At 63.2% G+C, this 211,954-nt stretch carries 161 protein-coding genes, 4 tRNA genes and 1 pseudogene (1 of these 166 only partly in view); 106 read left to right on the top strand and 60 right to left on the bottom strand.

The genetic code is table 11. From position 1 onward, the window contains the following. The first annotated feature begins 277 nt into the window (after nucleotides 1-277). The 9 genes from V3330_RS04380 (at nucleotide 278) to V3330_RS04340 (ending at nucleotide 9,767) form a co-directional block, all read left to right on the top strand. Nucleotides 278-362 (top strand) — tRNA-Leu (locus V3330_RS04380). 415 nt (nucleotides 363-777) lie between these two features. Then, nucleotides 778-2,082: a trigger factor gene (gene tig, locus V3330_RS04375; protein WP_354694173.1), complete on the top strand. Its 1,305-nt coding sequence runs from the start codon at nucleotides 778-780 to the stop codon at nucleotides 2,080-2,082. A 58-nt stretch (nucleotides 2,083-2,140) separates the two neighbouring features. Beyond that, nucleotides 2,141-2,755 (top strand): ATP-dependent Clp endopeptidase proteolytic subunit ClpP, encoded by a 615-nt coding sequence (clpP, locus tag V3330_RS04370; RefSeq protein WP_354694172.1) that lies wholly within the window; start codon nucleotides 2,141-2,143, stop codon nucleotides 2,753-2,755. Nucleotides 2,756-2,816: 61 nt separating this feature from the next. Beyond that, nucleotides 2,817-4,088: an ATP-dependent Clp protease ATP-binding subunit ClpX gene (gene clpX / locus V3330_RS04365; protein ID WP_354694171.1), complete on the top strand. Its 1,272-nt coding sequence runs from the start codon at nucleotides 2,817-2,819 to the stop codon at nucleotides 4,086-4,088. A gap of 237 nt (nucleotides 4,089-4,325) precedes the next feature. Continuing rightward, nucleotides 4,326-6,749, top strand: coding sequence for an endopeptidase La (gene lon, locus V3330_RS04360; RefSeq protein ID WP_354694170.1), 2,424 nt, complete (start codon nucleotides 4,326-4,328; stop codon nucleotides 6,747-6,749). A 350-nt stretch (nucleotides 6,750-7,099) separates the two neighbouring features. Beyond that, a complete protein-coding gene (locus V3330_RS04355) occupies nucleotides 7,100-7,372 on the top strand; it encodes an HU family DNA-binding protein (protein WP_354694169.1) in 273 nt (90 codons plus the stop codon). A 13-nt stretch (nucleotides 7,373-7,385) separates the two neighbouring features. Next, nucleotides 7,386-7,461 (top strand) — tRNA-Val (locus tag V3330_RS04350). Nucleotides 7,462-7,469: 8 nt separating this feature from the next. Then, nucleotides 7,470-7,546, top strand: a tRNA-Asp gene (locus V3330_RS04345). Nucleotides 7,547-7,712: 166 nt separating this feature from the next. Next, nucleotides 7,713-9,767 carry a SurA N-terminal domain-containing protein gene (locus tag V3330_RS04340; protein ID WP_354694168.1) on the top strand — a complete coding sequence of 685 codons (2,055 nt, stop codon included), beginning with the start codon at nucleotides 7,713-7,715 and terminating at the stop codon, nucleotides 9,765-9,767. 69 nt (nucleotides 9,768-9,836) lie between these two features. On the opposite strand, the gene V3330_RS04335 is transcribed toward V3330_RS04340, so the two are convergent. From V3330_RS04335 to yidD, 3 genes are all read right to left on the bottom strand, one after another. After that, a complete protein-coding gene (locus tag V3330_RS04335; protein WP_354694167.1) occupies nucleotides 9,837-10,622 on the bottom strand; it encodes an enoyl-ACP reductase FabI in 786 nt (261 codons plus the stop codon). A 157-nt stretch (nucleotides 10,623-10,779) separates the two neighbouring features. Continuing rightward, nucleotides 10,780-12,120: a dihydroorotase gene (locus V3330_RS04330; RefSeq protein WP_354694166.1), complete on the bottom strand. Its 1,341-nt coding sequence runs from the start codon at nucleotides 12,118-12,120 to the stop codon at nucleotides 10,780-10,782. 113 nt (nucleotides 12,121-12,233) lie between these two features. Beyond that, a complete protein-coding gene (yidD, locus tag V3330_RS04325; protein ID WP_354694165.1) occupies nucleotides 12,234-12,443 on the bottom strand; it encodes a membrane protein insertion efficiency factor YidD in 210 nt (69 codons plus the stop codon). Between the two features lie 181 nt (nucleotides 12,444-12,624). Here yidD and dksA point away from each other — a divergent pair, with 181 nt between their 5' ends. Together dksA and V3330_RS04315 are read left to right on the top strand one after the other, a co-directional pair. After that, the gene (gene dksA, locus V3330_RS04320; protein WP_354694164.1) at nucleotides 12,625-13,053 is read left to right on the top strand and encodes an RNA polymerase-binding protein DksA; all 429 of its coding nucleotides are present in this window, start codon (nucleotides 12,625-12,627) and stop codon (nucleotides 13,051-13,053) included. Between the two features lie 235 nt (nucleotides 13,054-13,288). Then, nucleotides 13,289-14,356, top strand: coding sequence for an OmpA family protein (locus V3330_RS04315; protein WP_354694163.1), 1,068 nt, complete (start codon nucleotides 13,289-13,291; stop codon nucleotides 14,354-14,356). Between the two features lie 102 nt (nucleotides 14,357-14,458). Here the strand turns inward: V3330_RS04315 and V3330_RS04310 are convergent, their stop codons facing one another. Both V3330_RS04310 and cysS read right to left on the bottom strand, forming a co-directional pair. Beyond that, nucleotides 14,459-14,884, bottom strand: coding sequence for a SufE family protein (locus tag V3330_RS04310; protein WP_354694162.1), 426 nt, complete (start codon nucleotides 14,882-14,884; stop codon nucleotides 14,459-14,461). Between the two features lie 24 nt (nucleotides 14,885-14,908). Next, the gene (gene cysS / locus V3330_RS04305) at nucleotides 14,909-16,330 is read right to left on the bottom strand and encodes a cysteine--tRNA ligase (RefSeq protein WP_354694161.1); all 1,422 of its coding nucleotides are present in this window, start codon (nucleotides 16,328-16,330) and stop codon (nucleotides 14,909-14,911) included. Between the two features lie 219 nt (nucleotides 16,331-16,549). Between cysS and pepQ the strand changes: the two genes are divergently transcribed. Beyond that, nucleotides 16,550-17,866, top strand: coding sequence for a Xaa-Pro dipeptidase (gene pepQ / locus V3330_RS04300; protein ID WP_354694160.1), 1,317 nt, complete (start codon nucleotides 16,550-16,552; stop codon nucleotides 17,864-17,866). Nucleotides 17,867-17,872: 6 nt separating this feature from the next. On the opposite strand, the gene V3330_RS04295 is transcribed toward pepQ, so the two are convergent. Beyond that, complete coding sequence (locus tag V3330_RS04295) at nucleotides 17,873-18,508, bottom strand: YkvA family protein (RefSeq protein ID WP_354694159.1); 636 nt, start codon at nucleotides 18,506-18,508, stop codon at nucleotides 17,873-17,875. A 124-nt stretch (nucleotides 18,509-18,632) separates the two neighbouring features. Between V3330_RS04295 and V3330_RS04290 the strand changes: the two genes are divergently transcribed. Further along, complete coding sequence (locus V3330_RS04290; protein ID WP_354694158.1) at nucleotides 18,633-19,259, top strand: hypothetical protein; 627 nt, start codon at nucleotides 18,633-18,635, stop codon at nucleotides 19,257-19,259. 227 nt (nucleotides 19,260-19,486) lie between these two features. On the opposite strand, the gene V3330_RS04285 is transcribed toward V3330_RS04290, so the two are convergent. After that, nucleotides 19,487-19,563: transfer RNA gene (locus V3330_RS04285), tRNA-Pro, on the bottom strand. A gap of 258 nt (nucleotides 19,564-19,821) precedes the next feature. Here V3330_RS04285 and V3330_RS04280 point away from each other — a divergent pair. Together V3330_RS04280 and V3330_RS04275 are read left to right on the top strand one after the other, a co-directional pair. Continuing rightward, the gene (locus tag V3330_RS04280) at nucleotides 19,822-20,214 is read left to right on the top strand and encodes a BlaI/MecI/CopY family transcriptional regulator (protein WP_354694157.1); all 393 of its coding nucleotides are present in this window, start codon (nucleotides 19,822-19,824) and stop codon (nucleotides 20,212-20,214) included. Nucleotides 20,215-20,224: 10 nt separating this feature from the next. After that, on the top strand, nucleotides 20,225-22,132 hold the full coding sequence (locus V3330_RS04275; protein WP_354694156.1) for a TonB family protein: 1,908 nt from the start codon (nucleotides 20,225-20,227) through the stop codon (nucleotides 22,130-22,132). Between the two features lie 168 nt (nucleotides 22,133-22,300). On the opposite strand, the gene V3330_RS04270 is transcribed toward V3330_RS04275, so the two are convergent. After that, a complete protein-coding gene (locus tag V3330_RS04270; RefSeq protein ID WP_354694155.1) occupies nucleotides 22,301-25,606 on the bottom strand; it encodes a TonB-dependent receptor in 3,306 nt (1,101 codons plus the stop codon). A 366-nt stretch (nucleotides 25,607-25,972) separates the two neighbouring features. Between V3330_RS04270 and ppnN the strand changes: the two genes are divergently transcribed. Further along, nucleotides 25,973-27,346: a nucleotide 5'-monophosphate nucleosidase PpnN gene (gene ppnN / locus V3330_RS04265; RefSeq protein ID WP_354694154.1), complete on the top strand. Its 1,374-nt coding sequence runs from the start codon at nucleotides 25,973-25,975 to the stop codon at nucleotides 27,344-27,346. A 37-nt stretch (nucleotides 27,347-27,383) separates the two neighbouring features. Here the strand turns inward: ppnN and V3330_RS04260 are convergent, their stop codons facing one another. Then, nucleotides 27,384-28,088: a hypothetical protein gene (locus tag V3330_RS04260; RefSeq protein ID WP_354694153.1), complete on the bottom strand. Its 705-nt coding sequence runs from the start codon at nucleotides 28,086-28,088 to the stop codon at nucleotides 27,384-27,386. A 112-nt stretch (nucleotides 28,089-28,200) separates the two neighbouring features. Here V3330_RS04260 and V3330_RS04255 point away from each other — a divergent pair, with 112 nt between their 5' ends. Then, nucleotides 28,201-30,060 (top strand): M2 family metallopeptidase, encoded by a 1,860-nt coding sequence (locus tag V3330_RS04255; RefSeq protein WP_354694152.1) that lies wholly within the window; start codon nucleotides 28,201-28,203, stop codon nucleotides 30,058-30,060. Nucleotides 30,061-30,093: 33 nt separating this feature from the next. Here V3330_RS04255 and asd read toward each other — a convergent pair whose 3' ends face one another. Further along, nucleotides 30,094-30,948, bottom strand: a complete 855-nt coding sequence (gene asd, locus V3330_RS04250; RefSeq protein ID WP_354694151.1) for an archaetidylserine decarboxylase — start codon at nucleotides 30,946-30,948, stop codon at nucleotides 30,094-30,096. Beyond that, on the bottom strand, nucleotides 30,948-31,601 hold the full coding sequence (locus V3330_RS04245; RefSeq protein ID WP_354694150.1) for an SCO family protein: 654 nt from the start codon (nucleotides 31,599-31,601) through the stop codon (nucleotides 30,948-30,950). Before V3330_RS04245 ends, asd begins: the two co-directional genes overlap by 1 nt. A 79-nt stretch (nucleotides 31,602-31,680) precedes the next feature. Between V3330_RS04245 and prmB the strand changes: the two genes are divergently transcribed. The 14 genes from prmB (at nucleotide 31,681) to V3330_RS04175 (ending at nucleotide 48,028) form a co-directional block, all read left to right on the top strand. Continuing rightward, nucleotides 31,681-32,610, top strand: coding sequence for a 50S ribosomal protein L3 N(5)-glutamine methyltransferase (gene prmB / locus V3330_RS04240; RefSeq protein WP_354694149.1), 930 nt, complete (start codon nucleotides 31,681-31,683; stop codon nucleotides 32,608-32,610). Beyond that, nucleotides 32,603-33,691, top strand: coding sequence for a chorismate synthase (gene aroC, locus V3330_RS04235; RefSeq protein ID WP_354694148.1), 1,089 nt, complete (start codon nucleotides 32,603-32,605; stop codon nucleotides 33,689-33,691). The genes prmB and aroC overlap by 8 nt, the downstream gene beginning before the upstream one ends. A 70-nt stretch (nucleotides 33,692-33,761) precedes the next feature. Then, complete coding sequence (locus tag V3330_RS04230; protein WP_354694147.1) at nucleotides 33,762-34,829, top strand: aspartate-semialdehyde dehydrogenase; 1,068 nt, start codon at nucleotides 33,762-33,764, stop codon at nucleotides 34,827-34,829. Nucleotides 34,830-34,891: 62 nt separating this feature from the next. After that, a complete protein-coding gene (locus V3330_RS04225; protein WP_354694146.1) occupies nucleotides 34,892-36,700 on the top strand; it encodes a type IV pilus assembly protein FimV in 1,809 nt (602 codons plus the stop codon). 154 nt (nucleotides 36,701-36,854) lie between these two features. Beyond that, the gene (gene truA, locus V3330_RS04220; protein ID WP_354694256.1) at nucleotides 36,855-37,634 is read left to right on the top strand and encodes a tRNA pseudouridine(38-40) synthase TruA; all 780 of its coding nucleotides are present in this window, start codon (nucleotides 36,855-36,857) and stop codon (nucleotides 37,632-37,634) included. After that, complete coding sequence (locus tag V3330_RS04215) at nucleotides 37,631-38,251, top strand: phosphoribosylanthranilate isomerase (protein WP_354694145.1); 621 nt, start codon at nucleotides 37,631-37,633, stop codon at nucleotides 38,249-38,251. Before truA ends, V3330_RS04215 begins: the two co-directional genes overlap by 4 nt. A gap of 4 nt (nucleotides 38,252-38,255) precedes the next feature. Then, nucleotides 38,256-39,488 carry a tryptophan synthase subunit beta gene (trpB, locus tag V3330_RS04210; protein WP_354694255.1) on the top strand — a complete coding sequence of 411 codons (1,233 nt, stop codon included), beginning with the start codon at nucleotides 38,256-38,258 and terminating at the stop codon, nucleotides 39,486-39,488. Then, on the top strand, nucleotides 39,485-40,297 hold the full coding sequence (gene trpA / locus V3330_RS04205; protein WP_354694144.1) for a tryptophan synthase subunit alpha: 813 nt from the start codon (nucleotides 39,485-39,487) through the stop codon (nucleotides 40,295-40,297). Before trpB ends, trpA begins: the two co-directional genes overlap by 4 nt. A gap of 101 nt (nucleotides 40,298-40,398) precedes the next feature. After that, complete coding sequence (gene accD / locus V3330_RS04200) at nucleotides 40,399-41,295, top strand: acetyl-CoA carboxylase, carboxyltransferase subunit beta (protein WP_354694143.1); 897 nt, start codon at nucleotides 40,399-40,401, stop codon at nucleotides 41,293-41,295. 75 nt (nucleotides 41,296-41,370) lie between these two features. Next, entirely contained in the window at nucleotides 41,371-42,639 is a 1,269-nt protein-coding gene (gene folC / locus V3330_RS04195) for a bifunctional tetrahydrofolate synthase/dihydrofolate synthase (protein WP_354694142.1), read from the top strand. A gap of 114 nt (nucleotides 42,640-42,753) precedes the next feature. Further along, on the top strand, nucleotides 42,754-43,782 hold the full coding sequence (locus V3330_RS04190) for an SPOR domain-containing protein (RefSeq protein WP_354694141.1): 1,029 nt from the start codon (nucleotides 42,754-42,756) through the stop codon (nucleotides 43,780-43,782). Between the two features lie 184 nt (nucleotides 43,783-43,966). Continuing rightward, nucleotides 43,967-44,536: a CvpA family protein gene (locus tag V3330_RS04185; protein WP_354694140.1), complete on the top strand. Its 570-nt coding sequence runs from the start codon at nucleotides 43,967-43,969 to the stop codon at nucleotides 44,534-44,536. Between the two features lie 539 nt (nucleotides 44,537-45,075). Continuing rightward, nucleotides 45,076-46,572, top strand: a complete 1,497-nt coding sequence (gene purF, locus V3330_RS04180) for an amidophosphoribosyltransferase (protein ID WP_354694139.1) — start codon at nucleotides 45,076-45,078, stop codon at nucleotides 46,570-46,572. A 4-nt stretch (nucleotides 46,573-46,576) separates the two neighbouring features. Next, nucleotides 46,577-48,028, top strand: a complete 1,452-nt coding sequence (locus V3330_RS04175; protein ID WP_354694138.1) for a WS/DGAT/MGAT family O-acyltransferase — start codon at nucleotides 46,577-46,579, stop codon at nucleotides 48,026-48,028. A 45-nt stretch (nucleotides 48,029-48,073) separates the two neighbouring features. On the opposite strand, the gene V3330_RS04170 is transcribed toward V3330_RS04175, so the two are convergent. Beyond that, nucleotides 48,074-49,717 carry an ATP-binding protein gene (locus V3330_RS04170; protein WP_354694137.1) on the bottom strand — a complete coding sequence of 548 codons (1,644 nt, stop codon included), beginning with the start codon at nucleotides 49,715-49,717 and terminating at the stop codon, nucleotides 48,074-48,076. 120 nt (nucleotides 49,718-49,837) lie between these two features. Next, nucleotides 49,838-50,611 carry a tetratricopeptide repeat protein gene (locus V3330_RS04165; protein WP_354694136.1) on the bottom strand — a complete coding sequence of 258 codons (774 nt, stop codon included), beginning with the start codon at nucleotides 50,609-50,611 and terminating at the stop codon, nucleotides 49,838-49,840. Nucleotides 50,612-50,735: 124 nt separating this feature from the next. On the opposite strand from V3330_RS04165, the gene V3330_RS04160 reads away from it, so the two are divergent. Continuing rightward, complete coding sequence (locus V3330_RS04160) at nucleotides 50,736-51,350, top strand: phasin family protein (RefSeq protein WP_354694135.1); 615 nt, start codon at nucleotides 50,736-50,738, stop codon at nucleotides 51,348-51,350. Nucleotides 51,351-51,815: 465 nt separating this feature from the next. Here V3330_RS04160 and V3330_RS04155 read toward each other — a convergent pair whose 3' ends face one another. Both V3330_RS04155 and V3330_RS04150 read right to left on the bottom strand, forming a co-directional pair. After that, the gene (locus V3330_RS04155; protein WP_354694134.1) at nucleotides 51,816-52,460 is read right to left on the bottom strand and encodes a TetR/AcrR family transcriptional regulator; all 645 of its coding nucleotides are present in this window, start codon (nucleotides 52,458-52,460) and stop codon (nucleotides 51,816-51,818) included. A gap of 45 nt (nucleotides 52,461-52,505) precedes the next feature. Then, on the bottom strand, nucleotides 52,506-52,769 hold the full coding sequence (locus V3330_RS04150; protein WP_354694133.1) for an acyl-CoA-binding protein: 264 nt from the start codon (nucleotides 52,767-52,769) through the stop codon (nucleotides 52,506-52,508). Nucleotides 52,770-52,932: 163 nt separating this feature from the next. On the opposite strand from V3330_RS04150, the gene V3330_RS04145 reads away from it, so the two are divergent. Further along, nucleotides 52,933-54,915 (top strand): SDR family oxidoreductase, encoded by a 1,983-nt coding sequence (locus tag V3330_RS04145; RefSeq protein WP_354694132.1) that lies wholly within the window; start codon nucleotides 52,933-52,935, stop codon nucleotides 54,913-54,915. Between the two features lie 43 nt (nucleotides 54,916-54,958). On the opposite strand, the gene V3330_RS04140 is transcribed toward V3330_RS04145, so the two are convergent. Next, nucleotides 54,959-56,191 (bottom strand): patatin-like phospholipase family protein, encoded by a 1,233-nt coding sequence (locus tag V3330_RS04140; protein ID WP_354694131.1) that lies wholly within the window; start codon nucleotides 56,189-56,191, stop codon nucleotides 54,959-54,961. A gap of 104 nt (nucleotides 56,192-56,295) precedes the next feature. Between V3330_RS04140 and V3330_RS04135 the strand changes: the two genes are divergently transcribed. Next, the gene (locus V3330_RS04135; protein WP_354694130.1) at nucleotides 56,296-56,748 is read left to right on the top strand and encodes a peroxiredoxin; all 453 of its coding nucleotides are present in this window, start codon (nucleotides 56,296-56,298) and stop codon (nucleotides 56,746-56,748) included. A 6-nt stretch (nucleotides 56,749-56,754) separates the two neighbouring features. After that, the gene (locus V3330_RS04130) at nucleotides 56,755-57,471 is read left to right on the top strand and encodes a DUF8198 family protein (RefSeq protein WP_354694129.1); all 717 of its coding nucleotides are present in this window, start codon (nucleotides 56,755-56,757) and stop codon (nucleotides 57,469-57,471) included. Here the strand turns inward: V3330_RS04130 and V3330_RS04125 are convergent. After that, nucleotides 57,461-57,751 carry a polyhydroxyalkanoic acid system family protein gene (locus tag V3330_RS04125; protein WP_354694128.1) on the bottom strand — a complete coding sequence of 97 codons (291 nt, stop codon included), beginning with the start codon at nucleotides 57,749-57,751 and terminating at the stop codon, nucleotides 57,461-57,463. The two genes, V3330_RS04130 and V3330_RS04125, sit on opposite strands and share 11 nt — an antisense overlap. Before the next feature lie 106 nt (nucleotides 57,752-57,857). On the opposite strand from V3330_RS04125, the gene V3330_RS04120 reads away from it, so the two are divergent. The 13 genes from V3330_RS04120 (at nucleotide 57,858) to V3330_RS04060 (ending at nucleotide 71,779) form a co-directional block, all read left to right on the top strand. After that, nucleotides 57,858-59,138: an AsmA family protein gene (locus V3330_RS04120; RefSeq protein ID WP_354694127.1), complete on the top strand. Its 1,281-nt coding sequence runs from the start codon at nucleotides 57,858-57,860 to the stop codon at nucleotides 59,136-59,138. Between the two features lie 84 nt (nucleotides 59,139-59,222). Continuing rightward, nucleotides 59,223-60,362, top strand: coding sequence for a prephenate dehydratase (gene pheA / locus V3330_RS04115; protein ID WP_354694126.1), 1,140 nt, complete (start codon nucleotides 59,223-59,225; stop codon nucleotides 60,360-60,362). Continuing rightward, on the top strand, nucleotides 60,359-61,675 hold the full coding sequence (gene aroA / locus V3330_RS04110) for a 3-phosphoshikimate 1-carboxyvinyltransferase (RefSeq protein ID WP_354694125.1): 1,317 nt from the start codon (nucleotides 60,359-60,361) through the stop codon (nucleotides 61,673-61,675). The genes pheA and aroA overlap by 4 nt, the downstream gene beginning before the upstream one ends. Then, the gene (gene cmk, locus V3330_RS04105; protein WP_354694124.1) at nucleotides 61,668-62,351 is read left to right on the top strand and encodes a (d)CMP kinase; all 684 of its coding nucleotides are present in this window, start codon (nucleotides 61,668-61,670) and stop codon (nucleotides 62,349-62,351) included. Before aroA ends, cmk begins: the two co-directional genes overlap by 8 nt. Before the next feature lie 118 nt (nucleotides 62,352-62,469). After that, nucleotides 62,470-64,146 carry a 30S ribosomal protein S1 gene (gene rpsA / locus V3330_RS04100; RefSeq protein WP_354694123.1) on the top strand — a complete coding sequence of 559 codons (1,677 nt, stop codon included), beginning with the start codon at nucleotides 62,470-62,472 and terminating at the stop codon, nucleotides 64,144-64,146. 253 nt (nucleotides 64,147-64,399) lie between these two features. Continuing rightward, complete coding sequence (locus V3330_RS04095) at nucleotides 64,400-64,696, top strand: integration host factor subunit beta (RefSeq protein WP_354694122.1); 297 nt, start codon at nucleotides 64,400-64,402, stop codon at nucleotides 64,694-64,696. A gap of 91 nt (nucleotides 64,697-64,787) precedes the next feature. Beyond that, nucleotides 64,788-65,063: a lipopolysaccharide assembly protein LapA domain-containing protein gene (locus V3330_RS04090; protein WP_354694121.1), complete on the top strand. Its 276-nt coding sequence runs from the start codon at nucleotides 64,788-64,790 to the stop codon at nucleotides 65,061-65,063. Continuing rightward, on the top strand, nucleotides 65,056-66,222 hold the full coding sequence (gene lapB / locus V3330_RS04085; protein WP_354694120.1) for a lipopolysaccharide assembly protein LapB: 1,167 nt from the start codon (nucleotides 65,056-65,058) through the stop codon (nucleotides 66,220-66,222). Before V3330_RS04090 ends, lapB begins: the two co-directional genes overlap by 8 nt. A gap of 11 nt (nucleotides 66,223-66,233) precedes the next feature. After that, nucleotides 66,234-67,253 (top strand): MraY family glycosyltransferase, encoded by a 1,020-nt coding sequence (locus V3330_RS04080; protein ID WP_354694119.1) that lies wholly within the window; start codon nucleotides 66,234-66,236, stop codon nucleotides 67,251-67,253. 4 nt (nucleotides 67,254-67,257) lie between these two features. Then, nucleotides 67,258-69,162 (top strand): polysaccharide biosynthesis protein, encoded by a 1,905-nt coding sequence (locus V3330_RS04075; RefSeq protein WP_354694118.1) that lies wholly within the window; start codon nucleotides 67,258-67,260, stop codon nucleotides 69,160-69,162. Then, nucleotides 69,159-70,058 carry a UTP--glucose-1-phosphate uridylyltransferase GalU gene (gene galU / locus V3330_RS04070; protein ID WP_354694117.1) on the top strand — a complete coding sequence of 300 codons (900 nt, stop codon included), beginning with the start codon at nucleotides 69,159-69,161 and terminating at the stop codon, nucleotides 70,056-70,058. Before V3330_RS04075 ends, galU begins: the two co-directional genes overlap by 4 nt. 26 nt (nucleotides 70,059-70,084) lie before the next feature. Further along, entirely contained in the window at nucleotides 70,085-71,131 is a 1,047-nt protein-coding gene (locus V3330_RS04065; protein ID WP_354694116.1) for an alpha/beta hydrolase, read from the top strand. Nucleotides 71,132-71,170: 39 nt separating this feature from the next. Then, nucleotides 71,171-71,779 carry a NifU family protein gene (locus tag V3330_RS04060; protein WP_354694115.1) on the top strand — a complete coding sequence of 203 codons (609 nt, stop codon included), beginning with the start codon at nucleotides 71,171-71,173 and terminating at the stop codon, nucleotides 71,777-71,779. A 38-nt stretch (nucleotides 71,780-71,817) separates the two neighbouring features. On the opposite strand, the gene V3330_RS04055 is transcribed toward V3330_RS04060, so the two are convergent. Beyond that, complete coding sequence (locus tag V3330_RS04055; protein WP_354694114.1) at nucleotides 71,818-72,153, bottom strand: c-type cytochrome; 336 nt, start codon at nucleotides 72,151-72,153, stop codon at nucleotides 71,818-71,820. Between the two features lie 15 nt (nucleotides 72,154-72,168). Next, complete coding sequence (locus V3330_RS04050; protein WP_354694113.1) at nucleotides 72,169-72,486, bottom strand: c-type cytochrome; 318 nt, start codon at nucleotides 72,484-72,486, stop codon at nucleotides 72,169-72,171. 424 nt (nucleotides 72,487-72,910) lie between these two features. Between V3330_RS04050 and V3330_RS04045 the strand changes: the two genes are divergently transcribed. From V3330_RS04045 to V3330_RS04035, 3 genes are read left to right on the top strand one after another with little or no spacing between them, the layout of a single operon-like run. Next, nucleotides 72,911-74,044, top strand: a complete 1,134-nt coding sequence (locus V3330_RS04045; RefSeq protein WP_354694112.1) for an efflux RND transporter periplasmic adaptor subunit — start codon at nucleotides 72,911-72,913, stop codon at nucleotides 74,042-74,044. 12 nt (nucleotides 74,045-74,056) lie between these two features. After that, a complete protein-coding gene (locus V3330_RS04040) occupies nucleotides 74,057-77,206 on the top strand; it encodes an efflux RND transporter permease subunit (RefSeq protein ID WP_354694111.1) in 3,150 nt (1,049 codons plus the stop codon). A 3-nt stretch (nucleotides 77,207-77,209) separates the two neighbouring features. Beyond that, entirely contained in the window at nucleotides 77,210-80,323 is a 3,114-nt protein-coding gene (locus tag V3330_RS04035; protein ID WP_354694110.1) for an efflux RND transporter permease subunit, read from the top strand. A gap of 228 nt (nucleotides 80,324-80,551) precedes the next feature. Here V3330_RS04035 and V3330_RS04030 read toward each other — a convergent pair whose 3' ends face one another. Both V3330_RS04030 and V3330_RS04025 read right to left on the bottom strand, forming a co-directional pair. After that, nucleotides 80,552-81,367, bottom strand: a complete 816-nt coding sequence (locus V3330_RS04030) for a DsbA family protein (protein ID WP_354694109.1) — start codon at nucleotides 81,365-81,367, stop codon at nucleotides 80,552-80,554. Between the two features lie 204 nt (nucleotides 81,368-81,571). Then, nucleotides 81,572-83,950, bottom strand: coding sequence for a hypothetical protein (locus V3330_RS04025; protein ID WP_354694108.1), 2,379 nt, complete (start codon nucleotides 83,948-83,950; stop codon nucleotides 81,572-81,574). Between the two features lie 1,110 nt (nucleotides 83,951-85,060). Here V3330_RS04025 and V3330_RS04020 point away from each other — a divergent pair. The 3 genes from V3330_RS04020 (at nucleotide 85,061) to V3330_RS04010 (ending at nucleotide 92,248) form a co-directional block, all read left to right on the top strand. Beyond that, complete coding sequence (locus V3330_RS04020; protein ID WP_354694107.1) at nucleotides 85,061-87,235, top strand: PKD domain-containing protein; 2,175 nt, start codon at nucleotides 85,061-85,063, stop codon at nucleotides 87,233-87,235. A gap of 248 nt (nucleotides 87,236-87,483) precedes the next feature. After that, a complete protein-coding gene (locus V3330_RS04015) occupies nucleotides 87,484-88,659 on the top strand; it encodes a CARDB domain-containing protein (RefSeq protein ID WP_354694106.1) in 1,176 nt (391 codons plus the stop codon). Between the two features lie 64 nt (nucleotides 88,660-88,723). Then, entirely contained in the window at nucleotides 88,724-92,248 is a 3,525-nt protein-coding gene (locus V3330_RS04010; RefSeq protein ID WP_354694105.1) for a CARDB domain-containing protein, read from the top strand. A 118-nt stretch (nucleotides 92,249-92,366) separates the two neighbouring features. Here V3330_RS04010 and V3330_RS04005 read toward each other — a convergent pair whose 3' ends face one another. From V3330_RS04005 to V3330_RS03940, 14 genes are all read right to left on the bottom strand, one after another. After that, nucleotides 92,367-101,630 (bottom strand): Ig-like domain-containing protein, encoded by a 9,264-nt coding sequence (locus V3330_RS04005; RefSeq protein WP_354694104.1) that lies wholly within the window; start codon nucleotides 101,628-101,630, stop codon nucleotides 92,367-92,369. A 187-nt stretch (nucleotides 101,631-101,817) separates the two neighbouring features. Continuing rightward, on the bottom strand, nucleotides 101,818-105,162 hold the full coding sequence (locus V3330_RS04000; protein ID WP_354694103.1) for an error-prone DNA polymerase: 3,345 nt from the start codon (nucleotides 105,160-105,162) through the stop codon (nucleotides 101,818-101,820). Between the two features lie 52 nt (nucleotides 105,163-105,214). Continuing rightward, nucleotides 105,215-105,808, bottom strand: a complete 594-nt coding sequence (locus V3330_RS03995) for a DUF502 domain-containing protein (RefSeq protein ID WP_354694102.1) — start codon at nucleotides 105,806-105,808, stop codon at nucleotides 105,215-105,217. Nucleotides 105,809-105,819: 11 nt separating this feature from the next. Further along, the gene (locus V3330_RS03990) at nucleotides 105,820-106,170 is read right to left on the bottom strand and encodes a hypothetical protein (protein ID WP_354694101.1); all 351 of its coding nucleotides are present in this window, start codon (nucleotides 106,168-106,170) and stop codon (nucleotides 105,820-105,822) included. 30 nt (nucleotides 106,171-106,200) lie between these two features. Further along, nucleotides 106,201-106,587 (bottom strand): hypothetical protein, encoded by a 387-nt coding sequence (locus tag V3330_RS03985; RefSeq protein WP_354694100.1) that lies wholly within the window; start codon nucleotides 106,585-106,587, stop codon nucleotides 106,201-106,203. A gap of 36 nt (nucleotides 106,588-106,623) precedes the next feature. Next, the gene (gene sugE, locus V3330_RS03980) at nucleotides 106,624-106,953 is read right to left on the bottom strand and encodes a quaternary ammonium compound efflux SMR transporter SugE (protein WP_354694099.1); all 330 of its coding nucleotides are present in this window, start codon (nucleotides 106,951-106,953) and stop codon (nucleotides 106,624-106,626) included. A gap of 89 nt (nucleotides 106,954-107,042) precedes the next feature. After that, entirely contained in the window at nucleotides 107,043-108,110 is a 1,068-nt protein-coding gene (modC, locus tag V3330_RS03975; protein WP_354694098.1) for a molybdenum ABC transporter ATP-binding protein, read from the bottom strand. Further along, entirely contained in the window at nucleotides 108,107-108,793 is a 687-nt protein-coding gene (modB, locus tag V3330_RS03970) for a molybdate ABC transporter permease subunit (protein ID WP_435791326.1), read from the bottom strand. Before modB ends, modC begins: the two co-directional genes overlap by 4 nt. A 3-nt stretch (nucleotides 108,794-108,796) precedes the next feature. Further along, nucleotides 108,797-109,153: a cupin domain-containing protein gene (locus tag V3330_RS03965; RefSeq protein WP_354694097.1), complete on the bottom strand. Its 357-nt coding sequence runs from the start codon at nucleotides 109,151-109,153 to the stop codon at nucleotides 108,797-108,799. Between the two features lie 10 nt (nucleotides 109,154-109,163). Next, nucleotides 109,164-109,763: a RidA family protein gene (locus V3330_RS03960; protein WP_354694096.1), complete on the bottom strand. Its 600-nt coding sequence runs from the start codon at nucleotides 109,761-109,763 to the stop codon at nucleotides 109,164-109,166. A 62-nt stretch (nucleotides 109,764-109,825) separates the two neighbouring features. Continuing rightward, nucleotides 109,826-110,563 (bottom strand): flavodoxin family protein, encoded by a 738-nt coding sequence (locus tag V3330_RS03955; RefSeq protein WP_354694095.1) that lies wholly within the window; start codon nucleotides 110,561-110,563, stop codon nucleotides 109,826-109,828. Between the two features lie 3 nt (nucleotides 110,564-110,566). Then, a complete protein-coding gene (locus V3330_RS03950; RefSeq protein ID WP_354694094.1) occupies nucleotides 110,567-110,848 on the bottom strand; it encodes a DUF427 domain-containing protein in 282 nt (93 codons plus the stop codon). A 119-nt stretch (nucleotides 110,849-110,967) separates the two neighbouring features. Then, the gene (locus tag V3330_RS03945) at nucleotides 110,968-111,435 is read right to left on the bottom strand and encodes an OsmC family protein (RefSeq protein ID WP_354694093.1); all 468 of its coding nucleotides are present in this window, start codon (nucleotides 111,433-111,435) and stop codon (nucleotides 110,968-110,970) included. A gap of 173 nt (nucleotides 111,436-111,608) precedes the next feature. Beyond that, nucleotides 111,609-112,214, bottom strand: coding sequence for a DNA-3-methyladenine glycosylase I (locus tag V3330_RS03940; RefSeq protein WP_354694092.1), 606 nt, complete (start codon nucleotides 112,212-112,214; stop codon nucleotides 111,609-111,611). A gap of 162 nt (nucleotides 112,215-112,376) precedes the next feature. On the opposite strand from V3330_RS03940, the gene V3330_RS03935 reads away from it, so the two are divergent. The 4 genes from V3330_RS03935 (at nucleotide 112,377) to V3330_RS03920 (ending at nucleotide 116,555) form a co-directional block, all read left to right on the top strand. Then, nucleotides 112,377-113,357, top strand: a complete 981-nt coding sequence (locus V3330_RS03935) for a TerC family protein (protein WP_354694091.1) — start codon at nucleotides 112,377-112,379, stop codon at nucleotides 113,355-113,357. Between the two features lie 98 nt (nucleotides 113,358-113,455). After that, on the top strand, nucleotides 113,456-114,733 hold the full coding sequence (gabT, locus tag V3330_RS03930) for a 4-aminobutyrate--2-oxoglutarate transaminase (protein ID WP_354694090.1): 1,278 nt from the start codon (nucleotides 113,456-113,458) through the stop codon (nucleotides 114,731-114,733). A 24-nt stretch (nucleotides 114,734-114,757) separates the two neighbouring features. Continuing rightward, nucleotides 114,758-115,858: an S-methyl-5-thioribose-1-phosphate isomerase gene (gene mtnA / locus V3330_RS03925; protein WP_354694089.1), complete on the top strand. Its 1,101-nt coding sequence runs from the start codon at nucleotides 114,758-114,760 to the stop codon at nucleotides 115,856-115,858. 37 nt (nucleotides 115,859-115,895) lie between these two features. Then, entirely contained in the window at nucleotides 115,896-116,555 is a 660-nt protein-coding gene (locus tag V3330_RS03920) for a class II aldolase/adducin family protein (RefSeq protein ID WP_354694088.1), read from the top strand. 1 nt (nucleotide 116,556) lies between these two features. On the opposite strand, the gene V3330_RS03915 is transcribed toward V3330_RS03920, so the two are convergent. The 4 genes and pseudogenes from V3330_RS03915 to V3330_RS03900 form a co-directional block, all read right to left on the bottom strand. After that, nucleotides 116,557-117,354: a crotonase/enoyl-CoA hydratase family protein gene (locus tag V3330_RS03915; RefSeq protein ID WP_354694087.1), complete on the bottom strand. Its 798-nt coding sequence runs from the start codon at nucleotides 117,352-117,354 to the stop codon at nucleotides 116,557-116,559. After that, entirely contained in the window at nucleotides 117,354-117,839 is a 486-nt protein-coding gene (locus tag V3330_RS03910) for a CBS domain-containing protein (protein WP_354694086.1), read from the bottom strand. Before V3330_RS03910 ends, V3330_RS03915 begins: the two co-directional genes overlap by 1 nt. Further along, on the bottom strand, nucleotides 117,836-118,186 hold the full coding sequence (locus V3330_RS03905; RefSeq protein WP_354694085.1) for a P-II family nitrogen regulator: 351 nt from the start codon (nucleotides 118,184-118,186) through the stop codon (nucleotides 117,836-117,838). The genes V3330_RS03910 and V3330_RS03905 overlap by 4 nt, the downstream gene beginning before the upstream one ends. Before the next feature lie 126 nt (nucleotides 118,187-118,312). After that, nucleotides 118,313-119,843 (bottom strand): annotated as a pseudogene (locus tag V3330_RS03900) (DUF1538 domain-containing protein); the annotation flags it as partial. A gap of 321 nt (nucleotides 119,844-120,164) precedes the next feature. Between V3330_RS03900 and V3330_RS03895 the strand changes: the two are divergent. After that, a complete protein-coding gene (locus V3330_RS03895) occupies nucleotides 120,165-121,307 on the top strand; it encodes a pyridoxal phosphate-dependent aminotransferase (protein ID WP_354694084.1) in 1,143 nt (380 codons plus the stop codon). A gap of 4 nt (nucleotides 121,308-121,311) precedes the next feature. Here the strand turns inward: V3330_RS03895 and V3330_RS03890 are convergent, their stop codons facing one another. Together V3330_RS03890 and V3330_RS03885 are read right to left on the bottom strand one after the other, a co-directional pair. Then, nucleotides 121,312-123,372 carry a M13 family metallopeptidase gene (locus tag V3330_RS03890; RefSeq protein ID WP_354694083.1) on the bottom strand — a complete coding sequence of 687 codons (2,061 nt, stop codon included), beginning with the start codon at nucleotides 123,370-123,372 and terminating at the stop codon, nucleotides 121,312-121,314. An 18-nt stretch (nucleotides 123,373-123,390) separates the two neighbouring features. After that, on the bottom strand, nucleotides 123,391-124,296 hold the full coding sequence (locus V3330_RS03885; protein ID WP_354694082.1) for an N-formylglutamate amidohydrolase: 906 nt from the start codon (nucleotides 124,294-124,296) through the stop codon (nucleotides 123,391-123,393). A gap of 166 nt (nucleotides 124,297-124,462) precedes the next feature. Between V3330_RS03885 and V3330_RS03880 the strand changes: the two genes are divergently transcribed. The 10 genes from V3330_RS03880 to V3330_RS03835 all read left to right on the top strand — a co-directional run bounded on the left by V3330_RS03880 (nucleotide 124,463) and on the right by V3330_RS03835 (nucleotide 135,887). Next, nucleotides 124,463-125,770 carry an AAA family ATPase gene (locus tag V3330_RS03880; protein WP_354694081.1) on the top strand — a complete coding sequence of 436 codons (1,308 nt, stop codon included), beginning with the start codon at nucleotides 124,463-124,465 and terminating at the stop codon, nucleotides 125,768-125,770. A gap of 34 nt (nucleotides 125,771-125,804) precedes the next feature. Next, the gene (locus tag V3330_RS03875) at nucleotides 125,805-127,055 is read left to right on the top strand and encodes a BPG-independent phosphoglycerate mutase family protein (RefSeq protein WP_354694080.1); all 1,251 of its coding nucleotides are present in this window, start codon (nucleotides 125,805-125,807) and stop codon (nucleotides 127,053-127,055) included. Between the two features lie 113 nt (nucleotides 127,056-127,168). Further along, entirely contained in the window at nucleotides 127,169-128,056 is an 888-nt protein-coding gene (locus tag V3330_RS03870; protein ID WP_354694079.1) for a phosphate ABC transporter substrate-binding protein, read from the top strand. A 123-nt stretch (nucleotides 128,057-128,179) separates the two neighbouring features. Further along, nucleotides 128,180-129,244 (top strand): phosphate signaling complex PhoU family protein, encoded by a 1,065-nt coding sequence (locus V3330_RS03865; RefSeq protein WP_354694078.1) that lies wholly within the window; start codon nucleotides 128,180-128,182, stop codon nucleotides 129,242-129,244. A 5-nt stretch (nucleotides 129,245-129,249) separates the two neighbouring features. Continuing rightward, complete coding sequence (gene pstC / locus V3330_RS03860; protein WP_354694077.1) at nucleotides 129,250-130,188, top strand: phosphate ABC transporter permease subunit PstC; 939 nt, start codon at nucleotides 129,250-129,252, stop codon at nucleotides 130,186-130,188. 6 nt (nucleotides 130,189-130,194) lie between these two features. After that, nucleotides 130,195-131,064 (top strand): phosphate ABC transporter permease PstA, encoded by an 870-nt coding sequence (pstA, locus tag V3330_RS03855; RefSeq protein ID WP_354694076.1) that lies wholly within the window; start codon nucleotides 130,195-130,197, stop codon nucleotides 131,062-131,064. Next, nucleotides 131,061-131,858, top strand: a complete 798-nt coding sequence (locus tag V3330_RS03850; RefSeq protein WP_354694075.1) for a phosphate ABC transporter ATP-binding protein — start codon at nucleotides 131,061-131,063, stop codon at nucleotides 131,856-131,858. Before pstA ends, V3330_RS03850 begins: the two co-directional genes overlap by 4 nt. Further along, entirely contained in the window at nucleotides 131,858-132,652 is a 795-nt protein-coding gene (locus V3330_RS03845) for a phosphate ABC transporter ATP-binding protein (protein WP_354694074.1), read from the top strand. The genes V3330_RS03850 and V3330_RS03845 overlap by 1 nt, the downstream gene beginning before the upstream one ends. Before the next feature lie 125 nt (nucleotides 132,653-132,777). Further along, nucleotides 132,778-134,667: a DUF885 domain-containing protein gene (locus tag V3330_RS03840; RefSeq protein ID WP_354694073.1), complete on the top strand. Its 1,890-nt coding sequence runs from the start codon at nucleotides 132,778-132,780 to the stop codon at nucleotides 134,665-134,667. Then, nucleotides 134,664-135,887 carry an aminotransferase class I/II-fold pyridoxal phosphate-dependent enzyme gene (locus V3330_RS03835; protein WP_354694072.1) on the top strand — a complete coding sequence of 408 codons (1,224 nt, stop codon included), beginning with the start codon at nucleotides 134,664-134,666 and terminating at the stop codon, nucleotides 135,885-135,887. The genes V3330_RS03840 and V3330_RS03835 overlap by 4 nt, the downstream gene beginning before the upstream one ends. Before the next feature lie 16 nt (nucleotides 135,888-135,903). Here V3330_RS03835 and V3330_RS03830 read toward each other — a convergent pair whose 3' ends face one another. Then, nucleotides 135,904-137,040 (bottom strand): tetratricopeptide repeat protein, encoded by a 1,137-nt coding sequence (locus V3330_RS03830; protein ID WP_354694071.1) that lies wholly within the window; start codon nucleotides 137,038-137,040, stop codon nucleotides 135,904-135,906. A 202-nt stretch (nucleotides 137,041-137,242) separates the two neighbouring features. Between V3330_RS03830 and V3330_RS03825 the strand changes: the two genes are divergently transcribed. From V3330_RS03825 to V3330_RS03810, 4 genes are read left to right on the top strand one after another with little or no spacing between them, the layout of a single operon-like run. Then, nucleotides 137,243-138,361, top strand: a complete 1,119-nt coding sequence (locus V3330_RS03825) for a phosphoserine transaminase (RefSeq protein ID WP_354694070.1) — start codon at nucleotides 137,243-137,245, stop codon at nucleotides 138,359-138,361. A 6-nt stretch (nucleotides 138,362-138,367) separates the two neighbouring features. Continuing rightward, nucleotides 138,368-139,537 carry a phosphoglycerate dehydrogenase gene (locus V3330_RS03820; protein ID WP_354694069.1) on the top strand — a complete coding sequence of 390 codons (1,170 nt, stop codon included), beginning with the start codon at nucleotides 138,368-138,370 and terminating at the stop codon, nucleotides 139,535-139,537. 10 nt (nucleotides 139,538-139,547) lie between these two features. Next, nucleotides 139,548-142,292 carry a phosphoenolpyruvate carboxylase gene (gene ppc, locus V3330_RS03815; RefSeq protein ID WP_354694068.1) on the top strand — a complete coding sequence of 915 codons (2,745 nt, stop codon included), beginning with the start codon at nucleotides 139,548-139,550 and terminating at the stop codon, nucleotides 142,290-142,292. 33 nt (nucleotides 142,293-142,325) lie between these two features. Next, nucleotides 142,326-142,988: an SDR family oxidoreductase gene (locus tag V3330_RS03810; RefSeq protein WP_354694067.1), complete on the top strand. Its 663-nt coding sequence runs from the start codon at nucleotides 142,326-142,328 to the stop codon at nucleotides 142,986-142,988. Between the two features lie 558 nt (nucleotides 142,989-143,546). Here V3330_RS03810 and V3330_RS03805 read toward each other — a convergent pair. The 4 genes from V3330_RS03805 to V3330_RS03790 form a co-directional block, all read right to left on the bottom strand. Then, the gene (locus V3330_RS03805; RefSeq protein WP_354694066.1) at nucleotides 143,547-146,660 is read right to left on the bottom strand and encodes an efflux RND transporter permease subunit; all 3,114 of its coding nucleotides are present in this window, start codon (nucleotides 146,658-146,660) and stop codon (nucleotides 143,547-143,549) included. A gap of 15 nt (nucleotides 146,661-146,675) precedes the next feature. Next, on the bottom strand, nucleotides 146,676-147,725 hold the full coding sequence (locus V3330_RS03800) for an efflux RND transporter periplasmic adaptor subunit (protein WP_354694065.1): 1,050 nt from the start codon (nucleotides 147,723-147,725) through the stop codon (nucleotides 146,676-146,678). A gap of 220 nt (nucleotides 147,726-147,945) precedes the next feature. Beyond that, nucleotides 147,946-148,377: a DUF2141 domain-containing protein gene (locus V3330_RS03795; RefSeq protein WP_354694064.1), complete on the bottom strand. Its 432-nt coding sequence runs from the start codon at nucleotides 148,375-148,377 to the stop codon at nucleotides 147,946-147,948. 90 nt (nucleotides 148,378-148,467) lie between these two features. Further along, complete coding sequence (locus V3330_RS03790; RefSeq protein WP_354694063.1) at nucleotides 148,468-149,121, bottom strand: deoxynucleoside kinase; 654 nt, start codon at nucleotides 149,119-149,121, stop codon at nucleotides 148,468-148,470. Between the two features lie 70 nt (nucleotides 149,122-149,191). Here V3330_RS03790 and V3330_RS03785 point away from each other — a divergent pair, with 70 nt between their 5' ends. Further along, nucleotides 149,192-150,979, top strand: coding sequence for a hypothetical protein (locus V3330_RS03785; RefSeq protein ID WP_354694062.1), 1,788 nt, complete (start codon nucleotides 149,192-149,194; stop codon nucleotides 150,977-150,979). A gap of 22 nt (nucleotides 150,980-151,001) precedes the next feature. On the opposite strand, the gene V3330_RS03780 is transcribed toward V3330_RS03785, so the two are convergent. Both V3330_RS03780 and V3330_RS03775 read right to left on the bottom strand, forming a co-directional pair. Further along, nucleotides 151,002-152,759, bottom strand: a complete 1,758-nt coding sequence (locus V3330_RS03780) for a sodium:solute symporter family protein (RefSeq protein ID WP_354694061.1) — start codon at nucleotides 152,757-152,759, stop codon at nucleotides 151,002-151,004. Next, a complete protein-coding gene (locus V3330_RS03775; RefSeq protein WP_435791381.1) occupies nucleotides 152,756-153,094 on the bottom strand; it encodes a DUF4212 domain-containing protein in 339 nt (112 codons plus the stop codon). The genes V3330_RS03780 and V3330_RS03775 overlap by 4 nt, the downstream gene beginning before the upstream one ends. Before the next feature lie 155 nt (nucleotides 153,095-153,249). Here V3330_RS03775 and V3330_RS03770 point away from each other — a divergent pair, with 155 nt between their 5' ends. From V3330_RS03770 to V3330_RS03730, 9 genes are all read left to right on the top strand, one after another. Then, entirely contained in the window at nucleotides 153,250-153,645 is a 396-nt protein-coding gene (locus V3330_RS03770) for a DUF2784 domain-containing protein (RefSeq protein WP_354694060.1), read from the top strand. Between the two features lie 89 nt (nucleotides 153,646-153,734). After that, nucleotides 153,735-154,676, top strand: a complete 942-nt coding sequence (locus V3330_RS03765) for an efflux RND transporter periplasmic adaptor subunit (protein WP_354694059.1) — start codon at nucleotides 153,735-153,737, stop codon at nucleotides 154,674-154,676. A gap of 13 nt (nucleotides 154,677-154,689) precedes the next feature. Beyond that, complete coding sequence (devC, locus tag V3330_RS03760) at nucleotides 154,690-155,838, top strand: ABC transporter permease DevC (RefSeq protein WP_354694058.1); 1,149 nt, start codon at nucleotides 154,690-154,692, stop codon at nucleotides 155,836-155,838. A gap of 25 nt (nucleotides 155,839-155,863) precedes the next feature. Beyond that, a complete protein-coding gene (locus V3330_RS03755; protein ID WP_354694057.1) occupies nucleotides 155,864-157,675 on the top strand; it encodes a patatin-like phospholipase family protein in 1,812 nt (603 codons plus the stop codon). 12 nt (nucleotides 157,676-157,687) lie between these two features. Continuing rightward, nucleotides 157,688-159,661 carry a vanadium-dependent haloperoxidase gene (locus V3330_RS03750; RefSeq protein WP_354694056.1) on the top strand — a complete coding sequence of 658 codons (1,974 nt, stop codon included), beginning with the start codon at nucleotides 157,688-157,690 and terminating at the stop codon, nucleotides 159,659-159,661. Between the two features lie 200 nt (nucleotides 159,662-159,861). Then, nucleotides 159,862-161,940: a M3 family metallopeptidase gene (locus tag V3330_RS03745; RefSeq protein WP_354694055.1), complete on the top strand. Its 2,079-nt coding sequence runs from the start codon at nucleotides 159,862-159,864 to the stop codon at nucleotides 161,938-161,940. 109 nt (nucleotides 161,941-162,049) lie between these two features. Continuing rightward, a complete protein-coding gene (gene msrP / locus V3330_RS03740; RefSeq protein WP_354694054.1) occupies nucleotides 162,050-162,967 on the top strand; it encodes a protein-methionine-sulfoxide reductase catalytic subunit MsrP in 918 nt (305 codons plus the stop codon). A gap of 18 nt (nucleotides 162,968-162,985) precedes the next feature. Next, entirely contained in the window at nucleotides 162,986-163,651 is a 666-nt protein-coding gene (gene msrQ, locus V3330_RS03735; protein WP_354694053.1) for a protein-methionine-sulfoxide reductase heme-binding subunit MsrQ, read from the top strand. After that, nucleotides 163,626-164,528, top strand: coding sequence for a haloalkane dehalogenase (locus tag V3330_RS03730; RefSeq protein ID WP_354694052.1), 903 nt, complete (start codon nucleotides 163,626-163,628; stop codon nucleotides 164,526-164,528). The genes msrQ and V3330_RS03730 overlap by 26 nt, the downstream gene beginning before the upstream one ends. Nucleotides 164,529-164,533: 5 nt before the next feature. On the opposite strand, the gene aceK is transcribed toward V3330_RS03730, so the two are convergent. Beyond that, nucleotides 164,534-166,282, bottom strand: a complete 1,749-nt coding sequence (gene aceK, locus V3330_RS03725) for a bifunctional isocitrate dehydrogenase kinase/phosphatase (RefSeq protein ID WP_354694051.1) — start codon at nucleotides 166,280-166,282, stop codon at nucleotides 164,534-164,536. A gap of 11 nt (nucleotides 166,283-166,293) precedes the next feature. Then, the gene (locus V3330_RS03720) at nucleotides 166,294-169,554 is read right to left on the bottom strand and encodes a WD40/YVTN/BNR-like repeat-containing protein (RefSeq protein WP_354694050.1); all 3,261 of its coding nucleotides are present in this window, start codon (nucleotides 169,552-169,554) and stop codon (nucleotides 166,294-166,296) included. Nucleotides 169,555-169,715: 161 nt separating this feature from the next. On the opposite strand from V3330_RS03720, the gene V3330_RS03715 reads away from it, so the two are divergent. From V3330_RS03715 to V3330_RS03670, 10 genes are all read left to right on the top strand, one after another. Beyond that, the gene (locus V3330_RS03715; RefSeq protein ID WP_354694049.1) at nucleotides 169,716-170,105 is read left to right on the top strand and encodes a hypothetical protein; all 390 of its coding nucleotides are present in this window, start codon (nucleotides 169,716-169,718) and stop codon (nucleotides 170,103-170,105) included. 477 nt (nucleotides 170,106-170,582) lie between these two features. After that, a complete protein-coding gene (locus V3330_RS03710) occupies nucleotides 170,583-173,867 on the top strand; it encodes a VPS10 domain-containing protein (protein WP_354694048.1) in 3,285 nt (1,094 codons plus the stop codon). Nucleotides 173,868-174,004: 137 nt separating this feature from the next. After that, nucleotides 174,005-175,153 (top strand): PQQ-dependent sugar dehydrogenase, encoded by a 1,149-nt coding sequence (locus V3330_RS03705; protein WP_354694047.1) that lies wholly within the window; start codon nucleotides 174,005-174,007, stop codon nucleotides 175,151-175,153. A gap of 197 nt (nucleotides 175,154-175,350) precedes the next feature. Further along, on the top strand, nucleotides 175,351-176,007 hold the full coding sequence (locus tag V3330_RS03700) for a hypothetical protein (protein WP_354694046.1): 657 nt from the start codon (nucleotides 175,351-175,353) through the stop codon (nucleotides 176,005-176,007). A gap of 24 nt (nucleotides 176,008-176,031) precedes the next feature. Further along, nucleotides 176,032-177,384, top strand: a complete 1,353-nt coding sequence (locus V3330_RS03695; protein WP_354694045.1) for a c-type cytochrome — start codon at nucleotides 176,032-176,034, stop codon at nucleotides 177,382-177,384. A 79-nt stretch (nucleotides 177,385-177,463) separates the two neighbouring features. Then, the gene (locus V3330_RS03690) at nucleotides 177,464-179,242 is read left to right on the top strand and encodes a cytochrome c oxidase subunit I (RefSeq protein ID WP_354694044.1); all 1,779 of its coding nucleotides are present in this window, start codon (nucleotides 177,464-177,466) and stop codon (nucleotides 179,240-179,242) included. Continuing rightward, nucleotides 179,239-179,850, top strand: coding sequence for a cytochrome c oxidase subunit 3 (locus tag V3330_RS03685; RefSeq protein ID WP_354694043.1), 612 nt, complete (start codon nucleotides 179,239-179,241; stop codon nucleotides 179,848-179,850). Before V3330_RS03690 ends, V3330_RS03685 begins: the two co-directional genes overlap by 4 nt. 23 nt (nucleotides 179,851-179,873) lie before the next feature. Next, complete coding sequence (locus tag V3330_RS03680; RefSeq protein ID WP_354694042.1) at nucleotides 179,874-180,569, top strand: heme-copper oxidase subunit III family protein; 696 nt, start codon at nucleotides 179,874-179,876, stop codon at nucleotides 180,567-180,569. A 44-nt stretch (nucleotides 180,570-180,613) separates the two neighbouring features. Then, nucleotides 180,614-180,964 (top strand): cytochrome C oxidase subunit IV family protein, encoded by a 351-nt coding sequence (locus V3330_RS03675; protein ID WP_354694041.1) that lies wholly within the window; start codon nucleotides 180,614-180,616, stop codon nucleotides 180,962-180,964. Between the two features lie 111 nt (nucleotides 180,965-181,075). Then, a complete protein-coding gene (locus V3330_RS03670; protein WP_354694040.1) occupies nucleotides 181,076-182,539 on the top strand; it encodes an MBL fold metallo-hydrolase in 1,464 nt (487 codons plus the stop codon). Between the two features lie 98 nt (nucleotides 182,540-182,637). On the opposite strand, the gene V3330_RS03665 is transcribed toward V3330_RS03670, so the two are convergent. Further along, nucleotides 182,638-183,381: a 2OG-Fe(II) oxygenase gene (locus V3330_RS03665; RefSeq protein WP_354694039.1), complete on the bottom strand. Its 744-nt coding sequence runs from the start codon at nucleotides 183,379-183,381 to the stop codon at nucleotides 182,638-182,640. Between the two features lies 1 nt (nucleotide 183,382). Then, on the bottom strand, nucleotides 183,383-184,126 hold the full coding sequence (locus tag V3330_RS03660) for a 2OG-Fe(II) oxygenase (RefSeq protein WP_354694038.1): 744 nt from the start codon (nucleotides 184,124-184,126) through the stop codon (nucleotides 183,383-183,385). Between the two features lie 224 nt (nucleotides 184,127-184,350). Here V3330_RS03660 and V3330_RS03655 point away from each other — a divergent pair, with 224 nt between their 5' ends. From V3330_RS03655 to V3330_RS03620, 8 genes are all read left to right on the top strand, one after another. After that, nucleotides 184,351-184,686, top strand: coding sequence for a hypothetical protein (locus V3330_RS03655; protein WP_354694037.1), 336 nt, complete (start codon nucleotides 184,351-184,353; stop codon nucleotides 184,684-184,686). A 2-nt stretch (nucleotides 184,687-184,688) separates the two neighbouring features. Continuing rightward, nucleotides 184,689-185,234, top strand: a complete 546-nt coding sequence (locus V3330_RS03650) for an RNA polymerase sigma factor (protein WP_354694036.1) — start codon at nucleotides 184,689-184,691, stop codon at nucleotides 185,232-185,234. Continuing rightward, nucleotides 185,231-185,992 (top strand): anti-sigma factor family protein, encoded by a 762-nt coding sequence (locus V3330_RS03645; RefSeq protein WP_354694035.1) that lies wholly within the window; start codon nucleotides 185,231-185,233, stop codon nucleotides 185,990-185,992. Before V3330_RS03650 ends, V3330_RS03645 begins: the two co-directional genes overlap by 4 nt. 154 nt (nucleotides 185,993-186,146) lie before the next feature. After that, the gene (locus V3330_RS03640; protein WP_354694034.1) at nucleotides 186,147-187,310 is read left to right on the top strand and encodes a hypothetical protein; all 1,164 of its coding nucleotides are present in this window, start codon (nucleotides 186,147-186,149) and stop codon (nucleotides 187,308-187,310) included. 309 nt (nucleotides 187,311-187,619) lie between these two features. Next, nucleotides 187,620-190,556 carry a hypothetical protein gene (locus V3330_RS03635; protein ID WP_354694033.1) on the top strand — a complete coding sequence of 979 codons (2,937 nt, stop codon included), beginning with the start codon at nucleotides 187,620-187,622 and terminating at the stop codon, nucleotides 190,554-190,556. A 141-nt stretch (nucleotides 190,557-190,697) separates the two neighbouring features. Beyond that, nucleotides 190,698-191,732, top strand: coding sequence for an adenosine deaminase (add, locus tag V3330_RS03630; RefSeq protein ID WP_354694032.1), 1,035 nt, complete (start codon nucleotides 190,698-190,700; stop codon nucleotides 191,730-191,732). A gap of 51 nt (nucleotides 191,733-191,783) precedes the next feature. Further along, the gene (locus V3330_RS03625; protein WP_354694031.1) at nucleotides 191,784-192,581 is read left to right on the top strand and encodes a cobalamin-binding protein; all 798 of its coding nucleotides are present in this window, start codon (nucleotides 191,784-191,786) and stop codon (nucleotides 192,579-192,581) included. Between the two features lie 77 nt (nucleotides 192,582-192,658). Continuing rightward, nucleotides 192,659-195,682 carry a DUF748 domain-containing protein gene (locus V3330_RS03620; RefSeq protein ID WP_435791379.1) on the top strand — a complete coding sequence of 1,008 codons (3,024 nt, stop codon included), beginning with the start codon at nucleotides 192,659-192,661 and terminating at the stop codon, nucleotides 195,680-195,682. Nucleotides 195,683-195,691: 9 nt separating this feature from the next. On the opposite strand, the gene V3330_RS03615 is transcribed toward V3330_RS03620, so the two are convergent. Genes V3330_RS03615 through V3330_RS03605 form a run of 3 tightly spaced genes read right to left on the bottom strand, consistent with a single transcriptional unit; the run spans nucleotide 195,692 to nucleotide 199,789 of the window. Further along, a complete protein-coding gene (locus V3330_RS03615; RefSeq protein WP_354694029.1) occupies nucleotides 195,692-196,549 on the bottom strand; it encodes a phytanoyl-CoA dioxygenase family protein in 858 nt (285 codons plus the stop codon). A gap of 40 nt (nucleotides 196,550-196,589) precedes the next feature. Further along, nucleotides 196,590-199,088 carry an ABC transporter permease gene (locus V3330_RS03610; protein WP_354694028.1) on the bottom strand — a complete coding sequence of 833 codons (2,499 nt, stop codon included), beginning with the start codon at nucleotides 199,086-199,088 and terminating at the stop codon, nucleotides 196,590-196,592. Further along, complete coding sequence (locus tag V3330_RS03605; protein ID WP_354694027.1) at nucleotides 199,085-199,789, bottom strand: ABC transporter ATP-binding protein; 705 nt, start codon at nucleotides 199,787-199,789, stop codon at nucleotides 199,085-199,087. Before V3330_RS03605 ends, V3330_RS03610 begins: the two co-directional genes overlap by 4 nt. Between V3330_RS03605 and V3330_RS03600 the strand changes: the two genes are divergently transcribed. Both V3330_RS03600 and V3330_RS03595 read left to right on the top strand, forming a co-directional pair. After that, complete coding sequence (locus V3330_RS03600; protein ID WP_354694026.1) at nucleotides 199,788-200,405, top strand: arylesterase; 618 nt, start codon at nucleotides 199,788-199,790, stop codon at nucleotides 200,403-200,405. The two genes, V3330_RS03605 and V3330_RS03600, sit on opposite strands and share 2 nt — an antisense overlap. Before the next feature lie 87 nt (nucleotides 200,406-200,492). Beyond that, nucleotides 200,493-201,503: a PDZ domain-containing protein gene (locus tag V3330_RS03595; RefSeq protein ID WP_354694025.1), complete on the top strand. Its 1,011-nt coding sequence runs from the start codon at nucleotides 200,493-200,495 to the stop codon at nucleotides 201,501-201,503. A 12-nt stretch (nucleotides 201,504-201,515) separates the two neighbouring features. Here the strand turns inward: V3330_RS03595 and V3330_RS03590 are convergent, their stop codons facing one another. From V3330_RS03590 to purU, 5 genes are all read right to left on the bottom strand, one after another. Further along, complete coding sequence (locus V3330_RS03590) at nucleotides 201,516-202,769, bottom strand: dihydrolipoamide acetyltransferase family protein (RefSeq protein ID WP_354694024.1); 1,254 nt, start codon at nucleotides 202,767-202,769, stop codon at nucleotides 201,516-201,518. Continuing rightward, on the bottom strand, nucleotides 202,766-203,782 hold the full coding sequence (locus V3330_RS03585; RefSeq protein ID WP_354694023.1) for an alpha-ketoacid dehydrogenase subunit beta: 1,017 nt from the start codon (nucleotides 203,780-203,782) through the stop codon (nucleotides 202,766-202,768). Before V3330_RS03585 ends, V3330_RS03590 begins: the two co-directional genes overlap by 4 nt. Nucleotide 203,783: 1 nt before the next feature. Then, nucleotides 203,784-205,022, bottom strand: coding sequence for a thiamine pyrophosphate-dependent enzyme (locus V3330_RS03580; RefSeq protein WP_354694022.1), 1,239 nt, complete (start codon nucleotides 205,020-205,022; stop codon nucleotides 203,784-203,786). Nucleotides 205,023-205,229: 207 nt separating this feature from the next. Next, a complete protein-coding gene (locus V3330_RS03575) occupies nucleotides 205,230-206,315 on the bottom strand; it encodes a ketoacyl-ACP synthase III (RefSeq protein ID WP_354694021.1) in 1,086 nt (361 codons plus the stop codon). An 88-nt stretch (nucleotides 206,316-206,403) separates the two neighbouring features. After that, nucleotides 206,404-207,270 (bottom strand): formyltetrahydrofolate deformylase, encoded by an 867-nt coding sequence (gene purU, locus V3330_RS03570; protein ID WP_354694020.1) that lies wholly within the window; start codon nucleotides 207,268-207,270, stop codon nucleotides 206,404-206,406. 380 nt (nucleotides 207,271-207,650) lie between these two features. On the opposite strand from purU, the gene V3330_RS03565 reads away from it, so the two are divergent. From V3330_RS03565 to V3330_RS03555, 3 genes are all read left to right on the top strand, one after another. After that, nucleotides 207,651-208,667, top strand: a complete 1,017-nt coding sequence (locus V3330_RS03565) for an efflux RND transporter periplasmic adaptor subunit (RefSeq protein ID WP_354694019.1) — start codon at nucleotides 207,651-207,653, stop codon at nucleotides 208,665-208,667. 8 nt (nucleotides 208,668-208,675) lie between these two features. Continuing rightward, on the top strand, nucleotides 208,676-211,807 hold the full coding sequence (locus V3330_RS03560) for an efflux RND transporter permease subunit (protein WP_354694018.1): 3,132 nt from the start codon (nucleotides 208,676-208,678) through the stop codon (nucleotides 211,805-211,807). A 62-nt stretch (nucleotides 211,808-211,869) separates the two neighbouring features. Continuing rightward, a protein-coding gene (locus V3330_RS03555; RefSeq protein WP_354694017.1) for a hypothetical protein crosses the window boundary here: on the top strand, nucleotides 211,870-211,954 show its 5' end (the start). The gene runs 776 nt beyond the window's last position; only the first 85 of its 861 coding nucleotides appear in the window; its start codon is at nucleotides 211,870-211,872; the stop codon falls past the right edge of the window.

Raw genomic sequence — 211,954 nt, 5'->3', positions numbered from 1 at the left:
GGCTTTCGGAGACTTGCCGCAGGCAAGCGAGGAAGCCATCAATGCCGGCGGAGCGTTGCGGTTTGCGCGTAAGCGCAAGAAGCGACGCGGAGCCACGATAGGAATCGAGTCCTGGATGGCCCACCAATTAAAGACCGGCAGTGAAAGCGAAGTAGGCAGAGCTTTCACACCGGCAGGGCCGGACTCGAACCGGGTTCCGGAAATTTCCCGGATTACCCGATGCCCATTGCGGGAAACGCCCGGTAAGCGCCCGGGTGTCTCCAGGCTGACCAATCAGGCGAAAGTGGCGGAATTGGTAGACGCGCTGGATTTAGGTTCCAGTGGGGCAACCCGTGGGAGTTCGAGTCTCCCCTTTCGCACCAACGATGCGCAGGTGCCATAGAGGGCAGGGCATCAGAGGCGTGAGAAGGCAAACGAGACAAAGTCGTTTGCGGTTGGTCATGCGAAGCATGATCAGAGCAAACGCATTCCGTGCAGTTGAGGACAGGCGAAAACGCCCGCACGTATTGAGCGCAGCTCAATGAGTAAGGAAGTGCAGCCGTAGGCCGTGCAGCCGGTTTACACGCGCGACGGTGACGCAGCAGCGCTTCTTGCGCTACGCGCAAATCGCACAGCTGCTAACACCTGCGCTGCGCCAGCGGCGTATGAAGGCAAACGAGACGAAGTCGTTTGCGGTTGGTCATGCGAAGCATGATCAGAGCAAACGCATTCCGTGCAGTTGAGTGCAGCCGGTTTACGCTGCGCCAGCGGCGTATGAAGGCAAACGAGACACTTTAAATGGAAGTATCCGTAGAAAATACCGGCGGCCTGCAGCGTCGCCTCACCGTGCAGATCCCGGGTTCCGAAATCGACCAGAAAGTTGACTCGCGGCTCAAAGAGCTGAGTAAACAGGTCAAAATCAAAGGCTTTCGCCCGGGCCGTGTGCCCATGAGCGTGGTGCGCCAGCGTTATGGCAAGCAGGTTCGCCTGGAAATTGCCAGCGAAGCCATGCAAAACGGCTTGCAGCAGGCTATCCGGGACGAAAATCTTCGCCCGGCATCATCACCCCAGGTCGACGATGCGCCGGATGTTCAGCAGCAGGGAGACCTGCAGTTCAGTGCCGTCCTTGAGGTTTATCCGGAAATCGATCATGTCGATGTATCCGGCATGGAATTTGAGAAGCCCGAGGCCGAGGTCGCTGAATCCGATATCGACGAAATGCTGCAGACGCTGCGGGAACAGCGCCGGACCTTCGAGCCGGTTGAGCGTTCACCGCAGAATGATGATCAGGTGGCGTTCGAGTACGTGGCGGAAACCGACGAGGGCCGGGTGCCGGAAGAAGGGCACCAGCGCCTGGCGTTGATCATGGGGCAATCGGGATTCGAAGAACTTGAATCCGCGCTGGCCGGGCTGGAATCAGGCGCGAGCACCGAAACCGAGCTGGAATTCCCCGAGGCTTTTCGCGAGCCGGCCCTGGCGGGCAAGAAGGCGAAAGTCGAATTGAAGCTCGACCAGGTCGCGGAGCCGCGTCTGCCCGAAGTCGATGAAGCCTTCATCCGTGGGTTTGGCGTGGAGGACGGGACGGAAGCGTCGCTGCGTGACGAGATCCGAGCCAACCTCGAGCGCGAATTGCGCCAGGCGACGCTGTCGATCATGAAGGTCAAAATCATCAACACCCTGATGGATCATCTGCCAGATCTCGAGGTTCCCGCCGGTCTTGTGGACCAGGAAGCGAACAGCATGGCGGCCCGCGTCGCCGCTCAGGAAGGCCGTGAGCCGTCGGCGGATGAGGCGAGTGCGTTCGCCGAGCCGGCGAAATCGCGGGTCCGTGGGGGTTTGATCATGGGCGAAATCGCACGCCAGAATGCCCTTCGTATCGACAACACACGTGTGCGCAGCGCAATCGAGACCATCGCCCAGACTTACGAAAATCCGGCCGAGGTTCTGCAGTTGTATTACGGAAACCCGCAGCTCATGGCGCAGGTCGAAAATTCCGTACTCGAGGAGCAAGTGGTTGACTGGGTGTTGGAAAACGCTAAAGTGTCAGCCACGGCAACTCCGTTCAAGGACGTTATCGCGGAGGCGTCCAACCTGTCCCGCTGAGCGTCGGGAGGGGTAGGACAACCCGGGCGCCGCGGCCAGGGGAGGCAGAAAGAGGCAAATGGATACCAAGGCACTGAATCTCGTCCCGATGGTCGTGGAGCAGAGTTCGCGTGGCGAGCGCGCTTACGACATCTATTCCCGGCTGCTCAAAGAGCGGCTGATCTTCGTGGTGGGGCCGATCGAGGACCACATGGCCAATCTGATCGTGGCCCAGCTGCTGTTCCTCGAATCAGAGAATCCCGACAAAGACATCAACCTGTACATCAACAGTCCCGGCGGCGTTGTAAGTGCTGGGCTGGCGATTTACGACACCATGCAGTTTGTCCGCTGTGACGTAAGTACCATGTGCATCGGGCAGGCAGCGAGCATGGGAGCGTTGCTGCTGGCCGCTGGTGCCTCCGGCAAGCGGCTGTGCCTGCCGCACTCCCGGGTCATGATTCACCAACCGCTGGGCGGGTACCAGGGGCAGGCATCGGATATCGATATTCACGCCCGCGAAATTCTCAAATTACGCGGTCAATTGAATGAAATCTTTGCCAATCATACCGGTCAAAGCGTGGAGAACATTTCGCGCGATACCGAGCGCGACAACTTCATGGGTCCTGATGAAGCCTTGGAATATGGTCTGATCGACCGCATTCTGGTGAATCGCGGAGTCGACTCCGAGAAGTAAAAAAGGTAAGCTTTTCACTGCGATAGTGGAATTTCTAACGAATGCGTATTAAGAGCACAACATGACTGACCTCGAACGCAAGGGTTCCGACGGCAAAATTCTGTACTGCTCGTTCTGCGGCAAGAGCCAGCACGAGGTACGGAAACTCATTGCCGGCCCCAGCGTGTACATCTGCGACGAGTGCGTCGAGTTGTGCAACGACATCATTCGTGAGGAACTCGAGGAGAGCGGCGCCACCGACCGCGCCAAACTGCCGAACCCGCACAAAATTCACGCCTTTCTCGACGAATTCGTCATCGGCCAGGATCATGCCAAGAAAGTGCTGTCGGTCGCGGTGTACAACCATTACAAACGCCTGGAAACCCGCGGGCGCGAAAATGACATCGAGCTCAGCAAGAGCAATATTCTGCTGATAGGGCCCACCGGTTCCGGCAAGACCCTGCTGGCAGAGACCCTGGCCCGCATGCTCAACGTTCCGTTCACGATTGCCGACGCCACCACTCTGACCGAGGCCGGTTACGTTGGCGAGGACGTCGAGAACATCATCCAGAAACTGTTGCAGAAGTGCGACTACGACGTCGAGAAAGCGCAGACCGGCATTGTCTATATCGATGAGATCGACAAGGTTTCGCGCAAGGCGGAAAATCCGTCGATCACGCGGGACGTCTCCGGTGAGGGTGTCCAGCAGGCACTGCTGAAACTGATCGAGGGCACCATTGCCTCGGTGCCGCCGCAGGGCGGCCGCAAACACCCGCAGCAGGAGTTCCTGCAGGTCGATACCAGCCAGATCCTGTTTATCTGTGGTGGGGCCTTTGCCGGCCTGGAAAAGGTCATCCAGGCACGGTCCGCATCCGCCGGTATCGGATTTTCCGCCGATGTGAAGAACCGCGAGCGGGTCGACAACATCGGCAAACTGCTGCTCGACGTGGAGCCGGAAGATCTCGTCAAATACGGGCTCATTCCAGAGTTCGTTGGGCGCCTGCCGGTTGTCGCGACGCTGGAGGAACTCGACGAAGCAGCGCTGGTGCGCATCCTGGTCGAGCCCAAGAACGCACTGGTCAAGCAATACCGTCAATTGTTCGAGATGGAAGGCGCCGAGCTGGAAATTCGCGAGGACGCGCTGCTGGCCGTCGCGCGCAAGGCCATGGCCCGCAAAACCGGTGCCCGCGGCCTGCGTACGATTCTCGAAGGCGTGCTACTGAACAGCATGTATGATCTGCCGTCGCTGGAGAGTGTCTCCAAGGTCGTCGTCGATGAAACCGTCATCGAGGGTGAAGCGGAGCCGTACATTCTGTACGAAAACACTCCCCAGGCCGCGCAGGGCGGAGACTGATCACACCCTTGCATGCCTGCCGGCGACGGTCCTGTCTCCGGTGATCCACAGCCTGGCACCAGGCCATTCAGATTGGCTTCCGGATGCACCGCGTCACTTGAAAAACGCGGGGCGGGAACAATATTTGCGGTAGTCCTGCTTGAACGGGTTTTCGACCCCGCCTAGTATTTCACTGAACACAGGCTTCAGGCCGCCGCGCTGGCCCTGCATCGCGTGGCCGCTGCCGGAGAGGAACCGATGTCCGAGAAAACGACCAGCAAACCAAGCCTGCCCATGGCCAATCAGCCAACGCCGGTGTTGTCCCTGCGCGATGTCGTGGTGTACCCCTATATGGTCATCCCGCTTTTTGTCGGGCGCGAGCGTTCCATTCTCGCGCTGGACCGGGCCATGGATGTGGACAAACGCATCCTGCTGGTGACCCAGCGCAGCGCTGACGTCGACGATCCCGAGGAGGCCGACCTGTTCGAGGTCGGCACCCTGGCGACGGTGCTGCAGCTGCTCAAACTGCCCGACGGCACAACCAAGGTTCTGGTCGAGGGCGGGGAGCGTGTGAATATTTCCAAGTACCAGTCCGAAAGCGGCTACTTCGAGGCGTATTGGGACCTGGTGCCGGTGGAAGAAGAGGCCACCGAACGCGAGCTGGAAGTCACCATGCGGTCGCTGGTCTCGCTGTTCGAGCAATACGTCAAACTGAATCGCAAGATTCCGCCCGAACTGCTCACGACCCTGGCCGGCATCGAGGATCCGAGTCGGCTGGCCGATACGGTGGCCGCGCATATGGCCATTCGCCTGGAAGAAAAACAGGTGCTGCTCGAAATGGGCAGCCCGCGCCGTCGCATGGAACACCTGATGGCCTTGGTCGAAGGCGAAATCGACGTGCTCCAGCTAGAAAAGCGCATCCGGGGCCGCGTCAAGACGCAGATGGAGAAAAGCCAGCGGGAGTACTACCTCAACGAACAGATGAAGGCCATCCAGAAAGAGCTGGGCGACATGGAAGACGCGCCCAACGACCTGGAGGACCTGGAGCGCCGGATCAAGGAATCCGGCATGACGGAGGAGGCCGAGAAAAAGGCCACTTCCGAGCTGAACAAGCTCAAGATGATGTCGCCGATGTCGGCGGAAGCCACGGTGGTACGTAACTACATCGACTGGATGTTGAACGTGCCGTGGAAAAAACGCAGCCGGATTCGCAAGCAACTGAAAAAGGCCGAAGAGATTCTCGAAGCGGATCACTACGGACTCGAGCGGGTGAAGGAACGAATCCTGGAGTTCCTGGCGGTGCAGCAGCGGGTGCGCAAGATCAAGGGCCCCATCCTGTGTCTGGTGGGACCGCCCGGAGTGGGCAAAACCAGTCTCGGCCGCTCCATCGCCCGGGCCACCGGTCGCGAATTCGTGCGTATGTCCCTGGGGGGTGTGCGCGACGAGGCTGAGATCCGTGGCCACCGCCGCACCTACATTGGTTCGATGCCGGGCCGGGTGGTGCAGAACATGGCCAAGGTCGGTACCCGGAACCCACTGTTCATGCTCGACGAACTCGACAAAATGTCGATGGACTTCCGCGGCGATCCGTCCTCGGCGCTGCTCGAAGTGCTGGACCCGGAACAGAACAACACGTTCAGCGATCATTACCTGGAAGTCGACTTCGATCTTTCCGAAGTGATGTTCATCGCGACCGCCAATTCGTTGAACATTCCGGGCCCCTTGCTCGATCGCATGGAGGTCATTCGCATCCCGGGTTACACCGAGGATGAGAAGCGCAACATCGCCCGCCGCTACCTGTTGCCCAAGCAGATGGAGGCCAACGGGCTCAAGGATGATGAACTGAGTGTCAGTGACGCGGTGCTCACCGACATCATTCGCTATTACACGCGTGAGTCCGGTGTGCGCAACCTGGAACGCGAACTGGCCAAGATCTGCCGCAAGTCCGTGAAGCGGCTGACCCTGGAGAAGAAGCTCAAGAAGGTAACCGTGACGGTTCGCAACCTGGAGAGTCTGCTGGGTGTGCGCCGGTTCCGGTACGGCGTGGCCGAGGAGAACAATGAAATCGGTCAGGTGACCGGTCTGGCCTGGACCGAGGTGGGTGGCGAACTGCTGCGCATCGAGGCCACCCTGGTGCCCGGAAAAGGCCGGCTGTCGCAAACCGGGCACCTCGGTGAGGTCATGCAGGAATCCATCCAGGCCGCGATGACGGTGGTCCGCAGCCGCGCCGAGCGACTGGGCATCGAGTCGGGCTTCTACCAGAAGTACGACGCCCACGTGCACGTTCCCGAAGGCGCGACACCGAAGGATGGTCCGTCGGCGGGTATCGCCATGTGCACAGCCCTGGTGTCCGCTTTGACGCGGATTCCGGTCCGCGCGAACGTGGCGATGACCGGCGAGATCACCCTGCGCGGCAAGGTATTGCCCATCGGTGGACTGAAGGAAAAGCTTCTGGCGGCGCAGCGTGGCGGTATCCGTACCGTGCTCATTCCGGAAGAGAATGAAAAGGATCTGGTCGAGATTCCCAAGGCGGTTCTCAACAAGCTGGAAATTCACCCGGTATCGACCGTCGACGAGGTCCTCAAGCTCGCGCTCACCGAGATGCCGAAGCCGTTGCCGGCGGCGTTGGAAGCCGACAAGCCGGGCCGCGCCAAGGGTGAGAAGGCCGTTCTCACGCATTGACAGTAGTTGTGCCCCGGGGCGCGCGGACGGCGCCGATCGTCAAATTATCCTGGCGATCGGCCCGTCTGACTGAAACTTCGGAATTACGTAGCCGCCCGGTATTTCACACACAATGAGCAGCTTGGCGCTCGAACTTCACTTAACACTTGTTCATTGGCCAGTATTTGTGTTGCGCCGTACCGGCACCCGTATTAGTATTCACCCACGGCTTGCAGGCCTTGCCAGATAAGGCTTTCCGGGAGTTTCCGCTGCTTTCGCGACGCAAAGAATCAGCCGACTGGGTCTGGGTGTCGGTGGCTTCTGCAAGCACGTTCAACTCATCGCCTACTCATTAAAAATGGAGTGCTAGAATGAATAAATCTGAACTTATTGATGCAATTGCCGACTCCGCGAGCCTGACCAAGGCTGACGCCGGTCGTGCTGTTGACGCGTTTATCGGATCCATCACCAAGGCTTTGAAGAAAGGGCAGACCGTATCGCTCGTAGGGTTCGGCACCTTCGCTGTGCGCAAGCGCGCAGCCCGTACCGGCCGCAATCCCCGCACTGGCGAGACGATTAAAATCAAGGCTTCCAAAAACCCGGCATTCAAGGCTGGTAAAGCACTCAAGGATGCCGTAAACTAGCGCGCCTTCTGAAGGGTGCTTAGCTCAGTTGGAAGAGCATCGCCCTTACAAGGCGAGGGTCGGCGGTTCGAGCCCGTCAGCACCCACCAGATTTTGCGGAGTGGTAGTTCAGCTGGTTAGAATACCGGCCTGTCACGCCGGGGGTCGCGGGTTCGAGTCCCGTCCACTCCGCCACCTAATCGTGAAAGGGCGCCTTGAAGGCGCCCTTTTCATTGTGGGCTAGCCTGAATTCTGCATCCGTAGTGTGTGTATGTACCGGTGCAGCAGAGAACGGGTGCAATTCCCGGGCTAGCGTCCCGCCGGCTATAGTCGGCGTTTGGTTGATTAATCGAGTGCGCATATGCTTCAAGCCATCCGTGAACGGCTGTCCGGCATTCTGGCCGTCTTTATTCTGGGTATCCTCGTGGTGCCATTCGCTCTCGTCGGCGTCAGTTCCTACTTCCAGCCCGATGCGGTAAACGCGGTCGCCCGCGTGAACGACGTTGAGATCACGCAGACCGAATACACCCAGAGTTTTCAGAATTATCGGCGGCGCATGCAGTCGCTGCTCGGTGCAAACTTCGACGCTGAACAGTTCGACCAGCCAGTCGTCCGACGCCAGCACCTGGAAAGTCTGATCAACCAGGAATTGCTGTCGCAGGTCTCACTGGAGACCGGCCTGGCGGTCGACGATCAGCGGCTGGCGGAGGCCATTCGCAACATCCCGGCGTTTCAGGTCGATGGCGAATTCAATCATGACGTCTACCAGAGTCGTCTGTTGGCCCAGGGCAGTACCCCGCAGCAGTTCGAGAACGACATGCGTGCACAGCTGATCCTCGATCAGTACCCCGGTACCATCGCCAGCAGCGCCATCGCCACCGACTGGGAGTTGCGCGAATACGTGCGCCTGCACGATCAGGAACGCGAATTTGAGGCGCTTATCGTGCCGGCCGTCATCGACGGCGATGAAGGCGAGCCGGTCGGCGAGATGCCCGAAACCGGCGAGGAAGCCGTTGCCGCGGAAGATGATACGGCCGCCCCGGAAGCGGCCAACGAAGAGGCTGCTGGGGAGGCTGTGTCCGAGCCCGTAGCCGATTCGGAACCGGCCATGGCGGCGGACCTGTCCGAGGAGGCGCTGGTTACGTGGTACGAGGCGAATCAGCAGGATTACCGGTCTCCTGAGCAGGTCATTATCGAATTTATCGAGCTCGATGCCTCGGCGCTGGAGCAGGATGTCGCGCCGAGCGAAGATGAGTTGCGTGCCCGCTTCGAAGAACAACAGGCGCGGTTCATCACCCCGGAAGCGCGGCTGGCATCGCACATTCTGCTCGAGGTTGCGCCCGACGCGGATGAAGCTGCGGTCGAGACCGTGCGTGAGAAGGCCGCCGATCTGGCACAACAGGCGAGGGATGGTGCTGATTTCGCCGAATTGGCTCGCACGTATTCCGAAGATGCGGGTTCGGCGTCCCTGGGTGGTGACCTGGACTGGGTCGAGCCCGGTTTCATGGTGCAGGCATTCGAAGATGCGCTGTATGAACTCAGTCTGGAAAGCCCGGTCTCGGAACCGATTCAGACCGGATTCGGCTGGCATGTGATTCTGTTGCGCGATGTCCGCCCCGCCGAAGGCATGTCCTTTGAAGAGGCCCGGGACACCCTGATGCAGGAACTGGTGGCCGAACAGCAGGAACGGCGCTTCCTGGAGCAGGCAGACCGCCTGATCGACATCATCTATGAAGACCCCACGACCCTGCTGGCGGCCGGCGAGGAACTGGGCCTGACCATTCAGGAAGCCGGTCCGTTCGGACGGGACGGCGGAACCGGTATCGCGGCGAATCCCGATGTGGTGAGCACGGCGTTTTCCGATCTTGTGCTGCAGCAGGGGTCGGTGAGCGATCCGGTCGATCTGGGTGAAAATCACATCGTGCTGATGCGGCTCAACGAATACATTCCCGAAAGTATCCGTCCGCTGGAAGAAGTGCGCGACGAGGTCATCGCGGCCGTGCGCCAGGACCGTGCCATGCAGGCGGCGGCGGAACGGGCCGAATCCCTGATGGCCCGGATCACCGATGGTGCGGACATGACCGCACTGGCGACTGACGAAGGTCTGGAGCGGGTGTCGGCCGAAGCCGCCACACGCAACTCCACCGATCTGCCGGCCGGCCTCGTGGGTGAGCTATTCCGTCTGCAGCCGCCTTCGGATGACGCCCCGCGCGTCGCGATCATCGAACTCGATCAGGCCTATGCGGTCGTCCGGTTGACGGCGGTTCGCGACGGAGAATTGAGCGACGACGAGTTGATCCAGCAGCAGACGCAGCGCCGCCGCATCGCCAACGCGGCAGCCAGTGCAGAGGCTTTCGGGTTTATCCGGATGCTGCGCAGCCAGTCCGAGATCGATATCTACGAAGACCGGCTCTGATCGTCATCGATCCGGCGCGCCGTTCATCGGCGCGGCCGGATCCGACCGGCCCCGCCGGTCGGTGGGGCGCTACTTGATGCCGGCCATGCCGATGATGTTGTGGCCGCCGTCGACATAAGTGATCTCGCCGGTCACGCCGGAGGCCAGGTCGGAACACAGGAAAGCGGCGACATTGCCGACTTCCGTGGTCGTCACGGCACGTCGCAGGGGTGCGGTTTCTTCCACGTGACTGAGCATGCTGCGGAATCTGGCGATGCCGGCCGCGGCCAGGGTCTTGATCGGCCCGGCCGAAATGGCATTGACCCGAATCCCTTTCGGGCCCAGGCTCTGGGCCATATACCGGACGTTCGCTTCCAGGCTGGCCTTGGCCAGACCCATGACGTTGTAACTCGGCATGGCCCGCTCCGAGCCCATGTAGGTCAGGGTCAGCATGGAAGCATCGCGGCCCTGCATCATGGGCAGTCCAGCCTTGGCCAGTCCCGCGAAGCTGTACGAACTGATGTCGTGGGCGATCTGGAAGCCTTCCCGGTTGATGACGTCCATGTAGTCACCATCGAGCTGTTCACGCGGTGCGAAACCCACCGAATGAACCAGGATGTCGTAATGGTCCCAGTGTTTTTTCAGCTCGGTGAAAACACCGTCAATCTCCGCGTCGGAGGCGACGTCGCAGGGCACCAGGATATCGGACTCCGTGGCCTCGGCGATTTTTTCCACCCGAGTGCGTAACTTGTCGTTCTGGTAGGTGTACGCGAGTTCCGCGCCCTGGGCCCGCATGGCCTCGGCGATGCCCCAGGCAATGGAGCGGGGGCTGGCGATGCCGACAATCAATGCACGTTTGCCTTCAAGAAATCCCATGGTGGTTATGTACTCCTCGGACGGTCCGTACGGACGGGTTGTTCAGATTCGGCGCAGGGTACTGCAAATCGCCGGTTGTGTTAAGAACGGGCATCGAGAGGTTTGCCAGAACGGACCGGTCACGTTCCGCCGGCAACCGGGTCTCGCAGCCGTGTATTCAGCGGTCGAATCGCAGGCGCATGGCCGCATCGTGCTCGCATACCTTGCCGTCCTGCCAGGCCGGCACACCGTTGACGAGGGTGGTCACGATGGACGAGCGCAGGGCCCGGCCTTCGAACGGACTCCAGCCGCAGCGCGACAGAACGCGCTTCGCGCTGGGCTCGGTCGGGCGTGACAGGTCAACCACGACCAGGTCGGCATAGTAGCCCTCGCGCAAAAATCCACGGTCGCCGACGGAAAACCTGACGGCCGGGTTGTGGGCCGTGCGCTCCACGACACCGGGCAGACTGAGCATGTCGTCGTGGTAGAGTTCCAGGGCAGCTGGCAGCGCCTCCTGCACCAGGGGCAGGCCGGCCGGCGCCGTCAGGTAATTGTCGCTGGCTTTCTCTTCCCGGGTGTGCGGCGCGTGGTCGGTGGCGATGATGTCGATTCTGCCCTCGCGCAGGGCCAGGCGCAGTGCATCACGGTCAGCCGCCGACTTGACGGCCGGGTTGCATTTGATGCGGTTGCCCATGCTGGCGTAGTCGTCGGCACTGAAGATGAGGTGATGCACGCAGACCTCGGCCGTGATCGACTTACCCTCGACTGGTCCCGGTTCGAACAATTCCATTTCCCGCTCCGTTGTCAGGTGCAGAACATGTAACTGGGCGCCGGCTTCGCGCGCCAGCGCCACGGCCATGCTGGAAGAGGCATAACACACCTCGGCGTTGCGAATGACGGGATGTTCGGTTACCGGAATATTTTCACCGTACCGGTCCAGGGCGGCAGCCAGGTTTTTCTGGATCATGGGTGTGGATTCGCAATGAGTGGTGATGGGTACACGGGCATCGCGAAAAATACCGCGCAGCACGGTCTCATCGTCCACCAGCATGTTGCCTGTCGAGGCACCCATGAATACCTTGATGCCGGCGGCGGATTTCGGGTCCAGTGCGCGTACGACATCCAGGTTGTCGTTGGTGGCACCCAGATAGAAAGCGTAGTTGGCGTGGGCGGAACGTTCCGCAATCCGGTACTTGTCCTCCAGCGCATCCAGGGTCACGGTGGGCGGCAGTGTGTTCGGCATTTCCATGAAACTGGTAATGCCGCCGGCCACCGCCGCTCGGGATTCCGAACCGATGTCGCCTTTGTGGGTCAAACCGGGTTCACGGAAATGCACCTGGTCGTCGATCATGCCGGGCATGACATGCAGGCCGCCGGCATCGAGAATGCGGTCGGAATCGGAGGCGGCGATTTCGCGGTCGATGCGCGCGATGCGGCCTTTGTCGATCAGCAGGTCGCCGGGCAGGATGTCGCCTTCGTTGACGAGGAGGGCGTTTTTGATCAGCAATCGTTGCGGCATAGGGGGATTGGAGTCCGATTTTGAGGCGCCCGGTCACGGGCGGCGTGAAAGGTTATTGTACCGGGTCGGATGAGCGAAAAAGAGGCTTTCCGGCGGGGGTTGGGAAACCACGGTCATGGAACGGGGTCGAATCCCCCCGGACACAGTGGATGGCAGCGCGCGATGCGGCGAATGGCCAGCCAGCTTCCCCGCAGCGCCCCGTGGCGTTCGATGGCTTCCGCTGCGTAGCGGGAACAGCTCGGGGTGAATCGGCAGTGATTGCCGAGAAAAGGACTCAGCATCAGTTGGTAGGCGCGAATCAGGCCCTGGAGGAGCTTTTTCATGGACAAAACGTGTATGTGAGTCGGGTTTGAAAGTGAAAAAGGCTTGCCGTGGAGCGCCAGTTCGGCTATAACACTGCAATTTTTCTCGGCCGGGCTTCCCGCCCGAACCAGTAAAAAAGTCGAAAAAACAGAAAGATAGATAAATTTTTCGATTTTTTGAATTCAGGAGTAGGTTAGCACGATGACCAACAACCGTGTGAAATTGAAAAAGAATTACAAGCCGCTCAAGAAAGAGCAGTACATGTGCGCCAAGCATCTGGAGTATTTCCGTCAGAAGCTGGTGAACTGGCGCGACGAGCTGGTCGAGGAATCGCGTGAAACGATCAGCAACCTGCAACACGAGGTACGTGATGTGGGTGATGAAGTCGAACGCGCAACCCGTGAAACGGAAAACAGCCTGGAATTGCGCACCCGGGACCGCTATCGCAAGTTGATCAACAAGATTGATCAGGCGCTGAACCGGATCGAGGAAGGCGAATACGGGTATTGCGAGGAAACCGGTGAGGAAATCGGTCTGGACCGGCTCGAAGCACGACCCATCGCCACCCTGTGCCTGGACGCACAGGAACGGCGTGAACTCAAACAGCGCCAGCAGGGCGATTCCCGCTAAACGATCGGCATGGCCCGCAGTGGGCCGATGCCGGGCCCGTCAGGCCAGTCCGGTCACTGTCACGTCCGCGGGCGCCAATTCTTCCGCTTCCCGGTAAAGGGTTGCGGCTTTAATGTTTTCTTAACAAGTCCCCGGTACTCTAGTATCATAAACATGGATTCGCCTATTGCGTCCGCAAAGGTGAGCGGGCACTTACCAGATAGATGTGCCCTTTTGAGGCAAGGAGGAGCGTTGCGTGAAAATTTCAAAATCAATAACAGCCGTCTCGGTAGCCGTATTGGCGCTTGGCAGTGCGCCAACCCACGCCGACGGCGATCAGCCGTGGCACTTCACTTACCAGATCGGTGGGGCCAGTCTCGATTCGGCCCGAAACACCCGTGATGGCGACACCTGGCATTCCATCGGTTTCGGCCGCTTTTTCGGCGACAACCTGAGCCTGGACTTTGAATACGACGAATTCGAAGCGACCTATCGCGATTTCGATACCGTCGTGCCCGGTGCGACCTACGACGACTGGAAGCTGTCCACGTATGGACTGATGGCCCGGTATCATTTCGGTGAAAAAACCTTGCGGCCTTTCGTGGGTGCCGGTCTCGGTCGCACCAAGCACCGCAGCGTGCTCGACGAGGACACCAATACCGGAATCAGCGTCGCTCTGGGTGTTGCCGGACAGATGGCCAAACACTGGTCCATGCGCGCCCAGGTCATGTGGCGCAACGACTACGACAGTGGCAGTCTGCCGCCGCGCGGTCATTTCAAGGATTTCTTCTACAGCGTGGGTCTGAGCTACGACTTCGGCGGGGTTGATGCGCCACCGCCGCCCCCGCCGGCCAAACCGGCCGCGCCACCGCCTCCGCCGCCCAATCCGGATCTGGATGGTGACGGCGTACCGAACGAGCGCGACAAGTGCCCGAACACACGTCCGGGTGCCGTGGTCGACCTCGACGGTTGCGAAGTCGAAGCGGTTATTTCGCTTGAAAACGTGCACTTCGATTTCGACAAGGCCACCCTGCGCCCCGAGGCGATCGTGATACTCAATGACGCGGCCAAGCTCCTGAATACCCACGAGCGTGTTGTGGTTGAAGTTGCCGGTCACACCGACAGCGTCGGTACCGAGCAGTACAACCAGGGTCTGTCAGAGCGCCGCGCCAATGCGGTACGCGATTACCTGGTAAATCAGGGTGTACGGGCCAGCCGCCTGACCGCGCGTGGTTACGGCGAACTGCAACCGGTGGCGACCAATGACACGTCGGCCGGTCGTCAGATGAACCGCCGGGTTGAGCTGATCGTTCTCGATCGCTGATCCGGTTTAACGGCAAGAACGAAAAAGGCCCGCCTCATGGCGGGCCTTTTTTTGTGTCCGTTCTCGGTATATCCGGCATCGGGTCCGGGATGAGCAACGGATTCAGGCGGTTTCGGTCAACAAATCCCGGGCGTGCCCGCGTATGGCCGAAAGCATGGCGTGCAAACCATTGGCGCGGGTAGGGGAGAGGTGGTCGGCGAGCCCGATGTCACGCACGAAGGTGGGTTCCGTTTCCACGATCTGCTGCGCCGAGCACCCCGAGTAAACCTGGATGAGCAGCGCAATCAGCCCCGAGACGATGGCGGCATCGCTGTTGGCACGAATGCGAACCTCGTCCCGGTCGCCTTCCAGGTGCAGCCAGACACGCGATTGGCAGCCGTGCAGCAGCCGGTCGTCCGTTTTTTCCTCTTCACTCAGCTCCGGGAGCCGTTTGCCGAGGTCGATCAGGTACTGGTAACGGTCCAACCATTCAGGAAACAGGCTGAATGAACGGACAATTTCGTCCTGCGCGTGTTTGGGGTCGCTCATGGGTTTTCAGACTTCGCCCGCGGTTCAGGGTTCAGCACGGCGCCAGCGGGTCTGGCCGTCGCGGTCTTCGAGCACAATGCCCATGTCGGTAAGTTCATCGCGGATTCGGTCGGCGGTCGCGAAATCCCGATCCGCGCGTGCCGCATTGCGTTGGGCGATGAGATCGTCGATGCGCGCGGCTTCCTCGTCCGATGCGCCCGCTGAAAACCACTGGTCGAACGGGGTCTGCAGCAAGCCGATCAGCTCGGCGTCCGCCAGCAGTTCGGCGGCAAGCGTCCGGGCCGTCTGGCGATCTTCGGCCTTGGCCAGTTCGCGGGCTACCCGGTTGAATTCGGCCAGGGCTACCGGCGTATTGAGATCATCGTCGAGCGCGGCGAGGAAGCCCTCGCCGGGCTGCGGGGCGGCCTCGAACGGACCGAATCGGTCGCTGGCCGTCCGCAGGACGCCGTACAGCCGGTCAAGGGTGCGCCGGGCGCGTTCAAGCTCCAGGTCGGACCAGTCCAGCGGTTGCCGGTAGTGTGCGCTGAGCAGCAGGTAGCGCATCACCTCTCCGGGCCACGACTTCAGCAGTTCGTGCACGACCAGGGTGTTGCCCAGGGACTTGGACATCTTGCGCTTTTCGATGGTCACGAAACCGTTGTGCATCCAGTAGCGCGCGAAGGGTTTGCCACCGTGGGAGCACACGCTCTGGGCGATCTCGTTCTCGTGGTGTGGAAATATCAGGTCCTGGCCACCGCCATGGATGTCGATGGTCTCGCCCAGGTGGCTTTCGGCCATGGTCGAGCATTCCAGGTGCCAACCCGGGCGTCCCCAGCCCCAGGGGCTGTCCCAGCCGGGTTGTGGTTTCACCGAGGGCTTCCACAATACGAAGTCTCCGGGATGGCGTTTGTAGGGTGCGACTTCGACCCGGGCGCCTGCCACCATCTCGCGCATGTCGCGGCGCGACAGGGCGCCGTAGCGGTCGTAGGAATCGATGGCGAACAGTACGTGGCCCTCAGCGACATAGGCATGACCCGACTCGATCAGTCGCTCGATCATTCGGATCATCGGCTCAATGTGCCCGGTCGCCCGTGGTTGCAGCGTCGGGGGTCTGACGCCCAGTGCCGCCATGTCTTCCAGATAAGCCGCGGTATAGCGCGAGGTAATGTCTTCTATGGGCACGCCACGTTCGGCGGCGGCGGCGTTGATCTTGTCGTCGACATCCGTGATGTTGCGGGCGTAGGCGACCTCCGGGTAGTGGCGTTCCAGTACCCGGCGCAACAAATCGAAGATGACGGCCGGCCGGGCATTGCCGATGTGGGCGTAGTTGTAGACCGTCGGGCCGCAAACGTACAACGTCACCCGCTTCGGATCCAGGGGTTCGAACGCCTGTTTTTCGCGCGTCAGCGTATTGTAGAGCTGGATGGCCACGGCCGATGTCCTGTTTGCCAAATGCCGAAACGGCATCTAAAGTGCGTTCCAGCCCGGTGCGCTTCGGCCGGTTGCTGCCGGCCGGCCGCCCCTGAATTGCCGGAACCAAAGCCGGCTATTCTATCAAGATTCGCCCGGTCGGAACCACGCGGCGGTGCCGTGTGTGCTTCAGTGTTCGCCAGAACGGGCCGGCGGCAGGCGTCCGGGAACGGGTGATCGGGTTGAAACTTGGGGGCTTTCCGACAGGATGAACAGATGAACGAACAGTACGCCGCTCACGTGCGGGAAATGCAGGAACGGTGGCAGCGCATCGCGACGGAGGAAGGCTTCGACGCCGTGCTGGTTCTGGCCGGATCACCCCGGGTCAGTTTTCTCGATGATTTCGAGTACGCGTTCCGGGCCAATCCGCATTTCCTGGCCTGGTTGCCGCTGACTCATCATCCGCACTGTGCCTTGCTGGTGCGTCCGGGAGAGCGGCCCCGTCTGTGGTACTACCAGCCCGAGGACTTCTGGCACCTGCCACCGACCGATCCCGAGGCCTGGTGGTCGGACCGATTTGAAATTGACGTCATGGGCGAGCCTGGTGCCTGGCGGGCCGCCTTGCCGGGTGCGGGCGCGTCACTTGCCGTGATCGGCGATGAGACGGGGCCGGATGGTTCGATTCCGGGAGCGGAGCACAATCCGGAACAACTCCTGATGCGGCTCCATCTGGAGCGCACGCGAAAAACCGGGTGGGAGATCGACTGCATGCGCCGCGCAAACCGCCGGGCCGTCGCCGGGCATCGTGCGGCGGAGCGGGCTTTCCGGGAAGGACGCAGCGAGTTCGACATTCATCTCGAATACCTCAGGGCCGTGCGGCAGAACGACGCCGAATTGCCCTACGGCAGTATTGTCGCGCTGAACGAACACGGTGCGGTGTTGCATTACCAGCAGCGTGAGCGCGTCGCACCTGAGCCGAGCCGTTCCTTTCTCATCGACGCCGGCGCCACCGAGTACGCCTACGCATCGGACATCACGCGCACCCACGCGGGTGACAGCGGGGCGTTCGCCGACCTGATCTCGGCTCTGGACACCGTGCAGCAGGATTTGGCCGCGGCGGTTGGGCCCGGGCTGGACTACCGGGATCTGCACCTGCGCGCCCATCTCGAAATCTCCGGGGTACTGCGCGCGGCCGGAATCATCCGCGTCGCGCCCGAGGAGGCCGTGTCCAGCGGTCTGAGCGCTGTCTTCTTTCCGCACGGACTGGGTCATTTCATCGGCCTGCAGACGCACGACGTGGCCGGTCTGGTGGATGATCACGGCGCGCCCGTGCCGCGCCCGGATGGTCATCCGTTCCTGCGGTTGACCCGGAAGCTGGAGCCCGGCAACGTACTGACGATCGAGCCCGGAATTTATTTCATAGAGCCGTTGTTGAGTCGCTGGAAAGAAACTGCCGATGCCACTGCGGTCGACTGGGCCGTTGTTGAAAGCCTGGCGCCATGCGGTGGCATACGCATCGAGGACAATGTACTGGTGACTCGTGAGGGTGCCGAGAATCTGACCCGGGATGCGTTTGCCGGGCAGGGGGGCTGAGAGCCTTCAGTCCCCGGTCAGACCCAGCGCTTCCAGGCCGTCGGTTTTCATCCGGCCGGCCGAGCCATGGCTCCAGATGGTGCTCTCGTTCGCGACGTTGAGGCGTTTTTCCTCGCTGGCGAGTTCGATCATGGATTCGACCACCCGCGCGTCGCGCATGGTGCGAATGACCACCCGGTCCAGATCCGTTACGTAAGGTTCGCCGATAATCCTCCGCATCACGCGGTTGGCGCCGGTCAGGTTGTCCGGAAACAGGTACTTTCCCGTCTGCAACTGGAAATGGTCGGAGACCGTCTGCAGGGACGTCAGGGAGCAATAGGCATCGTCGAGCAATCCGATGATGCCCAGGTGGTCGGGGATGATGTCGTCATCCTGTTCCCAGTAGGAAACGACCGATTGCAGAATACGGTCCATCTGGGGCGCCAGACCGACGTTGCCGGCAGCCGTGTGCGCGACCTTCATCATGTACGGCACCTGTTCCACGTAGGATTTGACGAAATCCGCGCCACGGGCCAGGGCCTCCCCGGATGCCTGCGTACCATGGCGTTCGGCAATCGCCGCAAGCAATTCGTGCAACTCCTCGTCGGAACCCGGATCGGCCTGACAATCCGCAATGATCTTCTCGATGGATGAAGTGTCCACAGGCATGTCATGGAGGGGGTCGGTCGAATAGTTTATCAATACGGCGGCGCAGTGGACCAGAGGACGGGCCGCGTACCCCGGCTGTGGTAGTATTCGCAGCCCTTTCGAGCACTCCGGGTTAGCCGTGCTGCTACTGTCCCTCATCATGCTGTTTGCCGGTCCCGTGCTGTACCTCTCGGTGCCGCGCGAGGGTGGGGCGGCGCGGCTGATCGACCGCATCGTGGTGGTGATACTGGTTCTGCTCGTGATGTTGCTCCTGGTGCCGCATACGGTGCATGAACTGGGGCTCTGGGCTCTGCTGTACCTGTCCGTCGGCTATGGCCTGCCGGGTTTGCTGGAAACCCTGGTTCGGCGGGCCGCGGAAACCATGCACCTGGCCACGCTCTCGCTGGCCCTGGCGGGTCTGCTCCTGCATGCACTGCTGGACGGGGCAGGCCTCGCCGGCAGCGCCTATTCGTCCGGACCTGTTCTGGCCCTTGCCATCATCCTGCACCGATTCGGCGTCGGCCTGATGCTTTGGCTGATCATGCAACCGGCCTTCGGCGCACGCGCGGCCTGGGCGATGCTGATCGGCATGGCGCTGGTGACTGTTGTCGGTTATCAGTGGTCCGCCACGCTGCTGCCTTATACCGATACCCGGGTCATCCAGGTCGTGCAGGCGATCATTACCGGCACCATCATGCACAGCCTCGTCCATCGCGGACACGTCCATCGGGCGGGCGGCGCGCCCAACGCTCATCATCAGCATTGACCGGCAGGCAAGACCCACCTGAAAACTGGGGTGAGAGGGTCTGACATCTGGCGCTTGCAACCAGCGGTGGTGTCGCGCTTCCGCCGCGCCTTCATTCGGCTGCGCCGAAAGCCGGCACGGCTGCAGCGCGACGTCCCCAACGGCCGTGCGGCGGGTCACGCGAATGCGTCTCGGGGAGTAGAGTCGCCCAACGAAAAAACGGCCTCGCGGCCGTTTTTTGCATGCGCTGGTCGGGGTGAGAGGATTCGAACCTCCGGCCCCTGCCTCCCGAAGGCAGTGCTCTACCAGGCTGAGCTACACCCCGAATTTCGATTTTTCGTCCGGGCGTGGGCGCGCGGGCGAGGGCGCATATTCTATAGAAAGCCCCGTTCCATTGGAAGCATCGGGAGGGTGGTGCGTTGAATGGCCCGGGTGCCTGATGTACGATAATCTTCGTGTGTTGCAAGCCTGCAACAATGGTCGACTGGATCGGGCCCGCCCGACTGCTGGTCACGGGTTCGCCGAGGGACGAAACCGTGACGAATGACAGTGGTTGGCGGAAGACGAGAGGAGTAAACAGGTAATGGATACGGAAACCGGAGGCGTGCCGCAGCCCACGCGCACGGAACTGACGATTCTCAACATTCTCTGGGACCGGGGGCCGAGCACCGTGCGTGAAGTGCACGAGTCCCTGAATCGCATCGAGAAGAGTGGCTACACCACCGCTTTGAAGATGCTGCAGGTGATGCATCAGAAAAGGCAGGTGGTGCGGGACGACTCGGAACGCGCCCATGTTTATTCGGCTGCGATCAGCAAGGATGAGACGCAGAAGTTGTTCCTGAGCGATCTGGCCGATCGGCTGTTCGACGGATCCACATCCCGGCTGGTGCTGCAGGCACTCGGTTCATCGCAGCGGGCCAGCAGCGAGGAAATCGAACACATCCGCCAGTTGCTGCAGCGACTCGAGGACGATTGAGGGCCATGTAATGGGTGGTGCGGACCTGATGCTGGCGAGCGGACTGGTCAGCGCGCTCGGCTGGGCCCTGGTTCATTTTTTGTGGCAGGGTTGTCTCATCGCCGTCGGGTTCTGGCTGGTCTGTGTTCTTTCCAGCCGGGAGAGCGCGCATCTCCGCTACTGGGCGGGCGTGGGCGGCCTGTGCCTGAGCATCCTGGCGCTGGGTGCGACATTCGCCATCTACTACGAGCCGGACGCCACCTTCACGCTCACGGCAGCGTCCGAGTCCGTCAATTCCTTCCTCGTGTTGTCGGGCAGTCTGCCGGATATGTCAGGAGTGCTGCAGGACGGCATCGAGCCTGCTCTTCCATGGGTTGTTCTGATCTGGCTGGCGGGGGTGTTGTGGTTGTCGGGTTGCGCCGCGCTGGACTGGCTGGGTCTCCGTCGGCTCGTGCGCCGAGACGCCGTGGACGCGGGAGAAGCCGTGTCCCGCATGACGCGTGGCCTGGAAGAGAAACTGGGCTTGCGCCGGGCCGTACGGGTCCTGCAATCGGCCCGGATCACCGTGCCCATGGCGGTGGGGTGGATTCGGCCGGTCATCGTGATTCCGGCCAGCGTGATGATGCGATTGCCGCCAGCGCAACTGGAAATGGTGCTCGCCCATGAACTGGGACATATTCGCCGTTACGACCACCTGATCAACTGGCTGCAGGTGACGTTGGAGACCCTGCTGTTCTATCACCCGGCGATTCGCTGGATGTCCCGGCGGGTGCGCGAAGAGCGCGAGAACTGCTGTGACGACCTGGTGGTTTCACGCTGCCGTAAACCGGCGACTTATGCGCGCGCACTGACCAATCTCGAGATGTTGCGCGGGCCGGATGCCCCCACCGCGGTCATGGCCGCCACCGGCGGTAATCTAATGGGCCGCATCCGACGCATCGTCGATGCGGAACTACCCCGTTCATCGACTGCTTACGCGCAGATTTCACTGATGGCCGCGCTGGCCCTGATCGTCGCACTGGGGGCGCACCAGGGCCTGGCCCTGTCGCGGGCCTTGAATCAGGTCGCCAGCGTCGCGCAGGTGCAGGCCTCGGACATCGAATGGAAAACCTGGGGCCGTTCGCGAGCGGCCTGGGGGGCGGGGCTGGATCGCTTCGTCACACAAACCCGGGTGCCCTTGGCGCGGGGGCGGATTTCCGATCCGTCGCCGTTCATCACGGCTGGTTTGTCTCGTGCGTCGGCGCTGCCTCCGGTGCAGAAAAGGGCACTTGCCGCCGATGCGGTGCCGACAGCGCCGGAACCCGGTCACGTGACGCCTTCCAGCCATCCTGGTCCGTATGAAACGGCCCGGCTGGATCTGTCTCCGGCAACCGTAGACAAAGCGCCTCAGCGAGCCGCAGAGCCGGCGACCCTGTTTGTCGGCGTTGGGCTGCGGCCCATTACCCTGTCCGGCGCCACGGTCACGGCACTGCCCGGGAAGCGCGTTCCGCAGCCTCAGCACAGGTTCGCGGCACGAATCTCGTCACCCGTTTCAATCCATCCAGTGGTGGTCGAAAAAGTCGAACCACGCTATCCGTGGCGGGCCCGCGCCTACGAACTCGAGGGGTCGGTCGAACTCACGTTTTCCGTCGACGGTGATGGCCAGCCATACGACATCGATGTCGTCGATTCCATACCCATCGGCGTGTTCGACCGGGCCGCCAAGAAGGCCATGAAACAGTGGAAGTTCAAACCGCCGGAGGGATTGGCGGCCAATCTGCGGCTGACTCAGACGTTTGACTTCGATCTCGAGGACCTGCCGGCTGAACGGCCACGCCGGCGGTATTGCCAGGCGACCGGTCGCCGCACCTGCAGCATGGCGCCGCCCGATGCCGTGGTGGTCTACGTGAATCCGCCGACCCGGCGAAGTCCGGAATATCAGGGCGCCCGTCTGGATTGAGTCGACGGGGCAGGCGTTTCGGCACATGAAAATGGCGGCCGAAGCCGCCATTTGAGCAGTACCTCTTTCCGAACGGGACTCACAGGGAAGCGACCGCTGTCGCTGCCGGTTCCACGTCCGCCCGGATGATTTCCGGGCAGGCCTGACCTGTCATCCCGCAGTGCTGCATCAGAACCGGTAGCGGATGCCCAGCTGAATGCGCCACACGGAGTCGTCGACGTCCTGGTTCTCACCTTCATCGAACCAGTCACTGACGACGAACTGATTCAGGTTGCTTTCGTCACCCAGGACTTCCAGAACCCGCACGCCTTCCTCGATATCGCCGGTATTGGTGTAGTTCCTGACGTTCTCGTCATCGCCGAAGAACAGATTGAGGGCGTTTTCGATGTCCAGGAAGATGCTGAGCGAATGGTTGTCGTGTCCCCAGCCCCAGGGCAGGCGGATGTCCTGCTGGATGCGGAGGTCCATATCGGTGTACCAGGGGCCGTCGAAACCGTTCTTCGGTGTGACCCGGCCGGCATAGGCGCTCAGGCCCGAGCTGTCGAGAAAATCGAACAGCGCCGTAACTTCGGCATCGGACAACTGCGAGAAGTCGTACAGCGGGTCGTCGGGCCCGGTGGGCACGTGCAGCAGAATCCGTTCCTCGTCATCCGAATCTCCGAAATAGTCCTCGACCGTGTCGTCCTCGTAGGTGTAGCTGAAGGGACGCCCGGAGCGGCGCTGCAGGAAGACGGCGACAGAGAAGGGGTATCCGTCGGCCCAGTCGTGCTGGAACCGGGCCCGCAGGACGAAGTTGTGTTCATTGGCCCACAGCCCCGGGCCGTTCTGGGGTTGATTCAGGACGGCCAGGGCGACTTCCTCATAGCTCGAGCCTGCTGTCGAGCTGTTGATCGGGCTGGCGTACTTGGAATCCACCCATGCGTAGCCGAGGCCCACATCCAGAGTGGTGCGGTCGCCCAGGATGAACGACTTGGACAGCTGGATCGAGATGGAATCGGTCGATCCGTCGATGCCGTTGGTCATCAGGGTGTCCTGGTTGGGATTGCGGGTGTCGTCACACGGCCCGCCGCTGGTTCCGGCGTTGCTGAAGCCCTGGCCGATGCCGTTGAACATGGCGTCGCAACCGGGGAGCAGTGGATCGACCTCGAAGAACTGGGGCCGTCCGTCTGGCATGGTGTTGCCGTTGGGCGAAAGCCTCAGATCGACCCAGAACGGGCGGTCCTTGTGCTCCGTGTAGATGTAATCGAACTGGATTTCCCAGCTGTCGAAGAAGCTGATGTCCGACCGGGTGAAATGATGCAGGCCGAAGTTGTAGCGGTGGTTCGCCGGCAGATCGAAGTCCGGGTCGACCGCCGCGACCGCGCCCGTGTTGGCGTTTGCGGCATTCGCCGCGGCAACGCGCAGGCAGTCCGGCAGACCCGTGAACTGACCGCTGGAGTCGGTCACCTGCAAATCGGCCGCGGTGCACGGGGAGTCCTCTTCATCGGCAAATCCGATAGCGCCGCCGAAGTTCTGGTAGGCATTGGCGAAGTGAACGGTCGGGTCGCCGCCGCCGAACACGCCATAGCCGACCCGTAACTGGGTTTCACCCCAGCGGCTCGTCGGCAGGTCCCAGGTCAGGCCGATTCGGGGCTGAATGAGGTCCAGCCCGTCGAAGGTCTGGGTGTTTGAGAATCCGTAGCGCTGCTCGAATACCGGATTCTTGATCGGTGAGTCGGACGAGTCGTACTTGTCGTAGCGGATGCCCGCGATGAACGTAAACGCGTCGTTGATCTGCCATTCATCCTGCAGATAGACGCTGTAGATGTCGCGTTCGAATGCGGCGGCCGCATCGTTGGGGTTCTGGGTGAAAGATCCGTTGAAGGAGAACTCCTTCGCCGTGCCGGCCCGGAGCGCGTCAATGTCCTCGAACACGATCGTACCCGTGGCGTCCGGGATGAACAGGTTGAAGATGTCGCGCGTCTCCTGCTCGAAACCGAAGGTCAGCGTATGGTCATCGATCACCCAGTCCGCGGAAGCCTTCCACTGCGTAATCTGATACTGGAGATCGTTGGCCGACCGGAAAAATCCGGGGCCGCTGGTGAGAATGGGGTCGCCCGAACCGTCTTCGACCTGAATCCGGGTGATGGGGTCGGGATCCTGGGCTTCGCCACCACCGGCGGGACCCTGGATGTCCGTGACATCGAACTTGGAATAGCGAAACTCCGTCGAGAACGTGTCCGACCAGTTCGAGAACAGGCGCACGCCAATCGTATCCTGATCGATACCTTCGAATTCGAAGTTGTCCTCGAAAGTGAATCCGTCGAAGCCGAGATCGTCCTCATCCAGATTCAGCTCTTCCAGCTTGGTGTAGGTGAATTCGGCGCGATGATCGTCGCTGATGTTCCAGTCCAGGCGCACGAACCAGCGCTCGCTGGTCTGTGGCAGAGAGCGGACGATCGAGCCCGGGTCGCGGCCGTACTGGGATTGCAGAATGCTGGAAATCTCTTCGGCTTCCTCCACGGTCAGGAAGTCTTCATTCGCGAACCCGGCGCCGATGGGGCCGGTATTCTGCACGCCGCCCTCGTCGGTTTCTTCATAGGCGACCGTGAAGAACAGCTTGTCCTTGATGATCGGGCCGCTCAGATCGAAGCCGAAATTCTTGTCTTCGAAGGGGTCGGTAATAACGGTTCTGCCGTCGATGGAGTCTCCGGTCAGGTCGTCATCGTTGTAAAGATAGAAGGCGGAGCCGTGAAATTCATTGGAACCCGGCTTGGTCACGACGTTGATGGCGCACCCGGTAAATTGGCTGTACTGAACGTCGAGGGGTGCAAATTCCACCGAGGCCGACTGCACGGTGTCGTACGGAATCGGGAAGGCGAACCGGGCGGACGTGCCGGTTCCCTCGTTCAGGCCGAAGCCGTCGATGGCTAGACTGCCGTCGATGGTGAAGGCATTCGAGCGCGAGGAGCCGCCAAGGCAGTTGATGCCGTAGCCGGCGCCATTGTCCGCGCGTCCGAGGCTGACACGGGGGTCGATACGAATGACGTCCCGGATCTGGCGTGCGATGGACGGCATGGACTCGATGTCCTCGATGCCGAACGACGAGCCCGGTCCGATGGCCAGTTCGGCACCGGTGACCTGAGCCGACGCCGTGACGACTACTTCCTCGAGATCGCCGGATTCCAGCGGGATATTCAGGGTAACGGCCTCTCCCAGGCTCGTCATGACGCCCTGGATCACCGCGAGCTTGTAGTCTGGCGAAGAGACACGCACCTCGTATGGGCCGCCAACGACCAGTCCCCGCATTTGGAACCCGCCGTCTTCGTTGGTCGTCGTCGACCGGGTGGACCCGGTGCGTGTGTCCTGGACGATCACCGAGGCGCCGGCGACGGTGTCACCGCCCGCGGTCGTGACGGTTCCACGCAGAGAACCCGTGGTCTCCTGTGCATGGGAGGTCATCGGGAAAGCGAGCAGTGCAATGGCTACAGTCATGAACGTAATACGTAAGTGTCTGATCATTTTTTTGCCTGCCTATTTGAATTGTCGCCACAGATGCGGGCGTTTAGTACACGGGAATCCGTCAGTTCTTCTGGCGCCGTCAGGGTCTTCCCGCTGATGTTGGAAACCTCAACTTCCCTTCGGCGCCGGGGTGCTCTTAAAAAAATACTAGCAGAAAGTTATTACGAAATCTTAACATTTGAAGTGCCCCGGTTTTCAGCCGGATTTTCAGGGTGGCCGGCCGGGATCTTTTCACCGTTTCGACAGTGGCCTGTCATCCGGCCGGAGGCTGCGGTGCTGCACGGATGCCAGATTGCGATAAGCTAGCCGGTCAGAAAAAGAAACTCCGGAGATACTCCTTTGTCTGCAGATTCCGTCTCGACCCGCCTCTATCCGGCCGGCATGCTCAACACCCTGAGCCGGCACGAAGTGGAACGCCTGACCGACGCCAGCCGCGGTGATCTGGCCGACTTGTTGCGCCGTTGCGCGCTGGCTGTACTCAACAGCGGCAACCAGGGTGATGACGCCGAAGCCCTGCTGGCGCGCTACAGTGACTTCAAACTCGAAGTGCAACAGGTCAACCGGGGATTGCGCCTGGAACTCGACAACGCACCGGGCTCTGCGTTCGTCGACGGCCGCATCATCGAGGGCATACGCGAATTGCTGTCGGCCGTGATTCGCGACCTGATCTATTTCGACAGCGAGATCCGGGGCCATCCGCATCACGACCTGACGTCTTCCTCCGGTATCACCAACGCCGTGTTTGAACTGCTGCGCAACGCGCAGTCGCTGATTCCCCAGGTGGACCCCAGTCTGGTGGTGTGCTGGGGGGGGCATTCGATTTCGCGCGAGGAGTACGATTACACCAAGGTGTGTGGCTACGAGATGGGTCTGCGCCGGCTCAACATCATCACCGGTTGTGGGCCGGGTGCGATGAAAGGCCCGATGAAAGGCGCCACCATCGCGCATGCCAAGCAGCGGGTGGGATCACGGCGCTACATCGGCATTTCGGAGCCCGGCATTATTGCGGCCGAATCGCCCAATCCCATCGTGAGCGAGCTCATCGTGATGCCGGACATCGAAAAGCGCCTGGAAGCCTTCGTGCGGCTGGGGCACGGCATTGTCGTTTTTCCCGGCGGCGTCGGCACGGCCGAGGAAATTCTCTATCTGCTGGGTATTCTGCTGCACCCGTCCAACGCGAATGTACCGTTCCCGGTGATCATGACCGGACCGCGTGAATCGGCCGCCTATTTTGAACAGATCGACCGCTTCATTCGACTGTCCCTGGGCGACGCCGCCAGCGATCGTTACGAGATCATCATCTCCGACCCGGATAAAGTGGCGCGGCGCATGGCTGAAGGTCTGGAACAGGTACGGCGCTTCCGCATTGAGAACAACGACGCTTTCTATTTCAACTGGCTGCTCAGAATCGAGCGCGAATTCCAGATCCCCTTCGAGCCGACCCACGAACGCATGGCGGCGCTGAGAATCGATCCGGGGCTGCCCACACATGAACTCGCGGCCAACCTGCGGCGCGCGTTTTCCGGCATTGTGGCCGGCAACGTCAAGCCGGACGGCATGCGCCGCATCCGCGAGTACGGGTTGTTCGAGATTCAGGGTGAGCGGGACATCATGGTGGCGCTGGACGAACTGCTGGCCAGTTTCGTGCACGAAAACCGCATGAAGCTGCCCGGCGGCAGCGCGTACAAACCCTGTTACCGGATCGTGTCCTGAACCCTCCGCGCAAGGCGATGCGGCCACCTGGCGGGTATCAGTCCCGGCCGAGAGCCGCTGGCCCCATCAGCCGGCGGACAGTGGTGAGATCCAGGCCCCGGGTGTAGGTGTAACCGTCGTCCGTTGGCCGCAGCCAGCCGGCTTCAAGCCAGGCGTCACGATCGTCCGGCGACAGGGATTCCTCGGTTTCACGGGCATAGGCGTCCGCGAAATTCATCGGTTGGGCACGGGTTTCCAGCGGGTCGGTCAGGTCGATGCCGGTAATGGGTAGCCGCACCGCGTATCTGTTGTGTTCGTCGACCAGAACCTCCAGCGCACATCCCTCCGGCATGCCGCGATAACGCCCCTGCTTGTCGGGGTCTCGTTTCAGGAACAACAGGTAACGCCGCCCCTCCTCGAATACCGTCGGGTTGGGGAAGTAGCATTCGTGTTCGTGCAGGCCTTCTTCGTAAACCTCGATGATATCGGTGTCCGGGTCCAGTTTGTACGGGATGAGCACGCGCAGATATGCCGTTCCACCGACCGGAAATTCACGCCGATAAACGTAATCCGCGTCGCGGGCCTGGGCCAGCACCACGGCATCGGCCCGGGCCGCGAGTTCGCTGAGGCTGACCGGGGCGGTCGGGGGCGCTTCTTTCGCCGGTGGGAGGCGCGGGTCCGCGGTTTGCGCCGCAGCGGGCGCGACCAGCACCACGCACAGGAGCAGGCTGGCGGATATTTTTTTCATCATGGCGTTTGTCATCGTGTCTTCCGCAGTTAGAGGGCCGGTCGTCTCCCCGGTTCCGCTGGAGCGGTGTCCGGATTCCTGCTAGCCTCCCTCACCATCAAAATCATGAAATTTCGAGGGTATTCCCATGCATACACTCGGTCGAGTTTCGACCCTGATCTGCCTGACCGGCATGGCGGCCATGCTGGCCGCATGCGTACCGGCAGACGACCCGGAAACAGCGTCCCCGCAAGGGGCTGTCGAGGAGCAACGCAGCGCGCCGACCGCACAACAGGCCGCGGAATTCGTCCGCGAGACGGAAGCCCGGCTCGAAGTGCTGTCCCAGCACGCCGAGCGGCAGGAATGGGTCCAGGCCAATTTCATCACCTACGATACCGAACTGCTCACGGCCGAGGCCAAGAAAGAACTGACGGCGGCCCAGGTCGAAGCCGCCAGCCGCGCGGCGGAATTTACCGGCATCGACGGTCTGGATGCCGATACGGCCCGCAAACTGAACCAGTTGCGCAGCGGCATAACCATTCCCGCGCCGCTGGATCCGGCCAAGAACGCGGAGCAGGCGGAGATCGGTGCCCGGTTGAAGGGATTGTACGGCAAGGGCGAATACTGCCGCGAAGACGGTAGCTGCCTGGCGCTCGGCGAACTGGAGAACATCCTCGCCGAGTCGCGTGATCCGCAGGAATTGCTGGAAGTCTGGGACGGTTGGCGCGGGGTATCGGTGCCGATGCGGCCCTTGTACGCGCGCCAGGTCGAATTGGCCAACGAGGGCGCCCAGGCGCTGGGATTCACCGACCTCGGCGCGATGTGGCGTTCCGATTACGACATGCCGGCCAGCGAGTTTCCTGCGGAACTGGATCGGTTGTGGGAACAGGTCAGCCCGCTCTACGAGGCTCTGCATTGCCACGTGCGCGCCCGGCTGGGTGAGGCCTACGGCGAAGACGTGGTACCGCAGCAGGGACCGATTCCGGCCCATCTGCTGGGCAATATGTGGGCCCAGGACTGGGAAAACATCTATGACCTCGTGGCCCCCGCTGAAGTCGAGGATGCCTACGACCTGACCGGAATTCTCCAGGACCGCGGGTTCGATGCCGTTGGCATGGTTCGTACGGGTGAGGCCTTCTTCAGTTCGCTGGGTTTCGACCCGCTGCCGGAAACCTTCTGGGAGCGTTCGCTGTTCGTCAAGCCCGCCGATCGGGACGTGGTCTGTCACGCCTCGGCCTGGGACATCGACGAGAAGAACGACCTGCGCATCAAGATGTGCATCGAAGTCAACGCCGAGGACTTCCGGACCATCCATCACGAACTCGGGCACAACTACTACCAGCGCGCCTACAACACGCTGTCCTTCCTGTACCGCAACAGCGCGAACGACGGGTTCCACGAGGCGGTGGGTGACACGCTGTCGTTGTCGATCACGCCGGCCTACCTGACGGAAATCGGCCTGTTGGACGAGGAGCCGGGAAGTGAGGGTGACGTCGGGCTGTTGCTGCGGCGGGCTCTGGACAAGGTGGCATTCCTGCCGTTCGGTCTGATGGTCGACCAGTGGCGCTGGAAGGTTTTCGCCGGCGAAGTCGGGCCGGAGGGCTATAACGATCTGTGGTGGCAGTTGCGCGAACGCTACCAGGGTCTGGCTCCGCCCAACGAGCGCCCCGCCGATGCCTTCGATCCGGGCGCCAAATACCATGTGCCGGGCAATACCCCGTACACCCGCTACTTTCTGGCGCATATTCTGCAGTTTCAGTTTTACCGGGCGCTGTGCGACATCGCCGGATTCGACGGGCCGATGCATCGCTGCTCGTTCAACGGCAGCGAAGCGGCGGGGCAGCGCCTGAACGCGATGCTGGAAATGGGCAAGAGCCGGCCGTGGCCCGACGCCCTGGAGGCACTCACCGGCACGCGTGAAATGGACGGTGGGGCTCTGTTGGACTACTTCGCGCCGCTGCAAAGCTGGCTGGATGAACAGAATGCCGGGCGGCAGTGTGGGTGGTGATCCGCTGACGGGCGGGGCGGTGCGGCCGGAGCGTCAACGCAGTCGGGCGAGTTTCTGACCCATCAGCACCGCATCGTCCGGCCCGTAATCGGCGAGCGTGGAGACCGCTCCCGGACCCAGCAGCACGATGACGGTCGAACCCATGTTGAAGCGGCCCAGTTCCTCGCCGCGCTCCAGGCGGATGTCGCGCCGCGACCAGTCGCCGGTGCTGATGCGCCGGCCTCTCGGCGGGGTGACCGTGCCGGCCCAGACGGTTTCCATGCTGGACACCAGCATGGCGCCGACCAGCACCACCGCCATGGGTCCGTGTTCGGTGTCGAACAGGCAGATGACCCGTTCGTTCCGGGTAAACAGGTCGGGCACGGCGCGGACGGTGGATGGCGAAACGCTGAACAGCCGGCCGGGCACATGCACCATGCGTTGCAGGTGGCCGGTCAGCGGCATGTGAACGCGATGGTAATCCCGGGGCGACAGATAGATGGTGTGAAAGAATCCATTGACGAAATCGGCCGCGCCCGGGTCATTTCCCAGCAGGGAACGCAGTGAAAAGCTGTGGCCCTTGGCCTGCAGAATCCGGTCATTGGTGATGCGGCCGCATTGACTGATGCGCCCGTCGCAGGGGCTGAGCACCGCTTCGGGATCGGGGTCTGGCGGGCGGGCGCCGGAGCCGAGTTCGCGGGTGAAGAAATCGTTGAAATGGGCGTAGTCGGCCATGCGCTGACGGCGCACCTCGCTCCAGTCAACGCCGGTGAACAGGCTGAACAGGCCGATCTGCACATTGCGTATCGGTGCCAGGCGAATGCGCGCCAGTGCGTGCACCACGGCGGACAGCAGGTGGTGCGGCAGCAGGGTTTGTATGAAGGCGAACAATCGGTCGAACAGGGCCATCAGCCGCTCCCGGAGTTGTTCAGCACTTCAGTGAGGTCGGCGATGATGTGATCGACCACGTGTGGCGCCGGCAATACCCCGTACAGCCGGCCTTCCGGATCCAGCAGCATCAGGCTGGCGCTGTGGTCGACCTGGTAGGCGGTGTCGCCGGGATCGTGGGGTGCGACGTGATACATGGCGCCCAGCTGCAGCGTCAGGGCGCGTAGCTGCGCGTCGTCGCCGGTGACACCCTTGAAGGCCGGATCGAAGTGTTCGAGATAACTGGCGAGTTTGTCGGGCGTGTCCCGCTCCGGATCGACCGAAACCAGGTAGATCTCCGGCACCTCGTCCGGGCCGAGTGTCTCGAGCAGGGCGGAACGCACCTGGTGCAGTTGAAACAGGGTATTCGGACAGACATCCGGGCAGGACGTGAAGCCGAAAAACAGGACCGACCAGCGGCCGCGCAGATCCTGCAACGAAAACGGCTCGCCCCGCTGATCACGCAGGTCGAAATCGGCTACGATGCGCGGTTCCGGCAGGACGATCAGCGATTCGGTCGCCGGTGGTTCACTGTGCTCGAATACCCGCCAGGCCAGCGCGCCGCCCAACAGTCCCAGGACGGCCAGGCTGAATGCGAGTAGCAGCGCGGTCAGGTTTCGTGAAGTTGCGGGCATGGAGGCTCCGTTACGGTTCGCTGAGCCCGGATTATACTGCTTCCGAAGCGTGAAACCCGCCGTCGGAGAAGGGAAAAGCATGCATCTCAATGAATGGATCGAGCGCGTTGCGCAGCGGCTGGAGAATGCGAACCTGCATTATGGCCACGGCACCGCGTGCGCGCGGGATGAGGCGGCGTGGCTGGTCCGCTATGCCGCCGGCCTGCCGGTGGATTCCAGCCTGGCGAGTTCCGGGTCGGCCGCGCCGGCAGACCCGGAACTCGATGAGGAAGCCGGGCGCCGGATCGAGCGGCTGCTGACGGAACGCATCGACCGGCGCGTGCCGCTGGCCTACCTGACCGGCCGCGCGTGGTTCGCGGGTCTGGAATTCGAGGTGGACGAGTCGGTGCTGGTGCCGCGGTCACCGGTCGCGGAGCTGATCCTCGAAGGCTTTCAGCCCTGGGTGCCGCCGGAACGGCTGTCCCGGGCCCTGGATCTGTGCACCGGCAGTGGCTGCATTGGCATCGCCATGGCGGTACACCTGCCCGGGCTGCGGGTGGACGCCTCGGACATCAGTGCGGCGGCGCTGGAAGTCGCCCGCCGTAACGTGCAGCGCCATGGCGTCGCGGACCGGGTCGAGCTGATCCGGTCGGACCTGTTCGCGGGGCTGGCCGGTCGCCGTTACGACCTGATCGTGACCAATCCGCCTTACGTCCCGGCCGCAAGCCTGCCGGACCTGCCGGGCGAATACCGGGCCGAGCCCGCCCTGGGGCTGGAATCGGGCGATGACGGCCTGGACGCCTGTCTGCGGATCATGCTTCAATCGCCCTCCCACCTCGAGGAAACGGGCATACTGGTCTGTGAAGTCGGCGAGAGCGATGAACGGCTCGAACATCTGCTGCCGGAAGTGCCGTTCCTGTGGCTGGAATTCAGTCACGGCGGCGGCGGGGTATTCGTGCTCGATCGCGTCCAGTTGGAGCAGGCCAGGCCGGCCATCGAGCGTTGCACCAGGATGAGAGGGCATGTCTGACAACACGTTTGGGAAATGTTTCCGGGTTACCACTTTCGGCGAAAGCCACGGCCCTGCGATCGGTTGCGTGGTGGACGGATGCCCGCCCGGGCTGGAGATCGAAGCTGGCGAGATCCGCCGTGAACTCGAGCGACGGGCGACCGGCCGCTCCCGCCACACCTCGCAGCGCCGGGAAGCCGATGACGTTCAGATTCTCTCCGGCGTGTTCGAAGGCCGGACCACCGGAACGTCGATCGCCCTGCTGATCGAAAACACCGATGCCCGCAGCCGGGACTATGAAAACATCAAACGCCAGTTCCGCCCCGGCCATGCCGATTTCACCTACTGGAAAAAGTACGGCTTGCGGGATTATCGCGGCGGTGGGCGCTCGTCGGCCCGGGAAACGACCATGCGGGTCGCCGCCGGCGCCATCGCGCGCAAGTGGCTGGCCACCCGGCTGAACATCGAAATCCGCGGCTGGCTGGCCCAACTGGGCCCGTTGCGTACCGATCGCGAGATGGACTGGTCGGAGATCGACGCCAATCCGTTTTTCTGCCCGGACCCGGCCATGGTTTCGGAACTGGAGGGCTTCATGGACGGCCTGCGCAAATCGGGTGATTCAGTGGGAGCGCGGGTCAACGTGGTCGCGCGCAATGTGCCGGCGGGACTCGGCGAGCCCATCTACGGCAAGCTTGACGCCGAAATAGCCGCCGCCATGATGAGCATCAATGCCGCCAAGGGTGTGGAGATCGGCGCGGGTTTCGAAAGCGTCACCCAGCCCGGTTCCGAGCACCGCGATGAAATGACGCCGGATGGGTTTCTCAGTAACCATGCCGGCGGAATTCTCGGTGGCATATCCAGTGGCCAGGACATTCTGGTCAGCACGGCGTTCAAACCCACGTCGAGCCTGCGCCTGCCATGCCGCAGCCTAGATATCGACGGCAATGAGATCGAGGTCGTGACCAAGGGCCGCCACGACCCCTGTGTGGGCATCCGGGCGACGCCCATCGTCGAATCAATGCTGGCCCTGGTACTGATGGATCATGTTATTCGTCATCGCGGGCAGACCGGCCAATTCGGCACCGAAAACCCGGCAGGGTAGGTCTACGGGCAAACAAAGCGTTACAATTCTCCTCATTCCCAAAATATGAACGATAGGTAGTGCCGAAGTCATGAACAGACCCAGAATTGCAGTGGTTGGCGCCAGCGGCGCCGTCGGCGAAGTCATGCTGTCCATCCTCGCCGAACGGGGGCACCGCGACGACCGTGTCGTGGCACTGGCCAGCGAGCGCTCCGCCGGCCAGGAGGTCGAATTCGGGGCCAGCCAGCTGACGGTGGAAAACCTGGCGGATTTTGATTTTTCCGAGGTCGACTACGCGCTGTTTTCCGCGGGCGGGTCGGTCAGCAAGGAGCATGCGCCGCGAGCCGCGGAGGCGGGTTCGATCGTCATCGACAATACCTCGGCCTTTCGTTACGACGACGACATCCTGCTGGTGGTGCCCGAAGTGAACGGGCGCCGTCTGGAAGAAGTGACGCGTGGTTCGATCATCGCCAATCCCAATTGCTCGACGATCCAGATGGTTGTCGCACTCGCGCCGGTCCACGCGGCCGCGGGAATTACGCGAGTCAATGTCGCCACCTACCAGTCGGTTTCCGGTGCCGGGCGCAAAGGCCTGCACGAACTCGCCAATCAGACCGCGCAGCGGCTGAATTTCCAGGATCCCGACGTAAAGGCTTTCGCCCAGCCCATCGCCTTCAACGTATTGCCGCAGATCGATGAAATGCTGGACAACGGTTATTCCCGTGAAGAGATGAAAATGCACTGGGAGACGCAGAAGATTCTGGAAGACAGCGGGGTCGATGTGAACGCGACCGCGGTCCGGGTCCCGGTGTTTTACGGTCACGCCGAGGCCGTGCACTTCGAAACACGCGACGACATCGGCATCGAGGAGGTCGCTGAACTGCTTCGCAACGCGCCGGGGATCGAACTGATGGAGGGTGCGGATGGCATCCATCCCACCCCGGTGTCGCATGCTTCCGGCAAGGATCCGGTCTATGTGGGGCGCCTGCGTCGTGACCTCAGTCACCCGCGCGGAATCAGCATGTGGGTGGTTGCCGACAACGTGCGCAAGGGCGCCGCCCTCAACGCCGTTCAAATCATGGAACGTCTGGAGGCCATCCGTGAAGCGGTTGGCAAGTCAGCCGCCGCGGACGTACACTCGGTACCTGCGGCCGGGTGATTCCGCGAGTGGGGCCGCACCAGGGATGTTCTTCTGAGAGTCAGGGAAAGACGGAGGGACGCATGACAATCAGCTTGGGCAAAGTCGCGCGCTGGACCCTGTGCGCCGGTCTGGCGCTGTTCAGCCCCGCCGTACTGGCGCTGGGGCTCGGAAATGCGAGCGTCGAGTCGTTTTTGGACCAGCCGCTCCGCGCCCGAATCGACCTGATCTCCCGCCCGGACGAGGACCTGGGTTCCGTTTCCGCCGGCCTTGCTTCGGCCGATGACTTCGCATTGATCGGAGCCAGTCGCGAAGCGATTTCGGTTCCGTTGCGCTTCACCTTGCAGCAGGAGGGTGACGACGCCTGGATCGTGGTGACGAGCAACCTGGCGGTGCGTGACCCCATCATCCGTCTCATCGTCGAAGTGACCTGGCCCGGTGGGCGCATGCTGCGCGAATATACCCTGTTCCTGGATCCGCCCACGGTGCCGTCGGCCGCGCCTCCACCGCCCAGCGCACCCGCGCGTGAAGCGATGCCCGACGATTCCGGCCGCGCAGCGCCGGAGCCGGTTTCGGCGGCGGAATCTCCGGCCGTGTCCGCTTCGGGTCCTGCGGCAGCCGCCATACCCGAGGAAGGCGAGTACGGCCCGGTACGCCCGGGTGAAACCCTGTGGCGCATCGCCTCGGACTGGTCGGCCGGAACCGGTATGGACCTCAACCAGGTGATGCTGGCCATTCAGCGCAATAATCCGCAGGCCTTCATCAACGACAACATCAACCTGCTCAAACGGGGCGCGATACTGCGCATGCCGCGCCGCCAGGACATCGAGACCCTGTCTCCGTCCGCCGCCCGCGACGAGGTGCTGGAGCAGGCATCCGAATTCGGAGCCGGGCTCGACACCGTTTCGTCCGCAGCCGTCGACACGCCGCTGATCGCCGACACCTCGGTCGCGCCGGACGTCGGGGTGGCCGAGGAAGAACCCGTCGCGGAAGCACAGCTCGAAATTGTGCCGCCATCGGAGAGCGAGGGTGTGGACAGTGCTTACGGCACCGCGGACGACGCGGCGGAGGATGCCGAAGCCTCGACCTCCGCGACGGTGTTGCGGGAGGAACTGGCCCGTACCGAGGAAGAACTGTTCAGTGAACAGCAGGAAAACGAATTCCTGCGTGAGCGCATCGAGGAACTCGAGAGCCGGTTGACGGAAACCGGGGAAGAAGCGACGGTGGAAGATGCCGAGCTTGCAGCGATGGAAGCACGTCTGCGCGATGAACGTCTGGGCCAGGCTGCCGGGCTTGATGAGCCGCCGGCAAGCGACAGCGCGGCGGCAGCACCACCGCGGGCGGCGGATGCCGTACCCCAGGTCCGCACCACGGACGGGCCGCGTGAAGAATCCTCCTGGTACCAGAGTCGTACGGCGGTATGGGTGATCCTGCTGGTTGTGGCCGCCATCGTCGCCGGCTGGTTCGTGAGCCGGCGCGGGCGGGCCGAACCCGTGATTGCGGGCGCCGCCGGCGCGGATGACGGCACCGTGCGCGATATCCAGGACGAAGCCGAGGAAATACTCCGCGTGCTTCATCCCGATGAGGCGGAGGCGGATTCCGGGGAAACCGGGCCGGTCGAGGACGAGGATGACAGCCTCGCCGACGAAGCAGCGGGCGGCGACGCCGATGAGGAATCCCCCCGCAAGGCCGCGCGCCAACCCGACCGCGATGAAGATGAAGCCGAATTGCTGGATGAGGACAGCGAGGATCCCGAGGTGCGCCTGGATCTCGCACGCGCCTATATTTCCATGGGCGACAAGGAGGCCGCACGAGTCATCCTCGCTGAAGTGATCGAGCACGGTGACGAGGAACAGCAGGCCGAAGCCCGGACCATGATCAGCGAATTGTAATCGACCCGGATCATGCCGGTGCCGGCGTGATCGTCTGGTGAATCGGGGGCCGGGGCGGCCAATCGCTCCGGCCCCGTTTGTTCTCCGGGATTGCAATCGGCGCGGGCTGATCCGAAAATGTCCGGTTTGGGAAGGGCCCGCAATGCGTTTCGCAATCGGACTCGAATATGACGGCAGCGCGTTTCTCGGCTGGCAGGTGCAACGCCAGCAGCCCACGATACAGGGCACTGTGGAGCAGGCGCTCGCCCGGGTGGCAGATCACGACCTCCGGGTCACCGTGTGCGGCCGCACCGATACCGGCGTCCACGCATTGTGCCAGGTGGCTCATTTCGACACCGAGGCGCGGCGCAGCGAGCGTTCCTGGGTATTGGGGGTCAACAGTCATCTGCCGGCCAGCCTGAGCGTCCTGTGGGTACGTGAAGTCGATGAATCCTTTCATGCGCGATTCAGCGCGTTTGCACGCACTTATCGCTACGTCATTCTCAACCGCTGGATCCGACCCGCGCTGCACGCTCGTTACGTGGCCTGGTGCCGCCAGCCACTGGATGCCGGGCGCATGCACGAGGCGGCGCAGTGCCTGCTTGGAGAACACGATTTCTCGGCATTCCGTGCCGCCGGGTGCCAGGCCCGTCATGCGGTGCGTGATCTGCAGCGGATCGAGGTGCGGCGTGCAGGCAGCCGGGTGGAATTTGAAGTGACCGCGAATGGATTTCTCTATCACATGGTGCGCAACCTGGCGGGCAGCCTGATGGCCGTGGGACGTGGCGAGCGCGACGCCGATTGGTTGTCTGCCGTGCTGGCCGGACGGGACCGGAACCAGGCGGCGCCCACGGCACCTTCAGAAGGACTGTATTTTGTCGGCGCACGGTTTCCCACCGAATACGGGCTGCCTCCCGGCGAGGTGGAGTTCCCCCGCGGCACGGATGGGTCATGAGCGGTCCGGTGCGTGTGAAAATCTGCGGTCTGACCCGGGTTCCCGACGTGCGCGCAGCGTGCCGTGCCGGAGCGGATGCATTGGGCTTTGTTTTTGTACCCGCCAGCAAGCGCTGGGTCAGCCCCGAACGTGCGGCGGAGCTCGTGCGGGCCGTCCCCCCTTTCGTTGAACGGGTGGGCTTGTTTCTCGACGCGGAGCCGGAATTCGTTCGTGAAGTGCTGGCAGTGGTGCCGCTGGGTCTGTTGCAGTTTCACGGACGCGAAGAGGCGGGTTTCTGCAGCCAGTTCGGGTTACCCTATACGAAGGCCGTCAGCGCGGCACAGGAGCCGGTCAAGGAAGCCGAGGCGGCGTTTGGCAATGCCGCGGGCATCCTGGTCGACAGCCATGCCCCGGGCGGTCTCGGTGGCACCGGTCACACCGTGGCCTGGGATGCCATCCGGCCCGGCCGCTTGCCCCTGATTCTCGCGGGAGGCCTAAATTCCGCCAATGTCGCCGAGGCCGTGCGCGTCGTACGACCCTGGGCGGTGGACGTTTCGAGCGGCGTGGAAACCGCGCCCGGCATCAAGGATCCGGACGCAATCCGGCGATTCATCGAAGAGGCAAAACGTGTCAACTGAACCCATTAAAGCGGGCGCTTCGTCATCCGAAGTCTTCCGCGATCAAACCTGGGAGGCCGACGAGACCGGTCATTTCGGGCCTTACGGCGGGCGCTTCGTGTCCGAAACCCTGATGTTCGCGCTGGAGGAGTTGCGCGACGCCTGGCTGCGTTGGCGTGAAGATCCCGAATTCATCGCGCGCTTCGATGCCGATCTCGCTTATTTCGTGGGCCGTCCGTCACCCTTGTACTTCGCTCGTCGGCTGACTGAGCATGCCGGCGGTGCGCGGATTCTGCTCAAGCGCGAGGACCTCAACCATACCGGTGCGCACAAGGTGAACAACACGGTGGGCCAGGCGTTGCTGGCCGACTACATGGGCAAGCCACGGGTCATCGCCGAAACCGGTGCCGGGCAACACGGCGTGGCATCAGCGACCGTCGCGGCCCGGTTGGGCAAGCAATGCGTGGTATACATGGGCGAGGTCGACATCCAGCGTCAGTCCATCAATGTTTTTCGCATGAAGCTGCTGGGCGCCGAAGTGCGCGCGGTGGCGAGCGGGTCCCGCACCCTTAAAGATGCCCTGAACGAAGCGATGCGCGACTGGGTTACCCACGTGGACGACACCTTTTACATCATCGGCACGGTGGCCGGGCCGCATCCATACCCGACCATGGTGCGGGATTTCAACGCGGTCGTTGGACGTGAAGCGCGGCGCCAGGTGATTGAACAGTACGACACGCTACCGGATGCCCTGGTGGCGTGCGTGGGCGGTGGTTCCAACGCCATTGGCCTGTTCCACCCGTTCCTCGGAGACAGCGATGTACGCCTGGTCGGGGTCGAAGCTGCCGGCCGGGGTTTGTCCACCGGCCAGCACGCGGCTTCGCTGTGCGCCGGCCGTTCCGGCGTACTGCACGGTTGCCGCACCTACCTGATGGATGATGACGCGGGCCAGATCGAGCACACGCATTCGGTATCGGCCGGACTCGATTATCCCGGGGTAGGGCCGGAGCATGCCTGGCTGAAGGATATCGGACGGGCGGAATACGTTGGTGCCACCGACGAGGAAGCGATGCAGGCTTTCCACCTGTTGATTCGGCTGGAGGGCATCCTGCCGGCCCTGGAGAGCAGTCATGCCGTCGCCCATGGGTTGAAACTGGCGGCCGAAATGCGTCCGGACCAGACCATCATCGTCAACCTTTCGGGGCGTGGCGACAAGGACGTTCAGACGGTGGCCGCGCTGGAGAATATCGAACTGTGAGCAATCGAATCGACACTTGTTTCCGGGAACTCCGGAGCCGCGAGCGCACCGCGCTGATTCCCTTCATGACGGCTGGTGATCCCGGGGCAGACTGGACGCCGGCAGTGATGCACGCACTGGTGCAAGCGGGTGCGGACCTGATTGAACTCGGCGTGCCGTTCTCCGATCCGATGGCCGACGGGCCGGTGATCCAGGAAGCCAGCGAACGCGCTATCGAACGCGGCGTCACTTTGCGCTCGGTGCTGGACATGGTGCGGCTCTTCAGGCGGAAAGATGACCGCACGCCGGTGGTTCTGATGGGCTACCTCAACCCGGTTGAGCGCTATGGCTACCGGGCATTCGTCGACGATGCGGCCGCAGCGGGTGTGGACGGATTGCTGATGGTGGACTGCCCGCCCGAGGAAAGTCATGACCTCGAGCAAACGCTGCGTGATGCCGGCCTGCACGCCATTTTTCTGGTGGCTCCGACAACCACATCCGAGCGTTTGGCGGAAATCGCGGGTCGCGCCAGCGGTTATCTGTACTACGTTTCCTTCAAGGGTATCACCGGTGCGGACCGGCTGGATTTTTCCGGCATGGCGCAGCCCATATCCGATTTGCGCGAAGTGACCGACCTGCCGTTGGCGGTCGGTTTCGGCATCAAGGACGCGGAGGCCGCAGCGGCGGTGGCAGGCATGGCTGATGGCGTGGTGATCGGCAGCGCCCTGGTGGCCAGCATGGCAGACGCCTCCAGCGCTGATGAAGCAGCCCGCCGGGCGGGAGACTTTCTTGCACCGGTTCGCGCCGCCATGGACAATGGGGCCGCCTGAGTATCGCTCAGGCAAGTCTCTACCGCATCGAGGATGCTCACGATGACGCGTCACCAAAATTCCCAGGCACTGCCGGCCGCCCCGTTCGGGGCCGGATCCCGATGAGTTGGTTCCAGAAGTTGATGCCGTCACGGATTCGAACCGAAGGCGGCAACAAGCGTAATGTTCCCGAGGGACTGTGGACCAAGTGCGAAGAATGCACTTCGGTCCTGTATCGGCCGGAACTGGAACGTAATCTGCTGGTGTGCCCCAAGTGCGGCAAGCACATGCCGGTGGGCGCCCGTGCCCGGCTACAGCAGTTCCTCGACCCGGAAAACCAGCGCGAGATCGCGGCGGATCTGGAGCCGGTCGATTCGCTGAAATTCCGTGACACCAAGAAATACCGGGATCGCTTGGCCGCAGCGCAGAAACAGACGGGTGAAAAGGATGCGCTGATTGCGATGGCCGGAAGCCTGATGGGACGCGAACTCGTCGTCACGGCCTTCGAGTTTCGTTTCATGGGCGGTTCCATGGGCTCCGTCGTCGGCGAAAAATTCGCCCGGGCCGGTCAGGAATGTCTGCGGCTGGGCGCGCCCCTGGTGTGCTTCTCCGCCACCGGTGGTGCCCGGATGCAGGAAGGGCTGCTGTCGCTGATGCAGATGGCCAAGACCAGTGCCGTGCTGGCACGAATGGCCGAAGAAGGTCTTCCCTACATATCGGTGCTCACTCATCCCACGACCGGCGGAGTATCCGCCAGCCTGGGCATGCTGGGTGACGTCAACATCGCCGAACCCGGCGCGCTGATCGGCTTCGCCGGCCCGCGGGTCATCGAACAGACCGTGCGTGAGAAACTCCCGGAGGGTTTTCAGCGCAGCGAATTTCTGCTGGAGAAAGGGGCAGTGGACATGATCGTCGACCGGCGCCAGTTACGCGAGCAGATCGCCGCGCTGCTGGGGCTGCTGTGTGGCGGTTCACGGCCGAAGCCTGTCAGCGGCGAGGTGGTTGAGTCGGACGCCTGAACCGCTTGGCGCGATCCTGTCCCTTCGGCAAACCTCCCATTTGCGAATCCATCTTCCGCAGACCGCAAAATCGCCATGATGCCGCCCCCCGATAGCATCGTTGAGTGGCTGCGCTTACTGGAAACCCGGCACCCGGTCGCCATTGATCTGGGTCTCGAGCGCATCGGGGAAGTCTGGGACCGGCTGGGAAAACCGCGCCCCGCATCCCGCCTGATCACGGTCGCCGGCACCAATGGAAAAGGATCGACTGTGGCGTTCGCAGCGGCGCTGCTCGGGGCGGCCGGGTATCGGGTCGGCACGTATACCTCTCCGCATCTGATGCGCTACAACGAACGCATCCGCATTGCGGGCACCGAGCTTACCGATGGCCGGCTGCTCGATGCCTTCCGTCAGGTCGAGAACGCACGAGGCGACATCGGCCTGACCTATTTCGAGTTTGGAACCCTGGCGGCCTTTCTGGCTCTTGCCGATCAGGGGCTCGACCACGCCGTGCTCGAAGTGGGCCTGGGCGGACGCCTCGATGCCGTGAACCTGCTGGATGCCGACGTCTCGGTCATCACGCCCATCGGGCTGGACCACCAGGAGTACCTGGGTTCGGATCTCGAGTCCATCGGCGCGGAAAAGGCGGGCATCATCCGTGCCGGCCGGCCCGTTGTCTGCGGTGAATCGGACCCACCCGAATCGGTGTTGCGGGTGGCGCAGAGGCTGCGCGCTCCGGTCCATCGGCTGGGCCGTGAGTTTTCGATCACCGAAGTCGGCACGGAACTGAGGTGGCAAGGCCTGCAGACTGAAATTCGTCTCCCACGGCCGCCCCTTGCGGGCGCACACCAGGTACGTAATCTGGCCACTGCCATGGCCGCCGTGGCGGCCCTCGAGTCCGGGGTGCTGACCCGCGGCGACGCACTGGCCAGGGCCATTGCCGGCATCCAGATTCCGGGACGCCTGCAGCGGATTCGCGAACAACCGGAAGTGCTGGTGGACGTGGGCCACAACCCCCTGGCCGCCGAGGCGGTGGCCGCGACCCTGGAGAGCGCCGGAAACGGCAGGACGATTTGTGTGCTGGGCATGCTGCGTGACAAGGACGCGGCCGGTGTCGCCGCCGGGCTCGCGGACCGGGTTGAGATCTGGCATTGCTGTTCGCTCGGTGGCGAGCGAGGCCGTAGCGGGACGGATCTGGCGGGGGAAGTCGCCAAGGTCACGGGTGCCGGTGCGGTAACGGCCTTTGACGGGGTTCGACACGGCTTGCGATCGGCACTGGACAGGGCCGGAGCCAACGACCGGATACTGGTGTTCGGGTCCTTCACGACAGCCGTTGAGGCGATGGAGTTCCTTGAAGCCGGGTAAGACGCGGGTGCCCGCAACGGCCGCAGTGTGGCATTGGGCGGCGAGGCGAGGCAGGTTGACAGGGATACTGATAGAATCCCTCAACTCCACGTTTTCGGGGCAGCAGCGCACGCCATGGACAAAGCACTGAAGCAACGCCTGGTTGGCGCTACGGTACTCATCGCCCTTGCTGTCATCGTCCTGCCCATGCTGTTGGACGGGCCGCCCGACGATCCCGGTTCGGCGCCGTCGCAACGCATCGAGCTGCCACCACGGCCCGATGAAATCACGTTTGAAACCCGCCGCTTTCCGCTCGGTGATCAGGGCGGCCCTGTATCGGAAGCCGCGGAGGGTACCGCGGAAACGAACGGTCCCGGTCGCCTGCCCGTACCCGAACCCGAACCTGAACCCCGGGATCTCGAATCAAACGGACCGGATTCCGGTGATTCTCCGGATGCTTCAACGGCTGACGAACTCGGTGGAGACTCGCAGGCGGCAAAGCCTGAATCCGGGCAAGCCGAACATGCCCCCGGGCCGAATGATTCGGGCGTCATACCCGCCCCAGAGGTGCGCGAGGAAGCCGCGCCCCGGGTTGAAATCCAGCCACCGCCAGCCGAAGCCCGCCCCGGATCCGCCGAACCCGCCCCCGCTGCCGGGCGATACGTGGTGCAGGTGGCCAGCCTGGGCAGCGATGCCAACGCCCGGCGCCTGATGGGTACATTAGAAGATGCCGGGCTCGCGGTTTTGCTGGACACCGTCGAATCCGATGCGGCCCGGCTCAACCGGGTTCGGGTAGGCCCATACGCTTCGGAATCGGAGGCCAATGCCGCCGTCGGCCGGGTAAGGGAAGTGGTGGATGGCGTGAATCCGCGGGTGGTGGATCTGCGCCCGGACGAAGATGCTCCGGTGACCAGTCCCGCCGACCCCCTGGTCCGCTGGGTCGTGCAGGTGGGCAGTTTCTCGGACGCGTCCAACGCCGAAGGCCTGGTCAAACAACTGCAGGACAGCGGCCTGACCGCCTACCGGGAAACCGTGCGTTCGTCAGGGTCCAGCATTCACCGCGTGCGGGTCGGCCCGTTTCTGGATCGCCAGGACGCGCTGACTGCCCGGCAGAAAATCATCGACGCTCATTCCCTGGAGGGCGTCGTCATGAGCTCGGATTGAAGGATTTTCCGGCAATGCCGTCGAGCGCAGCCGGTTTACGCCGGGTTTTCGGCGTAAGAAGGGAAGCGAGACAGGTCGGTTGCGGTTGGCGAGCGGAGCGAGTCAGAGCAATCGCATTGATGCCGTCGAGCGCAGCCGGTTTACGCCGGGTTTTCGGCGTAAGAAGGGAAGCGAGACTCTGAATATGGACTGGCCCGACTACGCCATTCTCGCCACCATCGTCATTTCTCTTCTGGTCGGCGCGCTGCGCGGGTTCATGAAAGAAGTCTTTTCCCTGGTGACCTGGGCCGCGGCCTTCGTGGTCGCCTATCGATTTTCCGGCGATGTCGCAGCCCTGATGGAGCCGCATGTATCCCTGCCTTCGGTTCGCACCGCGATGGGGTTCGCCGGCTTGTTTCTGCTGGTTCTGGTGGTAGGCGGCTTGCTCAATTATCTGATCGGTCTGCTGGTGGAAACCACCGGGCTGACCGGAACCGACCGCCTGCTCGGTGGCGCATTCGGTGCAGCCAGAGGCCTGGCCATCGTGGTCGCTTTTCTACTGATTGCCGGCTTCACACCGATCCCCAAAGACCCCTGGTGGCAGTCTTCCGCGATGATCGCCCGGCTGATGCCGCTGGTGTTGTGGACAACGCAGTATCTCCCCGAGGCCGCCCGGGATCAGCTCGATTTCACCGCCGATCTCCCGGCGGAGGAAACCGGCTCCGAAGGGGCCGAAGATCCGCCCGGCAATGATGCGGAATCCGAGCCAGCCTGAGTCTCAAGCCATGCTAGAATGCGCCGCATCCGGGGCGCGCTTCTAATCAGCGAAAAAACCTGTCGCGACCGGTTCGTCAGGCCGCTGGCAGTGGCCGGTGGAACCGGGCTAGGCAAAATGTAATGACGATGGGAGCGGAGTGAACGAGTGCAGCCGGTTTGACGCATAGCGTCAAGAAGGCAAGCAAGTGAACGACACCCCCGCTATTGATGGCACGGCCATCAACAAGGCAAGCGAGACACAAAATCGATTGCGGTTGGCGAGCGTAGCGAGTCAGAGCAATCGCATAGAATGCAGTCGAGGGCAGGCGAAAACGCCCGCACGTATTGAGCGCAGCTCAATGAGTAAGGAAGTGCAGCCGTAGACCGTGCAGCCGGTTTACACGCGCGACGGTGACGCAGCAGCGTATGAAGGCAAGCGAGACACAAAATCGATTGCGGTTGGCGAGCGTAGCGAGTCAGAGCAATCGCATAGAATGCAGTCGAGCGCAGCCGGTTTACGCTGCGCAGCAGCGTATGAAGGCAAGCGAGACACTTTAAATGTGTGGAATCATCGGAATCGTCGCCCAAAACAATGTTGCGGCCGACTTGTATGAAGGCCTGACGGTGCTGCAGCACCGTGGCCAGGACGCCGCGGGAATCGCGACCCTGGACGGTCACCGGGTCAATCTGCACAAGGGAAGCGGTCTTGTACGGGATGTTTTCGGCCCGACCGAAATGCAGGCCCTGACCGGGCGCGTGGGGATGGGGCACGTCCGCTATCCCACGGCTGGTCTGGACGACTCTTCCGAGGCTCAGCCGTTCTACGTCAATTCTCCCTATGGCATCGCGCTCGGCCATAACGGCAACCTGATCAATACCCGTGAGTTGACCCAGGAATTGTTCGACAGTGACCGCCGGCACTTGAACACCCGTTCGGATTCCGAGGTGTTGCTGAACGTGCTGGCCCACGAATTGCAGGAACTCGGACCGGCATCGCTACGCCCCGAACACTTGTTCGCTGCCGTCGATGCCGTGCATCGGAGGTGTTCCGGTGCGTACTCGGCCATTGCCGTTGTCTCCGGTCATGGTGTCCTGTGTTTTCGCGATCCCTGGGGCATTCGTCCGGCCGTGCTGGGTGTGCGCGAAACCCCGGCGGGCCCGGAGTACGCCGTCGCCTCGGAAAGCGTTGCGCTCGACGTTCTCGGCTTCGAGTTGATGCGGGACCTTCGGGCGGGAGAAGCCATATTCATATCGCTGGACGGCCAACTGCACACGCACGACAGCCCGCTCGCGCGGGAACTCACGCCGTGCATTTTCGAACACGTGTATTTTTCGCGGCCGGATTCGCTGCTGGACGACATTTCCGTGTACAAGGCCCGTCTCAGGATGGGTCAGACCCTGGCGCGGAAAATTCTTCGTGAACGCCCCGATCACGACATCGAGGTTGTCATTCCGGTTCCCGATACCAGCCGTACCTCGGCGCTCCCGCTGGCTTACGATCTGGATGTGAAGTATCGCGAAGGGTTCATCAAGAACCGTTACATTGGCCGTACATTCATCATGCCGGGTCAGGCGGAGCGCCGGAAATCGGTGCGACAGAAATTGAATGCCATTGATCTTGAATTTCGCGGCAAGAATGTACTGATCGTCGATGATTCCGTGGTGCGCGGGACCACCTCGCGCCAGATCATCCAGATGGCCAGGGATGCCGGCGCACGGCGGGTCTACTTCGCATCGGCATCACCGCCGGTGCGCCATGCCAACATCTACGGCATTGACATGCCGGCGGCATCCGAGCTGATCGCGTGCGGGCGAACGGAAAAGGAGATCGAACAGGAACTCGGCGCGGACTGGTTGATCTATCAGGACCTTCCCGACCTGATCGAAGCCTGCCGGGAAGGTAACGCGCAGGTCAGCCAGTTCGATACCTCGTGCTTCTCGGGTGACTACGTCACCGGTGTCAGTCCCGAATACCTCGAGCAGCTGCAGCAGGTGCGGTCCGACCAGGCGCGGACCCGGCGCCGTGAAGGAGTTCCGGCCCGGGCGACCGGATGAGAACATGACCCGGGAGCCCATGTCCAAGGTCGACACGGCCTGGTTGCGCATGGAGCAGCCCACCAACCTGATGATGATTACCGGCGTCGTCGGCCTTGAGGCCGAGGCCAGCTACACGCGTTTGGTGGAGACCGTGCAAAGCCGGTTCCTGGCGTTTCGGCGTTTTCGTCAGAAGGCGGTATCGACCTCGTCGGGTGTCTTCTGGGAAACCGACCCGGATTTCGACATTCACGGTCATGTGCGCCGGGTGGCGCTGCCAGGCGGGGCGGGGCAGGACGAGCTCGAAGATTACGTCAGCGATCTGGCGAGTACTGCCCTGGATCCCTCGCGTCCGCTGTGGCAGTTTCACTTCGTGGAGAATTATGTCGGCGGGCCTGTCGTCGTCATGCGCATTCACCACTGCTATGCGGACGGGATCGCCCTGGTCCAGGTATTTCTCAGCCTGACCGATCCGACACCGCAAGGCCGCAAGGTGGTCAATCCCAAACGCTGGAAGCAAAAGCGTGCGTCCGAGTCCACCGTCTTCCAGCGTTTGCTGGAACCGGCCCGCGAGGGTGTGGATTTCGCGGTACACCTCAGCCAGAAGCTGCTGGATGAGGCTTTGCAGGTTATCGCTGATCCAGAGAAAGCGGCCGAATGCTTCGGGGTGGCCGGCGACCTGTTGCGTGAATTGTCGCATGCCCTGACGTTGCCGAATGATCCGGCGACGCGTTTCAAGGGTCGCCTGGGCGGGCGCAAGCGGGTGGCCTGGGCCGAGCCGGTGCCGCTGGACGAAGTGAAAGCCCTGGGCAAGGCGCTGGGCTGCACGGTCAACGACGTACTGATCGCATCGGTGAGTGGGGCGCTGCGCGCGTATCTGCGCGAACTCGACCCGGACGCGGACTGTCCCGAGATCCGTGCCACCGTGCCGGTCAATCTGCGCCCGTTGGAGCACGCCCGCGAACTCGGTAATCACTTTGGCCTGGTCTTCCTGTCCCTGCCGGTCGGTGAGGCCAATCCGCTGCGGCGAGTTTATTGCGTCAACGAGCGAATGAACGAACTGAAAGCCAGCCGGCAGGCCGCGATGTCGTTCGGCGTCCTGGCGGCACTCGGCATGGGCCCACACGCGCTGCAGAAACCGGCGCTGGAGCGTTTGAGCGAAAAGGCGACCGCGGTGCTGACCAATGTCCCCGGGCCGCAACAGCCGCTGTATCTGGCCGGGGGACGGGTTCGAGACATGATGTTCTGGGTACCCCAGTCGGGCACCATCGGCATGGGCGTCAGTATTCTCAGCTACGACGGGCAGGTGTTCTTCGGCGTCATCACCGACCGCAGGCTGGTGGATGATCCGGCGCGCATCATCAGCCGCTTCCGGCCGGAACTGGAAAACCTTCTGCACCTGGCCATGATGCTTCCGCTGGAAGGCCGGCCTGACCCCGAACAGGCGGAGTGGCTGTTGCGCTCTGAGGATTCCTGATTTCCACCGGCTGATACCCGGGCCGGGATCTGCCTGGGGCGGGCTTCAGCGTTCCTGTTTGCGCCAGCGGTCCACCATGTCCTCGACGCTGATTTCTTCGGGCCCGTGCGACCATTCGCCGGCGTAATCGATGTTGCTGGAATTCGGTGGTGGATCGGGCATGTAAATCTGCACGCGAATCGGCATGGGCACGGCTTCGCCGACGACGATGGCTTCGCCCTGGGCCAGGGTCGGCAGGGCATCCAGCATGCCGCGGGCGGCATCGGGAACGAGTTCGCGGACGTAGGATTGATCGTCCGGGTTGGAAATGCGCAGACAGACGAATGAACTGCACTGGGCGAGTACGGTTTCGGACAGTTCGTGAGGGCGCTGGCTGACCACGCAAATTCCCACACCGTACTTGCGGCCGGTCTTGGCGATCCGCTCCATGGCGCGGCGCGTCTGCTCGTGCTCCTTGGAGCCATGCCGGGGAATGTAGGAGTGCGCTTCCTCGCAGACCAGGAACAGGGGAAACTCGCGGCAGCGCGGATTCCAGTAATTGAATTCGAACGCCAGGCGGCCGATCTGCGAAGTCACGGTGTGGTGGATGTCGTAGGGTACCGAGCTCAGGTCGATGACCGTCACCTTGGCCCGGGGTTCACCCAGGCCGACAAAATCACGCATCAGGCTGGGCAGGGTGTCTGACGAGGTGCGTTTTTTCGGGCGCAGCAGAAAGTCATAACGGGTGTCGTTCATGCGGCTTTGCAGTTTCACCAGCAATTGGTCGAATTTGCCGAACAGGGCCGTTTTCGACTTGCCGAAACTGGTGGTCGACTCGTTGGCGTCCTTGAAGCGCTTGACCAGGTCATCGAGGGAGAAATAAAGCGGCGTGTCCACGGTGATGTGGCCGAGGTCGAGATGCTGGTTGCCTTCGCGCTTGAGTTCCAGCACCGCGCTGCGCAGGAAAGCGATCTGTACCGGTGCGTCCTCGTCGTCGGCATCGATCAGCAGATCGACCAGTTCGGCGAAGGTCAGTAACCAGTAAGGCATTTCCAGGTCTTCCGCGTCGATGCAGCGGGTCTTGTCCTTGGGAAAGGCCGAATGGGAGCGCAGGTCACCCGGTTTGAGCCCGTATTCCCCGGCCAGGTCGAGCAGCACCACGTGGGCGTTCGGCATCGACTTGAGAGCCGACTGGATCAGGCTGGTGACCGACCAGGATTTGCCGGCGCCCGACTGGCCCAGGATGGCCACGTGGCGGCCAAAGAACGAGGAAGGTTCAATGTAGGCCTCGATCGACTCGAACGCACTGAGGTGCCCGACCTTGTAGTTCGCTTCGGCGTAGCCCGAGAACAAACCGGTCAACATGTCGGCCGTCACGATGTGCAATTCCGCGCCCGTGACCGGATAGTGGGCGACGCCCCGGTAGAAGTCGCCCCCGCTGCTGAGTTCGCCGACCGGGTTCATGCGCACCATGCGAATGATTTCGCCGGTGCCGTCATCCTCCTGCCACATGCTTTCCACAATGGCCAGCACGCGATAGCCGAATTGCTCCACCATCATGTACGAGCCGACCTGTCCCACACGAATGCGGTCGCTTCCGACGGAGATTTCCGGTGTATAGCCCTCGTCTTCACTGATCAGCCGGGCCACGAAATCGGCACCGGTGACTTCGATGATGTGTCCGACCAGTGTTTTGCTATCGCTTCTCATGTCCATAACCCAGTCCTTTGTGGTGTCGCCCTGCCGGTCCGTCCAGCCGGGAACGCTGCCCTGTCACCCATCCATGCCGGATAATCGTACCCTGATCGGCCTGCTGCCGAAAGCGCCCAGCTACTCAAGCTCGGCGAGGGCCGATTCCACGTCCAGTTTCTCCATGGCATCGCCCGGTTTCATCTCCGACGCTTTCACGTAAAGGTCGGTGACCTCATCCAGCCGGCTGTCACCATAGAGCAGGTACAGGCCGTTGGCGTATTCGATGTGGGCGATGGGCGAATGCGGTGTCAGTTCCAGAGCCGTCTCGAAGTGCTCGATGGCTTCCGATTCGCTGGCGCCGTAGGTCATCGAACCGATCAGTTTGCCGACCTTGTCGATGATTTCGGCGTGGTACATGCCCAGGGCCGTGTGGGCCTCGGCATGACGCGGTTGCAGTTCGAGGGTTCGGCTCAGACTGTTGTGGATTTTTCCACCCACGCCTTGCTTGAGTGCCTTGACCACCGAAATGCTCTGGCTGTACCGGCCCAGGTTGAAGGCCAGGAAATAGTGGGCATTAGGATCGTCCGGCAGGGCTTTGATCGCTGCCTCGGCGCGGCTTATGGCGGCCTTGAAACAGTCGATCTGGCGCCCTTCTTTGTCCTCGAGATACGTGGCGTAGATGCCGGTGGCCTTGTTTGCCACCGCGTGCCCGGCAATCCCGATGGCGTCTCCGCGGGCGACAGCTTCGGCAAAATCCCCGCGATGGAAGCAACGCCAGGCCTCCTGCAGCGCCTCGTCTTCCGGCCACGGTTCGCAATCGCCGGCATGCAGATGCTTCCAGTTCTTCTTCAGCGCGGCTCCCTTCAGGTCGAAAGCGGCACTGTCGTGTGGAAACTCGTTCCAGGTCGCCATGCCCATGAACCTCCGTTGGGTCTGGCCGCGTGCGAACCGCCGGCCGTTAGTGTGATTACTCTAATTCTCCTTTCTAGAATAGCGCCATCGATTCACAAAGACACTCACGATCCAGGAGATAGTCATGAGCAAGAAAACCCTGAAAAAGAAGACCCAGCGCAAAACCGCGGCCAAGTCCGCAACAGCGCCGGTAATGGATTCCGCCCGCGAAATCTGGCTGGCCGGACTGGGTGCGTTCAACGTCGCACAGCAGGAAGGCGCGAAGATCATCGAGGAAGGCAGCAAGATTTTCGACAAACTGGTTGCCGAAGGCAGCAAGATGGAAACCCGCACCCGCAAGGATGTGGAAGGTGCCGTTGACGATCTGCGCGGTGAAGTCGAAAACCGAATGGGCGGTGTGCGCCAGCAGGCCGATGCCGTGCGCAAACAGGCTGCTGACAACTGGGACCGCCTGGAAAAGATTTTCGAAGACCGGGTCGCCCGCTCTCTGGCCCGCCTGGGCATTCCCACCCGCGAGGACGTCAACAATCTGGCCGAAAAGGTACAGGTGTTGTCTCGCCAGGTGGCCGAACTGGATGCCAAGGCCAGTGCCACCAAGGCCCAGGCCTCGCGCGCCGCTACGGCTGCGAAGAAGGCTGCCCGACGCAAGACGGCTAAAAAGAAGGCTGTACGCAAGTCCACGGGCAAGAAGGTCGCACGTAGAAAGACCGCAAGCAAGAAGACCAGCAAGAGCGCTTGACCCCCGCTTGCTGATTCGTCAGGACGGATAGCCAGGTCAACCAGGGTTCCGGCGACCCAAGTCAGCCGGGATTCCTGTCATGAAAGTCGACCGTGATTCCGGTTATTGAAGTCGATTGGTATTCCGGTGATCGAAGTCGGCCCCGCGGCAATGGCGGGGCCTTTTTTTTGGAATGCCGTCTCGGAAATTCCTGGCGTTGAATTCCAGGGAGGTTGCCCAACCAGGTTCGTCTCAGTTCGCGTGTTCCATGCGGGTCCGGGCCACCACTTCAAGCCACCGTCATCCCGGACTCGATCCGGGATCCAGCGGGTCTTGAGAAATGGATCCCGGATCAAGTCCGGGATGACGTTTACTCTGGCACTTTACTCTGACCCCGATCACTTCTGACCCCGATCACTTCTGCGGTTGCTGCCATCGCTGGCGCGCAGGGGTCGGGAGGTGGGGTGAGCCGGTGCCGGGCTCGGTTCAGTCCGCGTGTTCCAGATAGGCCCGGGTCAGCGCGCTGAATTCCTCTCTTTCCGGGTCGCGAAGATAGGGAATGACGAGCTGAAGCACGCCGGCGATGGCGCGGGTCTGAACGGAACCGTCGTCCATCCCGTGCGTGACGAACTGGTCCGCGTACGGAATCCAGTAGGTCAGCACCAGCATCAGGTTGCCGAGCAGCAATTCGCGCTCGGTGGGTTCGATCTTTAATGCGCCGCGGCGCTCCAGCCCGGCCAGTATTTCTCCCGCAGCCTGCCGCTCCCGATGGAACAGCGCGCGAAAAGCCCGTTCCAGATCGGGGACCCGGCCGGTGATATCCGCCAGGTTGCGGTACAGAAAGCGGTATTGCCCCTTGATCTCAAAAGACAGGTGAAGCTGAAACCACAGGTCGTTCGCTTCCAGTGCGCTGTCGGCCGGTACGTCAATGATCGGGTCGAATTGGGCGACAAAGCGCTTGAACAGCTCGACGATGATGTCCTGCTTGCTGTTGAAGTGGTAATAGAGATTGCCCGGGCTGATGTCCGCCTCGTCGGCGATGTGGTTGGTCGTGACAGCCGGTTCGCCCAGCGTGTTGAACAGGTTCAGGCTGGTTTGAAGAATCAATTCCCGTGTGTTTCTGCGCGTCATCGGTTCGATGTCAGTGCGGGACGGGTGCGGGCTGGAAGGGGGCGGTCAGAAATCCCCGCCCAGTTTGCGTACGAGTTCGATGTAAGACGTACGCGCCTCTTCCCGGGGCGTGCCCTGCTGTTTTTCCCAGGCTTCGTACTTGGCCACGCCGACGAAATCGAAAAAGCCGGGCTTGTCCCCTGAAACGTCACCCTCGGAGCCCTGCTTGTACAGCGCGTAGAGCTTGAGAAGGGTCTCGTTGTCGGGTCGATCGGGCAGGGATTTGGCCGCCGCAGCGGCGCGCTCGAAAGCATCTGCGGAATCGTTCATCGAAATCCTCTTGGCGGGTATGCGGATCAATTAACGTGAATGGTCTATCTGGTAAGATCGTATCACGTTCGGCGGCGTATCGATCACGCGAAGGGCGGGGAGTCGGGGTTTCGAAGTTCTCGTTGCGCGGCGGCGTTGGAATTCTGCGATGCGGAGTCTGTCCATGAACTATTTCGTCACTGGCGGTACCGGTTTTCTCGGTCATAATCTCATTTCCCGTCTCCTTCGGCGCCGGGGCACCATCTATGTGCTGGTGCGCAAGGGATCGAAGAAAAAGTTCAACGAGATGCGCAAACAATGGGGCGCGGACGCCAAGCGCGTGGTCGCGGTGACCGGTGATCTGACCAAGCGTCGTCTCGGCATCTCGCCCGCCAGGCGCAAGGAACTCCAGGGCAAGATCGCGCACGTCTTTCACCTCGCGGCCATTTACGATCTCAAGGCCGATGCGGCGGCGCAGGAAGTCGCCAATATCACCGGTACGCTCCATACCGTCCAGTTCGCTGAATCGATCGAAGCCAAACGTTTTCACCACGTCAGTTCCATCGCCGCGGCCGGACTGTTCCCGGGCGTGTTCCGCGAAGACATGTTTGAAGAGGCGACGGGTCTCGACAACCCGTATTTTCGCACCAAGCACGAGTCGGAGGCGATCGTCCGCAACAAATGCGGGATTCCCTGGCGCGTATACCGGCCGGGCATCGTCGTCGGGGACTCGGAAACCGGTGAAATCGACAAGATTGACGGCCCTTACTACTTTTTCAAGCTGATCCAGAAAATGCGCCGTGCGATGCCGGCGTGGATGCCGGCGATCGGGCTGGAAGGAGGGCGGATCAATCTCGTGCCGGTGGACTACGTGGTCGATGCACTGGACTACATCGCGCACAAGCCGAAGGAAGACGGCAAATGTTTTCACCTCACTGATCCGAAACCGAAACGCATTGGTGAAGTGCTCAACCTGTTTGCCGAGGCTGCGCATGCACCGCAAATGACCATGCGCATCGATGCGCGCATGTTCAGTTTCATTCCCGCAGTCATCAAACAGGGTGTGATGATGTTGCCGCCTGCCAAGCGGATCCGCAACCAGATATTCAAGGATCTGGGCATGCCGCCCGAGATTCTGAAGTTCATCAATTATCCGACCAAGTTCGACAACCGGGAAACCGAGCGGGTGCTGAAAGGCTCCGGCATCCGGGTACCACCCCTGGAAGACTATGCCTGGCGCCTGTGGGACTACTGGGAGCGCAACCTCGATCCCGATCTGTTCATCGACCGCAGTCTGCGCGGCCATGTCAGCGGGAAGGTCGTGGTCGTCACCGGCGGCTCTTCCGGGATCGGTCACGCCACGGCCATCATGATGGGGCGCGCCGGTGCGCGCGTCGCCATCGTGGCGCGTGACCGGGCCAGGCTTACCGACACCGTGGCCGAAATCGAGGCCGAAGGCGGGAAGGCGTGGTGTTTTTCCGCCGATCTGGCCGAAATGGACCAATGCGACCGGGTCATCGGGGAAATCAAAGCAGAGGTGGGCGAAATCGATATCCTGGTCAATAATGCCGGGCGTTCCATCCGGCGGTCGATCTCATCGTCGTACGACCGGTTCCACGACTACGAGCGCTGCATGCAGCTCAACTACTTCGGCAGTCTGCGCCTGATCATGAACGTGCTTCCGGCAATGGAGGAACGCGGCCACGGTCAGATTATCAATGTGTCGTCGATCGGTGTTCTCAGTAATGCCCCGCGTTTTTCCGCCTACGTGGCTTCAAAGGCTGCGCTGGATTCCTTCTCGCGCTGCGCGGCGGCGGAGTACAACGATGTGGGCGTCAGTTTCACGACCATCAACATGCCGCTGGTGCGCACGCCGATGATCGCCCCCACCAAGCTGTACGATAATGTGCCCACCATCACACCCGAAGAGGCGGCCAACATGGTCAAGCAGGCGGTCATCTTCAAGCCACAGCGCATCGCGACCCGCCTGGGCGTGTTCGCGCAGGTATTGCATGCCGTTGCGCCCAAAATTGCCGAGATCGTCATGAACAGCGCATTCCGCATGTTCCCCGATTCGGCGGCAGTCAAGGGGGTCAAGGAGGGTCAGACCCAGGCCTCCCAGGAACAGCTCGCCTTCGCCAGTCTGATGCGGGGTATTCACTGGTAGCACCCGATGATCCGGCAGCCGGTCGGCTGCCGGACGGAACCGTTCAGGCCCGTTTGCGCAATGCGCACTCCAGATCTTCCAGCGCCTGGCCGAGCTGGCGGGAGACCGGCGAATGGCCGTGGAATGCCTCGCCGAGACTGTCGGCGAGCGATTTGTCACGCTGCTCCAGCACATCGCGATCGAGATGCATTCCGTGGCGTGCAAGCACGGACTCGATTTCATCGGCCCGACGCCTGAGATTGTCCTTGGTGACCCGGTACGCGTGATCGCACAAGGCGGTGCGGCTGGCGAAACTGAAGATGTTGGTGAAGAAAATTTCCTCATCGCCCTGGTCGGGCTCCACCAGCACGAAATCAGTGCCCGGATGGGACTCGCGGTAATTCCGGAATCCAATGTTCATGCGCGACTGAATCAGCGCACGGAATGTCTGCGACAGAACCAGCGGCAGTCCGCCACGGATCAGGCGGCGCACCGGAACCGCGGGTGCGGCCGGATCCTGCCCGGCGGCGAACGGAACCAGCGGATTGATCGCCAGCAGCAGATCCACGCCCTGATCGAGGGCCGCCGAGGCGTTCAGGGTACGTCGCAAGGCGCCGTCCACGTAGTACTGTCCGTCAATCTCCACGGGTGGATACAGGCCGGGCAGTGCCGCGCTGGCCTGCACCGCGCGCGAGATCGGAACGTGGTCCCGGTCCGGCGCGCCGAACCGCACGGCGGCGCCGTTGTCCAATTCCACCGCCACGATGATCAGTCGCCGGCGCAGCTCGCGAAAGTCATTGGTCCGCCCCGAACTCTCGAAGGCACTGCGCAGAAAGTCGTGCAATGCGTCGTTTTCGAATATTCCGGTGGGCAAGGCCTGTCCCAGCGCACCCATGAGCCGGGACACGCTGGCGTCCATCGGATGGCGTGCCATGGAGGTCAGGGCGTCGAGCAATATGCCGGGAATGCGGGCGGCCCGATTCAGGTATTCCCGGTAGGCCGGTTTCAACAGCTTGTCGGGCTCGAGCGCGAATTCGGCTCCGGGATGACCCATGAAAATGCGGCACATTTCGGCGGCGGGGATGCGGTTGGCCAGGCTGGCCGCGATGACACCGCCCGCGCTGATGCCCACATAGACGTCCAGATCGTGCAGCCTCAGGCCTTCGACCGATTCCTCCAGGGCCCTGAGAGCGCCGAGTTCGTAGATGGCGCCGACCGGCCCGCCCCCGGCGATGGCCAGCCCGATGCGGCCGTGGCGGGGCGTGTCTGGCTTGCGGGCCTGGTGTATCGTGAGCATGAGTTTTGCGGGTTATCGGTGGCCGAAGCATTCTAGCCGCGGCAGGGAGTGTCCGCCAGCCCGCGCGACCCGGCTTCGGCCGCACGACACGAGGATTCTTGAGAATGCTGAAAACTGGCGATCCAGCCCCGGATTTCACGCTTCCGGACGAAACGGGCGAACCCTTTAACCTGGCCGCCTGCCGGGGCGAGCGGATATTGCTGGTGTTCTACCCCGGTGACGGCACACCGGTGTGCACGCGGCAGCTGTGCGACTATCGGGATGGTATCGAGGCGTTCGCGGGCCTCGGCGTCCGGGTGGTCGGTATCAGCAAGGACGACGCCGCGTCACACCGAAGCTTCAAGGCGCGCCATGATCTGCCGTTCACCCTGCTCAGCGATGCTGACCTCGAGGTGGCGGAGCGGTATGACAGCAAAGGGATACTCGGCATGAAGCGCTCCGTGTTTCTGGTCGATGAGGAGGGCGTCATCCGTTACCTCCACGTGGAAAGCCTGGCGCTGTTCCGCCGCACGCGGGACGAACTGCTGGAAACGATAGCCGGGCTTGACCCCGTTTGATGTCCAATGACCAAAGCCGCAGCAGACACGTTTCGCGAGATGCTGGAGCGCAACCGGGAAATCGGACGAAACCTCGATCGTCCCGGGTTTCCGCTCGGCGCGCTCGAGGCGTTGCAGGGCTGGCAACGCGAACGTTTCAGTCGCACCTACGCCGATTTTCTGTCGACGGACACGGACGGGCCGGCCTGCCGGTTTTTTCTTGATGAACTCTATGGCGGTCTGGATTTCCGCAAACGGGACGAAGAAGTCAGCCGGGTGGCTCCGGTCATGGCGCGACTGCTGCCCGAGTCGGCCCTCGATGCGCTGGCCGACGCCTTTCGGCTGCAGGCCATCAGCCTGGAACTCGACATCGCGATGGTCGAGCTCGGTCCCGACACCGATTTCCGATCGATGAGTACGGCGGATTACGCGAACTGGTACCGAAGCTGTGGCCGGCGCGCGCAGCGGGAAGCGCAGATCAGCCTGATACGCGAACTCGGCCACCGCCTCGATCGTTTGGTGCGGGCGCCCATGCTGCTGCGGCTGGTGGGCCTGCTGCGCGGTCCGGCGCATGCGGCTGGGTTTGGAGATTTGCAGGAGTTCCTGGAGCACGGCTTGCATGCTTTTCGCGGTCTCGCCGACACGGAGCGGTTCGTGGAAACCATCTACCGCCGGGAGTGGCGGGCCATGGAACGTCTGTTCGCGGGCGATGACGATCCCTACGCGGATCTGCTTACGGTGTGAAACGGCAATTGAAGTGGGACCTGAGGTAATCGTGAATTTCTTCTTCGATGCGCCCTTTAAGCAGGGCCAGCAGCAGTCCCAGGCGGGCCTGGACGTGGATGGACTCGTCATCGACCGTGATTTCACCGTCCACCCCCGGACGTTCGAAGACCAGCGTATCGCCGTCCCATCCGTAGTCGATGTCGAACTTCGTGGCCAGGTCCCGGGCCAGTTCGTCCGCCGCGTTCTGGGCGTCTTCGCGGCTGAGTTCGTGCCGGGCATGGATGTCGATTCGAGACATGTCGGAGCTCCGTGCTTCGGTGCCATCGCGGTGGATTCCGCAACATCATACCGATACCGGGCGGAACGGGCGTCCCTGTCCCGGGTGCCGGTGCCGGGTGAGTAGGATGAGACGATTCATCAAGTGGCTGGGGCTGGGTGCCGTCACGCTGCTGGCACTGCTGGTTATCGGTGGCTGGCTGGCCGATGCCTGGCTGGAGTCGAACGGCGGTCGGCGGCTGCTGGAGAACGAACTGTCGGGTGCGATCGGAATGCCGGTTCGACTGGGCGGTGATTATCGCTTCCGGCTCGTGCCCCGGATTTCGATCGAGGGCGAGTCCCTGTCCATCGGTCAGGCTGCCGCGGTGCCTGAAGCCTCTCCCCCGATCACGATCGAACGATTTCGCGCGGTGATCGGTCTGCTGCCGTTGTTGCGGCAGCAGTTGCGCATCGACGCGGTGGAATTCGAGGGCGGCCGGTTGTTTCTGGCGGATTTGGTCGCTCCCGAAGGAGCGGGCCAGGGGACCGTATCGGGAGCGCAGGAACCGGCGGCGGCTTCGAAGGAAGGCAGCCTGCCTGCCGTCGGCTCGATCAGCCTTCGAAGCATCGTGCTCAACTTCGCGGATGACGGCTCGGCGCTGCGTATCGATGAGTTGAAAATCGAGGAGTTCCGTCCGGGCCATCCGGTTGACATCCATGCCGGCGCGGCGCTGCTCACGGGTAATGCCGAAATCGCCACGGCCCGGCTGACCGGCCGCTTGCAGGTTGCCCCGGATGCCGGCCGGGCCGAGCTCGTTCTGGATCCGTTGGCGGTGCGCCGACCCGGCGCGGAACCGGAGTTGATTACCGGCACGCTCGAATGGAGCGCGGGAGCAGGGGCAGCGGACGCTTCCGCCGCTGGCGGCACCCTGGGGGGCGAATTCCGCTATGCCTCGCCGGTCGGCTCGGTCAGCCTGGATGCCGAAGTGCGCGTGGGCGAAACGATGACCGGCGCTGCCACGGCCCGCTACCGGCGGCCGGAGCAGTCCGGCACGGCAGAGCTGGAGGTGGTTTTCCGCGGAGGCGCCAGTGTTTACGTCTTCGACACCTTTGTGCTCGGAGTAGCCGACCAGACCGTTTCCGGTTCAGGCTGCGTGAACACAGCCGATGCCTTGTCCGTGGAGCTGCAGCTGCAGGCCGACCGTCTCGACCTCGACCGTCTCGCCTCGTGGATTCCGCAGGGCGAGGGCGAAGCCGGTGGCGATTTGCCGCTGGACCTGGCGGTGGCCGTTGAAATCGCACAGGCGGACCTGTCCGGTGCGACGGCGGAAGGCATCCGGCTGGTCATTGGCCGGGAACCGCAGTGCCCGCCGGCTATGAACCCGCCCCAGGACACTGCCAACGCTGCGCAGGCGGCTCGGGGTGGATGAAACGGGTGCGGCGGGTATGACCGTCCGGTATTAGCGGATACAATGCAGGGCTTGCTTTGCGATTCGCACGACCCGGGACGCCGCATGACAACCACCAAATCTGACAAGACATCCGCCGACCTCGAAACGGTCCGCTCCGAAATCGACCGTCTGGATGATCGGATCCAGTCGCTGATCAGCGAGCGTGCCCGGCTGGCCTTTCGCGTTCGCGAGAGCAAAGGCGAATTTACCCAAGCCGTCGAATATTATCGGCCGGAGCGGGAAGCCCAGGTGCTGCGGCGGGTGATCGAACGCAACCAGGGGCCCCTGACCGACGCCGAGATGACCCGCCTGTTCCGGGAAATCATGTCCGCCTGCCTGGCGCAGCAGGAGCCCATGAACATCGCCTATCTCGGCCCGGAAGGCACATTCACGCAGCAGGCCGTCAATCGCCATTTCGGGCATTCCGTTCGCGCGCTCAGTCATCCCAGCATCGACAATGTGTTCGAACAGGTGCAGGCGGCCGAGGCCGATTTCGGGGTCGTTCCGGTCGAAAATTCCTCCCAGGGCATCGTCAGCCATACCCTGGACATGTTCCTGACCTCGGAATTGAAGATCTGCGGGGAAATCGAACTCCGGGTGCATCAGAATCTGCTGACCCATGCCACCAGCCTGGGTCAGATCGAGCGGGTCTACTCGCATGCGCAGTCGCTGTCGCAGTGCCGCGCGTGGATCCGGGCGCACCTGCCCGAGGCGGAGCTCATTCCGGTGAGCAGCAACGCCGAAGCGGCACGCCGTGTGCGCAACGCGCCCGAATCGGCGGCGATCGCCGGTCGATCCGCGGCGGAGATATACGCCTTGCCGGTCCTGTTCTCCAACATCGAGGACCGGCAGGACAATACCACCCGTTTCCTGGTCATTGGGCGGCATCTGTTGGCGCCTTCCGGCCGCGACAAAACGACCTTGCTGCTCGCCGGCCATGAAGGTCCGGGATTGCTGTACCACCTGCTGGCACCGTTGCAGAAGCAGGGCATCAACATGACCCGTATCGAGTCGCGGCCGTCCAGCCTGGGCAAATGGGCCTACGTGTTCTTCATCGATATCGAAGGACATGCCGAGGATTCCGACGTGGCGCCCGCACTGCGGGAGCTCGAGCAATCGGCCAAGCTTTTCCGGGTACTCGGATCCTATCCGCGGGCGGTGCTGCCCGACGAGGACAAGGCACCGGAAGACGAGCGCTCATGAAACTCCGCATCGATGGCCGTGGGGCGCCGCTCCACGGATGTCTGACGCCGCCCGGCGACAAGTCCATTTCGCACCGTGCCCTGATTCTGGCGAGCCTGGCCGGGGGCAGGTCCCGCATTACCGGCCTGCTCGATTCCGCCGATGTACGGGCGACGGCCGAGGCCTGCCGGCAACTGGGGGCGACGGTTCGAGCCGAGGATGACTCGGTTTGGGTCGAAGGTACCGGTACCGCCGGTCTGAAACCGCCAAGCGCACCGCTCGACATGGGCAATTCGGGAACCGCCCTGCGTTTGCTCGCCGGTGTCCTGGCCGCTCAGCCCTTCGCCTCCGAGCTCATCGGTGATGCCTCGCTGAGCCGGCGGCCGATGCGTCGTATCGTCGAGCCTCTGAGCCGCATGGGCGCGCACATCGAAACCGCGGAAGGCGGTACCGCGCCGCTGCGCATCACGGGCAACCCGAAGCTCAAAGGCATCGAATACCGGCCGGCCGTGGCGAGCGCCCAGATCAAATCCTGCGTACTGCTCGCCGGTTTGTACGCTTCCGGCCGTACCTGCGTCATCGAACCGCAGCTCAGCCGGGACCATACGGAGCGAATGCTGCCGTTGTTCGGCACCCCGGTCGAGGAACCCTGTTGCGTGACCGGAGGAGGGCGGCTGCGGGCCGCGGATGTGGTGGTGCCCGCGGACATCTCCTCGGCGACATTTTTCCTGGTCGGCGCCGCCATGCTGGAAGGCTCCGATGTGTTGTTGCGTGGGGTCGGCCTGACCCCGACCCGGGACGGCATTCTGCACGTGCTGGAGCGCATGGGTGCCGCTGTGGAACACCGCGAAACGCGTCGTCACGGAACCGAGACCGTGGCGGATCTCCGGGTTGCCCATGCCGCGGGTCTGCGCGGCATCGATGTGCCCGAAGAATGGATTCCTTCGCTGATCGACGAACTGCCGGCGATCATGGCCCTGGCGGCGGTCGCCGAGGGAACCACCCGTATTCGAGGCGCGGCGGAGTTGCGCGTAAAGGAAAGCGACCGCATTGCCGTCATGGCGCGTGGCCTGGAGACGCTCGGCGTCACGGTGCAGGAGTTCGACGATGGCATTGACATCACCGGTGGCCCGGTAACCGGTGGCACGGTCGACGGAGCCGGCGATCATCGCTGCGCCATGAGTTTCTGCATGCTGGCGCAGCGGGCGTCCGGCCCGGTGACCGTAACGGGCGCGCATCACATCGACACTTCCTATCCGGATTTCGTCGCGCACGTTCAGGCCCTGGGCGGGACGGTTGAAGTGCTGCTCGCGGAAGCGGACGGACATGACTGAATCCATTCCCGTGGTCACCATCGACGGCCCGGGCGGGTCCGGCAAGGGTACGGTCGCCATGCGGCTGGCTGAACGATTGCGCTGGCATTACCTGGACAGCGGAGCGCTCTACCGTCTGGTGGCCGTGGCCGCGATGGACCGGGACATGGACGTGGATGACGAAGCCGGCCTGGGAACACTGGCGCGTGAACTCGATGTTTCCTTCGGTGTACACGGCAGTACGCTGACCGTCGTGCTCGACGGCAACCGGATACACGGACGGCTGCGTTCCGAGCCGGTCAGTGTGTTCGCGTCACGGGTCGCCGCGGTGCCGGCGGTGCGTGACGCCCTGGTCGACCGCCAGCGTGCGTTTCGCCAGGAGCCGGGGCTGGTGGCTGACGGGCGCGACATGGGCACGGTGATATTTCCTGATGCCGAACTCAAAATCTTTTTGACCGCCAGCGCCGAGGAACGTGCTCAAAGACGCTATAAGCAGTTGAAAGAAAAAGGAGAAAGTGTTAATCTCTCGCGCCTTTTCCGGGAGATCGAAAAGCGCGACGAACGTGATCGCACGAGGGCTGTTGCCCCGTTGAGACCCGCCGAGGATTCGCACGTCATCGATTCAACGGACCGGAGCATAGAGTCGGTGCTCGAAGAGGTTCTGGACTTGGTTCAGAAAAGCCCGATTAAGCTTTGAAATTCGGGTATTAAATGGCCCACCGATATGGTGGATTTGTTAACCGGGTACCCAAGTACCCACTGACCCTGGGTGGGTGGCTGCTAACGCGGCAGTTCGCCTGAGAGTAATCATCAACATGACTGAAAGTTTCGCAGAACTATTCGAACAGAGCCTGGCCGCGCACGATTTGAAGCCGGGCGCCATCGTTACCGGCACAGTAATGGAAATTCGTGACGACGCCGTTGTCGTCAACGCCGGCCTCAAGTCCGAAGGCATCGTTCCCATCAGCCAGTTCCGCGCGCTCGACGGCGAGTTGGAAGTAGCCGTTGGCGACGAAGTACAGGTGGCTCTGGAGGCCGTCGAGGACGGGTTCGGAGAAACCCGCCTGTCGCGTGACAAGGCCAAGCGGGCCATGGTGTGGGACAAGCTGGAAACGGCCTACGAAGGCGACGAGACCGTCGAAGGCAAGATCAGCGGCAAGGTGAAGGGTGGATTCACCGTCGACATCGAGGATATCCGCGCCTTCCTGCCGGGTTCCCTGGTCGATGTCCGCCCGGTACGCGATCCGGCTTACCTGGAAGGCAAGGATCTGGAATTCAAGATCATCAAGCTGGACCGCAAGCGCAATAACATCGTGGTGTCCCGCCGCGCGGTGGTCGAAAAAGAATTCAGCGCGGAACGCGAAGCGCTGCTCAACCGTCTCGAGGAAGGCCTGGTGCTCAACGGCGTGGTCAAGAACCTGACCGATTACGGTGCGTTCCTGGATCTCGGCGGTATCGACGGCCTGCTGCACATCACCGACATGGCCTGGAAGCGGGTGCGTCATCCCAGCGAAGTCGTCGAAGTGGGCGATGAACTGGAAGTTCGCGTGCTGCGGTTCGACCGCGAACGCAATCGTGTTTCCCTGGGTCTGAAACAACTGGGCGAGGATCCGTGGACCGATCTGTCCCGCCGCTATCCGGTGGGAACGCGTCTGTTCGGCACCGTCACCAACATCACCGACTACGGCTGTTTCGTCGAAATCGAAGATGGCGTGGAAGGCCTGGTGCACGTTTCCGAGATGGACTGGACCAACAAGAACGTCAATCCCGCCAAGGTGGTGCACACCGGTGACGAGGTCGAGGTGATGGTCCTGGATATCGACGAGGAGCGTCGGCGCATTTCGCTGGGCATGAAGCAGTGCCAGACCAACCCGTGGGAGTCGTTCGCGGCCACCCACAACAAGGGCGACCGTGTATCGGGCGCCATCAAGTCCATCACGGACTTCGGCATCTTCATCGGCCTGGACGGCGGTATCGACGGCCTGGTTCACCTGTCGGACATTTCCTGGCAGGACACCGGCGAAGACGCGGTACGCAACTTCAGCAAGGGTGAGGAAATCGATGCCGTCGTGCTGGCTGTCGATCCGGAACGGGAGCGCATCTCGCTGGGCATCAAGCAGCTCGACCAGGATCCGTTTGCGACCTTCATGGCTTCGCACCCGCGGGGCAGCTTGGTCCAGGGCACGGTGAAGGAAGTCGATCCGCGTGGTGCGGTCATCGAGCTTGCCGAAGGAGTCGAGGGTTATCTGCGGTCTTCCGAAATCCGCAAGGAACGGGTCGAGGATGCGACCAAGGAACTCTCCGTCGGTGACGAGATCGAAGCGAAGTTCATCAGCATCGATCGCAAGAACCGGACCCTGCAGCTTTCTGTCCGGGCCAAGGACGATGCCGAACTGGCCGAGGCTCTGGAGGAATACCAGCAGAGCAATGCCATGAGCGGCACCACCTCGCTCGGCGACCTGCTCAAAGAGCAGCTCGAACAAGACAGCTGATCCCGTTCCCGGGGCCGCCCTGCCGGCGGCCCCGGACCGCCATCTTAAGGCCGTGACACGGGCTGTGGAGCATGATGCGAGACGTGATGCGGCCGACCCCGAGTGAAAGCGAATAACAGACGGACGACGCAAGACGGGAGCGGAGTGAACCATCGTGGCCGGTTTGACGCAGCGCGTTGACAAACCAGGTGAATGACGGTCATCACAGTGTGTGACGGTGCCCGCCAAGAGCAAGGGAAGCGAGATTTAAAATATGACCAAGTCAGAACTGATCGACATCCTGGCCGAACAGCAGAAACACCTCAAGCACGAGGACGTCGAGTTGTCCGTCAAGTCGATCCTGGAGCAGATGAGCGCCTCACTGGCGGATGGCCAGCGAATCGAAGTGCGGGGGTTTGGCAGTTTTTCTCTGCATTACCGCGCTCCGCGAATGGGGCGTAATCCGAAAACCGGGGAGGCCGTTGCGCTCCCGGGCAAGCACGTTCCTCACTTCAAGCCGGGCAAACTGCTGCGCGAGCGCGTGGACTACTCCGACGACCGGGATTCCTGACCCCCGCAGTCGGGGGGCGTGCGAATTCAATTTTTTGGCAGTCACCCGCCTGGTCGGAGAAGCGCGACTGCCAATCAACCGGGAGCAGGGCGTGTACCGCTTGGGATTCATTATCGTAACGATTCTGGCCGTGGTTCTGGGGCTGCTGGTCGGCACTCTGAACAACGAGCCTGTGGCCATCGATTTGTTATGGTTCCACCTGGTTTGGCCTCTGGGGCTGGCGCTCATTGGTGCGCTGGCGGTCGGTATGGTGCTCGGTCTCGCACTGTCCTGGCTGTTTTCGGTACTGCCATTGAAGGTCCGCCTGCGCAAGGCGCGCCGTGCTGGTGAAGCCAATCAGAGTCTGCTGAATCGGCCGCATGACTGACCTCCTGCCCTACCTGCTGTTGCCGTTCGCGGTGTATTTCGGCTGGTGGGTGGCGAAAAACTACCAGGGGCGGGTCACGCGCCGCCGCAATCGACTGTTCAATGATCAGTATTTCCAGGGACTCAACTACCTTCTGAGTGAGCAGCCCGACAAGGCCATCCAGGTCTTTCTGGAACTGGCCGAAGTCAACCAGGAAACCGTGGAAACCCACTTGGCGCTCGGTAATCTGTTCCGGCGCCGGGGCGAAGTCGACCGGGCCATCCGATTTCACCAGAACATCATCGCCAAGCCGGGGCTGCGTCCGGGGCAACGAACCCAGGCCTTGCTGGAACTGGGAGAAGACTATATGCGGGCCGGTCTGCTGGACCGGGCCGAGCGTTTGTTTTCCGAACTGATCGAAAGCGACGAACAGACGCCTTCCGCCTTGCGCAGCCTGCTCGAGATCTACCAGCAGGAACAGGACTGGTCCAAGGCGCTGGAGCAGGCCGACCGCCTGCAGAAAGTAGAGGGTACGCACCAGGGCGGCATGATGGCGCAATTCTGCTGTGAGCTCGCGGAACAGGCCCTGGCGGACGGTGCGCTCGACGAGGCGCGCAAGCAGTTGCGCCAGGCTCGTCGCCACGATCCGGATTCGGTCCGCGCGCGCTTCATCCTGGCCCGGATTCATGCGGACGCCGGCAACCCGGCTGAAGCCATGAGCGCTTATGAAGAAATCGCCGGGCTGGATCCCGAATACATTCCCGATCTGATCGAGGACTATCTGGAACAGGCGGAATCTTCCGGCGCCGGGCAGCGTGCCCGCGAGAACCTTCAGGCCTGGTACGAGAACTACCAGGGCATCACCCTGGTGCTGAAGTTGACCGAGTTCATCGCGGCGGACCGCGGCGCGGAAGAGGCTGGCCAGTTCCTCGTCGAATCGCTGAATCGCAAACCTTCTGTGCGGGGCCTGGACCGGCTCATCGAGCTCCGTTCCGCGGGTCACCTGCAGACTGATTCCAGCGACGACATACTCAAGGCGGTGACGGCGCGGCTGATGGCGCGTCAGCCCGGCTACCGTTGCGGACACTGTGGTTTCAGCGGTCAGTCCCATCACTGGCAGTGTCCCAGTTGCCGGCACTGGGGTACGACCCGAATCGTCCACGGCGTGCTCGGGGAATAAGGGGAGGCGGCGTGGAGCCCGCGGCACTCAACCCGTATGGGGTTCTCCCCGTGGTTGTATTCACGCTGTCGTGGGGCGGTACTGTCGCGGCCGCGGCTTATGCGCGGCGTGCCGGCATGCTCGACCTGCCCGGGGAGCGCCACAGCCACGATAGACCCACGCCGCGCGGCGGAGGCGCCGGTCCGGTGCTGGCGCTGGCCCTGTGCACGCCATGGATCATGCCTGGCAGCGCGGCTTCCCAGTTCTGGAATTTCTCCCTGCTGCCGGGTTTTGCGTTGCTTGCCCTGGTGGGCTGGTGGGACGATCGAGTATCCCTGTCGGCCCGGGTGCGCTTCGTCGCCCAGCTCGCCGGTGCGGGGTGGTTACTGGTGGGGACGGGTTTCACGGGAGATCACGGAATCGTACTGGCCTTCGGGGCCTTGCTGGCGATCGTCTGGATGGTCAACCTGTACAACTTCATGGACGGCAGCAATGGCATGGCGGGGGCACAGGCCGTATTCGCCGGCGGCGTACTGGCCTGGCTTTTCGCGCGCGCCGGGGAGGGGGGCGGTTCATTGTTCGCGCTCAGCCTGGCCGCAGCGGCGCTGGGTTTTCTGCCGTGGAATATCACCCGCAGGCCGCGGGTTTTCATGGGGGACGTGGGCAGCGGACCCCTGGGGTTCGTCATCGCGGGCCTGCTGGCATGGGGCTGGCACCGCGAAGTGATGACGCTCCCCGTCGCCTGGCTCGTCATGCTCGTCTTCGTGTGTGACAGCACCCTGACCCTGCTCACAAGGGTAATGAAAGGGGAGCGGTGGTATACTCCTCACAAACAACATCTTTACCAGTGCCTGATACAGCGCGGATGGACACATGGTGGTGTTCTGGCGCTCTACCAGGGTTTGAACGGGCTACTGGTGCTGCCGGCAATTGCAGTTGCAGTCAATTGGCCGGAGCTTGCCTGGTCTGTGGCTTTCGCCGCAACCGTGGTCCTGCTTGTCGCCTGGGTACAGGTAAAGAAGAAGCTTGGAGTGCTCGCTCGAGCGGGATAGAAAAATGAACCCAATGCGCATTCTGCGGCATCCGCGGGCGGCCGTTGTCGCTCACGACCTCGTCATGGTCGCCGTATCATGGCTTGCCGCCGGTTCCATTGTCCGGTACGGCGATTCAGCCGGTATCATCGCTTCAATTCCCATTCTCGCCGAACTGGCCGTCATCCTCGCGATTCAGGGTCTCGTGCTCTGGTCCACCGGCCTTTACAAGGGGCTGTGGCGCTTCGCCAGTTTTCCCGATCTGTGGAATATCGCACGCGCCGCGTTGTTCGGCACCATTCTGATTATCGCCGCGCTGACCCTGTTCTTCGCGGCGGAGATCCGACAAAACCTGGGCGCGGTACTCATTTATCCCGGCATTCTGTTCCTGATGCTGGGTCTCCCGCGCATGTGTTACCGGTTCTGGAAGGATTCTCGCCTGCCGGAGCGGCAATCGAAGGAGGGCATGAAGCGTGTGCTGGTGCTCGGCGCCGGGCGCTCAGGGGCCCTGCTCGAGCGCGAATTGCGCCATCGGGGTGGGCTGGGCGTCATCGGCTTCCTGGACGATAATCCGCGCCTGCGCGGCGCCCAGGTGCACGGTGTGCCCGTGCTCGGGCCCATCGAGCATCTGCCGCGGGTCGCCCGTGAAGTCGGAGCCGATCTGGCCATCATCGCCATGCCGTCCGCCACCAATCATGAGATGCAGGCGGTGGTCGAGATCTGCGAGCGCAGCGGGGTGAAATTCCGAACCCTGCCGACGCTCAACGACCTGGGCAACAAGGCGACCCGGATCGACGACCTCAAGCGAGTGGTCATCGATGACCTGCTGGGGCGTGAACCGGTCTCGCTGGAATGGGACTCGATACGAGAAGGCCTGTCCGGAAAGCGGGTCATGATCACCGGCGGCGGCGGTTCGATCGGCTCGGAACTGTGCCGGCAGATTGCGCGTCTCAATCCGGTCGAACTGATCGTCGTGGACAACGGTGAGTATGCGCTCTACCGCATCGACCACGAATTGCACAGTGAATTCGAAGACCTGGTGTTTTGCAGCGTGCTGGGCGATATCTGTGACTCCGCGACGGTGGAAAAGGTCGTCGGCGAGTACAAGCCGGACATGATCTTCCATGCGGCGGCCTACAAGCACCTGCCCATATTGCAGACCCAGGTGCGCGAGGCATTTCGCAACAACGTTCTGGGTACCATGCGCCTGGCGGAGGCGGCGGAACGGCACGGGGTTGGAACTTTTGTGCTGATTTCCACGGACAAGGCGGTCAATCCGGCCAACATCATGGGCGCCACCAAGCGTGTGGCCGAGATGTACTGCCAGACCATGAACGGACTTTCCGAGACGCGCTACATCACCGTGCGATTCGGCAATGTCTTGAATTCCAACGGCAGTGTCGTGCCGCTGTTCAAGGAGCAGATCGCGCGGGGCGGACCCGTCACGGTCACGCATCCGGAAATTTCACGTTATTTCATGACCATCGCGGAAGCCAGCCAACTGATCATGCAGGCAGCGGTATTGGGCAGCGGTGGAGAAATCTATGTCCTGGACATGGGGGAACCGGTCAAGATCACGTATCTGGCCGAGCAGCTCATTCGTCTGTCCGGCAAAGTGCCGGGCAAGGACATCCAGATCGTGTATACGGGATTGCGGCCGGGTGAGAAGCTGTTCGAGGAGTTGTTCCACGAACTCGAGCCGTACGAGAAGACCAAGCATGAGAAAATTTTCCTGGCACATCCGCGCCAAGCCAACTGGGACCATCTCGGCGCGGACCTGCGCGAGGCGGAGCTGGCGATACGGCGCTATGACACGGGCAAGATTCAGCAATTGCTGCTGAAACTGGTGCCGGAACTGGCCAAGTCCTCGGTCACGCAGCCCGGCGAAACGGCTGAAGTGGTTTCACTGAACCAGCCCCGTCTGCCATGAAGCCGGTCCGCAAAGCGATTTTTCCGGTCGCGGGCCTCGGCACCCGGTTCCTGCCGGCCACCAAGTCCATCCCCAAGGAAATGCTCCCGGTGGTGGACAAGCCACTGATCCAGTATGCGGTGGAAGAGGCGCTGGAAGCCGGAATCGACACCCTGATTTTCATCACCAGTCGCAAGAAACATGCGATATCCGACCATTTCGACACGGCTTTTGAATTACAGGCGCGGCTCGAGGAATCGGGCAAGTTCGAACTGCTCAGCAGGGTAAAGGAAATTATTCCGGATCACGTGGCCCGTGTGCACGTCACCCAGCCCGAAGCGCTGGGCCTGGGGCACGCGGTGCTGTGCGCCGAGTCGGTGGTCGGAGACGAACCGTTCGCGATCGTGCTTGCGGACGACATGGTGCTCAATCGCGGCCCTGGTGCGCTGGCCCAGATGGTGGCCGTGCATCGCGAATCGGGCGCCAGTGTCCTGGGCGTGGAACGAATTCCCCCGGAACGGACCCGGTCTTACGGTGTCGTCGGCGTTGGCAGTGAATCGCAGGGCCGACGGATTGAAACCATCATCGAAAAGCCCGCGCCCGAAGAGGCGCCGTCGGATCTCGGGGTGGTGGGGCGGTACGTATTGGCCCCGTCGGTTTTCCGCCACCTGCGAAACGTTCAGCCCGGTGTCGGCGGCGAAATCCAGCTCACGGATGCGATTGCCGCCATGCTGCGGGATGAGCCGGTTCTGGCTCACCCTTTCGAGGGCGAACGATACGATTGCGGCAGCCGCGAGGGTTATCTGCGGGCCACCATTGACCACGCGCTGGAACTGGAGGATATGCGTGACAGCGTGCTGCAGCACCTCCGCTCCGTGCTGAAACGCATCGATTCCGCCGGCCGGGCGGAACCCTGACAGCGGATCCGAAAGCATCGCCCGCCATGCCTTCTGTACGCCCGACACCCGCCGCCCCGTCCGGAACCCTGCGCCGCTTCGAGCACAGCTCGAGAGTGCTGGCTGGCAACCCCTGGAACGATCCGGTCGACCGGCCGTTGTCCGTCTACCTGCCGCACGGTTACGACGAATCCGATGCGGCTTATCCCGCGCTGTGGGGTTTGGCGGCGTTCACCAATTCCGGCCCGGGGCACCTGAACTGGCGTAATCACGGCGAGAATCTGCCCCAACGGCTGGACCGGCTGATTGCGGAAGGCGCCATGCCGCCTGTGGTCGTGGTGTTTCCCGACTGCTACACCTCGCTGGGCGGCAACCAGTACGTGAATTCGCCGTCTGTCGGCCGTTACGCAGACTACCTCGTCGAAGAACTCATTCCGTTCGTCGCCGAGCGGGTCCATGTCGTGGCCGGCCGGGACGGACGCGGTTTGTTCGGTAAGTCCTCTGGCGGCTATGGGGCGCTCTACCACGCGATGAATTACAGTGAATTCTGGGGTGCTGCGGCGAGTCACGCCGGCGATGCCGGATTCGATCTGCTGTTCCGCCCGGCTTTTCCCGATACCAGTGTTGCACTTGCGCGGCACGGCGGGGACGCGCTGAAATTCATGCGTGCGTTCTGGTCCGCGAAACAACTGTCGGGGCGCGATTTCAACGCGCTGATGATTTTGGCGATGGCGGCCAGTTACGATCCGGACCCCGACCATCCGGCGACCATCCGGCTGCCCTTCGATCTGCACACCTGCGAGTTGGACGCGGAACGATGGGGTCATTGGCTGCGATTCGACCCGATCCACATGGCCGCACGCGCAGCGGATTCCCTCAAGTCGCTCCATGCCCTGTACCTGGATGTGGGCAGTCGTGACCAGTACCACATTCAATACGGAACCCGCGTGCTGGTCCGCCGGCTTGGCGAACTGGGCGTCGACTGCCGCTTTGAGGAATTCGACGGGACCCATTCCGGAATCGACTGGCGGTTGGATCACTCCCTGCCGTACCTGGCCGCGGCCTTGAAAAGCGCCAGCGATGCTGCCACCTGAGTTTTATCCCACCCGAATCGGCGAATGCCTGGAACGAATATGATTGAGATCACACCCGAGGCCCAGGAATACTTCAAGCGCCTTCTGACCCAGCAGGATGAAGCGGGTCTGGGCCTGCGCATCTCGGTGCATCATCCGGGTACTCCGCACGCGGGCTGCGACCTGCAATTTTGTCCGGAGGGCACGCATCAGGCGGACGACCGTGTGATTGAACTGCCGGCTTTCAATCTGTTCGTTGCGGCGGATTCAGAGCGCTGGCTCGAAAAGGCCAGCATCGACTTCGACACCGACTCCACCGGCGGTCAACTCACAATCAAGGCACCCGGTATTCGCGGACACGAACCGGCCTCGGACGCGCCCGTCGAGGAGCGGGTCGAATGGTTGCTGGAAACGGAAATCAACCCGGCGCTGGCCTCCCATGGCGGCCGTGTGGCGCTGGTGGAGATCACCCGCGACATGAAGGTGGTGCTGCAATTCGGCGGTGGCTGCCACGGGTGCGGCATGGCCGACGTCACGTTGAAGCAGGGAATTGAGAAAACCCTGACCCAGAAGATTCCGGAAATTACCGCGGTGGTGGATGCAACCGACCACGAAACCGGCCAGAACCCGTATTACGCGCCGGGCGCGCAGGGGCATTCGGCGGTTTGACCGGGTTCCGGGTCTGGCCCTGAGGGCCGCTCCCCTTCCTATTTGATGGACAGGTCTTTCAGACCGTCCTGGCTGGCGTACCAGGCGGCCAGATCTTCAATGTCCTGATTGCTGAGATTGGCCGCAAAGCTGGCCATGACGGCGTTGGTCCTGCGTCCGGCACGGTAATCGGACAGGGCCTTGATCAGGTAACTTTCGTGCTGGCCCGCGAGGTTGGGGTAGTTCGGGTCCACCGACTCACCCGTTTTGCCGTGACAGGCCTCACAGGTGGCCGCCTTGGATTGGCCGCTGGCAGGGTCGCCGGCGGCGGTCGCGCACAGGGGCAGGCTGGAAAGCAGAACGCAAAGCGTGGAAGCGGTTAGGGCGTGGGTCATGTTCTTCATGGCGTGTCAGGCATCCGGCCCCAGAGAGGCGAAATAGGCGGCAATATCTTCGATGTCTGCATCGGACAGGCTTTCTGCCTGCAGTTTCATCGTTGCGTGATCCCGGTTCCCGGCGCGGTAGTCCTTCAACGCGGAGACGAGATACTCATAGTTCTGGCCTCCGATCTTGGGCACCTTGTAGGTGGGGTACACGTTGTTATACCCCGGAATTCCGTGACAACCGGTACAGGTATAGGATTTCATTTCACCGGCTTTCGGGTCGCCGTCGGCCAAGGCCGCAGGCGCCGCTGCCAGCAGCGTGAGACTCAGATAGAGGAAGCGCATTGCCGATTTCGTCCGTGCAGTACAAACAGTCGCCCATTATACCCGCTGAGCCGGATCAAACCAACGATTTGACCGGCCCTTGCGACCACCGATGCAAGGCACCCATCCGGCCCGGAATGCGAGGTTTGCTTTTCGGCAACCCATGGCGAGGCCGGCCAACTAGTGTTGGATCTCGCCAGTCGGACTCTCCCCAGGCATTCGTCGTGAACACGTCTTCGAACGAAGCGCGGAGCGGCGCTGTATGTAACCTTCGCGGCCCGGACGCCGTCTGACGGAGTGAGGCGCTGTGCTCCCCTTGTGCTGGCTCGAAATTTGCTTGGTATGCCTTGAGATGGCACAGCGCATGACGACTGGCATATTCGGGTCTTGCATGGCTGTGTTAGTGTTTTACTGAAATATAACACCAGGGCATACCCATATGACCATGAGGTGGATCGAACCGGTGGAGGAACGCGGCGGCACAGCGATTCTGTTGGCAGGGCTGCTGGTTTCGGGCCTGTTGCTGCAAGGCTGCATGCCACAGGCGAACGGCAGCATCGATGACGAAGACCCGGCGGAAGATGCCGCGATACCGGTCGAATCGGTACGCGTTCGAAATGACGACGTGGCGGCATTCTATTCGGGAACCACGACCATCGAGGCGGACCAGCAGGCGACCGTGGTGTCGCAGATCACCGGTGTGGTGCTGAAGATCCATGCGGAGGAAGGCCAGTACGTGGAAGCCGGACAATTGCTGGCCCGGGTCGAACCGGATCGCTACCGGCTGGAGTTCGAACGCAGCAATGCGACGCTCAAGCGCTTGGAGATGGAGTTTCAGCGCAAGCAGGAATTGTTCAACAAGCAACTGGTGAGCGCCGAGGACTTCGAGCGCGTGAGTGCCGAGTACGAGGCTCAGAAAGCGCAGGTGGCATTGGCCCGGCTCGACCTTCGCTACACCGAGATCCGCGCGCCCCTTTCCGGTTATGTGGCTGAACGCATGATCCGGGAAGGCAATCTGGTTCAACTCCATCAGCCGGTCTATCGCATCACCAGCTACGATCCGCTGCTGGCGGTGCTGCACGTGCCGGAGCGCGAACTCAGCGTGCTGCACACGGGCCTGGACGTCACGGTGCGTCTGGACGCGCTGCCGGGCACACTGTTTACCGGAACGGTGACGCGCATCAGTCCGGTGATCGATCCGGACACCGGAACCTTTCGCGTGACGGCCGAGGTCGATGATCCGAACGGCATCGTCAAACCGGGACTGTTCGGGCGGGTCGACATCCTGTACGACCTGCGCGAGGACGTGCCGGTCATTCCGCGCACCGCCGTGATCACCGAAGACGAACGGAATCATGTGTTTGTGATTGGCGAAGACAACAGCGTGAGCCGCCGGGCCGTGATGCTGGGTTACGAGCGCAACGGCGTCATCGAAGTCACCGAGGGCGTTGATGCGGGTGAACGGGTGGTGACCGCAGGCAAGGGCAGTCTCAGTGAAGGCGTCAAAGTGCAGGTGGTTGGCATCGAGCCGGGAGAGGGCGTTTCGAGGCCGTCCGGCGGCATCGGCCCCGGAACCTGAGGCCGTTAGCGCATGTCCGGCCGGAATCTCAAGATCGTTGAACTGGCGACCCGGCGGCACGTGGCCATTTCCATGGCCGCGGTCACGCTGGTGCTGTTTGGCCTGATTTCCCTGAAGGATCTGCCGGTCAATCTGCTTCCCGACCTGTCCTATCCGACTCTCACCGTGCGCACCGAGTATGAGGGATCGGCACCCGAAGAAATCGAAACGCTGCTCACCCGTCCGGTGGAGGAAGCCGTGGGCGTGGTGAAGAACGTCATCGCGGTGAAGTCGGTGTCACGCACCGGACAGTCCGACGTGATGCTGGAGTTCGCCTGGGGCACGGACATGGACCGGGCCGCGCTCGAGGTGCGCGAAAAACTGGAATTGCTGCAGTTGCCGCTCGAGGTGTCCCGGCCACTCCTGTTGCGCTTCAATCCCGCCACCGACCCGATCATGCGCTATGGCCTGATTTTCGAGGAGGGCAGTGGTGCCGCCGACGACACCGCCGCACTCAAGATTCTGCGGCGGTTCGGCGACGAGGAAATCCGCAAGGTCCTGGAGCCGGTTGAGGGCGTGGCGGCCGTCAAGATCAGTGGCGGACTCGAGGACGAAGTCCAGATCGAAATCGACCAGCGCAAGATGGCCCAGCTCGGCCTGTCGTTGCAGGCGCTGATCGAGCGGTTGGCGGTTGAGAATGTCAACGTGTCGGCGGGCCGGCTGGAAGAGGGTACGCAGCGGTTTCTGGTGCGGACCATCAACCAGTTCGGTTCGGTGGAAGAATTTGGCACCCTGGTCGTGGCGCCCGGGCAGGGCAGGCCGATTTACCTGCGTGACATCGCGAACGTTCGCGCCGGATTCAGTGAACGCCAGGCGATCATCCGCATGAACGGCCAGGAAGCCGTGGAAATCGCGATCTACAAGGAAGGTGACGCGAACACCGTCAGTGTGGCCCGCAACGTGGCCGCGCGCGTGGCGGAAGTCGAAGACGGGCTGCCGCCAGGCATGGTAATCCGCAAGGTGGACGACCAGTCGGTCTTCATCGGGCAGGCCGTCAGCGAGGTCGTCAATGCGGCCATTCTCGGTGGTCTGCTGGCCGTTCTGGTGATTTTCGTGTTTCTGCGCAATGCCTGGTTCACATTCACGATCGGTTTGTCGATTCCGGTTTCCATCGTGGCGGCATTTTTCCTCATGGGCCAGAGTGGCATCACCCTGAACATCATGTCGCTGGGCGGGATTGCGCTGGCCACCGGACTGCTGGTCGACAACGCCATCGTCGTGCTCGAAAACATCACGCGTTACCGGCAGGCCGGGGAAGGCCGGGTCAGCGCGGCCCGTCTCGGGGCGAGCGAAGTCGGCGGCGCCGTGATCGCATCCACGCTGACCACCATCGCGGTGTTTCTCCCTCTGGCTTTTGTCGACGGCGTGGCCGGGCAGTTGTTCCGCGACCAGGCCCTGACCGTCACTTTCGCGCTGGTCCTCTCGCTGTTCGTCGCCATGACCCTGATCCCGATGATGGCTTCGCTGCGGGGCCACGATGACCGGGTGATCCGGCCGGGCGCCAGCCGTTTCGGGCACAGCTTCGCACGGCGCTACGAACGCCTGCTGGCCTGGTCCCTGAATCACCGGGCCGTCACGCTCGGGCTGTCCGCTTCGCTGCTGGCCCTGTCCCTGCTGGGACTGCGGCACACCGGTACCGAACTGGTGCCGGAACTGCAACAGGGCCGGTTCGAGGTGATGCTGGAAGCCGCTCCCGGCACGCCACTGGAAGCAACGGACCGGCTGCAGGGTTCCCTGCAACGGCTGGCGGCGGCGGATCCGCATACCGAACTGGTGTTCGGAGTGGCAGGTTCGGGCAACCGCATCGATGCCAACCCGACGGAGAGCGGTGAAAACATCGCACGTATGCTGATTTCCGTGGACCCCTCGGCGCCGGACGACGCGCAGGAGTCCCTGATTACCCGCTTGCGCGACCGGGTGACGGAGTCGGCCGGCCTGGAAGCCACGTTTACCTCGCCGGAACTGCTCAGTTTCGACAAGCCACTGGAAATTGAAATCCAGGGTTACGATCTGGCGTCCCTGCGCCTGGCCAGCGACCAAGTCGTCAAGCGCCTGCGGGATTCGGACCGGTTCGCCGATGTCGAGTCCAGCGTCGAGCGCGGCCACCCGGAAGTGCAGATCTTCTTCGACCAGGAACGCGCGGCCGCCCTGGGCCTGACTGTCAAACAGGTGTCCGACCAGGTGGTGGGCAAAATCCGTGGCCGGGTGGCCACCCGCTACAGTTGGCGGGACCGCAAAATCGACGTGCTGGTACGGGTCGCCGAGGAAGAGCGCCAGTCCATCGAATCGGTACGCGAACTGATCGTAAACCCCGAAAGTGACCATCCGGTGCCGCTTTCCGCGGTTGCCGGGATTCAGGTTGCCGAGGGTCCGGCCGAAATTCGGCGCAGCGGGCAGGAACGGGTGGCGCTGATTCAGGCCAACCTGGCGTACGGGGATCTCGGCAGCGCGGTTGAGGAGGCCGAAGGCCTTGTTTCAGGGATGAGTCTGCCGTACGGCCTGTCTTTGCGGATTACCGGCCAGAGCGAGGAAATGCAGGCCTCGTTCCGTTCCCTGCTGTTCGCACTCGCCCTGGCCGTGTTTCTCGTCTATCTCGTCATGGCGGCCCAGTTCGAGTCGCTGTTGCACCCCTTCGTGATCCTGTTTTCGATCCCCCTCGCGCTGGTCGGAGTCGCCGCGGCCCTGGTGCTGACCGACACTCGCATCAGTATCATCGTGTTCATCGGCCTGATCATGCTGGCCGGCATCGTCGTCAACAACGCCATCGTACTGGTCGACCTGATCAATCAGTTGCGCGAACGTGGCATGGAGCGCATCGCGGCGATTCGCGAAGCAGCCCACCTGCGTCTGCGGCCGATCATGATGACCACCCTGACCACCTTGCTCGGCCTGATGCCGATGGCGTTCGATCTGGGCGAGGGAGCGGAAATGCGCACACCCATGGCCGTAACCGTGATGGGCGGGCTGCTGACCTCAACCTTCCTGACCCTGCTGGTGGTGCCGGTCATGTATTCCCTGCTGGACCGTCGGGCTGACGCGCCGGCCCCGGCGGATCCGGAAGCGGGCGGGGGCGTCGCCCGCGTGCCACGTGATTCCACTTCTGCGCTGCCGGCGGGGGGCTGAGCCGTGAGCCCGGCCCGGATCGCATTGCGGCGGCCCGTCACCGTCATCATGGCCTTCGTGTCGCTGCTGGCCGTCGGGGCGATTGCCACCCGGCTGTTGCCGCTGGAATTTTTTCCCGCCGTGGACGTGCCGTTCATCATGGTCGACATTCCCTACCAGGGTTCGACGCCGGCCGAAGTCGAGCGGGAAATCACGCGGCCGGCCGAGGAAGTCATCGCGACCCTGAGCGGCATCAAGCGCCTGCAGTCGTTCTCCACCGCGACGGGTGCGCGTCTGGAAGTGATCTTCGACTGGGAATCCGACGTCGCGGTGAAGGCGGTGGAGGCGCGCGAGCGCATCGAGGCCATCCGCGATCAGCTGCCGTCCGATCTGCGCCGGATCAACGTACTGAAGTTCAATCTGACGGACCAGCCGGTACTGACCCTGCGAATTTCAAGCGAGCGTGATCTGTCCACCGCCTACGACATGCTGATGCGGCGGCTGGTGCGTCCGCTGGAGCGCATCCCCGGTGTCGCCCGGGTCGACTTCCAGGGCATCGAGCCCCGGGAGATCCGCATCGAACTGAACGCCGACCGGGTAATCGCGCACGGTATCGATCTGGCCGACCTGCAGCGGCGCCTGCAGCAGGTGAATTTTTCCGATTCGGCGGGCCTGATCCGCGACGGTGGCATCCGCTACCGGGTCAATCCCCGCGGTGAATTCCGCAGTGTCGGTGAGATTGGTGAACTGATCATCAGCGACAGCGGTCTGCGGTTGAAGGACATCGCCGAGGTCACCTACGACTCCAGCCGGCGTAACTACGCCCGGCACCTCGACCGCAAATACGCCATCGGCGTGAGTATTTTCAAGGAGAACGGCGCCAATCTGGTAGAGGTCGGCAAGCGGGTGCTCGACGAGGTCAACCGCATTGGCGAGACCCCGGAAATGCATGGAATTCAGCTGTTTTTTCTTGAGAATCAGGCGGAAGGCGTGACCGAGTCGCTCAGCGAACTGCTCAAAGCCGGACTGGTCGGCGCGCTGTTGTCCCTGGGGGTTCTCTACTTCTTTCTGCGCCATGTGCCGACGACACTGATGGTGTCCCTGGCGGTTCCGCTGGCGATTACCATCACGCTGGGGGCCATGTATTTTCTCGGTCTGTCCCTGAACATTCTGTCCATGATGGGGCTGATGCTGGCCATCGGCATGCTGGTGGACAACTCGGTGGTCGTCAGCGAAAGCATCCACACCGAGCGCGGTCGCACCCCCGACGATCCGAAAGGAGCCGCCCTGCGGGGCGTCCGTGCGGTCGGGCTGGCGGTCGCGGCCGGCACCTTGACCAGCGCGGCGGTATTCCTTCCGATCATTTTCGGAGAAAAGGACCAGATCGCCATTTTCCTCACCCACGTCGCGGTGGCCATCGTCGTCTCGCTTTCGGTTTCGCTGCTGATCGCCCAGACGCTGATTCCGCTGGTGGCCTCGCGGCTGCCGGTGCCCGCGCGCCGCAGCAGCGGCCTGATCGAGCGCCTGAAACGGCGCTACGTGCGCCTGCTTCGATGGAATATGCGCCATCGCTGGTTGGCTTCGCTGGCCGTGCTGGCGGCGCTGGCGTCCGTTGCGGTTCCGATCAGCCTCGTCGAAACCGACATGTTCCCGCAGAACGACACGCGCAAGCTGTTCCTGAACTACCACCTGGATGGCAATTATCCGCTGGACAAGGTCAAGCAGGCGGTCGACACCATCGAAAACTACCTGTACGAAAACCAGGAACGATTCGAGATCAGCGCGGTTTATACCTACTACAACGAAGAAGGGGAGGCGATTTCTTCGGTACTGCTCACCGACGACAGTGAAGCCGAACGCTCCGCCCGGGAGATTACCGACGACATCCTGGCCAACCTGCCGAAAATCGCCATCGGCCGCCCCAGTTTCAGTTTCGAGCGGGTCGGCGGCAACGAAAAGCTGGGCATCGTTCTGCGCGGCCGTTCCAGCGAAGTGCTCGGGGGCCTCGCCGACGATGTCATTCGCGTGTTGTCTGGCGCGGAAGGCCTGACCGGGGTGGTGGCCAGCACCACCGCTGGCGACCAGGAACTGCAGGTACGGGTCAACCGGGAACGGGCGAACCTGATGGGCTTTTCCACCCAGCAGGTGGCGGAAGCCGTGGCCATCGCGATTCGTGGCGTCGACCTGCGCGAATTCAAGGGCGAAGAAGGCGAAATATCGGTGCGTCTGCAGTTTCGGGAAGAAGATCGGGAAAACCTCGACGATCTGAAGGACCTGAAGATCCGCAATGAAGCGGGTGTCGCGATACCGCTCATGGCGCTGGTGGAAATCGAGCGCAATTCCAGCCCGGCCCGCATCCAGCGCATCGACCGGCAGACCGGCGTCAACATCACGGCCAACCTCGACGGGATCTCGTCCGATCGCGCCCGCGAAGTGATTGAGCAGCGCATGAACCTGCTTGAACTCCCCGCGGGTTACAGCTGGAGCTTCGGCCGTGGGTTCGACGACGACGCGGAAGCGATGCAGAAGATGCTGTTCAACATCCTCCTCGCGATCGCCATCATCTACATCGTGCTCGCCGCCCAGTTCGAATCGCTGATCTACCCGGTCAGCATGGTTTGCACCATCCTGTTTTCCATCGTCGGCGTCTACTGGTTCTTCCTCGCCACCGGCACGACGTTTTCCATCATGAGCATGATCGGCATCCTGATTCTGATCGGCGTGGTGGTGAACAACGGCATCGTGCTGATCGACCACGTCAATCAATTGCGGCTGCAAGGCCTGGGCCGGGACGAGGCGCTGGTGCAGGCCGGCAACGATCGTCTCCGGCCCATCCTGATGACGGTGGGAACCACGGTGCTGGGGCTGACTCCGCTGTGCATCGGCACCACCCAGTTGGGTGGAGATGGCCCGCCGTATTTTCCCATGGCGCGTGCGATCGTCGGCGGTTTGCTGTTTTCGACCGTGGTCAGCCTGGTCTTTCTGCCGACCATTTACACCTGGCTGGATGCGATGCGGGCGTGGCCGGCCGTTCTCGTCCGCGTCTGCCGCTGGTCAGCCGGGCGCGCCGCTCACTGGCTGGCCTGGCCGGTGCGCCGGGTGCTGCGTTTAATCAGGCCCGCACAGCCCACGTCCTGAATCGCCGGCCGCCGGCCATCCCCGGCCGGCCGGGCAGTGCTTCAGCCACGCTACCGTCCTGGTTCGGGGCGCGAAGCCGGGACGTGCTGTGCGGGTTCCTGCCGTCACCGGCAAATTTCCCTGGTCCCCGCAGGTTTGCCTGGAGCGGCCCACGACGCGTGGCGCCCGGCCGGGCGCCGTGTGCGGCAAGTAGGGACTGGCGGTCAAGCGGACGCTGGCTGCGACGAATCAGGGTGCTGAATCTCCTTCCGGTTCGTCTTTGAGCAGTTCTTCGATCACGCGAACAAAATTGTCATAGCTTTGCGCCCCGCGCACGAAACGTACGGCTTTGACGTTGTCCGGATTCTCCGTATCTGTATATCCCAGCACGAAACTCGGCGTTCCTCTGACGCCCATGGACTTGCCTTCTTCAATGTCGGCTTCCACTTGCGCCATGTACTTGTCGCTTTCCAGGCAAGCGGAGAATGCGCTGGCCTCCAGGCCAATCTCTTCTGCGTAGTCCTGGAGGTTCTCGTCGGACATCTGCCGTTGATTGGCGAACAGGATGTCGTGCATCTCCCAGTATCGCCCCTGATCTCGCGCGCAGAGGGCCGCTTGGGCAGCCGCCGGTGCGCGAGGATGCAAGCCCGCGATCGGAAACTCCCGCATGACGAATTTGACTTTGCCCTGTTCAATATAATTTTCCAGCAACTGCGGCATCGTCTGACGGGCGTGGCGGGAACAGAACGGACATTGATAGTCGCTGTACTCGATCAGGGTCAACGCCGCTTCGGGGTCGCCCTTGACAGACGCGCCACGGATGGAGACTTCCCGTTCCTGGAAGGTAGGCGCCTGCGGGGCGGAGGGTGCGGGGCGGGCGCCTTCCTCCAGCAGCTTGCGAATTTCCGCGAGATCATTCTGGATCGATTCCTGGCCTTCCCTGAGGCGGGCGACTTCTTCTTTCAAGGCCAGCACTTCGGACTTGGTGCTGGCGGCGAATGCCGTGGGAGAGAACAGGAAGCTCACCAACAGCACGGACAGGTAGAAGAAACTGGATTTGGTCACGTTCAGGTCTCCCTTGAGTTTGAATGGATTTGCCTGGTTCGACGGTGCAGCCAGTCTTTCGGCCCGATATCCGGAGTCCACGTGCTTGATCCCCAGGTGGAGTCGGTGGGCGCTCCAGAGACAAAACCGGCGGCAATTGCCGCCGGTTTGAGGTTCTTCCGTCAGGGGGTTCTTGCGAACCCCCGTCGGGAATGTCGCTACGGCTTACTCGGCTGCGTCCGATTTGCCCGCGACCGACTTCGGTCCGCCACCACTTCGGGGGCCATGATCGCGGTCGTTGAGTTCGCCGTTCTTGCCGGCGATCCGGCACTCTTGCGAACTGGCCGGTCCCGGGTTCACGAATGGGCCGAACGGATCGAGTGAATCTTCGGAGTTGTTGAAATCATCCAGATCCCCGATGCAGCCGGAGGCGTTGATTTCGGCTTCGGTCGGTGCATTGCCACAGAGGCTGTCACCTTCGACGAAACCGCAGCACTCGCTGAATCGCTCGATATGTTCGCGGTCGCAGCTTCCGCCGCCTGCCCGACTGGCTGAAAGATTCAGCGCGGCCGCCGTGCACTGACGGTAAAGTTGCAGTTGCGTCATGCTGGTCGGCGGCTCGTGATCTTTTGCTTCCTTGCCGCTGACACACATGTCTTCGACCGTCGAACCCTCACCCGCAGGCAGTGGCCCACTGGTGTTGAACGACTCGACCGAAGTATGGGTCACGCCGCACACATCGACAGGCATGAACTCAAGCGCCACGTGGCCGTGGTTCTTCCAGAACCCCGGTGTCCGCGTGATGCAGTCGCCCGGCACTTCGCACATGTCATCCGCATCAGCGCTGACCTGTTTTTCGGTCGTGCCGATGTCGCATGTCACCGAGACTTCATTGAGCGTATTGGTCGTAAGATCGCTCACGGTGCCCGTGCAGTTGATTTCAGCTCCGGGAGCCAGATCAAAGTCCGCCTCGTCGATTCCGCCTTCGCAATCAAGCGCGGTTAGCGTGTCGGTGACCGAGCAGTTGTTCAGCGGCGCCGTTCCGTCGTTGTTGATGGTAACCGTGACGGCGTTGTCGCCTTCGAGGTCCTGCTCAGCGCAGATCTTGGAGATACCCAGGTCGACGCTCTGGCACTCGATGGCGGCGTCATCCTGATCATTGGTATCGCAAATGCCGAAGGTGACTCCGCTGTCGTTCTCGCCAACGCGGTAGTCTACTTCGCCGTCCTCGATCGTGAGTGGTTGTCCATCCACAGTCGGCAGGCACAGGCAGTCTGCAATGGCCAGGTTGTTGCCATCGACATTCAGGCATTCGGCAAAGGTGCTGCCGCCGGCCGGGAAGTAAACCGTCGTGCTCTCACCGACATCGAGCGGCGTGATGCCCTGCATGTTGATGTTCACCAGGGTGTCGTCCAGCGTGCATGAACCCAGGTCCACATCACCGGTATTCGAAATGACGTACCGGTAACCCGTTTCATAGTCAGCCGGATCCATGTTTTCCCAGCCGATGCAGGATTCGCCGTAATTGGCACCCTGATCGCAGGTGGACGTCTTTTCGATCTGAACCGCACAATCCACGCAATCCACGGATGCCGTGTCCGGTTCCGACATGGAGTCGATATCGAATCCGTCGCAGGTGTCGCACATGATCTTGTAAGTGCGCGTATCCCGCTGGGCGGAGCATTCATCGAGGCCGTCGGTCATGTAGGCGTCGAGCGGAAGCGTTTCCTGGCTATTCAATCCAAACGGATCGGTCAGAGGATCGCCACAGTTTTCGCCGTTTTCGTCGCATTCGACGACGACGCAACCGGCCAGATCGTCGCTGGAACCGTCTTGATTGGAACCCAGATCGCCCTCGACGAAGAACTTGTAGGCCTTGGCATCGCCATTTTCGCCGATGCGCTGATTGAGGCCGATGTTCTTGTCGATGCATTCCTCGTCGGCGAAGCTGCCGTCATCATCGGTATCCACCGCCACGCAGACCTCGACTTCCGGAATGCAGATGGGCTCCTGGAGCGTGACCGCCTGGCTGCCCCGGGCGGTTCCGGGAAGTCCTTCCTGGGATCCGTCGTCACAGTTGCCGGTTACCTGGAATGCCTGGGTCAGGCGAAGTGGGTTGATGTCCGTGCCCTTGTCATCCACGGAGCCCACATATTCGATCCAGCATCCGCCCTGGGTGATCAGTTCTTCCGACGCGTCGTCGAAATGGAAGGTGACCGTGCCGTCACCATTGTCGACCGCGGGCGTCACGGGATCCAACTGACATTCCACGACGCCGCCCGGTGGCGTATTGACAGGAGTTCCCGACGTATTGACCGACACGAACGAAATCGGAGTGACAGTCGTCGTCGTGGCGTCCTGGTCATTGCCAGAGGCACAGGGAACTTCATCGCCCGGGCCGCTGCCCGTGTTTGCGCAGGTCAGCGCGTGTTCCAGCGTCTCGGCATCCATATCGAGGCTGGACAGGCCGACTTGTGGAATGATCATGATGCTGATCTGCTGCGGCAGATCACTGACGAACAACGGAACCGGAGCGTTGTCGAGTCCGCTGATCGATCCGCCGCAACTGTCGAGTACTCCAGCCAGGCTCTGACTTGGTAGCATGAGAACGGCCGCGAAAGCTATCGCGGCCCGAGTAAGGCTTCTACGCGCCCTATTGAGGCAACAGGAATCTGGTAGATTCATCAGTCTCTCTCCCTTTCGGTGCGCCTTCCCCCCCCTTGGCTTCACTGGCCATGCAGCGCACTCGGCTCTGCCCAATTAAAGGTAAAGTCCGACATTTATCGAACGAGAGATTGTCCTTTTTTGACCTTGTGTCCCCTTCCGGCAGTCCGTGCCCCAGCCGTGTTCATCCGAAGATGAGCCCAGCCTGGTCGACTCTCGACTGCTTGGGTACCCTCTGCGGTCAAATCGGCGAGGCGATTTCGCGCGTTGAAACGGCGGTGGTGTAACCCAAGTTCAACACTACTCTTGACACTGTTCGACGAATACGAAACACCTGTCTGGTTTCGAATCCGTTCGTGTCGTGCTTCATCCCTGGGTAGAGCCGCAGGATTTTCGCTTCGTCAATACCAACTACAGGAGTTTCGGTAGAAAGTTGGTATCTACTTTCAGAATAGGAGAGGGATGTGTTTTTTTCCACTCGAAAAGCGCTGAGAATGTGTCTTCTTGTGACAGGACAGAGCCAACAGGTGCGCCTGAGCGAGTGCGCTCTCTTGACATTCCGGGGTCGCCTGGAGCAGAATTGCATTGCGATCAAGTAATTAGCAAGGTTTTTTAATCCTGCAACTACTTGGATAGTTGGTGGAGCGAAAAGTCTTCGTTCCGTGAATTTGGCCAGGGTAGGCCACTTTTTTATTTCGACACCGTCGCAAATCGGGTCACCCGACTGCCGGTAAATCCGATACCGATTGCTGTTGAAACCGTCGTTTCACTGTGATTAAATGCGCGGCTTTTTAGTGAGGAACCCGGGGGGGATTCCGGCCATGTTGAAGCTCCGACAGGGATGTTTAGGCCATGAATTTCTCTCTCCGTGGCGGCTTGATCGCCGCACTGCTCCTGATTCCGTTTGCCTATGCTGAAGGCGCTCACGCGTCTCAAAAAGCCCCCCGACTGGCAACGACCCCAGCCCTCTCCTTCCAAGGGCAGCTGAATACTGCCGCAGATCGACCTCAGTCGGTTCGAATTGCCGAACGCGTTGATGAGCATGTTGAAATGATTTCAGCCGATGGCAACCCCCACGCAGACTGGGAAATCCATCACCCCGGCGCCAGTTTTATCAAGATTCATTTCGCGACGTTTCGACTGCCCAGAGGCTGGTCCGTCGAAGTGTCCAATCCCCTGGGCACCGAGGTCTACCGTTATTCCGAGAGCCGCAAATCGGATTACACGGCCGACCCGCGCGAAGGCGATGACGGGCGCAGCCGGTTTTCCGCCATGTCCATCAGCGGTGATTCGGCTATCGTGCGTGTCGTCGCAACCAAGCCGAACCCGGCTGCAGGCAAGTCGAAGGCGCCCAGTGCATTGAAGCAACGGGTTTCCATCGACTATTACATGGTGGGGCTTCCCGGGAATGACATCGAAACTGGTGGCGTCTCGAGCCTGGACGCGTTTTCGTCGCTCGAAGCGTCGGGCAGCAAAAACAAGCCGGTTCCGGAATCGACCTGCGGTGTGTATGACCGGCAGCATGTCGCTTGTTACGAGAACAGCCACCCGGCGGAATTCGATCACTCTTGGCCCGTGGCCAAGATCATCGTGTCCGGCAGTATCGCCTGCACGGCTTGGCGGGTCGGTGCGGGCAACCGTCTGTTCACCAACCATCACTGCATCGAGAATCAGGACCTGCTGTCGGCCACCGAAGTCTGGTTTGACTACCAGCGACTGCGCTGCCAGTACAGTGAGGTTTCGACTCCCGTGAAAGTGTCTGGCGGAACGTTGCTGGCAACCAGCAGCGCGTTGGACTACACCTTGTTCACCGTCGCCAATTTTGATTCCATCGAGCCTTTCGGCTACCTGGGTCTGGACATTTCCCAGGCTTCTCGGGGTGACCGGATCTACATTCCTCAGCACGGCGGGGGCAATCCCAAGCAGTTGGCGATCGAGAGCGATATGAATCTCGGTGGCCTGTGTGAGATCGATTCGGAAAACGAAGACGGAAATACCAGCGGCACCGACTACGGCTACTACTGCGATACCTGGGGTGGAAGTTCGGGCTCACCGGTGCTGTTGGCTGATAATCATCGCGTTACCGCGCTTCACCACCATGGGGGATGTTTCAATTCCGGCGTGAAAATGTCGCTGATCTGGCCCGAAGTCTCCACGCATTTCGATGGAATCGTGCCGGGTGGCGACGACGGCGGCGATGGTGGCGGTGGGGATACCCCGCCCACTGCGGCATTCGACGCCAGTTGCGAGTATTTGCAATGTGCTTTCGACGCGACCGAGAGCTCCGATGCGGACGGCTCGATCGTGTCGTACCAATGGAACTGGGGTGATGGATCCAGCGCCTCGGGCATCAGCCCGGCCCATGCGTTTGCCGGTGCGGGCACCTATCAGGTCGTTCTCACCGTACTGGATAACGACGGCCTCAGCGCCCAGGAAACACAGTTCATTACCGTGGCGGAGGGGAACGCGGATCCGGTAGCCGCTTTCTCGGTCACCTGTGATGGGCTTTCGTGTTCATTCGATGCCGGCGCCAGCTCCGACCCAGACGGAACGATTGCCTTGTATGAGTGGTCATTCGGGGATGGAAGCGGTTCGAGCGATACCTTCGCCGTGCAGTCTCATGACTATGCCACTGGCGGAGACTACCCGGTAATGCTGACGGTCACCGACGATGATGGCGCTCAATCCAGCGCGTCCACCAGCCTGTCCGTGACGCCGCCCAATCAGCCCCCGATTGCGGACTTCGAGTTCAGTTGCACCGGTCTGGATTGCAGTTTCGATGGTTCTCCAAGCCAGGATCCCGATGGCGTGATCACAGAATATGCATGGGATTTTGGCGATGGCAGCCCCGTCGTTCACGGTGTTCAGCGAACCCATGTATTCAGTGACGCGGGAATCTACGAGGTCACCTTGACCATCGCTGACGACGCGGAAGCGAGCCAGTTCGTCAATCGCGCCGTTGAGGTCAGTGCCGTCGAGCAGAATCCCATCAGCTTGCAGGTCTCCGGCGACAAGTATCGCGGCACCAAGTCAGCGACCCTGACCTGGGGTGGCGCGCTCAGTGGTTTCGTCGAAATCTGGCGCGACGGCGCGCTTCTGATCACGACGGAGAACGATGGCGAGTATGTCGACAATGACGTCCACAACAAGACCAAGTCCGCGAGCTATCGGGTCTGCGAAACAGGATCGGTGAACTGTTCCGATTCCGTCGACGTGACGTTCTGAGACCCCGTTTGAGAACAAATTGACGCTTCGACCCCCGCGAGTCAGCTCGCGGGGGTTCGAGCGCGACTCGAGGCGCCGAACCGCTCCGCCGACTAGAAACCGCATGACAGGCGGGTCCCATCCGGTTTAAGTTATTCCTGCGTCTGCAACCGCTTTTCAGCGTTCAGCGGGTGTGAAACGTTCACACGTTAATGCGCCAGTGATGCTGGTCATTTGCTGGCAAATCGTTTCCGTGCTGGGAGGCTTCCATGGCAAACGGAAAGGAGCTGGTGGGGCCCGGTGCCGCACTCATCATGGCGCTCTTCGCAGGCCAGCCTGTCGCCATGGCCTTGGAAAACCCGGAAGCAACGAAGCTGAGCGCCGAGCTCGAGCTGCTCAACGAGGTCCATGTTCTCGAAGGCGGGGAAGCGAACCTGCGAAGCTGGATTCGCAATTCCGGGAGCGCGAGATCCAGTAAACACCATTGGTACGTGGTTCGATCCGAGGATGCGAGCGTGACCGGGGACGACCAGATCATTTACCGGGGGAACGTGCCCGAACTCGATCCTCAGGGTGGCGTCGGCTTCAATTGGCATCAGCCCCTGATCGTCACGCCCGGAAGTCAATGGCTGTTCCTTTGCACCTGGCCGGATGCGACCGAATCGGTCGTCGCTGATGCGGCCTTCTACCGCTCCTGCTCGCGTGGCGTCGAAATCCGCGGTTCGCGAATGGATCTCGTCGTTTCACATGTCGAAACCCGGCCAGCGCGTATCGTTTCCGGAGTCACCGTGATTTTCCGGGCTAAAGTCCTCAATCAGGGGAAGGGCGCTTCGGCACCGGGGAAACTGTTTTACTACCTGTCGCGAAACCCCGATATCACGTCCGGCGACTCACTGCTCGGTACGGATGCGGTTCCCGGCCTGGAGCCGGGGGAGTCCTGGTCGCATCCGGTTTCGACACCCGTCACCGGTCGTGTCGGAGACTATTGGGTCGGTGCATGCGTCAGAGAGGTCGTCGGGGAGATTCCGGTGGACAACAATTGCTCCGCTGGATACCAGCTCGCCATCGTCGAAGATCGATTTCCGGATCTGGTGATCGATCGGGTGGCGGTGCGCCCCGAATCCTGGAATGAAGGCGTCGAAGTGGATTTCTACGCTCAGGTTGCCAATGCGGGCGCTGCGCGGTCGACGGCTACCCGGCTCGTGTTTTATCTCTCCGAGCATTCGGAACCTGATCCATCGGACCTGCCTTTCGCGGAAGTCGAGGTAGAGGCCATACAGCCCGGCCGACGGTCCGAGGTCGATCTGTTTCAGGATGCGGGCGCGGTTCCGGGATTGTACTGGCTCATCGCATGTGTCCTTCCGGTCGACGATGAAATAGACAGTTACAACAATTGCGGTACCGGCCCACAGGTCGAAATCTTGCCGTTCAATTTCAGCGACTGACCTCAGAAATTCCAGGCAACTGCTAGACTTCAGTGGTGGCTCGGCTCTGGAATGTTCGGGGGTTATGACGACAGACCGCTACAATCGCTCTCTTCGGTGTGGCCTTTCCATCCTGGCATTCGCCGTATTGCCGGGCTTGGTTCTCGCCGGAGCCGGGCCTGACCGTGAAGTCACGATTGGCGTGGTTTCTCCGATCGTGCTGGCCTCGGGCGAAGAAATCACCATCAATGTCCAGGTTTTCAATATCGGTTCCGTCGCCACGTCCGACACAACGCTTCGATACTATCTTTCTTCCGACGCATCCATTTCCACGACGGATGAAGTCATTGATTCACAAGTGATTTCGTCACTGGGTCCGGGCAGTGGCTCCAATCTTCAGGGTTTCGGTACCGTGGTCAAACCGCCCGGCACGTACTGGGTCGGGGCCTGCGTTGATGAGGATCCGGAAGATGTCAATCCGCTGAATGATTGCACATCGGCCATGGAAATAAGCATTCCGGATATCGACCTTGCCGTGTTGCCCGTGTCCGTGGGATCGAACACGTTTCCCAGCGGCCAGACCGTCTCTCTGGAATCAGCCGTGGACAACCGGGGAACACAGGAATCGTCGGCTTCGACGCTGCGGTACAAACTGTCTGGGAATTCCACGATTTCCTCCGGTGACATTGACATCGTGACGGCTGCGATTCCGCCGATCGCAGGTGGTGAGCGCTGGTTGAACCAGACCCAGAGCGCGATTACCGCGGAGCCCGGAAGCTATTGGATAGGCGCCTGTGCGGATGTGGTCGACAAGGAGTTTTCCACAAGCAACAACTGTTCTTCAGGCACGCCGGTCGAGATACTGGACGACGATCTTCCGGATCTGGTCGTGGATGAAGTCAGTGCGAATCCGGATTCGTGGAATGAAGGCGAATTCACGGATCTTTTCGCGCGGGTCCGCAATCAGGGTACCGCGTCGTCACAGGCGACCGAAATACGATTCTATCTCTCCAGCGATTCCACGATCACCACGAGTGACATGCTCCAGGGCATCGACAATGTCGACGGGCTGGCTGCGAATGCGACTCAGGAGACCGGCATCTTCGTCGCCCCACAGCCAGCTCCCGGGAACTACTGGTTTGGCGCCTGTGTGGATCCCGATGGGGTGGAGTTCATCACCGGAAACAACTGTTCCAGCGGGGTTCCCGTTACCGTCAGTGAGAACACCAATGCCTGCACGGATCTTCCGATCCAGTGTGGCGAGACCCTGGCCAGCAGCCTGACCAGCGGCGATTGTGACGACAGTCCGCGAGGCACGGGTTTTCTGGCGAAAAAGCATTCATTCGAAGGGTCGTCGGGCGACCAGGTGACGATAACCGCCGAGTGGACCCTGGATGGCTATCTCTACCTCGTCAATCCATCCGGGGTCGTGGTGGCCGAAAACGATAACGATGACGATAATGTGCTGCGTTCGCGCATCGAGAATACACTGAATGCCGCAGGAACCTGGACAATCTGGACGACGACCGAAGAAACGGCCCTGGAGCCGGACTTCGAGCTGACCCTGGCCTGCGTCCAGGCGCCCGGTGCCGATCTCGTTATCGATTCGCCATCGGTGGCCCCCGATTCGGTGATGCCCGGACAGAACGTGATCCTTTCCGCCACCGTCCGCAATCAGGGACCGGGAGACAGTGCCGGGACCACCGTTTATTTCCTGCTCTCCAGTGACGACGTCATCGAAGCTTCGGATACGGTTCTCGCTTCGCTACCCCAGGGCGCGCTGGGTGCAGGCGGAGGTCTGAGTGCCGTGCAGGCGGACGTCGCGGCGCCACTGGGCGCCGGAAACTACTGGGTCGGTCTGTGCGTGGACGCGGTACCGAACGAGGAAAACACGGCCAATAACTGTTCCGCGGCCGTTCCCCTGACGGTCAATGAAAACACCAATGCCTGCGCCGTCGTTGCGACCCAGTGCGGACAGTTGAGCGCACAGCAACTCGATTCACAGGATTGTGACGACAGCCCCCGCGGCACTGGTTATCTGGCCAGGTCCCATGTCTTCGCCGCCAATGGTGGTGATCTGGTAACCATCGATGTGGCGTTTGACGGGGATGGCTATCTCTATCTGACCGATTCGATGGGAGAGGTGCTGGCGGAAAACGACGATGCCGGCGACATGCTGACCTCCCGAGTCGAGTTCGGGATTCAGGACGGCGGGCAGTATACGGCCTGGGTGACGACGGCGAATCCAGCGCGCATGCTCGCGTACGACCTGGAACTGACTTGCGCCTCCACGGCTGAAACCGACCTCAGCGTCGACCCGCCGACCCCCGACCCGCTGACGGTTGATTTCGGAGACGTACTGTCCCTGTCGACGACCGTGCGCAATGCCGGTCCCGATGCGGCTGCCCCGACCGAGTTGCGCTACCTGATTTCCACCGACGCGGTGATATCGCTCGGGGATTCGAATATCCGTACTTCGCAGGTGCCGGGCATCGCGGGCGGCGGCAGCTTCGACGACACGGTGGTCACGACCACCCTGATCGAACCGGGGTTTTACTGGGTGGGTGCCTGTGTGGATGCCGTGATCGGGGAAACCGATGTCGGAAACAACTGCTCGGCCGGTGTTGAAATCGAGATCACCGATGGCCCCGGTATTCCGTTCAACCAGGGGCTCAACGACGCCTGGTTCAACGCGGTTACCGGCGGGCAGGGTTTCTTCATCAACGTCTTCTCGGACATCGGCAAGGTATTCCTGGCGTGGTTTACCTATGACCTGGAACGGCCTGATTCGTCGGTGCAGGCCAATCTCGGCGGTCCCGGGCACCGGTGGTTGACCGCATTCGGGGACTTTCAGGATGGTGTCGCGACGCTGGACATCGAAAAGACTTCGGGCGGGGTGTTCAACTCGGCGGAGCCTGGCCCGGTGCAGACGCTCGATGGAACCATCACGCTGCGCTTCGCTACCTGCGGGGAAGGGAGCGTCGCGTTCGCCATTCCGTCGGTGGGCATTTCCGGCGTGGTGCCGATCCAGCGTCTGGGTGACGACAACATCAGCTGGTGCGACGAACTCATCGCTGCCGCGTCAACCGCCCAGCAGGCCCCGCAATCGCGGGTCGCCGCAGTGTCCCGGCCCGAAGGGGTTGCCGATTTCCGGATCAACGAGGGACTGAATGACGCCTGGTTCAATCCGGATACCGGTGGACAGGGGTTCTTCATCAATGTGTTCCCGGCGATCGGAAAGATGTTCCTTTCCTGGTTCACCTACGAAACCGCCCGCCCGGCCGGGTCGGTGACCGCGCAGCTGGGCGAGCCGGGGCACCGCTGGCTGACCGCCTTTGGTGACTACTCCGGGAATCAGGCGGTCCTGGATATCGAAAAGACCACTGGTGGTGTGTTCAACCAGGCAGAGCCGAACCCCGTACAGGTGCCTGATGGCACCATCACCGTGGAGTTCGCCGATTGCGAGAACGGAACGGTGACGTTCGATATCGAATCGATCGGGCAGCAGGGCATCGTTCCCATCCAGCGGCTGGCCCTGGACAGCGTGGCGGCCTGCGAAGCACTCGATGCCGCAGCCGCGCAGTCGGATCGCGGCACAAACCCGGAGTGAACCGGCTGGTGACCGCTGCGTTCAGAGCGGGAATCGAATCGAACACGTAAGCGTCCGGGATATTCGACCCAAACGTTCCGCACCGGGGCCGGCGTGATCGCTTTCAGGTTGGCACTGCTTACGGAGTCTCGAATCCATCCTTGCTGATGGTGTCGGAATCGCCCGGATCGACGGTGATCATGACGGTGCCGACATCGCATTCGGACGGCGTACCGCTGTCGCAGACCTCGTACTGGAACGAATCCGCGAAGTTGTCACTGTCGTCGTGCGTGTAGCTGAAGCTTCCGTCGGCGTTCAGCAGCAGTGATCCCCGATTCGGCGGATCCACCGGGGTCGTGTTCACCGTGAGGGTATGGCCCTCGATATCCGAGTCGTTATCCAGCACGCTCGAGCCGCCGCCCACCAGGGTGGTGGCCGTTTCGCCCTTGTCCACGTCGATGCTTTCGTTGACGGCAACGGGCGCATCATTGATCGGGTTCACCGTGATGCTCACGATGGCCGGAACGGAATCTTCCAGTCCGTCATTGGCGATGAACTGGAAACTGTCGGTGCCGAAGTAATCTAGGTCGGGTGTATAGGTCACACTCGGTGGCGTGCCTGAGAGTGCTCCGTGGCTGGGCGGCGAAGTGATTTCAAAAGTCAGCGAATCGCCATCCGGGTCGGTGCCTGCAAGCGTAATGGGCAGTGGCGTGTCTTCATCGGTATCAACCGATTGGGAGGTCGCTTCCGGCGCATTGTTGCCGGCGCTGACGGTAATGCTCACCGTCGCCGGCGCCGAGTCCACGGTGCCGTCGTTGGTGACGAAGGTGAAGCTGTCCGGGCCGTCGTAGTCGGTATCCGGCGTATAGGTCAGGTTGGGGGCGGTGCCGCTCAGGCTGCCGTTCGCCGGGCCTGTATTGACGCTGAACGTCAGCGGGTCGCCATCGACATCACTGCCGCTCAGGGTGATGGCCCTGGGGGTGTTCTCCGGGGTGGAGACGGACTGCGGCGTGGCGGCCGGCGGGTCGTTGATCGGGTTCACGGTGATGGCGATCGTCGCAGGGGCTGAGTCCTCGGTGCCGTCGTTGGCCTTGAAAGTGAAGCTGTCGGCGCCGTTGAAATTCAGGCTGGGCTGGTAGAACACACCCGGCGGTGTGCCGCTCAGGGCACCACTGGCCGGCGGTGTGACGATGCTGTACGTGAGCGCATCGCCCTCCGCGTCGCCGGCGGTCAACGAGATCGGCAACTCCTGGTCTTCGTCGGTGACGACGTTCTGATCCTCGGCCTTGGGGGGGTCGTTGACGGCGTCGACCTCGATCGTCACCGTTGCCTGATCGGAATCCGCCTGCCCGTCGTTGGCCCCGAAGGTAAAGCTGTCGGGTCCGTTGTAGTCGGCATCGGGCGTGTAGGTGAGGTTGGGCGGAGTGCCGGTGAGGCCGCCGTGGGTCGGGCCGGTGCCGATGCTGTAGGTCAGCGGATTGCCTTCGACGTCGCTGGCGGTCAGGGTGATGCCGGTGGGGGTGTCTTCCGGCGTGGAGACCGACTGCGGATTGGCCACCGGCGGATCGTTGATCGGGTTGACGGTGATGCTGACGGTCGCCGCGGACGAGTCCTCGGTGCCGTCGTTGGCCTTGAAGGTGAAGCTGTCGGCACCGTTGAAGTTGGTGTTGGGTGTATAGGTCACATTGGGCGGCGAGCCGCTGAGCACCCCGTCGGCCGGCTGGGTCAACACCGTGAAGGTCAGGGGGTCGCCGTCCGGATCGCTGCCGGTGAGCGTGATGGGCAGGGGGGTATCCTCGTCGGTGCCGACGCTCTGCGCATTCGCGGTGGGGGGATCGTTGACCGCGCCGACGGTGATGTTCACGGTGGCAGCGGCCGAGTCGACGGCGCCGTCGTTCGCGGTAAAGGTAAATCTGTCGGGTCCCGTGTAGTCGAGGTCCGGTGTGTAGGTCACGTTCGGCGCGGAGCCGCTGAGTGAACCGTTGGCCGGTCCCGTGGCGATGGCGAAGCTCAGCGCGTCGCCATCCACGTCACTGCCGGTCAGCGTCATGGCCTGGGGCGTGTCCTCGGGGGTGGACACGGACTGCGGGTCGGCCACGGGCGGGTCGTTGACCGGGTCGACCGTGATGGTGACGGTGGCCGGTGTGGAGTCCAAGGTGCCGTCGTTGGCGCTGAAGGTGAAGCTGTCGCCGCCGTTGAAGTTGGCATTCGGGGTATAGGTGACGTTCGGTGGTGTCCCGCTGAGGTTGCCGTTTGACGGGTTGGACTCGATGGCGAACGACAGTGGATCGCCGTCCGGATCGCTGCCGCTGAGTGTGAGGGCCCTGGCGGTGTCCTCGGGCGTCGAGATGGCCTGCGCATTGGCGGCGGGAGGATCGTTGGCGGCGCTGACGGTGAGGGTGACGGTGGCCGGCGTCGAGTCCACGGTGCCATCGTTGGTGACGAAGGTGAAGCTGTCCGGGCCGTTGTAATCCGCATCCGGCGTGTAGGTCAGGTTGGGGGCGGTGCCGCTCAGGCTGCCGTTCGCCGGCCCGGTATCGACGCTGAACGTCAGCGGATCGCCATCGACATCACTGCCGCTCAGGGTGATGGCCCGGGCGGTGTCCTCGGGGGTGGAGACCGACTGGCTGTTGGCCACCGGGGCGTCATTGACCTGATTGACGGTAATGCCGACCGTGGCCGCCGGTGAGTCCTCGGTGCCGTCGTTGGCCTTGAAGGTGAAGCTGTCGGCGCCACTGAAGTTCAGGTTGGGCGTGTAGGTGATGTTGGGCGGTGTGCCGCTGAGAACGCCGCTGGATGGCTGGGTGACGATGGCGAAGCTCAGTGGGTCGCCGTCCAGGTCGCTGCCGGTGAGGGTGATGGGCAGGGCGATGTCCTCGTCGGTATTGACGCTTTGCGCATTCGCGGTGGGCGGATCGTTGACCGCGCCGACGGTGATGGTGACGGTGGCTGGCGTCGAGTCCACGGTGCCGTCGTTGGTGACGAAGGTGAAGCTGTCCGGGCCGTTGTAATCCGCATCCGGCGTGTAGGTCAGGTTGGGGGCGGTGCCGCTCAGGCTGCCGTTCGCCGGCCCGGTATCGACGCTGAACGTCAGCGGATCGCCATCGACATCACTGCCGCTCAGGGTGATGGCCCGGGCGGTGTCCTCGGGGGTGGAGACCGACTGGCTGTTGGCCACCGGGGCGTCATTGACCTGATTGACGGTAATGCCGACCGTGGCCGCCGGTGAGTCCTCGGTGCCGTCGTTGGCCTTGAAGGTGAAGCTGTCGGCGCCACTGAAGTTCAGGTTGGGCGTGTAGGTGATGTTGGGCGGTGTGCCGCTGAGAACGCCGCTGGATGGCTGGGTGACGATGGCGAAGCTCAGTGGGTCGCCGTCCAGGTCGCTGCCGGTGAGGGTGATGGGCAGGGCGGTGTCCTCGTCGGTATTGAGGCTTTGCGGATCAGCCACCGGCGGGTCGTTGTCGGCGCTGACGGTGATACTGACGGTGGCGAAATTGGAGTCGGCTCCACCGTCGTTGGCCCTGAAGGTGAAGCTGTCGGGTCCGTTGTAGTCGGCATCGGGCGTGTAGGTGAGATTGGGCGGCGTGCCGGTGAGGCCGCCGTGGGCCGGGCCGGTGCCGATGCTGTAGGTCAGTGGATTGCCCTCGACGTCGCTGGCGGTCAGGGTAATGCCGGTGGGGGTGTCTTCCGGCGTGGAGACCGACTGCGGATTGGCCACCGGCGGATCGTTGATCGGGTTGACGGTGATGTCCACCGCGGCCGGGCTGGAATCGATCGTCCCGTCATTGGCGACGAAGGTGAAGCTGTCGGCACCGTTGAAGTCGGCGTCCGGGGTGTAGGTTACCGACGGCGGTGTCCCGGACAGCGTGCCGTTGGAGGGATTCGTCGCGATGCTGAACGTCAGTGGATCGCCATCCGGATCGCTGCCGGTGAGGGTAACGGGTTTGGCGATGTCCTCGTCCGTCACGACGAGATCGCTATTGGCCGTCGGCGGGTCATTGGCCGGATTCACCGTGATGGTCACCAGGGCTGCCGTCGAGTCGACGGTTCCGTCGTTCGCGGTGAAGGTGAAGCTGTCCGGACCCGTGTAGTCCGGGTCCGGTGTATACGTCAGATTCGGCGGTGTCCCGGTCAAGGTTCCATTGGCGGGACTGGTCGCGACGGCGAAAGTCAACGGGTCACCGTCGATGTCGCTGCCGGTCAGGGTGATGGGTTTCGGCGTGTCTTCGAGTGCCGATACCGACTGTGAGTTCGCGACGGGCGGATCGTTGACCGGGTCAACCGTGATGGTGACGGTGGCGGGATTCGAATCCGACGAGGTGTCGCTGGCCTTGAAGGTAAAGCTGTCGCCGCCGTTGAAGTTGGCGTTCGGGGTGTAGTCGACATTGGGCGGCGTCCCGCTCAGCGCACCGTTGGATGGCTGCGTCAGCACCATGAACGTCAGGCTGTCTCCATCGATGTCGCTGCCGGTGAGCACAATGGGTAGCGCGGTATCTTCATTCGTGCTCACACTCTGCGGATTGGCGACCGGCGGATCGTTCGCCGGGTTGACGGTAATGCTGACCGTGGCGGTGCCAGAGTCGGCGGTCCCGTCGTTGGAAACGAAGGTAAAGGAATCCGGGCCCGAGAAATCCAGATCCGGCGTATACGTGACGTTGGGTGGTGTGCCGCTGAGCGAGCCATTGGCCGGACCGGACTGGACGGCGAAGGTCAGGGGATCGCCTTCGACATCGTTGCCGGTCAGGGTGATGGGCTCTGGTGTATCTTCGGTTGCGGAAACCGACTGATCATCGGCCGTCGGGGGGTCGTTGACCGGGTTGATCGTGATGTCCACTGTCTCTGCGGTCGAGTTCAGACTGCCGTCGTTCGCCCGGAAGGTGAAGCTGTCCGTGCCATTGAAGTTCAGGTTGGGCGTATAGATCACATTGGGAGGGTTGCCGGTCAACGCACCCTGCGTCGGCGGGGTTTCGATCAGGAAGGTCAGGTTGTCGCCGTCCACGTCGTTGCCGGTCAGCGTAATGGCTTTGGCGACGTCTTCGTCCGTGACGACGGATTGCGGATTCGCGGTGGGCGCGGTGTTGGTCGCTGCCACGGGAATCACGCACCATTGTTCGAGCAGGCCCACGGTACCGGCCTCGGCGTCGGTAACCGTAATCACCCAGTCCCCGCTCACGGAGGACGCATCAAACGCGGACAACACCTGCACGGGCGTTACCGGGCCGGCGATCGCGGGGCTTTCGAACGCGCATTCGTCCTCGGCCGGCAAAACGGCTTCATCGTCGAATGTCGCTTCGACGTCGGGTGACGGGCAGCCGGAAGCGCCGAGCGCCGGCGCACCCGGGCGGTCCAGAAGCTGGACCAGGGTGCCGTCATGGCTGATGGTGGCGGATAACTGGCCGACGAAGTCGTGGGTCAGATGCAGGAAGACATTGAGGTCTTGGACCCCAGCCATGTTGCTCAGTGTAATGGTGTCCGAAATGCCGGTTACGATGTCATTGTCGGGAATGTCGAGCAGTGGTGTCGCGCAGAACTCACTGTCGTCGAGCACGACATATACCGAGACCTCGGCCACGGAACACTGCGCCGGCGTCCCATCGTCGCAGACTTCATAAAGGAAGCTGTCAGTGGCGCTGAAACTGTTGTCGTGGGCGTAGCTGAACGAGCCATCCCCGTTCAGGAAGACGGTTCCGTGCTCGGGTGCCAGGACGGGCGTGGCGGAAACCGTCATGTTGTCGCCTTCCACATCGCTGTCGTTGTCCAGCAGCGTTAAGGCACCACCGTCCAGCATGGTGGTCGACATGCCTTTGAATACGGTCAGGCTGTCCGCTCCGGTATTGGGCGCGTCATTGATCGGTGCGACGCTGACCGAGATGGTGCCGGGTGTGGAGTCGGCCAGTCCATCATTGACTTTGAACGTGAACGAATCGTTGCCGGCGAAATTGGTGTCGGGGGTATACGTCACGAACGGCGGAGTTCCGCTGAGACTGCCGTTGGCCGGCTGGGTGACGATTGAATACACCAGCGGGTCGGTTTCGCGGTCGAAGCCGAACAGCGTAATGGCGACCGAATCATCCTCGTCCACGTTCCATTGCCCGTCCAGGGCGTCGGGCGGGTCGTTGACCGGAAAGACGGTAATGTTTACCGTCGCAGCGCTCGAATTGACGGTCCCGTCGTTCACCAGGAAAGTGAAGCTGTCGGGACCATTGAAATTCGGATCGGGCGAATAGGTTCGGTTGGGCCCGGAACCCGAAAGTGACCCGTTCGCGGGTTGCTGAGTGATCGAAAATGTCAGGGAGTCGCCATCCGCATCGGTCCCGGACAAGGTCATCGGGATCGGAGTGTCCTCGTCACCACTCACGGACTGCCCGATGGCGTTTGGCGGGTCGTTGACATTGGCGACTTCGATCGTCACCGTCGCATTCGTCGAATTCACCAGGCCGTCGTTGGTCCGGAAGGTGAAGCTGTCGGTGCCGAAGAAATCCGCATTCGGCGTGTAGGTGAGGTTCGGGGCTGTGCCGCTCAAGGTGCCGAAATCAGGCTGGCTGACGAGATCAAAGGTGATCGAATCGCCATCCACATCGCTGCCGGTCAGCGTAACGCCAATCGACATGTCCTCGGTTGCGTTTACCGTTTGTGGATCGGCGGTCGGGGGCGTGTTCGCCGCCAGGGAAACGAACAGGCACCACTGGCGAAATGTGCCGGTCAAAAACGGTGATGCGTCAATGGCCTGCAAGGACCAGTCCCCCGCCTGACCGCTGCCGTTCATGTTGCTGAGCAGATCGAACGGTTTGACGGTTCCCGAAATCGCAGGCGGCTGCGGGTGGCAGGTCGACTCCGCGGTGCCGCCTGCCGCGTCGTCGAAGGTCGCCACAACGTTTTCGCCTTCACACCCGGTTACCAGCAACGGATCGGACGTTCCGGGGCGATCGAGTAGGGTGACACTCTTACCGTCCGGGGAGTGCAACTCGACCAGCAGGTCCGCGACCTGCTCGTGTTCGATATCGACGAGAACATTGAGGTCCGACAGACCACCCGGGCCGATCAGGTTCAGCACATCGCTCACACCCAGTTGTGACGAATCCGGGTCAGGAATGGCTATTTGTGGCGCACTGCACTGGGGGCTGGAACTCAGGTCGATCCAGATGTCCACCCGCGCATCCGCGCACTCGGTGGGGGTGCCGTTGTCGCATACGCGGTAAATGAAGAAGTCCGTCGGCGTCAGACTGTCGTTGTGGTCGTAGCTGAACGTCCCGTTCCCGTTCAGCGTCAGACTGCCGTGAGCGGGCGCCGTCACCGGAGTCGTGTTGACGCTCAGGGCATTGCCCTCGGGATCGGTGTCATTGTCGAGCAGCGTCGAAGAGCCGCCTTCCAGAGTGGTCGCAATGCCGTTCTTGGCAACGGTGATGCGGTCTGCCAGCGGCAAAGGTTCATCGTTGACATTGTTCACGTTGATGGAAACCGTGGCCTCGGTGGAGGTCAGAAAGCCATCCTTGACCGTGAACGTGAAGCTGTCGGGGCCGAAGTAGTTGGTGTCCGGCGTGTAGGTCACGTTCGGGGCGGAGCCGCTGAGACTGCCGTTCAAGGGTTCGCTCTGAATGCGATACGTCAGTGGGTCGGACTGGGGATCGGTTCCCGACAGGGTAATGGCGAGCGCTTGCTCTTCGTCGGTCACGAGCGACTGACTGTTGGCTGTGGGCGCGGTGTTGCCGGGCGGGTTGATGATCGGGATCAGGCACCATCGGAACAGGGTCCCGGTGTCGAATCCTTCGTTGTCGGTCACCTTCAGATGCCAGGCGCCGAGCGCATCCATGCCTTGAAATGCCGCGAACGGTTCTACGGGCAGCAGTGTGCCCGACAGGACGGGTGTGGAAGGGTTCGTCTGACAGAAATCGTGGGCGGTTTCACTGCCGTCGTCGTCGAAGATCGCATCGATATCATTGCCGCTGCAACCGGCGGGAACGTCCGGTCTGCCGGGGCGATCCAGGACCTTCACGGTTTCCCCGTCGTGTTCCAGCGTAACGATCAGGTCACCGACGTAGGTATGGTGAATCTCCAGCGCAACCGACACATTGGCCAGGTCACCAGAGTCCGCGATGTCGATCAGGCTCGTCACGCCGGTTGCCGGATCATTGTCGGGGATGGCGGTGTCCGGCATGGTGCAGACGCCGTCGGGACCGAGGTCGATGAAAACATTGACACCCGCGACATTACACTCCGAAGGCGTCCCGTCATCGCAAACCTCGTATTCAAAATAATCGCCCAGGTTCAGTGAGTTGTCATGGGTGTAGCTGAACGTGCCGTCGGCGAACAGGGTTACGCTGCCATTGGCGGGAAAGGTCACCGGCGTCGTGGTCACCACCATGGCGTCGTTTTCGATATCGGAATCGTTATCCAGTAGCGACGTGGCTCCTCCGTTGAGCACGGTCTGGGTCCCGCCCTGCACCAGGGTCAGGTTGTCGTCAACCGCGAACGGCGCATCGTTTATCGGAGTGATCGTGATATCGACCGTGGCCGGCGGCGACAGGGCATCTCCATCGTCTGCGACATAGGTAAAACTGTCGGCGCCGTTGTAGAAGGTGTCGGGCTCGTAGGTAATCCCGGGCGGTGTGCCCGTAATGGTGCCGTGAGTGGGCGGACTGTCGATGGCGAACGTCAGGGTATCGCCTTCCGGATCGCTGCCGGTCAGCATGATGCTGACTGACACATCTTCTTCGGTGGTCTCCGATTTGGGATCCGCGGTCGGCGGGTCGTTGACCTCGAAGACCGTGATGTCGACGAACCGGGCGTTGGAATCGAACTCTCCGTCGTTGACACGGAAGCTGAAGCTGTCCATCCCCTGGGCCGCCGGTTCCGGGTATCCGGGGTCGGGAGTATAGGTGAGATTGGGTGCCGTGCCGGACAGGCTGCCGTGCAGTGGCAGGGCGACGATCTCCCAGGTCAGCGGGTCGTTCTCCGGGTCGCTGGCGGTCAGGGTGATCGGGGTCGGCGTGTCCTCGTCGACGCTGACGGCCTGGGGGTTGGCCACGGGCGGGTCGTTAATCGGGTTGACGGTAATGTCGACGGTGGCCGGTGCCGAGTCCGCCGTCCCGTCGTTGACCCGAAACGTAAAACTGTCGGCGCCGTTGAAATTCAGGTTGGGTGAATAGGTGATGTTGGGCGGAGAACCCGACAGGTTGCCTTGGCCCGGGCTGTCGACGATGTGGTAGGTCAGCGGGTCCATTTCCGGATCGCTGCCGGTCAGGGTGATCGCCTTGGGGGTGTCTTCATCGGTGCTGACGGATTGCGGGTCAGCCGTGGGCGGTGCGGCGGCGACCGGGGTCACCGTCGTCATGGCCAGGATCCATGCCAGGTGGAGAAAATTGCTGAAGCGTCCGTTGCTCGGATTGCGGGTCCGTGCGGACATGACCCCCCGGTTGTCAGGCGCTTGCGCCAGATGCGTGTCACCCGAATTTTTACTATAGCGTAAATTTTCTGGATTGGTATCAGGCCGTTAGTAGCTACTCTGGATGCAATTTGCTCGATGGCGGAGCGAGGTGGGTGGGGTTGGGCGGTTGCGATCGGGGCGGTCAAGCGGAATGTGCGGCAGGGTTTCAGCAGAAATCGCGTGAGCGGGTGGTGAGCCCCGCGGCCAGGTCGCTGAAGTCGTGGACCCGGTCGGCGATGAGGTGATGTACGTCCCCGTCGGTTTCCATGACCCCGTCGACGGCCAGCAGGGAAGCGCCCAGGATTTCGGCACGCTGCTTGTCGAACAGGCGTGGCCAGATGACGGCGTTGACGCAGCCGGTCTCGTCTTCCAGGGTGAGGAAAATCGTGCCGCTGGCGGTGGCCGGCCGCTGGCGCATGGTGATGAGGCCGCAGGCCCGCACCCGGCTGCCGTGGGGCAGGGCGCACAGTTCGGCCGCCGGGCGCGCCCGGCGCCGGCGCAGTACCGGGCGCAGCAGCGACACCGGGTGCCGCCCCAGGGTGAGCCCGGTACTGGCGAAGTCGGCGCGGATGTCGTCCGCCTCGGACGGCGGGCGGATGCTGACGTCGCTCTCGGTCTGGGCCGAAAATTTGGGGTCAGAGTAAAGGGACAGAGTGCGCCACTCTGTCCCTTTACTCTGACCCCGCTTCTGCTGACCCCGTTCCTGTTCCACCGCGGCGACGGCCCAGCGGGCCCGGTGGCGGTGTCCTGCCAGCCCCCGCAAGGCGGCGGCTTCGGCCAGCACCGCGAGGTCGTGGCGGTCGAGGGCAGCGCGATTGGTGAAGTCCTGCACGTCCCGGAACGCGCGTTCCTCCCGTGCGGCGGTGATGCGTTCCGCCGCCGCCTGGCGCATGCCCTTGATCTGCCGCAGACCCAGGCGAAGTTTGGGAAGTTTGGGGTCAGAGTAAAGGGACAGAGTGCGCCACTCTGCCCCTTTACTCTGACCCCGGGCTTCCCCTTCCAGCGTGCAGTCCCAGTCGCTGTAGCGCACGTCGGCCGGCAGCACGGTGACGCCGTGGCGTTGGGCGTCCTGTACCAGTTGCGAGGGCTGGTAGAAGCCCATCGGCTGGGAATTCAGCAACGCGCAGGTGAAGGCGGCCGGGTGGTGGCATTTCAGCCAGGCCGATACGTAGACCAGCAGCGCGAAGCTGGCGGCGTGGGATTCGGGGAATCCGTATTCACCGAAGCCCTTGATCTGGTTGAATATCTGCTCGGCGAATTCGGTGCTGTAACCCCGTTCCAGCATGCCGCCGACGAGGCGGTCGTGTACGTGTTCCAGGCCGCCGCGCCGGGCCCAGGCGGCCATCGAGCGACGCAGCACGTCGGCCTCGGAGCCGCTGAAGCCGGCCGCCACCATGGCGATTTGCATCACCTGTTCCTGGAAAATCGGCACGCCCAGGGTGCGCTCCAGCACGGTTTTCAGGGCCTCGGACGGGTAATGCACCGCTTCCAGGCCACGCCTGCGCTGCAGGTAGGGGTGCACCATGTTGCCCTGGATGGGCCCCGGCCGGACGATGGCGACCTCGATCACCAGGTCGTAGAAGCAGGCCGGTTTAAGCCGCGGCAGCATCGCCATCTGCGCCCTCGATTCGATCTGAAACACCCCGACCGTATCGCCGCGCTGGATCATCGCGTAGGTTTCCGGATCTTCGGCCGGGATGTCGGCCAGGGTGGGGTATTCAAGGCCGGGGTCTGCAGCAAGGCCGGGGTCAGAGTAAAGGGACAGAGTGGCGCACTCTGTCCCTTTACTCTGACCCCAAAGTTTCTGATCTCCGATCAGGTCCAGGCAGCGGTGGATGGCGGTCAGCATGCCCAGCGCCAGGCAGTCGACCTTGAGCAGGCCCAGGGTTTCCAGGTCTTCCTTGTCCCACTGGATCACGGTGCGATCGGCCATTGCGGCGTTCTCCACCGGTACCAGCGCCGCCAGCGGATCCTCGGAGATTACGAAACCACCGACATGCTGCGACAGGTGGCGCGGAAAGCCGACCAGGGTCTGCACCAGGTGGGTGAGCTGACGGACCTTCAGGTTGTCGTCGCGGAATCCCTGCTCGGCGATGCGTTGTGTGAATGCCTCCGGGCTGTCCCACCAGGCGGTGTTGCGCGCCAGCAGATCGGCCTGGGTGAGTGAAAAGCCCAGCGCCTTGGCCACGTCGCGGATCGCGCTCTTCGGCCGGTAGGTGATGACCGTCGCGGCCAGCGCGGCCCGCTCGCGGCCATACTTGCGGTAGATGTACTGGATCACCTCCTCGCGACGCTCGTGTTCGAAATCCACGTCGATGTCGGGTGGCTCGTCCCGTTCCCGTGAGATGAAACGCTCGAACAGCATGCTCATGCGGGCCGGGTCGACCTCGGTGATGCCCAGGCAGTAACACACCGCCGAATTGGCTGCCGAGCCGCGGCCCTGACACAGAATGCCCCGGCTGCGGGCGAAGCGGACGATATCGTAGACGGTGAGAAAGTAGGACTCGTAACCGAGTTCGGCGATCAGGGCCAGTTCCTTTTCGATCTGGGCGCGGAGTTCGGGCGTTATCGGGTCAGAAACGGCCCCGGTCGTATTGGTGCCCCAGCGCTCCTGGATACCGGCCTCGGTCAGTTCGCGCAGGTGCTGGGTGGCGGTTTTGCCTTCGGGGACCACTTCGCGTGGATAGCGGTAATGCAGTTGTTCCAGCCGGAACGTGCAGCGGCGGGCTATGGCGACGGATTCGGCGAGCAGTTCGGCCGGAAAGCGTTCCGCCAACCGTGTGCGCGGGTGCAGGTGGCGCTCGCCCGAGGGCAGGGCACGGTAACCGAGATTATTGACGGGGCACCCATGGCGGATGGCGGCCATCACGTCGTGCAGCATGCGCCGGGAACGCTCGTGCATCTGGACATCGCCGCAGGCCGTGGCCGGAAGGCCGGCCGAATCCGCCAGCGCGAGCAGCCGGGTCAGGCGCATGCGGTCGTCCGCGCCGCAGCACAGGCTGATTCCCAGCCAGCAGCGATGGGGAAAAAATGCGGCCAGCCAATGGGCGGTCAGCCGGTCGTTTTCGCTGACGGACAGGACGTCCCTGCTGCTGGTCCGGTCGGCAGCGTCATCGGCCGGCAGCCACACGGCCAGGCAGTGATCCAGGCCATGTTCGAAGGCGCGGTCCGGTAATTCGTATTCGCCCTTGGGCGCACGACGCCGGCCGCGCGTGATCAGGGTGCACAGCTGGGTGTAACCGGCATGGTCGCGGGGCAGCAGGATCAGACGGGAACCGTGCTCCAGGCGGAAATGGCTGCCCGGAATCAGCCGGATGTGCTGGCCTCGCTGATGGCAGCGTTGCTGCTCTTCCAGGGCCCGGACCACGCCGGCCAGCGAGCACTCATCGGTGAGGGCGATCGCGTCGTAACCCAGTTCGGCCGCGCGCGCGACCAGTTCCTGCGGGTGCGAGGCGCCCGTGAGGAAGGTGAAGTTGCTGACGCAGGCGAGTTCGGCATAGTCAAACGACATACTGTAATTATATACAGTAAATCACCGCTGCCGTCTGCGCTGGGCCGTGAGTTCAGCCGCGCTTGTCCCGGGACACACTGGCCGTGAGTACCAGCCTCATGCCCTCTTCAAAGGACAGATCGACGGGGGTCAGGGCCGAACGCGGCAGAAACAGCGTGTAACCGCCGATTTGATAGCTCATGGGCAGATAGACCGCTACCGGGTCGTCTACCGTCAGGTCGAACGGGAGGTTGTCGAAGTCCTCCCGGGTGACGAAGCCGATCTGTTCGAAAGCCTGGCCGGGCAGCCTGACCAGCACGACCTTTCGCATGGCCTGACCGGAGTCCGGGCTGAAATAGCCGATAAAATCCTTGATCGCCGAGTAAATGCTTTTCACCAGAGGCAGGCGGTGCAGGAACTCCTCACCCCAGGCAAAAATTCTCTGGAACACCAGGATGTGGGAAAGCAGGCCGATCAGCAGCGTCAGGGCGATGCCGGAGACCAGGCCCATGCCGGGCACGTACCAGCCTTCCGGCAGGAAGCGTGTGAGCAGGCCGCCCAGAAACTCTTCCGCTCCCTTGGCCAGCCACCACAGGATGGCGAGCGTCAGCGCGACCGGAATGACCACGGCCAGGCCTTTCAGGAACAGTTTTCCCAGTGCATTCATGGGTTCAGGAGTTATTTTTCAAGTAGTTTGGGATCCAGGTCCGTCGGCCCGTCCAGTGAAGCGGGATCAACCGACATGCCTGCGATAACGGTATAGCCCTGTCCGGATTTCTCCTGGTGCACCACCCGCGCCGGCACATCGACGCGTGCGCCGGGCCCTGCCACCAGGGTCTTGTCCTGGTCGACATCGGTAATGTGAAGTTCGCCTTCGAGAATGTAGATCTGGCTTGAAAACTCATGCCAGTGGTTGTCGTTGTCGACCGGTGGCACTTTGAAATCGGCCGGGTACAGCGCCGCGATTTCGATTTCGTCATAGGCCTGGGCCCGATTCTTGAAGTGACCCGGATGTACCGTGATTTTCATGCGATCTCCTCCTTCCCGATTCGGTCGTGATCAAACACTGCCCCAGATGAGAAAAATGCCGAACGCGAATCCCGCGGCCAACCAGCCGCGCAGTATGGCCTGCGGGCGGCTGAGCCCCCAGTCGATCATCCTTTGAACGAGTTGCCGTCCACCCAGCAGTATGACGATCGCGGCCACCAGTGCGATGCAACCGAGCACGCGAAAGGCAAGGGGGAAGTTTGAAACACCGGACGCGGCGATCAGATTCAGACCCAACAGCACCCGCACCAGAACCGCGGTCATGAGGCCGCCAGGCTGGTTCCACACCCGCAACACGAAGTCCATCAGCCTGGCAGGTGCGAAAACACCGTAGATACACACTGCGGCGATGAGGATGCCGAAAACCAGTACGATGGTCAGTGCGACGGATTGGATCATGAAGTGTGCTCCGATTCGACGAGTGTCCCCGCAGTTTCAGTGGGCCAGCTTCAAGCCGGTGATGCCGGCGAGGATCAGGGCGATACTGGCCAACCGCATTACCGAGGCCGGTTCACCGAACAACCAGATTCCGAATGCTACCGTGCCGACCGCGCCGATTCCCACCCAGACCGCATAAGCGGTGCCGACCGGCAATGTTTTCATTGCGATGGCGAGCAGCCAGACGCTGGCCAGCATGGACAGCAGGGTTCCCGCTGTCGGCCACAGGCGTGTGAACCCGTCGGTGAATTTCAATCCAATTGCCCAACCGACTTCAAACAGGCCGGCCACGAACAGGATCAGCCACGGCTGGTTGATTGCGATCATGCAATTGACTCCTGGTGTTTTCCGGTCACGATAGCAATGGCCCGGTTGCGATGCCAGCGCGGGCCGGCATATGGTGCGACCACATCGGGTCAGTTCAGAAGAGCCACGCTCTTGACCTGGGCATAAACCGGCTTGCCGGGTGCCAGTTCCAGTATGTCGGCCGACTTGCGGGTGATGCGGGACAGCAGGGGCGCCTCGCCGGCCAGCAGTCGCACGGTGACCAGCGCCGGCCCTTCTTCGACGATGCTGTCCACCCGGGCCGGCAGAACGTTCAGGATACTGCTTCCCGGATGCGGATCCAGCGCCAGGCTTACGTCGCGGGCATGGATCTGCACCCGCACGCGATCGCCGGTCTCGAGTTGGCTTTCCAGTACGGTGAGGCGTCCGGCGGCAGAATCGAGGCTGGTCAGGCGGTATTCGGGGTCGAGATGACTGACAGTGGCCTCGAGCACCGCGGCGGCTTCCGGGTCGTGAGCCAGTGGCAGGTCCAGACGGGTCATCAGCTCGGTCAGCGGTCCGGATGCGACTGCCTGGCCAGAGTCCATCAGGACCAGGTGTGACGCCAGGCGTGCGACCTCGTCCGGTTGGTGACTGACATGGACGACCGGAATGTCGAGCTCGGCATGCAGCCGTTCCAGGCAGGGCAGTATCTCCCGGCGGCGGTGACGGTCCAGCGCCGCGAGAGGTTCATCCAGCAACAGCAACCGCGGGCTCGAAGCCAGGGCGCGGGCAATGGCGACTCGCTGTCGTTCACCACCCGAAAGGGTCGGTGGCCGCCGGCGCAGTAGCGCGGCGATGTCCAGCAGTTCGACCGCACGCTCCAGGTCAAGGCTGCGATCGGCGGCCGGAACCCGGCGCAGCGCGAACTCGATGTTGCGCCGAACGTCGAGGTGCTCGAACAGGCTGGCTTCCTGGAAGACATAGCCCACGGCACGTTGATGCGGCGGCACGAAGACCTCGCCGGATTGCCACAGGGTCTCACCGAACTCCAGCAGACCGCCGGGATGCCGGTCCAGCCCCGCCATGGCGCGGAGCAGGGTGGTTTTGCCGCAACCGGAAGGCCCGAATACCGAGGTGACTCCCCGGGCCGGGATTTCCAGGTCGATATCGAGTGCGAAGTCACCGCGCCGGGCGCGAAACCGGGCCCGGATGCTCATGACTGCAACAGGCGCGGGCGCCGGGTGTTAGCGTACACCGCGATCAACAGCAGGAACGACAGCGCCAGCAACACGGCGGACAGGACATGAGCCTGGCCGTATGCCAGTCGCTCGACGTGGTCGTATATGGCGATGGACGCGACCCGGGTCTGGCCGGGAATGTTGCCGCCGATCATCAGCACCACTCCGAATTCACCCACCGTATGCGCAAAGGCCAGCACGGCGGCCGTGAAAAACCCGCGCCGGGCCATCGGCACCGCGACGGTAAAAAACCGGTCAAGCGGCGACGCGCGCAGGGTCGCCGCGACTTCCAGCGGGCGGCGGCCCACCGAGGCGAAAGCATCCTGCAGGGGCTGCACCACGAAGGGCAGTGAGTAGATCACCGAACCGATGACCAGTCCGGTGAAGGTGAAGGCCAGCGAACCGCCGCCCAGCGATTGAGACAGGCTGCCCAGGGGGCCATTCGGCCCCAGTGCCAGCAGCAGATAAAAGCCCAGCACCGTCGGCGGCAATACCAGTGGCAGCGCGATCAGCGCCTCGATCGCGAATTTCAGTTTCCAGCGGCTGCGGGCCAGCCACCACGCCAGCGGCGTACCCAGGATCAACAGGATTACCGTGCTGATGAAAGCCAGCCGCAGGGTAATCGACAGCGCCTGGAAGTCCTCGGTGGTCAGCATCGGCATCCGTCAGCCATCCTTCCGGCCGGATCCGTCCGGCGGGCTTTGCGTTGCCGGTCCGGCACTGAACCAGATCTCGATTTCGTCGGTTTCCTGCTCGAACCGGGCGGCGTGCTCCACCCCGGCGGGAACGTGATACCAGTCTCCGGTGGCGTAGCGTCGTTCGGTGCCGTCCTGGATCAGTATGAGTTCACCGCGAATGATGATCCCGTGGTTGTCGGTATCGTGAGTGTGCGGTTCGATCACCGTACCGGCGGGGTAGGACGCGAACAGCACGTCCGCGCCCTGGGCGCGCAGGCGGTACGCGTCGAAGCGGCCGTCGTAGTCTTCGAGCGTGCGGATACGGTCCGGGTAATGGCCTGCCATCAAACCGGGCCTAGTCCGCCACTTCGACGATCATTTCGATCTCGACCGCGATGTTGCGCGGCAGCGAACCCATGCCGACGGCGGCTCGTGCGTGCTTGCCGCGCTCGCCGAACACGTCGACCATCAGGTCAGAGAACCCGTTGATGACCTCGGGTTGATCACTGAAATCGGGCGAAGCGTTGACCATGCCGGTGACCTTGACGATGCGGGTAACCCGGTCGAGGCTGCCGAGTTCGGCGCGCAGCGCGGCCAGTTGGACGATGCCGGTCAGCCTCGCGGCCTCGTAGCCCTGTTCCACGGTCAGGTCCACTCCAAGTTTGCCGGTGACGTAACCCCCACCGGGTTTGTTGGGGCCCTTGCCCGCGAGGAATACCAGATTGCCGGTACGCACCGCATTCACGTAGTTCGCCACCGGTGGTGGAACCTCCGGGAGTTGGATGCCCAGTTCCTTGATCCGGGCCTCGGCGCTTCCCGCCGATCCGGTTCCGTCGGCGCCGACCGTCCCGGCGGGATAGGTGATCAGCAGCACCGCTGCCAGCAGGAGTCCGCGGGTCCATCGCGCTGTCGGTAAAGTTGTCGTGCCCGTGGTGCGGGAAAATATATTCTGCATGGTGTCTCTCCCTGATTATCGGATCGGACAAGGTGTGTCCTGAATGACCCCGCATGGGGCGTTTAGCGGTAGTCCGGGTTTTCGTAGTCGAAACGGCAGCCGGCTTCCCATTCCGAGCGCTGATTGCCGTGAGCCGGTATGCCGCCGGCGTCCTTCAGCATGCGCGCGAAGTGCAGCAGGTTCCAGGCCGCGAACGTGGTATTGCGCTGGGTAAACTCGTTGTCGAAGCCGATCCGGTCGCCGGCATCACTTTCATCGCCGTAGCTCGGTCCGGGGCCGGCCTCGCCGATCCATCCGGCATCGGCCTGCGGCGGAATGGTGTAGCCGATGTGCTGCAGGCTGTACAGCAGGCCCATCGCTACATGCTTGATGCCGTCTTCGTTACCGGTGATGATGCAGCCCGCGACCTTGCCGTAAAAGGCGTACTGGCCCGCGTCGTTCAGTTCGCCCGACATGCCGTAGAGGCGTTCGATCAGCTTCTGGCACACGCTGGACTTTTCGCCCAGCCAGATCGGCGTTCCCACGACCAGAATGTCGGCGGCTTTGACTTTCTCGTACAGGGTGGGCCAGGCGTCTCGTTCCACCCCGTGCTCGGTCATGTCGGGGTACACGCCCTCGGCCACTTCCTCGTCGACCAGGCGCACGGATTCACAGGCCACCCCATGTTCCCGGTAAATGTGGCGCACCACCTCCAGTAGAATGTCGGTATGGGAATCGCGCGGCGAGCGCTTCAAGGTGCAGTTGATGAACAGTGCCCGGAGGTCGTCGTAACGTGCGGGGGGGTGTGTTGTAGCGTTCATGAATCAGTCCTCGACCGCGATGCCTTTCCAGAACGCGACACGGTGGCGAATGTGTTCCGCGCCGTCTTTTGGTTCGGGATAGTACCAGGCTGCATTTTCATTGATTTCGCCGTTCACGGAAACCGAATAGTAACGCGCCGTGCCTTTCCAGGGGCAATAGGAGGTGTGTCCGGTCGGGCTGAAGAACTCGGACCGGATGGCGTCGGCCGGGAAATAGTGGTTTCCCTCGACGACCACGGTGTCGTCCGATTCGGCAATGACGGTTTCGTTCCAGATCGCTTTCATGTTCAGGCTCCGGTTTGTTGAATGGCGGATGCGGAATACACGGTTGAACGCCTGCACGGGTCATCCGGCAGTCAGCGCGAGTCCCGCCTGCCACCGAAACATGCTGTCGATCGGCGGGTTTATTGCGGTAGCTCCGTAACGACTTCGGTTTTTACGGAATTGGCGATGAAACATTGCTCGTGTGCGTGGTGGTGAAGCCGCTCAAGTTCCGCTGTCGAGGGTTGCCGTTCGCCGGAAAAAGTCACCCGTGGCCTCAGGCACACCCGGGTGATGGCTTCGCGGCCGTTGTCATCACGGCCCATTTGGCCTGTCGCGTGGTCTTCGTAAGCGTCAATCACGTAACCGCGCCGGGCGGCCAATGCCAGGAAAAACAGCATATGGCAGCTCGAAAGTGCGGCAATGAAGGCCTCCTCGGGATCGACGTTGGCCGCCACCGAATGTGGTTCCGGCACTACGTGGGGCGAAGACGACGCCGCGATCCGGGCGCCGCCGTCAAAGTCCCAGGTGTGGGCCCTGCTGTAGGTGCTGTCGACGAAGGCTTCGTCCGCCTGGCGGTTCCAGGTCACCGTGGCCGTGTGTTCCGACATGTTCCTCCGCGTGTTGTTTCCGACACGTCTGCCGTAGGGATTCTAACCTGCCAGCGCGAGTGAAAGGTGCGTCGTCGGCTGCACTCGCCCAGCGAGACGTTTCGGTTCGCCTTGACCGGCCGGGCAGGCTCCCGTCGCACGGCAGAACCGATCGGCCCGGGGGCAGCGGAGGGTCAGGGGCGGCGAAACCGCGCCCGCGCCCGTTCCGCCGCGGCCCGCGTCACGCAGTCCGCAACGTGGTCGTTGATGAGACCCATGGCCTGCATGAAGGCGTAGGCCGTCGTGGGGCCGACGAACTTCCAGCCGCGTGCCTTGAGTTCCCGGGAAAGTGCTTTCGATTCTGCGGAGACGGAAACGGACTGGGGCTCGGGAGCTGTAGCCGGGTCCGGTTCGAAGCGCCACAGCCAGGTGGCCAGTGATCCCTCCTGATCAGCGAGTTCGCGCGCGCGCCGCGCGTTGTTGATCACCGCTTCGATCTTGCCGCGGTGCCGGACGATGCCCGCATTGCCGAGCAGTCGGTCTACATCGTGCTGCCTGAACCGGGCCACCCGTTCGAATTCAAAGTTGTCAAAAGCCTCACGGAAATTCTCCCTTTTGGCCAGAATCGTGCGCCAGCTCAGGCCGGACTGGAAGCTTTCCAGACAGAGTTTCTCGAACAGGTGCCGGTCATCCGCGACCGGGAAGCCCCACTCGCTGTCGTGGTAGGCGAAAAAATCCGCAGACGCGGCGCACCAGCCGCAACGCGGCTGACCATCGGGTCCGGAAACGGTCTTGTCCATGTGTACCTCGTGATCACGGGTGTCGGGTGACTTGTTGAGCGGACCGGGGAAATCCCGTGGAGCTTGCGCCGACGGGCCACGGACCCCGGTTGGTGATTTCTTCACCCAAGGATGGGATGATACGGGTCCATTCATGGCCGTATCCGCCATCGTTCACCACTTATGAGCATCAGCATCTGGCTGTTTTTCCTGCTGTTCGTTTTCGCCATGGTCGCACTCGACCTGGGCGTGTTTCACCGTCGCCCCGAAGCGCCCAGTGTCCGGGACGCGCTGACCTGGACACTGATCTGGGTGAGCATGGCCCTGCTGTTCAACGTCATCGTCTACGTGTTGTACGAGAACAATTTCGGCTGGGCCAGCCTGGCGACCGAGCACCTGACCGGCAAGGAGGCGGCCACCCAGTACCTGCTGGGGTACGTGCTGGAGAAATCCCTGTCCGTGGACAACATCTTCGTCATCGCGATGATCTTCGCCTATTTCCGCGTGCCGCTCGCTCTGCAGCACCGGGTGTTGTTCTGGGGCATCCTCGGCGCGGTGGCCCTGCGCGGGGTCATGATCGCCCTGGGGGTCGCCCTGATCAATCGCTTCGACTGGATCACCTACATCTTCGGGGCCTTGCTGATATACACCGCCGCGCGGATGCTGCTGTTGCGCGAAGAGACGGTCGATCCGTCTGAAAACACCCTGGTCCGGCTGGCCCAGCGCTGGGTCCCGGTGACGGCCACCTATCACGGCAGCCACTTCTTCGTGCGTGACGGCGGTCGCCGCATTGCGACGCCTCTGTTCCTCGCCCTCGTGCTGGTGGAGACCAGCGATGTGATGTTCGCCGTCGATTCCATTCCCGCCGTGTTCGCGGTGACCCGCGACCCGTTCATCGTCTTCACGTCCAACATCTTCGCCATCCTTGGTCTGCGATCGCTGTATTTCGTCCTGGCCGGCTACATGGCCAGGTTCCGTTACCTGAAGAGCGCCCTGGTGTTCGTCCTGGCCTACGTCGGGGTCAAAATGCTGCTCAGCAATCATTACCATATCCCGGGCGAGGTCTCCCTGGGTGTCATCCTGGGGATCCTCTCGGTGGGGATCATCGCATCGATCCGCGGTGGGGCGCGTGATCCACATCCCTTGAAGTCTCCCCTGGACTGACGTGGCGGGCGTTCCGCGCCCGATTCGGACCGCGGTCCTTGATCCGCTCCGGCTCGTGGGCCGACAATAAGCGCTTTGCGGTAACGGGAAACAAGCTCATGAGCAATTCCGATTGGCAGCAGCGCAAGCAGAACGTGTTCGCCCGCGGCATGGGCAACATGCTGCCGGTCTTTGTGGACCGTGCACGCAATGCCGAAATCTGGGATGTCGAAGGCAAGCGCTACATCGATTTCGCGGCCGGCATCGCGGTGGTCAACACCGGCCACAGCCACCCGGATATCGTGGCGGCGGTCAAGCAGCAGGTCGAGGCTTTCAGCCATACCTGCATCATGGTCACGCCGTATGCGAACGCGGTTGAACTGGCGGAGAAACTGGTCGAAGCGGCGCCTTTTGACGACGGTCGCGTGGTATTCGTGTCGACCGGCGCCGAGGCGGTCGAGAATGCCGTCAAAATCGCCCGTGCCACTACCGGACGCCCGGGCGTGATCGCCTTTGGCGGCGGGTTTCACGGCCGTACCAACCTGTGCATGGGCCTGACCGGCAAGGTGGTGCCGTACAAGAAGGGCTTCGGGCCGTTCACGCCGGAGATTTTTCATGTGCCGTTTCCGGCCGAATACCTGGGAGTGACCGCCGACGATTCGCTGGCCGCGCTGGATCAGGTGTTCAAGAACGACATCGAAGCCAATCGCGTTGCCGCCATCATCATCGAGCCCGTTCAGGGTGAAGGTGGCTTTTATCCTGTTCCGGACGGTTTTCTGTCCCGGCTTCGTGACGTCTGCGACCAGCACGGAATCGTGTTCATCTGCGATGAGATCCAGACCGGGTTCGGACGCACCGGCACGATGTTTTCCTGTGAGCAGGATGGCGTGCAGCCCGATATCATCACCCTCGCCAAGGGCATCGCCGGCGGTTTTCCGATCGCGGCCGTGGTCGGCAAGCAGGCGGTCATGGACGGCCCCGACCCCGGCGGCCTGGGCGGCACCTATGCCGGTTCGCCCCTCGGTTGCGCCGCCGGCCTGGCCGCCATGTCGGTGATTGAAAAAGAAAATCTGTGCGCGCGTGCGGTGGACGTTGGCGAAAAGCTGCGCGAAGGCCTGGAGCGGATTCGGTCGAAGTATCCGGAGCGGGTCGGCGATATTCGCGGGCGCGGCGCGATGGTCGCCATGGAACTGGTATGCGACGGCCAGGTCGGGCAGCCTGATGCCGAACTGACCCGGGCGCTGGTCGGAGAAGCCGCCCAGCGCGGATTGCTGCTGCTGTCCTGCGGCGTTCGCGGCAATGTGATTCGCATCCTCGCGCCGCTCACCATCCCCTTCGATCACCTTGAAGAAGGTTTGGGGATTCTGCAGGAGAGTTTCGCTGCCTGCGTGGCCTGATGCGCCCGGGAGTCGATCTATACCATGCGAGTTGAAAACCAACACCACCGTTCCATCGCGCTGGCCGAAGACGGCTGGTCGGTGGAGATCATCGACCAGACCCTGCTGCCGCACCGCTTCGAACTGCGCCGGCTGACCACGCCTGAAGACGCCGCCGAGGCGATTTCCAGCATGCGGGTTCGCGGCGCGCCGCTGATTGGAGCGACCGCGGTGTACGGCCTCGCACTGGCCCTGCGTGATGACCCGGGCGACGGCAACCTGGACGCGCAGGCCGACCGCCTGCTCGCCACGCGGCCGACAGCCGTTAATCTGCGCTGGGCGCTGGAGCGCGCCCGAACCCGCCTGCAGCCCCTGCCGGCCGGTCAGCGCGCCGCGGACGCCTATGCGCTGGCCGCAGAAATCTGCGAGGAAGACGTCGAAATCAATCGTCGCATCGGGGAGCACGGCCTTGAATTGTTTCGCGCGGCGTGGGCGGCCCGGGGGGAACGGGGTTCCCTGAACGTGTTGACCCACTGCAACGCGGGCTGGCTGGCCACGGTGGACTGGGGTACCGCGCTGGCCCCCATTTACATGGCGCACGACGCGGGCATTCCGGTCCACGTGTGGGTGGACGAAACCCGGCCCCGGAACCAGGGGGCGGCACTGACGGCCTGGGAACTCGCGGCGCACGGGGTGCCCCACGATGTCATCGTCGACAATGCCGGCGGTCACCTGATGCAGCACGGCCAGGTGGACCTGTGCATCACCGGTACCGATCGCACGACCCGCTCCGGCGACGTATGCAACAAGATCGGCACCTATCTCAAGGCGCTGGCCGCGCGCGATAATGGCGTACCGTTCTATGTCGGCCTGCCCAGTCCGACCATCGACTGGGACCTGACGGACGGAATCGCCGGTATTCCCATCGAGGAAAGGGACCCGGAAGAAGTCATTCGCGTGTCCGGCGTCAACCGGGCAGGGGAGTGGGATTCGGTCGTAGTGACGCCCGAAGGCATCAGCGCCCGAAACTTCGCATTCGACGTGACGCCGGCCCGGCTGGTGACGGCATTGATTACCGAGCGCGGCGTGTGCGAGGCGAGCGAAGCCGGGTTGCTGGGTCTGTTCCCGGAACGCGCGGCGGCCTGAACGTGGTCGGGCACGAACCGGACGCGGCGGCTCCCGAATGACTCCGGGTCTGCGCAGCGCGCTGCTGGAAGCGGTGTGTGAGCTGGATGCCCGCAACCTCAGCCCGGGAACCTCGGGCAACCTCAGCGCACGCACGCCGGGCGGTTTTCTGATCACACCGTCCGGGCTGGCCGCCGGCCTGATGCAGACGGCGGACCTGGTGGAGGTGTCCCTGGCGGGGGAGTGGCCGCGCAGCCGCCGGCCTTCGAGCGAATGGCGGTTTCACCGTGACATCTACCGGCATTTTCCGGAAGCCTCGGCCGTCGTTCACGCGCACCCGCCGTTCTGCGTGGCCCTGGCCAGCCATCGCCGTGGCATTCCGGCGTTTCACTACTCGGTGGCGCTCGCCGGCGGCGCGGACATCCGTTGCGCGGACTATGCGACCTTCGGCACCCAGGCGCTTTCCGACAACGTGCTGAGCGCGCTGGAAGGCCGGAGGGCCTGCCTGATGGCCAACCACGGGATGGTTTGTTTCGCCGACAACCCCGCCAAAGCCCTGTCTCTGGCCCTGGAAGTCGAACACCTGGCACGCAGCTACGTCCACGCCTTGTCCCTGGGGGAGCCGGTGGTGCTCGATGGTGACGAAATGGATCGGGTTCTGGGACAGTTCGACGACTACCGCGCCGGACGACTGACGGCGCGGCAACGGGGAAAATGAATCAGTCCCGGCGCCAGGGAATGTTTTCGCCGCGCTGGCGCTTGACGGCGATGCGCTGGTTGGGCCGCGCCAGGATGCGGAACTGGTAAGCGGATTCACGGGCGAGCACGCTGCCGGCGCGCAGATTCCAGCTTTTTCGATAGAGTCGCTTGATGGCGGCGTTCGTGTCCGGCGATCGCTCCAGCAGACGCTGCGCCAGGTTCAGCGCCGCCGCTTCCGGATCCGAATCCACCCCGGTCACCAGGCCGAGTTCCAGGGCCGTGGCACCGTCGAATGTTTCGGCGGTCATGGCCAGTCGCATGGCCTGGTCGGCCGGCAGGAGTTCCCGCAGCGCCAGGGTGCCGCCCATGTCGGGAATGATGCCCCAGCGGGCCTCCATCACCGACAGTGAACTCTCCGGATGGGCGAAGCGAAAGTCCGCGCCCAGGGCGATCTGCAGGCCGCCACCCCAGCAGCGCCCGCGGATGCCGGCGATGACCGGCACCTTCAGGTGGCGCCAGCCGACGCTGACCCGCTGGGCCAGGTTCGCTTGCCAGGGCCACCATTTCCACAACAGCTTCCGGGCCGCACGGCGATCGCCGAGAACCGCCTTGACGTCCAGTCCGGACGAGAAGTCCTCACCGGCCGCGTCCACGATGACGGCCTGCACCGAGCGGTCGCGTTTCAGGCGCTGCTGTGCCGCGGCGATGCCTTCGAACATGGCCAGGTCCAGCGCGTTGCGTTTGTCCGGGCGGTTCAGCCGCACCCGGGCGATTCCGTCAGCGACGGACACCGTTACCCGTTGGCCGGCTACCGGCATCAATCCTTACCATCCGCCGGGGTGGTGCCCGTACCGCTTTCGGTGCCGGCGGCGCTTTCGGTGCCGGAGGGAATCAGACCCATGCCTTTGAGCACAATGTCGGAATAACTGACCATGCCGATGATTTGTCCGTCGTCGATGACGGGTGCCCGTGACAGTCCGAATCGGTCGAACAGGGCGATGGCGTAACGCACATTCATGCCCGTGTGGACCGAGATCACCGGCTTGGACATGATTTCGTAGATATTGACCCGGTTGGGATTGAGTCCCTTGCCGATGACTTCGCGCGCGATGTCGCGGAACATCACCACGCCATATTCGTCGTCGTCGTGGCGGCGTTCCACGAAAAGCGCGCGGTTTTCCGGAAAGCGCAGCCGTTTGAGTGCCGTCGCGACGGTCAGCATACCGTCGACAATGTCGACGCCGGACTTCATGACGTCGCCGACGCGGATCAGGTCACGGCGGGACAGGTGGTCGGTGGTCATATCAGCTCCTCCACGTCGCTGCTCAGGGCTTCGATCTGGTGGGCGACGCCCAGCGCATCTTCCACGTCGATCTGACAGGCGATGCCGGTGCCCGAGGTTTCGTCGAATTCACCGGCCTCGGCGACCCGCTCCAGCACGTCGCGGCTGAAGTGCTCCTCGACCAGCATCAACAGCACGTCGACCTGGCTGTTCATGCTCAGTCCGAGAAAGGTCTTGCCCGGCGTCAGGCCCTCGCCGCGTGCCTGGTTGAGCACGGTCGCGCCCTTGGCGCCCGCGTCGCGTGCGGCATCCAGAACGTCATTGGTCTTGGCGTCCTCGACCATGACGATGATCAATTTGAAATGCATGGCTCAGTCCTCCGGGGAGACCGCATTGTCTCCCGAAATTTGGGGGTTGTGCGAATCGGTGGATCCGGCTTCACCGCGTTTCCGGGCCTTCCGCTCCACGGCTTGCGCCCGGCGCTGGCCCAGTTGCGCGTATCCCAGCACCGCGATAATGGGGAACAGGCTGGCGAAGGCAATCAGCCCGAACCCGTCGAGAATCGCGCTGCGCCCCGGAATCGTTTCCGCCAGCCCCAGCCCCAGCGCGGCGACCAGCGGAACCGTGACCGTCGACGTGGTGACGCCGCCGGAGTCATAGGCCAGCGCGATGATGCTTCGCGGAGCACTGGTGGTCTGGAAGATGACGACGACGTAACCGGCGATGATGTACCAGTGCAACGGCGTGCCGGTGACGATGCGGAAAGCGCCGAGCGCGACGCCGACCGCAACGCCGAGCGCGACCGCGATGCGCAACCCGTTGATCGAAACCGTGCCGCCCGAAACCTGGTTGGCCTTGATCGCCACGGCGATCAGAGAGGGCTCGGCCACCGTGGTGGCGAAACCGATCGCCGCGGCGAAGGCATAAACCCACAGGTAGTCGGACCAGGCCGGGTCGGTGACGATGCCGGCCACGCCATAGATGAATTCAGGCGCGGTCAGTTGCGCGGCCATCAGGCGGCCAATCGGAAACAGGGCCAGTTCGAGGCCTTCCAGAAAGAGGGCCAGCCCGAATACGACGAACACCATGCCGACGGCGGTGCGTGCCGGATCGTTGATTCGCCTGCGCAGCACGAACAGCTGGAATCCGAACAGAATGGCGGCGATGGGCGTCACGTCGCGCAGCAGCAGCAGAAAGGTCTGACCGAAATGCAGCAGTCCGTCCATCAGCAGGCCCCGGTCCAGCCCGGAGCCGGGCAGCCGGCTGTCAGATTCTGTGCGCGGGCCGGGTTCATCCGATCACGATGCCGTACAGCATGACGAACATCATCGGCGTCAGCGATGCGAAGGCGATCAGGCCGAAGCCGTCCAGCATCGGGTCCCGGCCCTTGATGCTGCTCGCCAGGCCGACCCCCAGGGCCGCGACCAGGGGGACGGTGACCGTGGACGTCGTGACGCCGCCCGAATCATAGGCGATGCCGACGATTTCCGGCGGCGCGAAGCCGGTCATGACCACCACGCCGACGTATCCGCCGATGATCAGATAGTGCACCGGCCATCCCTTGAGAATCCGGATGACACCGATCAGAAGCGCGATGCCGACGGATACCGCCACCGTGAGGCGCAGGCCCAGGGCATAGCGGGACAAGGCTTCCTCTCCGCTGCCGATCACTTGGGCGGCCGCTGCGACCTGGGCGGCTTCGTCCGCGACGGCGATCAGGGCCGGTTCAGCCACCGTCGTGCCGAACCCCAGGGTGAATGAAAACACAAGCAGCCAGAACAGGCTGCCGCGTTTGACGAAGTTCCAGGCCATCTCCTCGCCGATGGGAAACAGGGCCATCTGCAGACCCCGCACGAAAAGTGCCAGGCCCAGCAGCACCATCGCCACACCGCTGGCGATGCGGCCGAGTTCCGGCAGGGGCTGTTGCAGTACGGCGTACTGGAAAAACGCGACCACTGCGATGATCGGCAGCAGATCGCGCAGGCTGTCCCTGAGCGAACGCAACAGCGGTTTGAGCAGGACGATCACCGTGGCGTCCGGCTCCAGCCGCCGGTGGGGCACGAAAACAGGCGGAAATCAGTTAGCATGAACTCCCCGTGCGGCGTGGTTGCGGGAATTGTGGCAGAAAGTAACATCTTTGATGTGAATCGTCGTGAGCCGGGACGCGTAAAATTGATCTGGATTAGGCGCCGCGAATATCACCCGGAGGACTGAGGCGGACATTCAACCCGGCGGCCGCCCGGTGGCCGGCTGCCGGCCAGCCGGTTGCGGCCCGGAGGAGCATCGCCGGAGACAGGGTATGGCAGGGATACAAGGGGCCGACGGCCCGGGAAGGAAAGGCACCGAATGATCACAAGCAAACTGCCCCGGGCGGGCACGACCATTTTCACCGTGATGTCCCGGCTCGCGGACGATCACGGGGCGATCAACCTGTCCCAGGGCTTTCCCGATTTCGATGGTCCCCAGGCCTTGCGCGACCGGGTTGGCTGGCACGTGGAAAATGGCCACAATCAGTACGCGCCGCTGGCCGGTTTGCCGGCATTGCGCGAGGCGATTGCGGACAAGGCCGCCAGCCTGTACGGGCGGGAAACCGACCCCGAGACCGAGGTCGTGGTCACTCCGGGCGCGACCGAGGCGCTGTATTGCGCCATCACCGCGGTCGTCCGGCCCGGCGACGAGGTGATCGTGTTCGATCCGGCCTACGACACCTATGCGCCGTCCGTGGAACTCAACGGCGGGCGGACCCGCCACATCGCGCTGCGCCATCCCGATTACCGCATCGACTGGGAGGAAGTGCGCGCCGCGATCACCCCCGAAACGCGGATGATCGTGCTCAACACGCCGCACAATCCCTCGGGGACCACCTGGAGCGAGGCGGATATCGAAGGTCTGCGCCGGGCCGTCGACGGGACGGATATCCTGCTGCTGTCGGACGAAGTGTACGAGCACATTCTGTTCGATGGCCGCCAGCACGTGAGCCTGCTGCGGTATCCGGATTTGTCGCGGCGGGCGTTCTGCGTGTTTTCATTCGGCAAGACCTACCACGCCACCGGCTGGCGGGTGGGGTATTGCATCGCACCACGGGAACTGACGGACGAGTTCCTGAAAATCCACCAGTACATCAATTTCAGTACCAATACGCCGATGCAGTTCGCCCTGGCCGACTACCTCGCCGCAACGCCGGAATTCCATCTCGGGCTGGGTGCCTTCTACCAGGAAAAGCGGGATGAATTCTGTGATCTGCTGAGCGCTTCGCGGTTCGGCATCGAGCCGGCGGCCGGTACCTATTTCCAACTGGCGGACTATTCCTCGATCAGCGACGAGCCCGATACGGATTTCGCCCGGCGCCTGACCATCGAACACGGTGTTGGCGCCATCCCGGTTTCGGTGTTTTATCGCGATCCGCCCGGGCAGAAGGTGGTTCGTTTCTGTTTCGCCAAGGACGGTGAGACCCTGCAGGCCGCCGCCCGGCGCCTCGCCACGCTCTGAGGTCTCACCAGATCCGGCAGACGTCTTCCGGCGGTTTCACCAGCGGTGCATCGGCCGGGCACTGGAACGCACGGGCGAATTCCGGCATGTTCACGACCACGCCGTTGATGCGATGACGAGGCGGGGAATGGGGGTCCGTGGCCGCGTGGAGGCGTAATGACTCGGGGCGTTCCGCGGCGCAGGCCCATTGCGCGAAGCCGACGAAAAACCGCTGTTCGGCCGTCAGGCCGTCACGTTCGGGCAAGGCCTGCCCGGCGGTTTCGGTCCGCCAGGCCTGCCACGCCAGAATCAGGCCGCCCAGATCGGCGATGTCCTCGCCGGAGGTCAGTTCGGCATTGATCAGGATGTCGTCGATCACCCGGTACTGGCCGTATTGCTCGCGAATGCATTGCGCCCGCTCTTCGAACGCGGCGGCGTCTTGCGGTGTCCACCAGTCGCGCAGGTTGCCGCCGCCATCGAACTGGCGGCCCTCGTCGTCGAAGCCGTGGACCAGTTCGTGGCCGATGGTGCCGCCGGTATTGCCGTAATTGGGCGCGTCATCCATCTTCGGGTCGTACAGCGGGGGCATCAGCACCCCGGCCGGAAAATTGATGTCGTTCATGGACGGGTTGTAGTAGGCGTTGACGGTCGCCGGTGTCATGAACCATTCACCCAGGTCCACCGGTTGGCCGATCCGGGTGAGTTGCCGGTCGAGGTCGAATTCAGTGGCTCGAACCGCGTTGCCGTAGTCATCGTCACGGGCGATGCGGATCGACGAATAATCGCGCCAGGTGTCCGGGTAGCCGATTTTCAGGCGCATCTGTTCCAGTTTGCGGTGGGCTTCGGCCCGGGTGGCGGAACTCATCCAGCCCAGCGAGTCGATGCGTTCAGCCATGGCCTGCTGGATCTGCCGGGTCAGGCGGCGCACGTCCTGGCGGACCTCGGGTGGAAAGTTGCGCTCGACAAATTCGCGGCCCAGCGCTTCTCCCAGTTGCCGGTCGACCCGTGCGACACAGGTGCGCCAGCGCGGTTTCTGCTCGTCGATGCCCCTCAGGTGGGATTGATGGAAGGCGAAGTCCTGGTCGCGGAAAACCCGGGACAACAAGGGGGCGCGGGTGTTGACCAGGCCCCAGTGCAGATACGTCTTCAGTGCCTCCAGGGATTCCCGTTCGATGACATCGCCCATCGCGGTGACGAATGCAGGCTGGGTCACATTCAGCCAGGGTTCCGGGCTCAGGCCGACCTGCTCGAACAAACCGGCCCAGTCGAATTCGGGTGTGTGCGCCTGCAGTTCTTCCAGCGTCATCCGGTGGTACACGGCGTACGGGTCCCGGCGCTCGATCACGCTCAGGTGGGCCCGGGCCAGTGCCGTTTCGATGCGCCACACCGTCCCGGCGGCAGCGTTGGCATCCGCCCGTGTGCGGCCCAGGAGGCGGAACATCGCCGCGACATGCTCCCGGTACGCCTCGCGGGTTTTGCGGCGCTCCGGGCTGTCATCGAGGTAGTATTCCCGGTCGGGCAGGCCGAGGCCGGCGGCAAACACGGCCCCGATGACCCGGGTGGCTTCGCGCGCGTCCTGCTGGGAGCCGACAGCGATAAACCAGGCGCTGGCATCCGAACGGTCGATCAATCGGCCGATGACACCTGCCAGGTCCTGTTTGGAAGTCAGCCCGTCGATCAGCGCCTGCTCTCCGCGCAGCGGCACGGCGCCGAGGGAGTCGATACCTTCCAGGTCCATGCAGGCGGCGAAGTAATCACCCAGACGCGCCTGGTCGGGCGTACGCGGGGCGTCCGGATTCGACAATTCTTCCAGCACACCCCGGAGATATCGCTGGTTATCGGCATAGGCCTTGCCGTAGGTGCTCCAGCTCGCCTGGTCCGGGGGGATGGGGTTGTTCTCGATCCAGCCGCCGCAGGCAAACTGGTACAGATCGCTGCACGGATCGGCGCTGCGGTCCATCGCGTTGACGTCGAGGCTGGGCGTGTACGGCAGCCGCGTGGCGGGCGAACCGGAGTCCGCCGTGGCAATTACGGAAACCGCGCTCAGCGCGGCGGCGAGAATGAAGCGCACAGAGGCAGATGCCATGATCGTTTCCGTGAGGGTTCAGGACACCCGTGCGGTATCCAGGTCGGCCGGACCGGCCGCGTCGAAGCGCCGGTACAGTTCAGGGTCGGCCAGAATCGTTTCCAGCGCATCGCCCAGGATTCCGGCCCATTTTTTGGCGCCCGCCCGCGTTCCGACCAGGTCCTGGCGGACTTCGACCCCCACATGCGGCAATCCGCGGCGTTCGGCGTGAAAGTCGATGGTGTAGTCGTACGGATGACGGCCGGAATAGGGCTCGTTGTCTCCAACGCAGACGCCCTCGACCCGGCGCAGCTGCTCGATCATCGGCACCGCCACACGCGGGTCGCGGTCCCACATCACGCCTACATGCCAGGGTCGCACCACCTGCGAAAATACCGGCGTGCAGGTGTGAATCGACAACAGCACCGGAACCGTGCCTGCGGAATCGAAGGCGTCGAGCCGTCGCTCGATCGCATCGTGGTACGGCCTGAAAAACGACTGTATGCGCAGTTCCTTGTCCGCGTCGCTGAGTCCCTGATTGCCGGGGATCGCGATGCCGTCGCTGACCTCGATGAACGCGGTGGGATCGTGCAGTTGACGATTCGGGTCGACGATCAGGCGTGAAAAGCCGGCCAGCAGGGCGGGCGCGCTCAGCCGGTCGGACAGAAAGCGGGCCAGGTCGGCGGAACCGATGTCCCAGGCCACGTGGCGTTCCAGCACCCATTCGGCCAGCCCGAGGCGGTTCATGGCTGCGGGGAAATACGGACTGGCGTGGTCAGCGACGATCAGAACATTCGCCGAGCCTTTGGTGTTGTAGTGAAACCAGGGTGGTGAATCACCCGGTTCGACCAGGGGATAATCGGCACCGGATTCAGGGCATTCGGTCGCGTGCGCGAAGCTGGGTTCCGGATCTTCGGCCGGGTCGTCGTTCGGGGCGTGATTCATCAAGTCCGGTCTTTTACAGGGCAACCGTCCCATTCTCCACAAGGCCGGGTGTTTTTACAAATGAGCCCGACCCTCACATTGCCGCGGCCGCTTGCGCGCCCGAAAGCGCCGCGCCCATAATGGGACGCAGGTTCAGCCGCCCATCCGCGGCGGAGATTACTCAGATTTGAAAACGATAGTCGTCAACTCGCGAGACCAGACCCGCGTCCCCTTTCTGCGTGGCATACTCATCCGGACCTTGCTGGATGCCGGCATGCCGTTCGACGACGCTTTCGACATGGCCGACCGCCTGCGCGATCACCTGTCCGAAACCGATGAAATCTACACGCATGAGCTACGCGAGTTGGTCCATGCTGAACTCGAATCCTATGGTGATCCTTCGGTGTTTCGGGAGTTCTCCGCGCCGCTGACCGCTCCATCCAAAATTCGCGTGCGCTGCCACGCGGGCACCGTCACCGCCTTTTCACGCGGCCGGCATCAACGCTATCTGCAGTCCAGTGGTGTTCGCCTGGCGGATGCGGAACCGATCACCACGCGGATTTTCGATCAGTTGCTGGCGGCCGGGGCAGTGGAGATTTCGACTGCCGAGCTCGGCTACCTCACGTGGCTTTGCCTGCGGCAGGAACTGGGCGAAGGTCCCGCGCGCCAGTATCTGCTGTGGTCGGAATTCCAGCTCAGCGCGCGGCCCATGGTGCTGTTGATCTGCGGCGCGGTCGGCAGCGGCAAAAGCTCCATCGCGACCGAAATTGCGCATCGGCTGGAAATCGTGCGGACCCAGTCCACGGACATGCTGCGCGAAGTAATGCGCACCATGATGCCGAAGAAACTGCTGCCCATCCTGCATTGTTCTTCTTTCGACGCGTGGAAAACGTTGCCCTTGCAGGACAAGAAAAGCCGCCCCCGGGATTTGCTGATCGCCGATGGTTACCAGGGGCAGGCTGAATTGCTGGCCGTGCCCTGTGAGGCCGTGGTCAAACGGGCCATGCGGGAAAACGTGCCGCTGATACTCGAGGGTGTTCACGCGCACCCGGATCTGCTGGAACGATTCAGCACGCATTCCGATGCCATCGTCGTGCATGTCACGCTGGCGGTCATGCAGGCTGATGAGTTGAAGTCGCGGCTGCGCGGGCGTGGCACCGAGGAACCGCACCGTCATGCCCGGCGGTACCTGAAGAAATTCGATTCCATCTGGTCGCTGCAGTCCTTTTTGCTCGCGGAAGCCGAGCGCTGCGACACTCCGATCATTCCCAACGACGACAAGGAGGCGGCGATCTTCCAGATCATCAGCACCATCAATGCGGCGCTATCGGATCACTTTTCCGGCTCGCCCGCCGATGTGTTTGGTCCCGTGGTCCGGCGGCTGGGCAGTCAGGCCGAGGACAAAGCGTGGCAACTGTTGGTGCCTGCATTGGTCAACGCCGTGGACGGTTCCGTCGCGGATGACTCCGGAAAGCCGCGGCGGGGTATTGGATGAGGCACGGAATCACGGGCGGATGGAAGCGTGAGTCATGGCGGTCGTGAAGCACCGTTGCCTGGTACTGATTGCTGACGGCCTGGGAGACCTGCCGATTCCCGAACTGGGTGGACGTACCCCGTTGGAAGCGGCTTTTACTCCCCACCTCGACCGGCTCGCATCCACTGGGGAGTACGGCCAACTCGACCCGCTGGCTCCGGGACAGACACCAAATACGGATTCCGGAACCGGCATGCTCATGGGTTTGCCGCCGAGCCAGGCGGATCTGTTGCGGCGCGGGTCAGTCGAAGCCGCCGGGGCGGGCCGCGTACTGGACAAGGGTGAAATCGCGGTGCGTGCGAATTTCGCTACGGTGGAGCCGGGTGATCAGGGCCTGGTGGTGACCGACCGAAGGGCCGGTCGCATCGGTTCCGGGGTGGCCCAGTTGGTTGATGCCCTGGACGGTCTGGATCTCGGTGGTGGCGTGCATGCCGAACTGCAGCCCACCGAACAGCACCGCGCGGTCCTGGTTCTGTCGGGCGGCGATCTCCAGCCGACCATCACGGACACCGATCCGGGTGACGGACCCTTGCCCTTGCCCCTGCCGCCCTCCCGCGCCTGCGCGCCCGGGGGTGAACGGGCGGCCGACAAGCTCAATGCCTTTATCGCGGCGGCGCACGAGCGGCTGCGCGACCACCCTTTGAACCAGCGGCGGCGGGCGGCGGGCAAGCCACCGGCCAACGGGATCATTACGCGCGGAACCGGTGGTGCCGTGTCGCTCGACAATCGGGTCAACGCGCTCGGATTGCGCGCGGCCCTGGTATCGGGCTGTAACACGGTGCGTGGCCTGGGACGCCTGTTCGGGTTTTCCATTCTCCAGGACCCGAGGTTCACGGCGGACAGTGCGACGGATATCGACGCCAAGATAGCCGTGGCGCTGGAAGCCCTGGTGAACTGCGATATCGTTTTTCTGCACATCAAGGCGCCGGACCTGCACGCACACGACCGCGATCCTGCGGGAAAACGCGATGTGATCGAACGGCTGGATGCCGCGCTGGCGCCCTTGATGGACCGGGATCTGGTCATCGCCTGCGCGGCGGACCACACCACCGACAGCAATACCGGTTTTCACACCGCGGACCCGGTACCGGCCCTGTTGCACAAGCCGGGCATGACTCCCGCGGGTAATGGAGTGAAATTCGGTGAGGATGCCTGCCGTTCCGGGACCATGCCGCGCCAGGACAGCGCGGCCTTCCTGTTACGGGTTCTGGCGGCGATGGGAGTGAAGGGAACTCCGCCGGAATGAAGGCATGGGACCCGGCGAGCGGCGCCGCGGCGCCGGCTGCAAGCCTGTAACAGGACTGTCATAATTACCGTGTAACTTGGCGTCCAGTCGATCCGACACTCCGGGAGTAATACATGTCAATCAAACCTGCAGCGTTCATAGCCGCGGCGGGCCTGACTGCGCTCGTGGCCGCCTGTGGCGGCGGTGAACAACGTCAGCTCATCCAGAACAAAGGTTCCGATACCCTCGTCAATGTCGCCCAGGCGTGGGCTGAGGCGTATCAGCAAGTCAATCCTACGGTCGTGGTCGCCGTCAGCGGCGGTGGATCAGGAACCGGTATCGCGGCCCTGATCAACGGCACGGTCGATATTGCCAATGCGAGCAGGGAGATCAAGGACGAAGAACTGGAACTGGTGCATGAGCACGGTTACGAAGCCATCGAGCACGTGGTCGGTTACGACGCCCTGGCGGTCTTCCTGCACCCCGACAACCCCATCGAGGAATTGAGTCTCGAACAGCTGGCCAAAATCTACGGTGACGGTGGTTCCGCCACCAGTTGGTCGGACCTCGGCGTGAATGTGCCGGGTTGCTCGGACCAGTCCATCATTGTCGTCAGCCGCCAGAACAATTCCGGAACCTACGCCTATTTTCGCGAGACGGTGTTGGGTGACGGTGATTTTCGTCTGGGAACGCGTGACATGCACGGTTCCAAGGACGTCGTGGACCTGGTGGAGAACACCCCCTGCGCCATCGGTTACAGCGGACTGGCCTACGCCAATGATCATGTGAACATGGTGTGCATTTCCGAGCGAACCGGAGAAGCCTGCGTATCGCCTACGGTGGCATCGGCCAGCGACGGTAGCTATCCGATCGCGCGCAGCCTGCTGATGTATACGAACGGTGAGCCGACGGGGGTCGTCAAGGAATACCTGGACTGGGTCAAGAGCGACACGGGCCAGTGCATTATCATGGAGAAGGGCTACGCTCCGGCCAAACCGGTCAGCTGCCCGGCCGGTTCCTGACCGGCATACGAGCACATCGGGCCGGGCATTCGATCGCCCGGTGCCGGCGAGCAACAGGATCAACCGCACCCGTATTGATGAAAGTGCCGGATGCGGACGTATTCACAACAGCGGAAACGGGCCATGAGTCATTTTGAAGAGCGGCTTGAAGCCGATCTGGGCAACATTCGTCAATTCGTCTGGGACATGGGGGACGACGTCGAACGTGCCCTGCGGCAGGCGAAGCAGGCATTGCTGACACGCGATGCCGAACTGGCGTACGAGACCGTCCTCGGTGACAATCCGATCAACCGGGATTCGCGGGCTTGCGACCGCCTGTGTCACACCTTCATTGCCCGCCACCTGCCCGGTGCCGGGCACTTGCGCGAGATGGCCGCGACCATCCGGGTAAACGTGGCGCTTGAACGCATCGGTGACTACGCGGTGACCATCAGTCGTGAGTCGCTGCAACTGGAAGATGATTTGTCGGAAAAGTTCACCGTACAGATCGACTTGCTGGCCGACGAGTCCCTGCAGATACTTCACGAGGCGCGCAAGGCATTCCGCGACGACAATGCCGAATCGGCCATGACGTTGATGAAAATGGCCAAACAGGTCGAGAACAACATGGACGCGATCTACGATCAGTTGTTCGCCGAGGAAAACGGGATGAAAGCCCGCACGGCCCTGACCGTGTTCGTGGTGTTCAACCTGCTCAAACGGGTCGCGGACCAGGCCAAGAACATCTGTGACCAGACCGTCTACGCGGTTCGTGGCGTCGCGAAACTGCCGCGGGTGTACCGGCTGCTGTTTCTGGCCCGGCCCGGGTCCGGACTGGGTCATCTGGCGGCCGCGATCGGGCGCAAGAATTTTCCCACTTCGGCCCGTTTCGACGTGGCCACGCCGGACGGCGCGGAGGGCGTGCCGCCCGCACTGGCCGGTTTCCTGGACGAGACCGGGATTCCCGATGATGAACTCGAGAGCCTGAATCTCAGCCACCTGGAGCACGACCTGTCCGATTACGACGTCATCATCGCTCTGGAAGGCCGCTATGCCGATTACGTGAACGAGGTGCCGTTTCATACGACCGCGCTGAACTGGTCTCCGGCCGCGCCCGATGGAGCGGACGGATACTCCGCGACCTATCGGGATCTGCACGGCGAGATCCAGTCCCTGATCGATCTGATGGCCGGCGACGAAGCCGCCTGATTCCGATGGAAGGAAACGCCAAGGGGGCCGCGGCCCCGGTCATCAACCCGGACTTCGATCGCCGTAACCGGGACTGGTACGTCGACAAACTGGTTCAGGTCCTGATGTTTCTCGGCGGCATTTCCGCCATTGTCTTCATCATCGGCATCTTCGTGTTCATCACCCGGGAGGGCTTTGGTTTCCTGGCCGGTGAATTCAATTTCGCCGAGTTTTTCGGTTCGCCCAACTGGCGGCCGACTTCGGCGAAGAACGAGACGTTCGGTATTCTCGCGCTGGTGGCGGGCACTGCCAGTGTCACCGGTCTGGCGATGATCGTTGCCATCCCGTTCTCCCTGGGCGCGGCAATCTTCATCGCCGAGTTCGCGACGGGCAAGACCCGTGAGTTCCTGAAAATCACGGTGGAATTGCTGGCCGCCATCCCGTCCGTGGTCTGGGGCTTCATCGGCCTGGCGATCATGAATCCGCTGATCATCGACCTGTTCAACGTACCGGTGGGGCTGAACGTGCTGAACGCCGGCGTGATTCTGGGCCTGATGGCGGCCCCCATCATGACTTCCATCGCCGAGGACGCGCTCAAGGCCGTGCCGGACCGTTACCGGGAAGCGGCCGAAGCCATGGGTGCGACGCGCTGGCAGGTGATTTACAAGGTCGTGCTGCCGGCCGCCAAGAACGGACTGCTGGGCGCTGTTCTGCTCGGGGTCGGGCGTGGCTTTGGAGAGACCATGGCGGTTTTGATGGCCACGGGTCATTCCATCAACATTCCCACCAGCGTGTTCGACTCGGTGCGGGCGCTGACCGCGACCATCGCCGCGGAACTGGGCGAAACGGCGGTGGGCTCCACCCATTACGAAGCGCTGTTCACGATCGGCATCTTCCTGTTCGTGATCACGTTCATCATCAATCTCGCCGCCGACCTGATCGTCCGCGGCGTGCGCAAAGGGTGACCGACCATGTTTACGGCAACTTCCCTCAACCACCGTAACGAACGCATCCAGTACCTGTTTCGGGCACTGCTGGGCACGATGACGGGAATCCTGATCCTGCCGGTGGCGGTGATTCTGGCCATGCTGATCTACAAGGGCGGGCCGGCCATATCCTTCGAGTTTCTGTTCACCGGACCGACTCAGGGCATGACGGCCGGCGGAATCTTTCCCGCGCTGCTCGGGACGATTCTGCTCGTGCTCGTGGCGCTGGTGGCCTCGGTACCGCTGGGGATCGCGGCGGCGATTTACCTCAGCGAATACGCGCCGGACAACTGGTTCACGCGCGCGATCAACCTGGCCATCATCAACCTGGCCGGTGTTCCGTCGATCGTTCACGCCCTGTTCGGCGTGGGTGCTTTCGTGATCTTTTTCGAATTCGGCACCAGCATCCTGGCCGCGTCGCTGACCCTGGCGATCATGACCCTTCCGGTGGTCATCGTGGCCACACGGGAGTCGCTGCAGGCCGTGCCACTGGCCTTTCGCGAGGCTTGCTGGAACATGGGCGCGACGCGCTGGCAGACCATCCGGCGTGTGGTGCTCCCGAACGCGGTCACCGGCATTCTGACCGGCGTCATTCTCGAAGTGTCGCGTACGGCCGGCGAGACGGCGCCCATCATGTTCACCGGCGCCGCGTTTTTCCTCCCCCTGCTGCCGCAGTCGGTACTGGACCAGACCATGGCGCTGTCCCTGCACCTGTTCGTGGTCTCGACCCAGGTGCCCAACATGCCGGACCACGTTCCGTTCGGTGTGGCCCTGGTTCTGATCTCCATCGTGTTATTGATGAACAGCCTGTCGATCGCATTGCGCATGTACCTGCGAGGCAAAAAGAAGTGGTGACCGGGCAACCTGAATTGGCGCAGGCCGGCGTGGCAGAGGCACCCGTGAAGCTGGGGGTCGAGAACGTGGCGATCTCCTACGACGAGACGACGGTACTCGAAGGCGTGAGTTTCGATGTCCGGGAGCACGAGATTTTCGGCATCATTGGCCCGGCCAACGCGGGCAAGACATCGTTTCTCAAGGCCGTCAACCGAATGGACATGTTCAACAGCTCCATGACCGTGGACGGAGCCATTCGCTTCAACGGCGTCGACGTGCGCCGGGTGCGCAATGTCTACGGCCTGCGGCAACGCATCGGCGTCGTGTTTCCACTGCCGGTCGGTCTGCCGATGACGGTTTATGAAAACGTCGCCCTGTCGCCCCGCCTGCGGGGTATCAGGCGCAAGGCCGACCTGGACGTGATCGTCGAACGCTGCCTGCGTCGCGCCGCCTTGTGGGATGAGGTCAAGGACCGTCTGGATTCGCTTGGCAGCCTGCTGTCCGGCGGCCAGCAACAGCGGCTGACCATCGCCAGGGCGCTGTCCCAGGAGCCCGAGCTGCTGATGCTGGACGAATTCTCCATCGCCGTGGATCCCGTGACCACGATGCGTATCGAGGATGTACTCAAGGAACTGAAGCAGGAAATCACCATCGTGCTGGTGACCAACCTGGTCCAGCAGGCGCGCCGATTGGCGGATCGCACCGCGTTTTTCCTCGGTGGGCAGTGTGTGGAAGTGGGCGTGACCGAGGACCTGTTCACGGGCGAGGTCAAGGACTCGCGCACCCGCGATTACGTCGAAGGACGGTTCGGCTGATGAACGACATCAAATCCGGCGAAACCGGTCCGGAAGTGGCCATCCGGACCCGCGAACTCAACCTCTGGTATGGCACCTTCCAGGCGCTTTTCGATGTGGACCTGGATATCCGCCAGGGCATCATCACCTCGATGATCGGGCCCTCGGGCTGCGGCAAGAGCACGTTTTTGCGCAGTGTCAACCGGATCAACGATCGGCTCGGCTATGTGCGCATGACCGGCAGCATCGATGTGCTGGGCCAGAACATCGTGGAGCCCGGCGTGGAAATCGTGCAGGTCCGCAAACAGGTCGGGATGGTGTTTCAGCGGCCGAATCCTCTGCCCATCTCCATTCGTGACAACGTGCTGTTCGGCTACCGGCTGCACACCCCCCGGGGCGACTACCGCAAGTCCGACGAGGATTCCGTGGTCGAAAAGGCTTTGCGCGAAGTGCTGCTCTGGGACCAGGTCAAGGACCGCCTGGACAGCAAGGCGACGGCGTTGTCGCTGGAAGAACAGCAAAAACTCTGTATCGCCCGCCTGCTGCCGGTAAAACCGGGTGTACTGTTGATGGACGAGCCCTGCTCGGCGCTGGATCCCCGCGGCACCGAAGCGGTCGAAGAACTGATCTGGGAACTGCGTGGCGAGTACACCATACTCATCGTCACCCACAACATGGCCCAGGCCCGCCGCGCCAGCGACGAATGCATCTTCATGCTGATGGGCAAGGTCGTCGAACACACCGATACCGGCGACATGTTCGTGACGCCGCAACATCAGGAAACCGCCGACTACATCGAAGGCCGCTACGGCTAGCCAGCGGCACCGGAGCCCATTGCCCTGAAGCCCTCCGGGCCGGGCCTTTGGCATGACGCCTGGGACTGGGCCGCCCCCGGCCCTTGGTGTATGCTGCCTGACCGTTTTCCGATAGGGAGAAATCCATGCCTGTGACGATCCGGCGGCCCGCGCTTGTGGCGGGAATTCTGTGCTGTTTCCTGGCGGCTGGACTGCGGGCGGCTCCACCAGCGCCCGGCGCGGTGCCGGCCGACTGGGTGGACCGGGTCGAAGCCGCGCCGGACATGGATACGCTGGGGCGTTTGTATCTCGAATTGCTGCTGGAGGAAGACCCGGGCAACGCGGCCACCTTCGGGGTGCACGGCCGGGGTGACGATTCCGCGTACTATGACCGCAAGCTGGCAGATCCCTCCAGGGCGGCGGAGCAGGCATTCATATCCGCCCGCGACAGCCTGATTGCGCGGCTGCAAGCGTTCGATGCCGGGGGGCTGTCCCGGCCAGAACAGATCGACCGGCACATCCTGCTCAATCAAGTAAAACTGGACCGCCTGGTCATCGACAGGTTGGAGTCGGGTACCAATCCCCTCAATGCCGTCACCTCGCTGGGCGGCGCGATGGCGGGGTTGGTGCTGCGCGATTACGCGCCGCTGGAGGAGCGCCTGCGCAGCTTTGGTTCACGCTGCGAAGCCACTCCCCGTTTCTTCGCCGCGGTGCGCACCCGTCTGGCGCCTGACGCCGTTCTGCCGACGGGCCCTGAAAAAGCCGTGACCCGGCAGCGGCTCGAAGGCATGCAGCAGCCTGGTGGTCTGTACGACAAGACCCTGCCGGATCTGCTGGAATCCTCCGCACTGAAGCCGGCCGAGCGGCAGGCCATCGAGTCCGCCTGTGCCGCCGCCGTCGAATCAATCGGAAACTTCGCCGAATGGTTCGAAGCCACGATCGTGCCGCGGACGGACAGCGACTGGCGCCTTGGGCGCGATCTCTACGATGAAAAGTACGCGCTGCAGATGGATTACCCGCTGGACGCCGAAAACCTGCTCGCCGTCGCGCTCGGCTGGTTGGCCGTCAAGGGTGACGAACTGGTCGCGATTGGACGGGAACTACACGACGACTACCTGGCCGAGTCGATCGCGGCCGGCGAAATACAGCCACAGGCTTCCCTGGACGATGCCGAAGTCGTGCGCAACGTGTTCGCGAAACTGTCCAAAGACCGGCCCAGCCCGGAATCCCTGATTCCGGACAGCTACGCCCTGGCCGATTCCATCATCGGCTTCGTGCGCGAACAGGATCTGATGGACCTGCCGCCGGCTTCCAAGCTGCGCATCGAGCCGACGCCGCCGCACCTGGCCGGGAACGCGGTGGCGCAGATCACGACCGCGCCGCCTTTCGAGCCGGAGCTGGAGTCGGTGTGGTTCTGGGACATCGGTTTGTTGTCTGAATCACCCGGTTTTCTCAAGGAATACAACCGGCCGGCGCTGGCGATGGTGTACATCCACGAAGGCGTGCCCGGCCATTTCGTGCAGCTCGAATACTCAAACCGGGCCGACCGTCTGATTCCCAAGGTCTTCTGGAACGGGCCGATGGTGGAGGGCTGGGCCAGTTACATCGCCACCCAGTTGGTCGAGCAGGGCTTTACGGTGTATCCCGACCACCCACTGGGACATGCGTTGCAGCGAATGGTCGACACCAAGCTGACCTTGCGGGCCGTGATCAACGCCATCATCGACATCCGCCTGCATCGCACCCACTGGCCGGAAGAAGAGGCGGTGAAGCTGATGACCGAAAAGGGCTTTCAGGAAGAAGGCGAAGCCCGTGGCAAATTGTTGCGCGCCAAGCTGAGCTCGGTGCAGCTGGCGACCTATTTCGCCGGCCAGGTCGCAATCGAAGACATCCTGCGTGAATACCGCGAGCGGGCGGGTTCGAATTTCAGCTGGAAGGCTTTCAACCAGCGGCTGGTGGGCGCCGGATCACCGCCGTTCTTCGCCATTCGGGAGTTCATGCTGGGCGACCTGGTGGAAGAGGACGATCCGCAATGAAACCGCGGCCGTTCGCGACCAACGAGGTTCTGGAAGGCGTTCGTTATGAAATTCGCGGCGAACTGGCCGCCCGCGCTCAGCAGTTCGAGCGGCAAGGGTTCGAGATCATCCCGCTGAACATCGGCAACCCCGGGGTATTCGGATTTCGCACTCCGGAAACCATGCGCCTGGCGATGATCGAAAACATGCATCAGTCGGAGGCCTACGCGCACCAAAAGGGCATTTTTCCGGCCCGGGAAGCGGTGGTGATGCAACAGCAGAACCGCGGCGTGATGGACGTGACGGCCGAGGAAGTCGTCATCGGCAACGGGGTCAGCGAATGCATCGACCTGGTGCTGCGCGCCATGCTCAACAGTGGCGACGAAGTGCTGATTCCCAGTCCCGATTACCCGCTGTGGAGTGCGGCCACGGCACTCAACCGCGGCAAGGTCACCTACTACAACTGCCGCCCGGAAGACGACTTTCAGCCGGACCCGGAGGAAATTGAATCCCTGGTGACCCCGCGCACCCGCGCCATCGTGCTGATCAATCCGAACAATCCCACCGGCGCCGTGTACCGGCGGGAACGACTGGAGGCGATCGCACGCATCGCCGAACAACACCGCCTGGTGGTGTTCAGCGATGAAATCTACGACCAGATGACCTACGACGGCGTCGAGCACGTGCCCATGGCCACCCTGGTGCACGACACCCTGTGCGTGACGTTCAGCGGACTGTCCAAGGTCTACCGTGCCTGCGGCTACCGGGTCGGGTGGGCGGTGTTCAGCGGCGATCGGGAACATGCCGGGGACTACCTGCATGCGGTCGAACTGCTGTCCTCGCTGCGCCTGTGCGCCAACGTGCCGGGCCAGTGGGCGGTGCAGACGGCGCTGGGTGGCTACCAGAGCATCCGGGAACTGACTTCGCCGGGCGGGCGTCTTTACGAGTCACGCCAGGCCATTATCGAAGCGGCCGAACGTAGCCGCCATCTGTCGTTGCGCGCACCCGAAGGCGCGATGTACGCCTTCCTGCGCATCAACTCACGCACCGGTAACGGTGAAGAAATCGATGACCGGAAGTTCGCGGCCGCACTGCTCGAGCACCGTCACGTGCTGGTTGCTCCCGGCTCCAGTTTCAATGTGCCGTACCGAGACCATTTCCGCATCACCACCTTGCCGGGTGCGCGAACCCTGGACACGGTTTTTGAACGGATCGACGACGTGCTCGACAGCCTGGTCTGAACCGCCTCTCGGGTCGTCAGTCCGGCAGGGCCGGCAGGTTATCAACGCTGAGGTCTCCCGCCAGCGCGTCGTCGGGCGCCAGTTCCCGTGCCCGCCGCAGGCTGGCGCGTGCGCCGCCCATGTCGCCGGCCCGGACCAGGGTGCGGGCCAGTTCATAGTGAAACCGGTATTCGCGGCTCTGCAGTTCGATGGCCTGTTCCAGCAGTTCGCGTGACTCGGTGATACGGCCGGCCGCCAGGGCGTCGGAAGACAGGTGGTACAGATAATACGGGTTGTGCCGGCGGTGCTTTTCGACCTGCGCCCGCAGGGCCTGGGCCGCGGCGAGGTCGCCCTCCTGCTCGTAGATCAGGAACAGGTTATTGGCGGCCACCGAATTGCCGGGATCGATTTGCAGGGCGGTCCGGTGTGCACGTCGGGCCTCGTCGGTCTGGCCGTTGCGGTTGTATACCACGCCCAGGTTGGACCAGACGAATGACACCTGTGGCGCGCGCCGGATAGCGGCGGCGAAATACGCGTAGGCGTAGTCGAGATCATCCCGGGTCAGGGCGTCGGCGCCGAGATTGTTCAGGAACTGCGCCTGGGCTTCTTCGTCGCTGACCCGGCGCAGGCGGCGGGTCCGGGCACTGGCCCGTCCGCTGACGTCGACGACCCAGGCGCCGCTGCGGCCTTGGACGACGACATTGATGTGCATGCTGACCAGCAGGGTGTGGTTAGTGGTGTTCCACTGCGGTGGTACTTCCACCTCCTGGTACCAGGCATTCAATCCGGCGTGCCGCGCCAGCGCGACGAACATCAGCGAGAACGCCAGGCAGTTCCCGGTGCGGCGCCGAAAGGTTTCGGCCGGTGGCAGGGTGACTGCCGGATCGTATCTGAAGTCCAGAATATTTCGGTCGGTGGCGGCCCACACCAGGCTCCAGGCGTGCCGGTCCGGACCGCGATCGCTGACCACCCAGCGATCGAGGAAGGCCTGCATTGCTGGCGTCAGTTCATCGAATTCGGGAATTTCGACCGGAGGAATGTCGTGGCCCTGTAACGGAGCGATCGAGCGAGAGGGCTGGTCGGATTGGAGCGCGCAACCGCCGAGCATCGCCGCCAGCAGGAGAATCCCGCCGGCGATCCGCGCGCACTCCCCGGATTTGCGCTGCATCACCATGGGTTTTTCGCTTCCTGATCCTACTCTATCAGACCCCGGGTCCGCGGATCGGCGAAGGGCATCGCCGCGGGTCATGGCGAAGGATTCCCGCGGCCGGTTGTGTCACCGGGCATAGTCCCCACATAATTCCGATCGCCCCGCGTTTCGGCATCTGACCTGCCGCAGGGCGACACAACCCCATCGTTCGCGCGCAGGAGCAAGCATGAAACCGACGGCCAGGCCGGCAAACCCCAATTTTTCATCCGGACCGTGCAGTAAACGGCCCGGCTACGATGTCTCGGCGCTCGCGCTGGAAACCCTGGGTCGCTCGCACCGGTCCGCGCTGGGTAAAGCAGTGCTGGAACGTGCGTGCACCCAAACGGCTGAACTCCTCGGCCTGCCCGACGGATACCGCGTGGGTATCGTTCCGGCTTCCGACACCGGCGCATTTGAAATGGCCATGTGGTCATTGCTGGGTCAACGTCCGGTGGACGTTTTTTCCTGGGAATCATTCGGCCAGGGCTGGGCCACCGATATCCGTCAGCAGCTCAAGCTCGAAGACGCCCGGTTCTTCAGCGCCGGGTACGGCGAACTACCGGACCTGGGCCAGGCCGATCCATCCCATGACGTGGTGTTCACGTGGAACGGAACCACGTCCGGGGTTCGAGTGCCCGATGGCGACTGGATTCGCGACGATCGAGAAGGTCTGACCCTGTGTGACGCGACTTCAGCGGTATTCGCCATGGATCTGCCCTGGCACAAGCTGGACGTTGTGACCTTCAGTTGGCAGAAAGTTCTGGGCGGGGAGGGCGCGCACGGGATGCTCATTCTCTCGCCGCGCGCGGTGGAGCGCCTCGAATCCTGGACGCCACCGTGGCCACTGCCCAAGATTTTTCGTCTGACCAAGGGCGGCAAGCTCATCGAGGGTGTGTTTCGCGGAGCCACCATCAATACGCCGTCGATGCTGGCCGTGGCGGACTACCTTGATGCACTGAACTGGGTCGAGGGGGTAGGCGGACTGGCGGGTACGGTTGCACGAACCCGGCGCAATTTCGAGGTTGTTCGCGCCTTCGTCGAGGATCATGACTGGATTCACTTCCTGGCGAGGGAGCCCGCGACATGTTCACCGACCAGTGTGTGTCTCAGCCTGGACCTGGAACCCGAACAGGTGAAAGCCGTGGTGACCCGACTGGCCGAAGAGGGGGTGGCGTTCGACATCGGTGCCTACCGTGATGCGCCACCCGGACTGCGATTGTGGTGTGGTGCCACGGTTGAATCTTCTGATCTCGAGCGTCTGATGCCGTGGATTGACTGGGCTCGACGCGAAGTCACGGGAGGCTGAGCCGACATGTTTCGCATTCGCACACACAACCGGATTGCAGAACGGGGACTGGAGCAGTTTCCGCGTGATTTCTACGCCGTCGGCCCGGAGGTCGAAGAACCCGATGCGCTGCTGTTGCGCAGCCACCGCCTGCACGACGAAGCGCTGCCCGACAGTGTGGTCGCCGTCGCCCGTGCCGGTGCCGGGGTCAACAACATTCCGGTGGACGACTACAGCCGTCGCGGTATCGTGGTGTTCAACACGCCCGGCGCGAACGCCAATGCCGTGAAGGAACTGGTGGCGGCCGGCCTGTTCCTGGGTTCACGCGATATCGTGGGAGGATTCAATTTCGTTCAAAGCCTCAAGAATATTGATCAACCCAATGAATTAGCAAAAGTTTTAGAAGCAGAAAAGAAGCGATTCTCCGGTACGGAAGTGGCAGGAAAAACGCTGGGTGTCGTCGGCCTGGGCGCCATCGGATCCCTGGTGGCCAACATGGCGCTGGAACTGGGCATGCGGGTGGCGGGTTACGATCCGGCCATCTCCGTGGAGGCTGCCTGGCGGCTGTCGAGCCGGGTTGAGAAAATGGACAGCCTGGAAGCGTTGTTGTCTGCGTCCGATTTCGTCAGCCTGCACGTTCCGGCCATCGAACAGACCCGGCATCTGATCAATGCGGAAACCCTTGCCCGGTTGCGATCCGGTGCCCGCTTGCTGAATTTCGCGCGGGAGGAAATCGTCGATGCCGGTGCCGTCACGGCGGCGCTGGACAGTGGACACCTGGGCGCTTACGTCACCGACTTCCCGCTGCCGGGACTGCTGGGGCGTGATAACGTCATCGTATTGCCGCACATCGGCGCCAGCACCCGGGAGGCAGAGGAAAACTGCTCGGTCATGGCGGTACAGCAGCTCATGGATTTTCTGCAACACGGCAACATTCGCAACTCGGTGAATTTCCCGGCGACCCGGATGGCGCGAGACGGGGCGTTCCGCATCACCTTCAGCAACGACAACGTGCCCCGGGTTCTGGGCAGCGTGCTGTCCGTGCTGGCCGACAGTAACCTCAACGTCCTGGACATGGTGAACCGCAGCCGCGGCGACCTCGCCTACAACATCATCGATGTCGAAACCGCTCCAGAATCGGGTGTGCTCAAGGCGATCGCGGGTGTCGAGGGCGTCATTCGCGTGCGCACCGTGTGATCGCCAGCCGATGAGCGAAATCCGACCCGTACAGCTACCCGACAAGGACCGCCCGTTGCGGGCCGATGTCAGTCTGCTCGGCTCGCTGGTCGGTGACATGCTGGCTGAGCAGCATGGCCCGGCCTTGCTGGAACGCGTGGAGCGGGTGCGCAAGGCCTCCATACTGGAGCGGGAGGACCCCTCCGCAGGCGATGCGCTGGACCAGGCCCTGGAAGGACTGGAGGGCGGTGAGGCCGGCCGTGTGATCCAGGCGTTCTCCTATTACCTGCGCCTGGTCAATCTGGCCGAGAAAGTGCATCGCATTCGCCGTCGACGTGAATATCAGCGGGCGCGAGCCGCACCCCAGCGCGGTTCGCTGGATGCGATACTCGGGCGATTGAAGGCCCACGGCGTGAGTCCTGAAACCCTGCGTGAGGCCCTGTCCGGACTCGACATCCAGCCGGTATTCACCGCGCACCCCACCGAGGCAACCCGCCGCACCATCCAGGAAAAGGAATACGACATCGTGTTGCGGCTGGTCGAACGGCTGAATCCGGAGCGCACCCCGGATGAAGAATCCGTCGCCCTGCAGCGCATCCGGGCCGCACTGACGTCCGCCTTTCAGACCCGTCTGGTGCCGCACGTTCGCCCGACCGTGGCGGACGAGCTGGACAACATCCTGTTCTACATCACCGACATCCTGTATCGGGTCGTGCCGGTCTACTACGAGTCGCTGGCCGCCGCACTGTCCTCTCACTTCGACGACGGGCTGCTGCCGGACCGGCTGCTGCTCCGCTTTGGCTCCTGGGTCGGTGGTGACATGGACGGCAATCCCAACGTCAACGCGGATACCATCGAGGACACGCTGCGTGCGCAGCGGCGGGTCATCGTGCGTCGCTATCTCGCCGAAGTCCGCGGCGTGGGCCGGTATCTCAGCCAGTCCCTGAGCGAAGTCGGGGTGAGCGACGCCGTCACCCGGCGCCTGGAACACTACGCGGATGCCATGCCCGGCGTGGCGGAACACATTCCGGAACGGCACCGTGACATGCCGTATCGCCGTCTGCTGCGCTACGTCAGCGAGCGACTGGAGGCGACCCTGAACGATGGCCCGGATGCCTACGCGGCGGCTGGCGAATTCACGGCCGACCTGCACCTGATCGAGGCCAGCCTGCTGGACAACCGCGGCGAACACGCCGGCCTGTTCGCGTTACGCCGTCTGATCATGCGGGCACGTACCTTCGGGTTTCATCTGATGACCCTGGATGTCCGCCAGGACGCGCTGCTCCATCGCACGGTCATGGCGGAATGGCTTGCCGACCCGGACTGGCCGCAACGGGATGCAGGGGAACGCACCCGGCTGCTCGCCGAACGCCTGGCTTCCGATGATTTCCCCCCGCTGCCGGAAGGGGACGCGGCCTCGCCGGATCTGCGCCGGACCGTGGCGGTATTCCGCGCGCTGGCGGCGGCACGCCAACGTTACGGTACCGGAGCCATCGGCTTGTTCATCATCAGCATGACCCAGGGCGCGGATGATGTGTTGACCGCCCTGGCACTGGCTCGTGCCTCGGTACCCGGTGGCGGCGATAGCGCCGCACTGGACTTCGCGCCCCTGCTCGAAACGGTCGATGACCTGGCGGCCGGCCCCGGCATTCTCGACGATTTGCTGCGGCACGACGCGTACCGCACGCACCTCGACGAGCGCGGCGGTCGTCAGCGCATCATGGTGGGTTATTCCGACAGCAACAAGGACAGCGGCATCGCGGCCTCACGCTGGGCCTTGCAGAACGCCCAGGGCGATTTGCTGGAGCGCGGCCGGGCCCACGGTGTCGACATCGTTTTCTTCCATGGACGCGGCGGTACGGTCAGCCGGGGTGGCGGAAATCTCGTCAACGGCATTCTGGGTGCATCGCCGGGCACCGTCGACGGCTACATGCGTCTGACCGAGCAGGGCGAAGTGATCAATCGCAAGTACGGGGTTCGCCCGATCGCGCTGCGCAATCTCGAACTGATCACCAGTGCCACGCTGCTGCATACCCTGGGCGTTCAGCCCTGGGGAGACGACGGGCTGCGGACCCACGAACCGGCGCCGCAGCGGCACCGTGAAGTGATGGAGCGCATCGCCACGGTCTCGCGGGAGACTTACCGGTCGCTGGTGCACGAGAACCCGGAATTTCCCGATTTTTTCCGCGCGATCACTCCGGTGGATGTGATCGAGAGGTTGACGATAGGCTCGCGGCCGCCGGCGCGGCGCGGCGGCAAGGGCATCGGTAATCTGCGGGCGATACCGTGGGTGTTTTCCTGGGGGCAGACCCGTATCGGACTGCCCGGCGTATATGGCGCCGGCACGGCGCTGGAGCGTGCGGCGGACGAGTTCGGCATTGAGCGTCTGCGCGAACTGCTGGCCGAATGGCCCTTCTTCCAGGCGCTGGTCGACGATGTTGAAATGGTATTGGCCAAATCCGATCTGGGCATCGGCGCGCGCTATGCCAGCCTGGTGCCGGAGGCGCAGTTCGACCTGTTCGAAAACATCTGCCGGGAATTCGAACGAGCCCGGAACTGTGTGCTGGCGATCAAGCAGTCGGAAGATCTGCTGGCCGACCAGGACACCCTGAAACGCAATATTCGTCTGCGCAATCCCTACGTGGACCCCTTGCACCGGCTGCAGGTTGATTTGCTGAAACGCTGGCGCGCCGGCGGCCGTGAGGACGAGGCCATGCTCCAGTCGTTGATGGCCAGCGTCAACGGAATTTCACTCGGTATACAGAACACCGGCTGAGCTGCGTGGTCCATGAATACGGGAGGTATCTGCATGAAAACCATTCTGATTACCGGCGCGAATCGAGGCATCGGCCTCGAATTCGCACGTCAACTGAGTGCCCGTGGCGACCACGTGATCGCGGCCGTGCGCGAGGCCGGCGACGCCTTGCCGGCCACTGGCGCCGAAATCATCTCCGGCATCGATGTGAACAGCGAGGCGGACGTGGCCCGTCTGTCGGACGCGCTGGGAGACCGCAAGCTCGACTGGCTGCTGAACAACGCCGGCATTCTCGAACGCATGAGCCTGGATGAACTGGACTTCGATTCCATCGAGCGCCAGTTCCGCATCAACGCGATGGGGCCGTTACGCGTGACCGCCGGTCTGCGCTCACATCTGGGGCAGGGCTCGCGGGTGTTCGTGATGTCCAGCAATATGGGATCGATCGGCGATAATTCGTCCGGTGGCTCGTACGGGTACCGGATGTCCAAGGCGGCGGTGAACATGGCGGCGCGGAGTCTGAGCCACGATTTGAAGGATGACGGCGTTTCGGTGTTCGTTCTGCATCCGGGGTATGTCGCCACCGACATGACCCATCACTCGGGACCGGTGGCGCCGGAAGACGCGGCTGCCCGGTTGATCACCCTGATGGACCACCTGCAGGACGAGTCCACCGGCACGTTCTGGCACGCGCGGGGCCATCCGCTCGTCTGGTAAGCCGGTTTTCCGAACCGGTTAAGCGGCTGCGGTACTTTCCCCGCAGGGCTTTGGTGCAACAGCCTGGAGACCTTGCTGGGCTCGAGTTAGCTGAATTCCGCTGATCTGGAAGGCTTTTGTAAGAACGTGCCCTCGAGCCGGCAGGCGCTGCGGCACATTCCCCTCAGGGGACGGCGTGGACCCTTCCCTGGGGCCTTCGCGCCGCCGTCCTGGCGGCGAGACCCCTGAGGGGAACGCGCCGCATCACCTGCCTGGGCAGAAGTGAATACTTACGGTGGCAAATCCTCAATCCCGTACCACTGCTTCAGCGCTCAAATTCACTTCTGCCTTTCTGTTCGCCCCGCCAACGTCGCTGCAGCCCAGCCGGGTGATGTGACATGCCCCTTCCAGGACTGTCGAAAACAGGACGTTTTCGATCAAGGCCCCAGGGACGGGTTTATGCCGGGTCCTGGAAGGGGCATGTCACAGCGCGCGGCGGACCTCAGTGGCACCCGCCCCTGATTTTCATGAGGCGAAGATGCACTGACGGGCGAAACAGGTCAGGGGGTCAGGTTGGGCTTAATCCAGTCCGTGCTGGTGCCGGAAATTTTCGGGGCCGTGGCCGCGCATGAATACGCGGTAGAGGGTGGGGATGATGAACAGGGTGAGGGCGGTGGCGACCAGCAGGCCGGCGACGATGCTGGAGGCGACCGGACCCCACAGCAGGGACTTGCCGCCCAGCCCGACTGCCAGGGAGAACAGCCCGGCGATGGTGGTCGAAGTGGTCATCAGGATGGGGATGACCCGTCGCCGGGCCGCGTAGACCGTCGCGTGCAACGGGCGCATGCCGGCCGCGATGCGGCTGTTGGCGGCATCGATCAGCACGATGGCGCTGTTGACCGCGATGCCGGTGAGCGCGATGACGCCGTAGAGGGTGTAGAGGCTGAGGGGGTTGCGGGTCACCAGCAGACCGAAAACGACGCCGGTGAAAGCCATCGGTACGGTGGCCAGGATCAGCATGGGCTGGAAATAGCTGCGGAACTGGGTGGCGATGATCAGGTAGATCAGGCCCAGTCCCAGCAGGAACAGGCCGAGCATGGCGTCCAGGCTTTCCTGGATGTCGTCGAGTTCGCCCGAGAAATCCAGATCGGTGTTGGGGTAGCCGGATTTGATATCGGCCCAGGCATCCTCGATGCGCTGGTTCGCGGTCACCGTGTCGATCTCTTCCGCATCGAGGTCGGCTTCGACCGTGATGGCGCGCCGGAGATTGTAGTGGCGGATGGTGCCGCGACTGGAGCCGGTCTCGCTGACCGTCAGTGCATCGAAGGTGGTGGTGCCGCCCCCCGGCAGAGCGACCGGGTCCTGCAGTACCGCCCGAATATCCTGGTGCTCGCGTTCAACGCCGCGAACACGCAGCTCGACCTTTTCGCCCTGGTGGCGCATGAAGGCCACGATTTCCCCGTCCCGATGCAGACGCAGCAGCCGGGCGACCTCGCCGGGTTCAAGCCCTGCCCGGCGGATGGCCTTGTAGTCGAGCCGTAATTCCAGCTCGGAGCGTCCGGCGACGTCGTTGTCGCCGACGTTCCGGGTGCCCGGCAGTTGCCGAACGATTTCCAGGACGGCATCGGTGGCGGCACGCAATTCCGTGAAATCGTCGGAACGTACCTTGACGCTGATGGCGCGCGCGGTCGGCGGTCCGCCGCTGACCTCCAGAAAACTGATCGCACCATCGATGGGCAAGGCCTCAAGGGGCTCGCGCAGGGTCTCGATGATGGCGGCGACGCTTCGTCCCTTGTTGCCCCGTGGCCGCAGGGAGATCTGGATTTGACCGTACTGGTCACCGTACAGGGGTTCCACCTCGGTGAACTTGATGCCGGCATTGGTGGTGATGGCGCGGACTTCGGCCGGATCGAGCCATTGGCGCACGGCCTTTTCGACCTGCACCGACTGCCGCAGGGTCTCTTCCAGTGGTGCATCGGCCGGCATGTCGACGTTGACGTAGAACAGGCGGAGCGGGTCGGTGGTGAAAAAATCCACCTTGATCAGGCCGACCGCCACCGCCGATACCGCCAGCGCGAAGGCCAGCGCCCCCGCGGTCAGCAACTGCACGGGGCGGCGCATCACCCAGCACAGCATGCGCGTGTAGCGAATCCGCACCCGGTGTGTCCAGCTGGTGCGCCGGTCGGACGTGCCTTCAGCCGGCCGTGGACCGTGGCGGAAGGCGATAACGTGTGACGGCAGGATCCAGAATGCCTCGATCAGGCTGACCGCGAGCCCGACCGTGACGACGAACGGGATCACGAACATGAATTTGCCGATGATGCCCGGCAACAGCATCAGGGGCAGGAAGGCGGCCATGGTCGTGGCCACGGCGGACGCCACCGGCCGGCCGACCTCGCGCAGGGAATCCACCGCGGCCTGCAGGCGGCCCGAACCCCGCTGCAGGCGGTAATACATCGCCTCGACCACGACCACGGCATCATCGACCAGCATCCCGAGCACGATCACGATGCCGAGCAACACCGATACATTCAGGGTGTTGCCGGTGATGTCCAGGAACCAGAAAGTACCGGCGATGGAGAAGGCGATCCCGAGGGTAACCATGGCCGCGATGCGCAGCCCGAGAAACAGCCAGCACACGCCCAACACCAGCGTCATGCCCAGCATGGCGTTGTTCTGCATGATGGCAATCGCACGCCGGGTCTGCTGGGTCTGGTCGTCCGTCAGGGTCAGTTCGATGCCGCTGCCGGCCAGTTGCGTGTTCTTTTCCTGAATGTAATCACTGATCCGACCGACCAGTTCCAGGGTATTGGTGTAACCCACCTTGGTCACCGACAGGGCGATCGCGGACTGGCCGCGAAACGACACCAGTTGGCGCGGTTCCTCACGGGCCCGCTGGATGTCGGCCACCTGGTCCAGCGCGATCAACTGGCGGGGCGCGCCCGCGGGCGCAACCTGAAAAGCGGCCAGTTGCTCCGGATCGGCCGTGGTTCCGGCCACCCGGATCAGCCATTCGTCACCGGAAATGCGGGCCTTGCCCGCAAACGTGTCCCGAAAGGCGCGGGCCAAGGCATCGGCGACATCGGTGGCCCGCAGTCCCCGCGCCGCCAGGTCCGTCGGACGCAGTTCCACGTGGATTTCCGGATCGGCCAGGCCCAGCGAAATCACGTTGTCGACGCCGGTCATGCGCTCCAGGTCCTCGCGAACCGTGCGGGCATTCATACGCAGCCGTTCGTCGTCCGCCTGTCCCTGGACCACGACGATGGCCGTCGGAAAACCGTTGGATGTCGAGATTTCCAGAATACGGGGATCCTCGGCCTCGTCGGGCAGTTCATCGTTGGCCTTGTTCTGCAGTTCGCGACGCAGGTCGTTGATCCGCTTGTCGAACGTTCGCTCGGGCAGTTCGCGAAACCGCACCAGGATGTTGGACGCACTCTCCCGTGTCGTGCTGATCACCCATCGGATGTCCTGCACATTGCGCACCGCGTCCTCGAGCGGGCCGGTGACCAGTTCCTCGACGTCCTCGGTCGACGCGCCGGGCAGTATCGTGGATACATTGACCCAGTTGAAGTTGATTTCCGGGTCCTGCTCGCGGGGCATCGTGCTGTAGGACATGGCACCCATGACCAGTACGACGACAAACAGGATGTTGACCAGCGGATGGTTGGTCAGCAGGCCCCGGTAGGCGTTCACGGCGTGCGCATCCGGTCAGTCCTGCGCGGCGCCGGCCGTTGTCGACGGTCCGTCCGTGTCGAGGGAGTCGCCGTCCTGCAGGCGTTCTCGGCCGGCCACGACGATTTTCGTGTTCCCGGGCAGGTTCACCGGGACCGGCCGGCCTTCCTGCGCGCCGGGCAGCGGCGTGAAAGCGGCCCGGCCGCCGTCGTCCAGGAACACGCCGAGGCGGCCGGCACGGCGTACCAGGAGGTGCGCCGGGAGCAGGCCTTTTTCGATACGCCAGACCACCTCGCCGCTGCGACCAATCGCGGGTGCCGCGTCCACGAAGGCGAACCGGGCCCGGCGGCTGCGGCGTTCGGTGTCCACCACCGGCGACAGCCTCAGCAGCCGCACCGGCCAGGATTCGCCACGCGAGCCGAAGCGAATGGCATCCGCGGAGTTCAGGGATTCGCTGAGTTCATCCGGGACATCGGCCTCGAGCTCGAAGCGGTCGTGTTCGACCAGGTCCATCAGCGGACTTCCCATGCTCACGTAAGCGCCCAACTGGGCGTGTCGTTCGGTCACGACGCCGTTGAACGGGGCGCTGATGCGGCATTTCGCCAGATTCCTGCGGGCGATCGCAACGGCGACTTTCTGCGCTTCGATTTGTGCCGCGATCACGTTGGCGTCGGTTTCCCGGGCCAGCAGTTCGTCGTCCGAAAGGTGTTGGTTGGCGATGAGTTCACGCGCCCGCCGCAGTCTGGCGGCGGCCTGTGCCTGCTGCGCCTCCAGGGATTGCAGGGTCGCGATGGCCTGATCCAGCGCCAGCGCGTAATCGACGTCATCCAGTTCGACGAGGATGTCGCCAGCGTTCACGGCCTGGCCGATATCGGCATGGATCGCGTGTACCGGCGCTGCCAGTTGGGCGGAAAGGGTCGACCGGTTCAGGCTGCGCACATCGGCTGGCGCGCTGTATTCCAGCCCGACCAGGACCGCATCCAGCGGCTGGGTGCCGACCGGCACGGCATCGCGGGCGTGCACGCCCGGAGGGGTGCAAGTCAGCAGCGCGGTGCACGCGCAGGCGACAATAACGTTGGGGCGCATCGCTTGTTGATCCTCCCGTGCTCGGGTGCCGCTGCGGATTTCGGGCCGTCATCGCGGCGCGTCATCGCAGCTTAAGCGATATGGGGTCGGAGAAACGTGATGAAAACCACCTGGGTGGCGGATTCATGGGGAAAACCACGGGGCCGAGATCGCTTCGGCGGAGAAATCCTTCCCCTGGACAGTCGCCGGCGAGCCGTGAGCGGCCCGGGCGGCGTGCCACTCAATCGGTGCGGATGACGATCTCCAGGTCCTCGGTGCCGACGTCAACGCGGACGGCCTCGAAGGACGGACGGCCCAGCCAGGGCCGGGCGTCGTTGGAATAACCCAGTCCTTCACCGCCGAACCCGAGGAAACCCGCGTCATAGACGCCGTTGTCATTTTCGTCGTGTACCACCACGACGCCGTAGGCGCCATCCACAAGGCCGGCAAATTCGAACTGCAGCTCGCTGTTGCCGTCCACCGGCAGTGTCTGCTGCAAAAACGGTTTCTTCATGAAATCCTCGGCGTTGTCGAACAGCGACACCTCGACCTTGCCGGTTGCGGGCTCGAGTTGGGTGACCAGCACATGCAGATTCGCGAGTTGCGCGGACGCGGTCAGGGGGAGCGCCAGCAGGGCGAGAAGGGCGAACATCGGGGTCACGCGAGCGGGCATGGTCAACTCCTGTGTCGGGCCGCGGCAGATGAAGGTTCAGTCCCAACAAATGGGGCCGCAATGGCTTCATTCAACGTCTGCAGCCGGCGTTCAAACGGATTGGCGGCGGCGGGTACGGCACAGGCTTGCCGGCAGCAGGGCCTCCACCCGGGATCTGACATCCTGCCGGTCCACCAGATCGTGCACGAAATCCAGGCGGTCTGATTTCAGCACCAGCACCTCGCCCAGGGTGTAGCGTCCGAACCACTCTTCGTAAAGACGATCCAGGCGTTTGAGGTAACTCAACGGAATGTCCTGCTCCATGCCGCGCCCGCGCATGCGGATGCGCCGGCGCAGAACCCGCATCGGGCATCTGAGGTAAATCATCAGGTCCGGAGGCTGAATGGCTCGCACCAGGGTCTGGTAGAAGTCCCAATAGGTTTCCCAGTCGCGCCGATCGATTTTGCGCATGCGGTACAGCGCGGTGGCGAACACCTCGGCGTCCTCGTAGATGGTGCGGTCGAGCACCACCACCCCGCGTCGCCGGTCCGCTTCCTGGTGCATGCGGAACTTGTTGCTGAGAAAAAACATCTGTGACTGGAATGCCCAGCGTTTCATGTCGGCGTAGAAATCCGCCAGGTACGGGTTGGCTTCGTTCGGCTCGTAAAAAGGCGCCACGTCGTAGGTGCTGGTCAGGAACTCCAGCAGTGAGGATTTGCCGGTACCGATGTTGCCGGCGATGGCGATGAATTTTCGTTGTCCCATGGCGGATGCGGTTTACCCGGGCCTGACCGGCTGCCATCATGACACGCGAGCCGACGAGGAGGGAGACCGCATGCCGCTTTCATTGTTCCAATTCAGTTTCAGGGCCGGCCGCCGGCGATCTGCACGGCCGTCCGTGGTGGCCCGCTCGTTCGGCACCTTCATGCTGATGGCGGCCGTCGGTCTGGCCAATGCCCACGAGGGTCCGCACGCGCCGTCCGCAGACACCGCGCACGAGCCGGTTGCCCGGGTGCTGGGCGAGATTGATTTTCCCACCCGCTCGAAAGTTCCGCAGGCGCAGCAGGCTTTCATCCGCGGCATGTTGCTGCTGCATCTGTTCGAATATCCGTTCGCCCGTGAGGAATTTCTTCGCGCCCAGGACCTGGAGCCGGATTTCGCGATGGCTTACTGGGGTGAGGCCATGACCCATAATCATCCCCTTTGGGATGAACAGGATCGCGAGGCCGGAAGGGCGGCATTGATGAAACTGGGCGCCACGGCCGAACAACGCCTGGCCACCACGCAGGATCCGCGGGAACGGGGGCTGCTGGCTTCCCTGGACATCCTCTACGGCGACGGACCCAAGGCGGCCCGCGATCGGGCCTACATGCGCACCCTCGAGCAAATGGCGGCCACCTGGCCGGACGATCACGAGATTCAGTTGTTCTACGCGCTGTCGCTGCTGGGCGTTCAGGCCGGCGTCCGGGATGTCCCCACCTACATGCTGAGCACGGCCATTTCGCAATCCGTGTTCTGTGCCAATCCGCGTCATCCGGGCGCGGCGCATTACCTGATCCATGGCGTCGATGATCCTGAACACGCTGCGCTGGGATTGGCGGCCGCCCGGGCATTGGCCGTCATGGCGCCGGATGCCGGGCATTCGCTGCACATGACATCACACATCTTCACCGCCCTGGGGATGTGGGACGACGTGGTCGAGGCCAATGAAAACGCCGCCCGCGTGCAGAACGCGATGCGCGAGGAATCCGGGCAGTCCGGCCGGCGCTGGGGACACTATCATTTCTGGCTGCTGTACGGGTACCTGCAGCAGGGCCGGCTGGAAGACGCCCGCAGCCTGCTGACAGCGGCTTACCAGGAACTGCAGGAGGCCGACGAGACGCCCCGCGACCGCCTGCTTCTGACTCCCGACCGTTCGCATGCGGGTTCGGTGGTGCAGATGTGGCTCCGTTACCTGGTGGAGACCGGCGACTGGACCGGCGACATCGCCGCATGGACCTTCAAACTCGGGGAGGCATTCGATCCCAATCTCAACGTGACCTGGGCCAACGGTTTCCGTGCGGCCTACGGTGGGCAGGCGGCCCGGGTCCGGACCTACGCCGAACAATTCAGCAACCTCAAACGCGAACTCGAACGGGAAATTCGCAATCAGGATGAACCGCAGCCGACCGAACTTCTGTATCTCGATCGCCTGGCGGTGATGGAGCGGCAATTACACGCCGCGGTCGAGATCGCGCGTGGCGAAACCGGTGAAGCCGCGCGTATCGCGGCTGCGGCGAGCCAACTCGAAGGTGAGATGCCGTTCGCCTACGGGCCACCTTTCGTCGACTGGCCCGCAGCCGAACTGCAGGGCCAGCTCCTTCTGGAAGCGGGGCGCTATGCCGATGCGGCCGCGGCGTTTGAAACACAGTTGCAGCGCGCCCGGCTGCGCAGTGCCTCCTTGCTGGGCCTGTCACGGGCACTGCGTAAACTCGGCCGCGATGCCGAAGCGGACTATTGGCTGGCCACCCTGAACCGGAATTGGCTCGAGGCCGATCCGTCCGTGCGCCGCAGCGCTCCGGACCTGCCGAAGCCTCCGGCCCGGAAGTCCGCGAAATCGGCCACCGGCCCCGTGTCGGACTGAGCCGGGCCGGCGGGGACGGCCATCAGGAATTGCCGACCGACCAGGGGACGCGAATCGAGCGGACCAGTTGCCGCACCTCGGCGGGCGGTTTTTCGCCAAGCCGACTGACCACGCCAGCCACCGCGAAGTTCAGCAGCATGCCGACGACGCCGATGCCCTCCGGTGAAATCCCGAACAGCCAGTTGGACGGGACATTGTCCCGCAGAGGTTCGAAGAACACGCCCTTGAAGACGATGATGTAGGCAAAGGTGAAAATCAGCCCGGTGAGCATGCCGGCGATCGCGCCGGCCTTGTTGATTCGCGTGCTGAAGATTCCCATCAGGATGGCGGGGAACAGCGAAGCCGCCGCCAGGCCAAACGCGAAGGCCACCACCTGGGCGACGAAACCCGGCGGATCGTAACCGAGATACCCGGCGATCAGGATGGCGATCGCGGCGGCTACCCGGCCGGCCCGCAATTCATCCTTGTCGGTGATGCCGGGCATCAGGATCCCTTTGAGCAGGTCGTGCGAAATGGATGAGGAAATGACCAGCAGCAGGCCCGCCGCGGTGGACAGTGCCGCGGCGATGCCGCCCGCCGCCACCAACGCGATCACCCAGTTCGGCAGGCGGGCGATTTCAGGATTCGCCAGCACCATGATGTCGGGATCCACGTCCAGTTCGTTGCCGGCCCAGCCGTAGGACTCCGCCCGCTCCTCGAACCCGGGGTTGGCGTCGTTGTAGTACTGAATGCGACCGTCGCCATTACGATCGGTGAAGCCCAGCAACCCGGTTTCCTCCCAGGTCCGGAACCACCGCGGCCGGTCCGCGTAGGCGAGATTGCCCTCGGCCGTGCCGATGGCCCCCGGCTGGATGGTGTCGATCAGGTTCAGCCGCGCCATCGCGCCGACCGCCGGCGCCGTGGTGTACAGCAGGGCGATGAACAGCAGCGCATAGCCGGCCGACCGCCGGGCGTCCGCCATGCGGGGCACCGTGAAAAAGCGCACGATGACGTGTGGCAGTCCGGCGGTGCCCACCATCAGCGCCAGGGTGATCATGAACATGTCCGTGGTGCTGCGGGTGCCCTCGGTGAAGGCGTGAAACCCGAGGTCGGTCACGATCGCATCGAGTTTGTGCAGCAGCGGGGTGGACTCGCCCGCCAGATTGTCGCCCAGGCCCAGTTGCGGAACGGGATTACCGGTCATCTGCAGCGCGATGAAGACCGCCGGAACGGTGTACGCGAAAATCAGCACGCAATACTGGGCCACCTGGGTGTACGTGATGCCTTTCATGCCGCCCAGCACGGCGTACACGAACACGATGCCCATGCCGATCATCAAACCGATGTGCACCTCCACTTCCAGGAAACGGGAGAACACGATGCCCACGCCGCGCATTTGCCCGGCGACGTAGGTGAATGAAATGAAGATCAGGCAGATCACGGCGACGCTGCGGGCCGCTTTCGAGTAATAACGATCGCCGATGAACTCCGGAACGGTGAACTTGCCGTACTGGCGCAGGTAGGGAGCGAGCAGGAGCGCCAGCAGAACATAGCCCCCGGTCCAGCCCATCAGGTACACCGATCCGCCGTAACCCTGAAAAGCGATCAGGCCGGCCATGGAAATGAACGAGGCGGCCGACATCCAGTCCGCCGCGGTGGCCATGCCGTTGGCGACGGGATGCACGTGTTTGCCGGCCACGTAGAAGTCGCCCGTGGACAGGGCCCTGGAGGCCAGTGCGATCCCGATGTACAGCGCGAAGCTCAGGCCGACGACGATGTAGGTCAGGGTTTGCAGGCTCACGGGCGGGATTCCTCGTCCCTGTCATTGCGGGAGGCTCCGAATCGGCGATCCAGCGCGTTCATGCGTGACGCATAGAAGAAAATCAGCACCAGGAAGACGTAGATCGAGCCCTGCTGCGCGAACCAGAAGCCCAACTTGAATCCGAACAGCTGGAACCGGTTCAGGTAGTCCGCGAGCAGTATGCCGCAGCCGTAGGAGACGGCGAACCAGATTGCCAGGCACCAGCCGACCAGTTTCAAATTGGCTTTCCAGTACCGATCGTCATTGGCTGAGTTTTCCGGATCGGATGCCGGGTTGGCCAATCGGTCACCGGGCGGCGGTTCACCGGGCTCCATGTCATTACTGGGCGTTGGGCTGACGGACATACGCTGCGATCTCTCCCTGGGCTCGGTTATGCTGGTCGGGTGAATGGCGTGGCTACGGAGTCTAGCGTGGAATCGCGAATGCGGGAAATGGAGCGGCGGATTCGCGACGCGTGGGGAGGGCGCGCATGCTCTCGGGTCTGATGGCCGACCTGTTGGTCGTCGTTCACCTGGCGTTTATCGGTTTCGTCGTGTTTGGCGGACTGCTGGTGCTACGCTGGAGCCGGGTCGTGTGGCTGCACGTTCCTGCGGTCGCGTGGGGGGTGTACGTCGAACTGCCCGGTTCCGTGTGTCCGTTGACACCGCTGGAGCAGGCGCTGCGTGCCCGCGCCGGCGACGCGACGTATTCGGAAGGGTTCATCCAGCACTACGTTCAGCCACTGGTCTATCCCGAAAATTGGAGCGTCGAAATGGGTTATGTGCTCGGCCTGACTGTGCTGGTCATCAATATGGTCGTGTATGGCGCCGTGTTGTGGCACCGGCGCCGGCATGGCTGCTGGCCGTTTCAAACCCGCATGCGGTAAAGTACCCACCCGTGCAGTCCTCCGACGTGCGCACCGGCACCGGATTTCGTGCACGCGAAAATTCATACGCCCCAACGGAGCCGCTTTTCATGATGTCCAAAACGTCACTGAGTCCGCTGGCCCGTATGGCGGTCCTGTTGTGCACCCTGGCAGGCCCGGCCCTGGCCCAACCGGTCGAACCGGGCGCCCGTGTTTCGGCACTGGGCCGGCTGGAGCCGCAGAACGGCGTCCTGCGCGTCGCCGCGCCGCTAACGCCCTTGTCCATCTCCGGATCAGTCGTTTCCCGCTTGCTGGTCGCGCCGGGCGATGACGTCGAGGTCGGCCAGTTGCTGGCCGTGATGGAAACGGCAGAAATCGAAGAAGCGCTCGTCAACGAAGCCGAGGCCGAGTATCGCCTGGCGTTGCGCCGGGCCGAGTCCGCCCGCAGCCGGGCAGAAGAAACCTGTGTGCAGGCGCGCGTCGCCGAACGCGAGGCGGAACGCCGCGCCGCCCTGCTGGAAAAGGGCGTGGCCGGCGAGGAAGAGGCCGAGTCGGCCGCCGGGCAGGCGGAAGCGCTCGCCGCCTCCTGCGCTGCCGCCCGCACCGAAGTGCACGCCGCGGATGCGGAGACCGCCGTGGCCGAAGCCCGGGTCGAACGGAGACGGACCGAACTGGAGCGGTCCCACGTCCGCGCGCCGGCCGCCGGCCGCATACTCGGCATCATGGCCTGGCCCGGAGAGATGGCGGCGCAGCACGGTGTCCTGGAGTTGGGCCGGGTGAACCACATGTTCGCGATCGCCGAAGTGTACGAGACCGATATCGGCCGGGTCCGGGTGGGGCAGCGAGCCGAGGTGCGCAGCGACGCGCTCGCGGAACCGCTGACCGGAACCGTGGAGTCGATCCACGGCAAAGTCGAAAAACAGGATGAGATCGGCACCGATCCGGCCGCGCGCAAGGACGCCCGCATCATCGAGGTCGAAGTGCGGCTAGACGACCCGGCTGCGGCGGCGGGGCTGACCTATCTGCAGGTTGAGGTGGTGTTCCAGCCATGAGTGCCCGGGTGGCATGAGGGTCCCCATCGGCTGGCTGCAATTGCGCCACCGCCCCATGCGGCTGGTGGTCGCGCTGTGCGGCATCGGCTTTGCGGTTCTTCTGATTCTGATGCAGTTGGGCTTCCGGGCCGCGCTGTTCGACAGTGCGACCCGTTACCACGAGCGATTCGACTACGACATCGCCCTGTTCAGTCCCGACAGCGTATTCATCGTTCGTCCGCAACCGTTTTCGATCCGGCGCCTGTACCAGTCACTGGGCATGACCGACGTGCGCGCGGTGACGCCGGTGTACATTTTTCCCGCGGTCTGGAAAAACCCCTGGAACAATGACCGTCGCAGCATCACCGCGATTGGTTTCGATCCGGATGATCCGCTTCTGGTCACACCCGGGTTCGAGGAATCCCGCCCGTTGCTGAGCCGGCAGGACGTGCTCCTTTTTGACGCCAATTCCCGTCCCGAATTCGGTCCGGTGGCCGACGCGCTCGGCCGCGGGGAAAGCCTGGTCACCGAGGTCAACGATCGTGAGGTTCGGGTGGTCGGGTTGTTCGAGATGGGAACCTCGTTCGGCATCGACGGCAGCATCATCACCAGCGACGACAACTGGCTGCGCCTGTTTCCGGAACGCCCGCGTGACGAGATACAGCTCGGCCTGGTGCGGCTCGAGGAGGGGGCGGATCCCGTCGCCGTTCGCGACCGCCTGCGCGCCTACCTGCCCGACGATGTGCTGGTGATGACCAAGGCTGATTTCGTACAGCGTGAGACGGACTACTGGAACGGGGCCACACCCATCGGCTACATCTTCGCGTTTGGAGCCATCATGGGCTTCGTTGTGGGATCTATCATCGTCTACCAGATCCTGTTCGCGGATGTCAGCGAGCACCTCAATGAATACGCGACCCTGCGTGCGATCGGATACACCAACCGATTCGTTTCGGGCATCGTGCTGCAGCAGGCGGGGATCCTGGCCGTACTGGGTTTTCTGCCCGGCGTGGCCGTGGTCTGGTGGTTGTACGGCAAAGCGGCCGCCGCGACGAATCTGCCGCTGCACCTGACCCTGGACCGCTCGGTGACGGTGTTCGCGATGACCCTGGCGATGTGTGCGCTTTCGAGTCTTCTGGCGATGCGCAAGGTGCGCCGGCTCGACCCCGCGGACGTGTTCTGAGCGGGACGGCGGACCGGAGCGGCAGATGCAGTCGGAATCACGGATCGAAAACCTGGTGTACCAGTATTTCGGGTTGCCGCCGGAACAGCAGGCGCAACTGACCGGCTCGCTCGAGCAGGTGCGTCTCGACGGCGGCGAATGGCTGTTTCACCACGGCGATGCCGGCGATGCGCTGTACCTGCTGGTGCGGGGTCGCTTGCAGGTCTGGGCGGAACGCGATCACCTCGGCCCGCTGGATTCGCCCCGCCTGATCGGGGGCGTGGCGCCCGGCGAAAGCGTCGGCGAAATCGCCCTTCTGACCGGCGCGCCCCGCACCGCGGGAATCCGCGCGAGCCGCGACAGCCTGTTGCTGCGCGTGTCGCGCACCACCTTCGAGCAGTGGGCCGGCAAACGGCCCGAACTCGGTTTGAGGCTGGCCAGCCGGGCGGCGTCGCTGGTGGCCCAGCCGGACAAGTCCCAATTGGGATCCACCCGCAACCTGGGCGCCATCACCCTGTTGCCGCTGGGGAGTGGCGACCGGATTCGGGAATTCTGCGGCGCGCTCATGCGGCGGCTGAAGGCCGAAGCGGGTGCTTGCCCGGTCCGGCGTGATGAGCTGGCCTCTCTGGGTGCCCCGCAGGACTGGCCTGATGGCCGGCAGCCGGCGCCGGAAGGCATGACCGGGTGGGTGCATGCGCTCGAGGAGCGCGGTGGAATGCTGGTTTTTCTGGCCGAGCCGGGCGAGACGGAATGGGCCCGTTTCGCGATCCGGCAATCCGACCTGGTGGTGCTGGTCGGTGATGCCGACGACGACCCGCGTCCGGCGGAATGGGAACGGACGCTGGGACTTCACGAAAACGGTTCCCTGTTGCGCCGGATGCTGGTGCTGCTGCAAGGGGCTTCGGAGGATTCGATTCGCGGAACGGCGTCCTGGTACCGGGGGAGGGGTCTCGAATTCCACCTGCATGTTCGATCCGGTAACGCCGGCGATATCGAGCGGGTGGGCCGGGTTCTCACAGGCAAGGCAACCGGCCTGGTACTTGGGGCCGGCGCCTCACGCGGCTTCGCGCATCTGGGCGTCTACCGGGCGCTGAGCGAGGCGGGTGTGGCGGTGGACTGGGTGGCGGGAACCAGTATTGGCGCCATCATGGGTGCAACCATCGCGTTCGACTGGGGGCCGCAGAACGCCATCAACGCGATTCGGGCGGCCTTCGTCAAGGGCAAGCCGTTCAGTGATTACACCGTACCGGTCATGTCACTGCTGTCCGGGCGCCGCATGCGCAGGCTGCTCAACCGCAGCGCGGATTGGGAAATCGAGGACCTGCCGCTGCCGTTCCTGTGTCTTTCCAGCCGCCTCGATGATGGCGGCCGAAATCTGCACCGTGCGGGAAACCTGGCGCGGGCCCTCCGGGCCAGTGCTTCGATGCCGGGCATCTTCCCGCCTACGGTGGTCGACGGCCGCTTGTCGGTGGACGGGTCGGTGCTCAACAGTCTGCCGGTCGATCTGATGTGGCAACAACCGGTCGGGCGGGTGATCGCGGTCAGCCTGGCCGAGCATCAGCAACGGCGTGTCGAATATGCGGAAACGCCGAGTCCGTGGTCGGTCCTGATGGGCCGGCTGGTGCCGTTCGCACCGCGGCATCGCGTACCCGCGCTGATCACGGTCATGCTCAAGTCCACGGAACTCGCCACTTTGCGCAATGTCGAGGAACAGGGACAACGTGCCAGCCTGCTGTTGCGCCCTGACGTCAAGCGGTTTGCCCTGACCCGGGTGCGGGCATTCGACCAGATCGTGGAGGCCGGTTACGTGTGTGCCCGCCAGGCTCTCGAAGACTGGTCCGGGCCCGAGAGTCCGTGACATAATTCGGGCATGCGCGAATTGATTCTGCGGTTTCGCTATACGGCCATTCGGCCGTCCCTTTTCCTGGGCCTGATGGCCTTGGTGTTGGTGGGCCTGGTGGTGCCGGCAACGAGCCGGGCGGCGGAACCGGCGGATTCGGCGGAACATTCGGTTGCGCGCCTGTGGAACGAAGCGTTGCTCGAGGCCATACGCAACGACTTTGCGCGACCGACGGTGCATGCCCGCAATCTCTATCATCTCTCGGTGGCCATGTGGGATGCCTGGGCGGCTTACGACCCGAGGGCGCAAGGTGTAATAACCAACGCATCGATGAACCCGGGACGGAATGAGGCGGCGCGAGAGGAAACCATCAGCTACGCCGCATTCCGGTTGCTGACCTGGCGTTTCGCGCAATCGCCCGGCGCTGCGGATTCGCTGCAGTCGTTCGTCGACCTGATGGTGGAATTGGGTTACGACCCGGATTTCACGTCGACCGAGGGCGACTCGCCCGCCGCGTTGGGCAATCGCATCGCCGAAGTACTGATCGAGCTTGGCCTCACCGATGGCGCCAACGAACTCGACGGATATGGCAACCGCTACTACCAGCCGGCGAATCGCCCCTTGCTGCCGGTGCTGCCGGGCAATCCCAACATCAATGATCCGAACCGCTGGCAACCGCTCGCGCTGGACTTCTTCATCGATCAGGCGGGGCGGCCGCTGCCCACCGGTGAACCCGAATTCCTCAGCCCCGAGTGGGGCGCCGTCACTCCGTTTTCCCTGACCCCGGCGGATCTGACGATTTACGAGCGCGGCGGGCACGAGTGGTGGGTTTACCACGACCCCGGCCCACCGCCGTACCTGGGTGGCGAGGGCGACGCCGACTACAAGGCCGGCTTTACCCAGGTCGCCCTGTGGAGCGGTTTGCTCGACCCCACCGACGGCGAAATGATCGACATCAGCCCGGCGTCCCGCGGTAACAATACCCTGGGAACCAATGACGGCAGTGGCTGGGAGCGTAATCCCGTGACCGGTCAGCCGTATGCGCCGCAGTGGGTGCCCGCCGGGGATTACTACCGCGTTCTGGCGGAATTCTGGGCCGATGGCCCGGATTCGGAAACCCCTCCCGGCCACTGGTTCACAATCGCCAATTTCGTCTCCGACCATCCCGGGCTGGAGCGTCGCGTCGAGGGCAGGGGGCGGCCGCTGGGTGCGCTGGAATGGGACGTTCTGACCTATCTCGCGCTGGGCGGGGCGATGCACGACGTCGCGGTTGCGTCCTGGGGAGTGAAGGGCTGGTACGACTATATCCGGCCCATCTCCGCGATCCGCTTCATGTGCGACAACGGCCAGTCCTTGGATCCTCAGGGTCCGTCGTATCACCCGGACGGCATTCCCCTGCAACCGGGTTCCATCGAGGTGATCAGTGCGGAGTCGGCCGCACCGGGAGGACGCCACGCGCACCTGGCGGGCGATTCCGGCCAGCACATCGGCAAAATCGCACTGCGTGCCTGGCGCGGCCCGGACTACATTCAGGACCCGGAAACCGATACCGCCGGTGTTGGCTGGATTCGTTGCGAAAACTGGTGGCCTTATCAACGCCCGTCCTTCGTCACACCGCCGTTCGCCGGTTACGTGTCCGGCCACAGCACGTACAGCCGTGCCGCCGCGCACGTACTGACCCGATTGACCGGCTCACCCTATTTCCCGGGTGGCCTGGGAGAATTTCATGCGCCGCGCAACGAATTTCTCGTCTTCGAGAACGGCCCGAGCGTGGATGTCACCTTGCAATGGGCCTCCTATTACGATGCGGCCGACGAATGCAGCCTGTCACGCATTTACGGTGGCATCCATCCCACGGCCGACGACATTCCGGGCCGGCTCATGGGGGCGGCGATCGGTGAGCAGGCCGTTGCGCTCGCGCTACGCCATTTCAACGGCCGGGCGACGCTCCGGGGCAATGGTCGCACGGGATCGCCGGGCGCCAATCGGCGCGTCCATCGCTGAGCCGGCGACCCGGCCGCCGCCGGACGGCTAGCAGCTACTGAACACCGGGTTGTCGTTCCACCGCGCCTTCGCCCTGTCCTGCCCGGCGTCCCGTTCGCGGCATCACGATGACGACAAACGGGCACTACCGTCTCGTTTTGGTATCCTTTCGCGCCTGTCGACCGGCTCGTATCACCGGATTGAAAACAAAGGAATCACGCATGAACAAATCCAGTATCTGTCTGTTTGCGGCAGCGCTTTTGCTGCTGGTTGCCTGCGGTCCGCGGGACGATCAGGACACCACGATACCCGTGGCCGAAACCGCGGAGCCGGCCCCGTCCCTGCCCGTGGATTACCGGTTGCAGAACCTCGATGAACTGGGCACTGCCGAGTCGCTGGAAGCGGCCTGCGAAGCTGAGATCGAAGCGCTGCGTTCCGGTATCACGGCGCTGGAATCGTTTTCCGCCGAGCCGGATGCCGAAAATTACCTGGAGCCGTTGAACAGCGTCATGGTCAATGCCTACAACATGGTGCTGGCGGCGGGATTGTTGGCGGCCGTCCATCCGGACAAGGATGTTCGGGGCGCGGGCGATGCCTGCAATCAGGACATGAGCGGCGTTCTTTCGGATTATTCGCTGTCGCGCCCCATCTACGACCGGATCAGCCGGGTGGATACCGCCGGTCTCGATGCGGACAGCCAGCGCTTCGTCGAAAAAATGCGGCAGAACTTTCGCCTGGCCGGCGTGGATCGCGACGACGCGACCCGCGCGCGGATTCGTGAATTGAACGAGGAAATCACCGCCGCCGGGCAGGAGTTCGACCGCAATATCCTGGAAGCAGTGAACGTGCTGGAACTGGAGTCGACCGACCAGCTTGCGGGCCTGCCCCAGGACTACATCGATGCGCATCCGCCGGGTGAGGACGGAAAAATTCGCATCACCACCCAGTATCCGGACCTGTTTCCGTTCATGAGCTATGCCGAAGACGACGAGCTGCGGCGTCAGCTCTCGGTGCTGTACAGCACCCGCGCATACCCTGATAACGAAGCAGTGCTGCAGCGCCTGCTGACCCTGCGCCACGAATTCGCGACCCTGCTCGGTTATGACAACTACGCACAATGGGTAACCGCGGACAAGATGGTCGGCTCGCCACAGCGGGTCGAGGGCTTCCTCGAAGAGTTGGCCGGTTACACCACGGAGCCGCAACAGCGTGAGTACGAGATGCTGCTGGCGCGCCTGCGCCAGGATCAGCCGGATGCCGAGCGCGTCGAGCCCTGGCAGCGCGCCTACCTGATGGAAAAGATCAAGTCGGAACAGTTCCAGGTCGATTCCAAGGAAATCCGCCAGTACTTCAACTACTCCGCTACGCGCGACGGCATTTTGCAACTGGTCCAGGACCTCTTCCAGGTTGAATTCCGCCCGTGGGATGCGTCCGCCTGGAGCGAGGAAGTGGAGGCTTATGAGTTGTGGGACGGCGAACGTCTGGTCGGGCGGTTTTTCCTGGACATGCACCCGCGCGAAGGCAAGTACCAGCACGCGGCGGTGTTTCCGATCCAGATCGGAATCAGCGGCGAACAGGTTCCCGTGGCCAGCCTGGTGTGTAATTTCCCGGTCGGCGAAGGCCTGATGCAGCATTCGCAGGTGCAGACCTTCCTGCACGAATTCGGTCACCTGATCCACAATCTGTTCGCCGGTGATCACGCCTGGTACGAAATCACCGGCATCAATACCGAGTGGGATTTCGTCGAAGCGCCCTCGCAGATGCTGCAGGAATGGGTGTGGGATTACGACACCATTGCCCCGTTCGCGCACAATGCCGACGGCGAGCCCATCCCCCGGGATCTGCTGGAGCGCATGGAAGCTGCGCGGGATTTCGGACTGGGGCTGGGAACCCGCCGCCAGTTGTCTTTCGCGGCCCTGTCCCTGGGGATCTACAACCGCGACCCGCAGGGACTGGACCTGAAGGAATTTTCCGACGAAATCGTGCGCCACTACACGCCTTTCGAACCGCTGGAACAGGATCATTTCTACGCGTCCTTCGGCCACCTGAACGGCTACTCCGCGATCTACTACACCTACCAGTGGTCGTTGGCCATCGCGTCGGACATGTTCACCCGATTCGAGCAGGAAGGTCTGCGCAACGTGGAAACCGCTGGCGATTACCGCGACGCCATCCTCAGCCAGGGTGGCTCCAGGCCGGCGGCAGATCTCGTCACGGACTTCCTGGGTCGCGAAATCAGCTTCAAGCCCTACGCGGAGCGCTTGAGCAGGGCGGGTTTGCCGGCGACCGTGACCGAGTAACACCCGGCAGGCGCCGCCCCGTGGTGGCGGTGCCTGCAATCGGACGGTTGGAAAAGCGGTCTTCTGGGCCTGTAGACTCAATGCAACCGAAGAATCGAAGGCCAAAGCGATGAAAATTCCATCTTCCGGGATCACGCCCGAAAACGTTTATCTGAACCGGCGCCGTTTCCTGGCGGCCGCGGGTGGCGCGGCAGCGGCTACCGCCTTGCCGGCAGCGGCGGCGGTGCGCGACCTCGAAACGGTGCCGGGTCCATTCAGCACCGACGAGGCCCCGAACAGTTGGGAGGACGTCACGACCTACAACAATTTCTACGAGTTCGGAACCGGCAAGGAAGACCCGTATCGAAATGCCCAGGACTTCGCGACCCGGCCCTGGTCGGTGACCGTGTCCGGTGAGTGTGAGCGTCCCGGAAGCTATGACTACGAGGACATCATCGCACCGCATACGCTCGAAGATCGCGTGTACCGGCACCGCTGCGTCGAGGCCTGGTCGATGGTCGTGCCCTGGGTCGGGTTTCCGCTGGGCGACCTGCTCAAGCGGTTCGAGCCGAACAGCCAGGCCAAATTCGTGCGCTTCAAGACCCTGCTCGATCCCCAACAGATGCCGGGGCAGCGCCGGCGAATTCTGGACTGGCCTTACGTCGAGGGCCTGACCATCGCCGAGGCGATGCACCCGCTGACCCTGATGGTGGTCGGCATCTACGGCAAGTCGCTGCCCAACCAGAATGGCGCGCCGCTGCGGCTGGTGGTGCCGTGGAAGTATGGCTTCAAGGGCATCAAGTCCATCGTGGAAATCGAGTTCACGAGCCGCCGGCCGCGCACCAGTTGGGAAATCGCCGCGCCGAACGAATATGGCTTTTACGCCAACGTCAATCCCGAGGTCGACCACCCCCGGTGGAGTCAGGCTCGCGAGCGGCGCATCGGCGCCGGTCTGTTCGCGAGCAAGCAACCGACGCTGATGTTCAACGGTTATGCCGAGCAGGTGGCTTCGCTGTATAGCGGCCTGGATCTGCGCCGCAATTTCTGACCCGCGGACCCTTCCGACATGAATCTGTCACCGCGCGCGGTCCGGCGCCTGAAGCCGGTGGTTTTCCTGCTGTGCCTGCTGCCACTGGGCAAACTCGCCGCGGAAACCTTCGGTGTGGCGGGAACGAGCCTGGGCGCCAACCCCATCGAGGAACTGCTGCATCGCTGCGGGATCTGGGGGCTGAACCTCCTGCTGATCACCCTGGCCGTGACACCGTTGCGCCGGCTGACACGAATCAATGCCCTGATCCGGTTCCGGCGCATGCTGGGGCTGTTCGCGTTCTTTTACCTCGTGCTGCATTTCACGGTCTACGCGTGGCTCGACCAGGGCTTCGCCTGGTCCATGATCGTCGAGGACATCGTGGAACGGCCGTACATCACCATCGGAATCGCCGGTCTGCTGCTGCTGCTGCCGCTGGCTGTCACCTCCACCCAGGGCATGATGCGCCGGCTGGGCCGGCGCTGGACGCAGCTGCACCGGCTGGTCTACGTGGTGGGCATTCTCGGCGTGTGGCATTTCTACTGGCAGGTCAAACAGGATATTCTCGAACCCGTGATCTACGGCCTGATCCTGTTCGCCCTGCTGGGTTTTCGGGCCGTGTCCGCCTGGCGCCGCCGGCGCCGGACCCCGCGTAACCCGTCCGAGGAGACCACCGACCATGCCCGTACTGCGCACCCCGGATAGCCGGTTTTCGAATCTGCCGGAATTCCCGTTCGAACCTCATTACCGGGAAATCGAGGATCCGCGCCTGGGTTCGCTGCGCGTGCACTACCTCGATGAGGGTCCGGCGGATGGCGAAACCATCTTGTGTCTGCATGGCGAACCCACCTGGTGCTACCTCTACCGCAAGATGATTCCGATATTCGTCGAGGCCGGCTTCCGGGTTCTGGCACCGGACCTGGTGGGATTTGGCCGCAGCGACAAGCCGGCGGCGCGTGAAGACTATTCCTACGCCTCGCACGTACGCTGGATGGCCGACTGGCTGGCGGCCGTCGATCCGGGGCCGGTGACCCTGCTGGGACAGGACTGGGGCGGGATGATCGGTCTGCGCCTGCTCGCCGAGCACCCACAGCGCTTCGCGCGGGTATCATTGTCCAACACCGGTTTGCCAACAGGGGATCATGCCTTCAGTGAAGCCTTCCTGCGCTGGCGGGATTTCAGTCAGCAGGATCCTGATTTCGACATCGCTTACATCGTCAACCTGTTCGACCGCGGTGACCTGAGCGACGCGGAAAAGGAGGCCTACCGCGCACCGTTTCCGGACGATTCCTACAAGGCCGGCGCACGTCAGTTTCCGATGCTGGTGCCGGTGACCCCGGACGATCCGGCCGCCGCGGATCAGCGCCGCGCCTGGCAGGTGCTGACGCGTTTGGAAACACCGATGTTGCTGTGTTTTTCCGACGCGGACCCGATCACCGGCGGCGCCGACGCCCCGTTCAGGAAACTCGTGCCCGGGGCTGCCGGACAACCGCACTGCACCCTGGCCGGCCGGCATTTCATCCAGGAAGAGAACGGTCCGGCCTGGGCGCGGGCCGTCATCGACTGGATCCGGGCCGGCTGAATCGCTCAGGCGTCCCGCGATCTGCCGGCGCCGCCGGCGTCGCGCCGGAACCGCCGGCGCTCCGGATAGGGAAACACATCCGCCTGGCCGCCCTCGATGATGTTGCGCCGGGTCCGGTCCCAGAATTCCGGGGTAACCAGCGCGCTGTGGCGTTCGTAAAACACGTCGCGAGCTTCCGGATCGGGGAAGAAGAAGGTGCCGAAAGTCTCTGGAAACACGTCATTTTCCTCCACGGAAAACCACGGTTCGGCGAGCAGGTCGTCAGCCGGGTCCGCCGCGGGCGGGATGCGCCGAAACCGGCACTCGGTCATGTAGCAGATTTCGTCGTAATCGTAGAACACCACCCGCCGGTGGCGGGTCACGCCGAAGTTCTTGTGCATCATGTCGCCGGGAAAGATATTGGCGCCGGCCAGATCCCGAATGGCCTGGCCGAAATCCAGGATGGCGGCGCGGCGGTGTTTGGGCCGGGCGGTGGCGAGATAGTCGTTCAGCGGCGTCATCCGGCGTTCGATGTACACATGCCGAATCACCAGGTTGGTGCCGTCGATCTCGATCGATGACTTCGCCAGGGCATGTAATTCCCGCATCAGGTCGGGGTCCACCCGGTCCAGCGGGATCGCGACGTTGGAATATTCCAGTGTGTCGGCCATGCGGCCCACACGGTCGTGGAACTTCACCAGCAGGTACTTCTCCCGCACCTGGTCGCGCGTCATCTTCTTCGGCGGATCGAAACGGTCCCGGATGATTTTGAACACGAAGGGAAACGAGGGCAGCGTGAACACCAGCATGACCGTGCCCCGAATGCCGGGGGCGGTGACGAAGTTGTCGCGTGAATGCGCCAGGTGATGATGCAGTTCGCGGTAGAACAGCGTCTTGGCCAGCTTCTGCAGGCCCAGCATGGCATACAGGTCGATGCGGGACTTGGTGGGCATGATGGACAGCAGAAACGATACGTAGGCCGAGGGCACCTCCATGTCCACCATGAAATAGGCCCGGGAGAAACTGAACAGAACGGATACGTCGCGTGCCCGGGTCAGCAGGCAGTCCACGAAAATCCGGCCCCGCTCGTCCTGCAGCAGGGGGATGATCATCGGGCTCACCCGGTCGCCGTCGATTTCACGCCCCACGATGTAAGCGGCCTTGTTGCGGAAGAACAGCGTCGCCAGCACCTGAAACTGGTGGTTGGGGGCCGGCCGCCAGTCGCTGCCGTGTTTATTGTGGAGAGCGCGTTCGAGCAGCCGCAGATCCCGTTTCAGATCTTCGAATCGATTGTTCAGGCCAAATCCGGACAGGACGCCGAGCAGGCTGCGGCGCAGCCCGTCGGCCTCGGGATAATAGACCCGGTAGGTGGCATCGCTGCCCGCGAGGTGTTCGGTGTTGAGGGTCGGGCGCCAGAAAATGTAGTCGTTGCGGTAGTAGCGCCGGTGCAGCACGCGGCAGGCCACCGAGTTGTAAAAGGTCTCGGCGCATTCCGGCTGCAGATGATCCAGCAGCAGGCCGATGAACTGCCGCTTGATGGTGGGCCACAGGTTTTCGTTGTGCCGGGCCGCCGGGTACCGCTCGTTGAGCAGGTCGACAGTTTCGTTGACCCGCCGATCGTAACTGAGGATGCGTTCGGTTTGGCCCTGAAGGGCGGCTTTCCAGTCCGCCGCTTCAAAATGCAGCCGGGCTTCCACGCAGTGCCGGCGGAACACCTGGTAATGACGGTCGAAACCGTCCAGGATGGCCTGGGCGACACCTTCGACGATGCCCACCGGCGTCGCGCTCAGCCACCGCCCGCGGCGACGGGTTGTGCCGCCGACAGCAGGGCGATGCCCGCGGACTCGACCTCCGAGCGGAAGTCGGTGATTTCACCGCCCAGCAACGCGTTCAGCCGGGACAGGCCATCGTCCAGTGTCTGCCGTGCCAGTTCGACATAATCCTGTGAGGCGGGCGCCGGTGCGTCCAGGGTGCTGCCCACATAGAATTGCGCGGTGCCGATGCGATTGACGACCCGGTCATCGTCATACACGTTGCCGCGTGTTTGCGGTGGGACCCGGAAACGTTTCTCCAATTCGTCCAGTCGGCCCTGCAATTCGCCGGCCCGTTCCTCCAGCGACGCGAGGCGTTCGCTTTCCGCATCCGGATGCCGGCGAATCAGGCGTTTCACCGTATCCAGATCCTCGCCCGCCCGGACGATGCGCTCAACCGCGGTCACCGCGGTTTCCTCGAGTTCCTGCAGGGCGAGCCTCGCGCGATAGTTCGCCTCCCGTGCCGCGGCGTCGTATCCGTGCCGCGGATCGGGTACCACGGTGACATCCGCAGTGGATTCTGCGGTTTCGCCGTCGGCCGCCTCCAGGCTCAGGGTCAGCCGGTAGGTGCCTGGCGGCACGTCGGGTCCGGAAGGCAGGTCGGCATCGGGTTCCGGCGGATTGGGCCCGGGCATGGGACGCACTCCATCGTGGCTCAGGTCCCAGTTCAGGCGATTCAGGCCCTGGTGCACGGGCCGTGTGAAACGCCGGACAACCGTACCATCGGCGTCGGTGACCCGGACCTGAACGCGGGGGGGTGTGTCGCTCTCGTCGACAGCGTCGGTGCTGGCCCTGCGCGCGGATTTGCGCTGGCGTTCAGCGTCCGGATCGGGGTGGGGCAGGTCGTTGCCACTGGCCAGGAAGGTCACGAGCACGCCGTACGGTTCGTTGGGCGCACGAAACTCACCCGATCCGGTGAAGCGGGTGGAAGGCGTTTGCCGTGAAATGTACTCCTGCCCGGGCGTGGTCGACAGTATCGCCAGCCGCTGCTTGAAGTCGCCGGAATCCAGCCCGCGCAACGCGCTGTAGTCGTCGATCACGAAAATCGAGCGCCCGTGGGTTCCCAGCACCAGGTCGCTTTCGCGTCTCTGGATGGCCATGTCCATGACCGAAACGGTGGGTACCCCGCTGCGGAACGGGGTCCAGCCCGATCCGCCGTCGGTAGACACGAACAGACCGAGTTCGGTGCCGACGAACAGCAATTCGGGGTCCACCGGGTCCTGCAGGATCGACAGCGCGTAGCCGCGCAGTTCGGGCGTGACCAGGCTGGTCCAGCGCCGGCCGTAATCCTCCACGCGGAACACGTGGGGTTGCATGTCGGAGCGGCGGTGGTCGTCAAACACCACGAACGCCGTTCCGGCATCATGCGGCGACGGGGTGATCATCGGCACCCAGGCCCCGGGCTCGAAACCGCGTGCCCGCTGGTCGATTCGAACCCAGGTCTCCCCCCCGTCCCGGGTCACGTGGACCCGGCCGTCGTCGGAACCGGTCCACAGGGTGCCGCGTTCGAGCGGACTGGGCGCGATGGCAACCAGGGTGGTGTAATTTTCCGCCGCGGTCACGTCGGGGGTCAGGCCGCCGCTGTCGCGGAACGTCTGCAAATCAGGATCGTTCGACGTCAGGTCAGGGCTGATGATTTGCCAGGACGCGCCCCGGTCGGTGGATTTGTGAACAAACTGGCTGCCGTAATAGATCGTCGCGGAGTCGAAGGGAACCTGCGCCAGCGCGGCGTTCCAGTTGAATCGCAGTTCCGTGCCGTCGGCAGGCGGGTTCGGGCGGATCAGCCGCAGTTCCCCGGTATCGAGATTCCAGCGCGCGAGCATTCCGCCCTGGAACATGGCATAGCCCTGGCGCGGGTTTTCCGGGTCGGGGCGGGTGTCGAAGCCGTCGCCGAAACTGACTTCCTGCCAGTGCAGATTGCGGATTCCGCCGTTTTCCCACACCTCCGACGGACCCCGCCACGATCCGTTGTCCTGGAGGCCGCCGTAAATGTGGTAGGGATCTTCGTCATCCACCGCCACGTGATAGAACTGGGACAGGGGCAGGTTGCGCACGAAACGCCAGGTTTCTCCCTGGTCCCGGGTGATGGCGAGACCGCCATCATTACCGAGAATCAGGTGGTTGGCGTCCCCGGGATTGATCCACAGGGCGTGGTTATCGATGTGGATGGTGTTGCCCGGCGCGCAGCACACGACCCGGGCGTTGTTCTCGAAGGTCCTGCCGCCGTCGATGGAAATCCCCAGGTTCTCGAAAATGTTGTAAACCCGCTCCGGGTTTTCCGGGTCCGCGGCGATTTCGGTGTAGTAGAAAGGCCGGCTCATGATGTCGTGGCTTTCGTTGACCCGGATCCAGGATTCACCGCCGTCGTCCGACCGGACCAGGGCGCTTTTGGCGGCTTCGACCAGCGCGTAGATCCGGCCCGGGCGGGCCGGGGAGGGGGCGAACGTGATACGACCGAGGTCGCCTTCCGGCAGTCCGTCGTCAACGGTCTTGCGGCTCCAGTTGCGGCCTCCGTCCCACGAGATGTACAGGCCCGAACCGGGTCCTCCGGACTCGAACCGGTACGGCCAGCGGCGGTGCTGCCACAGGCTGGCGTAGACCTTTTCCGGATTGAACGGATCGAGCTTCACATCCGTGCCACCGGTTTTCTCGTCCGCGTGCAGTATGCGCTCCCAGGTGGCGCCGCCATCCCGGGTTTTGAAGATCCCCCGCTCGCTGTTCTCGCCCCACAGGGTGCCGAGCGCGGCGGCATAGGCTATCTGCGGATTTTCCGGGTGCAGGGCGATGCGATTGATGCGCTCGGTACCTTCCAGGCCGGCTCGCTGCCACGTTCGGCCGCCGTCGACGGACTTGAACATGCCGCCGCCGATGGACACGCTGTTGCGCACATTTCCCTCGCCGGTCCCGACCCAGATGATGTCGGGATTGCGCTGGTTGATCGCAACGGCGCCGATCGACGCGTACGGCTGGTCGTCGAACACGGGGGACCAGTTGAGCCCGCCGTTTTGCGAAATCCAGACACCTCCCGAGGCGGTACCGATCACGATGTGATTCGGGTTGTCGTGTACCGCGTCTATGGCCGTGACCCGTCCGCTGACGGCGGCCGGACCCAAGGCCCGCGCTTCAAGCCCGCTCAGCAGGTCTGAATCCAGGGCGCCGAGCGCGCCAAGAGGCAACAGAAACAAGGGAAAGGCCGTCAGGGCGCGCCGGAGCAACCGGAGGTGAAAACGGGGCATTGTGAACTCCTGATGAATTCGAGGCGGCTAGGCTTCCATGGCCGCATGGACAAAGTCAACTGCCTGAAGACACGGCTGGTGGTTGAACCAAGGGGGGCGGGCGCGGTCTTTCAAGCACGGTCGATTCCGCTATAATCGCGACTCCCGAAGGAGGAAGTTGAATGTTCAAGTACACCGGAATTTTGCTGTTGGGCACCCTTTTCGCCACCTCTGCGTGGGCTCAGGATGCCGCTGAAGAGGACTACGAAGTGGTGCTGCCGGATGCCGCGCAGAAGTGCGTGTTGCCGGCCTCGCCGGACGCCATTCCGCCGGATGCCGATTACGATGCGCTGCTGGCCGCCAAGGAGGACGTGGCGACGTTTCAGGCTGAAGTCGCGTCCTATCGCGAATGCCTGCAGGAAGCTGAATCGGCCGGAGAGTTGACGCCGGGCAACAAACAGGCCCTGGTTTCATCTTTCAACTACACGGTGGACATGGAAGAGCGTGTCGCCGCCCGTTTTAACGAAGCCGTGCGCACCTACAAGGCACAGCAGGCGGAAGCGGAAGAATAAGCCGATCTGCGGCTGCGAAACCCGGACCTTTTCGGGTCCGGTTCGCCCGCGGCAGATGGCAGGCTGGCCCAGGTAGCGGGCCGTGCCGGTAGCGGCACGGTTTGTGACGGGGTCCCCGTCCGTCTCCTCATGCCACACAATTCGGCCCATTGACGGGCCGCATGGGCCTGTTGCCGATCGGTCACCGGGTTCTCCCGCCGACGCCTGGCGCTACCCGGGTTCGCTGGGCCTCGTCTGGCTGCACGTGGCGGTCGTGCTGTTCGGCTGCCGGCACGACCGGGAAAACCAGCTCGCTGCCATGATCCATGGCCGCAATCGCGCTCGGCAACCCGGCGATATCACCTGATTTCCATAGCCCCGCTGGCCGTGCCGGCCCGGGTCTGAATTCTCGCGCCCAGCCATGCCGAATGGCAGTGTGCGGGGTTCCGGACGGTCGCGTAAACTGAGCGCCGTTTCGAAATCACGGGGGTCAGACCCATGCCGGACTTCAAGGTGTCGAAGTTTGTTGGATTGAGCTTCTTCGTTTGCGTTTGCGTCCTGGGCGGCGCGCTGCCGGTTGATGCCGCGCGCGCCGCGACCGCGGACGATCAACACCCGCTTGCCGCATTGCCGTTGCGATCCATCGGTCCGGCATTGACCTCGGGCCGGGTCGCCGATTTCGCCTTCCATCCCGAACACCACCAGATCTACTACGTGGCCATGGCCAGTGCCGGCGTATGGAAAACCACCAATAACGGGATCAGCTGGGAACACGTGTTCCGCAACGAGGGTTCGTTCGCGACGGGTGTCGTCGTGCTCGATCCGTCCGATCCCGAAGTGGTCTGGGTCGGTAGCGGCGAAAACAACTCGCAGCGGAGCGTCGGCTACGGCGACGGGGTCTACCGTTCCCGCGACGGCGGCGCCAGTTGGACCCGTATGGGCCTGGAGAACTCCGGGCACATTTCGATGATCCGGTTCCATCCCGGTGACAGCCACACGGTGTATGTCGCGGCCCAGGGGCCGCTGTGGAGTTCCGGCGGTGATCGCGGGCTCTACCGCTCGCGCGATGACGGTGAGAGCTGGGAGAGAATTTTCCATGCCGATGACGACACCGGCGTCAACGAGTTCCTGATCCATCCGGAACAACCGGAACGGATGCTGGCCAGCACCTATCAGCGCCGGCGCCACGTCTGGACCCTGATCAATGGTGGTCCGGGCAGTGGCATCCACCGGTCCGACGACGGTGGCGCGAGCTGGCGGCGTATCGACCGCGGGTTGCCCGCGGGCGACCTGGGCCGCATCGGTCTGGCCGCGGCACCCTCGAATCCGTCCATCGTCTACGCCATCGTCGAGGCGGATGACGAGGGCCGCGGGGTGTACCGCAGCACGGACTTCGGCGAAAGCTGGGAGAAGCAGTCCGGACACATGACGTCCAGCCCGCAGTACTACAACGAGCTGTTCGTCGACCCGCACGACCCCGACCGGGTTTACGCGATCGACACCTTCACCCACGTGTCCGAGGATGCCGGCCGCACCTGGACCCGGCTTTCCATTGAGAACCGTCATGTCGATGACCACGCGCTGTGGATCGATCCGGACAATACCGAACACCTGTTCATCGGCGGCGATGGCGGAATTTTCGAGAGCTGGGACCGGGGCCGAAAATGGCGTCACCTGCGCAACCTCCCGGTCACGCAATTCTATCGCGGCACCCCGGACAACGATGTTCCGTTCTACAACATCTGCGGCGGCACCCAGGACAACCACACCTTGTGCGGCCCGAGCCGCACCATGTACGCGGACGGGATCACCAATGCCGACTGGTGGATCGCGCAATTCGGCGACGGATTCAAGCCCCGGATCGATCCCACCGATGCGAACGTCGTCTACGCCCAGTACCAGCATGGCGGACTGGCGCGATTCGACCGGGTCACCGGTGAGCGCATGATGATCACACCGCAACCCGCCTCGGGCGAAAAGGCCTACAAGTGGAACTGGAACTCGCCGCTGATCATCTCGCCGCACGATCATCGGCGCCTGTATTTCGGCGCCGAACGCCTGTTTCGCTCTGACGACCGCGGTGAAAGCTGGGTCGCCGTCAGCGGCGATCTCAGCCGCGGTCTCGACCGCAACGAACTGGAGGTCATGGGGAGGGTCTGGAGCGTCGACGCCATCGCCAAGAACGCGTCGACGTCATTGTACGGCGCGCTGATCGCACTGGACGAGAGTCCTCTCATCGAAGGGTTGCTGTACGCCGGTACCGACGACGGACTGGTGCATGTCAGCGAAGACGGCGGTGAGAACTGGCGCCGCGTCGACCGCTTTCCGGGGGTGCCGGACCGCTCGCTGATCGAGGACCTCGTCGCGTCGCGGCACGATCCGGACGTGGCCTGGGCCGTGATCGACAATCACAAACGCGGCGACTTCAAGCCGTACGTGCTTCGCACCGACGACCGCGGACGGAGCTGGCGGTTGATATCCGGTACCTTGCCATCCCGCGGCAGCGCGCACACCCTGGCCGAAGACAGCGAGGACCCGGCACTGCTGTTCGTCGGCACTGAATTCGGTGTGTTCTTCACCCAGGATGGCGGTGGCAGCTGGCACGAACTGACGGACCTGCCAACCGTCGCGGTGCGCGATCTGGAAATCCAGCGGCGCGAGGATGACCTCGTCATCAGCACGTTCGGGTTGGGATTTTACCTGCTGGAGGATTTGGCTCCGCTGCGGACCGCCGCCGATGAACTGGTCGATCGCGCCACGCTTTTCGAACCCGATGATGCGTGGCTTTACGTTCCCGACGTCCGGCGCGGCTGGGGCGGCAAGGGGGACTACGGCATCGACCGGTATGCCGCCGACAACCCGCCGTTCGGAGCGGTGATCGCCTATTACCTGCCCGAGGAGATCGCCGGGTTGAGAGACCGGCGCCGGGCTGACGAGCGCGAGCGGGCCAAGGAGGGGGCCGACAATCCCTATCCAGATTGGGAGCGACTGCGCCGCGAGGACCGGGAAGAAGACCCGTCCGTCGTCATCACCATCCGCGACTCGGATAACAACGTCGTTCGGCGCATCGACGGCCCGACCGGTAAAGGGTATCAGCGGGTGGCCTGGGATCTGCGCTACCCGGCACCCGATCCGGTCAACCTGAATCCGCCGTCGGAACTCGCTCCATGGCAAAGCCCGCCGATGGGACCGTTGGTGATTCCTGGCACGTACTCCGCCACCCTGTCGCGGCGGGTCGAAGGCCAGTGGACCGACCTGTCGGGCCCGCACAGTTTCGAACTGAAACCGTTGCACGAGGGTGGCCTGGTGGCTGCTGACCCCAGTGATCGTCTGGCTTTCGAACTCGAAGCCGCGAGCCTGTATCGGGCGGTCAGCGGCGCGGACCGGCATACCGGCGAGCTCGAAGAACGCGTGGCGCACCTGTTGCGGGCCATTGATCTGACCCCGACCGACAACGAGGACCTGGCGCAATCCGCTCGTGAGCTGAGAGCACGGCTGGCGGATCTGAGGGTGGCGCTCAACGGCGATGCCACGGTCGCCCGGCGCTATGAGCCCGTGCCGTTGCCCATCCTGGATCGCATCGCCTACATCGTGGGCGGAGCCTGGGAGAGCCAGGCGGCTACGCCGGCCGCTTACCGCGAGTCCCTGGCCATCGCCGGTGAGGAATTCGCGGCCGCGCTCGATTCTCTCGCCACGATTCGAAGCGACCTCGAGGCGCTCGAGACCGAACTCGAGGCCCGGGGCGGGCCGTGGACACCGGGCCGGCTTCCGGAGTGGCCGTGAGCCCGGCCGGGAACAGGCAGGGCTGGCTTTGATCGGCCACTGAGCGTGAATTCGGCTCGGCATGTCGAGCCGATGCTTTCGCGTGGGTCCGGTCTCCGCTAACGTGCTCCGCATCGAGTGCGTTTGCGGAGGTCGCCATGTCCATTCGTCCCGTCCTGGGTGTTCTGATGCTGTTGGTACTGGGAACCGCGCAGGCCCAGCCGGCCGGCGAAGTCGACCGGCACCGACTGCACGGCGCCGCCGGTGCCTTTGTCGCGGATCGTGTCCTGTCCGGACTGGCGCCCGTGGGCGCGATCGCATTTCTTCCCGGCGGCGACGCGCTCGTGGCACAGCGTTCCGCCGGTGTTCTGAGCCGGGTGGACCTGAACGAAGGCCAGCGGCGTGATCTCGCCGGAATGCCGGAGATGCTCCGGTTCAGCGGTTCGGGACTGCTGGATGTGGCTCTGCATCCGGAGTTCGCCGAGACCCGGTGGGTCTACATCAGTTACTCCGAAGGCGAAGAGTATCGCAGTACCGTGGTGCTCGATCGCTTCCGGCTGGACGGTGACCGCGTAACGGAACTCGAGCGCGTTTTCACGGCTGATGCCTATTCGGAAAATCCGTATCACTATGGTGGCCGTATCGGTTTCCTCGACGGTTACCTCTACCTGACGGTGGGGGACCGGCAGCATCGTGAACGCGCCCAGGACCGCAGCAACCACACCGGGTCCGTCGTACGTCTGCACGATGATGGCCGGGTGCCCGTGGACAACCCCTTCGCCGGTGAATCCGCCTCCGGTGATCGCGTGCCACCACGGCCGGAAATCTGGAGTTACGGGCATCGCAATCCGCAAGGCTTTGTGGTGGATGCCGAAAGCGTGACCCTGTGGGTTCATGAGCACGGACCGCGCGGCGGCGACGAATTGAACACCATTGAACGGGGAGCCAACTACGGCTGGCCGGAAATCAGTTTCGGCCTGGAGTACGACGGTGGCCCGATCGGCAAGGGCATCACCCGGGAAGAGGGCATGGAGCAGCCCGTGTGGGTCTGGGTCCCGTCCATCGCACCCAGTGGCATGATTCTGTATCGCGGCAATGCGTTTGCGGGCTGGACCGGCAATCTGCTGATCGGCGCCATGGGCCTGACTCATCTCAATCGGCTGGTGCTCGAAGACGGCGCCGTGGTGCTGGAGGAGCGGCTGGCCCGTGGGGTGCTCGGGCGCATCCGGTCGGTCGCTGAAGGGCCGGAAGGCGCCGTGTACGTCGGCACCGATGCCGGCGAGGTGTGGCGCCTGCTTCCCAACTGATTCCCCGCCCGACACGGCCTGGTTCGTGACGGGCCCGGCGCCCGTTCCGGCGCGTGTGCGCATCACCGTTTTCGTGCCCGTTCCGGGTCTTTCCTGGTCAGTCGTGTTGCGCGGCGCCCGGCCGTGTACTTTCCAAGTCAGAACAAATGTGAGAAACTCAAAAGCGTTCCATTCCGATGCCCACCGGTATCGGAGTCATGGAAGACATCCGTCGTCATCAACAGGAAAAGGGTCGTACCAACCAGAATAATTTCTCGAACGAATCACAATTAGCCCGGGGTAATGCCATGAAATGCATGTACTATCTTGCACCCAACCTGGTGAGCACGCAGCAGGTCTCTGACGATTTGCACGACGTGGGCATCAATGACTGGCTCCTGCATGTCGTATCCAAGGATGAAGCCGGGCTGAAGAAAGAGAAGCTGCACTCGAGTAACTGGCTGGAAACCACCGATCTGCTCCGCGACGGATTCATCGGCGCCAACTTCGGATTTATCGGCGGGGTATTACTCGCCGGTGCGATCATGCTGCTCCAGCCATTCGGGGGCGACCTGCCTGGTATTGTCTATTTCTTTGTTGTCATTGTGGCGACGCTGTTTGGTGCCTGGGTGGGGGGCTTGACCGGCATCGACAGCGAAAACCGCAAACTCCGCCGCTTTCACGACGAAATCGAAGCCGGTAAATATCTGATTCTGATTTACGCGCCCCGGGGAATGGGGGAGCGGATCAAGGCGATGATGGCCGAGCGCCACCCGGAGGCACGTCACGTGGCCACCGATCGTCAATTCATCAACCCATTCAGCCGCGTGGAGCGTAAACGGCGTAAGAGAGAGGCCGAGCAAGCGTTCGAATAATCACCACGGAAAAGGACAGCTCGCATGGCAATCGCTCTCGGAATTCTCGTACTCGTCGTCGTCACGGTTCTTTTCCACTTCCTGAGTCCCTGGTGGTTTACTCCAATCGCGGCGGACTGGGAATTTCTCGATCTTACCGTCGACATCACTTTCTGGCTCACCGGCGCCGTGTTCATCGCGCTCAACGGCTTCCTGATCTGGGTCATTCTCAAGTACCGGCACCGTGAAGGCCTGAAGGCGCACTACGAGCCGGAAAGCAAAAAGCTCGAATGGTGGCTGACCATCGTGACCACGATTGGCGTGGTCGCGCTGCTGGCGCCGGGTTTGTGGGTCTGGGGGAAGTTCGTCGACGTGCCCGATGATGCCCAGCCGGTGGAAGTGGTCGGTCAGCAATGGCACTGGAACTACCGGTTTCCCGGTGCGGACGGTCAACTGGGCCAGGCCGATATCGCGCTCGTTTCACCCGCGAACCCCTTCGGGCTGAAAGCGGACGACCCCGCGGGCCAGGACGATATCGTCGTCAATGACGCGGTTCTGCACCTGGCATTGGGACAACCGTACAAACTGGTGCTGCGCTCGCGTGACGTGCTGCACAATTTCACGGTGCCACAGTTCCGCGTGAAGATGGATCTGGTGCCCGGCACGACGTCGTATCAGTGGCTCAAGCCCACCCGTACCGGCCAGTTCGACGTGTTGTGCGAAGAGCTGTGCGGCATCGGGCATTTCGCCATGCGTGGCGCGGTCGTGGTCGACCCACCCGAGGATTTTCAGGCCTGGCTCGACGGCCACCCCACGTTTGCCGAGTTTTCCGGCCGGGCCGAACCCGACGTGACAGCGGGTCGGGCGCTTTATGCAACGTGCTCGGCGTGTCACGGTCCCGGTGGCGAAGGCAATGAAATGCTCAATGCGCCCCGCCTGGCCGGGCAGCAGCCGGAGTACCTGATGCGCCAGTTGAGAAACTTCAAGCATGGCCTGCGGGGCGCGAGTTCGGACGACCCGTTCGGCATGCAAATGGCGCCGATGGCCAGCACTTTGCGCGATGATGCGGCCATCGCCAACGTCGTGGCGTACATTGACAGTCTCGAGGTGGAGGCACCCGCGGGCACCATCACCGGCGACACCGAACGCGGGGCCAAACTCTTCGGTACCTGCGCATCCTGCCATGGCAAGCAGGGACAGGGCATCTGGGCATTGAACGCCCCCCGGCTCGAAGGCATCAACGACTGGTATCTGAAACGCCAGTTGCAGAACTACCGGCAGGGTATACGTGGATCCCATCCACAGGACCTCTATGGCAAGCAGATGAACCTGCTGTCGGGCATGTTGCGCGACGAGCAGTCCATGAACGACGTGGTTGCCTATATCAACAGCCTGTGAGTCCGCCTGGACTCCAGGCCGCCTCGCGGCGGAACAGGCCCGGGCACACGACGTGCCGACCGGGCAGGAGCAGAAACTGATGGCATACGTAGCGATTGCAGACCGGGATCATGAGCAACACCTGCACGATCCCCAATCGTTCATTACCAAGTACATCTGGAGCCAGGATCACAAGGTCATTGCGGTCCAGTACAGCCTGACGGCGATCGGGGTGGGGCTCATCGCCCTGGTCCTGAGTCTCGCCATGCGGCTGCAGCTGGGCTTCCCGGATACCTTCTCCTTTATTACGCCTGATGAGTATTATCAGGCCATCACCATGCACGGCATGATCATGGTGATCTATCTGCTGACGGCGCTTCTCCTCGGAGGTTTCGGCAATCTCCTCATTCCGCTGATGTGTGGCGCGCGGGACATGGTATTCCCGTTCATGAACATGCTCAGCTACTGGGTTTACCTGTTGTCGGTGCTGGTTTTGTGCGCCAGTTTCTTCGTTCCCGGTGGTCCCAGCGGGGCGGGCTGGACCCTGTATCCGCCGCAGGCGGTCATGCCCGGAACGCCAGGCATTGGCGGCGGCATCATCCTGATGCTGGCCTCGCTGGTGCTGTTCATCGTGGCCTTCACGATGGGGGGGCTGAATTACGTGACCACGGTGCTGCAAGCCCGCTGCCGCGGCATGACCCTGATGCGCATGCCGCTGTCGGTGTGGGGCATTTTCGTCGCCACCATTCTCGGCCTTCTGGCGTTCCCGGCCTTGCTGGTCAGCGCCATCATGCTGCTGCTCGACGGCGTCATCGGAACCAGTTTCTTCATCCCCGAGGTGCTTTCACTGGGTGAACAGACCGGGCACAGCGGAGGCAGCCCGATACTGTTCCAGCACCTTTTCTGGTTCTTCGGGCACCCTGAGGTGTACATCGTCGCGTTGCCGGCCTTCGGCATGGTTTCCGACGTCATTTCAGTGCACGCGCGCAAGAATATATTCGGTTACCGCATGATGGTCTGGGCCATTCTGGCGATCGGCGTCATTTCGTTCGTGGTGTGGGCGCATCACATGTATGTCAGCGGCATGAACCCGTATTTCGGCTTCTTCTTCGCGACCACCACCCTGATCATCGCGATTCCAACCGCTCTGAAGGTATACAACTGGGTGCTCACCCTGTGGCGCGGCAATATCCACCTTTCGGTGCCCATGCTGTTCGTGATCGGCTTCATCTTCACCTTCATCAACGGCGGTATTACCGGACTGTTTCTCGGTAACGTGGCCGTGGACGTGCCACTGTCCGATACCTATTTCGTGATCGGGCATTTCCACATGGTCATGGGGGTGTCGCCAATTCTGGTGATATTCGCGGCGATTTATCACTGGTACCCCAAGATCACCGGGCGCATGTTGAATGACACGCTGGGCAAAGTGCATTTCTGGGCGACCCTGTTCGGCACCTATGCCATTTACCTGCCCATGCATTACCTGGGCATTCTGGGCCTGCCTCGACGCTACTACGCGATGGGGGACACGGCCTTCATACCCGATTCGGCCCACGCCATGAACATGGGCATATCAGTGGCCGCGCTGTTCGTGGCGCTGGCGCAGATGATTTTCCTGTTCAACGTGTTCTGGAGCCTGCGCAACGGCAAAGAGTCCGGCGGTAACCCGTGGAAGGCGACGACCCTGGAATGGTTCACGCCCACCACGCCGGCCCCGCACGGCAACTGGGGTGCCAAACTGCCGGAGGTCTATCGCTGGGCCTACGATTACAGCGTGCCAGGCGCGGCCCAGGATTACATTCCGCAGACCATGGCCCCCTCGGAAGTCCCGACCACCGACGCCAGTTATCACGGCGAGGAAGGTGAGCACGCATGAGCCTGCTGGGCAAAGTCACGGAGAAACCCTGGGAGCGCGCCGGCCGGGTCGACACGCCGGGTGATGACGCCGTCATCCGCCCGCCGGGTAAAACCGGACTGTACCTGTTCCTGGCCGTGATCAGCAGCATGTTTCTGCTGTTCAGCGTGACGCACCAGATGCGCATGTTCTACCCGGACTGGAAAGTCGTGGCGGAACCCGGAATTCTGTGGGTGAATACGGTGATGCTGGTGCTGGCCAGCGTCGCGATGCACGTGGCGGTCGGTGCGGCACGTGGTGACGCCAGCCTGCGCCTGCGGGTCGGCCTGGCCGCTGCCACCCTGCTGACCCTGTTTTTCATTGCCGGACAGTTCGCCGCGTGGCGGGAAATGCTGGCCGGTGGCTACTATGCGTCGGGCAGCCCGGCTTACGCCTTCTTTTATCTGTTCACCGGAATTCACGCACTGCACCTGGTCGGAGGACTGTGGTTCCTGGGCCGTGCGCTGGTGACGACGCTGCGAACACCCGATGACGAAAGGCTGCCGTTGCGGGTCAGCCTGTGCGCCACGTACTGGCATTACCTGCTGGGCGTCTGGCTGCTGCTGTTCTATCTGCTGCTGACCAGTTGACGGATTGACGAGAGGAAAGATTCATGACCCAGGAAGCCATCGCCTCGAAGGCCGCCGTGCCGCCCGATGGAAATCGCGGAGTCGTCGCCGACGTCGCTGGTGACAAGCAGGCGTTCCACGTCCCGTGGGGCAAGGCGATGATGTGGATTTTCCTGCTCAGTGACACGTTCATATTTTCGTGTTTCCTGATCAGTTACATGAACGTTCGGATATCCACGACGGTGCCGTGGCCGCTTCCAAGCGAGGTGTTCGCCCTCAGCTTCGGTGGTGCGCCCATCCCGCTGATCCTGATCGCCATCATGACTTTCGTGCTGATCACGTCGAGCGGCACCATGGCGCTTGCCGTCAACTTTGGTTACCGGCGCAACAAGAAAATGACGGTGTTGCTGATGGCCGCAACGGCTTTGCTCGGCGCCACCTTCGTCGGCATGCAGGCGTTCGAGTGGACCAAACTCATCGTCGATGAGGGCGTGCGGCCGTGGGGAAACCCGATGGGCGCGGCGCAATTCGGGGCTTCGTTCTTCATGATCACGGGATTTCACGGCATGCACGTTTCCGCCGGCGTGATCTATCTCAGTATCGTCGCCTGGCGAGTGGGCTCCGGCTACTACGACCGGCACAAGAACGGCAATTACGAGACGGTTGAAATCGCCGGGCTTTACTGGCATTTCGTCGACCTCGTGTGGGTATTCATTTTCGCGTTTTTCTATCTTTGGTGACCGCCTGAGTCGGCGGAAACCGGTTCGGCCAAGGAGCGATCGACATGGCGCAAACGGCAGAGGGCCATCAACAACATCCCCTCGGAATCTATTTCTGGGTGTGGGGCCTGCTTTTCGTGCTCAGCGCGTTTTCCTACGCGGTGGACTACTTCCAGTTGCAGGGTTACCTGCGCTGGTCCCTGATCCTGCTGTTCATGTTTCTGAAAGCGGGGTTCATTGTGGCCGTATTCATGCACATGGCGTGGGAACGTCTCGCGCTGATTTATGCCATCCTGCTTCCACCCCTGTGCCTGCTGGTCTTCATCACCCTGATGGCCATCGAAGGGGACTACACGGTACTGGCTCGTCTCGTCGCATTCGGGCCGGCCGCGGAGATCATCGCGCCCCATCATTGAGGCGTCCTGGCGCAGCAGCGGGGCGTTTTATCGGAAGGCGGCTTTGGTACGGTGCCCGTGGTGCCAGACTGGAAGGACCGGGATTTTCCCTTTCCCTCCAGGAGCCGAACCGTGAATACAAATCGATTCAGCGCTGTGCTGGGCATCGCCTTGCTGGGTGTCGCCCTGTCATCGCTCCACGCCGGGGAATCGCTTCCCCTTCAATCCGTCAACCGGGCCAACGAGGTCATCGATGCCGCGCTCGAGGCGCACGGGGGTGCCACGCGGCTGGCTGAATTGAACTCCCTGGTGCAGGAAAGCCGGTTCATCACCCATGCGACGGACCAGAGCCGCAAACCCGAGCCGCCCTGGGATCGGGGGGCTCAGCAAAACTTCAATGCCATCGACTTTGAACGTGGCGTGTTCGTCACCCGTGGCACGGGTACGGGGGGCGGGTTTGAATTCGACTTCGGCACCATCATCGAAGGGGATACCGCCTGGCAGATCGACTATCGGGCCGGAACCGCCGCCCCCATTGCCGAGCCGGACTTCAACACCGCTTCCGGCCCGTTCATCCGCGTGACCCCCGCGCTGCTGATGAAACAGCTTCAGGCGCGCCGCCAGTTATCACACTGGCTGGGAGAAACCGATATCGGCGGCCGTCCCCACGATATCGTCACCCTGGTCATGGAGGTCGGACCCGGGCTCAGCCTTTATTTCGATCGCGAAACCCACATGCTGACCCGGATGGAGCGGGTGTTCCCACCGTTCGGGCAAGTGGAATACCGGTTCGGCGACTACGAGGTCATCGACGGCATCGCGTTCAACCGCAGCTTTCGATTGTTGGTGAACGGTGACAGCAACATCGACAGCACGATTACGGCCACCGAGGTGAACGCGGACGTGGGTTCGCATACCCGGGTGGCCCAGGACCTGCAGCGGATCCCTGCCGTAACCCCCGATGATTTCAACTTGCAGGAAATCGACGAGGGTGTCTTTCTGGTCGGTGGTACCGGCACTTACGGCCTGTTTGTCGAGATGGCCGATCACGTGGTGGCCATCGGCGGTACCCAGGGTGCGGCGCAGCGCATGGCCGAAGTGCGCAAGCACGTCGCCGACAAGCCGGTGCGGTACGGCGTGCTGACCCACCATCACAGCGACCACGTGCCGGGCGCGGCCGACTATGCCAGCGAGGGTGCCACGATCATCACCTTCCGTGAGCACGAGCAGGTGGTGCGCAATGTTCTCGATGGCGCGGAAGCGCGGCTGGAATTCGTGGACGAGCGCATGACCCTGACCGACGGCAGCCGCCGGGTGGAACTGTACGACATCGGTCCCACACCTCATGCCGAACACATTCTGATCGCCTACCTGCCCGATGAAGGCATCGTGTTCCAGGCCGACCACTTGCAGCAGCCCCGAACCGGCCCGCTGCCGCCCGCGGTCGCAGCCACCGAAGCATTCGCGGCCGCGCTTGCCCGGCTCGATCTGGACTACGAACGGATTGTCAACGCACACAGTCCGCGAATCAGCACCGCGGACGATCTGCAGTCGGTCCTCGATCGCCAACCGCGCAAGGTGGCGGGAGCGCCTTGAGTCTGTCGCGCGGGGCCGGCCTGGCGTCCGGTGCGGTCCCGCGCGAACCCTTCAACGAAGCAGGCCGCGCGTGGTCCGCGCCCGCCAGCCACCGGCTGTCAGCTGGAACTCCGAAAGGGAATCGCGCCGTTGGGCGCACGCTCCCGCACGCGGCGTGAGCTGCGGAAGAATGCCCAGCTCGCGACCGCGTAGCGGACACCACTCTCGACCGGTTCGGCCTGGTGCTCGTACCGATTGTCCGAGGGAAATACCAGCAGATCTCCGGTGCGCGGACGGAAATGACAGTGAAAATGGGTAAAGGTCAGGCCGCCGCCGGTGTAGTCCTCGTTCAGGTAGAGCAACAGACTGAGGTCACGGTCCTCGACCCGGTACCAGGTACGGGTGGCGGGTTCGTACTGGCAGCTGTCGGCATGGCGCAGGTATCGTCCGCCGGCTTCGTAGCGCAGAATGCGCGGTACTTCGTACCAGGCCAGCGACTCTCCCATGCTGGACGCAACGTGCTGAAAGCCGCGGGTGATGGTGTCATTGATGGCCTTGCGCAGCACTCCCGGATTCACGTCGTCGCACACGCGCGACGGATCCTCCACGTACACCGGCGCACCGGGTGACGACTGTTCGGGATCGAGTATTCGCGCCCGTTTGCGGGGCCTGCGTTCCAGTCGCTCGACCCATTTGCGGCACAGGTCCGGTTCCACGAACCGCTGGAACACCCGGATGCCGGCCGGCGGCCCCCGGCGGCCGGTACGCGCGCCGCAGCAGTCACCGAAGCGGCGCCCGCTGCCGCAGAAACAGGGATCGGAATCGGCAGGCGAGAAATTGGCGACGGGATAACCCAGTGGCATGTCAGCGCTCCATGTCGATGGAGCCCGACGGGCGTACCGTCAGCACTCGCGGCTCGTCGACAAACGCCGCCCAGCTGACAACCACGTAACGCACTCCGTGTTTCACCGGCAAAGCCTGGTGGGCGTAATGACCGTGCGAAGGAAAAAAGAGCAGGTCGCCGGTGTGGGGACGGTAGCGGTAATTGAACTGGCGGAACATCAGTTCGCCGCCCTCGAAGTCTTCGTTGAGGTAGAGCAGGATGCTCACGTCGCGGTCGATCACCTTGCGCCAGTGACCCTCAGCCGGCATGAAATGATCGCTGTCCGCATGCGGGCCGTAAAGGCCACCGGGCTCGTAGCGCAAAACCTGCGGATTCTCGAACCAGTCCACCCGGCGATCGAGTCCTGCCGGCACGGCCGTGGCAAAAGCCTCCTGCACCCGTTCCACGATCGCCGCCTGTAACTCGCCGGCGTCGACCTTGTCGGTGACCCGGCCATGGGTTTTCTCTTTGGCCAGGCCAGCGGGCTCATCGTCATCCAGGGCGTGAACCGCCAACGGAGAACGCGGCCGGGAGTCGAGATGGCGGACCCACTCGGCACAGGTTTCCGAGTCCAGGAAACGTCGCTGTACGTGCACGCCATGGGGCGGATTACGGGGCTCGGTCAGGCTGCCGCAACAGGACTTGAACCGGCGGCCACTGCCACAGAAGCACGGATCGGTTCGCTGCAGGCGGAACAATGGACGTGTGACGGGGCTGGCATTCATGGGTTGGGTTCAGTTCGGGGGCTAACCGGAGTCTGGTCGAAGCATAATGCAAACGGCCTCGGCCCAGAAGCCCCGTCTGGCTCGGGCTGCTCCATTGAGCCGTGTCACAGGAGCGGGGACAAACAGGAACGGGAACGGGTAATCGCGGCCGGTGCCACGGGAATCCCTGCGGCGGGTTCTGCGAGTCAGGCAGAAAGCCGGCCGAATCCGTCGACCAGGCGGAAGTGCCCGAAATCGTCGCCGAAGCCGGCCGGGTAATCGACCGCCTTGCGAGCACCGATGCGTTATTCGGGCTAGACTGGAAATCCAATGGGCTTGAGGGTATGTCCCGCATTCACGGGAGTCAGATCATGCACCGGAACCGCCGTCGAAACTTCGAAGTGCTGCAGGGCATCGTCGAGGACACCGGGCGGTTCTTCACCGAACAGCGGGCCTGTCCGTTCTTGCGTATGAAGGCCGATTTCGACCCTGAACTCTTCGATCTCACCGCAACCAGGTTCTCCGCAACCGATTCGGCACGCCTGGTTTCCGCCACCAACTTTTTCCACGGAGTCCCGTAGTTATGAGTAATAACCGGGATCACGCACTGATCAAGCGTTGCCTGCGTGGTGACCGGATGGCGCTGGGCGAGCTGGTGACGAGCTACGAGCGGCCGGTTTTCAATGTCGCGTACCGGATACTGGGAAATCCGGACGATGCGGCCGACATTACGCAGATCGTGTTTCTGCGCGTGTTCGAGCGGCTCGACCAGTACAACCCGAAGTACAAATTTTTCAGTTGGATTTACCGGATCGCGATCAATGAATCGATCAACCAACGCAACCGCGACCGCCACGAACAGCCCCTGGAAGAGGAGCGGGTTGCGGGCGGTTCGCACCCCGAGGATGCGCTGCAGAATGCGCAGCTCTCGGACGTGATACAGGACGGTCTGATGACCTTGCAGGAAGATTACCGGACCGTGGTGGTGTTGCGGCATTTCTCCGAACTGTCTTACCGGGACATCGCCGAAGTGCTGAACATTCCGGAAAAAACCGTCAAGTCGCGGCTGTACTCGGCCCGCCAGCTGATGAAAGTACAGCTTCGCGAACAAGGGGTAGTGCAGCGATGATCGAAGAACGAATTGCGGACATGATCCAGGCCGATGTGGACGGCGAACTGCCGGCCGCCTCGCGCGCCGAACTCGACGCCGTGCTCGCGCAGTCCGGTGAGGCGCGGCGCTTCCGGGACGAGATGATGCGGGTTGCGCGGTTGATGAACGAATTGCCGCCGATCGATCCTCCACCGGGACTCACCCGTCGCATCCTCGACCGCATTCAATTACCGAGCCCCGAAGGCTGGCATTCCCGGGTCGCCGCCTGGATGCGGCCGGCTTCCTACGGCATGGCGGTCGCAGCGGGCGTGGTCATCGGCATAGGCGTGGCCAATTTCGCACCGCGCTTCGACGCCGATATCGCCGCGGACCTTCCGGGCCTGGTGGGTACGATGGTGGATCGTTCCGCCCTGCAGGCCCCGAACGCCGCCGACCGGATGGTCATCGACCGGCCCGGTGTCCGGGGAGAAGCGGTGCTGGTTCCGTTGGGCGACATCTGGTCGCTGCAGTTCAGCTTGAATACGAGTAACCCGGTCGAAATACGCGTGAGCGCCGATCCGGCGCTGCGTTTCGGCGGGTTGGCCGATCCGGAATCCGAACTCCGGATCGTTGAAGTTTCCGGGGGGGATGTGCGTCTGGTGCATGAGGGAAGGCACCCGTTCGTGTTGTACCTGCAAACGGAATCCGGCAGGGACGTCGGGTCGCGGGACATCGCGGTTTTCATCGGTCGAGACGGCGAGACGCTGTTCGAAGGCCGATTGCAGACCGGGGGGTGAGGACGGTTCCGGCAGGCGCCCCCGGGCGCCTGGAACCGTACCGCCAACTTTTTTGCCGCCGGCCGGTAATTGTTACTGAACGAAATCATTCGGTTCAGTGCAGTCGACCCATCGGGGACGGCGGTAATCGGAACCCAAGCTCGGGAGTAGCATGATGAATACCAGACAGGCTGGCAGTACCCGGATCTGGATGTTGATCGCGGCGCTCGTTATCGCAGTGGGGGCAATGCTGTATTTCGACCACTTCGGTACACCCACCCAGGAAGAGCACGTGACCGGAACCATCGTTCCCGCCCAGCGTTACAGTTCGGACCAGATTTCCGAAGATGATGTGGTGCTGGGGGATGAGTCCGTGTCGAAAATGATGCAGACCGACACCTTTGAAGCCCTGCGCAGCGGCTCGGACGTCGCGGCGCTGCAGGCCAGCGAGGCCATGAATGCCACCCGCGCCGCGGAACGGGCGACCGAGCGGGCCGCCGAAGCCATGCGGGCTTCGGAACGGGCCGCCGAAGCCGCCAAGGCGGCGGAGCGGGCCCAGGAGGCCGTGAAGGCCGCGGAGCGCGCCAACGACGCGGCCAAAGCCAGGCAGCGGGCCGCTGAGGCCATGCGTGCGTCGGATCGGGCCGCGGAAGCCGCCCGTGCCGCTGAACGGGCGGCAGCCGCTTCACGCGCCGCCGAACGCGCTGCCGAGGCGGTGCAGGCCGCGGATCGGGCGCAGCAAGCGGCGAATGCCGCCGAGCGTGCCAATGATGCCGCGAAAGCGGCGGATCGCGCAGCCGAAGCCAATCGGGCCGCGGAACGCGCGGTGCAGGCCGTGAAGCTCGCCGAGCGGGCGCACGATGTCGCGCGCGCGGCGGACCGGGCCGCTGAAGCCATGCGGGCCTCGGAACGCGCCGCAGAAGCCGCCAGGGCGGCGGAGCGGGCCAATGACGCCACACGGGCCGCGGAACGTGCGGCCGAAGCCGCCCGGGCCTCCGAGCGCGCCGCTGAAGCCATGCGGGCTTCGGAACGTGCCGCTGAGGCCATGCGTGCCGCGGAACGCGCCAGCGAGGCGCTGCGGGCCGCTGATCGCGCCAACGAGGCGCTGCGGGCGGCCGAGCGGGCCAACGACGCGACCCGTATGGCCGAGCGGGCCGCCGAAGCCGCCCGGGCTTCCGAACGGGCCGCCGAGGCCATGCGCGCGGCGGATCGTGCCGCCGAAGCCATGAGGGCTGCCGAGCGCGCCGCTGAAGCCATGCGGGCCTCGGAGCGCGCCGCCGAAGCCATGCGAGCCGCCGACAAGGCGCAGCAGGGCGCTGACGCCGCCCGCCGGCAGTAGTCTTTCGAAAGCCGCGCCCGTTTGCGGGTTCGGCATCGGGATCGTTTCGCCACCCGGTGGCTGATACAGGGCAGGGAGAGGCCGACCGGACGGCTCCGGAATTGCCACCGTGTCGGAACACGGCAGGTGGTACCGAATCCGGACTAAAAAAACCGAAAGTCGATCGAACGACTCCGCCAGTCTCCGGACTGGCGGTTTTTTTCGTCCGGCAGAAGTCCGGTGGTGGTGTCCCCGGGTCGCGATTGTCCGGGCCCCGTCGCCGCCAGGTAGTATGATGAAGGACGAGCGGGCCTGAGGGAGCGCTGGGCGATGGGGCGATTGCGACTGGGATTCCTGGTGTTGGTGTTGTGTTCCAGCCCGGCACTGTCCGATGAATTCGAGATGGACATGCTGGAGACCGAAAATCTCCGGCTGCTGTATTTCGACCCCCTGACTACCTATCTGACGCCGCACGTGGCGCGCAGTTTCGAAAACTCCATGAGCTTCCAGCAGAAGATATTCGGCTGGACCCCGTACGAAAAAACCACGGTCATGCTCAAGGACTTCATCGACTACGGCAACGCCGCGGCCCTGTCCTCGCCACGCAACCTGCTGTGGATCGATGTCGCTCCGCTGAATCACACCTTCGAGACCTTTCCGGCACTCGAGCGCATGTACATGCTGATGAACCACGAACTGGTCCACGTCGCGACCGGCGATGCGTGGAATTCCCGGGACCGGCGCTGGCGGAAGTTTTTTGGTGGCAAACCGCCGTCTACCGGGGTGCATCCGGAGTCCATCCTGTATGCCTACCTCACGGCGCCGCGAAATGCCGCACCGCGTTGGTACTTCGAGGGCAGTGCGGTGTTCATGGAAACCTGGATGTCCGGCGGCATTGGCCGGGCGCAGGGCGCTTTCGATGAAATGGTGTTTCGCGCCCGGGTGCGTGACGGCGCGCATTTCTACAGCAACCTCGGCATCGTTTCCGAAGGCACCGCGATCGATTTCCAGACCATGACCAATGCCTACCTGTACGGCACGCGGTTCATGAGTTACCTCGCGCACGAATACGGGCCCGAAGAGGTCATCCGCTGGCTGAGCCGCGACGAGGACAGCCAACGCTACTACGCGCACCAGTTCCGGCACGTGTTCGGCCAACCGCTGGAAGTCGCCTGGGACGAATGGATCGGGTTCGAGCATGCATTCCAGCGCGCCAACCTGGATCGGGTCCGCCAGCACCCGATCACCCCGTTGCAGCCGCTGTCCCGCGAGCCGCTGGGTTCGGTGTCGCGGGCTTTCGTCGACGCGTCATCGGACCGCTTGATCGGGGGCTTTTACTTCCCCGGGGTGGTCGCGCATATCGGGGCGCTGTCACTGGCGGACGGCAGCACGACCCGCCTGAGCGACATCAAGGGTCCGATGAAATACCGGGTCACGGCCACGGCGTGGGATCCGGTTTCAAATACGCTGTTCTATACCGCCGACAATCTGGCGATGCGGGACCTGATGGCGCTGAATGTCCGCACCGGCGAGGCCCGCATGCTGCTCCGCGATGCCCGGATCGGCGATCTGGCTTTCAACCCGGCGGACCGCTCTTTGTGGGGCTTGCGGCACCTCAACGGCTACGTCACCCTGGTGCGGATGGCCCCGCCGTACGAATCCTGGAACCAGGTGCATACCTGGCCTTACGGCGAGGTGTTGTCGGATCTGGACATCTCGCCCGACGGTCGGCTGTTGGCAGCCACGATGGAGGAAGTCAGCGGCCGCCAGTTCCTGCGGCTGTTCCGTCTCGAGGATCTGCGCGATGGCTTTACCGTGCCCCTCACGCAGTTCGATTTCGGCCGCGCCATTCCCGAGGGCTTCGTCTTTTCGCCCGATGGGCGGTATCTGTACGGCAGCTCTTACTACACGGGTGTGTCGAACATTTATCGCTACGAGGTGGCGAGCGGTGATATCGAGGCGGTCAGCAACGCCGAGACCGGCCTGTTCCGCCCGATTCCTCTCGATGACGGCTCCCTGATCGTGTTCGAATATACCGGTCAGGGCCTGGTGCCCAGCCGAATGGATCCCCGGCCGCTCGAGGATCTGAGTGCCATCACATTCCTGGGCAATGAAATCGCCCGCAAACATCCGGTGGTCCGCGAGTGGGCGGTCGGTTCCCCGGCGCGGATCGACCTGGACTCGCTGATCACCCACCGGGGACGGTACAACCCGCGCCGTGAACTGGAATTCGAGTCGGCCTATCCCGTTCTCGAGGGGTACCGGGATTCCGTGGCGCTGGGTTACAGCATGACCTGGGAAGACCCCATGCTGTTCAATTCCCTGCGTGCCGACCTGTCCTGGAGCCTGGACGGTTCATTGCCGGACAGCGAACGGCTGCATGCCGACATCGAGTGCCAGAAGCTCGGTTGGCGTTTTCGCTACTGGCACAACGATGCGGATTTCTACGACCTGTTCGGTCCGACCGAACGCAGCCGCAAGGGGGATGCGGTCATTGCCGGCTACGAACGCGCGCTTGTTTTCGACGACCCACGCCGGCTGGACCTCGAGACGGAACTGGCCTGGTTCACCGGGCTCGACACCCTGCCGGGGAACCAGAACGTGGAAACCCGTTTTGAGGACCTGTTGTCCGGCCGGGTTGAACTGCGATACACCCACACCGAAAAGTCCCTGGCGGCGGTCGATCACGAGAAGGGGCTGCGCTGGAATGTCGCGGCCTGGGTCGATCATGCCAACGGAGACACCGTGCCGAGGCTGAGTGCCGGCCTGGACTTCGGTTTCGCACTGCCATGGAAGCATTCGTCGGTGTGGCTGTACAACGCGGCCGGCGTCGCGGACGGTGATCGTGACAATCCGTTGGCAAATTGGTATTTCGGCGCGTTCGGAAACAATTACGTCGATGACCGTGACGTCAAACGCTACCGTGAGTACCACAGTTTTCCGGGATTCGAAATCGACGAAATTTCGGGTCAGAACTTTGTCAAGTCGGTGCTGGAGTGGAATTTGCCGCCCCTGCGCTTTCGCCGCGTGGGAACGCCGGCGCTGTACCTGCAGCACCTCCGCCCGGCCGTGTTCGCCGGCGCGCTGGTCACCGATCCCGGCCATGGCCGGCTCGAGGAGTTCTACACCAGCATCGGCTTTCAGCTGGACCTGAAGTTCACGGTGGTGCACCGCTTGCCGATGACCCTGTCGCTGGGTTTTGCCCGGGGTTTCGTGGACGGCAGCAAGGCCGATGACGAAATCATGGTGTCCCTGAAGATCCTGTGAAAATGCGCTCATCCGGCGGGTGGGGCGCTGACCCGTCCCGATTCATCGCGCCAGCGTCCGGCCATTGCAGTGCCATTGCCGCGCCATTACCGTGCTGGCGACGTTGACAGACCGGGTGGACCTGCAGAGAATCATGCGCTCATGAACCCGGACTCCCACATCGATCCCGGATTTCCCCTGTGCGAACTGCATCGGCATCTGGATGGCAGCGTCAGGCTTGAAACCCTGCTCGACCTGGCAGACCGGCACGGCATCGACCTGCCGGGCGACAGCGTGGCGTCGCTGCGGCCGCACGTTCAGGTGATCGACCCGGCGGACGGTCTCATGGCTTTCATCGCCAAGTTTCAGTGGTTGACCGCGGTACTGGTGGACACCGACGCCTGCCGCCGCGTCGCGCGGGAAAATGTACACGATGCGGCACATGAAGGCATCGACTACATCGAACTGCGATTCAGTCCGTGGTTCATGGCCGAAACCCACGGCCTGCAGCCGCAGGCGGTGGTCGAGGCGGTCATCGACGGCGTGCGCGCGGGTGCCGACGAGACCGGTGTCGACGCCCGGGTCATCGGCATTCTCAGCCGGACCTACGGCGTTGAAACCTGCCACCGGGAACTCGATGCGCTGCTGGCCTGTGCCGACGGGCTCACCGCTGTCGACCTGGCGGGCGATGAGAAGGGCTTTCCGGCGCGTCTGTTTCGGGAGCACTTCGATCGCGTGCGCGATGCCGGCCTGCACGTGACGATCCACGCCGGTGAGGCCGACGGACCCGACAGCGTACGGGCGGCGATCGAGGATCTCGGCGCGGAGCGGATCGGCCATGGGATTCTCGCGGTTCGGGATCCTGCGGTCGTGGAATTGCTGGCCATGCGTGGGATCGGGCTGGAGGTTTGCCTGACGTCCAATCTGCACACCAGCGTGGTTTCCGATTACCGCGATCATCCCCTGGGCGACTTGATGGCGCACGGCGTCAACGCGTGTCTGAACACCGACGATCCGGGTATCAGCGGTATTGACCTTGCCCACGAGTACGACGTGGCGGCACCGGCGGCCGGGCTCGACCGATCGGCTATTCACCGGTTGCAGCGGCAGGCGCTGGAGATGGCCTTCATCAGCGACGATGAGCGCCAAAACCTGCGTGCCCGGGCCGCCGCCGATGACACCAGCCACGCCTCGTGAGTTCACCCGTGCGCAGCCGGATCTCCGGGAATGCCGTATGAAGGAGCGGGGATGAGCCGCTATCCGGAACGGATTGTCTGCCTGACCGAAGAAACCACCGAGACTCTGTATCTGCTCGGTGAGGAGCGGCGCATTGTCGGCATTTCAGGATTCACGGTGCGGCCGCCGCGCGCCCGGCGCGAAAAGCCCCGCGTGTCGGCCTTCACGTCGGCGAAAATCGATCGCATCCTGGCACTCGAACCCGATCTCGTACTGGGTTTTTCCGACCTGCAGGCCGACATCGCCGCGGAGCTGATCCGCAACGGCGTCGAAGTGCATGTGTTCAATCACCGATCCGTCGAGCAGATTCTCAACATGATGGTTCAGTTGGCGTCCCTGGTGGGCGCCGGAGATCGCATGCTGGAATGGGTCGGGGTGTGGGAGCACGAGGCGCGGGCCTTGCGGGAAGACCTGCCGCCGGTGGACCGGCGGCCAGTGGTTTATTTCGAGGAGTGGGACGACCCCATCATTACCGGTATCCGCTGGGTTTCCGAGCTGGTCGAACTGGCCGGTGGCCGTGATTGTTTTGCCGACAACGCGCTTCAGCCTCTGGGCCGCGACCGCATCGTCGCCGATCCGCTGGAAGTCGTTCGCCGGGCGCCGGACATCATCATTGGATCGTGGTGCGGAAAGAAATTTCGCCCCGAGCGTGTGTCGGCGCGGCCGGGCTGGGAAGCGGTGCCCGCGGTGCGGGCGGGCCAGGTCTTCGAAGTCAAGTCGGCCCTCATCCTGCAGCCCGGACCGGCGGCCCTGACCGACGGGCTGAAGGCCTTGCGGCGGATCATCTCCAACTGGCCGGGGCGCGGTTGACCGGCAGGTTCAGGTAACGCCGTGCCATCCGCGGACGGATGTTAGGATAATCCGCCTGGCCCAAACGGAGAAATCTCATCAGTTCCTGGAGCGATAATGCCCGCCGCCACCTCGATCCGTGGCGCAGCCCGCGCCGTGTGCGTTTCTGGGTGTTGGTCGGGTTCATCCTTTACTCACTCGCGGGATTTTTTCTGTTGCCGCGCTGGATCGAATCGTTCCTGACGGACATTTCACGGGACCTGTTGGGGCACACGGCCCGGTCCGAACGTATCGCCGTCAATCCCTGGACGCTGGTGCTGGAAGTCGAGGGCTTCGCCCTGGACGATCCCGATGGCACGACCTGGCTTTCCTTCGACCACCTTCGGATCAATCTCCAGGTTTCCGGCCTGTTCCGGCGTGCCTGGACCTTGCGTGAATTTCACCTGGATGGTCCGCGCCTGCGCATCGAGCGTTTCGGATCGGGAGAAACACGGCTGGGACGGGTACTCGCCTCGCTGCCGGAGTCCCAGGCTGAAGATGCGCCGGAGAGCGGGTCATTGCCGCGCTTGCTCATCAGCGATTTCAGCATCACCGGCGGAGCGGTGCGCGTGGTCGATGCGGTGCCCGAGCCAGCGCAGGATTTGAGCTTCGCGCCCATCGAAATCCGGGTGTCCGACCTGAGTACCCTGGAGGAACGCGAAGGCGACAAGGCCATTGCCGTGGAACTGCCGGGTGGGGCGACCCTGCGTCTGAACGGCAAGGTGCATCTGGCGCCGACCGAGATTGCCGGAAGCCTTCGGGTCGAGCGGGCCGACCTGGCCCCGGTGCTGCCTTACCTTCGTTCCGCTGTCGCGGTCGATGCTCTGGAGGCCTGGTTGACCGCGGGTTTCGACTATCGGCTGAGCTGGCCAGCCGGTGCCGGGCCGGTGGTGGAACTGAGCGACCTGGAACTGGTGCTGGCCGACGTCGCGGTGTCCGCCGCGTCGGACAGTGGTCCGTTACTCAGGCTCGAAGAAGTCCGGGCGACGGGCGGGCGCCTCGGGTTTCCGCAGCGGCGTGCCGGATTCGACTCGCTGCGGGTGGCGGGGCTTTCGGCGGACATCCGTTCGGCGGCCGACGGCCGCCTCAACCTGCAGTCTCTGGCGGTGCGGCCGGGGGCCGCTGCCGCGCCCGACCCGGACGCGATTCCGCCGGATGTGTCCGGCGCACCGGTTGCCAACGATCCCGGTCAGGGGCCGGTCGGCTGGGACGTCACCGTCGATTCCGTTGACCTGGTGGAAGGCCGGGTCGCTTTCGAGGATCGCGCCTTCGATCCGCCGGCGGCGCTGGTTCTGGACCGCTTGAATCTGGCGTTTGAAAACGTCGGCAATCAGCCGGACACCGAAATCCCTTTCGACGGGTCGGCGGTTCTGGCCGGGGGTGGCGAGGTGAACCTGAACGGCCGTGCTTCGGTGCTTCCCGAAATTTCCGCCACTGCCGGCATTGAAGTACGGGAAATTCCGGTGGGTCTCGCCCAACCCTGGGTGTCGCGGGCCTCGGAACTGAAATTCGAATCGGGTCTCATCGAGGCCGGTATCGAGGCGGTCTGGAGTCCGGATGGGGCGAAATCGGCGGCCGGTACCGTCACGGTCAGTCGTCTGGAGGTGGTCGATGCGCGCGACGGGCAGCCGCTGATCGGCTGGGAGCGTCTGGGTATCGAGCGGTTCGAACTGGATCTCACGGGGCGTGATCTGAACGTGACCCAGGTCGACCTGGCGCAGCCGCAGGGCCGTCTGACGATCCATGAGGATCTGAGCACCAATCTGAGCGGCCTGATGTCCGGGCCGGAAGGCGCGGCTGACGGTGAGTCCGACGCGGAATCGGGCTGGGGCATTCGGATCGCGCGCATCGGCATCGCCGACGGCGGACTGGACTTCGCCGACCGCTCTCTGCCGCTGCCGTTTGCGACCCGGATCCGCCAGCTCGATGGGCACATCACCACCCTCGACACCGGCAGTGCCGCCCCCGGGGAAGTCGAACTCGAGGGCCAGGTGGACGAATACGGATTGGCGCGCGCCAGCGGCACCCTGGACGCGATGGACCCCTTGCGTGACACCGACATGCGGGTCGAATTCCGCAATCTCGACTTGTCCAGTCTGTCGCCGTACAGCGTGGGCTTCGCGGGTCGCGAGATCGATGAAGGGCAACTGGACCTGGACCTGGGTTACCGCATCGAGGCCGGCGTGCTCAAGGCCTCGAACGACGTGGTCATCAGTGATCTTGTGCTCGGTCAGAAAGTCGATCATCCCGGCGCCGCCAGCCTGCCGCTGGGCCTGGCGGTCGCCCTGTTGACCGATTCGAACGGGGTGATCGACATCGAACTGCCGGTGGAAGGCGATGTCAACGACCCGGAATTCCGCCTTGGAGGCGTGATCTGGAAGGCCGTCGCCGGGTTGATTACCAAGGTGGTTACCGCGCCGTTCAAACTGCTCGCCGGACTGGTGGGCGCCGAGTCCGGCGATCTCGGTGAAATTTCCTTCCTGGCCGGTCGTTCGGACCTGCCACCGCCCGCCCGGGAAAAGGTGGCGCAACTGCGGGAGGCCCTGACCCGGAGACCGGAACTCGCCATCGAGGTTCCGGGAACCTACGTGGAGGCAATCGACGCGCCGGTGCTGCAATTCCGGGACCTGCGCCGCACCGTCCTGGACCGGCTCGGAAAGCCCGAAGGCGCGGCCGAGGCCAATGCCGGCGCCGATGCGGAAGCCACCGGCATCCGCGATGACATGCTGGACGGGCAGGTGCGCGGTGTGCTGGAGCAGTTGCACCGGGAACGATTCCCGGAGTCCCCGCTTGAAGCCATCCGGGCGGAACACAGTGCGCCTCCCGTTGATGATCCGGAGGGTGTAGCGGTGCTGGATGAACTGGCATACGCGATTGATCTGCGGGAACGGCTGGTGCAGTCGCAACCGGTTGAACAGGGCGAGCTGGATGCGCTCGGGGAAGCCCGGGCCGTGGCGGTCCGTGCGGCCCTGCTGGCCGACGGTGGTCTCGACGAGAACCGGGTGGCGCTCGGCCCGGTGGTGCCGGGCGAGTCCGAAGACGGCGACTGGGTCGTCATCGAACTGGAAGTCGCCGCCGACTGAGGATGGTATTCAGCCGGGTTCGAACGGCGGCAGGGTGGGGCGCTGCAGCCAATTGGCCTCGGACCAGTGCGCGGTGGCCGGGGCGAAGTGCAGGGTGAAGGCCTGGCGCGAACGGTTGGAGCGGTTGCGCGAACTGTAGTGCGGCATCAGGTCGCTGAATACGATGATGCTGCCGGCGGGAACTTCCAGCGCCACGGCTTCGTCCGGCCCGGGCCAGGCCTGATCGGACAGCGTGCGCAGTTCGCCGGCCAGTGTCGTCCGATCCACTTCGTAAATCTCCCTCAGCGGCCCCCGGTGGCCGCCCGGTTGTACCCACAGGCAACCATTGTCCCGGTGCGCGTCCTCGACGGCGACCCAGAATCCCACCACGGCTGGCGGACGGGTGGCAAGGTAGCTCGCGTCCTGGTGCCAACGGACTTCGCCCCCGATGCGGGGTTGTTTGAAAATGTACATCGTCTGCCACAGCCGTGGCTCGGACATGCCCAGCGCACGCAGTATGTCGCCGAACACGGGCAGCCGGCAAAATGTGCCGAATTCGGGCACGAGATCGTGCAGTGCGTGGCCGATTTTGTTGATGGCGCGTTCGCGCGGACAGGTGAGATTACCGTTCGCATCCAGAGCGTCCTCTTCGAGAAAGCAATGGACCGCTTCGGCGGATTCCATGAAATAACGGTCCCGGCCCCGGTCACGGTCACCGGTGCTGAACACGCTGCGGTGCTGCTCGATATCGAATTCGGACACGATGCGCGCCGCCGCCTCGCGGATGCCCGCAATCGCCGTGGCCGGGAGCGCGGAGTCGAACACCAGGTAGCCCCGGTCGTTGAACCGTTCAGCCAGGCCATTCGCAGTGTCGATCGGAGCCGTCATGGTATGGGCTGGCAGATTAGCATGGGAGGGGCGATACGGTTCAGGCGGACCGCAGCACACTCACCGGGGCGTGGGTGACGACGCGCCAGGTGGCAGCCATTCCGCTCAGGCCAACCAGCAACATGCCGGCCACGGGCCCGGCCAGCCACAGTAAGGCGCTGAAACCGTAGTCCAGTTCAAACAGTTGCGTCGCCAACAGGTAACCCGCAAGCGCCGCACCGGTCGATGCCAGAACGCCGGCGAGAAGCCCGATCGCGATGAACTCCGCCGCCACGCCGGCCAGCACGCGGCGGCGGGTCGCGCCGAAGGTGCGCAACATTGCGCTTTCGTACCGCCGTTCATCCCGGGTTGCCTGGACAGCCGCCCACAGGACCGTCAGGCCGGCCAGCAGGGTGAACACGAACACCGCCTGGATGGCCAGGGCCGCCTTGTCCATCACGTCGCGAACCTGGGCCAGCGCAGCGTCCAGATCGATGGCGGTCACCGACGGAAAGGCGCGCATCAGGTCGAGCACAATGTGGCGTTGCGCGTCGTTCACATACAGGCTGGTAATGTAGGTGGCGGGGTACTCGTCGAGGGTCCCCGGTGAAAAGACCATGAAGAAGTTTGGACTGAACGAGTCCCATTCGACGGTGCGAAAACTGGTTACCCGCGCGCTCACGGATTCGCCGGCAACGTCGAAACCGAGCACGTCACCGAGACCGAGGCCGAGTTCGGCCGCGAAATCCTTTTCCACGGATACTTCGGGTTCGGACGGTATGCCGTTCCAGAACGAACCCGCGACAATGCGGTTGTCGGGCTGCAATTCGCCGGCCCAGCTCAGGTTGGCATCGCGGCGGGCCCATTCATCGCCCTCCGGATCCTCGAACCGGATCTGAGTGACGTCCTCGCCGTTGATGGTGGTCATGCGAGCCCGTACCAGTGGCACGAAGCGTGGCGCCTCGAGTCCCCGCCCGGTCAGGAACGCCGCCATCGGGTCGACCTCGTGTGGCTGGATGTTGATCAGGAACTGGTTTGGCGCATGGGCCGGCAGCCCCTGGCGCCAGGTGTCCATCAGGTCGTTGCGGACGCTGGTCAGCAGCAGCAGGACCATCAAACCCAGTCCGAATGCGACGACCTGCACGACACTTTCACGTCCGCGCCGCGACAGGTTGGCGAGACCGTAACGCCAGGACACGCCCGCGGCGCCGCGCAGACGCTGGAGGCCGCGTACCAAACCCGCGCCGGCCAGGCCCAGAAGAACGAAGGTGACGGCGGCTCCGGCCACGATGGCCAGCACCAGATTCAGGTCGCGCACCATCCACAGCAACAGGGCGATGATGGCGCCCACCGCGGTCAGCATGGCGGCCGTGTAGCGCAGCGGCGGTGGCCCGAGATCGTGTCGCAATACCCTCAGTGGGGGCGTTTTGCTCATCTGCATCAGATCGGGCAGCGCGAATCCGGCCAGGATGCTCACCGCGGTCACGATGCCCAGGGTGGCCGGGCGCAGACCGGGTTGGGGCAGGGCGGAGCCGATCAGGTCCTGCATCAGCCAGGCCAGGCCGTGTTGGGCCAGGTAACCCGCGAGGCTGCCCACGAGACCGCCGGCCAGGGCCAGCACCAGCAGTTGAACCAGGCTCGACACCGTCACGTCGCCGCGGCTGGCGCCCATGCACTTCATCAGCGCTATGCGGTCGCGATGACGGTGGGAGTAACGGCGCGCGGCCATGGCCACGGCCACGGCGGCCAACAGCACGGAAATCAGGGAGGCCAGGTTGAGAAATCGTCCCGCCCGGTCCATGGCCGAGCGAATCTGCGGGTTGGTGTCTTCGATGTCGGCCAGCCGTTCGCCGTCGCCGAGCCAGGATTCGAGCCGCGACTTGAAGGGCTCGACCTCGTCGCGTGTCCCCGCGAACAGCATTCGCCAGCGCACCCGGCTGCCGGGTTGGACGAGTTGGGTGGCATCCAGGTCGGCCCGGTTGATCAGCAGGGTGGGTGCCAGGTCTGCGAAACGAAATCCTTCATCCGGCCGGTGGTCGAGGACCCGGGTCACCCGCAGTAGTGCCGCGCCCACTTCGATCTCGGTCCCGGTGTCGCTGCCCAGGCGGGCCAGCAGTCGTGGCGAGGCCCAGGCCTCGCCCGGCGCGGGCAGGCCTGCCTCGGTTCGCACCGGTCCGAGCAATTGTCCGGAAGTGCGCAATTCGCCGCGCAGCGGATAACCCGGACCCGCCGCCAGAATCCCGGCCAGCGTATTGGCTTCGCCGGCGAAAACCACACTGGGCATGCTGGCGATTTCCGCCGTTTGCAGGCCGGCCGCCCGGGCCCGTTCGAGATACTCGGTGCTGATGGGCTGCGCGGACGACACGCGCAGGTCGGCGGCCAGGGATTCCGCGGCCCGCAGGGCCACGGCCTGGCCGACCCGGTCGGTCAGGAAAGCAACGGCTGTCAGCGCACTTACCGCCACCAGCAACGCCGCCGCGAGTACGGTGAGTTCGCCGGCGCGCCAGTCGCGAACCAGCAGTCGCAGGGCCAGCCGCAGATTGCCGCCGCGAAAGGTCACGCCGACACGCGTTCGGCCGGCGCCGGTTCGATGAACCGGCCGGCATCCATTTTCAGCACCCGGTCACAGCGTGAGGCCAGTGCCGTGTCGTGAGTGACCAGGATCAGGGTCGTGCCGGTCTCCCGGTTGAGCCGGAACAGCAGGTCGATGACGGTCTCACCGGTGCGCTGGTCCAGGTTGCCGGTGGGTTCGTCTGCGAACAGCACGGCCGGGGTCACCACGAAAGCGCGGGCGATGGCAACGCGCTGCTTTTCGCCCCCCGACAACTGATGGGGATAATGGCCTTTGCGTGCTTCCAGGCCGACGGTTTTGAGCGCTTCGTTCGCCGCCTGGGCCGGATCGTCGGCACCCGCCAGTTCCAGGGGCAGCATCACGTTTTCGAGCGCGGTCAGGGAAGGAATGAGGTGAAACGACTGGAACACGAATCCGACGTGTTCGGCCCGCAACGCGGCGCGCCCGTCCTCGTCCAGCGCTGTGAGGTCGACGTTTGCGAGGCTAATACGGCCACTCGACGGAACATCCAGCCCCGCCAGCAGTCCCAATAGCGTGGATTTGCCGGCCCCGGACGGTCCGGTGACGGCGACCGTCTCGCCGCGGCGAATTTCGAGATCGACCTTGTCGAGAATGGTGAGCCTGCCCTCGGGGCTGCTAACCTGCTTGCTCAGTTGTTCTGCCCGTAAAACGGGCTCGGGAGTTTCCATGCGTTGCATCATCCTCGCTCTGTTTCTTGTCGCCGCGTGGCCTGTATCCGCCAGCGACGATGCCGAAGACTGTCTCGTGCTGATTCTGGGCGACAGTCTCAGCGCAGCATACGGCATGGAGCAGTCCGAATCCTGGCCCGCACTGTTGTCCGGCCGACTCCAACAAGATGGTTACCGCTGCCGGGTTTTCAACTCGAGCATCACCGGCGACACCACCCAGGGCGGGCTCGCGCGCCTGCCGCGTCTGCTCGAAGCCCATCATCCCGATGCGGTGATAATCGAATTGGGCGGCAACGACGGTCTCCGGGGGCTGCCGCTCGATGTAACCGAGTCGAACCTCAGAAGCATGATCACCCTCAGCCACGAAGCCGGGGCGAACATCATACTGGCCGGCGTGCAGTTGCCGCCCAACTACGGCCGGACTTATACGGAGCGCTTCCGGGCGATGTACCCGGAGTTGGCGGAGGAGTTCGGCATCGCCCTCATTCCCTTCATCCTGGAGGGCGTCGCACTCGATCCCGAACTGATGCAGGATGACGGGATTCATCCCAATGCACGGGCACAGCCGCGAATTCTGGATATCGTCTGGCAACGGCTCCGGCCGCTGCTGCACTGAGGCCACTGCGCCGAAGAGCCCGGGCGGATATACTCGCGCCGTCGCCCGGCACCTGCGGGGCATTCTGTTTCTGAAGGGAGATTCGCGATGCAGGAAACCCGCAAAGAAGGCTGGTTGTTGCCGATTCTGCTGGCCGCGCTGGTCATCGGCTGGTCCGTGATGGGCTGGTGTGACCTGTCGCAGGCGACCCAGGCAGGCTTCGAAACCGATGGCGACAATACCATCGTGCGGGTTCTGCCGGACAGCCCGGCGTCTTCCTCCGGACTGCTACGCGGCGATGTGATCACCCGGGTTGGAAACATTTCCGCGGAGAATGCGGCGGCGTTGGCGCGCCTGCCCCGGGCACGGCCGGGTGAAGTCCGCAATTACACGGTGCTGCGGGACGGCGAGGCGCAAACCGTTGCCGTTCGTTTCGGCCCACTGTTGCCGCGGACGCTGTCATTGAGCCGGGCGTCCTCGATCATCGGCCTGTGCTTTCTGCTGTTCCCGTTGCTGGCCTGGTACCGCCGGCCCGCGGAAGCCACGCGCGTACTCACCGTCATGGGTGTGGGGCTCAGCTTCGCGTTCATCGGTGGCCCGTACATTGCCGAGGCCGGCCTGCGGTCGGTGGTGCTGACCGTGACCACCCTGTTCATGCTGTCCGGCGTGGCCGCGATGGCGCAATTCCTGCTGGTTTTTCCGCGGCGCAGACCCTGGCTGGAGCGGGCGTACGGCAAATTCCTGCTGTACCTGCCGGCGGTGGTGTTGTGGGCCTTGCTGGCCTATCGCCTGCTTTTCACTCCGACGGCGACCAGCGCGTTGAATACCGTGACCAACCTGATGGCGGGCGTGGTGGTCGGTGGTTATTTCCTGCTGGCCCTGTTCCTGGTCCTGCGCAACTACAGCCGCACCGATCGGGCGCAGCGTCGTGCGTTGGCCCTGAACGGGATGTTGTGGGGAACGGTGTTTGGACTGCTGCCAGCGACCGTGGCCCAACTGGTGACCGCGTTCTCGCCGCAATCGGTGCTGCCGGGCCAGGACTTCTACTTCGTGTCCCTGGCGCTGATTCCCCTGTCCTGGTCGCGCTCGGCGAGCAGGGGAGACGCCAACCTCGCTTGAACCGTTAACGGATCAGCGGATGAACAGGGTCGCCGGTTCTTCCAGCAGATCCTTCATCGCCTGGATCATGGCCGCGGCGTCGTAGCCGTCCACGAAGCGGTGGTCGAACGAGGACGACAGGTTCATCATCCGGCGGACCTCGACCTTGCCATCCACGATCATCGGCCGCTCGACGGCCTTGTTGACTCCGATGATGGCAACCTCGGGCAGATTGATGATCGGGGTGCTCACGATGCCGCCGAGTTTGCCGAGGCTGGTCAGGGTGATGGTCGAACCGGACAGTTCGTCACGATTGGCGCTGTTGTCGCGCGCAGCGCCGGACACGCGGCGGATTTCATTCGCGAGATCCGCCAGTGAACGGGCTTCGACGTGCCGGACCACCGGCACCTTGAGGCCGTCGTCGGTCTGGGTTGCGATGCCGAGATGCACCGCGTGATGCCGAATGATCACGTTGCGCCCGGCGTCGTAGTGGGCATTGCACTGGGGAAAGTCCTGCAGCACCCGCGCCAGCGCAAGCCCGATGAAAGGTAAAACGGTATAACCGGGCTGGCCGGCGTCGAGTCGGTCGTTGAGATGACGACGCAGCGATTCCAGCGCGGTCACGTCCACTTCCTCGACGTAGGCGAAGTGCGGAATCTCCCGGTTGGCCTGGTCCATGCGCTCGGCGATCTTGCGGCGCAGTCCCACCACCTTGATCTCGGTGCTGCCCACCGCCCGTTTGCCACCCGGGGCCGGTTCCGCCGCGCCACCGGGCGTTCCGCCGGCGGCGACGAATGCGTCGAAGTCGGCTTTGAGTATGCGCCCGCGCGGACCGCTTCCCGTGACCTGGGTCAGGTCGACGCCGGCATCCCGGGCGCGCCGGCGAATGGAAGGCGACGTGCGTACCTTGCCGCCGGGTGCGGAGGAATTCGCTTCCGCCGCCGGGGCTGGCGCGACCGCCCCGGAGGGCTCCGTCGTGTCCGCGGCCTCGGCCGGGTTTTCGCTGGAGGTGCCGGACCCTGACGACGAATCTTCGGGCACGGCGGCATCGGTTTCGAAGACGATCAGCGGGGCGCCGACCGGGATGATGTCACCGACTTCGCCGGCCACGCGGACCACGGTTCCGGTGACCGGCGCGGACAGTTCCACGGCGGCCTTGTCGGTGAGCATCGAGCAGATCGGGTCTTCTTCCTCGACCGTTTCGCCCACCTGGACCATCCATTCCGCGATCTCGGATTCGACCGTGCCCTCGCCGAGATCCGGCAACTTGAATACGTATTCGCTCATCCTGCCTCCATCACCTTGCGAATGCCCGCGGTCATGCGTTTTTGTCCGGGGAAGTACTGCCATTCGAATGCGTGCGGGTAGGGTGTATCCCAGCCGGTTACGCGTTCTATGGGCGCTTCCAGGCACCAGAAGCACTCCTCCTGCACGGTCGCGACCAGTTCGGCGCCGTAGCCGCAAAAACGGGTGGCTTCGTGCGCCACCAGGCAGCGTCCGGTTTTTTCCACCGAAGCCTTCAGGGTATCCACGTCCAGCGGCATCAGCGTGCGCACGTCGATGATCTCGGCATTGACTCCCGCCGCCCGGGCCGAGGCCTGCGCCACGTGCACCAGGGTCCCGTAGGTAATGATGGTCATCTCGTCGCCTTCCTCAACGATCGAAGCCTTGCCGAGTGGTACCGTGTAGTAGTCTTCGGGCACTTCGCCCAGCGGGTGACTGGACCAGGGAATACCGGGTTTGTCCGGATCGCCGTCGAACGGACCGTTGTAGATTCGTTTGGGTTCGAAGAACACCACCGGGTCGTTGCTTTCGATCGCACTGATCAGCAATCCCTTGGCATCGAACGGATTCGAAGGCATGACCGTCTTGATCCCGGAGACGTGCGTGAAAATGCCCTCGGGGCTCTGCGAGTGGGTCTGCCCGCCGCGGATGCCGCCACCGCAGGGTGTGCGAATGGTCACCGGGGAGTAGAACGTGCTGTCACTGCGATACCGCAGTCGCGCCAGTTCACTGACCACCTGGTCGAAACCCGGATAGATGTAATCGGCGAACTGGATTTCGGCCACCGGCCGCAGACCGTTGACTCCCAGGCCGATGGCCGTGCCGATGATGCCGCCCTCGGCGATTGGCGCGTCGATGACCCGGTGTTCACCGTATTTTTTCTGCAGGCCGTCGGTACAACGGAACACGCCACCGAAATAGCCGACATCCTCGCCCAGGACCACCACCGACGGGTCGTTGGCCATCGCCTGGTCCATGGCCGAGTTGATGGCCTGGATCATGTTCATCTGCGCCATTTCACCCGTCCTCCAGCTTGAGCTGTTCCGCCTGCTGGCGTTCCAGGTGTGGCGGCATTTCCTCGAACACGTCTTCGAACATCTCATGCACGCCCAGGAACGGGCCTTCGGTCATCGTGCCGTAGCTGCAGGCTTCCTTCCAGCACTCCGTCACGTGATTCTTCAGATCTTGTTCGAGCTCGGCATGCTGTTCGTCGGACCAGATGCCGAGTGCGATCAGGTGGCCCTTCAGACGGGCCATCGGGTCGCCGAGTGGAAAAGCATCCCATTCGTCCCTGGGCCGGTATCGGGTGGGGTCGTCACTGGTGGAATGGGCGCCGCCACGGTAGGTCACGAGTTCGATCAGCGTGGGTCCGCCGCCGTCCCGCGCGCGCCGGGCCGCCCAGTCGGTGACCGCGTAAACCGCCAACAGGTCATTGCCGTCCACCCGGATTCCCGGTACACCGAGGCCGAGGCCACGCGCGGCGAACGGGCGGCGTTCCCCGCCCGCCACGCCCTGGAAGGTCGAAATGGCCCATTGATTATTGACGACGTTGAGAATCACCGGGGCCTGGTAGACGGCGGCGAAGGTCAGCGCGTAGTGAAAATCGGCTTCGGCCGTGCTGCCGTCGCCGACCCAGGATGCGGCGATGTCGTCTTCGCCCTTGATCGCCGCCCCCATGGCCCAGCCAACGGCTTGCGGGTACTGGGTGGCCAGATTGCCGGAGATGGTGAAGACCCGGCCTTTGGCGTTCTGGTAGAAAATCGGCATCTGCCGGCCGCGGCAGAAATCGCGCGTGTTCGAAAGGCACTGACTCATCATGTCGACCAGACCGGTCTCCCGCATGATGTACAGGCCCTGGTTGCGGTAGGACGGGAACAGCATATCCGTCGGCCGCAGCGCCAGGCCGGCGCCGATGGAGACAGCCTCTTCGCCCAGTGACTGGATGTAGAACGTGATTTTGCCCTGCCGTTGCATGCGTTGCATGCGGTCATCGAACTGGCGCACCAGAACCATCAGCCGCAGGGCTTCCAGCAGGGTGTCGTGGCTGAGTCCCGGATCCCAGGGGCCCTGGGCGACGTGGTTATCGTCCAAAACGCGGACGAGGCCGTGTGCCAGGGGCTCCATTTCGGCCACGCGCGAGCCGGTCACAGGCCGTTCGGCTTCTCCGGCAGCCTGCAGTTTCAGATAACTGAAGTCGGGTTTCTCGCCCGGGCGCGCCGAGGCATGGGGAATGTGGATCCGGGGTTTCTGACTCATACCAGGGAATTCCTTGTGCTGAATCTGAACTGGACAATTGTACGTGATGCCGACCGCGAATTATAAACGCCCGGCTCCCGGAGTAATGTTCAGATTTGAACCAGAATATCCGCTATTTCTCCGTGCCGGCGGTTTGGATACGTATTTTCGTCCCCGGCCCGGGGGGTTGCTTGCGTGCAACCCGGGCCCGGTTCCGGAGTGGGCACGTCATCGTCCCTGCGGGCCGAGTGTCCTTTCGATCGCGGGGGTGAGGATTTCGAGTGCGGTTTTCTCGCAGGGCGGGAGCGAGGCGGAGCTTTCACCCAGTGGCGAGGTCCGTTCCCCCCATCGCAGCAACGCCGCAGCACGGGTCAGTCCGGCGCCGAACGCCGCGAGCAGTACGCGGTCCCCGGGCTTGATCCGCTCCTGTTCCAGCGCCTCGACCAGGGCCACGGGAATGGTGGCCGCGGAGGTGTTGCCGTAGCGGTCGATATTGACCACCACCTGGTCGCTTTCGAGGCCCAGGTACCGCGCCAGGGATTCGATGATTCGTTCGTTGGCCTGGTGAGGAATGACGAGATCGATGTCCTCGAAATCCAGTTTCAGCCGATCGAGAACGATGCGGGTTTCACGTGCCATGCCCTTGACGGCCCGCCGGAAAATTTCGCGACCGTCAAACTGCACACCGAACACTTCGTAATGCTCGACGAAGCGGTCGCCCGCGGTGCCGAAATTCGGTACGTGCAGGGCTTCCAGGGCCTCACCCTCGCAACCCAGGTGGGCGTCCAGCAGTCCACATTCGGCCTCCGTGGGCTCCAGCACCACCGCGCCCGCACCGTCGCCGAACAGGACCGCGGTATCGCGCAACGACCAGTTCAGAAACCAGGTGATCCGTTCGCTGCCCACCACCAGGGCGCAGCGGTAGCCGCCGCTGCGGACCAGGGCCGTTGCGGTGTTGAGGGCATAGACGAACCCGCTGCAGCCGGCGTTGAGATCGAACACGGCGGCGTTGACGGCACCGAGTTTGCGCTGCACGTGCGCGGCACAGCTTGGTATGACCGTATCGGGCGTGCAGGTGGCCACGATCAGCAGGTCGACCTCTTCGGGGGACTTTCCGGCCGCGGCGAGGGCGCGGGCACAGGCCACCCGGGCCAGTTCGCTGGGTGGCACGTGCGATACGCGCCGCTCGCGAATGCCGGACCGGGTTCGAATCCACTCGTCCGAGGTATCGATGACCGAAGCCATGTCGTCGTTGGTCATGACGGCCGGTGGCAGGCATTTGCCCCAACCGGTGATGTCGGCAAACCTTTTCACGGTGAACTCCGTTCGAGAGGATCCGGCCGGGCGGGCAACGGCCCGATCAGACCCGAAATTCGGGAGGGTGGAGCGGCAAGTTGTCCCATCAATGTCTCAGCACCACGGTGCGATGCCCGTTTTCGAACACCCGATGCTCCGCGTGCCAGCGCACGGCCCGGTTGAGCACCACGCTCTCGACATCCTGACCCAGACGTTCGAGTTCCCCGGCCGTCATGGTGTGATCCACTCGCACGACGTCCTGCTCGATGATGGGGCCTTCATCCAGTTCGGTGTTCACATAGTGAGCGGTGGCGCCGATCAATTTGACCCCGCGTTCGAAAGCCTGATGGTAGGGGCGGGCGCCCTTGAAGCCCGGCAGGAACGAATGGTGAATGTTGATGGCCCGCCCACCCAGCACGCTGCACGCATGTGGCGTCAGGATCTGCATGTAGCGTGCGAGGATCAGCAGTTGCGACCCGGTTTCTTCGAACAGGTCCAGAATGCGGGCTTCCTGCTCGGGCTTGCGGCCGGGTTCGATCCGGAAATGGTGGTAGGGCAAGCCATACCATTCCACCCGGGAACGCTGATCCTCGTGATTGGACACGACCCCGGTGATCTCGATGGGGAGGTGCCCGTCGGACCAGCGATAGAGCAGGGAATTCAGACAATGGCTTTGACGGGAGACCGCGATCAGCGTGCGCAATTTTTGGTTGGGAGGAATGATACTGAAAGTCATGGCGAAACGCCGCGCCACGGACTCCTTGAACGCCGCCTGCAGCGCCCGGGTTTCGTCGTCCGATGTCGCGTCGTCTTCGAATACGGTGCGTATGAAGGACTTCTGAGCCATGTCATCGACGAAATGCGACATTTCGGTGATGAGGCCGCCACGGTCGGCGATGAAGCCGGTCACCGCCGCCACGATTCCCACCGTGTCGGTGCAACTGGCCTTGAGCGTGTAAGCATTACGTTTCATGCAGGTATTTCCGATTCGTTCGCTGCGGACCGGGCGAGATTCCGCGTGGCGTGGTGATAATGCAGTATCGCAGCCGCTTGTTCCAGCGCATCCGATGGCGCCTGCCGGCCGGATGGTGCCTGCACGGGAACTTGATTCCCGAAAAACAGTCATACCGGTTGGCACCGCGGTGGCGACGCCCGGTCTGTCCGTGCAGTTGAAATCGGCCCCCAGCCGGTTCTTCGGCAACGGCGGTCCGTGTGGCGTACCCACCGCAGCCCGGCCGAACGCGATGAGGGAAGCGGGCCCGAATGAGTCAGATTGCCCCAATTTCGAACAACCGCGGCCGACCTGTAGCCGTTATCATTGAGGAATCTGAATTGATCCCCTGGGTCTCGCCGATGTTATTGCGCCTTCTTGTCCTGTTCACGGGATTCTTTCTCATTGCATCCACCTCCTGGGCCCAGGCTCCGGATGTCATCGTCACGCGGGCAGCGGTCAAGGCCTTTCCGCTGTCGGCCGAGGCCCTGGGTAACGCCCGCGCCAACGAAGCCATCGAGGTTCGCGCTGAAATCACCGCCGCGATCACGGCGATTCGTTTCGAAGAAGGACAATGGGTCGAGCAGGGAACGGTGCTGGTCGAGCTCGAGAACGCCGAGCAGCTCGCTGAGCTGGCGGCCGCGAAAGCGGCTCTGGTGGAATCCCGGAGTCAGTACCAGCGGGCCGAGGAGTTGTACCGCACGAACGTGGTGGCTACGTCCCAGCTCGAACAGCTCAAGGCCCAGTTCGAAGCCAACGAAGCGGCGGTTCGGGCGGCGCAATCCCGGCTCGATCACACCATCATCCGGGCCCCGTTTTCAGGACGTCTCGGACTGCGGCGGGTCAGTGTGGGCGCTGTGGTAGATACCGATACCGTGATTACGACGCTTGACGACACTTCGCGAATCAAGCTCGATTTCGACGTGCCCGAGGTTTTCGTTGCCCGCCTGGAACCGGGCTTGAGAGTGCTGGCCCGCAGCGCGGCCTGGCCGGACCAGCATTTCGAAGGTCAGGTCACCACCATCGACACCCGGCTGGACCCCGTGACCCGAACAGTCACGGTCCGCGCGCTGTTGCCGAACGAGGAGGGTTACCTGCGGCCCGGCATGTTTCTGACCGTGTCTCTGTTGAAGGACGATGTACTGGCCCTGATGGTGCCGGAAGAGGCCATCGTGCCCGAACGCAGCAAGCAGTTCGTTTTCGTGGTGACGCCGGGTGACCTGGTTGAAATGCGTGAAGTCCGCACCGGCCGCCGCCGGCCCGGTGAAGTGGAAGTATTGCAGGGGCTTGCGGATGGTGAATGGGTGATTTCCGAAGGCACCCAGAAAGCGCGGGACGGCGAACCCGTCAACGTGGCCTCACGCGTCGAAGCCGGCTGAGCCAGAACATGTTCCTTTCCGACGTTTCGGTCCGTCGCCCGGTATTCGCAACGGTCATTTCCATGCTGCTGCTGATCCTGGGGCTGGCGGCACTGACCGATCTGCCGGTGCGGCAGTATCCCGATATCGATTCGCCGGTCGTGTCCATCGAAACGAGTTACCGCGGTGCGTCGGCCGAAGTGGTCGAAACCAAGGTCACCCAGGTCATCGAGGACGTCATCGCCGGCATCGAGGGCATCGAAAAACTGACCTCGACCAGCCGTGACGAACGTTCGGATATCCGGGTCGAATTCGCTGTCAGCCGCGATGTCGATGCGGCGGCCAACGACATCCGTGACCGCGTCGCCCGGGTGGTCGATCAGTTGCCGCGGGAGGCGGATCCACCCGAGATCGCCAAGTCCGACAGTGCTTCCGACCCCGTCATGTACCTGAACCTGACGTCGGATCGTCACGACGGCCTGCAACTCACCGATTTCGCCGAACGCTACCTCGTCGACCGCCTGTCGACCGTGCCCGGGGTCGCGCGTGTCCGTATCTCCGGTTCGCGCCGCTACGCCATGCGTATCTGGTTGGACCGCGAAGCGCTGGCCGCGCGCAGCCTCACGGTCAACGATGTGCAGAATGCCCTGTTGTCCGAAAACGTCGAACTGCCGGCGGGGCGGCTGGAATCGGTGGAGCGTGAGTTCACGCTGAGAACGACCACCAATTACGTGGAAGAAAGTGATTTTCGCGAACTGGTCATCGGCCGGGGGCCCGACGGGCAGGTAGTCCGCCTCGGTGAGGTGGCCGACGTCCGGGTGGGTGCCGAAGACGAGCGCAGCGTCGCGCGCGCCAACGGCGACGAGGCGGTTTCGCTGGCGATCGAGCAGTTGTCGAAAGCCAACAGCGTGGCGGTTTCCGACGGCGTGCAGGTGGAAATGGAAATCATCCAGCCCGATCTGCCCGAAGGGATGATGCTGGGCGTCAATTACGACCGGGCGGAGTTCATTCGCGCATCGATGCGCGAGGTGTACATTGCGCTGTTCGTCGCCATCGGGCTGGTGCTGGTGGTGATCTACCTGTTTCTCGGTTCGCTGCGCGTGACCCTGATTCCGGCGCTGGTGGTGCCGGTGTCGGTGATTTCGACGTTTATCGTCATGGCCGCGATGGGCTATACCATCAATATCCTGACACTGCTCGGGCTGGTGCTGGCCATCGGTCTGGTGGTCGACGATGCCATCGTGGTGCTGGAGAATATTTTCCGGCGGGTCGAGCAGGGCGAGAAACCCCTGCTCGCGGCGCTCAACGGCTCGCGCGAAATCGGCTTTGCGGTGCTCGCCACCACGCTGGTCCTGGTGGCGGTATTCGTGCCGCTGTCGTTCATTGAAGGCGACGTCGGCCGCCTGTTCCGGGAGTTCGGGATCACCCTGGCGGCCGCGGTGCTGTTCTCGATGATCGTGGCGCTGACCCTGACCCCCATGCTGTGCTCGAAAATGCTGAGCGAATCCTCGTTGCGCGGCGGTCTGGCACACCACGTCGACCGGGTGTTCAACCGACTGGCATCCGTCTACCGGGGCATACTGGAAAAATTTGTCGCGCGGCCGTTCATAGCCGTCGCCATTCTGCTGGGGCTGACCGGTCTCTCAGCCGGACTGGTCACGAGCCTGCCCACGGAATACGCACCGTCTGAGGATCGCGGCGCGTTCTTCGTCTTGCTGCGGGCGCCGGACGGCGCGAGTTTCGATTACATGGACCGGTACGCACGCCAGATGGAATCCATCCTGATCGAGGAACTCGGCGAGGGGCGGACGGTCCGGCGGTTCCTCACGCGGGTGCCGGGGAGGTTTGGTGGTGCTGAAGTCAATTCCGCCCGTGCCATCGTGCTGCTGGAGCACTGGGACGAACGCGATGAGACCGACAAGGAAGTGGCTGCCCGGTTGCGCGAACGGCTGGAGAAATTGCCCGGTGTCCGTTCCTTCGTCAACACCGGCGGCAGCCTCGGCATACGCTCTAACGGCCGGCCGGTATCCATGGTCATTGGTGGCCCGGACTACGACCAGCTGCAGCGCTGGCGTGACCAGGTGATGCTGGGTCTGCAGGGCGTGGATGAACTGGAGAACCCCGACAGCAATTACCAGGAACGCAAGCCGCAGATGCAGGTTGCGGTGGATCGCAATCGCGCGGCGACCCTGGGCGTTTCGTTGCTGGCTGTGGGCACGACGCTGGAGACCATGCTCGGCTCGCGGGTGGTGACCACCTACATTGACCGCGGACGTGAGTACAACGTGATCCTGATGGGTCGGGAATCGGACCGGGCCAGTCCCGATGACCTGGCCAACCTGTACGTGCGGTCGGATCTTTCCAATGAACTGATTCCCCTGTCCAATCTCGTGACGCTGGAGGAAACCGCCGGGCCGACGGAACTCAATCGGCACGACCGCATGCGCTCGATCACCATCGACGCCGCACTGACCGAAGGGGTACGCCTGGGGCAGGGCATCGAGGCCCTCGAAGCGGTCACGCAGTCGACGCTTCCGGCGGCGGCTCGCATCAGCTGGGACGGTGAAAGCAAGGAATACCTGGAGACGGGGCAGTCCCTGTACATCACCTTCGCCCTGGCGTTGATCATCGTCTTTCTGGTGCTCGCCGCACAGTTCGAGAGTTTCATCAATCCGCTGGTGATCCTGGTGACCGTTCCGCTGGCGATGACCGGGGCGCTGGTCGGGCTGTGGGCCTACGGTTCGTCGATCAATGTGTTCAGTCAGATCGGGGCCATCCTGTTGATCGGACTGTCCGCCAAGAACGGGGTGCTGATTGTGGAATTCGCCAACCAGTTGCGCGATCGCGGGCGTTCCATCTCGGATGCGGTGCTGGAAGCCGCCTCGGTGCGTCTGCGGCCGATTCTGATGACCAGTGCGGCGACCACGTTCGGCGCCCTGCCGCTGCTGCTGGGCAGCGGCGCCGGTGCGGAATCGCGGCAGCCCATCGGTATCGTCGTTGTGTTTGGCGTGGCGATTTCCGCGGCCCTGACCCTGTTCATCGTGCCTTCCCTGTACGTGCTGCTGGCTCGCAAGACCTCCTCGCCGCAGCGGGTGACCCGCCTGATTGAACAGTTGCAGCGGGCGGCGCCGGGTACCGCGCCGGAGAAGCCCGGGGCCTGAACGGATGGCCGATTCCGGGCCTGCTATCATGACCCTATGGCAGTGAGCGAGCCAACACCGCGATGACCGAGCACGCACTTTACCGTTACACCTCCATCGGTCGTCCGCTCGAACCCGCGGTTCCCAGTAACAAGGCGGTTCTGATTC

It is taken from the genome of Elongatibacter sediminis (assembly GCF_037892215.1).
GTDB lineage: Bacteria > Pseudomonadota > Gammaproteobacteria > Xanthomonadales > SZUA-36 > Elongatibacter > Elongatibacter sediminis.
This window is presented reverse-complemented; position numbering and strand designations above follow the sequence as displayed.

Bases quoted from the DNA above. Each gene is read 5' to 3' on its own strand.
- V3330_RS04310 (WP_354694162.1), bottom strand. From the start codon at position 14,884: ATGAGCGACCCCAAACACGCGCAGGACGAAATTGTCCGTTCATTCAGC.
- V3330_RS03765 (WP_354694059.1), top strand. From the start codon at position 153,735: ATGATGTCCAAAACGTCACTGAGTCCGCTGGCCCGTATGGCGGTCCTG.
- V3330_RS04165 (WP_354694136.1), bottom strand. From the start codon at position 50,611: ATGGCGACCTGGAACGAGTTTCCACACGACAGTGCCGCTTTCGACCTG.
- V3330_RS03705 (WP_354694047.1), top strand. From the start codon at position 174,005: ATGTCCATTCGTCCCGTCCTGGGTGTTCTGATGCTGTTGGTACTGGGA.
- V3330_RS04015 (WP_354694106.1), top strand. From the start codon at position 87,484: ATGGCAAACGGAAAGGAGCTGGTGGGGCCCGGTGCCGCACTCATCATG.
- ppc (WP_354694068.1), top strand. From the start codon at position 139,548: ATGAGCGAAATCCGACCCGTACAGCTACCCGACAAGGACCGCCCGTTG.
- V3330_RS03720 (WP_354694050.1), bottom strand. From the start codon at position 169,554: ATGCCCCGTTTTCACCTCCGGTTGCTCCGGCGCGCCCTGACGGCCTTT.
- V3330_RS03890 (WP_354694083.1), bottom strand. From the start codon at position 123,372: ATGGCATCTGCCTCTGTGCGCTTCATTCTCGCCGCCGCGCTGAGCGCG.
- V3330_RS03950 (WP_354694094.1), bottom strand. From the start codon at position 110,848: ATGAAAGCGATCTGGAACGAAACCGTCATTGCCGAATCGGACGACACC.
- V3330_RS04255 (WP_354694152.1), top strand. From the start codon at position 28,201: ATGCATACACTCGGTCGAGTTTCGACCCTGATCTGCCTGACCGGCATG.
- V3330_RS03945 (WP_354694093.1), bottom strand. From the start codon at position 111,435: ATGTCGGAACACACGGCCACGGTGACCTGGAACCGCCAGGCGGACGAA.
- V3330_RS03865 (WP_354694078.1), top strand. From the start codon at position 128,180: ATGAGTCATTTTGAAGAGCGGCTTGAAGCCGATCTGGGCAACATTCGT.
- V3330_RS03775 (WP_435791381.1), bottom strand. From the start codon at position 153,094: ATGGAGCCCGGTGAACCGCCGCCCGGTGACCGATTGGCCAACCCGGCA.
- V3330_RS04045 (WP_354694112.1), top strand. From the start codon at position 72,911: ATGAGGTGGATCGAACCGGTGGAGGAACGCGGCGGCACAGCGATTCTG.
- V3330_RS03625 (WP_354694031.1), top strand. From the start codon at position 191,784: ATGAGCCGCTATCCGGAACGGATTGTCTGCCTGACCGAAGAAACCACC.
- V3330_RS04095 (WP_354694122.1), top strand. From the start codon at position 64,400: ATGACCAAGTCAGAACTGATCGACATCCTGGCCGAACAGCAGAAACAC.
- folC (WP_354694142.1), top strand. From the start codon at position 41,371: ATGATGCCGCCCCCCGATAGCATCGTTGAGTGGCTGCGCTTACTGGAA.
- mtnA (WP_354694089.1), top strand. From the start codon at position 114,758: ATGCGAGTTGAAAACCAACACCACCGTTCCATCGCGCTGGCCGAAGAC.
- pheA (WP_354694126.1), top strand. From the start codon at position 59,223: ATGACAACCACCAAATCTGACAAGACATCCGCCGACCTCGAAACGGTC.
- clpP (WP_354694172.1), top strand. From the start codon at position 2,141: ATGGATACCAAGGCACTGAATCTCGTCCCGATGGTCGTGGAGCAGAGT.
- V3330_RS03830 (WP_354694071.1), bottom strand. From the start codon at position 137,040: ATGGTGATGCAGCGCAAATCCGGGGAGTGCGCGCGGATCGCCGGCGGG.
- V3330_RS04065 (WP_354694116.1), top strand. From the start codon at position 70,085: ATGCCTTCTGTACGCCCGACACCCGCCGCCCCGTCCGGAACCCTGCGC.
- V3330_RS04355 (WP_354694169.1), top strand. From the start codon at position 7,100: ATGAATAAATCTGAACTTATTGATGCAATTGCCGACTCCGCGAGCCTG.
- pstA (WP_354694076.1), top strand. From the start codon at position 130,195: ATGTTTACGGCAACTTCCCTCAACCACCGTAACGAACGCATCCAGTAC.
- lapB (WP_354694120.1), top strand. From the start codon at position 65,056: ATGACTGACCTCCTGCCCTACCTGCTGTTGCCGTTCGCGGTGTATTTC.
- V3330_RS03920 (WP_354694088.1), top strand. From the start codon at position 115,896: ATGACTCCGGGTCTGCGCAGCGCGCTGCTGGAAGCGGTGTGTGAGCTG.
- V3330_RS03680 (WP_354694042.1), top strand. From the start codon at position 179,874: ATGACCCAGGAAGCCATCGCCTCGAAGGCCGCCGTGCCGCCCGATGGA.
- V3330_RS03835 (WP_354694072.1), top strand. From the start codon at position 134,664: ATGAAACCGCGGCCGTTCGCGACCAACGAGGTTCTGGAAGGCGTTCGT.
- clpX (WP_354694171.1), top strand. From the start codon at position 2,817: ATGACTGACCTCGAACGCAAGGGTTCCGACGGCAAAATTCTGTACTGC.
- V3330_RS04330 (WP_354694166.1), bottom strand. From the start codon at position 12,120: ATGCCGCAACGATTGCTGATCAAAAACGCCCTCCTCGTCAACGAAGGC.
- yidD (WP_354694165.1), bottom strand. From the start codon at position 12,443: ATGAAAAAGCTCCTCCAGGGCCTGATTCGCGCCTACCAACTGATGCTG.
- V3330_RS03820 (WP_354694069.1), top strand. From the start codon at position 138,368: ATGTTTCGCATTCGCACACACAACCGGATTGCAGAACGGGGACTGGAG.
- tig (WP_354694173.1), top strand. From the start codon at position 778: ATGGAAGTATCCGTAGAAAATACCGGCGGCCTGCAGCGTCGCCTCACC.
- msrQ (WP_354694053.1), top strand. From the start codon at position 162,986: ATGAATCTGTCACCGCGCGCGGTCCGGCGCCTGAAGCCGGTGGTTTTC.
- cysS (WP_354694161.1), bottom strand. From the start codon at position 16,330: ATGCCGTTTCGGCATTTGGCAAACAGGACATCGGCCGTGGCCATCCAG.
- V3330_RS04270 (WP_354694155.1), bottom strand. From the start codon at position 25,606: ATGACTGTAGCCATTGCACTGCTCGCTTTCCCGATGACCTCCCATGCA.
- V3330_RS03915 (WP_354694087.1), bottom strand. From the start codon at position 117,354: ATGCCGGTAGCCGGCCAACGGGTAACGGTGTCCGTCGCTGACGGAATC.
- V3330_RS03665 (WP_354694039.1), bottom strand. From the start codon at position 183,381: ATGCCACTGGGTTATCCCGTCGCCAATTTCTCGCCTGCCGATTCCGAT.
- msrP (WP_354694054.1), top strand. From the start codon at position 162,050: ATGAAAATTCCATCTTCCGGGATCACGCCCGAAAACGTTTATCTGAAC.
- modB (WP_435791326.1), bottom strand. From the start codon at position 108,793: ATGCCGATGCTGACCACCGAGGACTTCCAGGCGCTGTCGATTACCCTG.
- V3330_RS03990 (WP_354694101.1), bottom strand. From the start codon at position 106,170: ATGAAAATCACGGTACATCCGGGTCACTTCAAGAATCGGGCCCAGGCC.
- V3330_RS03955 (WP_354694095.1), bottom strand. From the start codon at position 110,563: ATGAACGCTACAACACACCCCCCCGCACGTTACGACGACCTCCGGGCA.
- V3330_RS04120 (WP_354694127.1), top strand. From the start codon at position 57,858: ATGAGACGATTCATCAAGTGGCTGGGGCTGGGTGCCGTCACGCTGCTG.
- V3330_RS03675 (WP_354694041.1), top strand. From the start codon at position 180,614: ATGGCGCAAACGGCAGAGGGCCATCAACAACATCCCCTCGGAATCTAT.
- modC (WP_354694098.1), bottom strand. From the start codon at position 108,110: ATGAGCATCCGGGCCCGGTTTCGCGCCCGGCGCGGTGACTTCGCACTC.
- V3330_RS03745 (WP_354694055.1), top strand. From the start codon at position 159,862: ATGAACAAATCCAGTATCTGTCTGTTTGCGGCAGCGCTTTTGCTGCTG.
- prmB (WP_354694149.1), top strand. From the start codon at position 31,681: ATGCATCTCAATGAATGGATCGAGCGCGTTGCGCAGCGGCTGGAGAAT.
- V3330_RS03695 (WP_354694045.1), top strand. From the start codon at position 176,032: ATGGCAATCGCTCTCGGAATTCTCGTACTCGTCGTCGTCACGGTTCTT.
- V3330_RS04150 (WP_354694133.1), bottom strand. From the start codon at position 52,769: ATGAACGATTCCGCAGATGCTTTCGAGCGCGCCGCTGCGGCGGCCAAA.
- V3330_RS04230 (WP_354694147.1), top strand. From the start codon at position 33,762: ATGAACAGACCCAGAATTGCAGTGGTTGGCGCCAGCGGCGCCGTCGGC.
- V3330_RS04245 (WP_354694150.1), bottom strand. From the start codon at position 31,601: ATGCCCGCAACTTCACGAAACCTGACCGCGCTGCTACTCGCATTCAGC.
- V3330_RS03905 (WP_354694085.1), bottom strand. From the start codon at position 118,186: ATGCATTTCAAATTGATCATCGTCATGGTCGAGGACGCCAAGACCAAT.
- V3330_RS03940 (WP_354694092.1), bottom strand. From the start codon at position 112,214: ATGGACAAGACCGTTTCCGGACCCGATGGTCAGCCGCGTTGCGGCTGG.
- cmk (WP_354694124.1), top strand. From the start codon at position 61,668: ATGACTGAATCCATTCCCGTGGTCACCATCGACGGCCCGGGCGGGTCC.
- V3330_RS04145 (WP_354694132.1), top strand. From the start codon at position 52,933: ATGAACTATTTCGTCACTGGCGGTACCGGTTTTCTCGGTCATAATCTC.
- devC (WP_354694058.1), top strand. From the start codon at position 154,690: ATGAGGGTCCCCATCGGCTGGCTGCAATTGCGCCACCGCCCCATGCGG.
- V3330_RS03685 (WP_354694043.1), top strand. From the start codon at position 179,239: ATGAGCCTGCTGGGCAAAGTCACGGAGAAACCCTGGGAGCGCGCCGGC.
- V3330_RS03605 (WP_354694027.1), bottom strand. From the start codon at position 199,789: ATGGAAACTCCCGAGCCCGTTTTACGGGCAGAACAACTGAGCAAGCAG.
- V3330_RS03825 (WP_354694070.1), top strand. From the start codon at position 137,243: ATGAAACCGACGGCCAGGCCGGCAAACCCCAATTTTTCATCCGGACCG.
- V3330_RS03650 (WP_354694036.1), top strand. From the start codon at position 184,689: ATGAGTAATAACCGGGATCACGCACTGATCAAGCGTTGCCTGCGTGGT.
- V3330_RS04125 (WP_354694128.1), bottom strand. From the start codon at position 57,751: ATGTCTCGAATCGACATCCATGCCCGGCACGAACTCAGCCGCGAAGAC.
- V3330_RS03585 (WP_354694023.1), bottom strand. From the start codon at position 203,782: ATGGCGCAGATGAACATGATCCAGGCCATCAACTCGGCCATGGACCAG.
- V3330_RS04175 (WP_354694138.1), top strand. From the start codon at position 46,577: ATGACCCGGGAGCCCATGTCCAAGGTCGACACGGCCTGGTTGCGCATG.
- V3330_RS03810 (WP_354694067.1), top strand. From the start codon at position 142,326: ATGAAAACCATTCTGATTACCGGCGCGAATCGAGGCATCGGCCTCGAA.
- V3330_RS03750 (WP_354694056.1), top strand. From the start codon at position 157,688: ATGCGCGAATTGATTCTGCGGTTTCGCTATACGGCCATTCGGCCGTCC.
- V3330_RS03690 (WP_354694044.1), top strand. From the start codon at position 177,464: ATGGCATACGTAGCGATTGCAGACCGGGATCATGAGCAACACCTGCAC.
- pepQ (WP_354694160.1), top strand. From the start codon at position 16,550: ATGAACGAACAGTACGCCGCTCACGTGCGGGAAATGCAGGAACGGTGG.
- V3330_RS04010 (WP_354694105.1), top strand. From the start codon at position 88,724: ATGACGACAGACCGCTACAATCGCTCTCTTCGGTGTGGCCTTTCCATC.
- V3330_RS04075 (WP_354694118.1), top strand. From the start codon at position 67,258: ATGAACCCAATGCGCATTCTGCGGCATCCGCGGGCGGCCGTTGTCGCT.
- V3330_RS03595 (WP_354694025.1), top strand. From the start codon at position 200,493: ATGCAGGAAACCCGCAAAGAAGGCTGGTTGTTGCCGATTCTGCTGGCC.
- asd (WP_354694151.1), bottom strand. From the start codon at position 30,948: ATGGCCCTGTTCGACCGATTGTTCGCCTTCATACAAACCCTGCTGCCG.
- pstC (WP_354694077.1), top strand. From the start codon at position 129,250: ATGGAAGGAAACGCCAAGGGGGCCGCGGCCCCGGTCATCAACCCGGAC.
- add (WP_354694032.1), top strand. From the start codon at position 190,698: ATGAACCCGGACTCCCACATCGATCCCGGATTTCCCCTGTGCGAACTG.
- V3330_RS04275 (WP_354694156.1), top strand. From the start codon at position 20,225: ATGGGTGGTGCGGACCTGATGCTGGCGAGCGGACTGGTCAGCGCGCTC.
- V3330_RS03795 (WP_354694064.1), bottom strand. From the start codon at position 148,377: ATGCCCGCTCGCGTGACCCCGATGTTCGCCCTTCTCGCCCTGCTGGCG.
- V3330_RS03885 (WP_354694082.1), bottom strand. From the start codon at position 124,296: ATGAATCACGCCCCGAACGACGACCCGGCCGAAGATCCGGAACCCAGC.
- V3330_RS04040 (WP_354694111.1), top strand. From the start codon at position 74,057: ATGTCCGGCCGGAATCTCAAGATCGTTGAACTGGCGACCCGGCGGCAC.
- V3330_RS04225 (WP_354694146.1), top strand. From the start codon at position 34,892: ATGACAATCAGCTTGGGCAAAGTCGCGCGCTGGACCCTGTGCGCCGGT.
- V3330_RS03840 (WP_354694073.1), top strand. From the start codon at position 132,778: ATGCCTGTGACGATCCGGCGGCCCGCGCTTGTGGCGGGAATTCTGTGC.
- V3330_RS04215 (WP_354694145.1), top strand. From the start codon at position 37,631: ATGAGCGGTCCGGTGCGTGTGAAAATCTGCGGTCTGACCCGGGTTCCC.
- V3330_RS03730 (WP_354694052.1), top strand. From the start codon at position 163,626: ATGCCCGTACTGCGCACCCCGGATAGCCGGTTTTCGAATCTGCCGGAA.
- V3330_RS04170 (WP_354694137.1), bottom strand. From the start codon at position 49,717: ATGAGAAGCGATAGCAAAACACTGGTCGGACACATCATCGAAGTCACC.
- V3330_RS04340 (WP_354694168.1), top strand. From the start codon at position 7,713: ATGCTTCAAGCCATCCGTGAACGGCTGTCCGGCATTCTGGCCGTCTTT.
- dksA (WP_354694164.1), top strand. From the start codon at position 12,625: ATGACCAACAACCGTGTGAAATTGAAAAAGAATTACAAGCCGCTCAAG.
- V3330_RS04025 (WP_354694108.1), bottom strand. From the start codon at position 83,950: ATGCTACCAAGTCAGAGCCTGGCTGGAGTACTCGACAGTTGCGGCGGA.
- V3330_RS03600 (WP_354694026.1), top strand. From the start codon at position 199,788: ATGCGTTGCATCATCCTCGCTCTGTTTCTTGTCGCCGCGTGGCCTGTA.
- V3330_RS03875 (WP_354694080.1), top strand. From the start codon at position 125,805: ATGGCGGTCGTGAAGCACCGTTGCCTGGTACTGATTGCTGACGGCCTG.
- V3330_RS04020 (WP_354694107.1), top strand. From the start codon at position 85,061: ATGATTTCAGCCGATGGCAACCCCCACGCAGACTGGGAAATCCATCAC.
- gabT (WP_354694090.1), top strand. From the start codon at position 113,456: ATGAGCAATTCCGATTGGCAGCAGCGCAAGCAGAACGTGTTCGCCCGC.
- V3330_RS03565 (WP_354694019.1), top strand. From the start codon at position 207,651: ATGTTATTGCGCCTTCTTGTCCTGTTCACGGGATTCTTTCTCATTGCA.
- V3330_RS03985 (WP_354694100.1), bottom strand. From the start codon at position 106,587: ATGATCCAATCCGTCGCACTGACCATCGTACTGGTTTTCGGCATCCTC.
- lon (WP_354694170.1), top strand. From the start codon at position 4,326: ATGTCCGAGAAAACGACCAGCAAACCAAGCCTGCCCATGGCCAATCAG.
- V3330_RS03910 (WP_354694086.1), bottom strand. From the start codon at position 117,839: ATGACCACCGACCACCTGTCCCGCCGTGACCTGATCCGCGTCGGCGAC.
- V3330_RS03615 (WP_354694029.1), bottom strand. From the start codon at position 196,549: ATGACGGCTCCGATCGACACTGCGAATGGCCTGGCTGAACGGTTCAAC.
- V3330_RS03770 (WP_354694060.1), top strand. From the start codon at position 153,250: ATGCTCTCGGGTCTGATGGCCGACCTGTTGGTCGTCGTTCACCTGGCG.
- V3330_RS03590 (WP_354694024.1), bottom strand. From the start codon at position 202,769: ATGAGCGAATACGTATTCAAGTTGCCGGATCTCGGCGAGGGCACGGTC.
- V3330_RS03790 (WP_354694063.1), bottom strand. From the start codon at position 149,121: ATGGGACAACGAAAATTCATCGCCATCGCCGGCAACATCGGTACCGGC.
- V3330_RS04335 (WP_354694167.1), bottom strand. From the start codon at position 10,622: ATGGGATTTCTTGAAGGCAAACGTGCATTGATTGTCGGCATCGCCAGC.
- V3330_RS04055 (WP_354694114.1), bottom strand. From the start codon at position 72,153: ATGACCCACGCCCTAACCGCTTCCACGCTTTGCGTTCTGCTTTCCAGC.
- V3330_RS03645 (WP_354694035.1), top strand. From the start codon at position 185,231: ATGATCGAAGAACGAATTGCGGACATGATCCAGGCCGATGTGGACGGC.
- V3330_RS03960 (WP_354694096.1), bottom strand. From the start codon at position 109,763: ATGCAGAATATATTTTCCCGCACCACGGGCACGACAACTTTACCGACA.
- V3330_RS04130 (WP_354694129.1), top strand. From the start codon at position 56,755: ATGACCAAAGCCGCAGCAGACACGTTTCGCGAGATGCTGGAGCGCAAC.
- accD (WP_354694143.1), top strand. From the start codon at position 40,399: ATGAGTTGGTTCCAGAAGTTGATGCCGTCACGGATTCGAACCGAAGGC.
- sugE (WP_354694099.1), bottom strand. From the start codon at position 106,953: ATGATCGCAATCAACCAGCCGTGGCTGATCCTGTTCGTGGCCGGCCTG.
- V3330_RS03700 (WP_354694046.1), top strand. From the start codon at position 175,351: ATGGAAGACATCCGTCGTCATCAACAGGAAAAGGGTCGTACCAACCAG.
- V3330_RS04000 (WP_354694103.1), bottom strand. From the start codon at position 105,162: ATGTCGTTTGACTATGCCGAACTCGCCTGCGTCAGCAACTTCACCTTC.
- V3330_RS04260 (WP_354694153.1), bottom strand. From the start codon at position 28,088: ATGACAAACGCCATGATGAAAAAAATATCCGCCAGCCTGCTCCTGTGC.
- V3330_RS04140 (WP_354694131.1), bottom strand. From the start codon at position 56,191: ATGCTCACGATACACCAGGCCCGCAAGCCAGACACGCCCCGCCACGGC.
- V3330_RS03635 (WP_354694033.1), top strand. From the start codon at position 187,620: ATGGGGCGATTGCGACTGGGATTCCTGGTGTTGGTGTTGTGTTCCAGC.
- aroC (WP_354694148.1), top strand. From the start codon at position 32,603: ATGTCTGACAACACGTTTGGGAAATGTTTCCGGGTTACCACTTTCGGC.
- V3330_RS04185 (WP_354694140.1), top strand. From the start codon at position 43,967: ATGGACTGGCCCGACTACGCCATTCTCGCCACCATCGTCATTTCTCTT.
- aroA (WP_354694125.1), top strand. From the start codon at position 60,359: ATGAAACTCCGCATCGATGGCCGTGGGGCGCCGCTCCACGGATGTCTG.
- V3330_RS03755 (WP_354694057.1), top strand. From the start codon at position 155,864: ATGCAGTCGGAATCACGGATCGAAAACCTGGTGTACCAGTATTTCGGG.
- V3330_RS03800 (WP_354694065.1), bottom strand. From the start codon at position 147,725: ATGCGCCCCAACGTTATTGTCGCCTGCGCGTGCACCGCGCTGCTGACT.
- V3330_RS03870 (WP_354694079.1), top strand. From the start codon at position 127,169: ATGTCAATCAAACCTGCAGCGTTCATAGCCGCGGCGGGCCTGACTGCG.
- V3330_RS03660 (WP_354694038.1), bottom strand. From the start codon at position 184,126: ATGAATGCCAGCCCCGTCACACGTCCATTGTTCCGCCTGCAGCGAACC.
- V3330_RS04155 (WP_354694134.1), bottom strand. From the start codon at position 52,460: ATGACGCGCAGAAACACACGGGAATTGATTCTTCAAACCAGCCTGAAC.
- V3330_RS03895 (WP_354694084.1), top strand. From the start codon at position 120,165: ATGATCACAAGCAAACTGCCCCGGGCGGGCACGACCATTTTCACCGTG.
- V3330_RS03580 (WP_354694022.1), bottom strand. From the start codon at position 205,022: ATGAGTCAGAAACCCCGGATCCACATTCCCCATGCCTCGGCGCGCCCG.
- V3330_RS04005 (WP_354694104.1), bottom strand. From the start codon at position 101,630: ATGTCCGCACGGACCCGCAATCCGAGCAACGGACGCTTCAGCAATTTT.
- V3330_RS04050 (WP_354694113.1), bottom strand. From the start codon at position 72,486: ATGCGCTTCCTCTATCTGAGTCTCACGCTGCTGGCAGCGGCGCCTGCG.
- V3330_RS04135 (WP_354694130.1), top strand. From the start codon at position 56,296: ATGCTGAAAACTGGCGATCCAGCCCCGGATTTCACGCTTCCGGACGAA.
- V3330_RS04160 (WP_354694135.1), top strand. From the start codon at position 50,736: ATGAGCAAGAAAACCCTGAAAAAGAAGACCCAGCGCAAAACCGCGGCC.
- V3330_RS03935 (WP_354694091.1), top strand. From the start codon at position 112,377: ATGAGCATCAGCATCTGGCTGTTTTTCCTGCTGTTCGTTTTCGCCATG.
- V3330_RS03710 (WP_354694048.1), top strand. From the start codon at position 170,583: ATGCCGGACTTCAAGGTGTCGAAGTTTGTTGGATTGAGCTTCTTCGTT.
- V3330_RS03715 (WP_354694049.1), top strand. From the start codon at position 169,716: ATGTTCAAGTACACCGGAATTTTGCTGTTGGGCACCCTTTTCGCCACC.
- V3330_RS04190 (WP_354694141.1), top strand. From the start codon at position 42,754: ATGGACAAAGCACTGAAGCAACGCCTGGTTGGCGCTACGGTACTCATC.
- V3330_RS03785 (WP_354694062.1), top strand. From the start codon at position 149,192: ATGCCGCTTTCATTGTTCCAATTCAGTTTCAGGGCCGGCCGCCGGCGA.
- purF (WP_354694139.1), top strand. From the start codon at position 45,076: ATGTGTGGAATCATCGGAATCGTCGCCCAAAACAATGTTGCGGCCGAC.
- V3330_RS03995 (WP_354694102.1), bottom strand. From the start codon at position 105,808: ATGAATGCACTGGGAAAACTGTTCCTGAAAGGCCTGGCCGTGGTCATT.
- V3330_RS03640 (WP_354694034.1), top strand. From the start codon at position 186,147: ATGAATACCAGACAGGCTGGCAGTACCCGGATCTGGATGTTGATCGCG.
- V3330_RS03845 (WP_354694074.1), top strand. From the start codon at position 131,858: ATGAACGACATCAAATCCGGCGAAACCGGTCCGGAAGTGGCCATCCGG.
- V3330_RS04280 (WP_354694157.1), top strand. From the start codon at position 19,822: ATGGATACGGAAACCGGAGGCGTGCCGCAGCCCACGCGCACGGAACTG.
- V3330_RS04060 (WP_354694115.1), top strand. From the start codon at position 71,171: ATGATTGAGATCACACCCGAGGCCCAGGAATACTTCAAGCGCCTTCTG.
- V3330_RS03965 (WP_354694097.1), bottom strand. From the start codon at position 109,153: ATGGCAGGCCATTACCCGGACCGTATCCGCACGCTCGAAGACTACGAC.
- purU (WP_354694020.1), bottom strand. From the start codon at position 207,270: ATGAAACGTAATGCTTACACGCTCAAGGCCAGTTGCACCGACACGGTG.
- rpsA (WP_354694123.1), top strand. From the start codon at position 62,470: ATGACTGAAAGTTTCGCAGAACTATTCGAACAGAGCCTGGCCGCGCAC.
- V3330_RS03560 (WP_354694018.1), top strand. From the start codon at position 208,676: ATGTTCCTTTCCGACGTTTCGGTCCGTCGCCCGGTATTCGCAACGGTC.
- galU (WP_354694117.1), top strand. From the start codon at position 69,159: ATGAAGCCGGTCCGCAAAGCGATTTTTCCGGTCGCGGGCCTCGGCACC.